Here is a 230,686-nt window from a genome sequence, read left to right on the forward strand (position 1 = left end):
TCGTCAATAAGCATCCAACAGTGGTCATTCTCTGTCTTGGCTTCTTGATGATGATTGGTTTCTCATTGGTGGTTGAAGGTTTTGGTTTCCATATTCCGAAAGGCTACTTATACGCTGCGATTGGTTTCTCTGTATTAGTCGAAATGGTCAACCAAACCATGCGTCGTAATCAAGAGAAATTAGTCACGACGACAGATCTGCGTTACCGCACCGCATCAGCAGTATTACGTATGCTTGGAAACAAAGGTAATGGCAATTCAGAAGGGCAAAATAAAGAAGCGGGAGATGTTCTCGCAACTCAAGCCTATGCCAAAGAAGTCTTTGATGAAGACAATGGTGTTTACCACAGTGTACTCGTACAAGGGGTTTTAGGATTATCTGAACGACCTGTAAAGTCGGTGATGACTCCACGTCCAGAATTGGAATGGCTTGATTTAGATGCTAATCCAGCTGAGTTAAAACAACGCTTAATGGCAATGACTCATTCGCGTTTGATTATTGCTCGTGGTGAGTTAGATAACATTGAAGGTATTGTATTAACTCATAAAGTACTCAATGAATACATTGAAACTGGGTCAATTGATTTCAGCAAACACCTACGTGAGCCAGTCATTGTGCATGAAAATGCGCAAGTCTTGATGGTGATGGAACAATTGCGTCAAGCACCATTACAGATGGCAATTGTACTGAATGAATATGGTTCAATTGAAGGTATTGCGACACCGATTGATGTTCTTGAAGCGATCGCGGGTGAGTTCCCAGATGAAGATGAGCTTGAAGCTGCGGCAGCGAGTCTAGAAGATGGCTCTATGCTGTTAGATGGCTCAACTGACATTCGTCATGTCTCATTACTTTTGGGTAAAGACTTGGTAGATGAAAGTGAAGAGTATTCAACTTTATCAGGTTATATCTTATTCCATTTAGGTCGTTTACCTGAAAATGGTGAAATGGTTGAAGCAGATGGTTACGACTTTGAAGTGGTGACAATGGATGGTCATAAAATTGAAAAAGTCCGTATCATTCACAAAGATCAGCCTGAAAAAAGTAATTAAGCTTCGCTAAATTATTTATCCCTGAGTAGAGCCTAAAGTGTAAGAGTAATCTGCAATTTAGCTTTTCTCAGGGATTTTCATTTGAGATTTTGAAATGTCATTACTACAAGATTGTCCATGTGGGCAAGGGCAATATGCTAACTGTTGCCAACCTTTGCATTTAAGACTAAAAATTGCCAATACGGCCGAACAACTGATGCGTTCTCGCTACAGTGCTTTTGCGTTGCAGCAAATAGATTATATTTTGCAAACCACAGCTTTGGGGCAGCAAACAGCTTTAGATCGAGATGCGATTGCAGATTGGAGTCAATCAAATGATTGGCTTAAATTAGAAGTGATACAACACCAACCAAAGGTGGATAAAACGCATGCTTTAGTGGAGTTTAAAGCCCATTACTGTGATAAAAATCAGGATGAAAAACAACAGCATATTCATCATGAAATTTCACATTTTGTCTTACATCAACAGCAGTGGTATTTCCTTGATCCGACTTTAGATATGCAAGTTACGATGAAACAGTCTTGTATTTGTGGTTCAGGGAAAAAATTTAAGCAATGTTGTGCACAATTCATCTAAGTTTGTCTTAAAATAGCGCACACTTTTATGCCTGATTGAAGGATGTAGGCAGATGTTGCTCACCGTTATTTATATTATTGCCATTACTGCGGAAGCAATGACCGGCGCTTTATCAGCAGGTCGCCGTAGTATGGATTGGTTCGGTGTGACACTGATTGCCTGTGTAACCGCATTGGGTGGTGGTTCTGTTCGAGATGTTTTATTAGGACATTATCCTTTAACTTGGGTGAAGCATCCTGAGTATTTGGTTCTGACGTGTTGTGCTGCATTTGTCACGATTATTATTGCCAAATGGATGCAGCATTTGCGCAATATCTTCTTGGTACTTGATGCCTTAGGTCTAATTGGTTTTACCATTATTGGTTGCCAAATTGCGTTATCGATGGGGCATGGTTTTGTTGTGTCGGCTGTTGCAGGGGTTTTGACAGGTGTATCAGGTGGTATTCTGCGTGATATCTTGTGTAACGATGTACCTCTAGTGTTCCGCCGTGAGCTTTATGCCAGTATCTCTTTTGTTGCAGTGATCTGTTATTGGGTTTGCTTAGAAGTCGGTTTACCGCATGATTTGACCGTTATTTTTACTTTGGTCTTTGGTTTTACCTTACGTTTGATTGCGATTTATTTTGGTTTAGAAATGCCAAAATTTATCTATAAAGAAGATGATGCCGAATCTGCTTCGTCTACGGATGAGCACTGATTAAGAATTACCTCAATTGAAGGTGATCATATGTTAAAGAGAATTAATATAAGTACCTATCACTATCATTCGGTCGCAATAGATGGTTACGTACCCTTTGATATTTATTTCAATGAAAAATCCCCAGATTTATATTGGAGAGGGGGTAATGGCTCTACGTCTTTGATTGAAATAGGGCTTTTAAAAACAGGTGAATTATCAACAATTACGTTAGTTAGCTTTAGCTGCCATAAGCTGATTCAAACAGGAAAGAATTTGTTTTCTAGTGATTTAGCACAAGTATATTTACCGATTTTTGATGTGTCATCTTGGTCGAATGATTCGAATGATTCGGATGATTTTTCTAGTAGGTTTAAGGATGCGTTTGATACAGAGTTCCAATTATCCATGGGTAAAAATTATATTGAACTCGTATTTTTACCTTTAGAAAATACAATTGAATATGTGCGCGATTGTAATTTCAGTTTTGGTTTTAACGTTAATAAAGAATTGACCTCCTTGTAAATTTTGAATATTGATGAAGTTAAAATGAAATTATTCAGAGAAAGTCTCTGATTTGATAGCTGAAAAGTTGCTTCAGTACCTTATTCAATACAAATTCTTTGAACAAGACACCATTTGACGTTTAAACAACAACAAGGGCTTGTCACAACGCCTTCATCCACATAGCATACAAAATATTGACGATAACAATGATTTTGGATGACTCGCTGAAATGACCAGCCTTGCACATCAAGCAACAGAAAACCGATCCGTAGCTGAATTCACAGAACAAGCTTATTTAAATTATGCCATGTACGTGATTATGGATCGTGCATTGCCGCATATCAGCGATGGTCTAAAACCTGTACAGCGCCGTATCGTCTATGCGATGAGCGAGTTGGGCTTGAAATCGACAGGCAAGCCCAAGAAGTCAGCACGTACTGTAGGTGATGTATTGGGTAAATACCATCCACATGGTGACTCAGCCTGTTATGAAGCCATGGTGTTAATGGCACAGCCATTCAGTTACCGTTATCCATTGATTGAAGGTCAAGGCAACTGGGGTTCACCAGATGATCCGAAATCATTTGCTGCAATGCGTTATACCGAAGCCAAATTGTCTGCTTATAGTGAATTATTACTGAGCGAACTTGGACAGGGTACTAGCGAATGGCAAGATAACTTTGATGGTTCGATGAAAGAACCGATTACTTTACCTGCACGTATTCCCAATATTCTGCTCAACGGCACAACGGGTATTGCCGTTGGTATGGCAACGGATATCCCACCGCATAATTTACGTGAAGTGATTAAAGGAACGATTGCTTTAATTCGTAATCCTGAAACTACTGATGAAAAATTAGCAGAATATATTCCAGCCCCTGATTTACCAACCAAAGCTGAAATTATTACCCCGCCAGAAGAATTATTAAAAATTCAAACGACTGGACGTGGAAGTTACCGCGCACGTGCAGTGTACACGGTAGAAAAAAATGAGATTGTGATTACTGAACTGCCTTATCAAGTTTCAGGATCAAAAGTCGTCACTCAAATTGCAGATCAAATGATTGCGAAAAAGCTACCTTTGGTGGCTGATATTCGTGATGAATCCGATCATAAAAATCCAACACGCTTAGTTATCGTACTGCGTTCTAATCGTGTGGATGCAGAAACGGTGATGAGTCATTTATTTGCGACGACTGATTTAGAATCGAGTTATCGTGTCAATCTGAACATGATCGGGGCAGATGGTCGCCCACAAGTCAAATCGATTCGCCGTATTTTGTTGGAATGGATTGAGATTCGTAAGCAAACCGTGACGCGCCGATTGCAATATCATCTGACTAAAATCGAAAAGCGCTTACATATCTTGGCAGGTCTTTTGATTGCCTACTTGGATATTGATACCGTGATTCGAATTATTCGAGAGGAAGATCAACCAAAACCTGTACTGATGCAGCATTTTGGGATTGATGATATTCAGGCTGAAGCAATTTTAGAGCTCAAGCTTCGTCATTTGGCTAAGCTTGAAGAAATGGAAATTCGCCGTGAGCAAGAGGAATTGGAAGCAAAAGCCGCGATTATCCGTGAGCAATTGGCGAATCCTGAATCATTGAAAAACTTAATTATTGGTGAGTTAAAAGAAGACGCGAAAAAGTTTGGTGATGATCGTCGTTCACCAATTGTTGCTCGTGCTGAAGCTGTGCAAATCAAAGAACAAGACTTAATGCCAGCAGAAACGGTAACGGTTGTTTTATCAGAAGCAGGCTGGGTGAGAGCTGCCAAAGGTGGTGATGTCGATGCTGCGAATTTAAACTTTCGAGCAGGCGATCAGTATCTCAGTCATGCCGTTGGAAAGACCAATCAGCGTGTCTATTTCTTGGATGAAACAGGTCGAAGCTATGCCTTGCCAATTAGCAGTTTGCCTTCTGCGCGAGGTCTGGGCGAGCCTTTAAGCTCGAAACTTGCACCAGCCAGCGGCGTATCCTTCATTCAAGTATTTATTGAAGATGATGCGACTGAGCTTCTTGCAGTCAGTTCAAAAGGCTATGGGTTTAAAACACAGGCAACTCAACTCGATACAAATGCTAAGGCAGGTAAAGCATTTCTAACGGTTGGCGATAAAGCGACAGCAATGCCATTAATCCCGATTCAACAAGCAACACATGTAGCGATCTTGAGTTCTGTGGGTCGATTACTGATTGTGGATTTAAATGAGTTACCTGTATTAAATAAAGGTAAAGGTAACAAGTTGATACAACTTGATGAAAAAGAGCAAATTATATCCATGACAACCTTGAATTTAGATGAAATAATCCAAGTCGCTGCAGGACAACAGCATCTAAAACTGAAAGGGGATGATCTCCAAAAATATATAGGAAAAAGAGCAACAAAGGGGCAACTTTTACCACGGGGATATCAAAAAGCAAATAGACTCCTCATTCAGAGATAGGGCTAGTATTCTGTAAGATAAATACGTTATATATGTGAATGTATGCATATTGTTTGAATACATTGACAAGGCAATTCAAATATTTAAAAAAAATGTGTTGTCATGGAAGTAACGTTGTTACATTTTTAAGGATTACCACTCGGAGATAATGGCATTATGGAAAAGATTTGGTTTGCTGAATACCAAAAGACAGGAATTCCAGAAACAGTTGCACTGCCTGCTGAAAACACCTCACTTGTTGATATTTTTGAACGCAATTTCCAAAAATTTGGTTCACGTGATGCCTTTATCTTCATGGATAAAGTTTTAACGTATAATGAATTAGAAGTCGCTAGTCGTAAGTTTGCTACATACTTACAAAGCTTAGGTTTGGCGAAAGGAACACGTGTAGCGGTGATGATGCCGAACGTATTCCAATACCCAGTGGTTGCTTTAGGGGTGTTTCGTGCAGGTTTAGTACTTGTAAACGTAAATCCACTCTATACAGCACGTGAACTTGAGCATCAATTGAATGACTCTGGTTCTGAAGCTCTAGTGATCATCGAAAACTTTGCAACCGTTTATCAAAGCATCATTGGTAAAACACCAGTGAAGCACGTTATTGTTGCAACTGTGGGTGATATGCTCGGTACTTTAAAAGGTACGATCGTAAACTTTGTACTACGCAAAGTACGTAAGCAGATTCCATCGTGGAATATCCCTGGACATGTTAAGTTTAATACTGCATTAAACAGCGCAAATCCAAGTAACTATAAGCGTCCAAGCTTAACTTTAAGTGATACTGCTGTGCTTCAATATACAGGTGGTACAACAGGTGTTTCTAAAGGTGCTGAATTAACGCATCGTAACCTAGTATCAAACTTATTGCAGTGTGATGGTATCTTCTCAAGTAAGTTCGGTACGGGTGATGGCGCTAAAGATGATCGTATTGTCTGCGCATTACCGCTTTATCATATCTTTGCATTCATGGTGTGTGCGCTTTACGGTATGTATAAAGGTCAAGCCAATATCTTGATTCCTAACCCTCGTGATCTACCAGCAGTTGTTGGCGAGTTGCGTAAATATAAACCATCATTCTTCCCAGCAGTAAATACATTATTTAATGCGTTAGTGAACAATGAAGAGTTTAAGCAACTTGACCATAGCAATCTTAAGATGGCAATGGGTGGTGGTATGGCAGTATTGCCTTCGACTGCAGCTGCTTGGAAAAAAGTAACGGGTACAATCATTATCGAAGGTTATGGTTTATCTGAGACTTCACCTGTTGCAACAGCAAATCCGCCAGCAACAACTGAGTTCAGCGGCACAATTGGTATCCCATTGCCATTAACTGAAGTTGTATTACTTGATGATGATGGTAATGAAGTTGCTCAAGGCGAACAGGGTGAAATCTCAATCCGTGGTCCTCAAGTAATGAAAGGCTACTGGAATCGTGCTGATGAAACTGAAAAAGTGATGACTAAAGATGGTTTCTTCCGTACGGGTGACGTTGGTGTGATGGACACACGCGGTTACTTCAAAATTGTAGACCGTAAGAAAGATATGATCTTGGTATCTGGCTTTAACGTTTATCCAAGCGAAATCGAAGAAGTGGTTGCGAAGCATCCAAAAGTATTGGAAGTGGCTGCGATTGGTGTTCCTGATGAAAAATCAGGTGAAGTACCAAAACTATTTATCGTGAAGAAAGATCAGTCTTTAACAACTGAAGAAATCTTAGCGTATGCAAAACAAAACTTAACAGGTTATAAATGCCCACGTTATGTAGAGTTTATGGATGATTTACCAAAATCAAACGTAGGTAAAATCTTACGTAAAGATTTACGTAAACCTGCTTAAGAATCCCTCTTAGCCTCCTGAAAAAGGAGGTAATAAAAAGCGCCGCAATTGCGGCGCTTTTTATTTGTATTTATTTAGATTTATTGGATTTCATCAACCAACGATCAATATACGGTCGACCGATACCCACAATTCCTACAAACACCACCATGGTTGCAAGTTGAAATCTTAAACGTGTTGGATCAATGCCATTAAAACTAAAATAGTTATCTGCAACAGCATAAACAACAATAACGGTTAACCAATGCCAAAGTGTTAAATGTTTAATCCCAACTGCATAAAAGGCAATCGTTAAAATAACGAAAGTACCTAAGGTCGATTGCCAATTTAAATTGGCACAAATGACACTCAGTAGAAAAGCCATGATTGGCAATACAACTTTAAGTACACGATTGACAAGAAGCTGATGTTGCTGCTGTTGAGCAAGTACATCAAACATTTCTTTTTGATCTTGTTGAGACATAGCTAGGCCTAATGCTGTTTGGAAAACACAACTTCTACACAAAGAGAGGGTGTAAAATAAACGCTTGTTGAACAAGCACTAATGAAACTTCAAAAAATTATAAGATATGATAGCATGATCAGAATAACTTCAAATGATGGATATCAACATGCAAGGTATTAGCGGCATTATATTGATTATTATCGTCGCATGTTTGTTGCCTTACGTATTTACCTTGATTGCAAAATCTAAAGGTGGTTTTCAAGCAAAAGATAATCAAAATCCACGCGAGTTTTTAGCTAAAACGACAGGCTTGGCAGCACGTGCAAATGCTGTACAACAAAATAGTTTTGAAAGCTTACCTTTATTTATCGCTGCGCTTTTGATGGCAGAATATATGGTTGTTCCAGAGCGATTTATTCTTACGTTAGGTTGGGCTTATATTGTATTTCGAGTGATTTATGGCATTTGCTATTTAGCTAACTTGGCAACTTTGCGTTCAATTATTTGGTTTTTTGCCTTACTTTGTCCAATTTTCTTATTGGTGATCACGATTAAAATGGTTTAGCTTACCTCTCAGTATAAAATTCATTGAGCCTCAGCATATCTAGCATCATTTTCATCGTATTCACGTTATAATCGTTCGGACTTAAATTTGACTTCACAATTTACGAGTGTTGATATGAGCTATAGCAATATTCCTGCGGGTAAAGACGCACCAAATGACATTTATGTGATCATTGAAATTCCTGCAAACGCTGCACCAATCAAATATGAAATCGATAAAGATTCAGATGCATTATTTGTAGATCGTTTCATGGGTACAGCAATGTTTTACCCAGCTAACTATGGTTATGTGCCAAACACATTATCTGAAGATGGTGATCCATTAGATGTACTTGTTGTAACGCCACACCCTGTTGCTGCTGGTTCAGTGATTCGCTGCCGTCCAGTAGGTAAGTTGAATATGGAAGATGATGGTGGTATCGATGCGAAACTCATCGCTGTTCCACATGAAAAATTATCACCATTGTATAAAGACGTTCAAGAATATACAGATCTTCCACCGTTGCTTATCAGCCAAGTTGAGCATTTCTTTGCACACTATAAAGATTTAGAGCCTGGTAAATGGGTAAAAATCAGTGGTTGGGAAAATGCTGCTGTTGCGAAAGAAGAAGTATTGAAAGCAATTGAAGCTGCTAAAAAGTAATTTAGTCAGAATTTAGCCAGCGTTTATATGATGTATAAATCTAGGCTAATAAAAAAAACCTCCATTCGATTGAATGGAGGTTTTTTTATGACTTGATCCGTGAATTAGAAGAATTTCACAGGAATATCAAGCCAGATACGCCATTCATTCGTATCACCGATATAACCTGATTGGTATTCATCGCTAGCACGGTAGTAAGAGTGACGTAAACGTAAGCTTGCATCTTTAGCAAAACCAGATTGAACTGTATATTTTACTTGGTTAAAGAATTCACGTTCAGTTGCATTGTCTGCTGTACGTACACGAGCTACAACAGTATTGCCAGATTTAACTGCAGCATTGGTATCAATATCCCAACCATATACAAATGCAGTGGTCCAACTTAAGCCAGGAACACCAAAGCTGCCGAAGTCTAGACTGTATTGTAGTTGAGCTGATTTTTCACCATTACCAATGAAGTCAGAAAGATATGAGTTTGGCATGTAAATCGTTTGATGACCATCACCAACACCTTTACCTAAACCATAGTCATAACCTGCATTACCGCTGTTCTGTTGGTAAGCAACCATTACGTTATGTGGGCCAGTATTATATGTGGTTGAAATCGCCCAAATTGAGTTTTGGTATTTATCATCTGCTGAACCAATGTACGAGTACAAGCTGTTATTAGCCTGACGATCCCAATCAGTGTGATAACCACTGAAATCGTAAGTCAAAGAACTTTTATTCGCTAATGCTTGCTTGTAGTTCGCATTTACATAGTGGCGCTCTAAACGATCTTTAATATCTGTACCGTAGTATGCTGTATTTAATTGATCATTTACTTTGTATTTCGCACCCCAAACTACTGCACGGTCTAATTTATTACCGTCAGAATTAATTTGGTCAGAGTACTGGTTTTTGGTGAATTTACCGACAGTAACTTCTAAACCTTCAATTTCGCGGCTATTCGCTAAAAAACCTTCAAAATATTCTGGTACTAGACGTGCCGTGTTACTTGCAAGTACTGGTAAATCTAAGATTTGCGTACCGTAAGTTACAGTTGTATTCGATACACGTGCCTTAACAAAACCGCCACCACGTGCCCAATGGTCATATGCTGAGCCATCTGGGTGTTTTGGAATCATGCCGTTACCAGCATTATTGTTTGAACCAAGTTTAAAAGAGGCATCACCAATGATACCAGCACCAAAGCCAACAACACCTTGAGTAAAACCAGAATCTAATTTTACCATCGCCGTTTGTGCATATGAGCTAGTGTCTTCGACACCATTTTTCTTGTCACGACTTAAATAACCAGTACGGAATAAAACTGTTCCACTGGCATCTTCAACAAATCCTTTTGCTTCGCTTTGTTCGCTTGCATATGTTGAGGAGATCAATGCGGCATTAATCAAAACCGCTAATGTTAGTTTCTTTGCCTTTGGCATAGGTAGCCTCATAATAAATAAAATCAATTTCGGTCAGAATCGAAATTTTGACCAATTGTATAAGTTATACATAAAAAAGATAGATTTTTATTAAATTATTTTAATCATTTTTACACAATTTTTTGCTAACATTTTATGATTTATTTATCGTTTAAAATTGAATCTTATTTTAATTAAAACTATGATTTTATTTGATATATTGTTATATTTACAATGTAATATATATTGATTATTTTTTAGTTAAATTTCATAAAAATACGTGATTTGTTCTTTTTTTTTCTCTTTAATTTTAAGTATTTATTTTTTCTTTGGTTGAAAGATGAACATCTGATTTGCAAAAAATTACATCCCGACGAATGACACTAATTGGGGTACAGAAAACGAACCATCTATTCAGCAAAAATTAAGTTTCATTTTTGCACTTTTAATGAGCATATGTAGCATGCTTAGCTTATTTATTTGTTATTAAAAGAATTGATTAAATTTTAGAAAGGATTATCGCCTTATTTTTGTGCAAAAAAAATCCATAAATACCATAGTGCATCTTATTGACTCATAAAAATAATTGTATTGCTAAATTTCCTCTGTTTAGAGCACATCTATATGGCGTTAAGAGCACTCTTATTGAACAGAATCTATATTGGATAAGGTTTTCTCATAGTTGGCACGGCATTTGCTAATTAAAAAACGATGCAACTTAAAACATAAATCAGTCGAATATCCATCATGGGGGAGATCAATATGATGAAATTTGCATGTAAAGCGATCGCGTTGAGTATTTTTGCTGTGACTTCGACTTTTGCTATGGCCGAAGAAACAACTCCTTTATCTCAGTATGGTCTTAGCTTTTCAGGTAGTGCTGCGCTGACTTCGGATTATCGTTTCCGTGGTATGACGCAAACAGAAAGTGATCCAGCCGTTCAAGGTGGTTTTGCTTTAACTCATTCATCTGGTCTATATGCTGGTGTATGGGCTTCAAATGTAAGTTTTGGCGAAGCTCATCTTGAGTTAGATCCTTATGTGGGATATGCAACAGAATTACCTTTTACTGGTAAGCCAACCTTAGATGTAGGTTTATGGTATTACGGTTATCCAAGTTCGTCTGACATTAATTGGTTAGAGCTTTATGCAAAATTAGGGTTTAAAGATTTAGTGACATCAGGTGATAGTCTTTTAGCTGCTGTTAACTATACCAATGACTGGGGTGGTACTGATGAAAATGCTTGGTATTTGAACGCGACTTATAATATTCCATTTGCTGATACAGGTTTTGGCGGTGTTGCAAGTGTTGGTTACACGAAAGTAGATAACTATGACTTTAGTGATAACGGCAGTAAAGATGATAACTATGTTGACTGGAAAGTTGGCGTAACATATAGCGTTAAATCAGTTTCAGGTTTAACTGCTGAATTAGCAGCGGTTGGCACTAATATTGATGCAGATTTTCAACCATATAAACGTGGTGTAGAAACAGGCGCAGTATTTACGCTAACTAAAACATTCTAATCATTTTTGATTAATCAAAAAGCCAGCGACTTCGCTGGCTTTTTTCTTGCCATTTCATAATTTATTGAATTGCAATATTAAATTTTATAATGCTCCAGAATGAACGCTTTTGCGCTACTTTGGTTAGATAATCAGAGGTGGTTATTTTTAAAATGATAAATAAAAAATACAATCAAACTTGTTAATATAAATATTTGTTTTTATTAAATAAAATAATTTATATTGATCGCTTAATTATGGCACAGCATTTGCTAAATACCTAATGACGCAATTTAAAGTTAAATCAATTGAATATCTAAATAATGGGGGAGATCAATATGATGAAATTTGCATGTCAAGCGGTTGCTTTAGGGGTTATGGTTTCAGCAACATCTTTAACAATGGCAGAAGATAATAAATTACCATTTCCAGGAACAATTACTGGCAATGTGAATGTTGTATCGAGTTATAACTTACGCGGTATGACAAATTCACCAGAAAGTGACACACCTGCTGTACAGGGTGGTCTTGATTATACACATGATAGTGGTTTCTATTTGGGTTATTGGTTTTCAACATTGACGGCTGCATATGCAGATTTTAATACTTCACCAACATATGAGAAAGAAGATAAGAAGTCATTTGAAAACGACTTTTATGCAGGTTATAAAGGTAAAATCACTGAAGATCTTGGTTATCAAGTCGGTGGAACAGTTTATTACTATTATCCAGGTTGGGAATCGACAGGCTATGAAACCATTTTAGGATTAAGTTATAAAGATTTTAGTATTACTGCGCAGACTTTATTAAATAATGTGACCTTCGGTAATAAAGGTGATACCTATTTCTTGGCAACTTATGCACCAAAATTAGCAGGTGGATTTACAGGTAAAGCACAAGTCGCAGCTTATTATTATGGCGATGATGATGAGTATTTAACTTATCAAGCAAAAGCAGGTGATATCACCAAAACTGATTTTGCATTTCGTCATGCTACTTTAGGTTTATCGCATCCTTTAGGTGAAACGGGAGCAACGTGGGGCCTAGATTATATTTTTGGCGGTTATACACGTGATGAAGCTAAACAGAAGAATAAAGTTGTTTTAGCTTTAGGTTATGCCTTCTGATTCTAAAAAATTAAAAGCGACCTAAATGGTCGCTTTTTCTTAAGACTGCTGTCCTCGATATGACAAGGCTTCGGTTAAATGGCTACTACTGATGAATTCACTTTCAGCTAAATCAGCAATCGTTCTAGATACCCGCAGTACCCGATGATAGGCACGAGCTGATAGATTTAGGCGCTGTTGCGCGAGTTCAATAATCTGGGTTGAGCTGTCATCTAAAAGTGCATATTGCTCTAACAATTTTGGCGATAGTGCCTGATTTAAACATTGTTGTCTTTGAATTTGACGCTCATATGCATTGATAACACGGTGTCTTACCGTAGTTGAGTTTTCCGCAGGTGTCCGATCTTGTAATTCTTGCGCTTGTAAAGGTGAAACATCAATATGTAAATCAATACGATCTAGTAAGGGTCCTGAAATTCGATTTTGATAACGTTGAATGCTGTCTGGTGAACATTGGCAACGACTGTCTTGATTAAATGCATATCCGCAAGGGCAAGGATTCATCGCTGCGATAAATTGAAAGTTTGCAGGGAATGTCATTTGTCTAGCCGCACGTGAAATAATGATTTCTTTAGATTCAAGCGGCTGGCGGAGAACTTCTAAAACTTTTCGATCAAATTCAGGTAGTTCATCTAAAAATAAAACACCTAAATGCGCCAAAGTTATTTCACCTGGTTTGGGTTGTGAACCGCTGTTATTTACAAAGAACTATGCGACAATATAAGCTAGGGTCAAAGACTTAGACCACCTTTTATAAAGAACTATGCGACAAATTTTATAAAGAACTATGCAACGGAACCTAGAATGAACAATCAATCATGCGACACCGTTAACATCGTACCAGCTCGAAGAAAAATTGGTAATACACGTATCAGTGTATCTGGTTTATATCCTTTTAAAAAAGATTCCGCAGTTGCCTTTGAATCAACTCTTGAACGGGATTTCCTTATTCGATTAGAGGTTGATCCCAATGTTCTTGCTGTTGAGTCTCAACCATTTACCATTGAGTATTTTGATAATGGACAGAAACGAGTTTACACCCCTGACTACCTAGTAACTTATAAGCATAATGATTTTATTCCATTTATTGCACCTAAACTGGTTGAAGTAAAACCTACAGATGAATTGCAACTTAATTTGCATCTATGGAAAGCTAGATATCGTGCTGCCATGAGGGTATGCAAAGAAGAGGGTTGGAAATTTCATATTGCACATGAGGGGCGTATTCGGGACCAGTTATGGTCGAATGCCATGTTTTTACAAAAGTACCGAAAGATGGAATTTCCCCCTGCTGATTCAAAGCACTTATTGGATTATGTGAGAGATCGAGGAGCAGTAACTTTTGAGACTCTATTAGCCAGACATTTTCTTGGAAAATGGGACAGAGCCAATGGAATTAGTCAAATCTGGTATTTAGTTGCTCATGGTTATCTGGTTTGCGATTTAAGTATGCCTTTACAGCCATCTACTGAACTTTGGGTAAATGGGAGTTGTCATGAATGATAGACGTGTGAATATCAAAATAGCTGCTGGGGAGCCGGTTCAGATAAAAGGGATTCCCCATACGATTATTGAAGTCATTGACCTAAAATCGGTTTTTGTTGAAAACAATAATACTGGCAGGAAAAGTATCGCGGCTATCAGTGAATTAAGGCCATCAATAGCTGTGGAACAGTATGAAGATCTAGAGCTCATCGCTGATAAAGACTGGATTGAGGCTGAAAGACGTTTCAACATCATCCGACCTTTCATTGAGGGAGGCGTGAGTGGTCGTAAGGAAGTAGAGTTACGAGCCCAAGAACATGATATTAATCCAGCCACTATCTATAGATGGTTAAAAATCTATAAGGCATATGGAACTATTGATGGATTGCGGCCCAGAAAAGAGGGATTGCCACAAGGCAAGAAGATAATTAATAAACATGCTGAAGCAATCATTGAAAAAGCCATCAAGGATTTATACCTAACTAATCAAAGAATAAGTGTTCAAAAAGTTGTACTTGAAGTGAAACGCTTATGTCATGAATACCATATCCTAGAGGTGCCTCATGCCAATACAGTAAGAAATCGTATTGCAGCGATTAGCCAGAGAGACTCTCTTCGTAAGAGGGGACATAAGGAAAAGGCCGATAACAAATTTACACCTGCCGCAGGGAAATTCCCTCATGCTGATTATCCACTTGCCGTCGTACAGATTGACCATACGCCTGTTGATCTTATTCTGGTTGATGATTTTAGCAGGTGTCCTATAGGACGACCTTTTCTTACGTTGGCAATTGATGTGCGTTCAAGGGTAGTTGTGGGATATTACTTATCATTAGATGCCCCCTCTGTTATGTCTATTGCAATGAGCGTTTCTCAAGCTGTACTGCCCAAAGAGAAATGGCTAGCTTCGCGCAAGATTCAAGCTGAATGGCCTGTCTGGGGAATTATGAACACCATTCATGTCGATAATGGACCTGAGTTTCACTCAGAAACTTTCAGAAATGCTTGTATGGCACATGATATTCGTCTGGAATACCGACCAGTTAAAAAACCACGTTTTGGCGGGCACATTGAACGTTTGATGGGAACATTTGCAACCGATATTCACGCAGTTCCAGGAACAACTTTTTCAAATATTTTTGAAAGAAAAGGCTATAACTCAGATGCGGAAGCAGTTTTCACATTCTCCGAATTTGAGGACTGGCTGATTGATTTTATCTGTAATGTTTACCACAAAAGGAAACACTCTGCTTTAGGTACTTCTCCACTACATGCTTTTGAGTTAGGTATCTTTGGTGATAAAAACACGTTAGGTTCTGGGGCTGCTAGATTGCCTGCAAATGATCATAATTTCTTTCTTGATTTTCTACCAAGTTTTGAAAGGACGATTCAAACAACAGGTGTAACAATTGATGGTCTTGCTTATTATGCTGATGTACTAAGAGGTTGGATTAATGCTGTAGACCCTGATAATCAAAAGGAAAAACGTAAATTTATCTTTAGGCGTGATCCAAGAAATATTAGTGAGATATGGTTCTTTGATCCCGAAATCAAAAATTATTTTAAGGTTCCTTTAGCGGATCAAAGTATTCCACCATTTAGTATTTGGGAACACAAAAAGATTCAGGAACTGAAAAAGGAAACTGGCGAATATCTAAAAGATCATGAACTTGGACAGGCTCTAGCTAAACTTCGGGAGCGTGTTCAGGAGGCAAGTACTAAAACTCGACGGGCTCGCAGATCACATCAGCGCAGTACCCAACATCAACAGAGTGTTAACCCTGCTTCAATTCAGGGCAAAAAACCTCAACAAGAGAGTACGATTTTGGAGCAACAGCTTGAAAACGTATATGGTTTATTGCCTCTCGATGAGCTGGAAAATGATGAGGATATTTCATGAGTAACTATTCACATGTTTTTCAAGAGTTTCGCCCTATTGTGGAACAGTCTAATGAGGACAGACTCTACTTCCTGGAAGAGGACCGATGGATTGGGTATCCAGCAGCCAATGACTTGTTAGACCAATTGAAAGGATTCCTGACACTTCCTAAGCGGAGCCGTATGCCCAACTTACTGGTATTGAGTAAGCCAAATAATGGTAAAACCTCAATTATTAACCAGTTCTTTAAGCTGTATGGGGAGGGTTATGTCAATGCAGAAAATAATGCAGTAAAACCTGTAATCATTGTACAGGCACCTGTTTCCCCTGATGAAAAAGCTCTGTATATGGCTATTCTTGATAAGTTCTGGGTTCCTTTTCGAGAAAGAGATCCCGTTGCGAAGCTACGTTACCAAGTGGTCCATTGCCTTAAACTTTATGAGGTAAAGCTCCTCATTATCGACGAAATGAATTCTCTATTATGTGGCAGTCCGATTAAGCAAAGAACAGTAATGAATGCGATTAAGTATTTGTGTAATGAAACACAGATACCCATTGTTGGGTTTGGTACAGAAGAAGCAATTAGTGTTCTGCGTACTGATCCACAGCATGTCAGCCGTTTTCGTGTGGTTAATTTGCCCTTATGGAAACTAGATAAAGACTTTCAAGCTATGGTAAATAAATTTGAGAAAGTTCTTCCCCTCAAACAGGCTTCAAAACTGGCTGAACCAGCAACAGTAAAATATCTGCATGATATTACAGATGGAAACTTAGGTAATCTGCGAACGATTTTACGGGACGCCGCAAAGAAAGCTGTTGTTTCTGGTCAGGAGTTTATCGACCGTAGCTTGCTAGAAAGTGTGAAATAAGCAATGTGGAGGACTAGGTATGATAAGTGCAACAGAAATCCATTCATGGTTTATTCCCACGGACTTAAAGCAAGATGAGGCATTATCTTCTTGGTTGATACGTGCCGCACTTGACAGTGGTTGTGACCCATTAAGTTTAACTGGAGTACTTTGGCCCAAATGGCGAATCTGGTCTGTAGATGTAGATCGTGGTTTAAGTGCAGAGCAAGTACAGGTATTGATCAATACGACAAAAATTGATGAAAGCCAATTTAATTCTGCTACGCTTCGCAATTTTTTAATTAAATATAATCTGGATAATCAAACTCTTGATGCATGGTACTTGGTATTAGGTACAAGAAACCGTAAGCATCGAGGTGGCTGGCAATATTGTCCTGAGTGTCTATCTGAGGATAATGTTGCCTATTTCCGTCTGCCTTGGCGTTTTGCCTGGCATACAGGTTGTATAAAACATAATCAGCATTTACATGATCAATGTCCTCATTGCCATAATGCTATTCAACCTAGACGTCTTGAAGCCCCTGATCAGGTTATGACTTGCTGTTCAATATGTAAAAAAAGTCTATTGGAGGTTAATAAAAGCCTTGTGGATTGTCATGCCTTGGCATTCCAAAAAATCTTTGATCAATTCCTGGAACAAGGCTGTGCAACCTATCAAGACAAGTTGATTTCAGTAACTGATTGGTTAACGGTGATTAAGTTATTTTCACAATTTATTAGAAAAGCTTTAGCTGGCTCAGTAAATGGAAAAGGATGGGCTTTTCTTGAACAACTCAGAATTCAGGTGCCCCATCCTGAGCTTATATCGAATGGATTGGCTGTTAACCAACTTCCAGTTACCGAGAGAGAACGGCTATTTTCCTGTATTTATCAATTACTCATTATTCCCCAGGAAAAGTTTATTGAAACAGCAAAATCTTTAAATATGAACAGGTCTTCATTTTGGGATAAGAGAAACCAGTTGCCAGCCATATTAAGGCCTGTTGAAGAACAATTAGGCTCGATTTATCGGAACTACCCTCCAAAGAGAGCATTGGTAGCTACCTTTAAACCTAAAAGTAAGGAGACTGTAATACGCAAGTTTTTAAGATTAAAAAGAAAACTAGGGTAACTTTTGGGGGGACAACACCATGCCTCAGTGTGATGAATGTGGTGATGCGGTTGAAAAGATACACCGACTTTATAAACAGCGTAACTATTGCCATAAGTGCTATGTACGAGTTTTTAAAAAACAGGATTGTCCGTCGTGTGGTAAAAGTTCCAGATTATATAAAGCTGATAACTTGGCCGTTTGCCAACAATGTGAAACCAATAGACCTTGCATTAGATGTCAGCGTATTGATTACCCTATAGGAAAAATAACGGAGCAAGGCCCTGTTTGTAATAGTTGTTCAGTTTATTTTAGAGAGTTTCAAGCTTGTGAACGGTGTGGTGTGACATCACAACGCTTATCTCGTATCAGCCGTTTTGGAGATAATTTAAGAGTTTGCCCAAAGTGTGCAACCCGTGATTACCAGACATGCCAAAGTTGTAGAAGATATAGGTTGATTGAACAGGATGTTGTGTCAGGCAAAATGCTTTGTAAGAAATGTTTGACCTGTCCACCACTTCAATGTCTAACTTGCCAGCAACAGATTCCTGCTGGATATGGGAAATACTGTGAATTATGTACATGGCGAAGAATATTGGGGAATAGGATTAAGGAACTGGTTAATACATTAGTAAATCCAAGCCTCAAAGGTTACTTTAAAGATTATATGAATTGGCTTGATCATGAGGTTGGACCGCATAAGGCTGCATTACTAATTCGTAAACATATTCATTTTTTTGAAAAGACCAGTGATCTTTGGGGAGATCAGATCCCAGACAATGACTCTTTATTACATAGACTAAGAACAAGTGGTTTACGCAAATATGAGCTGCCCATCCGGTGGTTGGTTGCAGTACATCACCTGCATATAGATACCCAATCTAAAGGCCACTGTTCTGAATTTGACCAACTGAGAAAACTGGCGAACTCATGTCCTGGTTCATCGCTTTCAGCCCAAATTCTTCAGAACTATTATCAGGTTTTAATAAATAAAATGGATTTAGGGAAAACGAGTATACGTTCTGCCCGTTTAGCCATGAAACCAGCATCTGCTTTAATGCTGTTGGTAAGTCAATCACGATTAGATTTACCAACAATGTGGCATGTAAAATATTACTTATTTAAGTCCCCTGGACAAGCTTGCGCTATTGTTGGCTTTCTTAATTTTTTAAACAAGAATTATGATACGAACCTTGATACGTCATGGGTACTAGATGAAAAAATAACAGAAAAAAGTAATATGAAGAAACTGGAAAAACAATTGTTGGCCATCATGAAAGCCCCAGAGGAAAATTTTAATGAACTAGAGTGGATAAAGTTAGGATTGATGTATTTTCATAATTTGGATAAATCCTTTTTTAATCAAATGGATAGTATTAATTATAGGGGGCTGAATGATGGCTTTGAAGTGAGGTTTGGTGATCAGCAATATTGGATACCTAAATTGCTTGTATAACTGGACCATATAACGCTAATGTAGCTACATAAAGTTAAAACTGAATTTTGGGCTTCCAGAGGGTATGTATGGGGCAATTAGGTCATGAATATTGTGTTCATAATGGATTCAATAGGTCTCATGCAGGGAAATATGTTTATTCACTTGCTACGTTTATATCTTGGATATTGATTTACTTTTTACTGAAGTTCTTGGGTGGATTGTCTCCTTATTGGAATGTCATCATTTCTAGTGCTATCACTGCTTTATTATTTCTTACTTTTTATTTTCTATTTGATAAATGGATATGGAAAACAGGTTTATTTTTCAAGATTCTGAAATATCCTGATATTTCGGGAGAATGGTCATGTAAAGGTATCTCTGATTACCAAGAAGAAAATTCTGAAATGATTAAGCACAATAGAGAGTGGATTGGAAAAGTAACAATTTTACAAAGTTGGGATAAAGTAAGAATCAGATTAGAAACAGAATTTTCCACATCTGACAGTATTTCTGCTGCAATTATTTATGACGAAATTGAAGAATACAAAGTTCTTTATAGTTATGAAAACAAACCAAAAGATTTAGATCATGAAGAGTTACGTATCCATCGAGGATTTGTAGAGCTGACACTTCATAAAGACAATAAAAGTGCCAGTGCTAAATATTATAATGTTACTGGTCGAAGAACCATGGGAACAATGTTATGGGAAAAATTAGATAACTAATGGATAAGAGCCAATGGTTTCGTCATATAGGTAACCCAAATCTTTACGTATTTCCGTAACGAGTTTATCTAAGGCAATGCTCATTGTTGTGAGAGAGGTTTCTTTCTGATAACTATCAAATATTTTTCTGGTCATATCAGGTGTATATAAGCTATTTCTATAGTTTGGGTTATGATACAGATAATCAAAAAATCTTTTTGTTTCAAGAACTATTGCTAAAGCATTTGTTCTACCTTTCTTTAAATTTTCTAGATTGGAATGATACATAATAGAGGCTAGATCAAAACTACTTAAGTAAATTACTTTGCCCTCTTCAACTAAATCGGCTTTTATTGTTTTACAAAGGCGGATAGATTTTTTCAATCCTCCATCAGCATAGTATTTACATTTGTAATCTATATAAAAAATATGCTTGAAAGGTAAGTTCATCAATGTAGTAGGAGTTTTATTATCTAGAATATTGACTCCTCTTAAATAAAGGTGCTTTTGTTGTTGGTACTCATATGTTTCTACCCAATGAGAGGGTACAACATCTACATCCCGAGGAAGTGATCCACCTGTTAAAGTTATAGATTTAGCACCAGTAGTATCAATTGTTACGGCAGGATATGCTTGTCTTAATTCATAAGTGCACGCGTTCCTGAGTTCTCTTAATATTTTTATATCATCATGACGTAAAGTACCTAAATAACCCTCTGTACGATAATGTGATTTGTTAAGTACAAGTAAATCAACATCACTTACACCTTTGATATGAATATTTAGGGGAACTGACCCTTGTAATCTGTATTCTGTGACAATGTTATGATTATTTAGTAGCCTAGGCTCTAATTGTTTTTCAATTCTTTTAGCAGTTTCAATACTGATTTCTGTGTAACGTTTACTAACTTCTTGCATTGCTCCTACTGCATAACGGATAGATGGTTTGTCTGATACAATCTGCCATTTTTCTATTGTACGTTTTAATTCATCAAACTCATTAAATGAAGTTACGCCTGCTGTTACACTATCAAAAGCATTGTATGTAAGGTCAGTACCTTTTCGTCTTTTCTCTAATCTGTTCAATCTTTTATAAAAATCAATTTCAGACATTGTGAAACTCAAAAAATAGTAGTTATGGTTAAAATAATTATACCTTAATAATTATTTTAAGGTTTTAATAAATAAGGTTTTATTGTCATAAATGCTCAAATTTAAGATGGGAAGTAAGATAATTTTTAAGTATAAAGTTTGAGAATGTTTGTAGTCTTTTGTAGTGCATCCAATAGTCAAATAAATAATTGTGAAACCATGAAGACACATATCACATTGATATTTATATAAAAATATTATTTGTGATTGGAGGTGATTTTTTTAATTCTATTGATTATTGTGACTCACTACGGAGTTAATTGTCTTTAAGTATTTGTTTTTAATTGTTTTATTCTTTTAATTATTTTTATTTGATTAGGTGTTGACCTTACCATAATTGGAAAGAATAGAGTTGCTACATCAAGGGTAATGATGTACCTGATATGAAAGAATAACTTCCGAGCTTATTACCCATTATTTTTTCATAATTGTAGTAAGAGGATAACTCCATGAAACACTTTGTTCCAATGTTAATGATCGGTGCGATTGTATTTAGTGCGGGGTGTTCCTCTTCTGACGCTCCAAAGGAAAATTCAATGAGTGAGAATAAACATGAAAGCCATTCAATGCACCATGATATGAATGGTTCAGCTAAAACAGATAATCCATCTACAAATGCCTATATGGAAGTAAATACTCGTATGCACAGCGGAATGGGTATTGATTTCACGGGAAATGCAGATACTGACTTTATGTTGGGTATGATTCCTCACCATCAGGGTGCGGTTGATATGGCAAAAGTAGTTCTTCAATACGGTTCTGATCCAGAAGTGCGTCAGCTTGCCGAGAACGTTATCTCTGCCCAAGAGTCAGAAATCAAGATGATGAATGAATGGTTGGCAAAAAACAAAAATCATTCTGGCAGCAAAAATGAAGATAGCCCATCAACTCAAGCATATATTAAGATCAATGATGAAATGCACGCAGATATGATGGTTCCATTTACAGGAAATGCTGATGTTGATTTCATGAGAGGCATGATCCCCCATCATCAAGGTGCAATTGATATGGCAAAAGTAGTTCTTCAATATGGTTCTGATCCAGAAGTACGCCAGCTTGCTGAAGATGTTATCTCTGCCCAGGAATCAGAAATCAAGATGATGAATGAATGGTTAAGTAAACATAAGTAGATACTTCTCTATTCGATATTCTTTTAAATGAGGGGCTTTTTAAAGCCCCTTGTTTTATCTATAAATTTGATGAATTGAGGATTATGTTATATGCCAAAAATTATAGTTATTCCGCATGAAAAGATTTGTCCAGAGGGTGCGGAACTTGAAATTGAAAGCGGAAGTAATTTATGTCGAAGTTTATTGGATCATGGCATTCCCATAGAACATGCCTGCGATTTATCAGGTGCATGTACAACATGCCATGTTGTTCTGAAAAAAGGGTTCGACAGTTTAGAAGAAATGGATGATGTAGAGGCGGACTTACTGGATCGTGCCTGGGGGCTTACGGCCCAATCAAGACTATCTTGCCAGGTTAAGGTCCAAGATGAAAACTTGGAGGTAGAAATACCTAAGTACACAGTCAATTATATATCTGAGGGACATTAATTTTACTTTTAATGCTTGACCTTACAATTATGGCAAGGTTTATATTAAACACATCCTGAATAGTAATAGTGGAGTTAAATATGGAATTTCATGTTGAAGATATGACTTGTGGTGGCTGTGCCCGTGGTGTAACCAGAGCAATTCAAGCAATAGATGCCAATGCAAAGGTCATCACCGAACCACCCAATCGTAGTGTAAAAGTTGAAACAACTGCAACACAGCAGCAAATCGTTGAGGCTTTAACCGAGGCTGGTTTTCCTCCTCGTTAAAAACGGACGAAATGATAAAGCGACTCTCTATTGAGTCGCTTTTTTGTGGGCAATGAATTATAAGCTCAATATTTAGGAATGTTTGTGATGTTAAATTAGCAGTTATTTGACAATGTAAGTATCTAAAAGAAATGACATATTTTAGTTCATAGTTATAAATATAAAAAATAGGGAGAAGTAAAATTAATTTTACTTCTCCCTATATCCTATTGCTATTTCTTTCGGGTTAAAGGTGAAACGGAAAGCAGGTCGTTATGATGGTGAACGTCCTTTATTTCATTGTGAGGTTCTTGCAAGCCTTCAAGAATCGGACAGTCGGGTCTATTATCACCAGCACAACAGTCGATTAAGTCCTTGAGGGTATTCGCCATTTGCTGTAGGTCATTGATACGTTCTTCCAGCTTTTCACTATGACCCTGAGCAAGGCGTTTGACATCAGCACTCTGTCTACCGCGGTTATTCCATAAATCAAGTAAGTCTGATATTTCTGCTACTGAAAAACCGAGTTCACGACTTCGCTTGATAAACTTTAAACGTTCAACATCATTTGCTGAGTAAGAGCGATAACCTGCATTATTACGTCCCGCAGCAGGAATTAGGCCAATCTGCTCATAATAACGAATCATCTTGGCGGTAACTCCCGAAGCTTTAGAGACTTTACCAATGTTCATCATATCCTCCTTAGCCTTGACTGACGGATGGTGGCTGGAATCGACGTAAACGTAATGCATTGCCAAGTACAAATACACTGGACAAAGCCATTGCTCCTGCTGCAAAGATTGGGGACATCAGTATTCCATAGGCTGGGTACAATATACCAGCAGCAACAGGAATCAACATGGTGTTATAGGCAAATGCCCAGAATAAGTTCTGGTGAATATTACCAATCGTTGCTTTGGACAAGGCAATCGCATTGGCAACACCTTGTAAGTTTCCTGACATTAACACGACATCGGCAGATTCAATTGCAACATCTGTACCTGTACCAATCGCAAGTCCGACATCAGCTTCAGCCAAAGCGGGTGCATCGTTAATCCCATCACCCACAAAAGCGATATTGCCGTATTTTGCTTTCAGCTCTTTAACCGCACTGACTTTACCCTCTGGTAGAACTTCAGCAATCACTTCATCAATACCCAATTGTTTGGCAATTGCCCGAGCAGTACGAGCATTGTCACCCGTCACCATTGCTACCTTGAGACCTAATTGGTGTAGAGCCTTAATCGCTGCTGGCGTTGTGGTTTTGATTGGGTCAGCAACTGCAATAATTCCTGCCAGTTCACCATCGACAGCAACATAAAGTGGTGATTTACCCTCATCACCCAGACGCTGAGCTGTGGCAACAAATGGAGCAACATCAATACCAAGTTGAACCATATAACGGTCTGCACCAATATTGATTTCTTCATTACCATTGATGGTTGCACAGACACCCATGCCTGTGACTGAATCAAACGTATCAACTTTAGGTAAAGTCAGGTTTTCACTTTTTGCCGCATCAACAATTGCTTTAGCAATCGGATGTTCAGAACGGGATTCAACAGCCGCAACCATGCCTAGGACATAATCACGCTCAAAGAATTGAGTCACTTCAAAGTCAGTCAGTACGGGATGACCCTCTGTTAATGTCCCTGTTTTATCGACTGCAACAACTTTGGCATCCTTTAACAGTTGTAAGGCTTCGCCTTTGCGGAACAGTACTCCCAACTCTGCACCACGACCTGTACCGACCATAATTGAGGTTGGTGTCGCCAATCCCATTGCACAAGGACAGGCAATGATCAACACTGCCACCGCATTAACCAATGCAAAAGTTAAGGCTGGTGATGGACCAAAAATCAGCCAGACCAGGAATGTAAGCACTGCGGCAATCATCACCGCAGGTACAAACCATAAGGTCACTTTATCCACCACAGCCTGAATCGGCATTTTAGAACCCTGTGCCTGCTCAACCAAACGAATGATTTGAGCCAGCATAGTTTCGCCACCCACCGCCACAGCGGTAAAAGTCAACGTGCCATTCTGGTTAATGGTACCGCCCACTACATCACTGCCGATGCCTTTTTCCACAGGGATTGGTTCACCTGTAATCATGGATTCATCGACAAAGCTTTTTCCATCCGTGACTTGACCATCAACAGGGATTCTTTCCCCTGGTTTTACAATGATAATGTCACCTGCAACCACTTGGTCTATTGCAATATCCACCATTTGACCATTGCGTAAAACATGGGCAGTTTTGGCTTGTAAGCTGACTAAACGCTGGATTGCTTCAGAGGTTCGCCCTTTGGCTTTTGCTTCAAGGAAACGACCCAGTAAGATTAATGCGACAATCACCGCAGCCGCTTCGTAATACACATTCACCGTTCCTGATGGGAGGATGTTTGGTATGAATGTGGCAACAATAGAAAACAAATATGCTGCTGATGTTCCCACAGCGACCAAAGAATTCATATCAGGAGCTAGACGGAATAATGCAGGAAAACCTTTCTGATAGAATCTTCGTCCTGGAATAACCAAAACCAGTGTGGTCAGTATGAATTGTAAATACCAGCTATTCTGCATCCCAATAGTTTGATCAATCAGTTGATGTACACCAGGGATAAGGTGAGATCCCATTTCCAGAATAAATACAGGTAAAGCCAACAGGGAGGCGAGAATCAAATCACGTTTAAGTTCAGCACGTTCCTGATCTTTTTTCTCAAGCTGCTCTGTCTGGTCAGGAATAGAAGCCTGAATTTCTGTGGCATCGTAACCAGCTTTATCAATTGCGGCAATCAAGGCATCGACATTTGCTGTACCACTGACCGTTGCACGCTCAGTTGCAAGATTGACATTGGCTTCTTTTACACCTGCAACGGCTTTAAGGGCTTTTTCGACACGACCTACACAACTGGCACAGGTCATGCCTTTAATTGATAATTCAATATTATTTGCAGGCACGTCATAGCCTGACTGTTCAATGGCATGAACCAGTACCTGACGATCCACAGGCTGATCAAGTACAATATCTGCACGTTCTGTCGCCAGATTGACCGAGGCTGACTGTACACCATCAACTTTTTTGAGGGCTTTTTCAACACGTCCAACACAACTGGCACATGTCATACCTTCAATTTTTAATGTAACTTTCATATTATTAGAAAGCTTATTTGTTGCTGTTCCCATAAGATATACCTATAGAGCTTATCCAGTTGCTAAGAGCATAAACCTTGCCATTATGGAAAGGTCAAGGGTAGAATATGTAAACATCTATATTTTCGCTAATGACTGGAATTTAAGTATAAATATGAGTTTTAAAGATCACCCTACAGAATTATCTCAAGAGGAGATTATGTCTTTAGCTGAAACATTTCGGCTATTGGGTGATGCTTCACGACTTAAAATTCTACTTTTTTGTATGCGTGGACCTAGTTCAGTAGGTGAAATCAGTGATGCCCTTGATTTATCCCAGTCCTTGGTCAGTCACAATCTACGTTTATTGCGTTCAGCCCGTTTAGTCAAAGGTGAACGTCAAGCTAAACAAGTCTTTTATGAAATAGATGATATTCATGTAAGTCAGGTTCTATCGGATATGGCTAAGCATATTTCAGAGTAATGTAGCAAACACTCATTTTCTTCACTCCTTTTTCTTCTTAAAAATATATACATATGATCATTTATTCATATTTGCTATTCAAGTAGCAATATTTAAGTTATTTTAGCACTAAACATATGAATGATTAAACATATGTTAATTTGTTATGTATTTTTAAGGCTGATCTATTGATCTTCCAATTATTGGAAACTCTAGCATACAGGCAACTGCTACAGAAACCTTATTGAGAGCGTGTTGTAGCATTGCATGAAAGGTAAGCACCATGAAAAAACAAATTACAGTAATTGCTGTTGCAGTGGGGGTGGCTATATCTGGTGGTTTGCTCTACACAGCAACGAATAAACCAGATGCACCCAATCCACAAGCTGCCGCAGCTCAAATGCCAGTCCCTCAAGTTCCTGTTGCGGAAGTGATTACACGGGAACTTAACCCAACCGCAGAATATACAGGCTACTTATCAGCACCACAAAGCGTTGAAATCAAGTCCCGTGTTGGTGGTGTCATTAATAGTGTTAGTGTTCCCGAGGGCAGTTATGTTCGTAAGGGACAGGTATTATTTAAAATTGATCCTGAACCTTTTCAGGTTGCTCTGAATACAGCCCAGGCACGACTGAAAGCAGCAGAGGTTCAGTACAGCCAGGCTGTTCTGGATTTTAATCGAGCAAATAAACTGGTCGAAAGTGGTGCCGTCTCCAATAAGGTTTATGACGATGCACTGGCAACCAAAAATAACCGCCAGGCTCAGGTACAGGAAGCTCAGGCAGCCGTCAGTGCAGCGAAGCTCGATTTATCTTATACCAATATTACAGCACCGATTTCAGGACGTATTGACCGTGTTCTTGTCACCAGTGGCAACTTGATTGCAGGTGGAAATACAGGCAATGCCACAGCCTTAACCACCATCGTTTCCGTCAATCCACTGTATGTTTATTTTGACCTTGATGAAAAAACCTTTCTCAATCTAAAGGGACAAAATAAATCTGGACAATTCAACTTGCCAATCGAAATGGGATTGGCAAATACAGAAACTTATCCTTATACAGGGAAATTAAACTTTGTAAGTACTCAAATTGACCAGCGTACAGGGACGCTACGGGTTAGGGCATCTATTGCCAATGATTCAGGTGAATTAGCACCAGGTATGTTTGCCAGAGTTAAGCTGACCACTGGAAATAAACAGTCCACCATTCTGATAGATGATCAGGCGGTGGGTACAGATCAGGGCAATAATTTTGTTCTGGTTCTTGGTTCGAATAATACGGTTGAATTTAGACCTGTAACACTTGGCTCGGTCTTTGATGGATTGCGGATTATTAGCAGTGGTCTGCAAACTGGCGATAAAGTCATTATTAAGGGACTGGTTCGTCCAGGAATGCAGGTCAAGCCAAATATCATTCCAATGCAAGCCCCTGTTCCGTCTGAAAATGCTGCTCAGGGGAAATAAGCCATGAAGAACTTCCCCCATTTCTTTGTCAATCGGCCAATATTTGCGGTCGTGATCTCTGTGCTGATCGTCATTCTAGGTGCTTTATCACTGTTTAAATTACCATTGAGTGAATACCCGGCAATTACACCCCCAACTGTACAGGTCATCGCAAGTTATCCTGGTGCCAATCCCAAAATCATTGCCGAAACGGTTTCTTCCCCCTTGGAACAAGTCGTGAATGGTGTTGAGAACATGTTGTATATGAGTTCTCAAACCGCAGCCGATGGCAAGATGGTACTGACCGTTACCTTTAAACAGGGTACTGACCCTGATAAGGCACAGATACAGGTGCAAAACAGGGTTTCTCGCGCATTGCCACGCTTACCTGAAGAAGTTCAACGAATTGGTGTTGTAACTGAAAAAACTTCCCCCGATGTTCTCATGGTCATCAATTTGGTGTCATCCAACAAGAACCATGATCCCCTGTATTTATCCAACTATGCACTCTTGAATGTTCGTGATGAGCTTGCACGTTTACCAGGCGTTGGAAATATAGAAATTTTCGGTGCTGGTGAGTATTCGATGCGTGTCTGGATTGATCCTGAAAAAGTAGCTGCCCGTGGTTTAACGGCCAATGACGTGGTTGCCGCCATTCGTGAACAAAACATGCAGGTTGCTGCAGGTTCTGTTGGTCAACAGCCAAATACAACATCCGCCTATCAGGTGACGGTTAATACGCTGGGACGTTTAACCACTGAAGAACAGTTCAGTGAGATCGTAGTCAAGGCTGGGGATGCTGGACAAATCACCCGTCTAAAAGATGTTGCACGAGTTGCACTGGGTTCTGATGCCTATAATATGAGAGCTTTATTGAATGGTAAACCGGCTTCTGCCTTACAAATCTTTATGACCCCAGGTGCTAATGCGCTGGATGTTTCAAATGAGGTCCGTAAAACGATTGCAAAATTGAAGAAGGGTTTCCCTGAGGGTATGGATTATAAAATTCCCTATGATCCGAATATTTTCGTAAAAGCTTCTTTAAAATCAGTCATTACTACCCTGTTGGAAGCCATTGCACTTGTTGTCATTGTTGTCATCCTCTTCCTGCAAACATGGCGCGCATCCATTATTCCTTTAATTGCCGTTCCAGTTTCCCTAATTGGTACGTTTGCAATTATGTATTATTTTGGCTTCTCCCTAAATACCCTGACATTATTCGGGCTGGTTCTCTCGATTGGTATTGTAGTTGATGATGCAATTGTAGTAGTGGAAAACGTTGAACAGCATATTAAATTAGGCGAATCGCCAAAAGAGGCGGCTCGTAAAGCAATGTCTGAAGTCACAGGACCAATTATTGCGATTACTGCGGTTTTATCTGCTGTATTCATTCCCTCGGCATTTCTTACAGGATTACAGGGTGAGTTTTATCGCCAATTTGCTTTGACTATCGCTATTTCAACTATCTTATCTGCAATCACCTCTTTGACACTTTCACCAGCTTTAGCAGGCATATTACTTAAACCTCATCAGGCTGGAGATAGAAAACGTGATTTGACTGAGCGCTTATTCGGCTGGTTCTTTAGAAGATTCAATCGATTCTTTGATAAGGCATCAGACAAATATGTGGACGCAGTACGCAAGAGTATACGTTTAAGTGCCATCATGCTCATCTTGTATGTAGGTTTCCTTGGCCTAACCTGGTTAGGTTTCAATAAAGTGCCGCAAGGGTTTGTTCCTGCCCAAGACAAATATTATTTGGTTGGTATTGCCCAATTACCTACAGGTGCATCTTTAGACCGAACAGAAGCTGTGGTTAAACAGATGACGCAGATTGCTTTGAAAGAGCCTGGCGTCGAAAACGTTGTGGCTTTCTCAGGACTTACGCCAAGTGGTCCAGTCAATGTACCCAACTCTGCCTTAATGTTTGCCATGCTTGATCCTTTTGAAGCCCGCCAAGACCCATCATTGTCAGCACAAGCAATTGCTGGAAAATTAATGGGCAAATTCAGTCAGATTCCTGACGGATTTGCGGGCATCTTTCCACCACCACCAGTACCTGGCTTAGGTTCTATGGGCGGATTCAAGCTACAAATTGAAGATCGGGCTGGTTTAGGCTTTGAAACACTGGCACGTGTACAGGGCGAGATTATGGCGAAAGCCTCTCAGACGCCTGAACTTGTCGGTATGCTTGCGAGTTTCCAGGCAAATGCTCCACAGATTGAAGTTGATATTGACCGTGTAAAAGCGAAGTCACAAGGTGTACCACTGACCGATATTTTTGAAACACTACAAATCAATCTGGGGTCAATCTATATCAATGACTTTAATCGGTTTGGTCGTACTTATCGTGTAATTGCTCAGGCAGATTCCCCATTCCGTATGCAACCAGAGAATATTAATCTGTTAAAGGTGAGAAATGCAGCGGGAGACATGATTCCACTTTCGACCTTTGTCACGATTAAGCGTAGTTCTGGCCCCGACCGTGTTATGCACTATAACAGTTTCCCATCAGCCGATATTAGTGGTAACGCTGCACCAGGTTATTCATCTGGTCAGGCAACTGCCGCAATTGAAAAAATTGTGCAGGAAACATTGCCACAAGGCATGACCTATGAATGGACCGATCTGGTCTATCAGGAGAAGAATACAGGCAATACTGCGGTCATGGTTTTTGCTCTGGCAATTATTTTGGCGTTCCTTTTCCTTGCAGCTCAATACAACAGTTGGTCAATGCCTTTTGCAGTATTACTTATTGCACCAATGGCCTTGTTATCTGCGATTGTGGGTGTTTGGGTAACTGGTAGTGATAACAACATCTTTACCCAGATTGGCTTTGTTGTTCTGGTGGGACTTGCTGCAAAAAATGCCATCTTAATTGTGGAGTTTGCCCGAGCCAAAGAGGATGAGGGTTTGAATCCTTTTGATGCGGTACTTGAAGCAGCCCGATTAAGATTACGCCCAATTCTGATGACCTCAATTGCATTTATTGCTGGTGTGATACCACTGGTATTAGCCACAGGTGCTGGTGCAGAAATGCGTCATACAATGGGTATCGCTGTTTTCTCTGGAATGCTAGGCGTGACGATCTTTGGTTTACTGTTTACACCAATTTTCTATGTCGTCATTCGTAATTTTATTCTGCGTAGAGAACAGGCCAAAGCAATCGTACAGGAGGGTTCAAAATGAAAAATTTAACACTTCATTTAAACCGATACACTTTCCTCAAGAAAATGAGTGTACTAACCATTGCCACTATTCTTGCAGGATGTTCAATGGCACCAATATATGAGCGACCTGTCTCTCCTATGTCGGAACACTATCCAACAGGAGAAGCTTATCCAGGGCGGCAAGTGAACAATGGAAAGCAAACAGTCGCAGCCGATATTGGCTGGCGTGACTTTTATACCGATCCTGTCTTGCTCCAACTCATCGATCATGCATTGAAAAACAATCATGATTTTAAGGTGACAGCTTTAAATGTTGAGGCGATAGAAGCACAGTATCGTATTCGTCGTGCTGACCGTTTACCACATGTGAGTGTTACCGCAGAGTCAGCCAGTCAGCGTTTACCGTCTGATCTTGCTTATAACCCCCGCATGTATCAGGTTGGTGTTACTTCGGTCGCATGGGAAATCGATTTATGGGGCCGAGTACGCAGTCTGAGTGATCAGGCTTTACAGAACTATTTGGCTTCTAAAGAGGTCCAGACAGCATCACAGTTAAGTCTGGTATCCGCAGTTGCTAATGCTTATCTGGTCTATAAGGCCGATCAGGAAACGTTAGGTTTAACCAAGGCGACTTTGGCGACACAGCAGAAATCCTATGACTTGACCAGGAAACTTGTTGATGTTGGTAATGCAACCCGATTTGACTTACGTCAAGCTGAAATAGGACTGCGCACAGCACAAATCAATTATGCAAAATTCTTGCGTATTACTGCACAGGATCGTAATGCTCTGGTGTTACTTCTGGGTTCGCCATTAACACAGGAACTTGCGGTCCAATTGGACCAGTCCCCAAAAATTCCTGATCAGGTTGTCATACAGGATATACCAGTTGGTTTACCATCGGATCTACTTCAACGTCGTCCAGACATTCGTGCCGCAGAACATAAGCTTCAGGCTGCGAATGCAAACATTGGAGCAGCCCGTGCAGCATTTTTTCCATCCATTACCCTAACGGGTTCGGCGGGTACGGCAAGTTCCAGTCTGGATAATCTATTTAATGCAGGTACAGGTGCATGGAGTTTTATGCCCAAGATTAACTTGCCCATATTTAGTGCAGGTTTAAATCAGGCAAATCTGGATCGCTCACATATCATGAAGCAGATTGAAGTCATCAACTATGACAAATCTATTCAAACAGCTTTTCGTGAAGTTGCTGATGGGCTGGCTGGCAAATCTACGCTAGATGAACAGATCAAATCGCAGCAGCAAATGATTGCGGCCAGCCAGGATGCTCATAAGTTGGCAACCTTACGTTTTGATGCTGGTGAAGATAATTATCTCGCAGTCCTCGACTCACAACGAACACTGTACGCATCTCAGCAGGCACTTATACAGACCCGCCTGGAACGCCTGAATAATCAGGTCAACCTCTACAAGGCATTAGGTGGAGGCTGGAATGAACATACCGTACAGATTGAACGTAAATCTTTGAAATAGCACATCGATGGAGTTCATCTTTTGATGGAAAGAGATGAATTCCTGAAAAGATGAAACAGAATATGAGGTCATGTAAATGAAATTTATTATCCATGATATAGAAAACTTCCCATTTGTTGAGTTTAAGCAAGATCAGGCAGTTCCAGGCTATTCACCTCAATGGCAGTTGGAAATGCAGGAGTTCCTGGAAATGAGTAGTCCGTTTGTGATTGTTTATGATCAATTATCAATGCAAGAAACACCTGAAGACTTTAAACAACGTGGTCTTTGGCTTAAAAACCATAAAGATGAACTTAATCAGTTGTGTAAGGCAATTATCTGCATTGAACCTGATCAGGAAAAAAGAGTTGCCATCAGAAAGATGACGGAAATGGCTGTAAAGGCATTTGGCATACCTTATGAAATCGTCGATACCAGGGAAGATGCCGAACGGATCGCTGATGAACTTACTCAAGTCTAAGGTGAATGTGATGAACATTATTTATATCAATCAATTGAAGCAAGATTTTGATGGTCAAGAGGAAAAATCAAAGCCTTTTTTCATGACATTCTTACTCATTCTTATGACGTTAGGATTAGCTTCAATTTCGCATGCAAAAGCACCGATCAATACAGCTTTGGAAACCGTGGAGAGCTATCTTAATATCTGGAATGGTACGCAGCCAGATGACCTGACTAAAGTTCTTGACCCGAATGTTGAGTATTTCAATACAAGTAATGAAGAAACCCGTAAAGGTACAGCATCTGTAATTGAGGTACCCAAGTTTTTATTAACAGTCATTCCTGATCGGAAGATGACGCTTACATCCCCGCCACTCATTGTTGGTGATAAGGTTGCTGTCGAATGGCAGCTTCAGGGAACCCTCAATAAAAAAGACCAGTCTGGTAAAAAAGACGCAAAAGTAATCACTTTTAAAGGTGCTTCATTTTTTGAGGTTAAAAATAATAAGATTACATACATCGGTGATTACTACAACAATCATCCATTGCGTAGTCAGTTAGAGCCATAATCAGGAATGCTATAAAATGTCTTCGCACAACCATACACAAGATCACAAGCATAAACACTCTGAACATGATCATTCTGGGCATAAGCATAGTCATGGTAACGGCCATAAACACAACCATGATCACTCAGGACACCATCACGGTCATGGTGGTCATCATCATGATCACGACCACAGCCATATCCCGAGTAATAAAAAAATTCTGACCATAAGTTTTTTACTGATTACCATTTTTATGGCAGTGGAATTTATAGGTGGTTTTATTACCAATAGTTTGGCCTTGATTTCGGATGCTGGCCACATGCTGAGTGACTCTGTTGCACTTGGTATTGCACTTGCAGCAGTCTTTATCGGTCAAAAACAGATTACCAAAAATAAAACATACGGCTATCAACGCTTTGAAATACTGGCTGCTGCATTGAATGGTATTACACTGGTTGGTATCGCACTGTACATCTTTATTGAGGCAATTCTACGGTTCCAGCAGCCACAACATATTGAAGTACAAGGGATGTTGATCGTTGCCAGTATTGGATTGCTGATTAATATCATTGTTGCAGTAATGATTTTTAAAGGTAGTGATACCGAACACGACTTGAATATGCGAGGTGCTTACCTGCATGTACTCAGTGATTTGTTAGGTTCTATTGGCGCAATTGCTGCTGCGCTATGTATCTACTTCTTTGGATGGGCCTGGGCAGATACTTTAGCCAGTGTTCTAGTTGCAATACTTGTTCTTCGCAGTGGATATTCAGTTGTAGTAAAGGCTTCGCATGTTTTAATGCAGGGTACACCAGAAAAATTTGACTTGGCAGAAATCAAAGAAACCATTCTTCAAGACCAGCGAATTCAAGGTGTACATGATTTACATATATGGAGTCTGACAAGTAAACGTTATATTTTATCCTGCCATATTGTTGTAAGTGAAGAAATGAGTATGCAGGAAGTGCAGATACTCTTACATGATCTGGAGAATGTCATACAAAATCTAGGTATTGAGCATGTCACTATTCAGGCTGAAACATCACTCAACAATCACGATGATATTCATCATTGCATTATTGAAAATATACCAAAGGATTCAGAACACTGAGTTTAAAAAGGTTAAATATTCCTAATATAGGTGCTTATCTAGTCACAAGTGGTACCCAAGTTTAATGGCACTTAAAAGTGCCATTAAACTATATATAATTCAATTTGATATGTAATAAAATTACCCATAGGAAAGAATTATGGAATAGGCTAAAAGAAGATGGTCACAATTGTAAGATTCGAAAATTATTTTTCCTCCTTTTCCTCCTTTTCCTCCTTTTCCTCCTTTAACTTGATATTCGTAATTCCAATTTTTCTTAGAGCATTCAATAACGTTGATTCACCCTCTGACAAGCCAGCAGATTTTGAATGTCTAAAAACAAATAATTGAGTAACCAAATTGGAGCCTAGGAGAGTTGTCGTATAAGAGCCCTCTGACAAAGGCAGGCTCTCCATGAGCCCAGAAATATACTGCTCAAATTGTTCTACGGTTCTTGACCTAAATATTAGACCAGCATGCCCACGCTCCTTGAGAACACTTTCCCCATCTACAGTTGAAACGTAAGTCGCTGGTTGTATATCGAAAAGATAAACTGGAGGGCAATTTACAAGAGATAATCGGATGACCAATGCTCCACGAAGTGCTGTTTTATTTGAGTTTGCATAACACCAATTTTTATAAGTTTGTTTTTCTCCATCTGTAATATCTTTATTATTTAATGTTTCTGAATTAACGAAAAAAGCCATGAGAGTGGGTTTATCGCTGTAATCAAACTCTTCCTCAAAAGTATAATAGTGGACTGCATTGACAATACTGGGATTTAACGAGCGTGCCTTTAAACATGCATTCCATAGGCCCATGATTCTTCCATGATATGGAGCTTCAAACTCTGTATCTCCATTAGTGGTCGGGTTAATTTGGACATTTAGAACTTCCTTAGAGCTATCAGGTTCTCCTGTACCAACTGTATTGGTTTCTTTAGTATTTTTCTTTCTCTGTGGTTGGGTGATGGTTCTTTCATACTTTGTTTTACTTTTTTCCCCGATAGGGCCTGAACCTAACCATGTAAATTCATGACCTAAAATAACCGATTGTAATAATGGTTTGCGCCCTCCTTGATCTTCAGATACGTTAATCTGACCAGGACCTAGTTGCAACTGAGGAGGATTAGGTGAGTTGACATCTACAGGTTTCTTAATGCGGTGAATTACCTTTGGAACACGTCTGATAAGTGTTTGATCAGGTAGTTCTATTCCAAGAATTGTCAAGGCTAAAAAAGCATTGGTGTCAGGAATACAAAAACCTGAAACCCTAATTTTTCTCGTTTCCTTATGCCACGGCATTACTTTAGGGTATATATGGTTTCTTTGGATAAAATCATCATGTTTTGCAATACTGCTAAATAAGATTCTTACGGCATCTTGGGTATATTCGCTATATTTATAGTAGGCAATAAATACATGATCATCTGATGTGAGACTATCACCTATAAGGATAGTCCATGTATTTTCTTCTTCTGGATGAGGGGTGTAGAGCCTTTCATGTCTTTCGACCTCATCATATGTTGTTAGAATTCTAGGAAGTTCTGTAGAGAGGCCATATCCTCTCACCAGAAACTCAAAACAAGGTACGAGAAGCTCCTTATATTCCTGATCCTTTAAAGAGAAAGAAATACAATTTTCACGTTGGCTTGGGTTAATATAAAACTTATTCCTGTCTGAGAAGAAATGATCTATTTTTCCTGTCTTTTCATCTCGCTTATATGCTTGAACAAAGGTATGTTTAAAATTTGTATGATCAATATCAAATTCCCGTATTTCCAAAGGAAGATAGTCAACTAATCGTTCATGGTGCCAAACTGTTCCAATAGGCCAAGACATCAAATCTGTTATATTTGCATCAATAAAAATAAAATTATCTGTGGGTGTGTAATCTTCCAGAAGTTCCCTAAAAGCCACATGAACTTTAGGTTGAGCATTTCTACGATCAGCTTTTGCTAACGCCCCATACCACCAAACCATTAAGAACTTTTCAGCATTGGATTCAAGGACTTTGAATGCGGGTGATTTTTTATCTGAAGAGTTATCAGTATTTTCTTCATTAGAATGATTGTTCATGATCAACCTCTCTATTGGTAATATTATCGAATAATCAATTCTTCTTATAAGTTCAGTTCGGCTGTAGGGATATATTGCCCATCTACCCAATCGTAAAGCTGGATATCGCAAATACCATTCAAGCGATGTCCCAAGACCATTGCAAAAACTGAGGGTGCTTTAATAAAGAGGTGTAATTTAGATAACTTATTTTCGGATTTAAATGAAACTAAAGCAGATTTTGCCTCTCTCACAGCAAGATTTAGAGTCTCCATATTATCAATGGCATGAGAGCTTTCTAAATTCAATCTAGGCAAGCTCTTTACTTCATTAATCGTAGAGTCAATGTCTTTACCTATAGCTGTAGGAAATCCGATAGCGACTATGGCTTCAGTTTCACCCTGTGGTTCAACAGCTTCGATTTTAGTAAAAAATTGTCCCTCTTTCTGTTTATGGTCATCAGTGCGATAAATGAGGCCATTATGTTCTATTTCGAGTAGGAAATTACGTGTGGCACTAAAAACATAGCCAAGCATACATGCAGTGGACATTCTTTGTTTGCCATCTATAAGGAGGGTTCTACGGTCACCACTGTTATGAATGAAATCCCCAATCGATACTGCTTTTTTGATTAGGCTGTTCCAGTCGCTGGAGGTTTTTTGAGCACGATCAGGACCATTGAAATCACTAATATCTAAGTTTAAGTCTTGATACTGACTGGATGATGCTGAAAGATTAATTTTAATAGGATCTAATAGCCACTGGCTTCTATCTTCTTCAAGAGCATGGCAAATAAAATTTTCAAAGTCTTTGCGATATATTGGACCAAAAGAAGAACGAGAAATCAGGTTTTTAAACTGATCTTTTAGTTGTTTGACCTGACTCCTGAGCAGTTCAATATTTATTGTGTCTTGAATTTCACTTAGAAATATAGACTCACTATTCTCAGAATTAAAAGTTATGAAACCAACATAATCAAGAGCAAATTCAGCTAAAGAGAAATCAATTTTTTTACCAACACACCAATCAAGGTATTCCGAGCGCCCATTCACTGAAACTGAAGAGTCGTCATCATAAGAAGATCCAACCCCTCTTAATCGGTCTATTTTTGAAATTAATGGTGAGATAGCGGTGTTATAACTTGGGCATACTAAATTAAACCAAATAAAGTTTTTTGGGTGGGTATCAAAAAGACTTTTAAAACGCCTTATTTCATCCCAAAATTCCGTAGCCGTTAAGGAGTGATTTTTTGCTTCATACATTACATGTAATGACTTTTCCGAAGAAAAATAACAAACTTCTATATCACTTAATGCTTCACTCACTATATGGCTAAATGCACTTTGTGAAAGCCATAGCGGTAAGCTCCTTAATACAAATGCATCCTGATATTCAAATCCTACTCGTGCAATCGCACCACCAGTTGATTGTTTTTCTAACAGACTCGCACTCATTATTATCTCTCTAAATCTAGGGTGGATCGGTAACAGGAACCATCTGGTAGGTAGGTGTGAGCACTGCCATCAAGATGATTGTTTTTTAAATGAAAAATCAGTAAGACTACAAAATTTGCACCCACTTTTGGATCGGACACCAATTCCCTCATGGTGTGATGGTCTTTACTGCTGGGTTGTACACTGAAGAGAGGATGGCTATGCCATTCACCTAAATAGTTAAATTTTTGATAATTATTGTTTGTTGATTTATGAAAAAGACGGATTGCTTTAATAGCATCCGTAATTCCACGTACAAAGGATGCTATCGTTCCACTCTTTTGAATAGTTAATGAGTTAACTCTAAAATGGTTTGTACCAATATGCTCACCCATTAAAACACCGCCACATTCGTGGGTTCCAGACTTCAATAGGGCTTTTACCAGTAAAACTTGTATGTCAGTAGGAATGGATATTTTCAGCATCAGTATTAACCTTTCATCGGTTCAGGCTCTTCAATAGAATTGCCATTTTCCCTTTCAAATATTTCTTTATCCGTAGGAGATTCTGCTACTAAAGCACCCGAACAGTCGATAGGACGAGTATCAAAAGGACATTGAAACATCCAATATCTACGGAACCCTATTAAATATGCTGAATATGGATAAGAGGATTGCTCATCAATTGTACATAAAGTATCTAATGTGAACTGCGTCATAGATGCTGCAAGAGCTGTTACATCTGCATCTGATGCTATATATGTTTGGTTTTGTGTTTGAAAGCCGTAATTATTAACTTTGCCCTCTGGAATTGGTTCCAACGTTTGTAAGACACCATAAATATGATTGCGAAGTTCTAAGGGGGAGGCATCTAACGTTGGACGACTACGGGCCATCATTGCTCCACCACCGCCACCAAAAATTTCACCCCATACCATGGGAATGTGTTTTCTTTTAGCAATTGCAGCTAATGTTAAGAACGTATGGGTATTTGCTGTCGCATCAACAATCAGATTACATGTGGCAATGGCATTAGCGATATTGGAATTTAAATGAGGATTTTCCTGTCCACCAATTTGCATTTCATACGTTTCAACTTGTATGTCTAATGCTGTTCGTTTTAATGCTCTTTCAACAGCATAGGTTTTAGCAAAGCCAACATCTAACCAGTTGAGTTCATTACGGACAAGATTGTGGGGGAGCAGAATATCATCATCAATAAGTAGAAAGTTTTTACAACCCGACCGTGCCAGTGAAATTGCAATTTTACTTCCTAACGATCCAAGACCTACTATTGCTACCCTTATATCATTGAGATGGCTAAATTGTGCTGGCAATCTTTGGCTCTGATCATCATGTAGATTAATAGCAGGATAACTTACGAAAAGTGGTGCTGTATTATTAACCAAGAATAGTTCCAAGTTACCCTTTATGTCATATAACAATATAGGCTGTATGGAACTTGTGAATTCCTCCTGAGCAGGCCATAAATTGCCTAAAAAGGATTCTAATGAAACTCGGTCATTTACGGATTCCTTTAATTGAGGAACAGAATCAATTCGTATTGCCCATCCAGACAATTCAAATCTTTCATTAGAAAATGATGGTACGATGTCAGGTAGAGGTTTGTTCTGAATATTTGTTGGAACAATAACGGTTTTGTCTCGAAAGCTTGAGATGGCAATCTTAAAGTCCATTTTCTCGGAATCACTACCCAAGAGTATGTGACGTAACATAGGTGTTTCAATGAACCTTTCTGAAACACTTCTTAATTTTTGACCTATTGTTTCAGAATGCCTAGATGGTACAGGTTCTACATTCATCTCCAATACAGTCATTGCATCTGTTAATAAAAGAAGCTGGGCACTTCTAACTAGATCCACTCCACTGATATTGGTATTCCAATTATCTGGGCCATATTCTAGACACAGCACTCCTGAACCACCATACTGGTGCAAGATACTCCATCTTTCACCAGATTTTTGTGGGCGTATATATGCTGGTAGCTCTGGGAAAAGCTCTGGATATACTAAAACACCATTAAAATCTATAGTTCCTATCTTTAGAGAGAAGTTCAAATGCAGTTCATTTGTGTCTGTTGAGTTCCATTCCTGAATCTTAAAACTATTTTTCTCTTTCTCAAGATCAGTCAATAACTGCCGTTCTTGAGCTAGGCGTTCTAATGGTGTTTTTAGCAGTTCCATTACGCAAAGCCTCCTGGTTTATTTGGATAAACAGGGGTTGATGGAAATGTTAATCCCGCACCTAGAGCAGAACGGATTAAAGAGCTGGCCATATCAGCAGAGTTTGCACTTTTGTGTGAAGCCGAACGTGGAAAACGATTACCCAGAACCTGCCGCCATAGGGCTAATGCTTTATCATCATCTGTTTCATTTAAGGCGTTTCGTGCAATAGCAGCTTGTTCTTCTACCTTTTCAAAAAAAGTTTTGAACTCATCTGCTGTAACCGCAGAAAAAACATTATTGCCTGCAACACCAGGATCTTCTAAATGTGGAATTATGCCTAGTGACGCATAAATCCCATAAGAATCCCTGATCGTTTCTAAAAGATAAACAAACAACTTTTCATAGTTGGATTCGTAGTAATTCATATGCTTGGCAACCAGGCATTCTAAAATGAATCCTTTTGGTCTTTTTAAATCAGACAAGTTCTCACGACGCCACCATTTAAATAGCTTCACAAGAGGCTTAAATCGACCATTTGCATTTTTATTCACCTCAACAGTCCACTCGGTATGAGCTGGAGGGTTGGTAACTAGCCATTCTTCAAGATGAATGTCTGGAATCAGATAGCCGCCATATCCATCTGAAATGATAGGGACAACATCCATATCAACTTTTTTCAACTTAACATTTACTGAACGACGGTTAACGGTAAGATCGGTATATCCAATATCCTTTAATGCCGTATGTACTGCATCAAGGACAATTTGAGGGTCATCATTAATTGTGTGATTTGTAAGGGCAATAATATCTACATCTGGCCTTTGTGTGATTCCGCCTATGGTAGTCGGACGTACTGCCGTATTTCTTTTATAAGAACCTGATAAGAATGTATGCACATGTACTTTGCTGAATTCATTATGCACTTTTAAAGCATCACGAAGCGTATTATGTGCGCTTGAACAATCATTAACCGTTGTTGTAGAGGGTTCAATATCGGAAAGTAGGTCAAGAAACTGCTGTTGAGTTGTCATAATTCTCTCTGAGCCCATGTACTAAAATGGGGCATAAAATTAAGTGCGATCAGAAAAATTAAGTAACCTACTACTGTGAACTTTGTTGCATAGCAGTAGGTTATTTAACCTTGTTTACGATATTGAGTTTGAGTTATCAGGATCATCCGATTTTTTATTACGGATAGTATCCTTTTCTTCTTTCAATGGCCGAGTTCTGGGAAATTTAAAATATCCAGTTGGATGGACAATAATTTTTCCAGATTTATGGCGATAAGATTTACAAAACACGAAGTCTTGATTTTCGGTAGGCATTGTTAGCCCTCCTATTTTGGCGGCTCGTTTTTCAGGGCGCATACCAAAATAAGCGGGTAAATCTTGAGATTTACGGGCCTAAATGTTAGAATGGGGTTCTGACAGCCAGATCTAACATGAGGTATGCGTAGGGCTTAGAGCCATATGCCTTTCCTGTGTGAAAATCTATCAAGCCGACTCTACCCAATAGAGTCGGCTTTTTAATTTATGAAACCATCTCAATAGTCTCCATTGAATCTAGGTCAAAATAATATAGTTTTTTAAAGTCATCTTCATATAAGTCAAATAATTGAGATAACTCACTAATGACAGATGTTGATGTTTTTTTTGCATCTATTGCGTAGTCAAAGAGCATGGAAGCTACTCTATATGTCGGTTCTCGATCCAATTCATTTGGTTCAACTTTACGATAACCACGCATAGCCATCTGCCGCCATAAATTGGCACTTTGACTTGAAGTTATAGTTCCTAACTCTGACGCCCTATAGATTAAGGCCGCCATTGAGGTTTTCCATTCCTTTTTAAGTCTTAGATAATGAGCTAAATTGGTTGAACCTAATTGATCAATAATTTTTTCTTCTGGCATTAAGAATTCGGCAGCAAAGTCATTTGCTTCTTTTTCCATGAATTCAGATGGCTCTTCATGGAGGACCAAATGCCCAAGTTCATGTGCTAATGTGAAGCGTATTCTGTCATTTGGCTGGTTTGCATTTAGAAATACGCATGGAGACACGCCATGCATTTTTAAGGATACGCCATCAACATTGTTATCTTTAAAGTCGCATAAAAAGACTAAAACCCCTGCATCTTCCACAGTGGCAGTTAGGTTTTCAAGAGGTTCATTTCCTAGCACCCACAATGATCTAAGCTTTTTAGCCGCTTCTTGAGGGGTGTTTACATCTATGCCAATTTTAAAAGTTGGTAAGGAGTTTTTTCTTTTTGGTACATTTGTGAGCAATTCTAATGTTTGTACATGGCCCATTTTTAACATCATTTCAGCATTCATACGGCTCAATGCTTTAGCTGTGGTAGAGCTTTTTTTTCTGTATGCATGCAAACTAATCGGCAGTGCATTTAGCTTTTCAATATGTTCAAAAAATCGTATAGGGAAATGTAGGGCATTAGATAGATTTTGGATAACTTCATCGGAAGGTTTTAAGTCCCCACTTTCAATTTTAGATAATGAAGCCTGAGTAATAGACTGTCCCATTCCAGCAATTAGTTCAGTTTGACTAAGGCCACGAAAGTTTCGTGCAATACTAAGCATATCAGGATTGAAATGAGTCATATTCACCTCCAAGATCATTGACTTACAGATCAAGTTAAATGAATAATAACTGAACAGTAAAGAGTATGCAAATTTTTCTACAAATTATTCCTAAAATGTTTCTATTTTTAATAACCACTATATATAGTGGTAGTTCTTTGAATTTTGATACCATATATTGTATTTTATTGTTTTGCAATCTTAAGAAGATAAATTGAAATGGCTCTACTTGATTTAGTGGTTTTGAGAGTTATACGATTAGACAATTAAATTTGTAGTACGGTTGGTTTGAGAAAGGGGAATATCCTGTTCTAACTATCTTTATTCATATTTCTTAGTAAAGTATCATACTTAAGAGATTGAAAAATATAATATTCAGTTGAAAACGATATCGATTGTTATCTTAGGTATCTAACATATCCCATTCGTCACCTAATACCCAACGTAGAGCTGACAATTTACCGTTAATCATACCCCATTCAAAGTCATTCCAAGGGCCAACATCTTCATATGTCTCTTTAACTTGTTTGGCAGATTTGATTGCACCTTCAAGAATATCTTCGTGAATAAAATGATTACCATAGTGTTTCGTACCTTTAGGAACAATTTCTATCTCACCTTCATTTATTTTCCAGATTAGATTTTGATGACGGTTATACCAAATTTTATCCACTAGCTCGTCTAATACATCGAGAATTTCTCTTAAACCCCGAGTTTCTTCTGTAAAGTCATATTCAAACTCTATTTCAGCTAAGTAATTATTATCAATCTGGTTGATTGCGGATGCTAAGTTGTTAAAATAACAAGTATTACCATTGAAAATATTTTCAAAATCAGTATGAGGCTTTCGATGGTCTTTGGCAGAAAAGTCGTTATGATTATGTGTTATGAAAAAACAACTATCTGCCGTATTGACACCTAATGAAAATTCATAAAATTGCTCAATAATTACAGCATCAGCTACTGAGTTTTTACTGATATGGAATGGAGCTTTTTTATCTAAGCCTCGTTGAATGGCTGCAATCTTTGAGCGCTCGCTAATACTTATTTTTTCCGCTGATTCAATTAGTCTCTCAACTCTGTTAATGGTTGCATAGTTAGCATCAGTCAAAAGAGGAAGTCTTGCATTTATATCGTTTAGTACTTCAATGGTTTGAGCTTTATTTTTTTTTGCAAACTCACTTACAACTGCTTTGACTTGTTTAAATTCTTGAGATAATCGTTTTGCTGTTTTGTTTGCGACCTCTTCTTTGTTTCTTTCATATTCTTGAGCTACTAAGTCAATTACGACTAACTTTGCTACTTTAGTACGAACAAGTTCTTCCAATGCAGAAACTAGTGGTAATTCTTGTTTCTTAGTAGAAATATCTAAAAAAACACACGTATCAAGAAATATATAAAACATACTGCCTCATTGATTATTAAAAAGTTAAATTTATTGACCCTCATTAATGTGCTTATAGGTAATTCTATAAATACATCTAAAGTAACATTTTCTATAGAGGCAATATATATTGATTTATTTTGCGTTCTAAGCGTTCAATTTCTATCTTGCACTTTTGGTAATAAGAATCGTTAGGGATATTACTCTTAGCGATATTTAATGATATGGTTGCGTGCTCTATATCTCCATCTGCTAAATAAGCATATATTTTTTGTAACTCACATAGGTGCATAGATTTCCCGAGTTTATGAGCTAAATCTAAGCACGTTATAGATTCTTTGGTTTTATTTTTAATTCTGGCTAATATTTTACCTTTAGTAAATTGGAGTTCTGAGTGATTAGGATCAATGTTAGTAGCTTTATTGATTTTTTCTAATGCTGGTAGAAAATCTTTATATATAAATAGAGTGTTTGAATACTTCTCTAATAACCAAATATTTGTTGGATCCTCATCTATCGCTAATTCATAGTATGAAATTGCTTGTTCTTTATTACCCTCATTAAAGAATTTTCTAGCTGCCCGTGCAAACCTACTTAAATAAGCTTTTTGATCATTATCTGATATTTCTACTTCAATATGTTTTAAAAACTCTATATATCTTTTTTGGATTGTTTCTAGATCTTTTTGAAGAGGATGTGTTTGATCATTAAAATTTACAGTTCTATCTTTACAAAATTTCATAAAATCATTGTTGAAAGTAATCTGAAGTTGGCCATCAATACTACTAAGTTGACAAATCCCTTTACTACCTTCTAATGTGCTCTGAGCTAAAGAAAAAGTTAAATTAGCTTTATCAGAAGCTAATTGCATAAAATATTGATCATGATCAGGACCAAAATAGGTTAAGAGAAGTAAAAAGTGCTTTTCTTTTTCATTAAATCTTTCCCAAACATCAGAAAACAAGAACATCCCTAAGTCTTTTTCCTGTAATCTTTTCACTTTATCTAATGCGCTATTAAGTGAGCTTTGTAGTTCATTTGCAAATTGAATGAAAACATTCAAAATCAATGGTTTATTATTGAGTTCTCGAGTGATTTTTTTTAAAGTAGGTATGCCAGCCTTTTTTATTGCATCAATATTTAATATATCTCCTCTTTTTTGAATATATTCTACACCTTCTTCATCGGACCATTTAGTTGTTTCAATTGGTCTTGCTTCAAGTCTTTCTGTACGACGAGAAGTAAGAATTACTCTTCCAGCATAACGGGAAAGTAAGTGTATTTGTTTACCTAGATTAATAATATCATCATCATTTTCAGCCATAGTTTCTGTATTATCTAAAATAATGAGATGCTCATTTTTTTTAATCTTCTCTTTTTCAAGTAAGCCTTTTAATTTTTGAATAATAGTTTCTGCATCTTTTTGATACCAACTATTGTCAAGTTTGACTTCTAATAGTTGTGCTATATGTAAAGCGACATCTGCAACGCCTAGATTGTTGTTCGTGAGTGATTCTAAACCATGTATTCCCCAACGAGTCTTTTTTGCTGTGTAAAAAGTAATAACACTGGGTTTCCATTCGACCTCAATAGAACCTTCAAGGACACGATGCATAAATTCTAAAATGAGAGTTGTCTTTCCAATGCCACCATCACCATATACAAGACATCGTTTTGAGTCTTCTGGATCATTAAACCAGTCAATAAGCTCAGTGATTTCTTTTTTTCGTCCTGTAAAGTCAGCTACTGATATAGCTCTCTCTGGTAAAAAAATTAGCGGATTCCAATCATTATATTCATATACCTCATAAGTTTTTTTTGTAGAAATATTAAAAATTTTATTTGGTACTTCATAAGATTGATCGGTAGCGTTTGTTAAGGATGTTTGAACTTTAGCAGTAACATGAATCATCCCATTATTAGTTTTTTTGATTTTTCTGTAACACGTAGGATTTCCATCAAATAATCTTAATGTTTGAATAGGAGTAGAGATATTAAAATTTTTAGGAAAAAATAAAAAATCGTCGCCTTTACTTTCTGGTAGATAAACTTTTAATTTTTCTAAAATATATTCAATAATATCGATATCTAAAAATAAATTAGTTGATGAAATACCATGACCAAAGATACTTTCATTTCGATCTTCAACATATGTATGTAAGATATTTCTTAAAGATATTTCTTTGATTTGTAGCCATTCTACTAATGCAGGTTCGTTTGAAATATCTTTATCTTCAAAGTAGAATCTAGCTAAAGAGCTGTTTTTCAATTTTGCTATCTGTGTTAGAGAGTTACTTATAAAATCAACGCATGTTCCATCGGCCGGTTGAGATAGCTCAATAAAACTAATATCAATTTTTGACATGTTTTCAGAACTTTCTTTAGCTAAAATATTTATATATTCTGCATTTGAAATACAAATATGTTGAATAAGCATTCTAAAAATACTCAGACTTACTTCAGCAATATTTTTTTGTGTTTTTAATTTACGTGCTGCTTTAATATTATTTAAAAAGATATTATACATTGCAAGATCCAAATATATAGTTAGTACTTTGATATTGTTTTAAATTATATTAAATTATTTTTTATATTCAATGATTTATTTCAAATAAAGATTACTGTAAAGATAAAACCTGTAATTTATCGCATAGTTGTTTGGAATGTCGCATAGTTGTTTGTAAATGACAACCGCCCCCAACCAGTGCAATTGCAGATGCAGTGTGATGGGGTGATCTAAACGGACGCTGTCCAAAGGTATGTTGTGCATTTGCGACGGAATAAATGCTAGCAACTTCTAGATTTTCCTGAGCATTGAGTGGTGGTAAAATTGATGGTAAACGAGAGGCAAGTAGGGTTTTGCCTGTTCCTGGTGGGCCTTTAAATAGTAGGGAATGCCCACCAGCCGCAGCAATTTCTAAAGCACGACGTGGACGAAGCTGCCCTTTGACATCTGCTAAATCAAATTGATATTTCGATGATGCGTAAATTGATCTTTGTGGTGCGGCTTCTAAATGCGAATTGCCCGAAAAGTGTGCGCAAACATCTTGTAGATGCATCGCACCATATACTTCAAAATTTGGAAGTTGATTAGCTTCTTCTAAATTTACATTAGGCAATAACAAACGGTGTTTAGCTTGCTGACAAGCCATCGCAATCGTGAGGGCACCTGAAACAGAGCGTAAGTGCCCATCTAGTGCAAGTTCACCAATAAATTCAAACCCTTCCGTGCAATTCTCTGGTAATTGTCCAGAGGCGATTAAAATTCCCAAAGCAATCGGTAAATCTAAACGAGAACCATCTTTTGGTAGGTCGGCTGGGGCTAAATTGATGGTTAAGCGTTTGGTTGGAAACTGAAAACCACTATTTATAATTGCCGATCGAACCCGATCTTTACTTTCGCGAACAGCTGCTTCAGCTAGACCAACTATGGTGAGTGAAGGTAAACCAGAACTGATATGGACTTCAACTTCGATTTGAGGAGCATGCAGCCCCAATAAACCCCTTGTATAAACTTTTGCAAACGACATTTTATTATTGTTCCATCATGGTGCTTTATTTTTAATCATTTTAATGTGCGAAGTGCACCGAGTTGGTGCTTATTTTTTGTTCTGCACCATTTCTTCAAGTATTTTCATTTGTTGCTGTAATTCAGTGAGACGTTGATTTGCAGTGTTTAGAGCTAATCTTTGTCGATCTAATTCTTGCTTGGAAACAAGATCTAATTTTTCGATACTTTCATTGAGTAGCGCACGTAAATTTTTTTCTAAATCTTTTTTCGGCTGATCAACTTGTTGCAAAATGGCTTGTAAAAGAGTTTCAATCATAAAAAGCTCAATAGTTTATGTGTATTTGCTGCTCAGTGTATCATTGCTTAAAGCAATCCTCTAGCAATGTTGAAATGTACTGTATTGTGAAAACGCGAATTTAGCTAAGCGTAGGCAAATGCAACTTATTTTCGTTTGAATATCTACATCTTCAAGCCTAAATAGGTTATAAAGAAAGCTCTTGTTCGATATTTAAAAATCCCCAACCTTTAAATATTGGCATGAAAATTGAACATAAAACCTTACTGGTGAAAATAAGCCGAAGGAAAACAAACATGAAGCTTGTAACTGCAATTGTAAAACCATTCAAATTAGATGATGTGCGTGAAGCATTATCTGATATTGGTGTTCAAGGGATTACCGTAACCGAAGTTAAAGGTTTCGGACGTCAAAAAGGTCATACTGAATTGTATCGTGGTGCAGAGTATGTAGTTGATTTCTTGCCAAAAGTTAAGATTGAAATTGCAATTAGTGATGAAATGGTTGATGCAGTCATTGAATCGATTACTCGTGTCGCAAGCACAGGCAAAATTGGTGACGGGAAAATCTTTGTCACGAATTTAGAACAAGTCATCCGTATTCGTACTGGTGAAACAGGGCCAGATGCTGTCTAAATTGGCACAAAGTTTGCTGAGTTAGAAATTAGAGACATAGCTCACAAAATAAGGTTGGGGGACACGAATGAAAAAAATGCTTATGGCGCTCAGTCTGACTGGCGCACTCTTAGGTGGTTCAGCAGTGGTTTGGGCAGAAGAAGCTGCTTCAACACCAGTCGTTGCTGAACAAACTGTAGCAGCATCTGATACTGCAACTGATTCAACGACGTTGGTCGTAGCTGAGGCAGCACCTGTGGAAGCTGAAGTAGCTCCAGCAGCTGAAGCAACAGCAGATACAGGCGATACAGCTTGGATTCTTGTTTCAACAGCGCTAGTTCTGTTGATGACTATTCCTGGTTTAGCGCTGTTTTATGGTGGTATGGTTCGTAAGAAAAACGTACTTAGCACCATGATGTTTAGCCTTTCTGCAGCAATCTTGGTTAGCTTGATTTGGGTGATTGTTGGCTACTCATTAGCATTCTCTGGTACAGGTGCTTATGTTGGTGATTTAAGCAAAGCGATGTTAAATGGCGTTGCTTTTGATGCACTAAGCGGCACTATTCCTGAAAGCTTATTTGTTATTTTCCAAATGACTTTTGCGATTATCACTGTAGCGATTATCAGTGGTTCGATTGCAGATCGTATGAAATATTCTGCATTCATGGTATTTATCGCAGTTTGGGTGATCTTGGTTTATGCGCCAATTACTCACTGGGTATGGGCAGCAGATGGTTGGTTATTTAAAGCGGGTGCATTAGATTTTGCTGGTGGTACCGTTGTTCATATCAACGCTGGTGTTGCAGGCTTAGTTGCTGCATATATGCTTGGTAAACGTACTGGCTTGGGCCGTGAATCAATGGCACCACATAACCTTACATTAACTGTGATTGGTGCGAGCCTAATCTGGGTAGGTTGGTTTGGTTTCAATGGTGGTAGTGCTCTAGGTGCCGGCGCACGTGCAAGTATGGCAATTTTGGTGACTCAAGTTGCTGCTGCCGCTGCTGCGTTCTCTTGGTTGATTGCTGAACGTATTATTCGTGGCAAAGCATCTGTTCTTGGTGGAGCTTCTGGCGCTGTTGCAGGTTTGGTTGTAATTACTCCGGCAGCTGGTTTCGTTGGTGTGGGTGGCGCTCTAGTGATGGGTCTCATTGGTGGTGTTGTTTGCTTCTGGGGTATTACTGCACTTAAACGTTTACTTAAAGCTGATGATGCATTAGATGCCTTTGGTTTACATGCTGTCGGTGGTATTGTTGGTGCTGTGCTCACAGGTGTTTTCTATAGTGATGAAATCATCGAAGCTGCGGGCGTAGTGCTTGCTCCAACATTTGCTGGTCAATTATGGGTTCAAGTTGAAGGTGTATTAGCTACGATTGCATACAGTGCGATTGTGACTTTCATTATCCTTAAAGTGATTGATCTTGTGATTGGTATCCGTGTAAGTGCTGATGATGAGCGTATGGGTCTTGACCTTAGCCAACATGGCGAACGTATCGAATAACTGACTTAGTTTATAGATAAAAAAACAGCCTATTAAGGCTGTTTTTTTATGCTTCTAGGATGCTAGTTTAGCAATCAGCGAAACTTTGCTACACTTAAGCAAAGTGAGTAAATAATTACACAACTATGCATTGTCCATTTTGTAACGCTGCTGATAGTAAAGTTATAGATTCCCGTTTGGCTGCCGAGGGTAGTCAAATTCGCCGTCGTCGAGAATGTGTCGTTTGTGGTGAACGATTTACCACTTTTGAAAGTTATGAGATGGTGATGCCGCGGGTAATTAAATCTGATGGAAAAAGTGAACCTTTTGATGAAGCAAAGTTACGTCGATCATTGATGCATGCTTTGCAAAAACGCCCTGTTACTCAAGAGCAGATTGAAACCGTACTCAGTGATATACAATCTCAGATTCGTCGTTTAGGTGAGCGTGATGTGAAATCAAGAACAATAGGTGAAATTGTCATGCAAGCTTTGTTTGCTCTTGATCATGTTGCTTATGTCCGTTTCGCTTCTGTTTATCAAGATTTCCAAGATGTAGAGGCATTTCGCCGTCAAATTGAACAAATGCAACAACGTGAAAACGAAGCTTAAATTAGAGAAGTCATGTCTGAGCCTACCCAAGATCAATTATTTTCACATCAGTATTGGATGCAACGCGCGATTGAGTTAGCTCGCCTTGGACAGTACTCGACTAAACCAAATCCGAATGTCGGTTGTGTGATTGTCAAAGAAGGCAAATTGATTGGTCAGGGCTATCATCCCAAAGCAGGTCAGCCGCATGCTGAGGTTTTTGCATTACGCCAAGCAGGTGAAAATGCAAAGGGTGCAACCGCTTATGTGACTTTAGAGCCTTGTGCTCATTATGGTCGCACACCACCTTGTGCAGAAGCTCTCGTAAAAGCTCAAGTAAGAAAAGTGATCATTGCATGTTCTGATCCGAATCCTTTAGTGGCAGGTAAAGGTGTCCAAATTTTGCAAGCTGCGGGTATTGAAGTTGAAACTGGAATTTGTACAGAAACTGCGAGAACGCTAAATTTTGGTTTTTTAAAAGCGATGTCTACAGGTTTGCCTTATGTACGCTTAAAAGTTGCATCAAGCTTGGATGGTCGTACTGCAATGGCTTCAGGTGAGTCGAAATGGATTACTGGATCTATCGCACGTCAGGATGTACAACATTGGCGTGCTATCTCAGGTGCAGTGATTACAGGGATCCAAACGGTTTTAGCCGATGATTGTGAGCTGAATGTTCGTGTCTTAGAAGGTGTCGAACTTGCAAATATTGTTCAACCCAAGCGAATTATTTTAGATCGTCAGGCGCAACTACCATTAACTGCCAAGATTTTACATAATCCTGAAACTGTGATGGTAATGACCCCATTTCGTCAAGAACTTGCCGATTTAGGCGTGATACAATTAGCGCCGCAACCTTTGAATCAATTATTGCAGACCTTATCTCAACAATATCAAATTTATGATGTATTGGTTGAGTCAGGTGCAACGTTATCGACTGCCTTTTTACAGCAAGGTTTGGTTGATGAAATGATTAGTTATATTGCTCCAACTTTACTCGGACAATCTGCTCGCGCTATGTTCAACGCTGAATTTAGTCAAATGGCAGAGCAGCGTCGTTTTGAATTGGTCGATGTAACCCAACTTGGGCAAGACATTCGCCTAAGATTGCTCCCTATCCAAGAGATGATATGAATCCAGAAGCATCGGTTTATCACAAACGTCGTCACGCCGCACGTACAACTGACGAATACCTTTTTCATCAGTTAGTTCCCTATCTTGGGAACAAGCGTCGACTTTTGCACTTGATTTTGGAAGCACTTGAAATTACAGGCACGCTGAATAGTAAAAAGAAAAATCCGCCAATTTTTGCAGATTTTTTTGCAGGGAGTGGTGTAGTTTCTCGATTGGCTCGTCAGAATGGTTACCGTGTCATCGCTAATGACTGGGAACCCTATAGTCATGCATTGAATCATGCCATTTTAGCCTGTGTCGATGCCCCCGCATTCAAAGAGTTGGGTGGCTATCAAAAAGCCATTGATTATTTAAACCGTTTACCAGAAGTCAAAGGTTGGGTGACACATAATTTATGCCCACGAAATGATGACATTTATGATCCAGCACGTGATCGTTTGTTCTTCAAGCGCCGTAATGGGATGCGTATTGATGCGATTCGTCAGCAGATTGCAACATGGCAGGCTCAAGGTGCAATTAATGATGTAGAAATGAGTGCTCTTTTGGCTCCGCTACTATATTCCGCAAGCTTTGTGAGTAATACCAGTGGTGTCTTCAAAAGCTTCCATCAAGGCTGGGGCGGACGTACTCAAACTGCTCTAGAACGGATTGAATCATTACTTTGGCTGACACCGAGTCGCTTCTGTGAGATTGGCGATGTAAAGCGTCCTGCCGCTGAAGTGTGGTGTGTAGATTCACAGCATTTGGCTAATCAAATGAGTGGATTTGAAGTTGATGTGGCTTATCTTGATCCACCTTATAATCAGCATGCGTATAGCAGCAATTATCATGTCTTAAATGCCTTAACTTTATGGGATCAAGTCGATTTACCTTCACCTGATACCAAAGGTTTCAAGAGCGGAATTGATCGCGCATGGCGTAAGGAGCGTCCTAGTCCATATAATTCGTCAAAACATGCTAAAGATGCGTATGAAAAATTATTGGAAACCATCAATGCACGTTATATTTTGACCAGTTATTCGACTGATGGAAATATTGAGCCTAAAGATTTACTCACAGCAAATTTAAAACGAGGCAAAGTTACGCTCCTTACGCAAGATGTCCCACGTTATCGAGTGAGCAAACAGCGTCAATCTGAACGCGCACGCGTATTAGAATTTATTGTGATTACTGATACTCATGCTAAATCTGGTCCGCCGTTACGACAGTTGCTTGGACAGCTGTATCATTTTGCTGAGCTAGGTGGCGTGGATACAACAGGCAATAGCACTCAGCTTGCACTTTGGTAGATTCAAATAGACACTATTTTGCTTGACCAAGTAGTGTCTAAATTTTTTTTCTAATTTTATGCTAATGAGAATAAAACAATATAATAAACATTTGTTTTATATGAATTATAAAGAATATTGAATGTGTTTTTGTCACAATGCGAATACACCAACTTTACCTCATTTATTCATTTTAAAGTTAATTTAATTTTTATAAACAATAATTTATTTAATTTATTTGATATTTTTTAAAAAATTACATTTGATCATTATTTTACTATTTGGTTAAAAATTACCGTAAAAATGTTGATCATTTTCGAAAATGAATATATTTTGCCGAGCTTATTTTAGGTCATATCTACATGCAGTATTGACCAAGAGAGGTTGTGATGAGTCGCTCGGAACCCACTTTGATGGGGCAATGTGTAGCCGAATTTTTTGCTACTGCAATTTTTTTATCTTTTGGTATCGGTGTGGTGGCTGCACTTAAACTTGCTGGAGCAAGCTTGGGTTTGTGGGAAATCAGTATTGTTTGGGGTTTAGCTGTCGCTTTAGCCGTTTATTTATCGGCTGGTATTTCTGGCGCACATCTCAACCCCGCTGTTACAATTGCATTGGCGTTATTTGCAGGTTTTGATAAACGTAAAGTTCCTTTTTATATTATTTCACAAGTGACCGGCGCAGCTGTAGGCGCGCTGTTGGTTTATAGTCTGTATAGCAATTTATTTGTGGATTATGAGCAGACGCATCATATGCTTCGCGGTAGTGTTGAAAGCTTAGAATTGGCAGGTATCTTTTCTACCTATCCTCATCATTTGTTGTCGATTGGACAAGCCTTCATGGTGGAAATGTTCATTACAATGTTGTTGCTGTGGTTAATCATGGCGATTGGTGATGATAGCAATGGTTTGCCACGTGGCGCTTTAGCCCCAATCCTAGTGGGTCTGTTGGTTGCGGTGATTGGTGCTTCTTTTGGTCCATTAACAGGATTCGCCATGAATCCAGCTCGTGATTTTGGTCCTAAAATCGTGGCTTATTTCAGTGGGTGGGGAGCTGTTGCTTTTACTGGTGGTCGTGATATTCCATACTTTATCGTTCCAATTATTGCCCCGATTGTGGGGGCTTGTTTGGGTGTATTAGGCTATAAATTATTCTTTAGTCATTTCTTGGTTAATCATAAAGTTGAACAGAATCAACAGACGAATCAGAAAGTTTCTGAAATACAGTAAACTGAACTGAAGCATTGAAAGGCAGCCAAAAGGCTGCCTTTTTTATTTGAGGAGATTTCAGCGCTCAGTGCCTTGTTATATCTAGGTCTTTGCTTTAAGGTATCCCATTCAAGATGGTACGTATTGCAATAAAGATAGGTTGAAACTCCCATGTTTACAGGCATTATTGAAAGTTTAGGTAAGGTTGAGAGCCTACAAAGTGTAGGCGGTGATGTTCGTCTACGTATTCAAACTGATTTGGATATGTCTGATGTACATTTGGGTGATTCGATTGCGACCAATGGCATCTGCCTCACTGTTATTGAGTGGGGCGAAAACTGGTATGCAGCAGATGTATCGCGTGAAAGCTTAAACCGTACTACGCTCGGTCAATGGAAAGTTGGTCAAGCGGTGAATGTTGAAAAGGCAATGCTACCAACTACACGTTTTGGTGGACATATTGTCAGCGGTCATGTTGATGGTTTGGGTGAAATTACACTAGTTCGTCATGATGCTCGCTCATTGTATTTTGAAGTTACCGCACCTGTGGAATTAGCGAAATATTTGGCAGAAAAGGGTTCAGTGACTGTTGATGGGATTAGCCTAACGATTAATCATCTGCGGGGTAATATTTTAAGTCTGAATCTAATTCCTCATACAGCTGAACGTACCAATATTGGAACGTGGCAGGTAGGAAGTAAAGTGAATTTAGAAGTCGATGTTTTAGCACGTTATATTGAGCGATTATTACTAGGCGATAAAGCTGCTGAGCAGAAAACTGAATCCAATATCAGTATGACATTTTTGGCTGAGAATGGGTTTTTAAAATAAAAGCGAAGCATAAAAAAGCCCAGTTTTAACTGGGCTTTTTATTATTTCTCATCTGAGAATTGACTATTTTTCAAAATATATTCAATCTCATCTTGAGCTAATGCATGAAGCTTGGCGCGGAACACCGTGACAGCTTGATCAATTAAATTTTCTGCTTCTAACTCTAATCGAACGCGAACACTTTCAAGCTCAGAGAGTATTTGCTGATCCTCAATCACCATGCGTTGACCTTGAGCGTAGTCAATACTTGGTTGTTGAGGGTTTACTTGGTAACGCTCAGTTTGTTCGGCAATTTCTTGTTCGATATGACTACGTAAGGCAACTAAATTTTCAGTTTGCTGTTCAAATTTATGAGCTTCATCTGCTAGTAATTCAGCGGCATAAGCGGCATCAGCAGCACGTTTCTCTGCTAAAGCTTTTTCCAAGGCCTGCTGTTTACGAATACGGGCTTGTTCGATGAGTTCAGCTTTTAGATCGGCATATGCTTGTTCAATTCGTTGTTGAGAACGTTGTTGAGCAGTTTGTTCATTATGTAGCCAAGTCTGAGTCTGAGTCTGAGGTAGCAGTAGATCACAAATACGAGCTAAATCTTCCTGATAGGTTTGACGGACTGTCTCAGGTGTATTTAACCAGCGTTTTTTAAAGTCTTGACCTACATTTAATGCCACACGACACTCCTCAAAATAATATTATTTCAACGCAGTTATAATTTAAACGTCCGAGGTTCGATTCCTAAACGACGATACGCTTTAAATTTTTCTCGTCCAATCTGTTTGGCTGGTTCATTATTCTCAATAATTTCGATAATGTGGCGAAAATTTTGAGTTTGTTCAAGTGCATGATTGTTAAAATTAAATAACACCCAATCATTCGATGGCGGTAATTCTGCTGAAATACACACAGGACTATTGGGTTGATCGATGCCGTGTGGGATAAAGCTTTGAGCATCAAAACTCCAAAGCTTTTCATCTAGTTCAGTTTGCAACTCTGAATCAATACAATACCACCAGATATGTGCATGTTGATTCAGAATTTTACGACATAAACGACAAGCACTTTCGACTTGTCGTTCGGTACTATTTTCAAATAAATAAAAGCTGATTTGTGCCATGTTTTAGTAATTCATTTATACGCGATTCGCTAAAAACTGCATTAGTAATGGTACTGGACGACCTGTTGCACCTTTGGCAGCACCAGAAATCCATGCTGTACCTGCAACATCTAAATGTGCCCAACGATAATCACGCGTAAATCGCTCAAGGAAGCATGCCGCGGTAATGGCACCACCATAAGGACCACCAATATTGGCAATATCAGCAAAAGGTGAGTCAAGTAACTCTTGGTATTCTTCCATCACTGGCATACGCCATACACGGTCAAGAGATTGCTCACCAGCTTGTTGTAACTCATTGGCAAGCTCATCATCAGGCGTGAATAACCCACTTACAACTTTGCCCAGCGCAACCACACATGCGCCTGTAAGGGTTGCAATATCAATCACCAACGCAGGATTGTAGCGTTTGATATAGGTCAAAGTATCACAAAGTACTAAGCGACCTTCGGCATCGGTATTTAAGATTTCTATGGTTTGACCGCTCATGGTCGTCACGATGTCACCAGGACGTGTAGCATGACCTGAAGGCATATTTTCTGCCGCAGCAATTGCACCAACCACATGAATTGGGAGTTGTGCTTCACAAAGTGCTTGCATAGTTCCCAATACTGAGGCTGCTCCGCACATGTCGAATTTCATTTCATCCATGCCTAAGCCGGGTTTTAATGAAATACCACCAGTATCAAAAGTTACGCCTTTACCGACTAAGACTACAGGTGCTTGATCAATTTTTGCATTATATTCAAGTGTAATAATTCGACCCGGTCGATCAGAGCCTTTGCTTACAGCAAGGAAGGCATTCATTCCTAAATCAGCCATTTGCTGTTCATTCAAAATGGTTACTTTTAATAATTCAGGATATTGAGCTGCAAGTGCAATTGCTTGGTCTGCAAGATATTCAGGAAAGCAAATATTTCCTGGACGATTGCCTAAGTCACGTGCATAGTTTTGCCCAGATTGTACGGCATGGATAAGATTCAGTTGAGCTACATCTAAACTAGTTTGTTGTGCAACTAAATGAATTGTTTCGAGCTTAAATTCATTTTTCTTTGATTTGAATTCGTCATAACCATAAGCAGCTTGAGCTAAGCTTTGAACAAATAAATAGTGTAATTCTGAAGGCAGAGCAGAAATATCCACCATAATTTGTTTGAATTTGGTTTGTGATGATTTGATAATGCTTTGTGCAAGTTTTGCTAATTTTATTGCTTTGAGTTCGTTGCTTTTACCTAGACCAAGAAGTTGAGCATTAAGATGCTCATTTATATTGGCAATAAGCGGCAAGTTCTCATTAAAACCAGCTTTGAATTGACTGGCTGTAAGAATATTTTCTAAGTGATTGATTTGATAGGTTTGTAAGTTTTGTTGTAATTGTTCTGAATCAACCAAAATCCACAAAGATTCACTAGACGCTGGCGTTGAAAATGCGGTATCAAGGGTAAATTTCATTGTTTGTATTATACCTAATAAGCAAAAAAGATAGATAAGTCCATTAAACACTTTCAGATATGAGGTTGCAATCCGCAACAAGCGATAGGTTTTATATTTTTAACATTCGGGTAAACTAGCATTACCCTTCGATTGGTCTATTTTGGAAGTATTACTTTGATTATTCGGCGTTATCTCGTCAAGCAAGTGGTCTCCACCTCTTTGGTTGTGACTGCCTTACTCACGTTAATTATTATGGGTGGACAGTTAATCAAGATCTTTGGGCGAGCTGCACAGGGGCGTTTAGATGCGGGTGTGTTGCTGAGTATCATCGCTTATCGTTTGCCAGAGTTTCTGACCTTAATTTTGCCATTGGGCTTTTTTATTGGCTTGATGCTAGTTTTTGGTCGTCTCTATGTAGACCATGAGATGGCTGTGTTGAATGGCAGCGGCGTAAGTCGAAATCAGTTGGCAAAATTATTATTGCCAATGACTTTTGTTTACTTGATTGTGCAGTCGCTACTCATGGTTTGGGGTTCCGCTTCAGGTGTAAGAGCCTATGAAAGTTTAATGCAGACCCAAGCGGTACGTGCAGGCTTTGATTTAGTCCGACCTAAAGAGTTTATTTCCGCAGGCCCTTACACAATTTATGCAGGTTCACTTTCAGAAGATCGTAAAAATTTAAAAGATATTTTTTATTATCAAAAATCAGATCGAGAGGGTAAGCCAGATGTGATGATTTTGGCCAAAGAAGCCACACGTGTAGAAATGGCAAATGACACTGCCAACGTAGTTGACTTGGTTCAAGGTCGCCGTTATGAAATTTTCCCAAATCAACCACGATATACTCAAGCTGAATTTCAGTCGTATCGCTTACGTCTAGAAAATGACAAAGATGTTAAGTTTGAAAGTGATGAAGTGAATGCGCTACCGATGTCAAAGCTTTGGCAGAAAAGAGATGATTCGGTGGTAAGAAGTGAATTGGGATGGCGTATTTTTGGTCCTTTTGTGATTATTGTAGCGTTATTACTCGCAGTTGCATTGTCTGAAGTAAATCCTCGCCAAGGACGTTATTATCGCTTGATTCCTGCGATTTTTATCTTTGCTAGTTTAATTGTATTAATGATTGCAATCAAAACTCGTATTAGTAAAGACGAGTTAGATATTTGGGCTTATCCTGCTGTGTTACTGATTTATGCAATTGCTGCCGTAATCTTTTCACGTAAACAAAAATTAGCACCTAAAATCAAGAAAAGTATTCAACGAGTGGGGTTGTGATGTTAGCACGTCGAATAGTAGCCAAACATGTGACAAAAACCACTGTTCTAGCCATGCTTGGAACAACGCTAGTCTTATCTTTCTTACAAGTATTGTTTACTTATTTAGGTGAATTAGGATCACTCAAAGCAAACTATAATGCGTGGCAAGCATTTCTGTATGTTATGTGGGGTGCACCACGATATTTATATGAAATCTTACCTGTGGCAGCACTAATTGGTTCTGTTTTGGGTTTAGGGGCACTCGCTTCAAATAGTGAGTTGATCGTAATGCGATCGGTGGGGATTAGTCTCTGGCGTATTGTTGGTTGGGTTATGCGCTCTGCTTTTCTATTAATTATTCTATCTTTTACCCTGAGTGAGTGGGTTATACCGCATACCAATGAGAAAGCACAAAGTATTAAGAAACAGCGGACTGCTGCTACTTTGGGTGAAGTTAAAGGATATTGGTCTAGAGAAGGACAGCGATTTACATATATTGATTACGCCAATTCGCAAGGGCAATTGCGTGATATTCAATCTATTGATTTTGATGATAACTATCGCCTTCAATCCTTTATAACTGCCGACAAAGGTCAATTTGTTAAAGATGGTCAATGGACTTTACAAGATTCACATCAAGTCGATTTACTTGCTCAAGGTAATGCAATTAAGACAGATCATGCTGAGCAAACATTAGGTTTAGCATTACAACCTAAATATGTGCATATGGTGACCTTAGATCCTGAAGACTTATCTCCAAGCCAATTGGTAAGTTTTATGCAATATTTAGAAGAATATAGCCAAGTTCCAAAAACCTATGAGCTGGCATTTTGGCAAAAAGTGGCTTCTCCCTTTGCCTTAATTGCACTAGTTTTAATTGCTTGCTCATTTATTTTTGGACCATTACGTCAACAATCAATGGGTTTTCGATTGGTGATTGCATTATTCACAGGACTTGGTTTCTTTTACCTACAAGATTTCTTAGGTTACGCAAGCTTGGTTTATGCACCTTCACCTGCATGGTTTGTACTTATGCCAATCTTTTTAATGTTTATGATTGGTAGCTATTTATTGTATCGCGCAAGATAACATCGAATTATTTTTAGGTTTTTGAAAGCGATTAGTGCTTTCTGTAATGCCATAGAGAATTAGCTCAAAATTCGGTAAAATATGCCGATCAAATGATAGACAAACAGAGAGTCCAATATGACGGATGCAAATGCTGGCAAAATTCCTCACGTTCTTGTAATCATGGATGGTGTGGGACATCGTGAAGCAGTTGAAGATAACGCGTATTTAGCAGCGAAAACGCCAAATTTAACCGCCATGAAAGCGAAGCATCCAAACAGTTTAATTTCAGGTTCAGGTGAAGATGTTGGGTTACCTGATGGTCAAATGGGCAATTCTGAAGTTGGTCATATGAATCTTGGTGCGGGACGTGTGCTTTATCAAGATTTTACACGTATCACTAAAGATATTCGTACAGGTGATTTTTTCGAACATGAAGTATTGATAGATGCGGTAGAAAAAGCCAAAGCAGCCAATGGTATCGTTCACGTGATGGGTCTGCTCTCTGAGGGTGGGGTGCATTCACACGAAGATCATATCGTGGCGATGTGTGAGCTTGCATTAAAACGTGGTGCAACGGTTTATTTACATGCTTTCTTGGATGGTCGTGATACGCCACCACGCAGTGCTAAGCCTTCATTAGAAAAACTGGATGCCTTGTTCGCGCAATATCCAAATCAAGGTCGTATTGTTTCGATGATTGGTCGTTATTTTGCAATGGATCGTGATAATCGTTGGGACCGTGTTGAACAAGCCTATCGCTTAATGACAGAAGGTGAAGCTGTACGCGTTGTAAATTCGGCAGTTGAAGGTCTAGAGCAAGCTTATGCTGCTGAAGAAAATGATGAGTTTGTAAAAGCAACACGTATTGGTGATATTGCTAAAGTACAAGATGGCGATAGCATCGTGTTTATGAATTTCCGCGCCGATCGTGCACGTGAAATTACCCGCGCTTTTGTTGAACAAGACTTTGCTGGATTTACCCGTAAATTAGTGCCTGCATTGTCTAAATTTGTCATGCTAACTCGTTATCAAGCGAGCATTGATGCACCCGTGGCATATATGCCAGAAGGTTTAAAAAACTCAATCGGCGAATATTTATCGAGCCTAGGTAAAACACAGTTACGCATTGCTGAAACAGAAAAATATGCACATGTGACTTTCTTCTTTAGTGGCGGACGTGAAGACGAATATGCAGGTGAAAAACGTATTTTGATTCCATCACCGAATGTTGCAACTTATGATTTGAAACCTGAAATGAGTGCCATTGAAGTCACTGATGAGCTTGTTAATGCGATCGACTCAGGTGAGTTTGATTTGTTGGTCGTGAACTATGCAAATGGCGATATGGTTGGGCATACTGGTGTTTTCGATGCGGCAGTGAAAGCAGTTGAAACCGTAGATGCTTGCTTAGGGCGAGTTTATGATGCTGTAATGGCAAACAAAGGTCATATGTTAATTACGGCCGATCATGGTAATGTAGAACAAATGCAAGACTATGTGAGTGGTCAGGTTCATACGCAGCATACAACTGAATTAGTCCCATTTATTTATGTTGGTCCAACGCAGGCTGTTATTGCGGAAGGTGGTGTCTTGGCTGATGTCGCACCAACTTTATTGAGCTTAATGAATCTCCCTGTACCACAAGAAATGCAAGGCAAAAATCTAATTACTTTAGAATAAATCCCCCTAACCCCTCTTTTTGAAAGAGGGGATTTTGTAGAAGGTGAAACAATGACGCCACACAACAACATCTATCGTGCTTTACTTGCCAGTTTGTTGATGTGTTGGGGGCATACCGTAATTGCTGCACCATTGAGCCCGCCTTCTGGCTGGTCAGATGAAAATCAACCTTCTCGCAATGCCGAAGTTCCGTTAGAGTCTATTCAGCAATTTGTGCAGATTTATGGGATTGTGCGAGATAACTATGTTGATCCAAAGACAGATGATGCTTTATTTCAGCAGTCCATTAAAGGTTTAGTCAGCGGTTTAGATCGTTACTCTCGTTATTTATCCGCAGAAGAATATCGCCAACTCATTCAATATACGGAAGGAGATTTGGCATCTGTAGATTTTAACTTGAATTATGATAATCATACACGTTCATGGCAAATACAGGATTTAAAAGCGGGTTCTGATTCAAATAAATTAGGCTTACGGAATGGTCAAAGCATACTGAAAATTGATAACCAAGAGCTAAAAAGTCTAAATCAAGATCAAGTTCAAGGCTTACTTTATGGTTCGATTGGTACTACTGTTCAAATTCAGTCAGAAAATAATAATAGTACAGTGATTCTAGTTAGAAATAAAAAGGTAGAAACTGATATAGAGCCTATTTTGCTGCATAATCAAGTGCTTGTGCTTAAAATTAGAGTTTTTCAGCAAGATACTGCAAATGAAATTAAACGCTTAATTGAAGAGTATAGCTCGACTAAATTAAAGGCGGTTGTTTTAGATCTACGAAATAATCCAGGAGGATTACTTTCAGCCGCTGTGGAATCAGCTGATTTATTTTTGAATCAGGGATTGATTGTCACTACAAAAAGCCGTTCGGAAGGGGATCAGCAATTTCAGGCATTGCCTTCAAATGATTTTCAAAATATTAAATTAGGTATATTGACTAATCGTCGTTCTGCTTCAGCAGCAGAGGTTTTTACAGCCGCGCTGAAAGAGCATAAACGGGCTTGGGTGATTGGTGAGAATAGTTATGGCAAAGGGGTCGTTCAGAAACTATTTCCTCTACCGAGTGGAGCCGCGTTGCAAATGACGGTTTCCCATTATTACACCCCGAATGGAAATATGATTGAAGGTCAAGGGATACAACCGAATCAGATTTATCCATTATCTGCTGAAATGAAAGAAGATATTTACTTAGAGCACGTCACTGAATTTGTATTAAAAAGCAAAATTTAAAAAAAACCCCAATCATTGGGGCTTTTTTTATTCGTTATTCATCGTCTTCTGTATCTAAACCAAACTTTTTCAAACGGTAGCGTAAAGATCGGAATGTCATTCCTAATTTTTTAGCAGCTAATGTTCTATTCCAATGGGTTAAGTTGAGTGCATTCAGAAGAATTTCTTTCTCAATATTCTCTAAATAGCGCTCTAAACCTTCTGGTGGAAGCTTCTTAGAACTCATGGCTGGACTAGCAGAGTGTTGCATTTGCTCAGTTTCATCTTGATTAGAAAATGAAATATTGGTTGGCGATGCAATCGGAGCTCGTAACGGCGCAGTTTGTAAATGTGCGAGATCAATATTGTCATCATCACTGAGAGTGATTGCACGTTCAATAATATTGCGTAATTCACGCACATTACCAGGGAAATACTGCTGCAATAAAAATTGTTCTGCACGTGAGGACAATGATTTGGCCGTTAAATCCCATTCTTGGCTAATTCTTTGAATAAAATGATTTGCCAACAAAAGAATATCTTGACCGCGTTCGCGTAAAGGCGGTAACACAATATCCATCACATGAATACGGAAGAATAAATCTTGTCTGAAGCGACCTTGTTGAACCAATAACTCAAGATCTTGATGGCTGGCACTTATTACACGGAAATCAACATCAATTTCTTGATCCGAGCCTACAGGACGAATTTTCTTTTCTTGCACAGCACGCAGCAGTTTCACCTGCATATTTACAGGTAATTCTGCAATTTCATCTAAAAATAAACTGCCACCATGCGCGGAAAGAATTAAGCCTTGCTTGTCTTGAGTCGCACCTGTAAAGCTTCCTTTTTTATGTCCAAATAGTTCACTTTCCATCAATTCAGTTGGAATAGCACCACAGTTAATGGCAATAAAAGGACCTTCGCTACGATTACTTAAGCGATGCACTAGGTTGGCTACGACTTCTTTGCCTGTTCCTGATTCACCAGTAATAAAAACAGGTGCCTGAGAACGTGCAATTTTCTTTAATGCAATTCTTAATTGCTGAATCGGTGCTGAACGACCAATCAATAGTTTATTTTCTAAAGCTGTTTCAGCCGCCTCTTGTTCTGGTTGAGGTCGATTCAAGGCTTTTTGGATGAGTTGATCTAAATGAGTCTGATTAACAGGTTTGCTCACAAAATCAAATGCACCCGCTTTCAGTGCTGCAATTGCAATGTCCATATTGCCATATGCAGTGAGTACCGCGATTGGAGTATTAGGATAGTTTTGAGTCACATGTTTAACTAAATCTAGACCATTCCCATCAGGAAGATTTAAATCCGTTAAACAAGCATCATATTGAAACTCAGTAAAGAATTTTTTTGCTTGCTCGACTCTATACGCAAGATGAGTTTTGATACCCATTCGTGCGAGCGTCATTTGCATTAAAAGACATAAGTCTTCTTCATCGTCTACGAGTAGAACGAGAGGTTGTTTAGTTGCCATTCCCCGAAAAACCTAATTTAATCAATGAATTTTTGAGCATTCAATCCTGAAACATGCCCCTTGTTGTCGCTCAACATACGTAAGCTTTGCATGATTTGCCTCACAAAATGTATGAGACAGATATAATCCTAAACCAGTTCCTTTAATTTCGGTACTAAAAAATGGTTTGAATAGCTGAGAAATATCTCGTTTTGCTACACCTGAACCAAAATCGACCACATCAATACAGGTTCGTCCTTCTTTTAAATCAACATTCACTTCGATGTATTCAGCATCTACTGAGTTATGCCGTAAAGCATTGCGAATCAAATTGATCAAAACTTGTCTAAGTTGTTTTTCATCAAATAAAATATTAATTCGATCCGTGAGATTAAGCTTTATTTGTTGTTTTGCATCGATTAAATCTTCGTTTAACAAGCTTTCAAAAAATTCTACTAAGGAAATAATTTGTGGTTCAGAAGGTCTGTTACCTGCCATTCCTAGTGTATCTTGGATGATACTATCAATTCGTTTAGATTGCTTGCTAATCATACGTGATAGCATTTCTTGTTGATGTGCATCACTTTCTTTTAACAACTCATTGGCTTGAACAATGGCAGCTAAAGGGTTGCGAATTTCATGTGCGATACTTGCTGATAATTGTCCTAGAGCAGCTAATTTAAGTTGTTGAACCTGCTGAGTTATTTTTTGTGCATCTTTAAGAATTAGTAAGACAAGTGCTTGTTCAGGAACAATGAGATGTTTTACCTTAACGTTTACAGTGTAAAGGCTTTGTTGTGACTCAAAGCTAAACTCTTCACCATCTTCTAAATCACTAAAGCGAATGAGTTCAAAAAGATCGGGTTGCAGTTTAATCAGTGGTGTTTTTTCTAATGAAATAGGCAAATGAATACCCAATAAGGTATTTGCTGCTGGGTTGGTAAGAACAATATGATTACTTTCATCTAATACTAAATAGCCATCTTCAATTTGTTCAAGAATATAGCGATTTATATTTTGAAGTTGATGAATTTCAATCGATTGATGAAATGTGAGTGTTTCTAAAATTTTAAAACGTTGTACTGCAATTCGTCCAATCGCATAAACCACGAAAAACAAGAAAGCAAGTAAGACACTATTGCCCAGATGATTTAAATTATTGTAATCAAAAAAATTGCCTATAAAACGCTGATAAACCACCATAATGACTGCAAACAGTGTAACAATCAGTGAAAGATGAGCATTCAGTAAGATGGCAGAAGAGAATATAATAATGACATAAAGCAGACTTAATTGTAGATTTGGTCCGCCCGCTGAAAACGTAATTACGCCCAAACAAATAACATCAATAATAAAGATAAAAATGAGTTGTTTACTTACTTGAAGTGGGACAATTTTTAATAGGAATAACTGAAAAATATTAATACTAATATAGCAAATCAGCGTATAGAAATATAAAAAAGGATACTGATAATTAGCACTGAGTTGTTCTGCGGTAAGTAAGTAAATCAGCAAAAGACTGATTGAAATAATCAGTCGATAGCCACTATACCAAACGCCAAGTCGATAAACGGTTTGAGACACTGAGGAAGCAATTTTTCCCAACATTGGCGATACTCGTATAACTAAGGTTTGATCAATCCATAACGAATCGCAAGATGGGTGAGTTTGACATCGCTATCAATCGCCAGTTTTTCAAAGATACGATAACGATAGGTATTTACAGTTTTAACACTCACAAATAATTTGTCTGCAATTTCTTGCGCGCTAATACAGTTCACCACCATCATGGCAACTTGCATTTCACGTTCAGAAAGCGCATCAAATGGAGATTGTTGGGTATCTGAAAGATATGAGCTTGCCAGTTGCTCTGCAATGTCTGCACTGAAATATTTGCCGCCTTGCATCACCTTGTTAATGGCACGAACCATTTCTGAAATGGGTGCACCTTTGGTGATGTAGCCTTTGGCGCCCGCTTTAAGAAGCAAGGAGGGATAAGGTTCTTCAGCTAAACCACTCACTGCGATTACCTTTGTTTCAGGTGCCGATTGCAATAAACGGCGCGTTGTTTCAACACCACCTATACCTGGCATATTGACATCTAACAAAACAACTTGTGGATGTTTCTGACGAACTAATCCAATTGCCTCTTCACCTGATTCGGCTTGACCAATAACCTCAACATCTGGGTGATCTTCTAGCATGCGGCAAATCCCTGTGCGTACGAGTTCATGATCATCAACAACGAGAACAGTGATCAAGAAGACCTCCTTTTATTTCAAAAAACTGGTTTTTTGTTACATAAAGCAAAATTAGCTTGCAATGAAACGACAAAATTAGCAATCCTATTCTTCGTGTTTAGAGAATAGTTGTACACAATTGTGTCTATAAAAGCTTTACCCGATTTGTTCAAATGTAAGGCATAATGATAGTAAGCGCAAATGTGCAGCGTCCTGAGTTGAGTATTGTGTCGTGAGAAATTCTAAAAAATCTGTCATGCATGTTTTAAGCATGTCTATCTTGTTGGCGTGGAGTTCAACAAGTTTTGCTGAGTTGGTTGTAAATAACAACTCGGCTACTTCGAGTGCCAATGAATCTTCTGCTTCATTGAATTGGTCTGCAAATGACGTTAGCCAATTTATGGAAGATGATGATTCATTAGAGGTTAGTCCGCAAGGCTCAACCTCTGTGACGACGACCTTAAGAGGTGGTGGTACAGCAACAATTACTTCATCCGCAACGCCGCAGAAAAGCTTACAGATTCGTGATACATCAGGATACAGTAGTCAGCCTTCTGTGAATGCTCGTGCCGCTTTGGTCATGGATGCTCAAACTGGCGAAGTCCTTTACAGCAAAAATAGTAATATGTCAGTGCCAATTGCATCGATTACTAAAGTTATGACAGCTGTGGTTACTGCTGATGCGCGTTTGAATATGTCTGAAGAAGTTACTTTGCAAATGATTGATTTTGCAGGTGCAGGCGGGAAAAATTCAAGCTCAACTTTACGCGCTGGCGATACCATGAATCGCGCTGAATTACTGCTATTTGCTTTAATGAAATCTGAGAACCCTGCTGCTGCGGCATTAGCACGTACATATCCTGGTGGTCGTTCAGCTTTTATTGCTGCAATGAATGCTAAAGCCAAACAATTGGGTATGACATCTACTCACTATGCAGAGTCTACAGGCTTAGATCCGCATAATGTTTCTTCTGCACGTGATTTAGGTATTTTAGTTAGTGCTGCATCACAATATGGATTGATTCGTCAATTTTCAACCACACCGACCTATGATTTTAATCTCGGCTATCGTGTTTTAAAATCGAATAACACCAATGCTTTAGTACGTAATGGTGGTTGGAATATTAACTTGTCTAAAACGGGTTATATTAACGAGGCAGGGCGTTGTGTGGTAATGCATACGACTGTAAATTCTCGCCCAGCAGTCGTGGTACTCTTGGGCGCACCAAGTTCGCAATCTCGTACTAATGACGCGACTAATTTGCTCAATTGGCTGAGTTCATTACCAAAAAGAGTTTAATAATTTAAAGACTCAAAAGCTTCTCTTTATGAGGAGCTTTTTTTATATATCAAAACGACAGTTTAAGACGTAAAGTTCAGTTTAAGATCTTTTATTTTTAGTATATTTTGCTAAATTATGATCTCAGTATATTTAATAATTCATTTGAAATTAATAATTTAAAATTGGGGATCTAAGATGCCAATGTATGTAATTCGTGAAAAATATTTTGGTTATAACGATGAAGTTTTTTATGCGTCGGGGAGTCGAATTGCCAGTGTTTTTGAGAGTAAAGAACAAGCTGAAACAACTTATAAGCAACTTGAAATTAAAGCTGCACGTAACTTTTTTTATATGAAGTTGAATCATTATTTGATGCAGATGAGTCATTATTAAAACAATTGGATGATTTTGTCTTTTCACGTTGTGGTGAACATATTTATCAGGATGGAGGCGTTTCACGAGAAACGCTGCCTGAAAGCTTAAATGATGAGGATACTTTTGAGTTTATTCAACTGGCCAATATGCAAAGTTATCAATTTATTCATTTTGATCAAGATATTAAGTTCTACGGCCTATGGTCAGTAAAAAAGCAGCAATGGGTGGAGGAGCATGATGAGTTTTTTGCAAGTTTGGTTTATTCGCAGCAACCTGAACAATTAAAAAGTAATGTCGTAACGATTTTTGCCGATTACGATTATGGTGATATTCAGATCAAAGGTTCATTTGAGGAGTTGTCTGATCAGCCAGCACTTTTACAGGCAATGATTCATTCTCAGTCAGGTTTAAAATATAATCAGAAAACACAGACTTTAATTATTATGCATGGTTGGGAAGAAGAGCCTTTGTATGCGGTTAATCCTTTGCTCAAACAGCCTTTATTTGAGATTAAACAGATAGCTTTAGAAGAGATTCAAGCAATTGAGAAAGAGTTGTCAAAGCAGTATAGCTATGAAGACGAATATGAGTGAAAAGAAAAATAATCTATCTTTTTGAGTAAAAAAACCAGTTGCAAGCAACTGGTTTTTTATTTCTTTAGAATTTATTCTTACATGTTAGAAAGAATCGAATCTTTGACTTGATCCATTGTCGCATCAATTGACAACATCACAGCATCAGCACATTGCTTAATTGCTGTATCAGGATCTTTCAAACCATTACCAGTCACAGTACATACAATCACCGAACCTTCAGCAATTTTGCCTGCTTTAATGTCACGAATAGCACCACCGATAGACGCTGCAGAAGCAGGTTCTACAAACACACCTTCATATATAGAAAGTAAGCGTTGTGCTTCAAGAATTTCACTATCTTGAAGTTCATCAAACCAGCCTTTAGAGTCACGTACAACAGCTTTAGCATGGTTCCAGCTTTGTGGATTACCAATACGAATTGCTGTAGCAACAGTTTCAGGACTCTCAACTGGTGCACCACGTAAAAATGGTGCTGCGCCAGCAGCTTGATAACCTGCCATGATTGGTAAACCTTCAGGTTTAGGACCAGTGAATTGATCTGTTGCCGCATCATAGATGACTTGTTCGAACTGATCCGCAGGTTGGTTGGCAACTGCTTCAGTATAACCCATCCAGTGTGCCGTGATATTACCGGCATTACCTACTGGTAAGCAGTGATAATCAGGTGCACGACCTAAAGCTTCTACGATTTCGTAAGCAATGGTTTTTTGACCTTGCAAACGATATGGATTAATTGAGTTTACAATCGTTACAGGAGCTTGATCAGCAACTTCTTTAACTAGACGCATACCGTCATCGAAGTTACCACGAATTTGCATGGTGATTGCACCGTACATCATTGCTTGAGCCATTTTACCCATTGCAATTTTACCTTCAGGAATCAAGACAAATGCTTTGATGCCTGCACGTGCTGCATATGCAGCCGCAGCCGCTGAAGTGTTGCCTGTAGATGCACAGATAATCGCTTTAGAGCCTTCTTCAACTGCTTTAGTCACTGCCATCGTCATGCCACGGTCTTTAAAAGAACCCGTTGGATTTAGACCTTCATACTTCACATAGATTTCAACATTCTTGCCAATAATACGTGGAATATTCTCTAATTTAATGAGCGGAGTATTACCTTCGCCTAAAGAAATAGCACGTGTAGTTGCAGACACAGGTAAACGGTCACGATAACGATCTACAAGACCAGTATAACGATTGGCATTCGACATGATGGTGTTCCAATATGAGGTAGAGCGGGGTGAGGGAGATCATTTCCCTCAACCTGATTAACTATCGAGCGATTCTAAACGAATTCTTACGATTTCGCCACGAATTGCAGGTAATGCTTGAATTTGTGCTAAAGCTTCATCCATTTTTGACTCGATGATCGGATCGGTCAAGATTACGATTGGAATCAGATCTTTAAGGCGAGATTGCTGCATGATGGCATCAATACTGATACCAGCGCGACTCAAGATCGAGGTGACATCTGCCAACACACCTGTTTGATCTTCAGCATTTAAACGGATGTAATAACCCGTTGTCATTTCTTCACGGCTGAGAATCGGCACATTGGTCAATGCTTCAAAAGCAAGTTGCGGAATTGTACCTGCACCGTCTTCTGTGTAAGAAATATCACGGACAATATCAATCACATCAGCAACAACAGCCGATGCTGTTGGACCTGCACCCGCGCCAGCACCGTAGTAAAGTGTTGGACCAACGGCGTGCGCTTGTACCAATACGGCATTTTTAACGCCATTTACATTAGCAATTAATTCTTCTGCAGGAATCAGTGTTGGATGTACACGTAACTCAATTCCTTTTTCTGCACGACGAGCAATACCTAAGTGTTTGATACGGAAACCAAGCTCTTCAGCATATTTCACATCTTGTGCTGTAATTTTGCTAATGCCTTCGGTATAGACTTTATTGAATTGAAGTGGGATACCAAACGCACACGACGCTAAAATCGTTAGCTTATGTGCAGCATCAATTCCTTCAACATCAAAAGTTGGATCAGCTTCAGCGTAACCGAGTTCTTGAGCTTCTTTAAGTACATCATCAAAAGCACGGCCTTTTTCGCGCATTTCGGTCAAGATAAAGTTACCTGTACCATTGATGATTCCTGCCAACCATTGAATATGATTTGCAGCAAGACCTTCACGAATTACTTTAATAATTGGAATACCGCCAGCAACCGCTGCTTCATAGGCGATTTGCACAGCATTATCTTCGGCAGCCTTGAACAGCTCATTGCCATGTTCAGCCAGTAATGCTTTGTTCGCAGTGACAACTTGTTTGCCATGCTTAATGGCTTCCATGATGACTTCATAGGCAGGATGAATCCCACCCATTACTTCAACCACGACATCAACATCAGGTTGACGTACGATTTCCATGAGGTCTTCGCTTTGTTTAATGCCATCAAGTTGTAAATCTGGACGTGGACGGCGGGTGCCTACGTGTGTAATTTGAATTTCTCGACCGGTACGGCGTTTAATTTCAGCAGCATTTTCTTGTAGTAATTTAAGGGCTCCACCACCTACAGTACCAAGACCGAGTATCGCCAGACGAACTGGTTTCACGTCACACTCCATTTTATTCAATCATTTTAATGAAGCTTGATCATAGCTAAAAAAGTGAGCAGACACTAGGGCTAAGATCATCTTTAATCTGTCGCCCGAGTCGTTTGATTTAGTCTTTTGAAAATATTTTATTTTTCGAGTCGTTTTGTGATTTCATCAGGTGTCATATAGCCCCCTAAATACTCACCATCAACGTTGTAAATTGCAGGTGTTCCATTTACACCCATGTTTAAACCCAATTGATATTGATCACGAACAGGGTTTTTACATGCTGCTGCAGCAACAGGAAGGCCTTGTGCGGCTTGATCAAAAGCTGACTTACGATCTTCGCTACACCAAATGGCTTCCATAGTTGGCATAAATTGCTCGCCACGTGGCCATGCAATATAACGAACCTCAATGCCTTTGGCATTAATTTCAGCTAGATGTTCGTGTAGTTTATGGCAATAAGGACAACTTGAATCGGTAAATACATAAATCACATGTTTTGCTTTGCCATCTTTGGCAGGGTAAACAATCAAATCTTCGGTTTTTAGAGCAGCTAAGTGTTTTTTATTTTCAGTTGCTTGTAATGATTCACTCACATTCTTCAGTTGCTTGTCGCCTAAACGAATTACATCACCTTGAATGATATATTGACCATCGCTCGTGGCATATACTGATCCCATGCCTTCTAAACTGACCCAGAATAAATTAGGTACTTCCGTTTTTTTAATCGAAACGATTTTGGCATTAATATTCGCGGTTTTAAAATGTTTTTCTAAGGTTGAGATGAGACGTTGTTGAGCATTACGTTCATTTAAGGTAGATGCTTCACCTGTCGCAGGTGCACTTGCTGTAAGAGCATCTTGTTTTTGTGCTGAATTTTCTTTTGAACATGCACTGACTAATAATGTTGATGCCAATGTACAAGCAAGTACGAGCTGAGAGCGAGTAAACGACATAAAGAACCTTTTTCATAGTGTATTTATAAACTTGCTCAAGCATACCAAAAAATTAGATTTACTTCGTTAAATCTTGCTTGAGCTATGTGAACGAAATCTACTTTGCTGTATATCTTCGATAAAAGGCTGTTTTAACCCCTTGGATGGTATTTGCTATGTAGTTCTTGCATTCGATGTTGCGCAACATGCGTATAAATTTGTGTGGTTGAAAGATCACTATGTCCGAGCAGCATTTGCACTACGCGTAAATCAGCGCCGTGATTAAGTAAATGTGTCGCAAAAGCATGTCGTAGTGTATGTGGAGATAATTCAGCTTGAATATTGGCTTGCAGAGCATAACGTTTAATGGCGTACCAAAAATTTTGTCGACTCATGATGCCGCCATGTTGAGTCAAAAATAAATAATCGGTGCTACTTTTATAAAGCTGTGGACGTGATTCTGATAAATATTTTTCTACCCAATCGCAAGCATACTGTCCGAGAGGTACGAGACGTTCTTTATTGCCTTTGCCTGTGATACGTAAAAAACCCTGTTTTAAGTTAATTAGCTCTAAACGCAAATTGAGTAATTCTGAAACACGCAGTCCACATGCATATAAAACTTCTAACATAGCACGATCTCGAAGACCTAAAACATGCGTGATGTCTGGTGCATGAATCAAAGCTTCTACATCTTGTTCCGATAAATCTTTGGGTAAGGCACGACCAATTTTAGGCGAATGATGCGTTGCTACAGGATTGTCATCTCTTAGTTTTTGTTCTCTTAAAAATTTAAAGAATTGTCGTAATGCGGATAGACATCTTGCAATTGAACGTGGGCTTTTCCCTGCTTTGGTCAGCGCAATGAGTACATCTGCGATATCGTCACTTGACCATTGTGGTAATAGTGAGGTGGTGTGTAATTCACTACATTGGATCAAATCAGACAAATAGGCATTGCGTGTGTGTGGGCTGACTGTTTGAGCCACTAAATAATCTCGAAAACCTTGTAAAAAGCCCAAATGTTCAGGAATGTTGACGGCAGTAGGAATACGAGGTTTTTTATTCAATATCATCAGAAAATTCCTTTATTCAGTTGCACTGTAAAAGAAAAATGAATTGTTGTCGATCTGTGACAAAGCGAAATGGCATTGAGATTGTTTTTGGTAATTATTCTCATTTGCTTGTATACTAGCCACAAAAGCGTTAAGGGTTAGAAGCGGTGCGATTGTCAGCATTAAAAGTCAAGCAAACAGCGATGATTACGAAAGTAAATCGCTTAGTCGATGAGGCAGAACAGCCAGATTTAGTTGCCGTTCGTTTAGAAAGTTTGGGCTTTGTACCTGGTACTCAAGTGCAGGTGATCACTAAAGGTATTTTTGGTGGTGATCCGATTCTAATCCAAATTGGTTTTACTCGTTTTGCGTTACGTAAAACCGAAGCAGACAAAATTGAAATTCAGCTTGAAGGAGCACCTGCATGAGTGATGCGCTACGTGTTGCCCTTGTGGGAAATCCAAACTGCGGTAAAACATCTTTATTTAATCATTTAACAGGAACTCGCCAAAAAGTAGCGAACTATGCGGGGGTCACTGTTGAACGTAAAGTTGGACATTTTCAGCTTCCTTCAGGAAAAAATGTTCGTGTCTTGGATTTACCAGGAACGTATAGCTTAAAAGCGACCAGTCCTGATGAAGAAATCACTCGTGATGTTTGCCAAGGTAAGATTGCGGAAGAAGGGCAGCAAGATGCCTTTTTATGTGTGGTTGATGCAACTAATTTGAAGCTACATCTAGGTCTCGTTTTAGAAGTCATCGAGCTTGGTCGTCCGATTCTTGTTGTATTAAATATGATGGATGAAGCACGTCGTCGTGGCATTCAGATTAATACACAGAAGTTATCTGAACGCTTGGGTGTGCCAGTGGTAGAGACTGTTGCGGTACGTAATTCAGGGATCGAAAATTTACTGCACGCATTAGATCAAGGTAAATACACAGTTCCACAAACCGAACTGAGTGGTTTGACAGGCGAACATCATCAAAAAATTGAAGTGATTTTCAAAGATGTCGTTAACTTTAATGATCAAGAAGATAAGCGTACAGATTTTCTAGATAAGATCTTTTTACACCCTGTATTGGGACTACTCAGTCTAGCAGTGATGATGTTCATTGTATTCCAAGCGGTATTTGCTTGGGCTGCACCTTTTATGGATGGAATTGAAACATTCTTTGGGTGGCTGGGTGAAACCTTGGGTGAGCACATAAGCCAACCTTTACTTCAAAGTTTAGTTGTTGATGGAATCATTGCAGGTGCTGGCGGTGTTGTGGTGTTCTTGCCACAAATTTTGATTCTGTTTTTCTTTATCTTGGTTTTAGAAGAATCAGGCTATTTACCTCGCGCAGCGTTTTTGCTTGATAAGTTGATGTTTAAAGCGGGTTTGAGTGGACGTGCTTTTATCCCTTTACTCTCAAGTTTTGCATGTGCAATCCCCGGTATTATGGCAACACGTAGTATTAGTGATCACCGTGATCGTTTCACCACGATTATGGTTGCACCGCTGATGACATGTTCGGCACGTTTGCCTGTATATGCTTTGCTGATAGCCGCATTTATTCCGACTCAAACAGTGTGGGGTATTTTTAATTTGCAAGGTTTAGTTTTATTTGGATTATACATGGCGGGAATTGTTAGTGCGCTATGTGTGTCTATGGTGATGAAATTTCTGCAAAAAGATAAATCACAGCATGCGCTATTACTCGAGCTACCAAGTTACCGTATTCCAGATTTGAGAAGTGTTGGGATTGGCTTACTGGATCGCGCCAAAATATTCTTAAAGCGCGTGGGTGGTATCATTTTCGCACTTTCAATTTTACTTTGGTTCTTATGTACTTTTCCTCAAGCGCCAGATGGAGCAACTCAACCTGCAATTGATTACAGTTTCGCAGGTATGTTAGGCCATTTATTACAACCTATTTTTGCACCTGTTGGTTTTAACTGGCAGATCGTGGTTGCACTGATTCCTGCAATGGCGGCGCGTGAAGTGGTGGTTGCTGCATTGGGTACTGTATATGCATTATCTGGTGCAGATGATGATGCGGTCGCTCAAGGTTTATCACACTTAATTAGTGCGGATGGAACAGGCTGGTCGCTTGCAACTGGATTATCACTCTTGGTGTGGTTTATCTATGCGCCGCATTGTTTGGCAACATTGGCAACGGTTCGCCGTGAAACAGGCTCATGGAAACACGTCGCAGTCATGACAGCTTATTTGTTTGGCTTAGCTTATTTAATGTCTTTCTTTACCTATCAAATTGCATCACGCATTTGGGGGTAATGAAATCTCACTTATACCTTCCTTCAAGTAAGGAAGGTAATTATTGGAGAGGCTTATGTTTGAGTACTTAATTATTGCTGTATTGGTGCTATGGAGTGCTATTGTTGTTTTTAAAAAAGTATTTCCTAAAACTGCAAGTTCAGCATCTCTAGCGGTCTCGAATTTTTGTCAGCGTTTAGGTTGGCAACGTTTGGCAGTCTGGTCTAAACCTAAAATAATAGTCGGTTGTGGCGGGGGCTGTGGTTGTTCAACAGATGAAGCTGAAAGTAAAAAAGCAGAGTCTATACAAGCGGTTAAATGGCGTTAAAAAATAGCAATCGCCTATATTTATTAATGATATAGGCGATTGTTGAAAGAAAATGATAAAAATGAATCAAATTCAAAAGATTGAAGAAAAACCGTTAAGCCTTAAGCATAAAATCATTCTGATTGGGTTTATGATCTTGGTTACGATAATCTTTCTACTCGGATTGAAGGATGAACCAACACCTTATCGAGCTGGATTGAATTGGCTAGGTACAATTTTTTGTTTCATCTATTTATGGTTACGACCTGAAGCTATTGCGCTAAAGATAAAGGGAATCCAACCGAAGAAAATTGACCGATTGATGTATTTGGCATTAGCTTTGTGGGTGATTGCATTGTTTACTTCATTCTGATTCAGCTATTCGATTTAGCTTTTACGCACTGACACAAAAAAGCATGAATAAAACTAAAACTGAAAAAGCATTTAAAACAGTAAAGTGCTAACATTTTTGCCATTCTGTGAACTGGAAAAATGGGGCAAAAATGTTAATACAACGTGGTGGATTAAAAGTTGTGGCTGGCTTGGGTATTTCAGGCGTGTCCGCAGTCAATTTTCTATTTGAAAAAGGCTACCAAGTTGCTGTCACAGATTCTCGTGCGACCCCTCCTGGGCATGATCAAATTCCGACAGGTGTTCGAACCAGTTTTGGAAAATTAGATACTGAGCTTTTATTGCAAGCAGAAGAAATTATTCTTAGCCCTGGTTTGGCACCCCAACTTCCTGAAATTCAGCAAGCAATTGAAAAAGGTATTCCAGTTGTTGGTGATATACAACTTTTACGTCGTGCAACAGATGCACCGATTGTTGCCATCACAGGTTCTAATGCTAAAAGTACAGTGACAACTCTCATTGGGTTAATGGCTGCGGATGCAGGAAAGAAAGTTGCAGTTGGGGGTAATTTAGGTCGTCCTGCATTAGATTTATTAAAAGATGAGCCTGAACTCATTATATTGGAATTGTCTAGTTTTCAACTTGAGACTACATCACACTTAAATGCTGATGTCGCTGTTGTTTTGAACATGAGTGAAGATCATTTAGATCGTCATGGTGATATGTTTGGTTATCATAAAGCCAAGCATCGAATTTTTCAGGGAGTAAAAAAGGTTGTTTATAACCGTGACGATAATTTAAGTCGTCCTCTTGTCCCTGATGTTACACCAATGCAGAGTTTTGGTCTAAATGCCCCAGATTTAAATCAATTTGGGGTGCTCCGAGATGCCGATGGCACGATGTGGTTGGCACGTGGTCGTGAACGTTTGCTTAAAACTTCAGAGATGTATATTCAAGGTATGCATAACGTTGCCAATGCTCTAGCGTGTTTGGCATTGGGTGAAGCGATTGCTTTGCCAATATCTTCTATGCTTGAGACCTTAAAACACTTTAAAGGCTTAGAGCATCGCTGTGAATACGTGAAAACAGTCGATGATGTGCGTTACTACAATGATTCAAAAGGAACAAATGTCGGTGCAACCCTTGCTGCTATTGATGGTTTAGGTGCCGCTATTGAGGTGAAGCAAGGTAAATTAGCACTCATTTTAGGTGGGCAGGGGAAAGGGCAAGATTTCAAACCATTACGTGAAGCAATTCAAAAATATGTGAAGAGTGTAATTTTGATTGGTGAAGACGCAGCTGTGATTGAGCAAGCTATTCAAGGCAGTAGTATTATTCAACATGCCAGTAGCTTAAAAGAGGCGGTAGAATTGGCTCAAAAAGTAACGCAGGCTGAAGATGTGGTATTGCTATCGCCTGCATGTGCAAGTTTTGATATGTTTAAAAGCTATAATGACCGTGGGCATCAATTCGTGGCATGTGTAAATGCCTTGAATGAAAATAAAAACTAGGAATAGAATTATGGCTGATTTAGCCCAAAACATGACCCAAAAGATTTCGCAGATAGTGAATCGTTTGCCGAAATTTCCTGCGGAATTGACAGCACGAAATATTCTTATTTTTTGTGTGATTTCTTTATTATGTTTCGGTTCAGTGATGGTTGCATCGGCTTCAATGCCTTACGCTGAATATATTCATGAAAATCCTTTTTATTTTGTGATTCGTCATGGGATTTCGATTGTTGTTGCAGCAGTGGTCGCTTTTTTAACCTATCGTATCTCATTGAATCTTTGGTTTAAAAATGCATTTCCTTTGTGGCTTGTGACCATGGTGCTATTGCTCGCTGTTTTGGTGGTTGGTTCAGAAGTCAATGGTGCACATCGTTGGATTAAAGTCGGTGGTTTTACGTTACAGCCAACAGAGATTGCCAAAATCGTGATGGCAATTTTTACCGCAGACTATGTTGTACGCCGTGCAAAAGAAGTTAGAACGCATTGGAAAGGTTTGTTGCGACTGAGTGGTGTTATGGCGCTCACTGTCGGTTTTATTGTGGCAGAGCCTGACTTAGGTGCAACAGTCGTTATTGTTTTGATGATGGTTGGAGTGTTCTTTTTGGCAGGCGCACCCGCAACTCAGTTCTTAATTATGTTAGGGGCAATTCTTGCAGGGATTACCGCACTGATTTTATTTGAACCATTCCGTTTTCAACGTTTAATTTCATTTACCAATCCTTGGGCAGATCCATTAGGTGTCGGTTATCAGTTATCGAATGCATTGATGGCCTTTGGACGAGGAGAGTGGATTGGAACAGGTTTGGGGCATAGTGTCCAAAAACTTTCTTATCTTCCAGAAGCACATACAGACTTTATGCTCGCCGTTCTTGGTGAAGAATTTGGTTTTGTTGGTGTGACGTTGGTCATGATTCTCTCATTCACGATGTTGGCTTGCTGTATTCGTATTGGGCATCGTGCTTTGCAGCATAATTATTTAAGAGCAGGGTACTTAGCTTACGGTATTAGTATTATCTTCTTGCTGCAAATCTTAGTAAATGCAGGGATGAATATGGGCTTACTACCAACTAAAGGTTTGACCTTACCATTTATTAGTTATGGCGGTTCATCGTTAATGATGTGTGCGGCAATGATTAGTTTAATTCTGAAAATTGATGCATCTACACAAGAGTTGAATCCTGTGAAAGAAGAGTCAAATTTCTAACGATTTTCTGATTGAAAAGCCCTGACGATGCTCAGGGCTTTTTTTTGCTTATAAAAAAGTAGCTGTGAGATGAATCCCTTTTGGAATTAAGTCCACATCCCATTGCTGTACAACTTGTTGTAGCATAACTCTAGGCTGATCAAGTTCAACGAATGGCTGTCCTAGCGCTAATATCGCTTGCTGTAGGAGTTCTGGAGCTCTGTGAATATCCAAGGCTTGTGCCAAATTCTGTTTCGATAGTTTTTGCCCTTGATCGTTCATCGCAAGCGGTAAATGCATATAGTTTAAATTCGGATAATTCAGCAAAGAACCCAACCAAATCTGTCGCGCTGTATTATCCAATAAATCTGCGCCACGAACGACATGAGTGATGTTTTGTAGATAATCATCTACTACAACAGCCAATTGATAACTAATGATTCCATCACGACGTTTGAGAGCGAAATCGCCAAGATCATGCTTGAGGTTTGAGCATTGCTGACCCTGTAAGCGATCGTCAAAACAAATCAATTGATCGGCAACTTTTAAACGAATCGCTTGCTCAGCAAAATCAAGATTTAGATCACGACAAGTGCCTGCATAAATATGATTAGAACCGAGTATTTTTCGAGTACATTGACATGCATAGATTGCGTTAGCATTTTTTAATTGTTCTAACACATGCTCATAAAGACCTAAATGATCTTTTTGGAAGATAATCTCAGCATCAGGTTCAAATTGAAAGGCATCAATACAGCTAAGAATGTGATTTTTGCTATCAGGATAGATGCGAGGAATATCTGTATCTTCAATACGAACCAGCCATTTACCCCGATTGGCTTTGGCATCGCAATAACTAGCAACTGCGGTGAGCAGGGAGCCAAAATGCAATGGGCCGGTTGGCGATGGTGCAAACCGACCCACATATGAGCGGAGATTAAGTAAAGCATCGCTTTGCTTAACTTCATGGCTCAACACGGTTTTCAAAATTAACCGTTGTTTTGCTTTTCTTTGATTTCAGCCAAAGTTTTGCAATCAATACATTGAGTTGCTGTTGGACGTGCTTCTAAACGACGTAAACCGATTTCAATACCGCAAGTTTCGCAGTAACCGTAATCTTCACTTTGAATTGCTTCAAGAGATTGTTCGATTTTACGAATGAGTTTGCGTTCACGGTCACGCGTACGTAATTCAATCGCAAACTCTTCTTCTTGAGTTGCACGGTCATTGACATCAGGAAGCGCAGTTGATTCATCTTGCATTGTATTCAAGGTACGATCAACTTCTGACATTAACTCGGCTTTCCATGCATTTAAGATTTGGCGGAAATGCTCAAGTTGCCCTTCAGACATGTATTCTTCATTTTTTTTCGGCTGATATGGTGCAATCCCAAATAAGCTTGCAGTGGTTCCACCTTCTGAAGCTTTCGGTTTGGTTTTACGCACACGTTTTACAGGCGCTTTTTGGTCGTCAATCACTTCTGTATTTTCGTCCAAGACTTGATTTTGGTTGTCATTCGCCATATAGGGCATTCCTCATCTTACACGTACTATCTATACGCAAAAAATATGGTGATATGCAAGTGTTTTTATAGAAACCTAAGATGGTTTTTCCCATCAAGGGTCGCCATCATATAGACTTTTTGGACAAGATGGTAGTCATTCCCGCCCAGATTTTGTGAGAAATCGTCAATGTAATTTGTAATTAAAAATTTAGTCATAACCTAGAACTTCAGAGCTACTCAATCTTTGCGAGCTAGAAAGCCGATAAACTTGTGTTTCTAACTCGCCATTGGCTTTAAGGCGAATATAGCGATAGCCTGGATGTTCTTCATCTAATGCGAATTTATCGCTTTTCGGCTTAAATTGGATACAGGTTGATGGTGTTGATAAAAATTCGACACCCTGCCAACTATGAATAGAGTCTTGATGTACATGACCGCAGACAATAGCTTTGACATTATGAAATGACTGAATAGTCTCTAATAAATCAGAAGAGTTCTTTAATTTATGCTGATCAATCCACGCGGATTGCATTGCAAATGGATGATGATGGCAAGCAATGATGACATGCCGATCTGATAATCGAGTGAGTTGCTCGGTTAAATACTGCAACTGTGCCTCAGTAATTTTCCCATCAATCCGTTGTGGTTGGGCGCTATTTAATAAAATGATACACCAAGCACCTAACTCGACGACTGTAGGTTGAGTAGGATCGACTTCATGGAATGGGAAATGAGTAACATCATCATGGTTCCCTGGAGTATGAAAAAAGGGAATACCTAGACTTTTCATATATTGTAAATAGCGTTGATACGTCACAGGTGTTGGATTTTGTGCCAAATCGCCTGTATGTACTATTAAGTCAACTTCAGGGTGCTGTTGGCGCATCAAGTCGATTACGGCATGAAAACTTTGCTCAGGTTGCATCCCGACAAATTCTAAATGCGGATACTCTAATAAGTGTGTATCAGTAATCTGTATCATCACAAAATCTTTTTGTGATAATGATGAGACTTGGAACGTCACCTTCTTACCCCTTTTAGATTTATTATCATTGTTGTATATGTTGAGCTAACCACTGTAATGCCATAATTACAGGTGCATTGCTCAAACGTCCATTTTTTAAAAGTGTTGATAATTGGTCATAGTTGAATAAATGAAGTTGGATATTTTCCCCTTCATCAGGCATGCCAAAAATTCCACCTTCATTCGGTAAATTTACTTCTGCTGTATATAGATGAAAAAATTCAGAACATGCACCAGCTGAGGGGTAGAAGCTAAATAAATGTTCGAGTTCAGTGATTTCACAACCAGATTCTTCTAAGCTTTCACGGCGGATACAGGTTTCAGGTGATTCATTTCCATCCAGTACACCTGCAATCACTTCGAGCTGCCAAGCAGACTCTGCATCGTTAAGTGCGCCAATACGAAATTGTTCAATTAAAGCAAATTTTTGTTTTTGATCGTTATAAAGTAAAACACCAGCAGCTTCAGGGCGATGTATTAATTCACGATGAATCAGTGGCGAATAATCACTTCGATTGAATAATCGATGCTTAAGGCTCACTTTCTCAACTTGAATGAATCCTCGAAATAAAAACTCTCGAGATTCTATCGTAACGTCGGATGCTGAATAGCTGGCGTGGTCAAGAATAGTCATCTGCAATCAGGATGAGATTGTACATATCTCATCCTAACCGAGAATGATTCACGGGAAAATCTTTTTTTAGTCGATTTAAAGCTTGTGGTATAGTTTTTGACCATGTTCCTGATAAGCGGTTTTCATCGCACTGAGACCTGCTTCAACTTCTGTTTCAGCATCATTTGACTGATTGGCATTGCGTTGATTTTGCGCATAATCTCGCACATTTTGTGTGATTTTCATGGAGCAGAATTTTGGTCCACACATTGAGCAGAAATGAGCAGATTTATGCGCTTCTTTCGGAAGTGTTTCATCATGCATACTACGTGCTGTGTCTGGGTCTAAGCTTAAATTAAACTGATCATCCCAACGGAATTCAAAGCGTGCTTTTGATAGCGCGTTATCACGGACTTGCGCACCCGGATGACCTTTGGCTAAGTCGGCTGCATGTGCTGCAATTTTGTAGGTGATGATACCGTCTTTCACGTCTTTTTTGTTTGGTAAACCTAAGTGTTCTTTAGGTGTTACATAGCATAGCATTGCGGTACCGTACCAGCCGATCATCGCAGCACCAATTGCAGAGGTAATGTGGTCATAACCCGGTGCGATATCAGTTGTTAGTGGACCAAGTGTATAGAAAGGTGCTTCTTTACAGACTTCAAGTTGTAGATCCATATTTTCTTTAATCATATGCATTGGTACATGACCGGGACCTTCAATCATCACCTGTACATCATGTTCCCAAGCGCGATGTGTGAGTTCACCTAATGTCTTAAGTTCACTGAATTGTGCTTCGTCATTGGCATCTTGAACACAGCCTGGACGTAGACCATCACCTAAACTGAATGACACATCATAGGCTTTCATGATTTCACAAATTTCGTCGAAATGTGTGTATAGAAAATTTTCTTGATGATGCGCAAGACACCATTGCGCCATAATTGAACCGCCACGAGATACAATACCTGTGAGACGATTTGCTGTCATTGGAACATAGCGTAATAACACACCTGCGTGAATGGTGAAGTAATCTACACCTTGTTCAGCTTGTTCAATCAAGGTGTCTTTAAAGATTTCCCAAGTGAGGTCTTCGGCAACACCATCAACTTTTTCCAACGCTTGGTAAATTGGAACAGTACCGATTGGAACTGGTGAGTTGCGGATAATCCATTCACGTGTTTCATGGATATTCTTACCTGTCGATAAGTCCATGATGGTGTCAGCACCCCAACGGGTTGCCCAGGTCATTTTAGCGACTTCTTCATCAATGGATGAACCCAGTGCCGAGTTACCAATATTGGCGTTAATTTTGACCAAGAAATTACGACCAATAATCATCGGTTCAATTTCAGGATGATTAATGTTGGCAGGAATAATCGCACGTCCTGCGGCAACTTCTTGACGCACAAATTCTGGGGTGATTTCTTTTAAATTCTGCGCGCCAAAGTTTTGTCCAGTATGTTGGCGCATATCTACACCTTCACCTTGGCGCTGATTCTCACGAATCGCAATATATTCCATTTCAGGTGTGATAATGCCTTGTTTGGCATAGTGCATTTGAGTAACGTTTTTACCTGCCTTAGCTCGACGAGGGTTTTGAATGTGAGCAAAACGAATGTCAGCTGTACGAATATCTTTTAAGCGGGCTTGACCAAAATCAGAACTTAAACTTGAGAGTACGTCAGTATCATCACGTTCTTCAATCCAAGTTTGGCGGACTGAAGGTAAACCTTGATTTAAGTCAATTTGTACATTCGGGTCGGTATAAACACCTGATGTGTCATAAACCATAACAGGTGGATTGTATTCACCACCTAAGCCTGTTGGTGTTTCAGTTAAACTAATTTCACGAAATGGAACTTGGATATCTGGGCGAGAACCTTGTATATAAACTTTTTTTGATGCGGGTAAAATACGAGTTAAATCTTTAGCATCTTGCTCATGTTGAGCAGAAATATCAGCAGAGGGAAGATTCGTTAATTGGTTCATGGCATGATCCTTATGTATTACATTAACGAATCAAGCACGAGCAAAAACGATAGCGAATTTATCTCTTTGATAAATAAAGGCGAGGCTTTTGTTGGGCTTGATTCCTACGCAGGTGTTAACCTGATCAGGTTCAACGGTACTCATCTTTAAATCTTGCGATTAAGATAATCTCAGCAGTTTATTAACTGCGCTCCGTCAAGCTAGGCGTTTAGACTAACAGATTTTTTTGATTTTGTTGTATCAAATAACATCATTCGATAATCAGTAAATACATGCTATTGTCATAAAAGTTTCATCATTCCTATGTTTAAATCACCAATCATTTTTCCATGTGTCTAGTGGAGGCATACTGTGAGTCCAAGTAACCCTGTGTTAAGTCACCATATTTCTTCACAATTTAATGAAGACTTACAAGATGTACATACCAAATTTATGACCATGGGAGGATTGGTAGAGCAGCAGGTTGCCAATGCAATCCATGCTTTATTAGATACTGATGCAAATTTGGCCATTGATGTTCAGTTCAAAGATAACGTTGTCAATCAATATGAGCGAGATATAGATGAAGGTTTGACCTTGATTTTAGCTCGTCGTCACCCAGCGGCAATTGATCTACGTATGGTGATTGCGATGAGTAAAGCCAATACTGATCTTGAGCGTATTGGAGATGAAGCTGCAAAAATTGCTCGAATCGCGCAGAACTTGTGCGAAGAAGGCGAGTCACCTCGTGGTTACATGGAAACGCGTCATATTGGTAATCAGGTTCGTGTCATGATCCATGATGCTTTAGATGCGTTTGCGCGTTTAGATGTTGATCAGGCTTTAAAAGTTGTAATGGCAGACGTAGATATTGATCGTGAGTATCAATCAGCGACTCGTACCCTTATGACCTATATGATTGAAGATCCACGCCATATTGCTCGCGTGATCAACGTGATGTGGGTGCTTCGTTCATTAGAGCGTATTGGTGATCATGCGCGTAATATTTCTGAGCAAGTGATTTACATGGCAAAGGGTATGGATGTTCGACATACCAGTATTGAAGAGATTGAGCAAAAAATGAATCAAAAATAAATTATTCAATTGATCTCAGTTTAAACCGCAAAATTATTTTGCGGTTTTTTGAATCCAAGAATAAAAAAATCCCAGACTTCGGGGGAAAAGTCTGGGAGAGAAATATCATGCATTGTTGAGATATCAAACTATCTCTTTGTCCTTCTGCTTTCTAATATATGAGTAATCGCCAGAGCTGTCATGTAGACAAGTGTGTATACTCTGTAATGCTTTATTACTTGTGTAAATATCACGTAAAAAAAGAGCTGAAAACAGCTCTTTTTTTTCAGGAATAGAGGAATATTTCTTATTTCTCTTCAGTCCAACCTTCAGCTTTTTCAACGCTTTCATCATTGTTAAAGAATTTCTCACGTTGTTCTTCAAGAAACTTCTTGGCATCAGGTTCAAATACATTTAAACGCTTTTCGTTAATCAGTGTCGTCTGATGTTTTAACCATTCTTGCCAAGCTTGTTTAGATACATTGTCAAAGAACTCTTGACCTTTTGCACCTGGAAATGGTGCAAAGTCTAAACCCTCAAGTTCTTGTTTGTATTTACGGCAAAATACTTGTCTAGTCATGATTCATCCTTATGCGTATAGCTGTTCTAGGCGAGTATGGGCGCGAGCAATTGCAGCTTCTACCTGTTTTGGCGCTGTTCCACCAATATGATCACGTGCATTGACAGAAGCTTCAAGCGTGAGCGCTTTGTCAAATACATCAGCTTGAATCAAATCAGAGAACTGTTGTAATTGTTCAAGTGTTAATTCAGAAAGATCTTTGTCTTCAGCAACACCTAAAGCAACAGCTTTACCTACAATTTCATGGGCATCACGGAATGCGACACCATTTTTTACAAGATAATCAGCAAGGTCAGTTGCAGTAGAGAATCCACGTAATGCTGCCTCGCGCATAATTGCAATATTAGGAACTAATGCAGGGATCATGTCAGCAAATGCCATCAACGAGCCACGCACTGTATCAATGGCATCGAATAAAGGCTCTTTGTCTTCTTGGTTATCTTTGTTATAAGCCAATGGCTGACCTTTCATCAACGTCAGTAAACTGATCAAATCACCAAAAACGCGACCGGATTTACCACGAATGAGTTCTGGTACATCTGGATTTTTCTTTTGTGGCATGATTGAAGAGCCTGTGCAGAAGCGATCAGGAATATTCACAAACTTGAATTGAGCTGAAGTCCATAAAATGAGTTCTTCAGACATACGTGATAAGTGCATCATGATCAATGCGGCTGCTGCATTGAACTCAATAGCAAAGTCACGATCCGAAACAGCATCAAGTGAGTTTTCAGATACCGCTTCAAAACCTAAAAGTTCAGCAGTATAAGCACGATCAATTGGATAGGTTGTCCCAGCCAATGCAGCTGAACCTAATGGCATACGATTTACACGCTTACGACAATCTTGCAAACGTTCTGTATCACGGACTAGCATTTCAAACCAGGCCAGTAAATGATGACCAAAAGTCACGGGTTGAGCCGTTTGTAAATGAGTGAAGCCTGGCATAATCGTGTTGGTATTCTTGCTTGCTAGTTGCAAAATACCTTGTTGTAGGCGCTGTAAAATTGTCAAAATGTCGTCAATTTCATCGCGTAAATATAAGCGTATATCCGTCGCAACTTGGTCATTACGGCTACGACCTGTATGTAGTTTTTTACCTGTAATACCAATACGTTGAGTCAAGCGAGACTCAATATTCATATGTACATCTTCTAAATCAATACGCCATTCAAAATTGCCCGCTTCAATTTCTGCTTGAATGGTCGTTAAACCCTGAGTGATGTCATCACGTTCAGCTTCAGTTAGTACACCAACTTTAGCAAGCATGGTTGCATGAGCAATCGAGCCTGCAATATCTTGTTTATAAAAACGTTGGTCAAATTGCACAGATGCGGTAAATTCAGCAACAAATGCATCTGTTGCTTCTGAGAAGCGACCGCCCCACATTCCTGAGGTTTGATTAGGGCTTGCTGTAGAAGAGGATTGAGAAGATGTGGTCATGGCGGCTCAGCAAAATAAAAAAGAGTATAGCAAATCCAAACGCAGTTGCCGAAACTCGACGCAAGAAGTTATCGCAAACACGTCAGATGAATGCGTCAGGCTCCTATTTTTTTACGAAAATCGGGCAATGGCAACACTTATTGGAATTAATTGTTGCGAGTAATGTTCTAGCAATGGTTCTCGCTTTGGCTGAAGCACAGTCATGGCAAGCCTTAGAAAGTATTCGTGTGTTGCAATATATGTTTTTTATTAACTGGGTTATTTTGTCCTTTTCAGCCCTTGTTGACTATTTTCAAGAGTTTTTCGCCAAATTTAGTCAAAAACTGGCTTTAATTTTAGGTTTTATTTTACTTCAACTGATTGTTTTATTTACGACTTGTGCGATAAATATAATACAATACTGGTCATTGGGTCGAGAGCCTTTCTCAGATGCAATATTGTTCCATAACACCAGTTTAAATTTAGGTTACGGAGTATTGCTGGGCGCATTTTGCTTGCGTTATTTATATATGCGAGAAAGATGGCTCAATCAGCAATACAGTGAATTAAATGCGCGTATTCAAGCGATGCAGGCACGTATTCATCCGCATTTTCTATTTAATAGCTTAAATAGTGTGGTGAGTTTGATTGCGATTGCCCCTGACAAAGCTGAAAACATGTTGATTAATTTATCTCGATTATTTCGAGCGAGTTTTCAAGAACTCAAGCTGGTGAGCTTGGCTGAAGAAATTGATCTCTGTCAGCAATATTTAAGTATTGAAAAGATGCGTTTGGGAGAGCGTTTGACAGTAGAGTGGAACATACAAGCTACCCCAATTGAATTAAAACGTGCCACGATTCCATTATTAACATTGCAACCTTTGCTAGAGAATAGTATTTTTCATGGTGTTGAAACGTTTTTGCGACCATCGACAATCACTGTATTGGTTGAAATATTGCAAAATCAGGTCAGTATAGTCATTACTAACCCATATTCTCACGATACAATAAAATCGAAAAAGGGAAATGGTATTGCAATAGAAAATGTGAAACAACGCTTGCAAGCCTATTATGGGCGAACAGTAAAGTTTCAGGTATACGGGGGACAGTCGTTCTATACCACAGTGGTGAATTACCATTATCGAGTAAAATAATAAACTCAGTTAACCATAAAAATTATGGATGAAGTTAACGGTGACAAGGAGGAGAGGATGAAAGTTCTGATTGCTGATGATGAACCTCTCGCAGTAGAGCGTTTATCACGTTTGGTGACCCAAATGGGGCACGAAGTGATAGCGACAGCGCATCATGGGCAAGATGTGTTAAATCATATTGAAAATGATTCACCTGATGTTGTGTTATTAGATATTCAGATGCCGGGAATGAATGGTTTGGAGTGTGCTGAACAGCTCCGTCATTTAAATCCAAGACCTGCTATTATTTTTTGTACAGCATATGATCAACATGCATTGGAAGCATTTAAATTTCAAGCACAAGGCTATTTGCTTAAACCTGTTGCACAACAAGACTTAGAACAGGTGTTTAACCATTTAACTCAATTAACCCAAGCACAAATGACTGGTTTAAAACAACAAGACGATATGTACGATACTAAAACTCAACGCCATCAAATTGCTGCGAAAACATATCGCGGAGTAGAACTGATTCCACTTGAAAATGTTTATTATTTTTTAGCGGATCAAAAATATGTCACTGTTCGTCATAAAAATGGCAGTGTTTTAATTGATGAGACTTTAAAAGACTTAGAGTTTGAGTTTTCTGACCGTTTTATTCGAATTCATCGTAATGCATTGGTTTCACTAGACTACTTAGAGGGTTTAGAGCTCATTGCTGCTGGTCAGTATCAAGTCAGATTGCGAGAGCTTGAAGAGCGACTGTCAGTCAGTCGCCGACATTTGCCGAGCTTAAGAGAGTGCATGCATCAATTGTAAATCTCTTCTTTTTAACTGAATGAATGAGCACTTTATGAATTTTTACTTGCAATTTTAGGGGATCAAGTTAAGTTTGGAGGAATTGTGTTGATCAATACTTAACTTAGATTTATGAAAACCCTAAAAATTGCGACTAGACAAAGTCCGCTTGCGCTTTGGCAAGCAGAACATATTCGTTTTCGTTTAAACGAACTTTATCCAGATTTAACGGTTGAATTAGTTAAGTTTGTCACTCAAGGCGATAAAATTCTAGATACACCTTTAGCTAAAATTGGTGGTAAAGGATTATTTGTTAAAGAACTAGAGGCTGCTCTTTTAGACGGACGTGCTGATTTAGCTGTTCATTCGATGAAAGACGTGCCGATGCACTTACCTGAAAACCTTAGCTTGGCTGTGATTTGTGAACGTGAAGATCCTTTGGATGCTTTCGTATCAAATCAATATTCAAATTTTGATGAATTGCCTTTAGGTGCCAAAGTTGGAACATCAAGTTTACGCCGTAAATGTCAAATCTTACAGCTACGACCTGATTTAGAGATTATTGACTTACGAGGCAATGTGGGTACTCGTTTGTCTAAACTTGATGATGGTTTGTATGATGCAATTATCTTGGCAAGTGCTGGTTTAAAGCGTTTAGGGTTGGCAGATCGAATTCGTCATAGCCTTGATCCTGTCGTTAGTTTGCCAGCAGTGGGTCAAGGTGCTTTAGGTCTTGAGTGCCGTGAAAACGATCATGAACTATTAGCCTTAATCCAGCCTTTGCAACACCAAGAAACCTCAATTTGTGTTCGTGCTGAACGTGCGTTCAATGCTTATTTGGAAGGCGGATGCCAAGTTCCAATTGCGGGTTATGCAACATTGGTCAATGCCCAGCTCAAAATAGAAGGGCGGGTTGGAAGTGTTGATGGTAAAACCTTACTGAAAGAAACGCTTGAAGGCTCAGCTGATGAAGCAGAGCAATTAGGTGAACAACTTGCACAACGGTTACTAGCGCAAGGCGCTGGTGAGTTGTTAAAAGCTTTGTATTAATGCTTTTTATAAATACTCGACCTGAAGACCGTGCAGTCAGTTTGACTCAGGCGCTCTCAAATGCGGGTTATGAAGTAGCAAATTTGCCCTTGCTTGAATTGGTTGATGAGCCGTGGAGTGATGCGCTACAGCAACTTTATCAACAACTTGAGCAAGTACAGGTGATCGTTGTGGTAAGTCCAACTGCTGTAGATGTGGGGATGCGCTATTTGCAGCGTGCAGGAATACACCTAGATCAATTAATTCATATTCAATGGATTGCAGTAGGGCAAACGACAGCACAAGCTTTGGCAAAGTTTCATATTCGTGCTGTTGTACCTGAAGTTGAAACTTCAGAAGGCATGCTTGAATTACCCATTCTCAAACAGCAAAAAAATGTGCAGAAAATTGCTTTTTGGCGTGGTTTGGGTGGACGGCAATTTATGATGCAACAACTACAACAGCAAGGTGTTGTCGTTTTGAATTTTGTACTTTATCGCCGTGAATGCCCTGTAGCAAGCCAAACTCAGTTTGTAAATATCTGTGCCAAAGCGAGTTCGGGTCAACAGATTGTGGTGCTTATCACGAGCGAAGCCAGTTGGAATAATTGGCAACAACTTTGCGAAAAAAAAATAATAGACGTTGAATGGATTTATCTCGTTTTGGGAGAGCGACTCCGTAAAATTGTAGAGCATACTCAATCTAAACTGAGTAAGACAGTTAACATTATTCAGCTTGAAAGTTTATCTGCTTTAGAGATTATTCAACGCATGAAAGATTGGCAGGGAAATGTATGAGAAAGATTGTTTATCTAATATTGCTACTCAGCTTATTATGGTTAGCTAAGCTCAGTTATGATGTTGCTCAATATTCTCAGATTGTTCCTCAAATACAACAACAACTTAGCCAAACCGAACAACGGTCTGCATTACTGAATGATCAATTGGTGGCGTTGCAGCGTCAAGGGCAAAATGCCGATTTGAATGTTGAGAATGCTAAGGATGTGAATACAACAATAAATCAAACCACATTATCACCTGTTCTTTTAGTGAAACAACAGCTTGAACTGGTTCAATTTGCATTAGATCAGCAGCAATTTTTGTATGCAATCGATCATTTAAATCAGGCACAACAGCAGGTTTTGAAGTATGCAGTTTCACCTGCACTGCAACAAAGTTTAATTAAAGCTTTAGAGCAAGATAAACAAGCCATTCAGCAATATGTATTGGCACAAACTCAGCAACAACAGCAGTTAGATAATATATTGCAGCAGTTAGACCAAAAGCTGGCGGATGAAATTCAAAATCCAACAATAAAAATTCAAAAGAATGAAAATAATGCATGGTGGCATTGGTTTAAACTGGAAAAGGTGCAACGTGATTCACCCGATTTGATTAATCGAGGTCTTGTGCTGAAAGAGGCTCAATTGCGTTTGCTGCTTGCATCTCAAGCTTTGCATGAAGGTCAAATGCTTGAATACAAGAAATCTGTTCAAGAGGTTTTACAACTACTTCAAGGTTTGCCAGATCGAAATACTCAACAGCTTAAATTGCGCCTAGAGAAGCTTTTAAATCTTCCATTACAGCCTGCTCCGAAACTTACAACTTTAAGTCTGTTGGGGTAGTTGATGATGAAAAAATTATTGCTGACCTATTTATTTTTTAGTCTTTTGCTTTTTGCATTATTTGCCGTTGCTAGTTATGGCTATGGTAGTGGATACGTTTATATCATTCTGCGCGATTGGCAGTTTCAAAGTAATGTCCTCGGATTACTGACATTATTTATTGTTATTAGTTTATTTGCGCAGTTGTTGTGGCATTTTGGTCGACGTTACTTTGCCAAGGTACAGCGCAAAAATGACACTGTTTTACAGTTTAAAAATCTGCACCCTTATGAGCAATTAGGTATTGTTTGGCTGTTAGATGCTGCAAAAGATCAACAAGTATTTATTGAGCGTGTTTTTACTCAGTCGGGTTTACTCAGCAATATTATTGAAGCGCAATTTGACTATAAAAATGGAGATTATGTAGCAGCACTCAATTGCTTAGATCAATCAGCACCTATGGCATTTGAGTTAGCAGAATTACAGCGAATCGATATTTTTCTTGAGCAGCAAGAAACTGAAAAAGCATTGACTCATTTGGAGTTCCTAGCACAGCATCAACTCTCGCCTTGGTTGTTAGAAATTGAAACAGCTTATCAACATCGAATTACGGCATTATGGGGGAAACTTGCTCTACAAAAGCCGTGGTTATTTTTGCAAACCATTCAATATGGGTTGTTGGATGCCGAACATCGTGACTTGTGGCTGCAACAGCTATTAATTCAATTTGACCAAGCTTCAGTTGATGATTTAAGTTCATTACAACAACGTTATTTAGCTTTGCAGAGTGAAATACAAAATCGCCCCTATAGCAGTAAAGTTTTATGGCTAAAGATATTGGCACGCATGCCAGAAATGAGCTTGCAACACGAAGACTTAGCCTTGCATTTACTACAAGAACAGTTTGATCCTGAAGTATTCTATTTATGGTTTCAACAACAATTACTTAAACAAATTCCAGATTATGCTTATGTTGAACAGCGGATTATTCAGTTGGAACAACGTTATACAAGTGTTCCAATGCTTGCATTTGCAAAATGGCATATTTATATGGCAACACAGCGTGTAGATGCAGCTGAACAGTTATTAACTTTATATCCTGATAATATTTTAATGAGTTACCTAAGAATTAAATCAGTGCTTGGTGATAATATGGATTTAATCAAGCAGTTGAATTTAATCTTTGAAAATGATGTCAATTTTCTTAATTTTAAGATTTGAGTGAAATATGAAAGAACTGTCTGTCTTTCCTGTGGTGCATGTTCAAAATGTAGCATGGGGTGATATGGATGCATTTGGGCATGTCAATAATGTTCAGTATTATCGTTATGTTGAAAGTGCACGTATTACTTACCTAACAGCTTTAAAAATCTTTGATGAAGATATATTGACTGTGGTCTCTTCTAGTCAGTGTAAATATTTAAGTCCTGTTTTTTATCCTGATGTGCTGCATATTGGTGCGCGTATTGAGGAGTTAAGAAATAGTGCATTTCGCATGAGTTATATTTTATGGAGCGAAGCACAAGATCAAATCGTAGCAACTGCAGAAGCCGTCATGGTTTGTGTAGATAAGCAAAACTCAAAAAAAATATTGATTCCTGACAATATTAGAGAACGGATTATTCAACTTGAGCAATCTGCTGAACATCATCTAAATGTATAATTATTATAAAGACTATTATGTCTATTTTTAAATTATAGCGTATGAGTTTTATAATGAGCTTTGTCTGAAATCAATTCAAATAAAGTTCATTGCTTAGGGTTGGGTGTTTAATATAATTATAGAATTAAGCTGGATTTAATATTTAGAGTATTTCAATAATATGCTTTTATAATTTGGAGATAAATAAAATATAAATACTCTGTGAGACATTTTTTTTGTTTTATTGTAAATATGATGATGTTTTGGCATTAATTGCAATTAAATCAGTTGGGTTAATATTGATTAATGAATGTTATATAAATAGTATAGGGGTGAATTTTGAATTCATTTTATTTTTGAGTGATATTTCCCCTTTGAGTTGGAGTGGTTCTAATGAAACCAGATATTAGTGATTTATCTGTAGAAGATCTAAAACGTTTACAGGTAGAAGCAGAAGCTTTAATTGCAAGCAAAAAAGACCAAGCAATTGAAGATGCATATAATCAAATTATTGCGATTGCTGAAGCTGTAGGTTTTAGTGTTGAAGAGCTTTTAGAGCTTGGTGAACAAAAACGCAAAAAAACAACGCGTAAAGCTGTAGAGCCGCGTTACCGCAATAAAAGTAATACAGAAGAGACTTGGACTGGTCGTGGTAAACAACCGCGCTGGTTAGTCGCTGAATTAGAAAAAGGTGCAAAACTTGAAGATTTCTTAATCTAAGCAAGTTTTAAAGTCATCGTTTTGTCACAAGATGATTTTATCCTTTAATAAAAGCCAAGCTTAAAAAGCTTGGTTTTTTTATATGAGAGAATTGGCGATGTCGAAAAAGTATGCATAATGTCATTCAGGGGGCGAGTGTCTCAAAAAAGGATGATAATTTGCATGTTGGTAAGGGTGGAATGAAAAAAAATACCAAGCAATGGAAGTGGTGGATTTTCGCCATTTTTGCATTTTTAATTTTTATTATTTTACAAATACCAGCAACATGGCTAATTGCGAAATTTTCAAAAAATAATCAAATATTACATAATGTCAGCGGAAATATTTGGCAGGGTCAAGCGGATTGGCAAAGTGGTCAGTTGCGTGGTTCCGTACATTGGAAAACCCGCCCTCTTGATTTGTTTTTATTTCGGTTAGGTGCAAATCTTGATATTCATAGCGGTAATACGCAATTCAATGGTGTTTTTGCTTATGGTCTAGGTCAAAAAATCATGATCAAAGATTTGCAGGGTGAGATTTCACCTGAAACCTTAAAATTTTTTGCAAATTGGCAATGGCCTGAAAATGCCATCCAATTGAAGGATGTGCAATTTAACTATCAAAAAGAAAAAGGTTTTAGTGCATCCGAAGGTAAATTAAATTGGGGTGGTGGACCTCTGAGCTATACTTTTGGGCAACGCCAAGATCGTATGAATATGCCTTCACTGGCAGCTGAAATAAAAGATGAAAATGGTCAATTGCAAATCGATGTGCGTGATCAGCGTAGCCAAAAAATGGCAAACCTTAGTTTAGATGCCAATCTTATGCTAGATGTACAGCTTACACAGAGAATGCTTTTAAATATTCCATCTTATCAAGGTAAAGCAGGGCTAGATACCTATGTCATTAGTTCACGCCAACCTTTGTTACAAGGTGGTTTCTAATGAAAGCGATCACGCAAAAAATGCAGCAATTTCGTTGGCAGAAAGTAGATAAGCTAAGTGTATTGGTACTTGCTTTATTGATTCTGTGGTTATGTTGGAAGTTGGCTTCTTTATTTTGGTGGGTGATTGCTCCGCCACAGCCGATGCAGTTCGAACGAGTTGAATTAGGTTCACAACAAGCTCAAGTACCGAATATCAGCTCATTTGCCTTATTTAATGAGCCTGCAATGTCATCAGCACAAGATAATGTCAATTTAGAATTGCAAGGTGTGTTGATTGGCTATCCAAGCTATTTGTCTTCGGCTGTGATTAAGTTAGATGATAAAGCTGAACGTTACCGTGTTGGGGAAAATGTAGGCTCGACCTCGTATCAACTTGCAGAAGTGTATTGGGACCATGTGGTATTAAAGCAAGGCAATGGTGCCACACGTGAAGTGAAATTTAAGGGTTTGGAGAATGGGTTATATCAACCGATAACACCTGTCTTAAATAATGAAAATAATGTGCCATCTCAGACACAAGCACCAACGCCAGCTCAAAACTCTACTCAATCTGCATTAGGGCAAGCGATTCAACAAATGCAGGACAATCGTGAGCAATATTTAAAGAATATGGGTGTGAGTGGTGGTTCGGATGGTTACGAAATATCAGATCGAACACCCTCTGGTTTAAAAAACACTTTGGGTTTACGCTCAGGTGATCGTATTCTATCGATCAATGGTCAGACAATTGGACAAGGACTAAGCGAAGTACAATTATTAGAGCAAGTACGTCGTGAGGGACACGCCAAAATAGAAATAAAACGTGGTGATCAAGTGATGACCATACAACAGAGTTTTTAGTGATAACACGTCACCATAAAAGTTAGGAACAAGTGCAGGTTATGGCTTTATTAAATCATCAACGTCCACTTTGGGCATTACTGGCCGCAGCACCTTTGGTTGCGACAATCAGTACCAATGTGCAAGCACAAACATGGAAGATTAATCTACGTGATGCCGATTTGACGGCATTCATTAATGAAGTTGCTGATATAACAGGTAAGAACTTTGCGGTTGATCCTCGTGTACGTGGAAATGTTACGGTTATCTCTAACAAGCCCCTAAATAAAGATGAGGTCTATGATCTCTTTTTAGGTGTTCTTAATGTGAATGGCGTTGTGGCATTACCTTCTGGAAATACAATAAAACTTGTTCCAGATAGCAATGCGAAAAACTCAGGCATTCCTTATGACTCACGTAGCCGAGCGGGTGGTGATCAGATCGTAACCCGTGTTATATGGCTACAAAACACGAACCCGAATGATTTGATTCCTGCATTGCGTCCTTTAATGCCACAGTTTGCACATTTGGCTGCCGTGGCAGGAACCAATGCGCTGATTGTTTCTGATCGTGCAACCAACATTTATCAATTAGAAAATATCGTTCGTAACTTGGATGGTACTGGTCAAAATGATATTGAGGCTGTTAATTTGCAGTCGAGTCAGGCTGAAGAAATTATTGGCTTACTTGAAACGATGAGTGCAACAGGTGCATCCAAAGACTTTATCGGTTCACGTGTTCGTATTATTGCTGATAATCGAACCAACCGTATTTTGATTAAAGGTGACCCAGATTCGCGTAAACGCTTACGTCAAATGATTGAGATGTTGGACGTACCATCGGCTGATCGGTTGGGTGGTTTAAAAGTCTTTCGTTTGAAGTATGCGAGTGCAAAAAACTTGGCTGAGATTTTACAAGGTTTGGTAACAGGACAATCTGTTTCAGCATCTTCTTCATCTAATAATAGCGCTAATAGATCAAATTCGATCAATAATTTGATTTCTAATAACCAGAATTCAAGCTCATCAGGTAGTTCATCTGTTTCAACACCTTCCATTAATTTAAATAGTAATTCGAATAATAGTCAAAATTCAGCCATTACAAGCTTTAACCAAGGTGGTGTTAGTATCATTGCTGATCCGACCCAAAATGCATTAGTTGTGAAAGCTGATCCGCAATTGATGCGAGAAATAGAGGCGGCTATCCAACAACTTGATACTCGTCGTCAACAAGTTATGATTGAAGCTGCGATTATAGAAGTTACAGGTACGGATGCTGATCAACTTGGTGTGCAATGGGCATTAGGTGACTTAAATAGCGGTGTTGGACTTATTAATTTTTCAAATTTAGGTTCGGGATTATCTCAAATTGCAGCGGGTTACTTAACAGGTGGTGCTGCTGGAGCTGTTGGTGCTTTAGGGAATGGTGCATCGATTGGTTTGGGTAAATATAAAGAAGGTAGTAATGGGTCTCGCCAATTATATGGTGCGTTGATTCAAGCTTTGAAAGAAAATACCAAGTCAAATTTATTGTCTACTCCCTCTATCGTTACGATGGATAATGAAGAAGCTTATATTGTGGTGGGGCAAAATGTACCTTTTGTCACAGGCTCAGTAACTACAAATAGCACAGGGATTAATCCATATACAACAGTTGAACGTAAAGACGTTGGTGTTACTTTGAAAGTTGTTCCACATATTGGAGAGGGTGGATCAATTCGACTTGAAGTTGAGCAAGAAGTTTCAGATGTGGTGGGTAAAGGTCAAGCGACCGATTTGATCACCAGTAAGCGAGCTATTAAGACTTCAGTACTGGCTGATCATGGTCAGACGGTGGTGTTGGGAGGGTTGGTTTCTGATAATACGGAATTAGGTCGCCAAGGTTTACCTATTTTGAGTGATATTCCTTATTTAGGTCGATTATTTCGTTCGGACAGTCGAAGCAATGAAAAAAGAAATTTACTAGTATTTATTCACCCAACCATTGTTGGTGATTCGCAGGATGTGCGCCGCCTTTCTCAGCAACGTTATAATCAGCTGTATAGTTTGCAGCTCTCTATGGATAAAAATGGTAATTTTGCAAAGTTGCCAGAAAATGTTGAAGATATTTATAGCCAGCAAGCAAAAACAATGACTTCGCCGTACCAAAAAGTGCCAACAGCCGCGCAAAAAGAAACAGTGGTTGTAACAACGCCGGTGGTTGTTGTGGAGCCGCAAGTGCAAAAGAAAACGGTGCAATTACCAGCGAAAGCAACTGAGCGTAGCAAAAGCACGGTAACGACTACAACGATTCGTCCAGCCTCTTCACAGTAGATGAACAGAAGCGCATATGTCAAAATGTTATGATTGAAAGAAATTATGATAAGGATAGAGCATCTATGACTTGGAAATTACAAGCCATTACAGGTGAATTCACGGGGCAGGAAATTAACGTTGAAGGTGACATGCTGGTTGGGCGTCATCAAGATGCGGATGTTTTATTGCAATCAGCAGATATTTCTCGTCGTCATGCTGCATTGCTGCTAAAAGGTCAGCACCTTTGGGTGCAAGATCTAAATTCTTCAAATGGCACTTTTATTAATGATTTAAAAATAGAGCAAGAAACTGAGCTGCATGATGGCGATATTTTGCAGTTTGCCAGTTTTATGTTCTCAGTATTGGCACCCGTTGAGATTGAAAAAGATTTACCGCAGATAGAAATTGAGCCTGTTGCGGTAACGGCACATGATCAAGGTATGCCAAGTCTAGCTGAGAGAGCGGCTGAACCAGTGACACGTGATGGAATGCCACAACAAGTGAGTGTTCCAAAACCAGCTCCAATTCCAGAAGGTGTGAATGTTCAGGCTATTGCTGATCCACAGCCTGTCGCGGTTGAAGAGCCTGTGCCTAGAGTTGCAGAAGTACAGGAACAGCAAAAAAATGCTTCAGTTGGTTTGATTTCAATTGTTGTGTTGATCATTCTGGCTGTAATCGCTTGGCTATTCTTTAAATAATCATATTAAACTTTTACAATTAAGCATGTTTTGAGCTGTATCCAATTTTTTTGGATTTGTCTCTGACATGCTTTTTTTATTTTTGAGTAAACCTATTATGGCAGTTGCGCAGTTACAGCATCGTAGTCTTATTTTATTTGATCTTGATGGAACGCTTGTAGATTCAGCTGCTGATTTATATCGAGCAATGAATCTTAGTCTAAAAGAGCTTAACCTAGCACTAGTCACAGAGCAACAGATTAGGGCTTGGGTGGGTAAAGGCGCAGCCAAACTTTGTGAGACTGTATTGGAGTATTTGTTTGATGAGGTGAACCCCCATCAACTAGAACAACTACTGAATACCTTTGTGAAAGTGTATGCTCAAGAATTGTGTGTAAATACAACAGTATATTCGGGTGTTTTGGCGTTTTTAGATTATTGTCAAACTCAGCAGATCTCAATGGCATGTGTGACGAATAAACCTGAACGCTTAGCGAAAGGTATTCTAGATGTTTTGGCTTTAAGCTCGTATTTTGAAATGGTGGTCGGTGGAGACAGTTTAGCTGAAAGAAAGCCCCATCCATTACCATTGTTGTATTGTATGCAACAGCAAAATACCACTGCGTCAGAAACATTGATGATTGGTGACTCAAGTAATGATGTGGAAGCAGCAAGACGAGCAGGTATTGATTGTATTGTGGTCAGCTATGGCTATAATCATGGTGAGAACATCTATGACTGCCAACCGCAGCAAGTGGTTGATAGTTTAGCAGAGTTGATAGAAGAAGATTTAGTCAGGAGAAGGGCATGAGAGTAGTTATGGTTTTGCGATGGCGAGCTTGAGACAGCACTAAAGCAAAAAATAGCATTGAAATTAAAAAACCATAGAGATTATTCATGACGACCTTATCACAATTTGAGCAATTAAAATCAGCAGGCTATAACACCATTCCTGTTTATCGTCAGCGTTTAGCCGATACCGAGACCCCGCTGTCAGTTTTTGCGCGTTTTAAAGAACAAAAACAAGCCTATTTATTTGAATCTGTTGAAGGTGGTGAAAACTGGGCGCGCTATTCAATGATTGGTTTGGGTGAATCTACCGTTTTTTCATGTAATGCTGGTGTTTTAACTATCCAACAAGCCGACGGCTCAGTTTTAGAGCAAAACTGTGCGGATCCTTTTCAGTATATTCGGGATTTTCAAAGCCAATTTAAAGTTCCTACTCAACGTGATTTACCAGAACTACCGAGTTTTACGGGTGGTTTGGTTGGATACTTGGGTTATGATGCCGTGCGTTACATTGAGCCGAAACTTAAAAATATTCCAACTGCTGACCCAGTAACATTGCCAGATTTATGGTTGATGCTCTCACAAACAGTGATTGTTTTCGATAACTTAAAAGATACGTTGTTTTTAATCCATCATGCTGATGTGAATCAAGACGATGCTTATGCAAAAGCACAAGAAAAATTAGATCTACTTGAACAGTTGCTTGCACTTCCTGTGAGTTTGCAAGCGAAGCCACACACAGCACCACATTTTGAATCGATTACGGGTAAAGAAAAGTTTCTTGAAACAGTTGAAAAAGTAAAAGAATACATTCGTGCTGGTGATGTGATGCAAGTTGTACCAGGTCAACGTATGGTATCTGATTTTGATGGTGAGGCATTACAAGTTTATCGTGCCTTACGTCACCTCAATCCATCTCCTTATTTATTCCTTGTACAAGGTCAAACGCTCACAGATCAAAAACCTTTTCATATTGTGGGTTCATCTCCAGAGATTTTATCTCGTCTGGAAAACGGTATTGCGACGGTGCGTCCTTTGGCAGGCACCCGACCACGCGGTAAAACCAAAGAAGAAGATCTAGCGTTAGAGCAGGATTTATTGGCTGATGAAAAAGAAATTGCAGAACATTTAATGCTGATCGATCTTGGTCGTAATGATGTTGGACGTGTTTCAAAGATTGGTAAAGTACAAGTCACTGATCGTATGGTGATTGAGCGCTATTCACATGTCATGCATATTGTATCTAATGTGCAGGGTGAGGTTCGTGATGATGTGGATGCTTTAGATGTATTTAAAGCAACATTTCCAGCAGGGACACTTTCAGGCGCACCAAAAATTCGTGCCATGGAAATTATTGATGAAGTAGAACCAGTTAAGCGTGGTGTATTTGGTGGAGCAGTTGGGTATTTAGGCTGGCATGGTGAAATGGATATGTCTATTGCGATTCGTACCTGTGTGATTCGTGATAAAAAGGTCTATGTGCAAGCTGGAGCTGGGTTGGTTGCAGACTCAAACCCTGAGTCAGAATGGAATGAAACCCAAATAAAAGCTCGCGCAGTGATCAAAGCGGTTGAATTATCATCAAACGGATTGATTTTATGAGTTTTTCGCAGTTTTTCTAAAAAAACTGCTTGCATCATGTGTGAGTTTTGCTAAACTGCACACCGTTCCGATACGAAACGTACGAAACACTAAGAAACGCCGGCATAGCTCAGTTGGTAGAGCAACTGACTTGTAATCAGTAGGTCCACAGTTCGAATCCGTGTGCCGGCACCATCTTAAAAGTGTGATAGTATAGAGTAAAAGAACAGCACTGTGTAAGTGTGATATGGTGAGATTCCCGAGCGGCCAAAGGGGGCAGACTGTAACTCTGCTACGAAAGTTTCGAAGGTTCGAATCCTTCTCTCACCACCATCTAACTTCGATTGAAGTGGTAAGTACCAACGCGCGGGAGTAACTCAGTTGGTAGAGTGGCAGCCTTCCAAGCTGCATGTCGCGAGTTCGATCCTCGTCTCCCGCTCCATCATCGAAGGTGTCGCTCTTATAGCTCAGTGGTAGAGCACTCCCTTGGTAAGGGAGAGGTCTCGAGTTCAAATCTCGATAAGAGCTCCAGATATACAGTTTAGTAGAATTTCTACAAAGTTTTAAAGAAGCAGGCTATTATAGTCTGCTTTTCAAGTATTGGGTGTCTAGTTTTTTAGGCTAATGTCGATAAAGAAAGTTTTTCAGGGTTGTTTTTCTCTAAACTAGTGTCGACGTAAACGAGGAAAATCAAATGGCTAAGGCTAAGTTTGAACGTAATAAACCACACGTAAACGTGGGTACAATTGGTCACGTTGACCATGGTAAAACAACTTTAACTGCTGCGATTGCAACTATTTGTGCAAAAACTTACGGCGGTGAAGCGAAAGATTACTCGCAAATCGACTCAGCTCCTGAAGAAAAAGCACGTGGTATTACAATTAATACTTCACACGTAGAATACGATTCTCCAATCCGTCACTACGCTCACGTAGACTGCCCGGGCCACGCCGATTATGTTAAAAACATGATTACTGGTGCTGCTCAGATGGATGGCGCGATCCTTGTATGTGCTGCGACTGATGGTCCAATGCCACAAACTCGTGAACACATCCTTCTTTCACGTCAGGTTGGTGTACCTTACATCATCGTATTCTTAAACAAGTGTGACCTTGTTGATGATGAAGAATTACTTGAATTAGTAGAAATGGAAGTTCGTGAACTTCTTTCTACTTATGACTTCCCAGGTGATGACACTCCAATCATCCGTGGTTCAGCGCTTCAAGCATTAAATGGTAACGATGGTCCTTATGGCGAACAAGCTGTAATCGACTTAGTTGCTGCACTTGACTCTTACATTCCAGAGCCAGAGCGTGCAATCGACAAAGCATTCTTAATGCCAATCGAAGATGTATTCTCTATTTCAGGCCGTGGTACAGTTGTAACTGGTCGTGTTGAATCTGGTATCGTTAAAGTTGGCGAATCAGTTGAAATCGTTGGTATTCGTGACACAGTAGTAACGACTGTAACTGGCGTAGAAATGTTCCGTAAACTTCTTGACGAAGGTCGTGCGGGCGAGAACTGTGGTGTTCTTCTTCGTGGTACTAAGCGTGAAGACGTACAACGTGGTCAAGTACTTGCTAAGCCAGGTACAATCAAGCCGCACACTAAATTCGATGCAGAAGTATACGTACTTTCTAAAGAAGAAGGTGGTCGTCATACTCCATTCCTTAACGGTTACCGTCCACAGTTCTACTTCCGTACAACTGACGTAACTGGCGCGATCAAATTACAAGATGGCGTTGAAATGGTTATGCCTGGTGACAACGTAGAAATGTCAGTAGAATTAATTCACCCGATCGCAATGGACCCAGGTCTACGTTTTGCGATCCGTGAAGGTGGTCGTACTGTAGGTGCTGGTGTTGTTGCTAAAGTAACTGCATAAGCCTAACGTTGTGTTACACTCAAATCGAAAGCTTCGGCTTTCGATTTGCATAATAGGCTAGTAGTTCAATTGGTAGAGCGTCGGTCTCCAAAACCGAATGTTGGGGGTTCGAGTCCCTCCTGGCCTGCCACTTTTTTTAAATAAAAAAGCTTGATTCTGGCTAAGTTGTCATATAATAAGTCGCGAATTCTACGACGAGTAAAAAAATGTCGAATGATAAATCGCGTGACGCATTAAGCGACGCGCCAATCCCTCAAAGAAATAATGCTGTAGAAGTTGTTAGTTCAGGTTCTCCGTTGGACGCTGTCTTATGGTTAATTGCTATCGCTTTGTTTATCGGTTCAGCACTGGTAAATCAACATTTACCAGCCTATTGGGCACCTGCAAATGATATTTGGGTGCGCGTTGGGGTAATTTTGGCTTGTATCGTCGTTGCTTTAGGTTTATTATACGCCACCCATCAAGGCAAAGGCTTTGTGCGTTTATTGCAAGATGCGCGAATTGAACTGCGTCGAGTGACTTGGCCGACAAAACAAGAGACGATCACGACTTCGTGGCAAGTTCTTTTGGTTGTGGTTGTTGCATCATTGGTTTTATGGTGTTTCGATTACGGGTTAGGTTGGTTTATTAAGTTAATTATTGGGTAAGAGCGCGATGAAACGTTGGTATATTATTCATGCCTATTCAGGCTTTGAAAAACAAGTGATGCGTTCGCTTAATGATCGAATTCAACGCAGTACTGTGGTTGATAGCTTTGGTGAAGTCCTCGTTCCTACTGAAGAAGTAGTTGAAATGAAGGATGGTAAAAAGCGTAAATCTGAGCGTAAGTTCTTTCCTGGCTATGTATTGGTCGAAATGGAAATGAATGATGACACTTGGCATATCGTAAAAGAATGTCCAAAAGTTCTTGGTTTTATTGGCGGTACGCCAGAAAAACCAGCGCCAATTTCACAACGTGAAGCTGATGCGATCCTTGCTCGTGTACGTAATACTGGTGAAGCGCCTCGTCCTAAGACGATGTTTGAACCAGGTGAAGAATTACTCGTTGTTGATGGTCCGTTCACAGACTTTAAAGGGGTCGTGGAGGAAGTTCAATACGAAAAGTCACGTTTAACGTTGACGATTAATGTATTTAATCGACCAACTCAAGTTGAATTGGAATTTCGACAAGTCGAAAAAACAGTTTAATTTCAGTTGTTTGAAAAGCGCCCGATTTGATCGGGCATTGTTGTTGTAATACTTCGGTGTTACTTATTTTTTTGGGGAGCCTAACGGCGTCTGTACCCAGAGGTAATTTCAATGGCTAAGAAGATTGACGGCTATATCAAGCTGCAAGTTCCAGCTGGTAAAGCGAATCCATCTCCACCAATTGGTCCTGCTTTAGGTCAACGTGGTGTAAACATCATGGCATTCTGTAAAGAATTTAATGCTGCTACACAAAAACTTGAAGTTGGTTTGCCAATTCCTGTCGTGATCACTGTGTACAACGATAAGTCGTTCACTTTCATCATGAAAACTCCACCTGCATCTATTCTTCTTAAGAAAGCTGCTGGTATTCAAAAGGGTTCTTCTGTACCAAACAAAACTAAAGTTGGTAAGTTGACTCGTGCTCAATTAGAAGAAATCGCGACTACTAAAGAACCAGACTTAACTGGTGCTGATTTAGACGCTCGTGTGCGTACCATTGCTGGTTCTGCACGTTCTATGGGCTTGGAAGTGGAGCTATAAGACATGGCAAAGTTAACTAAACGTCAAAAAGCCATTGCTGCTGCTGTGGAAGCAAACAAAGTTTATACTTTGGAAGAAGCAGTACAAGTTCTTAACAGCCTTCCAGCTGCGAAGTTCAAAGAATCTTTAGATATCTCGGTAAACCTTGGCGTTGATCCGCGTAAATCTGACCAAGTTGTTCGTGGTGCGACTACACTTCCTGCAGGTACTGGTAAAACTGTACGTGTTGCTGTGTTTGCTCAAGGCGCTGCTGCTGAAGCTGCTAAAGCCGAAGGCGCAGACATCGTTGGTTTCGAAGATCTTGCTGAAAGTATTCAAGCTGGTAACTTAGATTTCGACGTGGTTATTGCTGCTCCTGACGCAATGCGCGTTGTTGGTAAGTTGGGTACAATTCTTGGTCCACGTGGCTTAATGCCAAACCCTAAAGTGGGTACAGTGACTCCAGATGTTGCTAACGCAGTTAAAAATGCTAAATCTGGTCAAGCACGTTACCGTGTAGACAAAGCGGGTATTATCCACGCTGCTATCGGTCAACTTGGCTTTAGCGAAGAAGCTGTTCGTCAAAACGTTGAAACTTTAATTGCAGATTTGAAAAAATTGAAGCCTGCAACTTCTAAAGGCGTATACGTTAAAAAGATCACTTTGAGCTCAACTATGGGTCCTGGTTTGATCGTTGATGTAAGCAACGTTTCTAAGTAATTAGAAAGAATTTTGAAGCCTTAAACTTTTTCTTTGAAAAAGTTTAAGCAAACTTTGAATTGATAAATGAATGTTTATCAGCGTCAAAGACCTCAGACGAAGTGATGTCTTTATTGATGATCTTCTTAATTTTCCAGTCTGAGTAGACGCGGTGGTGTGATTTGTTGCTCCTCCGCGTGTAAGTCTGAAAAGACTTGCGAATTGGGAGTGCGCTCATGTGAGTGCATAGATCACCGTTAGGAGGTTTTACAATGGCTCTTCTTATCGAAGGCAAAAAACAGATTGTTGCAGAAGTAAGTGAAATTGCTTCTACAGCTTTCGCTGCCGTTGTTGCTGACTATCAAGGTTTAACCGTTGAGCAATTAACAGCTCTTCGTGTTGAAGCTCGTAAACTAGGTGTTGCTACACGTGTTGTGCGTAATACTTTAGCTAAACGTGCTCTTCAAGATACGCCATTCGCTATCTTGAATGATGACCTTGTTGGTCCAACAATCTTAGCATTCTCAACTTCTGAAGACGATATGGGTGCAGCTGCACGCTTGTTCGAAGAGTTCGCTAAAACTAACAAAGCATTTGAATTAAAGGCTGCTGCATTTGAAGGCAAACTTTATCAAGGTGCTGATGTTAGCGTAATCGCGAATCTTCCGAACCAAGAAAAAGCGCTTACTATGCTCGCATCTGTTCTTCAAGCTCCTATTTCGAAATTGGGTCGCTTACTTACAGCGCTTCAAGAGAAAAACGAGTCAGAAGCTGCTTAAGCTTAAATCTACTTTCACACCATTCAATATCCATTTGGAGTTACTCTCATGGCTTTAACAAACGAAGAAATCTTAAATGCAGTTGCTGAAAAAACTGTTCTTGAACTTGTTGAATTAATTTCTGCTTTTGAAGAAAAATTCAATGTATCAGCAGCAGCTGTTGCTGTTGCTGCTGGTCCAGCTGCTGCTGTTGCTGAAGAACAATCAGAATTCAACGTTGAGTTGACTTCTTTCGGTGCTAACAAAGTTGCTGTAATTAAAGCAGTTCGTGAAGCTACTGGCCTTGGTCTTAAAGAAGCTAAAGATCTTGTAGAAGGCGCTCCAGCCGTTCTTAAAGAAGCTGTTTCTAAAGAAGAAGGCGAAGAACTTAAGAAGAAGCTTGAAGAAGCTGGTGCTACAGTTACACTTAAGTAATGCTGTAGGGAGTCGATTTTTTGATAATCGGCTCCAAAAAATGGCTGATGGCTCTTGGGTCATCAGCCTTTTTGCGTTACAATAATCGGCTCGTTTTTTGTTAGTTTTGCATTTTTCAATGTGATTTTTATAACAAACGAATAAATATCAAACGCTTACCAATATTTTTTTGCTTATAAAAATATTGTTAAGCGTTTTAATACCACTAAAAATTGCAGCATTTGTAAACAGTGGTGGCCATATCGGCTTGCGTAATTCCTTCTAAGTACGTTCTGCAGGCGACTTAGTTTACTTTCCGAGGACTCCAGATGGCATACTCATATACCGAAAAGAAACGGATTCGTAAGAATTTTGGTAAATTGCCCCACGTAATGGAAGCACCGTACTTACTTTCGATTCAAGTCGATTCGTACCGTACTTTCTTACAAGGTGGCAAAACTCCAAAAAATCGCGAAGATATCGGTCTTCAAGCCGCATTTCGTTCAGTTTTTCCTATTGAAAGTTATTCTGGCAATGCTGCTTTAGAATTTGTTGAGTATAGCCTTGGTAAACCAGAGTTTGACGTGCGCGAGTGTATTTTGCGTGGTTCAACTTATGCGGCACCAATGCGCGTAAAAATTCGTTTGATCATTAAAGATCGCGAAACAAAATCAATTAAAGATGTGCGCGAACAAGAAGTATACATGGGTGAAATGCCACTCATGACCGATAACGGTACCTTTGTTATTAACGGTACTGAGCGTGTAATTGTATCGCAGTTACATCGCTCTCCAGGCGTATTCTTTGATCATGATAAGGGTAAAACCCATTCAAGCGGTAAAGTGTTGTATTCAGCACGTATTATTCCTTACCGTGGTTCATGGTTAGATTTTGAATTTGATGCTAAAGACCTTGTTTATGTGCGTATTGACCGTCGTCGTAAGTTGTTAGCGACCGTTATTTTGCGTGCTTTAGGTTATGCCAATGCGCAGATCTTGAATTTATTCTATGAAAAAGTACCTGTATATCTTGATATGGGTAGTTATCAAATTGACTTAGTACCAGATCGCTTACGTGGTGAGATGGCGCAGTTTGATATCTTGGATAACGATGGCAAAGCAATCGTAGAACAAGGCAAGCGTATTAATGCACGTCATGTACGTCAAATGGAAGCTGCAAACTTAGCTAAGCTTTCTGTGCCTGATGAATATTTGTATGAGCGTATTACAGCTGAAGACATCACTTTGAAAGATGGTGATGTAATTCCTGCAAATACATTGCTTAGCCATGAAGTGATGGTAAAAATCGCTGAAGGTGGTGTTAAGCAGTTCAATATTCTATTTACAAATGATATTGATCGTGGTTCGTTCATTGCAGACAGTTTACGTGCCGATACAACATCGGGTCGTGAAGAAGCATTAGTAGAAATCTACAAAGTAATGCGTCCAGGTGAGCCACCAACAAAAGAAGCAGCTGAAAACTTATTTAATAACTTGTTCTTCTCTTCTGAGCGTTATGACCTTTCTCCAGTGGGTCGTATGAAGTTTAATCGTCGTTTGGGTCGTCCTTACGAAGTGGGAACTGATCAAAAGTCACGTGAAGTTGAAGGTGTGTTATCACATGACGATATCATCGATGTATTACGTACATTGGTTGAGATTCGTAATGGTAAAGGCGAAGTCGATGATATCGATCACTTAGGTAACCGTCGTGTACGTTCTGTTGGTGAAATGACAGAAAACCAATTCCGTGTTGGTTTAGTTCGTGTTGAACGTGCTGTTAAAGAGCGTTTAAGCCAAGCTGAAACAGATAACTTGTCCCCACAAGATTTGATCAACGCAAAACCTGTTGCTGCTGCAATCAAAGAATTCTTTGGTTCAAGCCAGTTATCTCAGTTCATGGACCAAAACAACCCATTGTCTGAGATTACACACAAACGCCGTGTATCTGCGCTTGGTCCTGGTGGTTTAACACGTGAGCGTGCAGGCTTTGAAGTACGTGACGTACATCAAACTCACTATGGTCGTGTATGTCCAATTGAAACGCCTGAAGGTCCAAACATTGGTTTGATCAACTCGCTTTCAGTTTACGCAAAAGCGAACGACTTTGGTTTCTTGGAAACACCATACCGTAAAGTCGTTGATGGTCGTGTAACTGACGACGTTGAATACTTATCTGCAATTGAAGAAGTGGGTACTGTCATTGCACAGGCCGATTCTGCAGTGGATAAAGATGGTACTTTAACTGAAGAGATGGTTTCTGTACGTCATCAGGGTGACTTCGTTCGTATGTCGCCTGAGCGTGTAACCCATATGGACGTTTCTGCGCAACAGGTTGTATCTGTAGCAGCGTCATTGATTCCATTCCTTGAACACGATGATGCGAACCGTGCATTGATGGGTTCGAACATGCAACGTCAGGCTGTTCCGACGTTACGTGCTGACAAGCCGCTTGTTGGTACAGGTATGGAAGCAAACGTAGCACGTGACTCTGGTGTGTGTGTGATTGCAGATCGTGGTGGTGCGATTGAATATGTAGATGCATCTCGTATCGTGATTCGTGTAAACGAAGATGAAATGATCGCGGGTGAAGCAGGTGTAGATATCTACAACCTCATCAAATATACACGTTCTAACCAAAATACATGTATTAACCAAAATGTCATCGTGAACTTGGGCGACAAAGTTGCTCGTGGTGATATCTTGGCTGACGGTCCATCGACTGACATGGGTGAACTTGCACTTGGTCAAAATATGCGCGTCGCGTTCATGACATGGAATGGTTATAACTACGAAGACTCGATCTTGCTTTCTGAGCGCGTACTTCAAGAAGACCGTTTAACGTCGATTCATATTCAAGAATTGTCATGTGTCGCGCGCGATACTAAGTTAGGTGCAGAAGAAATTACTGCTGATATTCCTAACGTTGGTGAAGCTGCACTGTCTAAGTTGGATGAGTCTGGTATTGTTTATATCGGTGCTGAAGTGACTGCGGGTGATATCCTTGTTGGTAAGGTAACACCTAAAGGTGAAACTCAGTTAACACCTGAAGAAAAACTACTTCGCGCAATTTTTGGTGAAAAAGCGGCTGACGTAAAAGATTCATCTTTACGTGTTCCGTCTGGCACTAAAGGTACCGTGATTGACGTACAAGTCTTCACACGTGATGGTCTTGAAAAAGACGAACGTGCTCAAGCCATTGAGAAAGCTCAGCTTGACGCATACCGTAAAGATTTGAAAGAAGAATACAAAATCTTCGAAGAAGCAGCACGTGAACGTATTGTTCGTTTATTGACTGGTCAAGAGTCTAACGGCGGTGGTACAACTAAGCGTGGCGATAAGCTTTCTGTAGACGTATTGTCTGGCTTAGAGTTGGTTGATTTACTTGAAATCCAACCAAATGATGAAGCTATTGCAGAGCGTTTAACTCAAATTCAAGTGTTCTTGAAAGAGAAGAGCTATGAAATTGATGAGAAATTTGCAGAGAAGAAACGCAAACTTTCTACAGGTGATGAATTAACAACAGGTGTATTGAAAGTTGTTAAGGTTTACTTGGCAGTTAAACGTCGTATCCAGCCTGGTGATAAAATGGCAGGTCGTCACGGTAACAAAGGTGTTGTATCAAACATCTTGCCGGTAGAAGACATGCCACATGATATTCATGGTGTGCCAGTTGATATCGTATTAAACCCATTGGGTGTACCATCTCGTATGAACGTGGGTCAGATTCTTGAAACTCACTTGGGTATGGCAGCTAAGGGTCTTGGCGATAAAATTGAAAAAATGTTGAAAGAACAACGTACAGTGATCGAACTGCGTTCATTCTTAGACAAGATTTATAACAAGGTTGGTGGTGAGCAAGAAGAGCTTGATAGCTTAACTGATGCTGAGATCTTAGCGCTTTCAGGCAACTTGCGTGCTGGTGTTCCATTAGCAACGCCTGTATTTGATGGTGCTGAAGAAAGCCAAATCAAAGATTTACTTGAACTTGCAGACATTTCACGTACTGGTCAAACAGTATTGTTTGATGGTCGTACAGGTGAACAGTTTGACCGTCCTGTAACTGTAGGTTACATGTACATGCTCAAATTGAACCACTTGGTTGATGACAAGATGCATGCGCGTTCAACAGGTTCTTACTCACTTGTGACTCAACAGCCGCTTGGTGGTAAAGCACAATTCGGTGGTCAGCGTTTCGGTGAGATGGAAGTATGGGCACTTGAAGCATACGGTGCAGCATATACGCTCCAAGAAATGCTTACTGTGAAGTCGGATGACGTCGAAGGTCGTACCCGTATCTATAAGAATATTGTAGATGGAAACCATTATATGGATCCAGGTATGCCTGAATCGTTCAACGTATTGACCAAAGAGATCCGTTCTTTAGGTATCAACATTGAACTGAAAAATGGTGACTAATTAGCCATTAATCCCCCCAGCCCCCTTTATTAAATGGGGAGTTCCCACTCGAAAGAATAGGGGCTTCCCTCCTTAGAAAAAGGAGGGGCTGAGGGTGGATATTCAGTTAAAAAACAATATTTGTGACCCAGTTGGGCGAGCTTAGCTCCTCAACACACGGAGAAAAAAATTGAAAGACTTGCTCGATATCATGCGTAAGAAAACGGATTCAGAAGGTCATGCACCCGTTGAATTTGACCGTATCCGTATTGGTCTTGCGTCACCAGAGATGATTAAGTCATGGTCTCACGGTGAAGTTAAAAAGCCTGAAACCATTAACTATCGTACGTTTAAACCTGAACGTGACGGTTTGTTCTGTGCCAAAATCTTTGGTCCAGTAAAAGATTACGAATGCTTGTGTGGTAAATACAAGCGTATGAAATACAAAGGCGTCATTTGTGAAAAATGTGGCGTTGAAGTAACAACTGCAAAAGTTCGTCGTGAGCGTATGGGTCATATTGACCTTGCATCACCAGTTGCACATATTTGGTTCTTAAAATCATTACCGAGCCGTATTGGTTTACTACTTGATATGACATTACGTGATATCGAGCGCGTATTGTATTTCGAATCTTATGTCGTTACTGATCCTGGTATGACTCCGTTTGAAAAGTATCAACTTTTAACAGACGAAGAATACTACAATGCACTTGAAGAACACGGTGATGAATTCACTGCGAAAATGGGTGCAGAAGCGATTCAAGATTTATTGAAAGATATCGATCTTGAAGCTGAAATTGCGCGTTTACGTGAAGAAATTCCACAAACAACCTCTGAGACGAAACTTAAAAAAGCGTCTAAGCGTTTGAAATTGATGGAAGCATTCAAAGATTCGAATAACAAGCCTGAATGGATGGTGATGAATGTACTTCCAGTACTTCCACCAGACTTACGTCCGCTTGTACCACTTGAAGGTGGTCGTTTCGCGACTTCAGACTTAAACGATTTATATCGTCGCGTGATCAACCGTAACAACCGTTTGAAACGCCTTCTTGATCTTGCTGCACCAGACATTATCGTACGTAACGAAAAACGTATGTTACAAGAGTCTGTTGATGCATTGCTTGATAACGGTCGTCGTGGTCGTGCGATTACAGGTTCGAATAAACGTCCATTGAAATCTTTGGCAGACATGATCAAAGGTAAACAAGGTCGTTTCCGTCAAAACTTACTTGGTAAGCGTGTTGACTATTCTGGTCGTTCGGTAATTACCGTAGGTCCTACTTTACGTCTGCATCAATGTGGTCTTCCGAAGAAGATGGCACTTGAATTATTCAAGCCATTTATTTTCGCAAAATTACAAGCTTCAGGTCAGGCAACAACCATTAAAGCTGCGAAGAAAATGGTTGAGCGTGAGACACCAGAAGTTTGGGACGTTCTAGCATCTGTGATTCGTCAACATCCAGTCATGTTGAACCGTGCGCCAACACTTCACCGTCTAGGTCTTCAAGCATTTGAACCTATTCTGATCGAAGGTAAGGCAATCCGTCTTCATCCGCTCGTATGTGCTGCGTTTAACGCCGACTTCGATGGTGACCAAATGGCGGTACACGTTCCATTGACATTGGAAGCACAGTTAGAAGCACGTGCGTTGATGATGTCTACAAACAACATCTTGTCACCTGCAAATGGTGAGCCGATCATCGTTCCTTCTCAGGACGTTGTCTTGGGTCTTTACTACATCACACGTGATGCGGTAAATGCCAAAGGTGAAGGCATGGTGTTTGCTGATACGCATGAAGTTAACCGTGCATTAGCAACGGGTAAAGTTGCGATTCATGCTCGTGTTAAAGTGCGTGTACATCAAACAGTGATTGATGAAAATGGTCATCGTGAACAACAAACGATTATTGTTGATACGACACCGGGTCGTTGCTTGTTGTGGGAAGTTGTCCCACAAGGTTTAAGCTTTGACATGATTAACCTTGAGATGACCAAGAAAAACATCTCTAAGTTAATCAACTCTTGCTATCGTAAACTTGGTTTGAAAGATACTGTTATCTTCGCTGACCAATTGATGTATTTGGGCTTCCGTCAAGCGACGCGTTCAGGTGTATCTGTTGGTATGGAAGATATGTTGATTCCACCGAACAAGTACACAATTATTGATAAAGCTGAAACAGAAGTTCGTGAAATTGAACAACAGTTCGAACAAGGTTTCGTAACTGCTGGTGAGCGCTATAACAAAGTGGTCGATATTTGGGCCCGTACCAATGACCAAGTAGCGAAAGCGATGATGGATAACTTGTCATTCACAACTGTTAAAAACAAACAGGGTGAAGACGAGAAACAGAAGTCATTCAACTCAATTTATATGATGTCTGACTCGGGTGCCCGTGGTAGTGCGGCGCAGATTCGTCAGCTTGCTGGTATGCGTGGTTTGATGGCTAAACCAGATGGCTCGATCATTGAAACGCCAATTAAAGCAAACTTCCGTGAAGGTTTGACAGTACTTCAGTACTTCATCTCAACACATGGTGCACGTAAAGGTTTGGCCGATACTGCATTGAAGACAGCGAACTCAGGTTACTTGACACGTCGTCTAGTAGACGTAGCACAAGATTTAGTTATTACTGAATCCGACTGTGGTACAGCTGGTGGCTTAGTGATGACTCCATTCATTCAAGGCGGTGACGTTATTGAACCATTACGCGATCGCGTATTGGGTCGTGTTACTGCTGAAGATGTACGTCGTGCATCTGATGATGAAGTTGTGCTTCCACGTGGTACATTGATTGACGAGAAAATTGCTGCTCAGCTTGAAGAAGCGGGTGTCGATGAAGTTAAAGTACGTTCAGTGATCGCATGTGAATCTACATTCGGTGTGTGTGCACGTTGTTATGGTCGTGACCTTGCACGTGGTCACTTGGTGAACCCAGGTGAATCTGTCGGTGTAATGGCTGCACAATCAATTGGTGAGCCTGGTACACAGTTAACAATGCGTACCTTCCACGTGGGTGGTGCGGCAAGCCGAACTTCTGCTGCAAATAGTGTTCAAGTACGTAACAAAGGTACTGTACGTTTCCACAACGTGAAAACGGTACAACATGCCAAAGGTCACTTGGTATCAGTTTCACGTTCAGGTGAAATCGGTATTGCGGATGACTTAGGTCGTGAGCGCGAGCGTTATAAACTTCCTTACGGTGCAAGCATCTTGTTAAAAGATGGTGAAGCTGTAGAGGCTGGCGGTATCGTAGCGACTTGGGATCCACATACACATCCACTTGTTACAGAAGTTGCGGGTAAAGCACGTTTCAGCCAAATCGCTGATGGTGTAACTGCAACCTCTAAAACAGATGATGCTACAGGTATGACCACTGTTGAAATCTTACCAGTAACAGCACGTCCTGCTTCTGGTAAAGATTTACGTCCTGCGATTGTGTTGGATACAACAGATGGCGGCGAACAATTCTACTTCTTACCACAAAACACGATTGTAACCGTTCGCGATGGTGCAACGATTGGTGTGGGTGATGTACTTGGTCGTGTGCCACAAGAAACTTCACGTACCCGTGATATTACCGGTGGTCTTCCACGCGTAGCTGACTTGTTTGAAGCGCGTAAACCGAAAGAACATGCGATTCTTGCAGAAGTATCGGGTGTTGTAAGCTTCGGTAAAGAGACTAAAGGTAAGAACCGTTTAGTGATTACTCCGGATGATGGCTCTGAGATTTACGAAGAGTTAATTCCAAAATGGCGTACGATCAACGTGTTCGAAGGTGAGCATGTGAACCGTGGTGAAACCATTTCTGATGGTCCACAAAATCCACATGATATCTTGCGTTTGAAAGGTGAAGTTGCATTAACCAACTACATCGTGAATGAAGTTCAAGACGTTTACCGTCTCCAAGGTGTAAAAATCAACGATAAGCACATTGAAGTTGTTGTACGTCAAATGTTGCGTAAAGTTGATATCACTGATGGCGGTGATACAAGCTTCATCAAAGGCGAGCAAGTGGATTACATCCGTGTTGTTGGTGAAAACCAAGCTGTCTTGGCTCAGAACAAGTTCCCAGCGAAGTTTGAACGTCAATTGATGGGTATCACGAAAGCATCGCTTTCTACAGACTCGTTCATCTCTGCTGCATCGTTCCAGGAAACCACACGTGTGTTAACTGAAGCGGCTGTAACAGGTAAAGAAGATGATTTACGTGGTTTGAAAGAGAACGTTGTTGTGGGTCGTTTGATCCCAGCGGGTACAGGTCTTGCTTATCACCTAGAGCGTCGTCGTCAGGAATCTGAAGCGGCAGAAATCGAACTACATAACGATTTCAGTGATGTTGATCAAGCATTTAGTCAAGCATTGAACTCAGATCAGTTCTAAGTTTTAATGAATAAAAAAGGCACCTTCGGGTGCCTTTTTTGTGGAAATAAGAAGCAAATGTTACAAAAACGCATTAGGGTATTAGTATTTGATTACTGAATCAAAGTAAACAGTTCATTAAAGCAGTCTATGCTACCCACATCTGAGAGAGGAGTAATTCTAATGAAAAAAATGATGATGATTGCTGGCGTAGGTCTGATGTCTACCACCTTATTTGTGGGTTGCCAACATGCGAGTCCAGAAAGTAAACGTATCGGTTCTGCTGCGATTGGTGGTGGTGCGGGTGGTGCTGTCGGTAAAAGTGTCGGTGGTAATCTAGGTGCTGGCTTGGGTGCAGCACTTGGAGCAGGTGTTGCTGCTAATGCGAAAGGTGCAAACAGCAAAAACACGCGTAATAGCGCGATCGGAGCAGGTGTTGGAGCTTGGCTTGGTGGTGCTGTACTCGGTGGTACAGCAGGTGCTGCAACAGGTGGAGCACTGGGTGGTAGTGCAGGTGCTGCATATGGCGAGAAAAAAGGTAAATACTAAAAAATAAGCTTAGTCTTATTTAAAAATCAAAAAGAAGCTCTCATCTAAATGAGAGCTTCTTTTTTCATTTTGATATTTTAATTTTGTGACGATAAAAATGTGAAGCCTTTACAAAATATCAAACGATTAGGACATTGCGATAACACAATATGATCAAAATACTCATCAAAGAAGATTATGCTTTAAATAGAAAAACAGGAGTGAGATGATTATGAAAAATACAATAGGTATAGTTTCTACTTTAGTGCTATCGGCGGTGATGTTCACTGGTTGCCAAAATATGAGTGCATCTGACCAACGAATTGGTGCAGCAGCGCTTGGTGGTGCTGTCGGTGGTGGTGTAGGAAATCATGTCGGTGGTGGTCTTGGCGCTGGTGTCGGTGCAGCGGCAGGTGCTGGTGTCGGTGCAAATGCCAAAGGTGGTAGTAGCAGTTCTACAACAAGTAGTGCGATTGGTGCAGGTATTGGTTCTGTGATCGGTAAATCAATTTTTGGTGGTAATTCTGGCGCAGCAATTGGTGGTGCAATCGGTGGTGGCGCTGGTGCTGCGATTCAAGAAAAGAAATAGTAAAGTCTTGAGTTTTAATCAATAAGCCTGCATTTTGCGGGCTTATGTTTTTTAATTACACCATCAAGAAACAGTGGCTTTGGTTTTTTTTCGACGGATATATAAAACTTTTTCAACTTCCGCGATACGTGTGCCTGCTTCATCTACAATATTGAGTGTGTAATGGCGAAAAACAGGCTTATGATTCTCAGCCAATTTTTTAATTTCCATTATTTCATTGGCACTGAGTTGGATGTCTGCATAGACGGTACTACGACCAGGGGAGAGGAAGTTAATAGACGCACTTTTATCCCAAACAATATATTTATGACCTAAGTGGTGCATTAAAAGAAGCATATAAAAGGGATCAACCATTGAATATAAACTGCCACCAAAATGGGTGCCGACGATATTTCTATTTTTTCTTGTAAGCGGCATTTTGATTCGAATATGGTAGTTGTCTAAATCAAATGTCTCAATCGAAATACCTGCTCCACGGTATGGAGAGTAGTGATTGATCATAAATTTAGATATCGCTGGAATGGTTCGAATTTTTTTGAAAAAGTCTTTCATGGTCAATTTTTTTTCTTGCAACTCTATTCATACTCCATAAGTATCATTTTTAGTGCACCGCTGGCAATGGTTGATTTATAACCTCATCGCTTAAAACAAAATGGGAAAGAATTATGCAAGCACAAGTAAAAACAGTTACCACTTCTGACCAACAAACCCTATGTGTAAAAATGTGGGGAAATGAAAAGAAAACGCCTTTGGTCTTAGTGCATGGCTATCCTGATAATCAGGAAGTATGGGAACCCATCATTGAACGATTAGTCGATGACTATTATGTTGTGACTTATGATGTACGTGGTGCAGGTCTATCATCGATTCCAAAACGTATTAAAGATTATCGTTTGCCACGTTTATCGTTAGATTTACAGGAAGTTGTTGATCAAGTACTACCGAATCGTGATTTTCATATGGCAGCACATGATTGGGGATCATTACAGTCATGGGAATCAGTGACTGAGCCAAAACTTAAAGGTCGCTTATTATCTTATACGACCATTTCAGGTCCTTGCTTAGATCATGCTTCATTATATTTACGCGAAAAATTTAAAGCAGCACCAAGTAATGTCCTAAAAATGTTGACTAAATCTTGGTACATTGGTGCGTTTCATTTACCTTTGATCGCACCAACGGTGTGGACTTTTTTTAGCCCAGAAAAATGGGGTAAAATTTTAAATGGCTTAGAGAAAAAGAAAGATTTACCTCTAAATGCCAATATTGTAGCGGATGGTAAGTATGGTATTAACTTATATCGCGCGAACTTTATTCCATCTCTTACCCAACCACGTCAACGTTATGCACAATGCCCTGTTCAAGCAATTGTGTTAAAAAGAGATGCGTTTGTAAGCCCAGAATATATCACTGAATCAATGCCAAAATGGGTTGAAAAATTTGAATATACTGAGCTTGATGCGAATCACTGGGCGGTACTGAGCCAGCCAGAAAAAATTGCCGATTATATTCGCCAATTTATCGTGAAAAATGCATAAATAAAAATCAACTGACAGCAATCGTAGAATTTAAACTCTGTTAGAATGGCGCCCTCGTTTCATTTAGTTCAAAGTTATGTTCGCGATTATTGCAGCGGTTGCTGTCATGTTCGGCCTTTCCTTGGGGCGAGTTCCAGTTGTTTTTGCACTTGTAATTGGAGCTTTAACGGGAGGTTTGTTGGCTGGCCTAGGGGTACAAGGTACTTTAGATGCATTTAATAATGGTCTAGGAGGCGGTGCTCAAATTGCACTTGCTTATGGGGTACTCGGTGCTTTTGCTTTGGCGCTTGCTCGTTCTGGCTTACCTGATTTACTCGCTTATAAATTAGTTAAAAGTCTAAAAAATGATGCAGATGTTCGTGCTCAGAAAAAGGTGAAATTTCTCATTTTTCTCACAGTTGGCGCGGCTGCAGTGGCATCACAAAATGTCATTCCAGTGCACATTGCATTCATTCCAGTTTTAATCCCACCGTTATTAACTGTTTTTAACCATCTGCGCTTAGACCGTAGAGCGATTGCATGTGTGCTGACCTTCGGCTTAGTTGCAACGTATATGTTCCTGCCAATGGGATTTGGTGCGATCTTCTTGAATGATATTTTGGCGCACAATATTAATCATTTTGGTCAAAGCTATGGCTTCCATATCAGCAATGACCAAATTCCGCGTGCAATGTTGATTCCTGTATCAGGGATGTTCTTGGGGATGTTAACAGCGGTTTTTATCAGTTATCGTAAACCTAGAGATTACCAAGACAAAGCATTACATAACGTAACTCGTAGTATTGTGGGGGAAATGACCCAAGAACAACAAGCACCACAGATTGCAAAGTTCACATTATTCATGGCCGCATTTGCGATTCTTGCAACGATTGTCGTGCAACTCTATTCAGATTCAATGATTGTCGCTGGCTTAGTCGGTGTAGCAATCCTCAGTTGTGCTGGAATCTTCAAGTGGAAAGAAGCCGATGATGTGATTGTGACAGGTATGCGTATGATGGCACTGGTAGGTTTTACCATGATTGCTGCACAAGGTTTTGCTGCGGTCATTGAAGCAACCAATCAAGTTCCTGAGCTTGTCAAAGCAACAGCAGGTTGGATTGGGGATAGTAAAGCCTTAGCGGCATTTGTCATGCTTTTGGTCGGTCTGTTGATCACGCTTGGTATCGGTTCTTCATTTTCTACTGTACCAATCTTAGCCATTATGTATGTGCCATTATGTTTACAGTTTGGTTTTAGTCCAATGGCAACGATTGCAATCATTGGTACTGCTGCTGCATTAGGTGATGCAGGCTCTCCAGCTTCAGATTCAACACTTGGACCAACATCGGGTTTGAATATGGATGGTCAACATGATCATATGAGAGATAGTGTTGTACCGACCTTTTTGCATTTCAATATACCTTTGATCATTTTTGGCTGGATTGCTGCGATGATTTTATAAAAAATTAAAACTCTATTTAGGCTCTATTTATAGAGCCTTTTTATTGTTTGAGAAATACATCACAGAAAAATTTTTTTTAATAATACAGATATCAAAATAATAATATGTGTTATGACATTTTTTGTCTCTTTATTGATCTATTTGTATAATGCTGTCATTTTATTATTTTCAGATTATTTATATTTTTAAGTTATTTTAAAATGTATTATTTAAAATAACTTTACTATTTTGATTGGATATTTAAAGTATACAAAAAAGCTAGGTTTTATAGTGACTTAAATTGACTAAATTTGTCGGAATTATAATTTTTTACATATTTTTACAAATATAATTTTATATTATTCAGTGTTTTATAAATATAAATAAAATAGTCGGATTTCATCTGTATTGCATAATGTAAAAAATAATGTCTATTATTATGTACAAGATAGATAATTTGTTAAAGAGGTTGTTTGAATGTTAAAAAAAATATTAGTTGTTGCATTATTGGGGTTATCTTCAACGGCTTTTGCAGGCGGATTTCAAGTCAAGGTCGGTGCGAGTTTAATTGATCCAACGGCAGATACAACTCTAAAAGCAGATGCGGTAGTTAAAGGTGATTATGAATTTGCATTTACACCTTCGGTTGAATATTTCTTTGGAGATACTCCATTTTCAGCTGAAATTTTACTAGCAAATCCAATTAATCATGATGTGTTATTAAATGGTGAAAAAGTGGCGAGTGTTCGCCAGTTGCCACCAACCATTACAGCAAAATATAACTTTAAAAACGCAAGTCGTTTTACACCATATATTGGCGTTGGTGGTACAGCATTTATTGCATGGCACGAAAAGGGCGTTGCTGATGACGTAAAAAATGCCTATGGATTTGCAGGCCAATTGGGTTTTAACTTCCAACCAGCAGATGCGAAAAACTGGGGTGTATACATGGACGTCCGTTATGCAGACATCAGCCCTGAAGTGAAGTTAATTGATGGGACTAAATTTGATTTAGATCTTAACCCAGTAGTTTATACCTTGGGTTATAGCTATAAGTTCTAAATTATATCCTAGTAAAAACCTCACTTAATGTGAGGTTTTTTTATTTCTCAGATTTTCAATTTCAATATAAAAAGCTACAAGTTGTAAGCATCGGATTTTGTATTCTCAAAATAAGGTCATTGTTTTAGGAAGCAAAAAGTGAAAATTGTTATAGCACCAATATTATTGCTTATGTCTTTATTGATGTTTTCTCAAACGCACGCTGCTAGTTTTTCCTGTAAAGCCGTTAAATTAAAAACAGAGCAACAGATTTGTAATACTCGTGAACTTAATGATGCTGATGTCAAGCTTGCAACAACATACCAAATTATTTTACATGCTTTACCAATGGGCGGCCGAGATGCAGAGAAAGATCGACAGTTTGCATGGTTAAAACAGCGTAATAGCTGTGGAGCAAAGAACAGTTGTATTAAAACCGCGTATCTACAGCGCCAACAGCAGCTTGATCAACTATTACAAGAGCGTGTTTTAAGTAATGGACCATTCTAATTTGATTTTTAATTGAAATAATCGTTTTTTAGGATTGAAAAATCCAAGATATGCACCATTCATAAATCATTCCAAAGATTAAGCCTCACAGATAAGGAGTGATTTATGACTGAACAAGTTGCACAAAATTATAGTTTCCAAGCTGAAGTTGCTCAGTTATTGCATTTGGTAACGCATTCTCTTTATTCCAACCCAGAAATTTTCCTACGTGAGTTGGTTTCTAACGCATCTGATGCGTGTGATAAATTGCGTTTCGAAGGAATTAATCATCCTGATTATTATGAAAATGATCCAAATTTACGTGTGCGTGTCAGTTTAGATAAAGACAATAAAACACTTACGATTTCGGACAATGGTATTGGTTTAAGCCAGCAAGAGGCGATTGAAAATCTAGGTACGATTGCAAAATCAGGCACCAAAGATTTTATGTCAAAATTAAGCGGTGATCAGAAAGCTGATGCGCAATTGATTGGTCAGTTTGGTGTTGGTTTTTATTCAGGCTTCATTGTTGCTGATAAAATTACTGTTGAATCACGCCGTGCAGGTTTAGATCACGCGGAAGGTGTGCGCTGGATTAGTGGCGGCACGGGTGAGTTTGAAGTCCAAACAATTGAGAAAGAAAGTCGTGGTACGGATATCATTTTGCATTTACGTGATGATGCACTCGAATATTTAGAGTCTTGGAAAGTTAAACAGATCATTAATAAGTATTCAGATCACATCAGTTTGCCAATTGAAATGCAAAAAGAAGTATGGCAAGAGGAAGAGGTCGCAGAAGAAGGTGAAGAACCGAAAGGCGGTCAAATGGTCAAGACTGATGAATGGGAAGCGATCAACTCTGCAAGCGCATTATGGACGCGTAGTAAGAGTGAAATTAGTGAAGAACAATACATCGAGTTCTACAAAAACTTAAGTCACGATTTTGCAGAACCTTTGGCATGGGCGCATAACCGTGTAGAAGGCAGTACTGAATATACCCAATTATTGTATATTCCAAGCCAAGCCAAACAGGATCTTTTCACTCGCGAAGCGAAAGCTGGCATCAAGTTGTATGTAAAACGTGTATTTATCTTAGATGAAGCGGATAATTTAATTCCAAATTATTTACGCTTTGTACAAGGTGTCGTTGATAGTGCTGATTTGCCACTGAACGTCAGCCGTGAATTATTGCAAGAAAGCCGTGATGTAAAAACCATTCGTGAAGGTAATGCACGTCGCGTGTTGACATTGATTGATGGTTTAGCGAAATCGGAAGATGAAAAAGACCAAGAGAAATTCAAGACTTTCTATACCGAGTTTGGCTCAGTGTTGAAAGAAGGTCTAGGTGAAGACACGGGTAATCGTGAGCGTATCCTCAAATTATTGCGTTATGCGACTTCAACTAGCGATGAAATCAATACTTCTTTTGCAGACTATAAAGCACGCATGAAAGAAGGGCAGAAAGCGATTTATTACGTAACTGCGGATAGCTTAACTGCTGCAAAAAATTCACCACAGCTAGAACTGTTTAAGAAAAAGGGCATTGAAGTTTTACTCATGGCAGATCGTGTGGATGAGTGGGCAATGAACTTTGTATTTGAGTTTGATGGCACACCATTACAAAATGTCTCAAAAGGTGCGGTGGATCTAGGCGACTTACAGGATGCTGAAGAGAAAAAAGCTCTAGAGCAAGCAGCAGAACAATTTAAGCCTGTAGTGGATCGTTTAAGTAGTTCATTAAAAGATAAAACTAAAGAAGTACGTGTGACTACACGTTTGGTTGACTCACCAGCATGTTTGGTGACCAGTGAAGGTGAGCTTTCTCCGCAACTCATTCGTATGTTGAAACAAGCTGGACAAGCAGTTCCTGAGATTAAACCAACTTTAGAAATTAATCCTGAACATCCATTGGTGAAAAAATTAGAGAACTCAGCTCAGTTCGATGATTTGGCCAATGTGATTTTTGATCAGGCGGTGATTGCTGAAGGTGGTTTACCTGAAGATCCTGCGGCCTATGTGAAACGTATCAATAGCTTATTATTGAAATAAGTGCTTTGATAAAAACCTCTGCTTCGGCGGAGGTTTTTTATGCGTGTGGATAACTTTAAAGTTATCCACAGTGGTGCTGCTATTTCCATCAGAAGTGCGCTTCAAAGCTCATCTGATAGCTGAAATGATTACCTTGTTTATCTGCAGGAATGTTTAAATAGTTCAGTTCATTTTGCATATACGGTCAATTACACCAGAGCGATCATTTTCAAAAAAATAATACAGTCCTAAGTCACTTATGTTTTAAATGCCCCCCTGAGTACTCAAGAGGGCATTGTAATCATTAGAATAGGGTTTCAAGTCGAACGAAGGTACTCACAAAGTGATTACGATCAGCTCGGTGGTCATTCAGATAGCTCACATCACCTTGTACATAGAACCATTCACGCCAAAGTGGTTGACGCCATGATACGAATGGCCCCCAGCTATTTAAGCGTAAATCATTGTTGTTATAATAACCGCCTGTGTAAATCCCATAATTAAAGTTGTTATGTGCAAAGAATTGATGCTGACGGAATATTCGATTATCCCACCATAAGTCATCATCTTGTTTATCTGCATAAGTTAAAGTGAATTGATTTGATAAAAAAGGTTGATTTGGTCGAGCATGAATTAACTCTAATTTCGTGCGGAGATAATTTTCACTTTTACTCCCATAACGATAGATTTGTTCAGCGTTAAAATGAAAATCGTTATCTAATTCCCAGTGCTTTTCACCTTTTAAACGAAGATAAACATCATCTCCTGAACGTAGACCTATATCTGCATCTGTTTCAAAGGGAATTTTTTTAGAAAAATTTGACCAACGTAGCGCGATGGAACCATTACTGTCACGTGTTTGTTTAGAATCAAATCGTTTATCAGGATCTTGATTCGGTTGGTTATTGGTATTAGTAATATTGTTATCAAACTCATCATCCAAAGAGTCATCACCAAACACCACACTTAGTTTTTTTTCTAATGTTGGAAGTTTAATTTTACCGCGAATACGAGGTTTAACTTCGTACTGATCATATTCATTCCAATAGTTATCTAGCATAAAGCGAATCGTAGCATTTGCAGGTTTTTCAGGATCAACATCACCAAACCAATCATCAATTTTGACAGAAGTTTTGTCAGCCCAATTGCGAATATCACGTTGTTTGCGATCAAGCCAAGTTTTGTCTTCAGTTTCAGATGTCGGTGGAACAATCGGGTAGTTAGCCTGTTCAGGGAGTATTGTTGGCGTTGCATCCACCAACTTTGGAACATAGTCTAAAAAATCCTCGCTATTTTTGCTATTAGGCTCATGCGTTTGCTGCTCAGTAGCATGTGTCAGTGTCGCCGTACCTAAAGAAAGTGCAATTAAGCTATAAAATATACGAATTGATACCGTTGGTTGCAAAATATTCATGATTCAAACTTTTATGTTGTTCTTCGTTTAACTTTTGATTATTTCATTAATAAAATCAATAGATAGACACAAAAAGCTGCAAAACAGAATGATATTGTTGTACTGAAATTAAATAAGCCATCAACTACTCATCAAGTAGTGATGACTTATGGTATTCGTAGATTTAATTATTTATGTAACGTCAGCGGCTTCTAATGCTTGATATAAGTCGTGTACTGAAATGGGTTGTGGTAGACGACTAATCACTTGGCGAATCAGTTGCCATGTATAACCATCCGCACGATCAAGTAATAAATAAGGATAAGCTTGATCCTCATTTGAAAGTTTAATACGTTCAGCCCCATGTATCACACGAATTTTCTGATGCTCTTTCAATAAAATGACTGGGGTCAAAAAAGTTGCAGTGGTTTCATCAAAAGGAATAAATTTTTTGGTGTTAATGAAAGACACGGGAATATAAGGATATGCTCGTTCATCACGCTGCCAAACTAGATTACCGTTCATGATGCATTCATTAAATAGTAGCTCATGTTGATGGTAATGTTGTTTGAATGTGACCCAATCAGTTTGATGAATTGAACTGGTTTTAGTATGTCTTTGATCGGTGTACGTTTGGAAAACAGTAGTCGCATATTCAATACTATGAGTACCAATCAAGACGACATAATGAGAAAATTGCCCTTGGGCATAGAGCTGTTCCGCCACAAAAATTTGTGCTTTTGACCAAACTGGTTGTACATCATTTTCAGCTTTTAAATAGAGCCAATCAATTTTAATGTTTTGATCAATTTCGTCATGTAAATCTACACGATACAACGATGGAAAAGTTTTTGGATCGATGCGTTCCAAGCGACAAACTAAGCCATCTAAGTTAAAATCTTTCAGCGCAACAGGCTTGGCTTTATTATTTAAATTTGCAATAGACTGATTTTGTCTAAAACTTGATTTTGTACGTAAATTGGTTTGTGATTCCAGTGGTTTTGCAGTTGTCACGGGTTGAATTTTTTCTTCGATGATGGCCTGAAGCTGCGATTCAAAATGGATACTTTGCTCTCTGATAATCGAGATTGTATCTTTTGCTGGTGTTTGATTGGAATTCACAGCTGCATCAGCGATTGGTGTTTGAATAGGTTCAAGTACAGGAATAAGACTTTTCAGCTCTTCATCCGTTTTGACATAACTTTGACCAGTATTTTTTAACCAATCTAATGCTTGCTCAGTTGAAGTAAACCAAGGGCTTTTCAGAAAAGATAATGATGGACGAATAACCCATATTTGCCAATGTTGAGCTTGACGTAATGCTGCCCAACCCATTTCACCAGAAGCAAATAACGTATTTTCAACGCGACCCATAAAATTAAATGTGCCGCGATAGGTCATACTAAAACCAAATTTCTCTAATTCTTCCGCAGAAAACTCTTCTTGTTGAATAAATTTTTTGAAAGGCGTGAGTTGATCTTGAAAAGTAGGATCATCACAAGATGCACAAATATCCTTAATTCGCTGCTTCGATTTTGCGATTTCAAACAGTGATGTTTTATCATTATTAAGCCCAACAACGAGATGCTTGAGCTCATCAACCAATAATGCTTTCTCTAATACGTCCATTGATAGTTTCCTTAGAGATAGGCTTGAGCCTGTTTTAAATAATGAATGAGTACAATATTCACAGCATCTTCTATCAGTTTGTATTCAGTCTTGCTTACTAAAGTATGCTGTTTTGCCAGTGCTACAAGCTGTTGTATGCATATTTGTTCTGGTTGAATCTGACCATTTATTAAGACTTGTAACTCTTGCATTTTAATAACAAAAGAATGTCACTTTATGACGATTATAGAAGAAAACCATGCAAAATCTATAGGGTGTAAGTTAGTAGAAAATCTCATTTAAATAGTCTAAATAGAGATTTTGATCATGTTTTAGCTTTGAAATATAAACATTTTAAAAAATTGAATCGGATAAATAGATGGTTTTATGAATATGTATCTATAAATTTATGTGTGGGTTGTGATTGTCTTCACATAATTATGACTCAAAAGTTGAGCAATAAATTACTTCACTTTGTTACAGAAATTTTATCAAAGGATAAATGGTGCTGATTTAAGGATAATTGGTTGAATTAGCATCATAAATATAGAGGGGTTAGAAAATTTGAATCTCAAATGATCATTTGAGATTCATCTCTTAGAAAAAATTAATGCTTAATTTGACACTGTTCATCATTACATTGAGCTGCATCGGTTTGCTCAATTTGTTCAGTTGATGCAGATTGGGCTTGTTGTAATGCTTGTAAAAAAACTTCTCGTGGTTGGGCACCCGACAATGCAAGCTTTTGATCAAATACAAAGAAAGGAACACCCGTGACTTTGAGTTGTTCGTGCGCAATTTTTTCATCATGACGCACAAAATCAGCGAGTTCATCAGTATCCAATACATATTCAACTTCTGCATTATCTAAACCGATACGAGAGGCGATTTCCTCTACAACTTCACGTTCACCAATCGCAAGACCTTCAGTCATGTATGCATGAAAAAAGGCTTCTTTCGCTTCATTGCCTAAGCCCTTACTTTGTGCAAGGTGAATGATGCGATGTGCATTAAAACTATTGCCAGAATTGGCTTTTTGCCACTGGAAGTCGATGCCTTCCGATGCCGCCATAGCTGCAACATTACGCTCCATTTCTTCCATTTCGGCAAAACTACGACCATATTTCTTAGCTAAACGTTCAGTGTTCGATGTGTCATGCTTTGCAGGGGCATTTTGATCAAGTTCATAACTATGCCAATGAATTTCAAGTTCGATACCAGCTTCAGCTGCCACATGTTCAAGACGTTTTTTGCCAATATAACAAAAAGGGCAGACCACATCTGACCAGATATCTACGCGCATAGTAAATCTCTACAATTATCAATAACAGAGATAATAAGGGCGAAGCTAATGAATTTAAAGCGAGGAAAATGTAATGCTCCGTTACGAGAAATGAAATAAAAAATACTTCAGTCGAATAGATTATTGATTAGAATCAAATCAAGGACATAAAAAATATAATTAAATTTGGAGGCAGCATGCGCCGTTTTATCATATTGATAACTGTAATCGTGGTATGTATTGGTTCTTTTTTTCTATACCAGCAGATTAAAAAAAATAATGCTGTGAATAATCAGCATATGTTTGAAGTGGTTATGGCTGAAAAAATGAAAATGCTCTATGGTCAGGCTCAAGATTGGACCACACCTGTCACATTGGACATACATGATGATCGCTTATCTGGTGATTATAAATTAATGTCAGAGTTTCTACTGACTTATTGGATGCAAAATATCGAAGCCAGAAATGAGTATCTTAGAGCGTTAAAAGCTGCGCGCTGGGATACTTTTTTAGATGTTGGGCGTTTGGATCGAGATCGTAAACAAAACTATCAGGAAACTGAAAAAATGTTTGTAGATGTGCGTCGTATTTCTGCTGAATATGAAAATCGCCGTCAAAAAATACATGCTGATGCGATTGAACAAGCCCAAAAAATTGCAATCGAGAAAGAAATGAGAGCATCTTTACAAATGAAATTGGCAAATAATTTAAAATCAGACAAAGCGCATGACATTTTCCCGATTGAGCAACAAATTATTGAAAAAGCGCAAGCAATGTTTGACATGCTTAAAAAGTATCAATGGCAAGCGAAGGATAAAACCATCTTATTTCATGAATCAGCACAAGTGAAAAAATTCAATTCGCTTTATCAAGATGTACTCAAATTGAATGCCAAGATGGAGAAAATTAAGAAAAACAATGTTGAGGTTTTGGAAGATGAATTATAGCGTTATCTGAATGGGTACTTGGGAAAATGAAGCCTAGCAACAAGTAATCGGTATAGCTCAGTGATAACATTATTTAAATTAAACAATGGAGAATAAACGTCAAAACCATGAATTTATGGCAGCTTTTTAATAAAGTTCGACCTTTCGTTGCACCTTATAAATTACTGGTCATCGTTACCCTGGTTCTTACGCTAATTGGTGCATTAACTGCTCAAGTAAACGCACTCACGCTGCAATATGCTGTTGATCAGATTAACCGCCTAGTTGAAGCAGGACAAGGGCTGAGTGAGGGATGGCATATCTTGGTGACGATCAGTGTGATTCTACTTTCTAAGGAAATTATAAGCACTCTGATCCAATTTGGACAAAAGTTGTTTGGTGAACGTTTAAGGATCATGGTATCGCAAGATGTTGCGCAATCGATTATTGAAAAATTTCTAAGTTATCGGCTTTCATTTTTTACTCAAGATGATAATCAAGCTGGAAAGTTACAAACGCGTATTGATCGCGGGATTGGATCGATTACAAGGCTAATTCAAATCTTTTTTATTGATATTCTTCCTCTTTTTAGCAGTGCAATTCTGGCATTAGGATTGATGTTCTACGCAAACTTTTGGATTGGGTTAGTGGCGTTATCGATTGTTCCTATTTATTTTTGGCTAACGTTCAAACAAGCACAAAAATTAGGGGGTGTAAGACGAAGTCTACGCGATGGGCGAGAGCGTAAAAGTCAGGGAATTTTGAGTATTATCAATTCCATTACGGTGATTAAATCTTTTAACCGTGAAAAAGTAGAGGCTGAGAAGCAGCTCATTTTACAAAAACAACTGACTGATAATCAGATGCACACTCGTCAAATTAGCTTTATTTTTGATGGAGTAAAGACTTTTACCGAACAAATTGGCATTGTATTTATCATTATTCTTACCGCTTATTTTGTCCTAGTGGGTGACATGAGTATTGGGATGATCATGTTTCATATTTTATTATTTAACAATGTTTCTGCCCCCATTCGTTCATTGCATCGTATTTATGATGAAGTCAATGATGCCATGATATATGCAGAAAGTTTCTTTCAGATTCTTGAGGCAGATCATGAGATCGAAACTTCAGGTCAAGATAAACCATTGCAACTTCGTGGACAATTTGAATTAAAGCAGGTCGATTTTCATTATCCAAATGGTCATCATGCGCTCAAGAATATTAATATGATCATTCAACCCAATAAAATTACTGCATTGGTTGGGTTATCAGGTGCAGGTAAATCCACATTAATTAGTCTATTGGATAAGTTTTATCTACCTCAATTCGGGCAAATTTTGATGGATGGAATTGATCTTAAAGATATAGATACAGAATATTTGCGAGATCACATTGGTTTGGTATTACAAAAAAATCATATTTTTCAAGGAAGCATTCAAGACAATATTTGCTATGGAAAAATGGATGCTACCGAAGAGGAAATTATCCAAGCAGCAAAAAAAGCATCGATTCATGAGCAAATTTTGAAATTGCCCAAAGCTTATCAATCTGATGCCTTGTTACTTTCTGGTGGGCAACAGCAACGTATCGCGATTGCACGTATGTTCCTCAAAAATCCGCCAATTATATTTTTAGATGAACCAACAGCAAGTCTAGATGCAATTGCTACTGAACAGATCAAACAGAGTCTAGATGAAATTAAACAAGGGCGTACCGTCATTATTATTTCGCATAGTCTTTCGCAGATTATTGATGCTGACTACACCTATGTGATGCAAGATGGTGAGATTGTTGAGCATGGTGAACATCATCAACTCTATCAGCAGCAAGGTGTGTATAAAGACATTTTTGATGCGATGGCGAAAAGTTTAAATATTGAGAAGATTGCCAAGACTTTTGATAATGAAGGTGAAGAAGAGACACATAGTTGATCTAAATCAAGATAATGAAATACATCAAATATTTAAGGTCTTTGAAATAGTCAGAGCTGAAAATTCAAAGACCTATTATTATTTAATCAAAAATCTTTTCAGCAGCTTGGAACGGTAAGCTCACGACATCAATTGCGACTGCGAAAGGTAATAAAACTAACTTTTCAAAAGGGTTCATGCCTGATTTCGACTTATAGCTTTCCTGTTGGTTGGTATAAATCGTAACTTGATAAGATTTACTTAATGCTTTTAAAGAGCTGAGATTGTTAGCGGCAGGGTAAACCACCCCCGCTAATTTAATATCAAAACAAAAGCGCTGCGCTTTCATACGCTCATCACTCGATGATGAACACTCTTTCGCTCCATTTTCAATAAAAAACTCTAAGTCTTTTTTGCTCAAATCTTCTTTTAGCTTTACATATGAAAGTGGCAAAGTACCTGAAAAGTAACCATCATTCTTTTCTGAGTAAAAGTTTAAGTCACGAGTAATCTGAATATTTTTAGGATCGAGTTTATTGATCAAGCTTACAAATTGCGCACCACCTTGCGTCAAAATATAACTATTTTTTTGACCTGCGATAACAATGCTATCTCGCGGTAAATTTGCTGAAGCTTGTGCAGGTTGTCCAAAAGCAATTACGTTATCTTCAACTAATGTCACTTTTGTTGTACGCGTATAGGTTTTATTGTCCTTACTAATTAGGGTTTTGGTTGCACAGCCTGTTGTGGTTAAAAGTACCCCAAGAATAGCAATACTTATTGATGATTGAGTCAGTTTTAAAAACATCCCTTTCTCCTAATAATTTGAATTTTAAAAATTAAAAAATATTTAGTATTTATAAAATATTGATAGGACAATAATAAAATAAGTTCATAGAAGCGAGTTTTTTTTCGCTAAAGGTGTCAAATTTTACAAAGATTAAACAGGTGAGTATATTTGTACTTGCCTAGATAAAGTACAAAATTCGAATGAAATGTACCGTTTATCTGACCTGTACTGAATCAAAATGCACTTTGTTGTAGCCTATTAAATAGATGCTTTTATTTTTTCATTTTTTGGCGACTGATTTTGGAGTAAGTAAACGTGAACATTCTAAAACAATCAGCTTTTATGATTATATTTGCTTCTGTAATTGGTTTACCAACAGTTCAAGCAGATGAAGTAACAACACTACCAACCATTCGAATTATGGCTGAGTCAGAGTTACGTGAGGAAGTTGGTTTTGTACCTTTTCAAGAAGATAAAAAAGTAAGACAAGCTTTAGAGCATGAGCAATATAAAGTTCACACAGACATACAGAATGCTAAAGCCAGTGAAAGCACTGGTTCGGTTGAATATCAAGCAAAAATAACACCGCCCGATTTATCTCAAGTATCTCCATTCTTGGAAGATTATATTTTAGCTGTTGCCGCTGGTTTGCAATCATCTGATCCAACCAATGGTTTATTTAAAATGCTAGAACCACTAAAAATTAATCCAGGCAATGCTAACGCTTTCCGTGAAGGAACGATGAAAGTCAGTTTAGATGATATTTTAAAGTTGCAGCAACAAATTCGAGATGGTTTAAATAATCCACAAAATAATTTTTTCACACGTTAAGTTTTAAATATATAGATTAAATGAGTGATCCCCGCGATAAGCGGGGATTTTTATTACTGTTTAAGATAACGCTCAAAAATGATTGAAAAATCATAATCTTCTATTTGCTTACGACGTTCAGTGAACTTCGTTTCAACTTGAATCGTTGTCTGCGAAATAATATCAGGTAGGTTCAGTAAAATTTGTTCAGGTAGTTCACGTAATGAGAACATATTATTCACAGCTTGCTGAGTAATCACCAACGAATTCATTTGACGCTCGATTTCTTTACAAGCTTCACCAATGCTAAACAATGCCTTATATAAATCTCGCACTTTCTCAATTTGAGATTTTTCAATGTCTATCGAATAACTGGTTGCGCCAAGTTTAAACTTTATTTCTACATCACGATCTACAGTTCCAGCTGTTTCGAGTAGAACTTGGCTAATTTGGTGATGTTTATATGGATAGCGATAGAGTGTACGTTTTTTACTAACAGCACTGGTACCATCAAGGTGAATAAATGAAGTGTTGGTAAAGCAGTACTCATCAGTTTTTGCTTTGATTAAAAAGAAAATCTTTTCATTGTCTTCATGGAAAATGTAGTCATCAATATCAGTCTTATCATAATCTTGAGGTTCAATAATCTTCCCGATATCACTGGTTCCCATTAAATCGGCTGCCATATTTTTAAACATTGTTAGAACCTTATAGTTTTTGGAACTTAGGATAATAATTTGCTGGGTGTTGTTCTGTCTACAGTGGACATTTGTATTTTAAAAATTCAATATAGTCTAGAAAAGCATTTCTATCACATAAAAAAATCCCCGCACTTTGCGGGGATTTTTCGTTTATCTCAGTGTCGATTAAACACGTTCGATAATTGTCGCGATACCTTGACCAAGACCGATACACATGGTTGCAAGACCGATTTGTGTATCTTGTTGTTCCATTACGTTCAACAAAGTCGTTGTGATACGTGCACCAGAACAACCTAATGGGTGACCCAATGCAATCGCACCACCATTCAAGTTGATGATGTCTTGTTTGTCATAAACGCCTAAGCCTTTCATTACTGATAAGCCTTGTGCAGCAAATGCTTCGTTTAATTCGATAGTTTGGATATCCGCCATCGTTAAACCAGCACGTTTAAGCGCTTTTTGAGTTGCTGGAACAGGACCGTAACCCATGATCGCAGCATCACAACCTGCAATCGCCATAGAGCGAATCACAGCACGAGGTTTCAAACCTAAAGATGCAGCACGTTCAGCTGACATCAACAACATTGCAGATGCACCGTCAGAAAGCGCAGAAGAAGTTGCTGCTGTTACTGAACCACCTTTAGGATCAAAAACTGGTTTCAATGCTTTGAATGCTTCAAGGTTTGCATCAGCACGAATTACTTCATCGATGTCGCAAAGGATCTTGAAGCCATTGGCATCATGACCTTCAACACCCACGATTTCGTTTTTGAAACGGCCTTCTTGTGTTGCAGCCCAAGCACGACGGTGTGATTCAACACCGAATGCATCTTGTTCTTCACGAGAAATTTGATTCATACGACCTAACATTTCAGCTGTTAAGCCCATCATGTTCGATGCTTTTGCATAGTGTTTAGATGCTTCTGGGTTAAGGTCGATGCCGTGCATCATACCTACGTGGCCCATGTGCTCAACACCGCCGATGATGAATACATCACCTTGATTTGTAGCGATCTGTGCAGCAGCCGTATGGATTGCTTGCATAGAAGAACCACAAAGACGGTTTACTGTTTGACCGCCAGCAGTCTTAGGAATGTCAGCCAATAAACCAATGTTACGAGCAATGTTCATACCTTGCTCTAAAGTTTGGTTTACGCAGCCCCAGATTACATCTTCAACTTCGTTAGTATCAAACTGGTTACGAGCAACAAGTGCACGTACTAATTCAGCAGATAAACTGTCGGCACGTACATTGCGGAACATACCGTTACGTGATTTGCCCATGGCAGAACGAACGCCATCAACAATCACAACGTCACGTGGATTTAAAGTAGCCATTCACGTCGCTCCTTAACCGTAGAATTTTGTGTTGTTAGCAGCCATGTCACGCAACATTTGTGGCGCTTCATAAGCCTTACCTAAGTGTGCATATTTGTCGCAAAGCGCAACGTATTCAGCAACACCTGTTTGGTCGATGTAACGGCATGGACCACCACGGAATGGAGGGAAACCTACACCCATGATCATTGCCATATCTGCTTCAGAGGCAGTTGCAACGATGTTGTCTTCTAAGCAACGAACTGTTTCGTTACAGAAAGCAAGCATCATACGGTCAATGATTTCTTGGTTGTCAAAATCGCGTTTTTCACCAGTAACGAAAGGCGCGATGATTTCGTAAGCTGTTGGATCAACAGTTTTCGCTTTCTTACCTTTCTTGTCTAAAACGTATTTGTAGAAACCAACGTCATTCTTTTGACCAAGACGTTTTGCTTCATACATCGCTTCGATAGAACCTTTGTAGTCTGGCTTCATACGGTCAGGGAAACCTTCAGCCATCACTTCTGCGCCATGAACACCTGTATCGATACCAACAACGTCGATCAAGTATGCAGGACCCATAGGCCAGCCGAATTTCGCCATCACATTGTCCACTTGTTGGAAATCCGCACCATCTTTAACAAGAAGGTCGAATGCACCAAAGTAAGGGAACAATACACGGTTAACCAAGAAGCCTGGGCAGTCGTTTACAACGATAGGTGTTTTACCCATTTTTTGAGCAAGAACAACAGTTGTTGCGATCGCTTCTTCAGAAGTTTTCTCACCACGAATCACTTCAACCAATGGCATCATGTGTACTGGGTTGAAGAAATGCATACCTACGAAGTTTTCAGGACGTTGTAAGTTTTCTGCTAAACGCGTAATTGAAATCGTTGAAGTGTTTGAGGCTATAATCGTGTTGTCACGAACATTTTTCTCAGTTTCTGCAAGTACGATACCTTTTACTTTAGGATTCTCTGTTACCGCTTCGATCACGATGTCTACTTCTTTAAACTCATCGTAGCTTAAAGTTGGACGGATGCGAGCAAGCGTTTCACCCATTTGCGCAGGTTTCATTTTTTTGCGTTCAACTTGTTTAGTTAACAAGCCATTCGCTTCTTTCATACCTAAAGCAAGTTGTGGGTTACCAATATCTTTCATGATGATTGGAGTGCCTTTGCTTGCCGCTTGATAAGCAATACCACCACCCATGATACCAGCACCTAAAACAGCTGCTTGGTTTACAGGATGAGCACCTTTTTCATATTTCTTCGCAGTTTTCTTCACAACTTGGTCATTGATGAATAAGCCAATCAATGCACCTGCTTGTGGAGTAATTGCTGCTTTAGCAAAACCTTGAGCTTCCGCTTTTAATGCGTCATCACGTGTTAAGCTTGCACCTGCTTGTAATGAATCAAGCAATAATTTTGGCGCAGGGTATTGAGCAGGGTTTGCTTTTGCAAGTACCGCACCTTTCGCCGTATTGAACGCCATCATTTGTTCAAGTGGGTTTAATTTAATTGCGTCTAATTTTTCTTGACGTTTCGCTTTCCAGTTCAAACGACCAGCAATCGCTTGTTTAACGAGGTCAACAGCAGCTTCTTGAAGTTTGTCCGCAGCGACAACCGCATCTACCGCACCATCTTTTAGTGCAGCAGCTGGTTTTTTAGGATTCGCCATTGCCATCCATTCAACAGCATTGTCAATACCAATTACACGGCTTAAACGTACGCTACCACCAAAACCAGGATAGATACCCAATTTGATTTCTGGTAAGCCAACTTGAGCTTGCTCAGACATGACACGGTAGTCACACACTAAGCACATTTCAAAACCACCACCAAGCGCTGTACCATTAATCGCAGCAACTTTAGGGATGTCTAAATCTTCAAAGCTATTGAAGACATCATGTACAGGCATAAGCCAATCAACAATTGCTTGTTCACCAGCAGCGAAATTATCGCCAAATTCAGTGATGTCAGCACCAACAATAAACGTTGATTTACCAGAGGTAACAACTAAGCCTTTAATGTCGTTATTGGCTTTAACTGCAGCAATTGCTGCTTGGAAGTCTTCGATGGTTGCACGGTTAAACTTATTAACCGACTCACCTTGTAAGTCAAAGCGGAATTCTGCAATTCCGTCCGCAAGCATTTGGACGGTAATGGCATTGCCAGCGTGGATCATGCCTGATCTCCCTTGTTGTGGAGGATTCTGAGTTGATGTCATAAAGCGAATGTGCGATTAAGCACATAAAAATGCTTCGCTAATCTTACGATAACTATATCCAAAAAGGACATAACAAGTTGTATCAAGCCGTGACGCTAGGGTCATCTATTCTCTTGCTATTCGGGAATTGACTCATTTAAATAGGTTGTTGTTATAAAATTTTCATAAAAAACAGTAGTTAAATCTCAAAATAATTCGCTCTTATAGTCACTTTTACCATTTCAAACTAGGGTCATAAGAAAGATATTATTCACCTCTTTTTAAGTATTAATAGATTTCAGTGCCTATTTCTTTTGTTTACGATCTCAGTCTTTATCTGAAAACATAAATATCGTCTACCAAAATATATAATTTAATAGTTGATAAAAAAATCTAAATTGTCATACAGAAAGGATTGTCTATTTTTTTGCATGTGTATAAAATTCAATCGTTATAAAATTGTTATAGAAAGTATTATTATGTTAAAAAATAAAACGCTTCTCCTTACCTTATCTTTTGTTCCTTTCGTTCTAGCTGCATGTGGTGGTGGCGGGGGAGGTGCTGAATCAAGTTCGAAAGGTGATAATTCGACCCCTCCTATTCAAGAAAAAGTTAATGTCGATTTATATAATGTAGATCAAGAAACGCTATTTACAAAAAAATATTCTTATGTCGATAGTGTAATTAAAGGAACAAAGTACTATATACCGTTAAGTGAGGATGAGTATTTATTGACAGCTGATCAGCTGTTTACAAATACTTGGGTTTACTCAGATTCTAAAGCAATTAATGCCTTAAAATTCTATTTTAGTGATGCTCCTAAAACAGGTTACTACCATACCTATAAAAAAATTGACATTTCAGGTGAAAATGTTTTTGATCGTTTTTATCCAAATTATAAGGTGATGTTTGATAAGTTTGGAGTTCCTGCTCAATTAAAAGATACTAAAGCAGGCCAAGCTTATAATCGTGCTAATCCTTTATCATTTCCGCAAGGTTCTTATTGCTATCAGGTTATAGAAGAAAAGGTTGAAAAACCATATATTACTTTTTCTAAAGAAGGGATGACGGGTGAAAATTATGCAGATGTTATTATGCAAAATGAAAATGAATTTAAAAATGAAGTAAAAAATTTAGGGCATACATTAAAAATTGATAGTGGTAAATGGAATGGTTCTTCATGGCGCTATTACCGTGAATATGATGCATATGGAATGATTTTTGATGTGGTTGCTATTGATTATAACGGCGAACTTGTCATCGGGAATATGAAAAACTTTGAAGATATTCGTTTAGATAATCTAATTAACCAACAAACTCGACGTCTAGACAGTTTGGGTGAAGGTACATTTATTGTTGATTACTATACACAAAAAGCTACTCTCGAAGCTTTTAAGAAAAGTTGTACTTGGTTTAATACTACTGCGGCAGAAACGATCAAAAAACTTTAGATGAGTAGATTTTAAGCCTCTTAAATATCATCCCTGATTGCTGATGTATGGATCTACATCAGCTTTTCTATAATTAGTGTTAACTTCTAAGTCTTATGGCGATATATAGAATCGCAATCAACTTTCTTGTATGAAAAATTACTTTAGGAATGATTTTGATCATTGCTAATATTTGTTAACAGTATAGGTGTATGCTTTAAAAGAATTTTTAAAAAATTAGTTATAAGATTTGGATACTATTGATTAAATTTATAAAAAATATGAATTAAGTAAAAGAGTGTAGAAATTATAAGGGATAGTGTTAAAATTTGCCGATTAGTTTTTTTGTGTCGATTTCAATGATTAAATGGATCATATTAGCGATTTTTATCATTTCGGCGTTGTATGTACATCGCCGTGGTAAGGTTAGACATTCGTTTTATCGTCAGTTTTTTGACCATTCAACATTGTTCGCACCGATCAATTTTTTAATGTATCTTTTTTCCAAAGTGCCGAATCAACCCTATATTGATACGCAACACTTTAAGGATTTGAAAATTCTTGACGAAAATTGGGAAATGATTCGAGATGAAGCGCAAGCCTTATATAATAAAGGTGGCATCAAAGCTTCAAGTAGTTACGATGATTTAGGTTTTAACTCATTTTTTAAAACAGGTTGGAAACGTTTCTATTTAAAATGGTATGACTCTGCGCATCCATCGGCTGCTGAGCTTTGTCCTAAAACCACAGCATTGTTAAAAACACTTCCAACGATTAAAGCGGCGATGTTTACAGAACTTGCTCCTGATAGTCGTTTGGTACGTCATCGAGATCCATATGCAGGTTCATTACGTTATCATTTAGGTCTAATTACCCCAAATGATGATCGTTGTTTTATTGATGTCGATGGTCAGCGTTATTCTTGGCGTGATGGCGAAAGTGTAGTGTTCGATGAAACCTATATTCATTATGCAGAAAACACGACCGATCAGAATCGTATTATCTTTTTTGCTGATGTTGAGCGACCGTTAAAAACACGTTTAATGGAAAAGTTTAATCATTGGTTTGGTAAGAGCGTCATGACGGCTGCGAGTTCACCAAATGAAGTCGGTGATCAAACAGGTGGTTTAAATAAAGCATTCGGTTACGTTTACCAATTACGTATTAAAGCGAAAGCATTGAAAAAATCCAATCGTCAACTTTATTACTTTTTAAAATGGTTCATTATGATTGGATTATTTTTCCTTATTTTTATACGTCCTTATGTATTTTAATGAATGAAATCAAAACGCCTGCAAGGGCGTTTTTTTATGGATGCTTTTCACGTTGAGAAAGTAATTTTATATTTTTGATTGTATCAAATGGTTTAAATGAGGATAATTTAGCTGATTTTTTAATATGAGAAAAGATAATGAAAAAGCAAGCATTGATAATATTAAGTCTTTTAAGTTTAGTGGCTTGTACTGAAGAAACTGATGATATTTATGGGAAAGTTGATCCGAAAAATAAAGCCTTTTACAGCTATGATCTTTCAGCTGCAAATCAATCTAATAAGCTCACAAAAAAATCGTATCAAATAGATAAAAATAATGATCTTTTGATTACGTATACCGAAACACCAAAATTACAGACAGAAGCGCTTCGAAACTTTGTCACCAGCAATGGCATATCAAGTATATTTCCACCGCAAAATACGACTGGCGCTTATATTGTGGGTCGTAAAACGGTATTCAATGATAGTGTTCTAGAATATGAGCCTTATAATTTGGAGCAGAGAACAGCATTTAAACTTACTTATCAGCTTAAGAAAGTTGACTTATCTGGCTTAGCGGTTTCTGACTATATACGATACTTTTTAAGACAAGCGACAGCATCATCGTTCATAAGCGATGTAACACTAGAGATTATTCAAGGGTTATTGTTTGCAACACAGGATAAATTCCCTTCAGGCGCAACATGTTGGCAAAAACAAGTTCAGTTGAGTACTCAAGATTATATTGAATCTTATCCAACACAAAATCTTGCACATGTTGGTACTAATAGTACTATTCAAAATCAGGGAATTTGGCAAAATGCAGCGTGGACAGCATTTCAACCTAATACGGAGTTTAATTTAGCGGATACACGGATTCGTCATCAAGCACGTGAGTACTGGGGCTTTTACCATACGACGAGAGAAGTTAATCCAATCGTTCCAACAAATGAACTAGCCTGTGATTTCTTTAATAAGTCTGCATTTAATAGTGCTGATCAAGTATTGAGTCGATTTTTTAAATAATAGGTATCATTTGAGTGATTGAATTGATGGATTTTAGCTCAATTGACTTGAAATTGATTTATGCAGACTACATCATCAAAAGCATTACTGATCATGAAAGTCTGCTGTGAATTCAAACGCGCGTGAACATATTGAAAAAATACTGACTCATATGACCCAATTGCCTGGTGTGTATAAAATGCTGGGCAAAGATGGGGAATTACTATATGTCGGTAAAGCAAAAAACCTAAAAAATCGTGTCTCCAGCTATTTTGTTAAAACCATCGAACATCCAAAAACACAAGCTCTGGTTGCGCGTATTTATGATATTGAGACATTGATTGTTCGTTCTGAAACAGAAGCGCTACTATTAGAACAAAATCTTATCAAATTACATCGTCCGCCCTATAACATCATGTTGCGGGACGATAAGTCTTATGTCTATATCTTTGTTTCCGCAGATAAACCTTATCCTCGTATTGCCAGTGGTCGAGGTAAAGGTAAGCATCAAATTGGTAAGTTTTTTGGACCTTATCCAAGTGCATATAGTGCCCGTGATACCTTATTAACCTTACAAAAATTATTTAATGTTAGGCAGTGTGAGAATAGCTATTTTTCCCAACGTAAACGTCCTTGTCTGCAATATCAAATTAAACGTTGTACAGCGCCGTGTGTCGGGTTAATTAGTCCAGAAGACTATAAAGAAGATGTTGATAATTCGATTCGCTTTTTACAAGGTGATACCAAAGAGTTGAATCAGGAATTGATCGGCAAAATGGAACAAGCGGCAGAAGCGCTTGAGTTTGAGAAAGCGGTGTTTTATCGAGATCGGTTGTCTTTATTACGCGAAGTTCAAGCCCAACAAGCGGTGTTCAAAATCAAAGGTGAAGCCGATATTTTAGCAATCGCCTATCAAGCAGGTGTGACTTGCGTACAGATCATGTATGTTCGTAATGGTCGAATGCTTGGTGGTAAAAGTTATTTCCCTGACATGCTTGGTGATGATTTAGCGCAAATGTTGAGTGACTTCATGGCGAACTTTTATTTTCAAGTGGCTGATGAAGTTCCGACAGAATTGATTGTGAATGCCGATGTGCCAGACAAGAAACAACTTGAAGATGCATTGCAGCAAACCTTTAATAAAAAGGTGCAAATTAAGCATAAAGTACGTGAAACACGCGCTGAATGGTTAGAGTTAGCGCAGATGAATGTTCAGCATGCGATCAAAGGCAAATTGAGCAATCATTTAGAGTTGAATGAGCGGTTTCATCAACTTGAACAAGTGGTTGGGAGACCAATTGATCGGATTGAGTGTTTTGATATTAGTCATACAATGGGCGAAGCACCAATTGCGTCCTGTGTGGTGTTCGATCAGGGTGGTGCACGCAAACGTGATTATCGTCAGTTTGCGATTCAGGATATTACTGGGGGGGATGACTACGCCGCAATGCGTCAAGCATTGATACGCCGTTATAAAAAGAATATGTTGCCTGATTTACTTTTGATTGATGGTGGTAAAGGTCAATTAAACATGGCAATAGAGGTCATGCAAGAGCTTGGACTTGATGCTTTTATGATTGGTGTCTCTAAAGGGGAAGGACGTAAACCGGGATTAGAAACGCTGCATTTCACCGATGGCACCAAGATTCAATTGACTGAAGACCACAAGGCTTTGCATTTGATTCAGCAAGTGCGAGATGAAGCGCATCGTTTTGCGATTACTAAGCATAGAGCAAAACGTGATAAACGCCGGAGTAGTTCGGTATTGGAGGCGATTCCTGGGCTAGGACCAAAACGTCGTCGAGATTTACTGACTCATTTTGGTGGTATACAAGGCGTGCTCAGAGCTTCTGAAAAAGAATTGATGCTCGTTCCTGGTTTGGGTGAGGTTTTGGCACGGACAATTTATAAGATTCTGCATGAGTAATTTGACCAATTGACATAAAGAGTCATCGATTATTCAGTCAATGATCATTCACAAATGTATAAAAACATTGAAAGATAAGCTGTATTGAAGATTAAAGGAAAAATCATGTCATTACTTTCGTCGTATCAACAGATTGAGCAACAAGAATGGATTGATATTCCATCAGGGTGGTTACAAGGTAGAACGGTATTTGGTGGCTTGATTGCAGGTTTGCTCATCCAAAAAGCAATCTACATGGTGAATGATGCAGCAAAACAACTATTGAGCTGTAATGTTAGTTTTGTTGGACCAGTTCAACATGGTCAAGCCAAGTTAACTGCGGAAGTCCTTAGAGAAGGAAAGTCGGTCACAACTTTAGAAATCAGACTATGGCAGGATGATGCTGTACAAACGATTTTAATCGCAAGTTTTGGTTTGCAACGCGAATCAAGAATTCATGTTGAAAATTTACCGCAAATTCCAGATTATCCCACAGCCGAGCAGTTGGAAAAGACATTTTATCTAGAAGGTTTAATGCCAGAATGCTTGCAACAATTTGAATTGTGCTGGGCTGAAGGAAGCTATCCAATGGCAGGAAGTAAAGTTCCTGATTTTGGTGGATGGGCGCGTTTTGCACCAAATTTACATGCTAATCGTGAAATGAAATTGGCAGATTTATTTGCTTTGATGGATGTATGGCCACCGGGTGTATTGTCCATGTTTAAAATTCCAGCACCTGCCAGTTCATTAACATGGCATATTACTTACCTGCATCCGATTCGACATCAGATTCATGATTGGTTCAAATATAAAGTCGTGACAGAATTTGCTGAACATGGTTATGCAACAGAATATGCCTATGTGTGGGATCGTGAAAATCGCTTAATTGCGGTGTTAAGACAGACAGTTGCTGTTTTTGCCTAGTCGACACTAGGTTGCATTTCGTATAAAGTTGCTTACAGATGGATACAATCTCGACACATCCTTTCTGCGACATGCATATTTGAAGCAAACAACATGGCGGTGTTTATGAGTACAGGGCGAATCCTGAACATTCCGAATATTTTGACTTTGGCACGTATTGCGCTTATTCCTGTATTTTTGGTGATTGCTTACTGGCCACCTGCGATCGGAATTGAGGAGCATCATGGGGGAATGATGCGCCATTTGGTATTAACTGCAATCTTTGTACTTGCAGCAATCACCGATTGGTTCGACGGTTATTTAGCGCGTACACTCAATCAAACCTCTGCTTTTGGACGATTTCTTGATCCAGTTGCAGACAAATTGATGGTTGCTTCTGCTCTCATTGTATTGGTGCAATGGCAACCAACAATTTCAATGGCTTTTGCTGCAATTGTGATTATTTCTCGTGAAATTACCGTGTCTGCATTACGTGAGTGGATGGCTGAACTCGGCGCACGTACCAGTGTTGCGGTTTCGACCGTTGGAAAATATAAAACAGCATTCCAAATGATTGCAATTAGTGTGTTCCTACTCAATTGGGAACCATTAGAAATGTGGGCGTATGCGTTACTTTATGCAGCCGTTATCTTGACCTTATGGTCGATGTTTATTTATATGAAAGCTGCATGGCCATATTTAAAACAGCCTTAAATCTATTGACCTTCAAAGTCTTATTGAAATTGAATAGAAAGCTTAATAATCAAAGCATTCACTATAGAATTGTTAAAATATAGTGGATGCTAAAAAAAAATAAGTTAGGAACACGATTACATGTCATCTTTATTGTATTTATCAAATCAAGAACTGTACTTAATACAAAATCAAAAAACACATACCATTGACTGCCAAGCGGTCACGCAATACAAGAAAAATTTGCAAGAAATTAAACAGCGCAAACAATGGAAAACCACGGGAACTGGCGCTCAATTCATGGGCATGACCAATCGTGATGATCCAAATGAATTCTCATATATCTTTCCAGTCGATGCAGTGCTCACAAATGATCAACGGATGATTTATGCCGCACGATTACAGGATGGCTGCGCAATCTATATTAAATCGTTAATCGAGCAGCAATTGCCAGAAGCTTTGGTGCTGAGAAATAGTGAATTTATTGTGCACCATCTTGATTATCAGGTTCAAAAACAACGATTAATTTTATCTGTAAGCAAGGGTTATGCCTATGAACGCCACCTTTGTGTTTTGGGTTTAGATTCAAGCCGTATTCAATATATTACTGAAGGGGATTGCCAAGACGAGCATCCATGTTTTGATCCTCAAAATCCTGATATTGTTTATTATGACAGTTGTGGATTTGCTTATGATCAGCAAGGCAATGTTAGTGTTGGACCCAAAGAAATTTGCCGTTTAAATCTCAAGACTGGGGAATTAGAGACGATTATCAGTGATCCGCGTTACGATTTTTATAAACCGAAAATTGATGTAGCGGGTCAGCTTTATTTCCTGAAACGTCCTTATAAAAATCATCAGCATAGTGGTAATTCACTTAAAGATATTTTATATGCGCCGTTTAAAATTATTCGAGCAGTGATTGGCTGGTTAGATTTCTTTACGCAGCGTTATACAGGAGAATCACTGAAATCAACCTCAGGTGGAAATCCTGCAAAAGCTAAACAAAAATCTGAAGAAGAATTATTTGTTGAAGGAAATTTGATTAAAGCGCAGAAGGCGTTGCAACAAAATCAAAGTGCAGGTGAAAAGTTTGCAGGTGTGATTCCGCGTAATTGGGAGCTGATTCAATCTACTTCTAATGGAGAACAGAAAGTATTGAAACGCGGTGTATTGGGTTACGCACTCAACGCTGATGGTTCACTTTACTATTCTAATGGTAAATATTTGGTCGCGATGAGTGCTGATCAAACTGAGCAGATGTTGGTCGAAGCTAAATTGATTAATAAAATTATGTGTTGATCTTTTTTCAATCGTTAAAGCCTTCTTAAGAGAAGGTTTTTTATTTCATGTTTTCTTTAATAAGAAAAAAGCCCATACAAAGATGAGCTTAGTTCTCTGAGGAAATTCACGCTTTTTGGGAAAGCATGCTGAAGAACATAATCATAATATGAGAATTTATTGATATTTACAACGCTAAAAAATGTAAATATTTTTTAATATTCTCACCTTAGTTGCTTTGATTTTCGATTAATGTTGAAAATTTATGCTCAATTTGTGCTGCATTACTTTGTAATATTTCAATTAATTTTTGGACATTTAAGAAATCAAAACGATTTTTAGAGGCAACAAGCGTTAATGCAATAGGGGCTTCTTTGTTTGAAAAGCGAATTGGCACGGAGAGACCACAAACCATAGGGTCAATCTCACCTTCTGATAAATAAAAGCCCTGTTTTTTAATTTTTCTCATTTTTTGGGTGAACTCATCTAAGTTCTGCGCAAAGCCAACCTGTGCAAGTTCTTTAGTGAATTGATGATAATAGGCTTGGAATTGTTGTTTACTTAAATGCGAAATGACAATTTTTGGAGATGCGCCAATAAAAACGGGGCGTGGACAACCTCGACCAAATGAAAGTAACTCCGCTTCTTTGTAAGTTTCATGATGTAAGTCGATGCAATAATCATGATTTAAATAGGTTAGCAAACAACAAAGTTCGGTACGTTCCACGATATCACGCATAAAAGGAATACTGATTTGAACCAGTGGGTCTGTGCTATGTGAAATATAGTCAAGTACTGCGATTTTAGAACCTAAAGTGTAATCGCCTGAAGTACCACTAATACGTTTCAAGATATCGGTAGAGACCAATTCTTTAAGATAACGATAGGCAGTCGGTTTGGAGAGACTGAGTTCATCACAAATGATATCGACATTGATAATCGGACGTGAGACTGAAAATAAATCCAGCACGGTGAGAATTTTACCAAAACTCGAAATTGCCATGATGAGCCAACTACTCCATTAAATAACGTGAAAATCGAAACATTCTTGCTTTATATCAGAAATGCCGTATGTCGTGTATGGGATTTTCAATCTGATTCGTTTGGATCGCAAAGTGAATTGAAATTATGAGAAAAGCACGAAATTTATCAATTGAAATGAGTTTATTTTAATTGATATTATCAAATAGTGATAATATTTGTTGACTATATTGCTATTTTTTGAAAAAATTGCAACTACAATGTCTTATTTGGATAATTGGTTGCATACTATTTATTCAAAAAATCTTCTAGCATTGTGTATTAACCTCCTTTATTGGCTTTTCTTTTAAGTAACTGATTTGGATATCTCTAAATCAGAGCGTTGATTTGTCACTTTCATTAATGTGATGAACAACATCCGATGTTAAGCCAGTGTGATACAGAGACCCGTTCATGTTATTGAAACAGTTGTTGGCTTTCCGACCAAGTCGACTTGACCTCATTTTTGCATGTAAGACATTTGTAGCAGGCATGCTGGCACTGTTTATTTCATTTGAACTGGATCTGATTAATCCAATGTGGTCGATTGGGACGGTGATGATTATTGCGAATCCCTATTCAGGGATGGTGTCTTCAAAATGTGTTTATCGTTTAGTGGGAACCTTCGCAGGTGCAATCATTGCTTTATTGCTGACACCTCATTTTATTAATACCCCTTGGTTATTCACCATTATTTTATCTTTGTGGGTTGGCTTTGCTTTATATGTTTCTTTGCTCGATCGTACACCGCGAAGCTATGTATTTATGTTAGCGGGTTATTCGACAGCCATGATTGTCTATAACGCGATTACCTATATTGATACCTATAATATTTTTGATATTGCTGTGGCACGCGTATTGGAAATTTCGGTTGGCGTAATTGCAACCGCAGTGGTTTCAGCGACGTTTTTTCCTGTTCATATTGGTGCACTGATTAAACAACGCGTCAATAAAACGTTAAATGATTTAGAAACGACGTTTGAAAAACTTATTTCGGTTCAACAGACATCAGAAAATTATACGCAAATTTTGTCGGTCATCACGCGTGATGCTTCAGATATTCATGCTTTGGCTGTGCATTTGGCTTATGAAAAAGGTGAGCTAAAAGGCATGACTAAACCCTTGCAGGAGATGTTGCATCAGGTGTCATTGGTGGTCGCTAATTTGGTAGCTTTGTCTCAACGGATCAAGCAGCTTGAACAGATGCAGTTGGCAAATCTTGTTGCACATTTAAATGCTATTCGTGAGCATACCTTAGCCTTTTTGAAGCAAGAGCGCAGTTTAGTACCTAGTGATTTATTAACATTGCCTCATGGCTTTGAAGATGATTTTAATCAATTGATTGATCGTGCAAGCGCCGATCAACAGATTGTACTTGCTGCTTTAAAAATGGATATACGTCATTTTATTTCGAATATCTTGGCGGTCAAACTACTTTGGCAGCAGATTCAGCAGGGTAATAAAGAGATACCACCTGAAATTACAGCGATTACAACCAGATATCCAAGTTTGCATCGCGATCATGGCATAGCAATTCGCGGAGGGATTAGTGCCGTGCTGATCACTTTTATTGTGACTGCTGCATGGATTATTTCAGGCTGGAAAGCAGGCTTTATGATGGCGCAAATGGGTGCAATTACAGCATGTATTTTGACGGCTTTAGACAATCCTGTACCTGTGTTACGGATCTTTATTTGGGGAAGTCTGGTTTCAGCGGTTTTGGTATTTGTTTATGCATTTGGCATTTTTCCACACATTACTCACTTTTGGCAGTTGGCATTGGTTTTATTTCCTGTGTTCTTAGTCGCTGTAAGTATGATGGCGAATCAGATCCTGATGCCTGTGGGTATGGTGCTAGGAATTAACACCATGATGGGATTGAATCTGCATAATAAATATAGCATCGATGCTGTTTCTTATTTAGATAGCTCATTTGCCATGATCCTCGGTGTGCTTGTTTCACTGATTGTGATTGACCTTGTGCGTGCGGTTTCACCTGATACCAGTGCGACACGAATCTTAGCATTACATTATCAAGCCATGCGTCAGGCGTTGAGTCTCACATATGGTATTGAGTTCAAAATTCACTTACGCAGCATGTTAGATCGTGTCGGGGTGTTGAATACAAAAATGGTACAGCATCCTGATATAAAGCAATCGATACAGAATGCACTGATTGAGAGTAGCTCAATTATTGATTTGGTGCGTTTACAAGAAATTAGTCAAAAGCTTCCTGAGCATATTTATTTACAAAGCGAAGTGAACATCTTGCAACAGCAACTTACTGACTATTTTCAAGCGCAAGAAAAGCAATTATCACTCAATCATTTTTCAGTTCAGATTGTTCGTCAAATCAAGTTGTTGCAGGAAATTGCACAGCAGCTAGATGACGCTCAGTTAAGTCGAAGACTATTAATTTCTCTCAATAATATCTGTGAAAGTATTGGGCATGTCGCGACAGATCAGATGAGTTCAGAAACATATGACGTAGGTATAGCGCATGGGTGAGATTAATGTTTATGGGATTTATATTCCCATTCTGTTGGTTCAAGCAATTATAGCCTATGTGATTTTTAAGCTTATGAGTCCATTGATTGATCGTTTGGTCGCGAAAGAGTGGATCGCTCTGCCGAGCATATTTAATTTGTGCTTTTACTTGGGTTTGCTGTTATTGGTGCATTGGATATTCATTTGGCTGTAAGTCGTACGTTTCAAAATAGAGATTCAATCCTAAATTTAATCATTTAAAGATATGTGGTAAAGGTAATCAACATGAATGCATTTGATGTGCGAAAAGTCATACGTCCTGTGGTATTGGTGCTTTCGGTTTTAATTGCGATTTATGCAATTGTGCATTTATGGAATTACTATAATGCTGCGCCATGGACACGTGATGGGCGAGTCCGTGGTGATGTGATACAGGTCGCTTCTGATGTGAATGGTTTGGTGACAGAGGTCTTGGTACAAGATAACCAAACGGTTAAGAAGGGACAGGTGCTCTTTAAAGTTGATGTTGCACGTCAAGCACTTGATGTTGAGCAAGCTAAGTCTGATTTAGCTAAAGCCAAAGCGGGTCTCGCACAGGCACACGCAAATTTGGCAGGTGCTAAAGCCAGTTTAGTGAAGACCGAAGCCAATATGAAACTTGCAGAAAAGAATGCAGCACGTTATGCCAGCTTGATGGATGGTGCTATTTCTAAGCAAGAACAAGATCAAGTGCTTTCAACACGTGATCAAGCCTTGGCTGAGCGTGAACAATACACAGCAAGTATTGAACAAGCCAATGCTGCTATTCAACAACAGCAAGCACTGATTGAGGTGGCGAATAGTAATTTGCATTTGGCTCAGCTCAATTTAAATCGATCAGAAGTCGTTGCTCCCGCAGATGGTACTTTAGCAAACTTTGATTTGCGTGTTGGTAATTATGTGAAGATTGGACAAGCAGTTGCTGCATTGTTAGATCGTCATCAGCTTTATGTCGTGGGATATTTTGAAGAGACAAAATTGAATCGTATTCATGTCGGTGACGCAGCAACAGTTCAGTTGATGGGCGATCGCCAGTTGATTCACGGGCATGTTCAAGGAATTGCGACAGGCATTGAAGATCGGGAGCGTTCAGGTAGTTCCAATTTACTTGCAAATGTAAATCCAACCTTTAGTTGGGTACGTTTAGCACAACGTGTCCCTGTAAAAATCATGCTTGATGAGCAACCACAGAATCCCTTAGCCTTTGTTTCAGGGCGTACGGCGACAGTTCGAATTATTGAGAAGTAGCGATATACAACGTTTTCGCAAAAACTCATCCACTTTCAATATAAATACGCAATTCAACCTACTTTGGTAGAAACCAAAGTAGGTCAATGGGACGATTTCTTCTTTAGATGCTTTTTGCAGAAACAAAAATATTGTGTATAGCGCTAGGTTTTATATCAATAGACAATAATAAAAAGATTGAGTATTTACGGTTAAGGCGTAATGCCAGCAGGATCACGATACCAACTTTGGATGAGTAGAGCAGCTGCAAAACTATCAGCTGATAAGCGTTTAGCTTGACCTTTATTTTGATAAGACTCTAGTTCTTCTCTCGCTTCGCGGGTCGTCAAGCGCTCGTCTACCATCCATGTTTCCACATTGGTTTGATGGCGTAGGCGACGTGCGAATTTCCGCGCACGAGCAGAGAGTTCAGACTCACTATCATCCATATTAAGCGGTAAACCAACTAAAAATAAGTTAGGTTGCCATTCTTTGACCAGTTTCAAAAGTTGATTCCAGTCAGGAATACCATCTTTCATGATAAATAGAGGAAGAGGATTGGCACTTTCAATACTGGATTGACCAATCGCGACCCCCATTTTTTGTGTCCCAAAATCAAATGCCATAATGGATTGTGAGGTTTTTAAATCAAGCATGACCGATCTCTGAAGCAAACCAAGTACGGTCTACACCAATTTTCTTGTATGCTGCATCCCAACGATCGTCATATGGTAGGTTAAAAATCAAATCCATGTCTGAGTCACAAATCAGCCAATCACCACGCGCCATTTCTTCTTCAAGTTGATTCTTCCCCCAACTTGCATAGCCTAAAGCAATTTGATAACGCCCAACCCCTTCATTATGCGCAATTGCATCTAAAATATCTTTACTGGTCGTGATACAGACATTTTCACCTACAGCAATTGATGAATGCCATGTTGGTTGACCTGTATGTAGTACAAAACCTGCTTCAGGGCGTAGCGGACCACCTTGTAAAACCGCATGTGGTTGTACATTATCTGCATCGATTTCTAAATCATTTAGCAATTCTTTGATTTGTAAATCGGAAGGACGATTAATCACAATGCCTTGAGCGCCGTCTTCATCATGGCGTGCAACATAGATGACTGTATTAGCAAAGAAGTCATCTGCCATGTCTGGTGGAGCGATGAGACAACGATGAGTTAAATATTGTTTCGTCACCTAGGCGGTACTCCATCAAAATATTATGTTGATTGATCTATATAGGTTCTTTTTATCAACATACAAGAGTTAATCGGATTTCGCCAATCATTTTCTAATATTTTATAAGCGCATTTAGTTAGGTTGGAATTTAAGTTGACGTAGTTGTTTCGCGTGCTGCAACGTGGTTTCACTAATTTCAACGCCACCTGACATGCGAGCAAGTTCTAAAATACGTTGCTCTTCATTAAGTTCAATGATGGTGCTGCTGGCGGGATCGGTTTGTTGTTTTTTCACCAGTAAATGCTGATCGGATTGAGCAGCAACTTGAGCTTGATGTGTAATACAAAGTAATTGAACATGTTGAGCTAAATCTGCCAATAATCGACCGACCACTTCCGCCGTTCCACCACTAATACCAACATCAATTTCATCAAACACCAATACTTCAGATTCGGTTTTTTCTGCATTCATCACTTGCATAACCAATGCAATACGTGAGAGTTCACCGCCTGATGCAACACGTGCTAAAGGCTGAGCTGGAATGCCTTTGTTGGCGGTAAATAGAAGTTGAATAAAGCTCAAACCTTCGGCATTTTCTGATTCCATCGGTTCAAATTTAAATTCAAAATATGCTTCAGGCAGAGCAAGTGCTTTTACTTGTTCAGTGAGTTGTTTTGCCAGTGGAATCGCTGCTTCACGTCGAATTTCATCTAAATATTGTGCTTTTTGTTTATAGTCTTGGTATGAGATTTCAACCTGTTCAGCCAAAGTTTCAGGATCTTCTAACTGATGTAATTGTTCTAATTCTTGTTGCCATGTCTCATATTCTTGTTTGAGCAGTTCTGGCTGAGTGCGATACTTACGCGCTAAGCGATGAAAGATTTCTAAGGTTGCATTGAGCTGTTCCATCCGTTCTGGATCAAAACTTTGACGATCAATAAATTGACGTAAGCTCGCAGTGGCATCGTCTATTTCGCTTTGTGCATTTAACAAGGCATTATAAATATTGGCTAATTGTTCACTACGACCAGCATGAGATTCTAGCCGACGAATGATTGAGGCGACTTCTTGGGTAATATTTTGTTCCGCTTCATCCAAGACATTGAGGCTATAACTACAGTCTTGCATAATATGTTCGTGATGGCTAAGTCGGTCAAACTCTTGTTCCGTTTCCCGATAATCCGTTTGAACAATCTCTTCAAGTTCTTCAATTTGTGAGGCTAAATTTTGTATTTTTTGAATACGGGTCGCCTGTGCATCTAATGCAGATTGGTGTTGCCGAATGTTTTTCTGCCAAGTCGAATAAGCTTCACGCACAGCATTGGCTGGTTCTGCAAAATTATTATAACGGTCTAACCAATGTTTAGGATAGGGTGGTTCAAGTAACTGTTGTTGGCTGTGCTGACTATAAAGTTGTACCAGTAAACGTCCAATTTCTTTCAATTCAGCTAAGCTACTTGGGCGCCCATTGATCCACGCTTTACTACGACCCGTGGCAAAAATGACACGTCTTAGATGAATCTCACCAGAATCATCACCAAGTTCATGTTCTGTTAGCCAATTTGCTTCAGCACTATCAGATTGATAACTAAAAACAGCAGTAATATCTGCTTTATCAGCACCATAACGCACATAGTTGGTATCTGTACGTTCACCCAAGCAAGCAGACAGTGCATCTAACAATAATGATTTTCCTGCACCTGTTTCTCCAGTCAGCACATTGAAGCCTTGTTCAATATCCAATGCCAAATGATCTGCAAGTGCAAAATTAATTAAAGTTAAATGGGTGAGCATATATGCATCCAGTGCATGAAATCTTTTGCTTAAAGATAGAGAAATTTTAGCAAGGCGACAAGAGTATCTTGTTTGATCCGTGCAAATCAGTGCTGATTTTTTGAAACTAAAATGTTTGCAATCTTATTGTAAATAAATAACTTGATAATTTAGGGGAATAAAATTTTGAGCCATATTGGGAAACTCAATGTTTAGTGGATATATCCGCTTTTTTATGTTGCGAAATTCTTTAGTCGAAAGGTATGAAAATTGCTGAGTAAGCATGATAAAAATGGATTGATTAGTGACGCAGGCACAATTAAACTACGTCCATCATAACCTAATATAAATGCTGCATTATTTGGAGAGTAGGCATGAGTTCAGTGCAGTTTGATCATGTTACGGTCATTAAAAAGTCAAATGTATATTTTGGCGGGGCATGTATCAGCCATACCGTACAATTTGAAGATGGTACGAAAAAGACGTTAGGTGTGATTTTGCCCACTGAACAACCTTTAACTTTTGAGACCCACGTACCTGAGCGTATGGAAATCATTTCTGGCGAATGTCGTGTAAAAATTGCAGATAGCACAGAAAGTGAATTATTTCGTGCAGGGCAGTCTTTCTATGTTCCTGGCAATAGCATGTTCCATATCGAAGCTGATGAAGTGCTCGATTATGTTTGCCATCTAGAAGGCTAACCTATTCAACTGTAAATCGAGTACACTATATCTAAAGAGAATCCTGTAAAGTCATTTACAGGATTTTTTTATTAAATTCTCTTGCGGAGCTATTCGCTACTCACCTGTAAAGTTACTTTGCAGGATTTTTATTTTTCTAAATTTCATTTTTTCTCTCTGAGTTCAAGAGGGAATACAGAAGAGGTCGTTCATGGCAAAACCTGAATATTATTATGGCGTTCATTCAGTGGAGTCATTGCTAGAGTTAGAGCCTGAACGAGTTTTGACTTTATTTACTTTAAAAGGTCGTGACGACCAACGGCTACAAAAGATTTTGCAACTTGCAGAACCTTTTGGGATTAGCGTACAAAAAGCCAGCCGTGATAGTTTGGAAAAGTTGGCAGGTTTGCCTTTTCATCAAGGTGTAGTTGCAGCTGTACGTCCGCATCCAACCTTAAATGAAAAAGATTTAGATGATTTAATGCAACAAAATCCAGATGCTTTGTTACTGGCGCTGGACCAAGTCACTGATCCTCATAATCTTGGTGCTTGCATTCGTACTGCTGCTGCTATGGGCGTTCAGGCAGTGATCGTTCCGCGTGATCGTTCCGCAAACTTGACACCGACTGCTCGTAAAGTGGCAGCAGGCGGTGCAGAGAAAGTTAAATTTATCCAAGTGACTAATTTAGCTCGAACCCTAGCCCATTTAAAAGAAACCACTCATACACGAGTGATTGGCACCATGTTGGATGAAAAGGCTTTACCGATTCAACAATGTGATTTTAAGGGTCCTGTTGTGATCGTAATGGGCGCAGAAGATACGGGTTTGAGACCGATTACCCAGACTCAGTGTGATCATACAGTCTATATCCCGATGTCTGGTGATTTACAAAGTCTAAATGTAAGTGTAGCCACAGGCATGGCACTTTATGAAGCATGCCGCCAACGTAGTGTTGTATAATTGGTCTAAGTATTGCCAATGTAATTCCAAATGACCGCTCGTACGCAAGGTTATCTATTTGTATTGATTACAATGTGCATTTGGGGAGGATTTACGATTTTCTCCCGTTTAAATGCACATTGGCATATCAGTATGTGGGATCTTGTTGCAATGCGTTTTGCAATTGCTTCTTTGATATTATTGCCTGTTTTAATTTATAAAAAAGATTTGGCCTTCTTATGGCATCCTAAGCCTGTGATCTTGGCATTGATCGGTGGTTTAGCCTATTGTTTCACAGTATATACCGCTTTTTTACATGCGCCAGCAGCGCATGCTGCTATTTTCCTAAATGGTTGTATTCCTTTATGTACCGCGGTAGCAGCCTATATCTTATTTAGACAACCCTTTGATAAACATACTTGGTTGAGCTTGATTATCATGATGGCTGCATTGGCATTGATGAGCTATTTAATGCTACAAGATCAAGCTTCAGTATTGGGGTGGGGGGATGTACTGCTTTTTATTAGTGCTGCATGGTGGGGTATTTTTACTGTTTTACTCAAACAATGGAAACTATCAGCTTGGCATGCAACCGCGGGGGTGGTGATTTGGTCAGCAATCATCTATTTACCCATTTACATTTTATTTATTCCTAAACATTTTCAGGATGCAGCGCCAATACATTTGCTAATTCAAGGGCTATTTCATGGTGTATTGGTGGTTATTATCGCTACATTAACTTACGTTGCAGCCATCCAACGCTTAGGCGCATTTAAAACAGGAAGTATTGTCACGCTAGCTCCTTTTATTGCAGCTATTGTTGCTGTGCCGTTATTAAATGAAAACCTAAACCCTGCAATTATCTCGGGTTTAGTTGGTATGGGGGTAGGAGCATTACAGCCTTGGCGATGGTTGCGTAAAGATAGTTTGGCAACAAAGCTTGAACAGCAAGCAAAAAATTAAAAAATGTGCTCGGATTTCTGTAGGTATTTAAGGTGTAGAGGCTTCAATTGTTGGTGTAAGTGCTCTAACAATCCATCATTAAGTACAACATCATTGGCAAGTTGCAATTTTTGAGCTCTTGGCATTTGAGCGGCAATAATACTCCGAATTTGTTGTTCAGTTTGACCATCACGTTGACTTGCACGTTGCAACTGCGTTTGCTCTTCCGCATCGATCAGTAAAGTATGATGGGTGAGTTCATGTTGATTTGTTTCAAAAAGAAGAGGCGAGACTAAAATCACATAAGGACTTTCAGCTTGTTTGAGTTGTTGAGTAATTGATTGACGAATAGCAGGGTGAGTAATTTTTTCTAAAGTTTGACGGGCTTCAGGAAATTGGAAAATATGATCGCGAAGTGCTCGGCGATTTAGACTGCCATCTTCGAGTAAAACCCAATCTCCAAAAGTGCGCTGTATTTCTTCTAAAGCAGGTTGTTTAGGTTCTACAACTTCACGAGCAACGATATCTGCATCAATAACTGTGATACCTTGAGACTCGAACCATTGCGTGGCAGCAGATTTACCGCTGCCGATACCACCTGTAATTCCCAAGATAAAACTCATATATCAACCACCCAAATACATTTTCATAATTTGATCGCCCCATAGAAAAGCAATCCAACCTGCGATTGCAATATAAGGACCAAATGCAAAAGGCTGATTTTCACCTCGCATCTTCATTAAGATGATACCAATGATTGCGCCAACCATAGAAGATAATAATACAATTAAAGGTAACATCATCGGACCCATCCAAGCGCCCAAAGCAGCGAGTAACTTGAAATCACCGTAACCCATACCTTCTTTGCCAGTTATGATCTTGAAAACATAATAAACAATCCAAAGACATAGGAAGCCAATTAAGTAACCCCAAATAGCAGCATGAGCCGTCGTATACATTGCAAAGCTGTTAATTCCTAAGCCTAATGCAGCTAAAGGTAATGTAAATCGATCAGGTAGAAGCTGAGTATCGAAATCAATAAAAGTTAAGGTGATGAGTGTCCATGTGAGAATCAAACCAAACAGCATTTGGATTGTCGCACCAAATACAACCACAACGATCAATGAACAAATCATGGTTAATAGTTCAATAAACGGATAGCGAATACTAATTGGATTGTCACAAGCGCCACACTTTCCGCGCAAGATAAGCCAACTGATGATAGGGATATTCTGATACCAGCGGATAGGTGATTTACATTTAGGACAGGTGGATGCTGGTTGGCTTAAAGTTAATTGGCGTTCATCTATAATCGGTTGTTCAGGATGCAGTAGCATTTGACATTCTTGATGCCATTCTTGTTCCATCATTTTAGGTGTTCTAAAAATCACGACATTTAAAAAACTACCAATACATAAACTAAAAAGCCCAACTGCAATATAAAGCGCAGTTGGGTTTTCGATAAAATAAGAAAGTAATTCTTGCATTAGACCACAGAACCCATTTGGAAGATTGGTAGATACATGGCAATGACCAAGCCACCAACAAGAACACCTAAGATAGCCATAATCAGTGGTTCCATCATTGACGTGAGACCGTCGACAGCATTATCAACTTCGTTTTCATAATGGGTTGCCACTTTATCCAACATACTATCTAAAGCACCAGATTCTTCACCAATGGCAACCATTTGAATAGCCATTGATGGGAAACGATTTGATACACGCATTGCAAACTGAAGCTGTTGTCCTGTCGCAACATCTTCACGGATTTTCATCACTGCTTCTTCATAAACTACATTATTGGTTGCGCCCGCTGTTGATTCAAGCGCATCAATTAATGGAACACCTGCCGCGAAAGTTGTTGCTAAAGTACGGCTATAACGTGCAATAATAGCCTTAAACACTAAATCTCCGAAGATAGGAGCTTTGAGTGCCATTTTATCGAGCAAGTCGCGGAATTTCTTACTCCGTTTTTTTGCCTCTAAAAAACTAGCAATCACAGCAGCAATCGCAATGATTAGTAAAAACCAATATTCCTGCATCCATTTGGACATATTAACGACCATTTTGGTAAAAGCTGGGAGGTCGGCACCAAAAGAGTTAAAAAGATCTTGGAATACTGGAACCACTTTGACCATCAAAATAATAGTGACAACAACAGCGACCACAATCACCGAAATAGGATATTTCATGGCTTTTTTGATTTTTTGTTTAAGTAGCTCACTTTTCTCTTTATAGATTGCTACGCGATCAAGCATAGTTTCTAAGGCGCCTGATTGTTCGCCAGATTCGACCAATGAGCAGAATAAATTATCAAAATATTGCGGATATTTTTTCAATGCGCCTGCAAAGGTATTTCCGCCTTCAACTTCACCTTTAATGCCTAATACCACTTCACGCATAGATGGATTTTCTAAGCCTTCAGCAACGATTTCAAAGCCTTGAACCAATGGTACGCCTGCTTTCATCATGGTTGCGAGTTGGCGCGTGAAAATAGTGATATCAAGCGTTGTGACTTTCTTTTTCATCAAACCTTCGAGAATATTTTTACGTTTCTCTCGAATATTTTTGATTGTAACACCTTGCTTTCGTAATGTGACTTTCGCTAAAGCCATATTACGAGCAGGAAGTTCCCCTTTAACCTTCGCCCCTTTACGATCAACCCCTTCATAAGCAAAAGTAGGCATCATTTGCGCTTTTTTAGCTGCCATGATTAGTAATCCTTGTTATTAATTTTATTCACTTGTTACTCGGTTGACTTCTTGCAAAGAAGTTATTCCTTGCATCACTTTTTTCAGACCCGAGCGACGTAGGTTATTAAAGCCTGCTCTTTCCGATGCAGAAGCAATCTCTATGGCATTGCCATCTTCCATGATGATCTTTGAGATTTCTGGTGTCACTTTCATTACTTCATAAATACCAACACGTCCTTTATAACCTTCTCGACATTCAGCACAGCCAACAGGTTGATAAATTGTGAGTTCTGGATCTGCTAAATCTTGTTCTGTGAAACCAAGTTCTAAAAGACTTTGTTTAGGAACATCTGTTGGTATTTTACATTGTGCGCATAAACGACGTGCTAAACGTTGAGCAATCACTAAGTTGACAGACGTTGCAATATTAAATGAAGGAACCCCCATATTACGTAAACGTGTTAATGTTTCAGGAGCACTGTTGGTATGGAGTGTTGACATCACCATATGTCCTGTTTGCGCAGCCTTGATGGCAATTTCAGCCGTTTCAAGATCACGAATCTCACCAACCATGATAATGTCGGGATCTTGGCGTAAGAATGCTTTCAATGCAGCAGAGAAGGTAAGTCCTGTTTTGGGATTCACGTTGACTTGGTTAATCCCTTCCAAGTTGATTTCAACTGGGTCTTCGGCAGTTGAAATATTGGTATCTTCAGTATTGAGAATATTCAAACCAGTATATAAAGATACAGTTTTACCTGAACCAGTTGGGCCTGTAATTAGTAGCATGCCTTGTGGCTTATCAAGTGCTTCTAAAAATAGTGCTTTTTGCTCATCCTCATAGCCTAAAGCCTCAATTCCGAGCATGGCACTGGATGGATCTAGAATACGTAAAACGAGTTTCTCACCAAACAGGGTGGGTAGTGAATTGACACGGAAATCAATGGCTTTGGTTTTAGATAGCTTTAACTTAATACGACCATCTTGAGGCATTCGCTTTTCAGAAATATCCATTTGCGACATTACTTTTAAACGCGATGCTAATCGATTTGCCATCTGCAAGGGTGGATTTGCAATTTGTCTTAAAACGCCATCGACGCGATAGCGGACACGATACATTTTTTCATAAGGTTCAAAATGTAAGTCTGATGCGCCCATACGAATCGCATCAATCAATAGTTTGTTGATATATTTTACAATCGGTGACTCATCAGTTTGTGTATTATCATCATCTTCTGATGGAGCTTCAGTACCGACATCAACATCTAGATCAAAATCTTCACTATCACCAAAATCAAAACTTGAACTATCACCAAACTGTTGTTCAATCAGTTTGTCTAGCTTATTGAATTCGACAATGACAGGTTCTATGTTGAGTTTTGTATTAAAACGAATCGCATCTAATGCATCGATATTGGTGGGATTGCTGGTAGCGACATACAGAATCTGTCCGCGCTGAAGCAAAGGCACCACGCGATGTTTTTGAATGAGTTTGTTGTCGGTTAACTCGCGTGGCAATAAAGCGGTATCGTAAACCCCTAAATCAAATAGTGGTTCTCCAAACTCGACCGAGATACTTTCAGCAATAGTAAGTGGAGCAAGACGTTGATGTTCTATTAAATGAGCAACAATATCTTGGTGAGCCTTTTTTGCTGCATCAATTGCATTTTGCATGTTTGATGCAGTCATGTGACCATCTTCAACTAAACGTCGAATGAACCCCGAAAATTTTGGAGACGTATGTAATCCTGACATCTGTCCGCCTTATGACAATATGGTTATAATAGCTATGAAGAAAATTATACTTTTGTTACGTAAAAATACTACTAGAGAAAATGTCGTTTTTGACGTGATTCAGTTGAAAAACTTTGAACTGATCGAATGTTTTAACAAATAATTTTTCAAAAAGATATCTTGTTTAGAAAACATAAAGAAAAAAGAGCACGGAATTAAATTGATTTCTATGAAATACATAGCCAATCTAGTCTCTGAAATATCCATTATTGCTTGATTAATTGAATTACAATGCTGATTTAAATTTAAACACTATAAAAAAATGAATTTTCTAAAAATACGTGTAAAATGTGCAGCATTTTTTAGAAATAAGTAATAGGTGGGCGACGTATGTCGGTTTCGACGATTACCCCTTGGGTTGTTGGCAATTGGAAGATGAATCCAAAGCATGCTGACGCTCTTCAATTAATAAAAGAATTTAAACAATTGTTGCAACAAGAAAATGTTTCACCTGAGTATTGTCACATTGGTGTTGCGCCTATAACCATCGCTTTGACTAATATCCATAATGAATTGGGTGATGCGGTACGACCGATTTATACGGTTGCTCAAGATGTATCAAAAGTCGCAGGTACAGGTGCCTATACGGGTGAGGTGAGTGCAGAACTATTAAAAGATAGTCAGATTGAATATGTATTAATAGGGCATTCGGAACGCCGTGAGTTATTCGGTGACGATGTTGAAATCCTAAAAGCAAAACTGCAAAATGCTTTGAATGCAGGTTTAACAGTGATTTATTGCGTCGGCGAAAGCTTAACACAGCGTGAGCAGGGTGCGGCTGAACAAGTGGTCTTGCAACAAATCTGTGATATTGCTTCTATTGTAAAAGCTGAACAATGGCACAATATCGTGATAGCTTATGAACCCATTTGGGCGATTGGTACAGGTAAAACTGCTTCACCCGCAGATGCACAAGCAATGCATGTAAAAATTCGTGAGGGTTTAAAGCAGATTAGCGCCTTGGGTGAGACGATAGCAATTTTATATGGCGGTAGTGTGAAAGCTGAGAATGCAGCAGAATTGGCTGCTTGCCCAGATATTAATGGTGCTTTGGTGGGTGGTGCATCTCTAAATGCTCAATCTTTCTACCAAATCGCAAAAGCATTTGCTCAAAGCAAATAACGAGGAATAGAAATGTATAGTTTTATACTCGTTGTACACATCATTTTGGCAATTTTAATTATTGCTTTGGTTTTAGTACAACAAGGTAAAGGTGCGGAAGCAGGTGCATCATTTGGTGGTGGTGGCGCTGCAACTGTGTTTGGTGCTTCAGGAGCGGGTAACTTTTTGACACGCTTAACTGCAATTTTTACTGCACTATTTTTTGTCACAAGCTTAACGCTAGCAGTATTTGCAAAAAAACAGACAACTGATGCATATAGTTTAAAATCTGTACAAAGCTCAACCTCTGTACCTGCTTCATCGCCTGAAACTTCATCAAACGCACCAAAAACAACTGAATAAGTTAAATTAACCCTTTTCTTTTGTGAGTTTAGGGCATAGAATGCGTCCCATAAAGCTGCGGTGGTGGTGGAATTGGTAGACACGCTACCTTGAGGTGGTAGTGCCTTCGGGCGTGGGGGTTCAAGTCCCCCCTTCCGCACCAAACTTAATAACCAGTAAGTTCGGTGTTTGCAGTGATATTGATGCGGGATGGAGCAGTCTGGTAGCTCGTCGGGCTCATAACCCGAAGGTCGTTGGTTCAAATCCAGCTCCCGCTACCATTTGATTAAGGTGCAACTTAGTCAAGCAAATATGAAAACTTAGATTGACTTTTTTTCATATTTGTATATAATTTTTGCACGTTGTTGCGGGATGGAGCAGTCTGGTAGCTCGTCGGGCTCATAACCCGAAGGTCGTTGGTTCAAATCCAGCTCCCGCTACCAAGTTTCTAAAAGAGGCTCACAGTTATGGTGGGCCTTTTTGCACAGTGGGTAATGCTTTTCTGTGTAATATAGGGGCGATTTACGCCCTTTTTTATTGGTTGTTTAGCTATCGTGTAGTGTTCGACATCAATTGGTCAAATAGTCGTGCTTCACTATACGGTTAAGATTGATTGGCTCGCATGAGAGCGACGAGAGTAAATGAAATTATCAAATAAATCTCAAGCATTGCATGATCTAATCGCACCAGCTGTGGCTGCTTGTGGTGTAGATCTGTGGGGGATTGAGTTCCTGCCACAAGGTAAACGTTCTTTATTACGCATCTATATCGATAGAGTCGTTGATGAGAATGCTGAACCTGTCCTAAATGAAGATGGTGAAGTTGAACAAGGCCGTGGTATTGGCGTTCAGGATTGTGTTTTAGTGACACAACAAGTCGGTGCAATGCTTGATGTTCATGATCCAATTGCTGGTGAATATGCTTTAGAAGTGTCTTCTCCAGGGTGGGATCGTCCATTTTTCCAGTTAAATCAATTGCCTGCTTATATTGGGCAACAAGTGGCTTTACGATTAATTGCTGCCGTCGAAAACCGTCGTAAATTCCAAGCAAAATTACTTTCTGTAGACCTTGAAAATGAAATTATTCAAGTTGAAGTGGAAGGTAAACATGTGCTTGAAATTGATAGTAATAATATTGATAAAGCAAATTTAATCTATCAAGACTAATATTAATTTAATTTTATAAGAAATCGGTAGGTGACTTATGGGCCGCGAAATTCTTACCGTTGCAGAAACGGTTAGTAATGAAAAAGGTGTTAGTCGTGAAGCGATCTTCGAGGCATTAGAGCAAGCACTTGTTGCTGCAACGAAGAAAAAATTCTACGAAGGCACAAATTCAGAAGAAGCTCAACTTCGTGTTGAGATTGATCGTAAAACTGGTGATTATCGTACATTCCGTCAATGGACTCTCGTTGCTGATGAAGATCATGAAATGCCAGCATGTCAGGATGCAATTTCTGATGTAGATGCATCGAAATGGTCGATTGGTGATATTCGTGAACTTGAAGTCGAATCGATTGAGTTCGGTCGTATTGCTGCGCAAATCGCTAAACAAGTGATTGTGCAAAAGATTCGTGAAGCAGAACGTGCATTGGTTGCTGATGCTTATGAATCTAAAGTGGGTGAGTTGATTTACGGTGAAGTGAAAAAGCAAACTAAAGATGGCTTTATCATTGATCTTGGTGACAATGCTGAAGCTTATTTAGCGCGTGAAGAAACCATTCATAAAGAAATTTTACGTCCTAAGCAACGTGTAAATGCTATTTTATACAACGTTAACCGTGAAGGTCGTGGAGCGCAATTGTTATTGTCTCGTGCACGTCCTGAAATGTTAATCGCTTTGATGAAAAAAGAAATTCCAGAAATTTCTGAAGAAATTATTGAGATTAAAGCTGCAGCGCGCCAACCAGGTGTTCGAGCTAAAATTGCTGTAAAAACCAATGATCATCGTATTGACCCTGTTGGTGCATGTATTGGTATGCGTGGTACGCGTATCCAAGCAGTTCAACAAGAGTTAAATGGCGAACGTATTGATGTGGTTGTTTGGTCAGATGATCCAGCACAATACATTGCAAGTGCTCTAGAGCCAGCTGATGTATCTGGTATCGTTTTAGATGAAGATGCGCGTAGTGCGGATATCATCTTTGCAACCAATGATCAATTGGCTCGTGCGATTGGTTCGCAAGGACAAAATGTTCGTTTAGCATCGGAATTAACCGGTTATAAACTCGACATGATGTTAGAAGAAGAGTATCGTGCTCGTCAGCAAAATGAAGCTCAACAATATTTAGATATGTTTGTTTCACGTCTCGATATTGATGAAGACTTGGCAATGGCTTTGGTCGAAATGGGCTTTACCTCATTAGAAGAGATTGCTTACGTACCAGCTGAAACATTTGATGAAATTGAGCTTGAAGCTGATTTAGTTGAATTGTTGCAAAGCCGTGCGAAAGAAGCTGCGTTGACTGATGCCTTAAAACAGCAAGAAAATATTCAAGAGCCAAGTGCAGAACTTCTCGGTATGGAAGGTATGACGACTGAGATTGCATATGCATTGGCGGCGCGTGGTGTGATTACTGTAGATGACTTAGCTGATCAAGCAACTGATGATATTTCAGATATCGAAGGTTTAGGTCATGAAAAAGCAGGTCAACTCATTATGAAAGCACGTGAATCATGGTTTAACTAGGAGATAATAGATGACGGACAAGTCGATTCAAGAGTTAGCGCTCAGCGTAGAACGTCCTGTAGAGAAACTCCTAGAGCAGGTTCGCGATGCAGGTCTACCACAGCGTAAAGCAGATGACATTATTACCGCTGAACAGCAAGATACTTTGATCAATCACTTGAAAAAAGTACATGGTCAGGACAGTGGTAACACAGGAAAAATTGCGTTGAAACGTAAAACAACGAGTACTGCTAAAGTAACAAGTACTTCGGGTAAAGCTAAAAACATTAATGTTGAAGTTCGCAAAAAACAAGTTTTTGCTAAGCCAAATCCAGAATTACTTGCTGCTGAAGCAAAAGCACGCGCAGAAGCTGATGCCAAAGCACGTGCAGAATTAACAGAACGTGACAAAGCAGTGCAAACAGCACGCGATGTTGCTGAGAAAAAAGCCAATGCAACTTTAGATGCAATGCGTGCAGCGCATACGTCTAATAGTGCAGCGCAAGCACCAGCTAAAACGGCTGTTGTGGTGAAAAAGCGTGGTAGTGACAAGGTGATTAAAGCACCTGTTATTAAGCCTACAGAAACCCCTGAACAGAAAAAAGCACGTGAAGCACAAGCAGCTCAGTTGAAAGCAACTGAAGAAGCAGTGCGTCGTAAAGCAGCTGAAGAAGCGCAACAGCGTACACTTGAGCAAATGCGTCAGATGGCATCAAAATATTCAAGTGATGATGCAACGACAACGATTCGTGTTATTGATGATTCGCCTTTGGCTGCGGGTCTCGTTGGTCAGGCATACGAAGATTCTTTCAATAAAGAAGACCGTGAAATCAAACGTGGTGGTGCTACTGCAAATCCACGTGCGAGTAAGAAAGGTGGTCGTGGTGGTGATGCTCAATCAGAGCAAAGCTTTAGCAAAAGCCATCATAAACGTGGTTTAAAAACAAGCCAAGCAAATAAACATGGCTTTGAAAAACCTGTTAAAAAGCAAGTTTATGATGTTGAAATTGGTGAGAAAATTGTAGTTGCCGATCTTGCACAAAAGATGGCAATTAAAGTTCGTGAAGTTATCAAAACACTCATGAAAATGGGTGAGTTGGTTACTCAAAACCAAGCGATTGACCAAGATACTGCGGTACTCGTTGTTGAAGAAATGGGTCATAACCCAGTATTAGTTTCTGATACACAAGCTGAAGATAATTTATTAGAAGCAGCTGAAGAAGCACGTGGTGAACAAACGACTCGTCCACCAGTAGTGACAATCATGGGTCACGTTGACCATGGTAAAACCTCATTGCTGGATCGCATTCGTCGCTCTAAAGTGGCAGCGGGGGAAGCAGGCGGTATCACACAGCATATCGGTGCTTATCACGTTGAGACTGAGAAAGGCATTATTACTTTCTTAGATACACCGGGTCACGCCGCGTTTACGTCTATGCGTGCACGTGGTGCAAAAGCAACGGATATAGTGGTTCTTGTTGTAGCTGCTGATGATGGTGTAATGCCACAGACTGCTGAAGCAATCGACCATGCTCGTGCAGCGGGTACTCCAATTATTGTTGCTATCAACAAAATGGATAAAGAGTCTGCAGATGTTGATCGTGTATTAAATGAATTAACTACTAAAGGTATTGTGCCTGAAGAGTGGGGCGGTGATGTTCCAATCGCTAAAGTTTCTGCGCATTCCGGTGCAGGTATTGATGGTTTACTTGATCTTATCTTGATCCAAGCTGAATTGATGGAGCTTAAAGCTTCAGCAGAAGGTGCAGCTCAAGGTGTGGTTATTGAAGCACGTGTTGACAAAGGTCGCGGTGCAGTAACCTCAATTCTTGTACAAAACGGTACATTGAATATTGGTGATTTAGTTCTTGCTGGTTCTTCTTACGGTCGTGTACGTGCGATGGTAGATGAAAATGGTAAGCGTATCACGTCAGCAGGTCCTTCAATTCCAGTTGAAATTTTAGGTTTACCTGATGCACCAATGGCAGGTGATGAAGTTCTTGTGGTCAATGATGAGAAGAAAGCACGTGAAGTTGCTGATGCTCGTTCAGACCGTGAACGTCATAAACGTTTAGAGCGTGCAAGTGCAATGCGTCTTGAAAATATCATGGCGTCTATGGGTAAAAAAGATATTCCTTATGTGAATGTTGTACTCAAAACTGATGTTCGTGGTACGTTGGAAGCATTACATGTTGCGCTTGATGAGCTTTCTACAGATGAAGTTAAAGTCCGTGTAATCGGTTCTGGTGTTGGTGCGATCACTGAGTCAGATGTAACTTTAGCGGAATCTTCAGAAGCAGTTTTATTAGGTTTCAACGTACGTGCGGATAACACAGCTCGTCAAAAATCTGATCAAGATGGTATTGATATTCGTTACTACAGCGTTATCTACCATTTAATTGATGATGTTAAAGCAGCAATGAGCGGTAAGCTTGCACCTGAACATCGTGAAACGATTCTTGGTGTTGCAGAAGTACGTGAAGTGTTCCATTCAAGTAAATTTGGTGCAGCAGCAGGCTGTATGGTGCTTGAAGGTGTCTTACATCGTAACAAACCGATTCGTGTATTACGTGATGACGTGGTGGTATTCCAAGGTGAGCTTGAATCTCTTCGTCGCTATAAAGAAGTGGTTGAAGAAGTTCGTGCTGGTATGGAATGTGGTCTTGCGGTGAAAGGCTATAAAGACATCAAAGAAAAAGATAAGATCGAAGTCTATGATGTTCAATTGATTAAACGGAGTCTTTAATGGCGGGTAGCCAACGCTTAAAGCGCATGGCGGATTCAGTACAACGAGAGTTGTCTGAGCTGATCCGTCAGGAGCTTAAAGATCCCCGCTTAGGTGGTCTAGTGACCATCTCTGCGGTGAAAGTCAGTGCAGATATGGGTTATGCTGAAGTTTATGTCACTGTGATGGGGCGTGAACTGGGTGATGATCAAAGTGAAGCAGCAAATAAAGAAACGTTAGATGTGTTGAATAAAGCTTCTGGTTTCTTGCGTCACGAATTGAGTCGTCGTATCAAGACGCGTATAACACCTAGATTGCGTTTCCATTACGATAAGACCAATGCATATGGTAACTATATGTTTGGTTTGATTGCGGAAGCTGTGAAAGATTTGCCTGAACAAGAGCAAGACAAAGAATAAGTTAAAAAGCCACCTTAGGGTGGCTTTTTTATGCCTCAATTATCATGAGGATTTTTATATTTAATATCTTTATGTCTTAAACTAAAACATGCGGTTTTAAGTAAACTTCATGGAAAATAATAGTTTTCCTTGTTTCTACATTGCAGATAGAAGCTTAAATTAGTGATATAAGTTTAATCATTGATTGGACTAATTTGTTAAAGATTTATGATTAGCCTTGAGCCCACTAAACTGTTCTACTGTTAAATAAAAAGACCAACTATTGTTGGTCTTTTTTTTCTGCAACGCGACGATATCGCTGCCAAGGCAATGGACGATTTAAAGCTTCTGGTACATCCCCACTGGTTGAGCGCAAACGTAAATGAATCGCAGCCTGCGCCATTAAATTCGCAGATACTGGTGCAGTGATAAAGGCAAACAACGTAATCAGTAATTCGGCAAAACCAAAACGACCTTCAGTTGCTCCAAAGATCATTGCCGCAATAAGGAAGCTCCCTAAGCCAAGTGTACTGGATTTGGTTGGTGCATGTAGACGCATGAATAAGTCGGGTAGACGTATCATTCCGATTGAACCAATCAGCATAAAAAATGTGCCAAAGATCAAAAAGAATGAAATGATAATTTCAAAAATTATTTGCATAGCGTATTCCTTTTAATCAATGACATGTCCAGTCGTGAAATATCGAGCAAGTGCAACTGTCGAAACGAAACCGAGCATTGCAACTAATAAGGCACCTTCAAAAAGATTGGTACTGGTCCAATAAATTCCTAAAACGATAATCAAACATGTTGCGTTTAGAAAAAGTGTATCGAGTGCTAATAAGCGGTCAATCACAGAAGGGCCGATGATCAGACGAATAAGGCAGATGAACATTGATATTGTTATAGCAATCAAGCTGATCCCAAGTGCATAAGGTAAAATGGTCATTTCATAGCTCCTTCTGCAACTTTCACATCAAAAATCTCGATTAATGGTTTTTCATAGCGATTCTTGATTTCTTGAATATCTAGTTCAATATCATCAGAACTTAATGCATGGACTAAGATGTCACCTTTTTCTTGATCAATACCTGCAGATACAGTTCCTGGTGTCGTGGTAATGATCATTGCAAGTAAGGTGTTGACTTGCTCGTGTTCGGTTTCTAACGGAACGCGATACCATTTAGGATGAAGATTTTCCAAAGGACCAAGCACCATTTTTGCGACTCGAAAGTTTGAAATCACGATATCCCAAAGCACTACAAATACTAATTTAATTGCAGGTGTCCAGTGGATATGGGGTGTTCTCGCAATAAAAGGGCGAACTAAACGTGGGATTAAAATCCCCAATAAAAATGCAAGTAAGATATCTGACAGATCTAAACTATTCGCCAGCATTAACCAAGTGATGAACACCAAAAAAGACACGAATGGGTGAGGGAACCAACGTTCAAGCAACGTAATTTTTTGCATTAGTGTTCCTCCATTGGTTTTAATTGGGTTTCATTTGGTATCGTAGGTGCATCTAAAGTTTGTTCAGCAATTTGACGTTGCTTATATTCAGAAATATGTTCGCCTTGCAAGGTTGCTTGAGAGATCACATCTGGAATAAGCAAAGCATTATGGTCTTCTACTTCACCACCATACTTGGTTTCTGGTAAGTAAGTAGGATCATAGGGTTGAACACTAATCGCTTTACCTTGAGCATCAGTTTTCAGAATAGCATGTTGATAAAGTGCATGATTTTGGATTTGCTGAGCCGTTGAAATCGCATAGGTTTGAATTGGTGCAGCAAAAACAACATAAGCCATTAATCCTGCAAGCAGTATATAAATCGCTTGATCATTGCGCTTAGGCGCATGTTCAGGCAGAGCTTGATATTCCGTATAAGCTTGTTCATTTGGGTTTTCTTCTGGTGGACTTGCCCGCCAAAATAAAATAAAGCCAACACGAGTGAGAGCAATAATACTGAGTAAACTGACAATCAAAATGACAGCAATAACCCACGCTTGATAAGCTGATTCTGCTGTTGCTTGTAAAATAAATACTTTACCTAGAAAGCCACTAAAAGGTGGTAAACCAGCCAGCATAAGCGCAATGGTAAAGTAGGTAAAAGCAGCCGCTTTTTCTTGCTTGATTCGAGGAGCAACTTTTAAATGATCTTTAAATGAACCTCGTTGCGATGTCATCCAACCACAGAACAAATAGAATGCAGCGGCAATCAAGGTACTATGCACCAAATAATATAAAGCTGCGGCCCACGCTTCAGTATTGAACATCGCAATCGCAATCAGTAATGTACCAATAGATGACAACACCATGAAACCAACAAAACGACGTAAACGATCAGCACCCAATGCTCCAATCACACCGTAAAATGATGTAATTAAGCCAATAATCATCAGGCAGTTTTTGAAGATGTTCTGTGCCATCGTATCATCGAACACTGTGCCATTGACACGTAAGATGGCGTAAATACCCACTTTAGTCATAATGGTAAAAATAGCAGCGACAGGTGTGCTTGCAACAGCATAGGTTTTGGGTAACCAGAAGCCAACAGGTAGCATCGCTGCTTTAATTCCAAATACGACAAAAAGCAGTAAACCGCCTGCAATCGCAAGTTTATGCTGATCACCATCCAAGGTTGGAACTAAGCGACCAACATCTGCCATATTCAAGCTACCAACACTGCCATAAATCATCCCTAATCCAAGCAGGAATAGGGCAGAGGCAAGTAAGTTGATAGTGACGTAATGCACACCAAGTTGGAATCGAGGGCGACCTTGACCATGCAACAGCAACACATAGGAAGCCATCAGCAAAATTTCAAAGAAAACGAAGAGGTTAAATAAATCGCCTGTTAAGAATGCACCCGTCAGTCCCATCAATAAAAAATGGAACATGGTATGGAAATAGCGTCCACGAGTATCCCAGTTATCGCTTGCATACCATATAACAGGCACAGCAAGTGCATATGTCAGTACCAGCATAAATGCGGATAAGCGATCAAGGACTAAGACAATCCCAAAAGGGGCAGACCACTCACCAAGTTGATAGACCGTAATTTGCCCAGTATTTGCGATTAGTACATAACTAATCGCTGTTATTAAACCTAAAACAGCAGCAGTTAAACTGATACCACGTCGCCAAGGTTGACGCCAATCTTGTTTTAATGAACCAGAACCGGGATTTCCAAGCAGCAACAATATGAAGCTGGTAAAGGTTGGGATAAGAATACTAAGTATCGGAGCATGAGCAAGCCAAAAATTATGAAAATCAAACATTATGGCTCATCCTCGCGTGGGTCATAAGTTAAGGTTGGGTCTTCTTTAGCATCAACATGATCGGTACCAGACTCATAGCGACTGCGTAGTGCCAATTGCACGATAAAAGCAGTTGTCGCAAAACCAATAACAATTGCTGTCAGTACTAAGGCTTGAGGCAATGGATCAGTCACTTTGGTTGCTTCTGTTAGGATGGCGGGTGAATTGGTTTGTAAACGCCCCATAGCGAATAGAAATAAGTTAACCGCATAGCCAATCATGGCTAAGCCTAAAACCACTGGAAATGTTCTAGCGCGCAGAATCAGATAAATACCTGTTGCGATTAATAAGCCAATCCCAGAAGACAGTAAAAATTCAATACTTATCATTTTATTTATCTCCACTTGGGATTGGACCCGACATACTTGAGTGACGAGAATCACCTAAGACCGAAATCAACAACATAGCTGCACCAACAACGGTAATGTAAACACCAATGTCAAATGATACTGCTGAGGCTAGATGCATTTTTCCAAGTAAAGGTGGTTCTACATAAATATGTGCACTGGTTAGGAATGGACGTGCCCATAACCAGGCTGCAATTCCACTTAGACCTGCGATAGTTAAGCCTGCACCAATCCATATCTCATATAAGCGACCAGATTTTGCTTTAATCAATTGCTCAGCTTGATCTTGACCCAATACGATATATTGAATGATTAATGCCATTGAGGTGATTAAGCCCGCAATAAAGCCGCCACCTGGATAATTATGCCCGCGCATGAAAATATAGACGCTGATCACTAAGGCTAAAGGCAGAACCCATGAAGCACTAATACGTAGCATTAATGGTGAAGGGTTAAAGCGGTAAGATAGACCTTTGGTCATGGTGGTTCCGTGAGCACGCATTCCGTCCATCAAACAAAGTGCGCCTACAGCGGCAATACCTAATACCGTGATTTCACCGAAGGTATCGAATCCACGGAAATCGACTAAGATTACATTGACGACATTTGAACCGCCACCCAGTGGAATGGATTGCTGCAAGAAGAACCATGAAATTGAATTGTGATCACGCGTTAGAATCAACCAAGTGATCCAACCAATACCTACACCGCCAACGATAGCCAATATCGCATCTCGATAACGTCGAGAACGACTTGACTCATATGGTGTTAACTGTGGAAGTAAAGACAAGCTCATAAGTAACAGTACGGTAGTAACAACATCAACCGTAATCTGGGTTAATGCTAAATCAGGTGCGGATAAGGTCACAAACACCATCGTCACAACCAGACCAACTGCGCCACTAATCAGAACAGCTTTAATTCGTTCATGATGGAACCATAACATCATCCAACAGCCTGAGAATAACGTCAGCCACAGTACAATCGCAATCCACGGTGCATGGGTTAATTCACGGGTGCCAGTTGTTAGCCCTTGGTTGAAGAGGGGGAGTGCCACCATGATAACGCTGAATAAAACAATCAATAGAACATAGTTTTGCAAAGAACCTGTTTCGGTCGCTTGTTTTATCTTTCTACTGGTCAGTAATAAATGCTTTAAGAAAAGCTCGAATAAGATTTTGCCTTGTAATCGACCTAAATAAGGATCTAAGTCTATTTTTCTAATGCGTCCATCTTTAGCAAGTGTAAAGTAGAATAAAGCACCTCCGACCAAAGCGATTAAACTCATAATCAGTGGGGCATTAATACCATGCCAAATCGCTAAATGTGTACCTTCAAATTCAGGTTGAGCTAAACTTGCACGAGTCACACTATTCACTAATGTGCCTGCGAGTAATGCTGGAAAAACACCCACTAATATACATAGCGTTGCTAAAATAATGGCAGGTAGACGCATACCCAAATGCGGTTCATGTGCATCTTTCTTTGGAACTTGTTTACCTAGATCACCATCAAAAAACACACCATGAACGAGACGAATTGAATAGCTAACTGCAAAAATACCAGCCAAAGTTGCAACAATCGCTGAAATCACCATCACTGGTCCCGACAAATTAGCCAATAATTCCGTAAAGAACATTTCTTTGGAAATAAAGCCATTGGTCAAAGGTACGCCTGCCATAGAGGCAGCAGTGATCATGGTTAATGTGCCTGTAAAAGGTAAGAATTGCCAAATCCCACTGAGCTTGCGTAGATCACGTGTTCCAGTTTCATGGTCAACGATACCTGCAAGCATAAATAATGCTGCTTTGAATGTGGCATGGTTAATGATGTGGAAAATTGCCGCAGCCACAGCAAGTGGTGAACCAATACCAAGCAGACAAACAATCAAACCCAAGTGGCTGATCGTTGAATATGCCAATAGACCTTTAAGGTCTTCTTTGAAAATGGCAAAACCTGCTGCCATACACAATGTAAATAGACCGACGAAAGTGACAATATTGTGATAAAGCGCAGCGCCGATAAAAATAGGGGCTAAACGAGCAAGTAAAAAAATACCTGCTTTTACCATCGTCGCTGAATGTAGGTAGGCAGAGACTGGTGTAGGCGCTGCCATTGCATTGGGTAACCAAAAATGGAATGGAAACTGCGCACTTTTAGTAAATGCCCCTAATAGAATGAGTAATAGTGTAGGAACAAATAATGGATGTTGCTGAATGGTATCTTTCATTAATACCAGTTGATCAATTTCGTACGTTCCAGTGATTTGTCCCAGTAGAACAAAGCCACCGAGCATGGCTAAACCACCCATTCCTGTGATGGTAAGTGCCATACGCGCACCACGTTGTGCCGCGTCGTATTGACTCCAGTAACCAACCAAAAGAAAAGATGAAATACTGGTGAGTTCCCAAAAAACCAATAAAATAATCAGGTTGTTTGAGAGTGAAATTCCCAGCATAGCAGCCATAAACAACATCAATAGTTGATATAACTTACTTAGAGAGTTCTTGGGACTTAAATAATAATAGGCATAAATATAAATGAGTGTGCCGATACCGCTAATCAGCAAACCAAACAATAACCCTAATGCATCTAGGCGAAAACTAAGATTAATTCCGAGTTGTGGAAGCCAATCCCAACTTTGTTGTAGCGTATTTCCTTGAAGAACCGTTTCTGCTTGTGTAAGAAGCAATATAAAACAACTAAGGCTGATGCCTATGGCCCCAAGTGCCGTCATGCCACGCGAAATGCGTTGCAATTGTGAGACAAGGGTGGTGCCGAGTATAAGCGGTAATAAGATAATAATCGGTAGCACACTGGTATCCATGTCGATGATTTAGGTCGGAGAAGACCTAAGGGTGAATTTTCTTTCAAGACTTAAGGCATTCAAAGAGAAAGCCAAAATTTCAAATCTCGAAACCCAATCAAGTAAACGGAAAGAGCAAGTTGTATTGCGCAACTTGAAAATAAAAAATGTGATTTATTCTACTATAAAATATCAACAAAAATCTGATGTTATTACATGAAAATAACAACATCATCATTGCTTAAAAGTGCGTAATTCGATTTCTAAAACGAGGTTTTCTGAGATGTATCATCAATTTTTAATAAGCTAAGTAAATGACTCTTTTGTTCTGCACTAAGCTCCTGTATTTGAATAAATAAATCCTCAACTTTGTCGGCGGAATTTTCCGAAGTAAGCAATTCTTGGTTTTCTGTATTGAGATCAATATGAGTAGTTTGGGTTAACTCATGGTAAAGCTGCGAAAGTTGTTGTTGTGATGTTTGAATATCTAACTCAGAAATCGATTTTGAATCTAAACGTAGACATTGATAGTTAATCGCATGTTCCAATAATTCATCACGATTGCCTGAAGCAATGATTTGTAATCGTGGAAACGCTTGATGCAAACGTTCTAAAATTTCAGCACTCATGTTCTGATCTAATTGATGCTCAATTTGATCAATTATTAATATACCTTCACCTTCTAAACATGGATCAAAACAATGTGGATTGAGCAAACATAGTCGCCGTGTAATATCTCCAACTAAAGCAATCCACGTTTTAAGCGAAGCGGATAATTGTTGAAAAGGGATCACTTGCTCTTGATAGCGGACGATCAACTGAAGTTTAGGTACATATTGAATATAGAGATCATTCAGATCAGGGAAAATAGTTTGTAAACTTTTCTTTAATGCATATAAGTTAGGTGCTGAAAGTTGTTTGGGATGATGAATCAACTCTTGCTGTAGTTGTTGCAAAATCTCTGCTTGATGCTGCTGGCTAAAATCATTGCCCATCAAACGCCGAACAATATGTGCTGAATGTGCATTCTCAACATCACTGATTTCGCGCAACCATTCAAAAAATCGAGAAAAAGTGGTGTAAGGCAAAGCAGTGAGATCATAGGCAGAAATTTCCTGCAAAATTCCAGGGACATTTTTACTTTGTAAATTAACCTCTTGAACAAAGCGTTCAGCAGGATAATAGGCAATTAAGGGTAGACCAAACAAAGGATCTTGATGACTGGTCTTCTGATATAACGTCACCATTTGATCAAGTTGTTGTGTTTCAACTTGGCTAATACCAATACCTTGGCTATTAAAAGTTTTAAATAATTTCCAACTGCAACTTTGGGTATCTTTTTCTTGAGCGGTGCTGCTTTCATTGAGACTGGTGCTGAGTTCACTACTCATTCGCACATTTATTTGTATTTTAGCTTGCAAACGAGTCAACATAATATCTTGATCAGAAATCACCACGCCTGCCGTGCGAATATCTTTATAGCGCGCAGAAAACCAAGTCAAAGACTGATAAATATTTTTTAAAATTGTACTTTTACCTGTAGCTTGATCGCCGAGGATTAGAGTAATAGGAGACTTTTGTGGATGAAATTCGATTTTTAAATCTCGAAACATTCCTACATGTTTAAATTGCACCGACTCAAGTTGCATAGGCTCACCTCAATTCTGAGCGCTTTAACCTACGGACTGACGAAGACTTGAGGGAGCGCACCGTTTTAATTGTTGTATTAAGTCATAAAGATGATGAATATTTAAACTTACTTTAGCACGGGTACACGCGACGTAAAGTAATCTTAACTCTTCATCTGTAATTTTATGTTCTAGCCCATTGATCTTGAATTGGTAATCATCTTCGATATGGACGCGATTCCATTCTAATCCTTTGGCTTTGTGCGCAGTTGAAATCACATAATCTGCTTGCTCAATCGGTGTAATTTTTGCCAAAGCTTTCTTGAGTGGTTCAGTGCCATGATCATCGACTAATTTAACCAAAGGCTTGATATCACTGCCATCGTTGGTTTCACAATATTCATGTACATCATGCCAAGAGTTAAACCAAGCGAGTTCAGGTACATCGGTAATGCGTTTACCTTGTTTGAGTAAACTGGCTGCATCAACAAAGCGGCTGAGTTTTTGGTGATCGGCTTGCAAACCGACTTTATCACCATGCACTAAGCCTGAAAGTAATAGTTCCATTGCTCTTGCATTGGTGCGGCACAAAATAGCATCACGCATTTTAGTGTGGGGTTTATTCACCACACTAGATTTTTGGTTTGGATTGCCAAGGAGTGGCACAGTTTCATTCAGTGCGCCCAGAATAGAATTCGCAACATCAGCAATCGCATCACCAAAACGGAATGACGTGGTTAAACGGCTTTCATGCAATGGCATTTGTTGCATCGCATTGACCGCACCACGCCAAGCGTAAATTTGCTGATGTGCATCACCAACGTAAATGACTTGGGTACTTTTTTGACGAAGTAATATGCCAAGCATCAAAGGATCAGCATCTTGTGCTTCATCAAATAGAACATAATCTGTTGGAATATTCGGTTCTGATAAAGCCCATAATTTCAGATAAATATCATGCCCAATTCCTGCTTGATGATTTTGATCAATCGATTCTAACCAACGGCGTTCAACGGCAGGGTAGAGGTGCTGTTGTAAGGATTCAATATCATCTTGATGTAACCAGCTTGGTGCTTGAATATGACGAGGGGCAGGATATTGTGAACTGGTCGAACAGAAATAGCTGACAGCATTCGCGACCAAGCTTGCAAGTCGACTTGGCATCAATACATATTTTTCGTAACGACCACCCATCAGACGACGTAGTGTGATTGGCTCTAGGCGATATTCTTTCGCGATAAAACTTGGGCTTAAACGTGGTAAGCGTAATTTATCAGTCACGCCACGCGGAACGCTACGAAAAGCAAGAGAGTGAAAGGTACGACAATTTACATTGCCATGAAATTTACTCTGTGCTTCAGATGCAATGGCTTTGTTAAAAGCCAAATACATACCACGCCGTTCGGGCATGGCATCACTGATCATTTGTAAGGTCGTCGTTTTTCCTGTGCCAGCATACGCAATCACTTTAAAGGATTGTCCTAAACGGGCATTGTCTATGGCAATCGCTTGCTCATAGGTGGCTTTCGGTTTCTCAGAATTTGACACAGGCTCTGGTTACGCCTCTTTACTACGGTTGGCTTTCTCCACTAAGCCTGATAAACCTTGGCGACGCGCAAGTTCATCTAGCACTTCTTGTGGGTTAAGATCGAAGTAACCGAGCATGACAATACTGTGGAACCATAAATCTGCGACTTCATAAATCAGATCATGTTTATTTTCGAGTGAAGCAAGCACAGCATAATCTTTGGCTGCGATAATGCTTTCAATACTTTCTTCGCCAACTTTTTCTAAGATTTTATTAATGCCTTTTTTATATAGGCTCGCAATATAGGAACTATCGGCTTCCGCATTTTTGCGTTCTTGCATTAATCGACCAAGATAGCCAAGTACATCAATTTGTTCACTGTGATCGTGTGTTTCAGTTTTGGCTGCTGCACCATAAATGGCTGTTGGATCTTTCAATTGAGCATCGACAATTTCCCAACCTTGAGAGGTCAGTTTGCGATAGAAGCAAGACTCACGACCTGTATGACAGGCAATGCCACCATGCTGTTCAATTTGCAGAATAATCACATCAGCATCGCAATCCAAACGAATTTCATGCACTGTTTGAAAGTGTCCTGATTCTTCGCCTTTGTGCCACAACTTTTGACGTGAGCGTGAGTAGTACACCGCCTGATTTTTTTCAGCAGTCAGTTGTAAAGCTTCACGATTCATCCATGCAACCATTAACACTCGACCAGTTTGATGATGTTGCGCAATGGCAGGAACAAGACCATTGGAATCAAATTTAACTTCATCTAACCAGTTTGACATGAGTGAAAATCCATTGAGTGGAGAGCAGGTAGTTTAGCGGTTGTGGCAGAGGTTGGCTATGCTTGTTGGGTAAAAAGTCAAAGATAGGACGTTAAAGATAGTTCGCGATTTCAATCAAATTTTGATCAGGATCACGGAGATAAATTGATAAAATTTTTCCCATTGCCCCAGTTCTTTCGATTGGACCTTCAATGATGTCAATGTTCTGTGTTTGAAGATATGCAATCACTTCCTCTAATGGTGTTTCGGCAATAAAACATAAATCAGCTGAACCCGCAGTCGGATGAAGTGCTTTGGGTTCAAACTCTTTTCCGACTTGATGTAAATTGATTTTTTGATTGCCAAATTTTAGTGCTTTACGGTTTTCACCGAAAGTAATCACTTCGAAATTCAGGGCAGATTGATAAAACTGACAACTGATTTCAATATCAGCGACTGTCAAAACCAAATGATCTAAATGACTAACTTTCATACTTAATTCACTTTTTGCTTTTTATTCACATTCAGGTAAGGATTGATTGTTTGTAATCAAACGATTTTCATGGTGTTGATACTCAGCAATTTGCTGATAACTCATTTGTTGAAGAGGTCCTTTTTTTAAACCTGAAATGGTAATCGCCATTTCTTTACGGAAATACGGGATTTGATACATCCACGGGAAAGTAAGATCACGTATGCCACCCGCCCACCAATGATCAGATTGATACAGCGGAGTCAGTAAACGACTGAGAAATTGATAGAATTGAGTCGAAGAGCGACGTTGTTGATGATAATGTTGCCACAATATCGACCAGTCAATTTGCTGATTTTTCTTAGCTGTTTGTAGAGATTGCGAAAAAGCCCACGCATCTAACAGTGCCATATTCGCTCCTTGTCCGAGTTGTGGACTCATGGCATGTGCGGCATCACCAATCACTCCAATGCGACCTTGCCCAAATTGAGACATCACTACATCACGGTATTGTGCGGACAACCATTCAGGTTGGATTTGTTCATCGTACACAATCTGTTTCAGCCATTCTGCGACATCAGGCCAACGATCTGAGACTTGTTTTAACCATTGTTGTTTTGCAGATTCATCTTTTAAGAATGATTGTAGTTGCGATGTAGGTAAACTCCAAAATACACTGGAAAGCTGTTGTTGCGGAGCTGTAGGAACAGCACCTGTCGGTAATACGCCCATCATGATTTTAGAGCGATCATAAAATTGGTGCAGAATTTCAGGATTCAAGCTTAAGCATTCAGGTACGATTGTCCATGCAGCGCCCCACGGATAGGACTTATCGATTTTAACCCATGCTTTAGGGCGGAGTTGGCTGCGTGCACCATTGGCAATCAGTATCGCATCGAAACAGTCATCAATTTTTTGTTGTTTGAAGGAGCCAAGGATTCGGACTTCATTATGACGCTCCTCAATGCTTACAATATTATGTCCCATCTCCCAAGTCACATGACTCGAATATTCAGCTAATTTTTCAGTTAAGACATGGCATAGAGTGGCACGATGAATCCCGAGACCATAAAGGTTGTTACCCGCCTGATGATAGTGGCTATTTACCAATAAGCGTTTATTCGGGAGTTGCCCTTCTAAACCTGTGACTTTTGCACCTAATTTCAAAGCTTGATCAAGTACACCGATATGCTCAAAGACAGCCAAGCCAGCGGGTTGCAGCAATAAGCCTGCACCAACAGGAGAGAGTTCATCGACCTGTTCAAAAATGGTGACTTGATTGCCTTCGCGTGCAAGTAGAATTGCGGTTGCGAGTCCTGCTGTACCTGCGCCAATAATGGCAAAATGAGGTGTTTTCATTGTTTGTTCTTTTAGAATGTTTATAGATTCAATTGAATAATGATCTTAACGTATCTAAGCGGTTTTTTAATAAAATCATGCAACAAAAAAAGCCCTTGTTTGTACAAGGGCCTTATAACTTATTTCATAATCCGCCACAGCGCCAAAAGACTACTTAACACGATAAGAATAATAGATACAAACCAAGGGCTAATAATCGCAATTGTTAACATAATCAACATGGTGCTACCAAACATCCAGCTACGGCGTTGTTGCTGTTGCATTTGCAAACGCATTTGTTGAATTTCGCGGAGTTGTTTGTCTTGCCATGCCGATTGGTTTTTTAAACCATTTAAACTGTCAATTAATAATGTTGGTAAATCTTGAGCGCCTAATAATAGATCGGGAATTTGCTGTCCAATTTCTTTGATATTTTTAACTGGATTCATATTGGCTTTGACCCATTCGGTGAGAATCGGCTTTGCCAGTTTCCAGATATCGAGCTGCGGGTAAAGATCTGTGCCTAAGCCTTCAACATGCACCAATGTTTTGAGTAACAACATCAATTGCGGTGGAATTTCTAAATGGAAACGACGTGCAATATCCATCACTTGAATCAAAATTCCTGCGAAATCCAATTGATCCATTGGTTTTGACACCATAGGACCAACAGTCCGACGCATTTCACGCGACAAGGCATCTTGATCCGTGCCCGGTGGAATCCAACCTGCTTGATGTACGATCTGAATCAATTGCATAAAATTGCTGTTCATCACCGCAAGTAACATACGAGCAATCGTCATTTGATCGTGCTTCGACAACTCACCCATAATCGCGCAGTCCAACGCAATAAAGCGTGGGTTACTTGGGTTAATGGTCTCGACAAAGACATTACCTGGATGCATGTCAGCATGGAAAAAGTTGTCACGGAAGACTTGGGTAAAGAATATAGTTAAGCCTTTCTCCGCCAAATCAGCGCGGTCCATACCCAAACGATCAAAGGTCGCGATATCTGAAATCGGAACACCCGTGATACGTTCAGCCACCATCACGTCTTTACTGTCCATATAGACTTCTGGCACGTACATCATGCTTGAGCCAGTAAAATAGTGACGCATGCGGCGAGTGTTGTCTGCTTCAAGACTCAAATCAAGCTCATTTAAGATAATTTGACGATAGTCTTGAATAATTTCAGATAAATGTAGCGCACGCGCTGCTTCTAAACGATTTTCAAGCCAATCACCCAACCAAGCTAAAATTTCAAAGTCTTGCAGAATTTGATTACGAATGTCTGGACGAGTGACTTTGACTACGACCTCACGACCATCATGTAATGCAGCCGTATGCACTTGTGCAATCGATGCCGCAGCGAGCGGTTGCTCATCAAAGCGAGAGAATAAAGTGGATACATCTGCTTTAAGTGATTCTTGAATACGTTGTTTAGCTAACTTGGTGTCATACGGCTTAACACGGTCTTGCAATAACACCAATTGTGCTAACACTTCTGGTGGAATCAAATCACGACGAGTAGAGAGCAATTGTCCAAGTTTAATGGCTAACGGCCCCATATCCTCTAAAGCTTCTTTAAGCTTGAGTGGATTTTTTTTCTCGCGACTTGACCATGCGGCAGGATGTATTTTGATGACATTTAAGGCATGGCGTGCTTTGGCTGGTAATTCTTCCGCAGGGAACAAGGTGTCAAGGCGGTAGTGTGCTGCTATACGCCAGAGTTCGAGTAACCGTGTAACATGCGGAATCATATAAAATCTTACCTAGTCTTGAGAGGATTGTTTTTGTGGGTTGAAAGAAGCCTGTAATTGCTGAAACTTTGCTTCTAAGCGATCTAATTCTTGATTGAGCTGGCGAGTTTCTCGATTCAGATCATCCATTTGCCAACGCGGTGCAAATAAGCCACTATCTTCCTTAAGTGCATCTTCGACAAAGAACAAATGACTTTGCAACGAGCGTTTTATTTGTTGAGGCGCAAGCTGAATTTTGCCCAACTCATGTGCCAGTTGTGGACCGATCCAAGGGGATAGATGCGCCGCAAGATCAGGCTCGACCTGTTGCATAATTCTTTGAATGTCTTGCAAAAGATGATAATCACCCTGTAAAGGAATATTACCGATCTGATCCATATCACTCAACAGCAGCTTTATTAGCTCGACTACATTCGAAACCTTCAAAGTCGCTGTAGCATCGCTAATCTTATTTTGATTATCGAAAGGGCGTTGTTCGAAAATTGAAGGCGTTTGAGCCTGTCCTGTGACAGTAGGTTCTAGGCGAACTTTATTTTCATCAAAAAACACATCAACTGAGAGTTGTGGGCTATCGATCACAACGCGTAATAATTGACCTTGCAATTGATTCAGTTGGATACGTGTAATCGCATCCAAATCAATCACATGATGAATGATACGTTCGACTGCACCCAGTGCTAAAATCGACAACATATCTTAAGCCTTACAGTTTGAATCCACGGTGAACTGCAACAATACCACCTGTTAAGTTGTGATAGTCACAGCTTTGGAAGCCGGCATTTTCCATCATACCTTTCAGTGTGCGTTGATCTGGGTGCATACGAATCGATTCTGCAAGGTATTTATAGCTTTCGGCATCATTGGCAACCAATTTGCCCATAATTGGCAACGCCGTAAATGAGTAAAAATCGTAAAGTTTTGAAAATGGTTCAAAAACAGGTTTTGAAAATTCAAGTACCAATAAACGACCACCTGGCTTGAGGACGCGATACATCGCTTGTAATGCAGCATCCTTATCAGTCACGTTACGCAAACCAAAACTGATAGTCACTAAATCAAAACTATTGTCGGCAAATGGTTCTAAGGTTTCAGCATTGGCAAGTACGAAATCAACATTGGTACAGCCTGCATCAATCAGACGATCACGACCTACATTGAGCATTGACTCGTTAATATCTGAAAGAACAACATGTCCTTGTGGACCCACTTCACGACTGAAGACTTTCGCTAAATCACCTGTCCCGCCCGCAATATCCAATACATGTTGACCGCGACGTACACCAGACATATTAATTGCAAAACGTTTCCAAATACGATGAATACCGAATGACATCAAGTCATTCATAATGTCGTATTTACTCGCAACAGAGTGGAATACTTCTGCTACTTTTTGTGCTTTATCATCACTACTTACAGTTTGATAGCCAAAGTGTGTAGTTGCACCAACATTACCTGTATTTGCGCCACGAGGTAGATTGTATTTTGGAACTGAACCTGTTGGCGTTGTTGCAGTTTGTTGTTGTAAAGATTGTTGCTGACCTTGTGGTGCCCCCTGCGGAAGCGGTGTGCTGAGGAAAGGACTGACTTTGTCTGAACTTGGGTTTTGCTCAACTTCTGGGGTAGGCTGTTGGTTTTCGTTAGACATTGTTTTCTCCTAAACTTTCGCTCTAGCGGCACGAATCAGCAAGCATGATGACAGATTTTGTAATTTTTTACAGGCTTTAGCATGCAATTGATATGAATAATATACAGAAAGTCACTTTCTCAAAAGTGTTTTAATTTTTGTTATGCGTATAGCAAAATCCCTCTTGTAGCAAAGAGGGATGATAAGCTGAATTTAAGGACGAAATGGGTCAGGATGTCCTGCATGGACTTTATCAATGATTTCTCGTTCTTTTGCCGTAAATGTTTGAATGAAAACAGCCGCAGATTTCATTGGTTTCATGGCAGCAAAACCTTCTTGGATAAATTCATACATACGTTCAAATTGATATTTGTTGGCGATGCCTCTACACATTTTAAACGCCGCAAACATCATGGTAGAACGCATGTATTTATCAAGTGTAAGCCCTAACTCATCAAGCAAAGCTAATTGTTGATAGCGTGCATCACCTTGATCAAGTTTGATCAGCGTTTGACGCATAATTTCATCAGTCAGCGGAGTGTCGAGAGGATAGTCTTGCAACAATTGACTTGCAACTTGTTCATCGAGCTCAGTTGCAAGCACAGCAAGGCTCACAGACTTGGTTCCTGTTTTAATTGCATTTTCAGGAAGTAAGCTCTCAGCTTTATGCGCATATTTTAATAGACGTTCAATCTGTTGAGCCATCGCATCAAAATCTGGACCACCATATAAACGGTTGAGAAAATATTGCGCCATCAATTGATTTTCAGGTTGTGCAAAAAAATCTTGGTGAGTTGCTGCAATGCGAGCTTTCATCCATGCTTGAACATCATGTAAACGTTGTGCCAACGCAGGATCTTGATGATAGTTTAGAGTTTGATATTGTAATAAAAGTTGATCAAATGCTGCGAGTTTTGACATGTTCGAACTCAAAGAAATAAAACGTTAAAATCATAAAGCGCATCATAACCAAGAACTATGACAGCATAAACCCTAATTGTTTAACAATAAGTCACTAGTGCTATACACTGATTTTGTCTACATAAACTGTACAAGCGTTCTGATTTGAACAGAACTGTTTTCAATATACTTATTTTTAATAAAGAGCCATTTAGAGCACCACATGACTGAACAACAACCACAATTTGAATTACGTGATGAAGATGAATTATCTTTAGATTTGATTGAAGCCCAATACGCACTTAAAGATAGCCGTGACAAGAAGAATGCAAAAAGTGTTTTGGTTTTGGTCAGTGGAATAGAGCTAGCAGGAAAAGGCGAGGCTGTGAAGCAATTACGTGAATGGCTTGATCCTCGTTATCTGAAAGTGAAGGCAGATGCACCAAAGTTACTGAGTTCTAATCAAACTTTTTGGCAGTCTTATACTCGCTTCATTCCTGCTGAAGGGCAAATCGTGGTGATGTTTGGCAATTGGTACAGTGATTTACTCTCAACTGCGATGCATGTTTCAAAACCTTTGGATGATAATTTATTTGATGCATATATTGAACAAATGCGCTCCTTTGAAAATGATTTAGAAAATAATCATGTACATGTCATCAAGGTTTGGTTCGATTTGTCATGGAAATCATTACAAAAACGTTTAGATCAAGTGGATGCTTCCGAGCAGCATTGGCATAAATTACATGGCTTAGATTGGCGCAATAAAAAACAATACGATACTTTGCAAAGCTTAAGTCAAAGATTTACCGATGATTGGTTCATCATTGATGGTGAAGATGAGGCGTTGAGAGATCAGTGTTTTGCACAATATGTCTTGCAAACCCTAAAAGCTTTGCCAAGTCACCAAACCAAAGTAACTGAAAAGTGGCAACAAGCAGAAGTTCCAAAAGCTTTACTAGAGCCTGAGAAAGCCAGTTTAGAAAAATCAGACTATAAAGAAGAGTTAAATAAACTCAGTAAGAAGGTCGCTGATGCTTTACGTTATGATGATCGTAAAGTCATTATTGCTTTTGAAGGAATGGATGCCGCAGGAAAAGGCGGTGCAATCAAGCGCATAGTCAAAAAATTAGATCCTCGTGAATATGAAATTCATAGTATTGCTGCACCAGAACGATATGAGTTAAGACGTCCTTATTTGTGGCGTTTTTGGAGTAAGTTGAGTGATGGTGGCAAGATTACAATTTTTGATCGAACGTGGTATGGGCGTGTTTTGGTAGAGCGGATTGAAGGCTTTGCAAATGCCGTTGAGTGGCAGCGTGCTTATGATGAAATTAATCGGTTTGAAAATAATTTAGTCGATTGCCAAACAGTGTTAGTCAAAGTTTGGCTTGCCATCAGTAAAGATGAGCAAGAGCTTCGATTTAAAGAGCGAGAAAAAACGCCACACAAGCGATTCAAAATCACTGAAGAAGATTGGCGAAATCGCGAAAAGTGGGATGACTATTTAAATGCGGCTGCTGATATGTTTGAGCGTACTGATACCGATTATGCACCGTGGTATGTGATTGCAACGGATGATAAATACACAGCTCGGATCGAGGTTTTGAAGGCGATTTTAAAACAATTAAAGGCGGATTAATCCGCCTTCGATTTTGATATTTGATCAAGCCACAATCGTATTGCGACTTTTTTGCTGAATGCGTTTTGCCAAGTTATAGCAATCTTGAATATGTGCTTCAGTGATTTTACGCATCATAAAATAGCCCAAACTTGCTGCAATAAGCTGACCGCCTAAAGGAATAAATTTGGTCACTTGTTTGGTGGCGATTTTAGTGAAAAAGCCATTAAAAGACTTTTTCATGGCTGTGCGGGCAACCACAAATCCTGAAAATTCGAAGCCACGTTTACGTAGTTCATCCCAATGTACTTTTTTAGTTTCAGGGTCATACACACTGATATGTTCAGGTGCAAGACCAAAGCGTGCATTTATATCGGGAATAATTTGAGTCAACATACCCAGATCGACGACAACATCAAAAAAAGGAATCGGTACAATTGCTGCGCCTGCTGACCAATATGCACGCTTCTTTGTGAGTTCTAAGCATTCCTCACGAATCTGTTCCAAGTTTAAACTTGGGTCAATCGAATCAGGAATTTTTTCAATTTTCATAAAGTTATACCTAAAGTCTATTCCTTGAGATTACATTCAATCGTATTGAATCATGAATTTCAAAACAATTTTTTTATTTGATTGTGTGTTTAACGTGACATAGTTACACGAAGTTGTATAGTGATAAATATGTACGTTTTCGTGCATTTATATGATCAATTTTTTGATGAGGTTGGATTGTTACATGGGTATTCATGTTATTCAGAGTCAACGCCTTGATGTGTTATTACAAGGTGTGATGACATCAATTACCCAGACCAGTACCTCGCCATTTCAAGTGTTTAAAACCCAACATTTTATTGTGCCGAGTGCTGCCCAAGAGCAATGGTTAACGCAGAAAATTGCAGAACAGCAAGGGATGACGGCAAATTATCAATTTCATCAGCGGATTCGTGGCTTTCAATGGTATGCCTATCAACAGGTTCTTGAGAATAAAGAAAAGGTTCGTAAAGCCAATATTCCGCGTTTGATTTTGAAATGGCGTGTGCATCAAGCTTTACAGCCATTCATTCGTGCTGACAAAATCAATCTTGAGCCAGAGCATCCGTTATATTCAATTGTGCAGCGCATTTATGACAGTGCAGATCAGTTGCAACAGGGCACAGAAAAGCAACTTAAAAAACAAAGTATGCTGTATTGGGTGGCAGAACAGGTATCACATCTATTTAATAACTATATGATTTATCGTGGTTACTGTCAGAGTAACTGCCAAAATAATTGTATGTGCTCAGGAAACTGGCTTTCAATTTGGGGACAAAATAAAGCACTCAGTATCGAAAATTTGATCTCGAAAACAGATCAGCAAACGTCAGCATTTAGTCTGCAACAAACTGAACAATTAGAAGCATGGCAACGTTGGTTGTGGCAAAACCATTTTCATGATGACTTTGTAGAAATGCAAAGTATTGATGCTGATTTTTGGCAAATTTTAGATAATGAACAGACTCGCACACAAGCATTAGCGCAATTACCGACACAAGTGATTGTGTTTACTTTATTGGATTTACCGCCGAGTCAATTACAGTTTTTACGCCGTTTGGGACAATATCTAGACGTGTTGATTTTGCACTATAACCCTTCTCAGGAATATTGGGCAGATAGTGTCGATCCCTTGTGGAAACAACGTTATGACTTGGGGGTGAAAGAACGTTTTATTGGCAAAAATCCAAAAGCGACGGATGCTGAAATCTCAGCATTTTTTGAAAGCTTCAGTCTAGGTTTTAATGCCTTAAATCGAGAATCTCGTCATCCATTGCTTACACGACTTGGTAAACAGGCACGTGATAATTTCTCTTTATTGTCGCAATTGGCATCTGGGGAAGAAGGGAACTGGGTGGATGCCTTTGTTGATCATTTTCCTGAAACGCTATTGGGCAAGATACAGTCTGATATTTTTTATTTAGCTGAACCGATTGCTGAGCAATACCCACTTCAAGTGGATGATCATTCGATTCAGATTCATGTTTGTCATTCTAGTTTGAGGCAGCTTGAAGTCCTTAAAGAACAATTAATACATTGGTTATCCGTACCAGACTCTATAGTACGTCGCCCAAATGATATTTTGATTCTGACGCCAAACTTAGCTGAGTTAGAACCCCTGATTCGAAGTGTTTTTCCATCTGTTCCAAATCAACACGATGTGTTTCTTCCTGTCAAAATTGCAGGTGTAGCACAGTTAGATGCTTTAAATGCATGGCGTGCAGTTTTAGGACGACTGCAATTGCCTCAAGGGCGGTTTAGCCAAGATGATTTTGCAGATTGGCTCAATCTTACTGCGACACAACAACGCTATGCTTTGGATTACTCGCAAGCACAGCGCATTTTAGCATTGCTTAATGATGCAGGCTTTAAACGTGGTTTGGATGAGGTGCATCTTAAACAAAGTCTAAGTGCGGAGGATACGGATTACCGCTATAGCTTTAAGTTTGCATTAGATCGTTTAGCGTTAGGTGTTGCCGTACCAGCACATGTGATGGTGCAGCAGACTTTAAGTTATGCATTGGTGCAGCCGAGTGATTTTGAATTGATTGGTATTCTGATTCAGATTTATCAGGATTTATCAGCACGACGAGATTGGTTGGTAGCACATGAACAGGGTCAACGTTTATCTGTAGAATCATGGTTAAAACTGATCAAACAAGATGTGCAAGAGTTTGAGCAAGCTGACATTGTGGCTTTGAAAGCGGTTCGTGAAATTATTCAAAAACAAGAGCGTATGCTGACTTTAGCGAGCTATTACGATGATACTGAAACACAGCTCCGCCAAATATCATTACCTTTGCCGTATATCCTTGAAGAAATTCAACGTACTTTAGAGAGTCAATCTGCGCAAGTTGAACCCACAGGACAAATCACCTTTAGTCAAATTGGACAGATCCGTCCGATTCCTTATCGCTTAATTGTGCTGTTGAATTTGGATACAGGTAAATTTCCAAATCGCGACAGTCATATTCCTTTTGATTTGATGGATGCACTGCGTCAGCAACTAGGGGATCGTTCTCGTTTAGAAGATGATCAGGGGGCTTTTCTAGATGCTGTGCTATTGGCGCAAGAGCAATTATGGTTGTTCTATAATGGCTTTGATATTAATGATGGCGAAGTCCGGGAGCCATCCAGTGTCTTACAAGGTTTTCGTGATCATTTGGGATTGATTATCAAACCGTCTCTCGCTCAATCTCTCTTGCAGGTAGAGACTGCATCAACGCCAAAGCAAGATTATGTGGCGGAAGAATATGCAGTACTGCAAATTCCACCACAACTCTATCCACTTTATTATCTGCATCGCTTGCAGCCCTTTGATCCACTCGGTTTTTTAGCAGAGCAAAGTTATACGCGTTTTCAAGATCATTGGTTTAAAGTGGCGTCACAAATTCAACAGGTCAAAGGTGAGCGCCAAGCTTGGGTGAATACGCCTTATTCTATTGAACAGAGTGAAATGGTGATTTTAGATAGTCAGCAATGGATTCAGGATGTCACCTTTCCAGCAAGACTATATCTAAAAACATTGGGTGTGGAGAATCTCAGTGCCACTGACTTGGTTGATCAAAACGAGCCTTTGCTATTAGATGGTTTAGGTAAATATGCAATCCGCCATTTTTTACAGCAACAGGATAATCAAAGCTCACCAGAGATTCTGCAAGATCAGTTACCTGTAGGTAAGGTGCAGCAAAGTGCTTGGCAACAAAGCCAACTGGAACAACAACGTTTGTTGGAGCGATTGCAGCAATATGCAGTAACACCGACTGAAACAACTCAGCGAGTTTGGCGCGTTTCCAAACAACTGCAAATGAGTTGTGTGACTCCGAAACAAATAATGCAAGACTGGGTCAGTTTAGATGCATCGAGTGCTCGTGCTAAACGCTTTGCCAAAGTGTGGTTGGAATATTTACTGTGGTTGACGCTATTGAATCATGATTCGGCGACAGAGAAGCGCCGTATCGTGGTGTTTAGCGATCAAACCGTGATTTGTGAAGGCTTGAGTTCGCAGCAAGCGCAGCAGTATTTACAAGAATGGTTACACCTTTGGCAAACTGGGCAACAACAACCAGTGGTATTGCCAGCAGCTTTACTGCTTAAGCCCCTAGAAAAAGGAAAACACTATGATTGGATTGAACAGAATAGCCAGCAGGTTTTAGTCGAAGACAGTCAAAAGCAAGTTTTGAAAGATTGGAATGATACAGGCGATTTTTCGGGTTTTGATATGACACAAAACGAAGCGTGTAAACTGCATCGAGATTGGCAATTTATTTTACAAGAACAAGATGCAGCAGCACTATTACAATACGCCTGTGATCATTATAGCTATGCGCTGTATCAACCTATTTTTGAATTTTTACGGGTGGAGTAAGACATGAGTTCAAAATTTCCTGTGTCTTATCAACCCATTTGTGATATTCAATTTGAAGGGCTACATCTGATAGAAGCATCGGCTGGAACAGGTAAAACGTATACTTTATCGAGTTTGATGGTTCGCATTTTCTTAGAAAAATATTTGCCTAACCAAGTAATTGCGACGACCTTTACTCGTGCTGCTGCCGCAGAGTTAAAAAGCCGTATCCGTGCTCGATTGATTGAAGTTCAACAATATTTAGAACCAATGCGAACGGTATTGGAAAGTGATATTTACATACGTGCAGCGCAAGAATCTGATCCGTTGAAGCAGCATTTACTCAAAACTTTTGCACCACGTATTGCCTATGCCTGTGAACGTTTAAAACTGGTGATCGACCAGTTAGATGAGCTGTTCGTAGGAACACTGGATAGCTTTAGCCAAAAGTTATTACGTGAGTTTGCCTTTGAAAGTGGCAAGATCGAACGTGCTCAAATCACTGAAGATGCGAAAGCTTATACCCGTCAATTGATCCATGATGTATTACGAGAATGGATTCAATCACAACCCCAACATGTCATTGATGCACTTTATAGTGTGGGGGCGCTTAAAAGTGTGGATCATTTTGTCGGGATGGTTGAAAGCGCTTTAAATTTTAGCTCTGCACATTTTAATTTACCTGATATGCCTGAAATTGAGCTTGCTCAATTACAACAGTGGCAACAACAAGCACAGCAAATAGACCTCAGTGCTTTGGCTGAATATTTTAATTTAGATGGCGCATATTATTCTCATATTAATGGTACTTCTTTTCGTAACAACGCCTTCAATAAGCTCTTTTGTGAGTCTTTACCGCAGCTATTAAAAGCGCTCGCAGATCCGCAAAATATACAGGTTTTTGATGGTTATCTTTCTGATGCTCGAGAGACTGTTTTTAAATTCTTAGACAAGCTCGACAGTCAGAAGATTTTTAAAAAATGTCCCGCTGAAGTTTCGGATGGGTTTTATCAGCGTCCTACGATTCTACACATTCAAAAACTTTGCCATTCTTTAAAAGAAACACAACAACAATTTGAACAACTTCAGGTGTATCTAAAAGCGTATCTGTGTATTGAAGTCAAAAAACGCTTGCCGCAAGTATTACAGCAAAAAGGCGAAACCACATTTGCCCAACAAATCAAAACATTGTCAGAAGCATTAAAAGGTGAGCAAGGTCAACGTTTTGCGGTGTTTGTACAGGCACGCTATCCTTTGATTTTGGTGGATGAGTTTCAAGATACCAACCAAGATCAAGATGATATGTTAGCGACCATTTGGCGACATCCACAACGTTACCAAAAAGGCTGCATGATCATGGTGGGCGACCGTAAGCAGGCAATTTATGGTTTCCGCGGTGGTGATATGCTGACCTTTTTAAATGCTTATCAAGACATTATGTCGAAGCATGGGCGTGAATATAAGCTGATTCATAACCATCGCTCAGTCAAAGAGTTGGTTGAAGTTGTGGATGTACTATTTCAACGGCAAATGGATTTTGGTGAACAGGTACTTTATGACCCAATCCAAGCGGGTTCACGTCCGCATCCAGCATTGATTGAAAATGGGCAACTCAACCCTGCGCCATTACGTTGGTTACAACTACAAGATGGAAATGAACAAGCAACTCAAGTGGCTTGGAAAATTCAAAGTTTACTCAATCAAGCCTATTTGCAACAGTTATATCTAGATGGAGAAAATCACCAAGTTATCAGTGAAGATGACATTGCGGTACTTTCACGTAGTCATCGTCAGCTAGATGAAGTTCAATATGCTTTAGAGCGATTAGGTATCCGCGTCAATCGCCCATCAAAGCGTAGTGTGTTTGATTCAAAGATCGCGCAAGATGTTGGCGCATTACTGACTGCATTACTGCATCCTTATGATGAAGCGAAGTTGAAGCGTGCTTTACTTAGCCGTTTATTTGGTTTTGATCTGTCACAACTAGTCGCACTTGAGCAAAGTGCAGAAGGGCTGAGTCATTATATTCAGCAGTTCGATGACATCCGCGAAATGTGGCTTAATCAGGGATTCTTGGCGGCATGGCAACGTTGTTTAAATCAATTTGAAATTTGGCAGCAATTGGTCGCAACGCAAAGTAAAGATAATGAACGTGCGGTGGTGAATCTACGCCATCTCACTGATATTTTGAGCCAGCACAGTGAGCATGTTCAAGGCATCCACAACCTCTATCATTGGTATTTAAAACAACTCCATTCTCCAAGTGACCGAGAATGGGAGTTGGAGCACAAGCTATCCAGTGAAGCGGGTGTGCAGTTGATGACTATTCATCAATCCAAAGGTCTAGAATTTAAAATTGTATTTTTACTTGGCGCGAACAAAGCATTTTCTGAAATGCAGAAGACCTTAAATTTCTCCACCACTGAAATTCAAATCCCTGAAACAGGACAGACTCGAACGCAACGCGTTGTGGCAATCGCAGATAAAAACTTTTTGCAACAAACTGAACTCGATCAGCATCAGCAACGTGCACAGGCTGAGCAAAATCGATTATGGTATGTGGCATTAACGCGTGCAAGTCACCGTGTTTATGCGATATTTGAACCTGAAAAGGGCGATAAAAATAAATTATCAGGTTTGGCATTTTGGAAAAACCAAGGGGATATTTTTCAACATCCATATAGTGTTGAAGATCATTTGTTGTTGGAACGCCCAGCTTCATTACGAACACAAGAAACTCAACCAAAACGATTATTAGCCGCTGAGCCTTTACCTACACAACGTTTTTATGCGCGTGGAAAAACCAGTTTTAGTTATTTGGCGCAGCATCTTAAACATAAAGCCAATCGCCTTGATCGTTTAGCAAATGCGGATCAACAGTTTGATCAGGCTGAAGATGAGATCAATCTCTTAACGATTGAAAGTGTTACGGTATCACAACCAATTGCTTGGATTAAACACTATTTTCCAAAAGGAACATTGGCAGGAAATTTCCTGCATGAGATTTTTGAGCAGATTGACTTTCAGCATCCTGAAACATGGATCGAAGAAATTCGTCGCCGTTTTAAAAATACCTATCAAGCTTTATGGGTCGCATTATTAGAACAATATCAGCAACATTTTCCTAAGCAAGAGAATGCTGAGCAGCAGCTATATCAGTGGATTGCGTTGTGGTTAGCAGATGTACTGCAAACACCACTCAACCAAGGTTTTCAATTACAACAATTAGTCGTAGGGCAGTATTTATCAGAGTGTCCGTTTTACTTAGCATTATCTGATCGTGTGTTAGCGATGCAGCGCGTACAACAGTTATTTGAAGAATATAAGATTCAAATGCCTGAGTTTATTGATGCGAAATCAGCACGTTATTTGAATGGTTCGATTGACTTAGTTTACTTTGATGGACAGCGATACCATATTGCTGATTATAAGAGTAATTACTTAGGTGAAGATCAAGCAGATTATCAATCTACACACATTGCTGAAAGCATGTCTTTATCCAGTTATTGGCTTCAAGCCGCTTTATATTTGGTGGCATTGCACCGTTATTTAAGCGTGAAATTGCAAAATTATCGTATCGAGCAGCACTTGGGTGGTGCGTCTTATTTATATTTGCGTGGTATGAATGGACAAGCTGATCAAGGCCATTTTTATTGGAAACCTGAGGATGAGTTTATCTTGCGCTTAGACGCAATATTGGGATATTTCATTGAGGATAAACTAGGAAAAGGTGTGTAGATAAAATGGCTAAATTTAAATTAAACAAAATCTTATCATGTGGATAAGCATGTTTATAACCTTGTGGACAAGCGTGTGGGTAAGTTTGAGGATAACTCTGTGGACAAGCTAATCAATGATCGGTCAGAACAAATGACTTGGATAAATATGTGGAGTCGTTATCTCACACAAGCCCCATTTTCTCAATCTGCTCAAGCAGATAGCGCTGCACATGTATTACAACAACTGGTTGAAGCCAGTTTAAATGGCGATAGTTGTATTCAAGTTGATTCAGTTCAACTCGAAACCTTGGGTGATTTAGCAATTTCAAGCGAGAAAGCAGCCACTCAAGTTGCCCCATGTGTCTACGATCAGCAGGGCTTGGCATTATACCGATATTGGCAGTTAGAACAACGCCTCGCACAGCAGATTTGCCGATTAAAGCGACAAATGACACCAGCAATCGATATTTCTGAGTATGAATCATTGCTTGAAGATGAATTTCAACAAGCTGCTCTGAAAATGGTATTGCAACAATGGCTCAGTATCATCACAGGTGGGCCAGGTACAGGTAAAACGTATACCTTGGCACGTATCATTGCGGCACTCAACCAAATGATTCCTGATATCCGAATTGCAATGGCTGCACCCACCGGAAAAGCCGCGCAGCGAATGCAGGAAGCACTGCAAAATTCATTTAAAGATCCTAAATTAATTGCTTCTGGTTTAGTCACAGATGAGTTGCGCAATCAAACCACTCAAACCTTGCATCGTTTATTGGGAATGGGAAATCGACAAATTCCTCGCTTTAATGCGAAGCAGCTCTTGCCTTATGATGTGATTGTTGTCGATGAGGCATCGATGTTGGACTTAAATCTCGCCACTGCATTGCTTGAAGCTGTACCTGAATCTTGTCGAATTATCTTACTAGGTGATGCTAATCAATTGGCTTCGGTTGATGTAGGCTCAGTTTTGGCAGATTTACAGCAAGTTGATGCTTTGGCTGAGAACCGCGTGCAGCTTAAAAATAGCCGTCGATTTTCAGATGAAGCCAAAATCGGACAATTTGCACGATTTATTCAAGCACACCAAGATTCATCACGACCAGAATTGATTTTGACACAACTTGAAGACGAAATTGTAAAAGCTGCGCCGTTGCAAGATATTACATTAACTAAAGAAATGTCAGATGTGATCCAACTCGAGTATTTCGCTACTGCACAAGAAATGGATGTTGAGCAATATCAACAAAAATTAATGTATGGTTTTCGAGCTTATGTTGATTCATTAATTACCTATTTAAATGCTGAGCAACCGACAGAATATATTCAACAGGTGATCAGTGCTTTTGATGACTACCGAATTTTAGCGGCAGTTAAACATGGTACTTTAGGTATTGAACAAATCAATCGATATGCTGAACGCTGGTTAAATCAGCAACTCAAGCAGATAGCGATTGCTGAATGGTATGTGGGTCGTCCTGTAATGATGACTTATAACGACTATCAGTTAGGAATTTCAAATGGCGATATTGGAATTTGTTTTAAACATAGAACTCAGCCACAGCAATTTGAAGTGTTTTTTCCAAGTTTAAACAAATGGATTTCAGCACACCGTTTGCCTAGAAATATGCAAACCGCTTTTGCTTTAACTATTCATAAATCTCAAGGTTCAGAGTTTACGCATACAGCGATAGTATTTGATGCAAATGCAGAAAAACTATTAAGCCAAGAGTTAATTTACACAGCCGTCACCCGAGCTAAAAAAGTGGTGACACTGCTAGCAGACCGGAAAGCATTGTTACAATCACTTACAGTACGAACAGTTCGCCGCAGTGGTTTAGTGCAAAAGATCAATTTAACGTGATTGTGTAATTATTCTTTAAAATTCACTATTTTGTAAGCAAAAGCTTACAGAGATTCGAGATATTGTCGCTAGAGTGAAATAAAGGTTTTTGAGATCATGTATACACAAAGAGCCTAGCAAGGAAAGCTAGGTAAATCGCAAAAATATAATAATAACGTCAATGAGACAGCGAACTTACAGTGAGGTAAGTGATAAAAGAGGAAACTTACAGCCGCTAAGCCTTGTAGTTTTGGGAGAGACTACAGGGCTTTTTTATTTATATCAAAAAATACTTATAACTCTATGATAATTATTGTATTTATTTTGTTCAAATTTTTAAAAAGTCTTCTATCCACACCTTTATTTTAAACTTCATTTTTCAAGGGCTATTTACACTAAACATTTAAACTAAAAATATGATTGTTCTACAATTATTCTTTATTATTAAGTTAAATGTTATACAGACCTGTACGTTTTTGCTTACAAAGAGATAAGCAAAATGCTATTTTTCTCCATAATTGATTATGACAGAATAGTCGTTATAGAAAGATAGCAAACATCTGAATAAAGACTAAAAATATGATGTGTGCAGTACATTCAGAGGGCCGAATGTAGAAGATAAAAACAACGAATAATAAAAATAAAGTAAAAATGATAATAATAAAAAACTACGCGCAAATGCCCAAGCTACAACTTGGGCTTTTTTGTGCTTACTATTCTTTAAACGTTATCATTTTCTGTACGATCAGTGGCAAATAACGAACGACGTTGATTTTTGGGAATCTTCGGGCAGTTCGTTGAGATTTGATATAGTGTTTTTGCTAGTGCTGGTAAATGTGTTCCAACAACAGATTTTCCAGTCGTCAACAGAGATACACTAATATCACGCTCAGGATCAGCCCAGCATAAAATATTAGAGAAACCAATATGTCCAAAAGCTTGCCCTGTCATTGGTCCAAATAAACCAATCGGATTGCTTCCTAACATTGGACCTAATGCATATCGCATTGGTGCTAATAAAGTACGATCCAAGCTTACACCAGAAGTAGGAAGGGTTGATCTAAACACTGTTTGTGGTGACATGATTTGCTTACCTTGGTATTCACCACCACTTAATAACATTTCGAAAAAGCGTCCAGCTTGTTCAGCACTGGTATAGATGTTTCCAGCAGGACAAATCGTATCCATAAAGCGGTTGTCATTAGTCACATCGACCGCAAGTTGTAGCCCGCCACCCAATACGTGATTGAGATAGTGATCCGTGCCTAAACTTGGATGAATCCCCGTGGCATAGTTTAGTGCGACATCGTCACGATATTCAGGTTTTAAACCATAGTTGAAATAATCTAAACCCATCGGTTTCTCGATATTTTCAGCTAAAAAATCTCGAACACTTTGTCCAGTGACGCGCTTAACGATCTCACCCAAAATATAGCCTGCTGTTACAGCATGGTAGGCAAGATGTGTCCCTGAAGGAGAAACTGGTTTTGCTGCGCATAACAGTTTTAAAATTTCTTCCTGACTAAAAAGCAGCTCGGGAGTAACTTCACTGTCAATGCGAGGGATACCGCCACGATGCGAGAGCAAATGAAAAATAGTGGCGCGACGCTTACCATTCACCCCATATTCAGGAATATAGTAACTAATAGGATCCAGTAAATTCAGATCACCACGTTCATCCAGCATATGGATGAGCATTGCAGTGACCATTTTAGAGGCAGAGAATAAGCAAACAGGGGTATCAGGCGTGCCAATCTTAGCATCTGTAGCTAAACCCTCTGGTGAATTTCCTTGTGCATGACCGATACTTCTATTTAAAAGAATTTGCCCCTGACGACGTAAACACAATGTGATGAGTGGATAGTTTCCTGTTTTATACAGAGATTCAACGCTGTTCCAAATTTTTTGGACTTGTTTATCTGTCATCCCGCCTAATTCGGCAGCGACTTCATCTTTAGTGCGAATGACTTGATTTAAGTCATTGGGTACATAACAGGTATTGGTTGATAAAATTTTCACGATTCCCTCGCATTTTTTCGTTTTCTTTCATCTCTGTCATAAACTGAAAACAGAATAATGTTAGTGTGCCTATTTTGTTTAGCGCTGTCAGCTGCCGAAATGCCCGTGAAGTTAAAACATTTTTGCAATATAACGACAGATCACTTAAAATAGGCGACTTGCTGTAGTGATGCACGGCAGTCAGTTGCTCGCAACTGATCAATATCATTTATTTTTTAAGCATCTCGGAGAAATCGAATGGCTTTAACTAACGCAGATCGCGCAGAGATCATTGCTAAATACGCTCGTGCTGAAAACGACACAGGTTCACCAGAAGTTCAAGTTGCTTTATTGACTGCTCAAATCAATGATTTGCAAGGTCACTTTAAAGAACACAAACACGACCATCATAGCCGTCGTGGTTTGATTCGTATGGTAAACCAACGTCGTAAATTACTTGATTACTTAAACGGTAAAGATCACGGTCGTTATGTTGCTTTGATCGGCGCATTAGGTTTACGTCGTTAATTCGATTTGGCTTTGTTTTCGCTATTTCGCATGTTGTTATGCTTTATTGTTGAAAATAAGGTTTCGCTTAATTTAAGTTAAGCGATTTTTAGAAGGGGCGCTTGTTCGCTCCTTCTTTGTGTTTAGCTTTTTTTAAAAAATTTGGTCTAGTGCGATGGCTTCTAAGCTTTGTCATTTATCTACACAGCAGTTGTAGTCTGAATGCCAAACCTTAGGGGTCTCACTAGAATAAAATTAGGAAAATACAATATATGTCTATGTTTAATATCATTCGTAAAGAATTCCAATTTGGTCAACACCAAGTTGTTTTAGAAACGGGTCGCGTTGCACGTCAAGCAAATACAGTTTTAGTCACGATGGGTGGTGTAACTGTTTTAGTCGCAGTTGTTGCGCAACCTAAAGCAAAAGCTGGTCAAGACTTTTTCCCATTGACTGTTAACTATCAAGAAAAACAATATGCTGCGGGTCGTATCCCGGGTGGTTATGGTAAACGTGAAGGCCGTGCTTCTGAAGCTGAAACTTTAATTTCACGCTTAATTGACCGTCCAATTCGTCCGTTGTTCCCAGAAGGTTACTTCAACGAAATTCAAGTAACAGCAACAGTTGTTTCTTCTGACAAAACGATGGATGCTGATATTGCTGCAATGCTTGGTGCTTCAGCGGCATTGTCTATCGCTGGTACACCTTTCCGTGGTCCAATCGCTGGTGCACGTGTTGGCTTAATCAACGGCGAATATGTTTTAAACCCGAACTTTGAACAATTAAAAGAAAGCGATCTTGACCTTGTGGTTGCGGGTACAGAATCAGCTGTGCTTATGGTTGAATCTGAAGCGAAAGAACTTTCAGAAGATCAAATGTTAGGTGCTGTACTTTTTGGTCATGACGAAATGCAAATTGCAGTTCAAGCGATCAAGGAATTTGCTGCCGCTGCAGGCGCAGTTGAATCAACTTGGGTTGCTCCAAGCAAAAACGAAGCATTGCTTGAGCAATTAAAAGCAGCATTCGAAGCTAAAATCTCAGAAGCATATACCATTGCTGTGAAACAAGACCGTTATGCTGCACTTGACGCGCTTTATGCTGAAGCAGTTGCACAGTTCGTTCCAGAAAATGACGAAACGGGTATTGCTGATGAAGTAAACGAATTATTTGAAGATCTTAAATACCGTACAGTACGTGACAACATTTTATCGGGTAAACCGCGTATTGATGGTCGTGACACGAAAACTGTTCGTGGTATCGATGTGCAAGTGGGTGTATTAGATCGTGCTCACGGTTCTGCATTATTTACACGTGGTGAAACTCAAGCGTTGGTAACAACAACTTTGGGCAATACTCGTGATGCGTTAATGGTTGATACCCTTGCTGGTACTAAAACTGACAACTTCATGTTGCACTATAACTTCCCTGCATACTCTGTAGGTGAAACTGGTCGTGAATCTGGTCCTAAACGTCGTGAAATCGGTCATGGTCGTTTGGCGCGTCGTGGTGTGCAAGCAGTTCTTCCTGCGGCTGACCGCTTCCCTTATGTGATTCGTATTGTATCTGACATTACTGAATCAAATGGTTCATCTTCTATGGCTTCTGTATGTGGTGCTTCATTATCACTTATGGATGCAGGTGTTCCATTAAAAGCACCAGTTGCGGGTATCGCAATGGGCTTAGTGAAAGAAGGCGAGCGTTTTGCAGTTCTTTCTGACATCTTGGGTGATGAAGATCATCTTGGCGATATGGACTTTAAAGTAGCAGGTTCTGCAAACGGTATTACTGCACTTCAAATGGACATCAAGATCGAAGGGATCACTGAAGAGATTATGGAAGTTGCATTAAACCAAGCTTTTGCTGGTCGTATGCACATCTTGAATGAAATGAACAAAGTCATTTCACGTGCGCGTGCAGAAATTAGTGCCAATGCGCCGACTTTCGAAGTAATCAATATCAATCCAGACAAGATTCGTGACGTGATTGGTAAGGGTGGTGCAACCATTCGTGCGATTACTGAAGAAACTAAAGCTGCGATTGATATCGAAGATAACGGTACAGTACGTGTATTTGGTGAAACTAAAGCTGCTGCTCGTGCTGCGATTGCGAAAATCCAAGCACTTACTGCTGAAGTTGAACCAGGTAAGATCTATGATGGTAAAGTGATTCGCATCGTTGAATTTGGTGCGTTCGTTAATATCATGCCAGGTACTGACGGTTTACTTCATATTTCGCAAATCTCAAATGAGCGTATTGCAAATGTGACTGATGTATTGAAAGAAGGTCAAGAGCTTAAAGTACAAGTTGCTGATGTTGATAATCGTGGTCGTATCAAGTTGACAATGAAAGATATTGAGCAAGCTCAATAATAGTAAGATCTCAGCTTAAAAAAAGCGCATTGTTTTAACAATGCGCTTTTTTATTAACTTAATGAAAGTTATAGATATAAAAAATCAAAACTATAAACATAAATCAAATTTATATTAGACATTAGTCTAGTGCTCAAATTGTATTTATCACAATTAACGTAGAATCCTCAAACTTTCCGCTCCTACCTGAGTTTGTTAGGTTTTAGATAGACAGTCGGAAGTCTATTTTTCATCCCAATATGAAGGAATATCGCGCATGCACGTCGACCATGTAGCCGCAGGTCAAGATGACCAACAGCCACCAAAGAAACCCAAATTTTATCAAATCCTCTATGTGCAAGTGATCTTCGCAATTGTTGCGGGGATATTATTAGGTCATTTTTTTCCTGAATTTGGTGAAAGCTTAAAGCCACTTGGTGAAGCCTTTATTAAATTGGTTAAGATGATTATTGCTCCTGTGATTTTCCTGACCGTTGTGACTGGTATTGCTGGGATGAAAAATCTCGGTAGTGTTGGGCGTGTAACAGGTAAAGCGATGATCTACTTTCTGACCTTTTCAACACTTGCGCTGATCATTGGTCTGATTGTTGGTAATTTGATTGAACCTGGACATGGTTTAAATATTGACCCAAGCACTTTGCACAGCACTAAAGTAGATGAATATGCGGCTAAAGCACATGAATCGACTATTACTGGTTTTTTAATGAATATCATTCCTGATACTTTGATCAGTCCATTCGTGTCTGGACAGATTCTTCAGGTTTTATTTGTTGCAGTACTATTTGGTTTGGCATTGGCTAAATCAGGTGATCTTGGTCGTCCTGTAACCGATTTTCTTCAACAATTAACCAATCCTGTTTTTACCTTGGTTGGTATGTTGATGAAGTTCGCTCCAATCGGTGCATTTGGTGCGATGGCATTCACGATTGGTGCGTATGGTATTAGCTCTATTGGTAATCTCATGTTGCTGATTGCAACGTTTTACATCACGGCTTTATTGTTCGTCATCATCGTTTTAGGTGCAGTGGCAAAATACAATGGTTTCTCCATTATTGATCTCATTCGTTATATCAAAGATGAATTGTGGTTAGTACTTGGAACAAGCTCATCTGAAGCAGCACTCCCATCACTTATGGCGAAGATGGAAAAAGTGGGTTGTGAAAAATCAGTTGTTGGTTTGGTGATTCCAACAGGTTATTCATTTAACTTGGACGGTACCAATATCTATATGACCTTGGCTGCTTTATTTATTGCACAGGCATGTAATATTGAACTGAGCTTTACTCAGCAGATCACGATTTTATTGGTTGCGATGCTGAGTTCTAAAGGTGCAGCAGGTATTACTGGTGCAGGTTTTATTACCTTAGCGGCGACACTTTCAGTTGTACCTGCGATTCCAGTTGCGGGTATGGCATTGATCTTAGGTATTGATCGCTTCATGTCGGAATGTCGTGCATTAACCAATTTAGTTGGTAATGCGTGTGCAACAATCGTGGTTGCAAAATGGGATAATGCTTTAGATAAAGAGCAATTAGACCAAGCTTTAAAACATGGTATCGTGAAGCAAGACGTTTAATTTTTAATATTGTTAAAAAGCCTTCATGCAATACATGAAGGCTTTTTTTTGGATTATATTTTGCTATGTAATATCCATAGCTTTTTACGAAGCTTCATGGCAGCATTTGCTTAGATATTCACACTCATAAAGACCTATGCAACTTTATTATTTTTATCGCCATAATACTGAAAATACCGTTTTTATTAGCGCAGAAGAACATTTAGAACATACGCTTGAATTTTTATGGGTGGATAGCTTAAGACAAGATCTTGTGAATCATACCGAGACATGGCAAAAGAGTATTTACGAGCATACTGGGCTTATACCCAATGAATTTCATATGCGCGATTTACTCAATATTGAGCATCCTTGTGCATTTGACACTGTTGAGGAATATGATCTTCTGGTATTTAGAAAGCTGATTAGCCCAGATGATCAGATTCTTGAAAGTGATAGCACCACTGAATCACATGAAAGTATTTTTGGTTTAGCGACCACTCCAATGAGTTTTATTTTTACCCCCACGGTTTTGGTGAGTGTAAGAGAGCAGGGTAATAAAGCGGTAGAAAGTTACATTCAGCGTCTACAAATGATTATGGGGCGAGCAATTGTAGAGCAAAATAAACCGCGTAAATTACCCAGTACACCTGCTGATCTATCCTTAAGATTACTTAATAGCATGATTGATGGTTATCTGAATCTACGTAAACCATTGACGCGCCGTGTGGAGTATTGGCAACAGCAGCTATTACAAGGCAATCGTCGTTTTAAGCAGTGGCATCAGTTGTTCCATGAGGATATGGCATTTCAGCAAATTGAAAACTTATGTGAAGAACAGATTGAAACTTTGCAGGAGTTTAGAGATGAACTCGTGGATAATTATCATCATGTATTCGGTGAGCGTAAACATAAAGCACAGGACATTCTCTTGGTTCGTTTGAATGATTTGATGAGCCATGTTGAACGCGTGCAAAAACATACCTTACGTTTAAGGAATGCAATTCAATCTGCAATAGATTTACATTTCTCAGCAATCGCCAATCAAACCAATGAAAACATGCGTATCTTGGCAATCATTACTGCGATATTTGCACCGCTGACTTTGTTAACGGGAGTATATGGCATGAACTTTGAGTTTATTCCGGGACTGAAATCACCTGTTGGCTTTTGGATCATGCTTGGGGTTATGCTGATGAGTACTGTCTTCTTGCTCTATTATTTCTATCGACAGCATTTGGTTGGACGTGGTGAGCGTAGTGTGATTGATTTGCTGGCCCAGCAGCATCGGCAGCGTAATTTTAATTTGTTGTGGTTCTTGGATTATGAACCGATTAAGCAAACGCTAAAAGAAGTCGAGAAAATGACTAAACTGAAATAAAGAGTTTAGTCATTTATGAATCCGATACATTTGATTAATGAAAATGTTTGAGTTGTTTGCGTAGTTGTTGGACTTCATCAATTAAGTCTAACATTACGGCGACAGCAGAGAGACTTGCATCGAAGTCACGTTGTAAACGATATGCTCGACGAGCGCGTGCAACATCTTCACCGATGAATTGATAGCTTTGTGGATCGACCTGAATTTGTAAAATTTCATAATCAATGAGTTTTAAAACCCAGTCAGTGCTTTGTCCACAAGCCTCTGCAAAGTGCTCAAGATCAAGTGCCAATTGTTCATCAATGATTTCAACTTGGCAGTGACCGTCATATTGAATTTCTTTGTATTGAATGGTTGTCATGATCTTACTCCTTATGAGGCACGAGGTCTGAACGATGAAAAGCTTTCAGCAAATGTTTGGTAAGCTTGTTGTTCTTGTTCGGTATGTGCTGGCGGTAAAACAATATTAATTATTAAATACAGATGTCCAACGTTTTTGTTTGGAATCCCTTTATCTTTTAAGCGTAATTGTTGTCCATTTTTGGCATTTTTCGGTAAGTTCACTTTAAGCAGCCCAGCAGGAGTATGAACTTCAATACTTTCTCCGAGACCTGCTTCCCAAGGGCTAACATCAATGGTTTGATAAACATCCGCGCCTTCGACACGGATTCGATCAGTCTCTTTGTATTGGAGCTCAATATAAAGATCACCATTTTCGCCGCCATTGATACCACTTTGTCCTTGACCATTTAAGCGGATTTGTTGACCTTCTTTCATTCCTTTAGGAATTTTAACTTCTAAGGTTTTTCGTTGGACTTCGGGTTCGCCATAAACACTATAGGTTGGAATTTGTAGTGTAATTTGTTGTGTTGAACCATGATAGGCAATATCTAAATCGACCTGAATACTGGCGTGTTGGTCTTCGCCACGATAGCTGCGTTGTTGACGCTGCGAACGTTGTTGCCCTCCGCCGAAACCTGAACCGAAACGACCAAATAAATCTTCAAAGCCACTAAAATCTGCACCATCTCCTGAGCTTTGACGATAGAATTGTGAGCCATCAAATCCGCTTGGATTACCTTGCCCAGAATGCGAAAAACCTTGTGGATGATCGAGCATCTGATCATATTCAGCTTTTTTTTCGGTATTGCTTAAAGTGTCATAGGCAACATTGATCGCCTGCATTTTAGCTTCCGCATCTTTTTCTTTGCTAATGTCAGGATGATATTTACGCGCCAGTTTTCGATAGGCTTTTTTAATTTCATCTGCAGAAGCTTCTCTGGTCACACCTAATTCTTCATAATAGTTTTTTGGCATTGATTATCGTCTTATCTATTGCTTTTCATTCTATTATTTGACGATTGAGGGAGAAAAGACAGAGGGGAAGTGTGTTGATCTTGTTTCAGATGAGAAAATCAATAATAAATCGTCACTTTGATTCATTTGGAATAAAATTATGCAATATTGGAAAGTAGCGTAGATTCATGATTTTATTGATGAACCTATATTTATATATGGAGAACTCAATGATGAATTTGAAGAAATACGTAAAGTCGAAATGTTTAGAGATGGTCGATTAGGGTATGCAAGCATAAGCGGACTTGAATATCTTACTTTGAGTTCGGAAACCAATTGGCTGCCTAAAGAAGAAATAGAAGTAGATCCACAATTTATTGTTGAAGTAATTTCTAAAGTAGAATTTGAAAAGGTTTGGATTCAAGCGATTAGCAATAATACCCATATAGATGAATGAACTCCCATGAATGAATAACATGGGAGTTGTTAAGGTTTAACTCAAATGCTCACCAAACAAAGCTAAAGCTTCTTCGGCGGTAAATTCATAACGTGTGTTACAGCATTGGCAATCCATTTGAATCGGATTTTGAACTTCAAGAGATTCATGTACTGCTGTTACACCAATTTGAATCAATGCATTAGCACAGCGTTCACGAGAGCAAGTGCAACCAAACTTTAACTCTTCAACATCAGGTAGGCGAACTTCTTCTTCATTATACAAACGATAAAGAATTTCATCGGCTGAAAGATCAGTGAGTTCTTCAGGTTTTAAGGTTTCGGTTAGCATGGTCAAACGTGGCCATAAATCTTCGTCAACCAATCTTTGTTCTTCTTCGTCATTACGAGGAAGGAGCTGAATCAATAAACCGCCTGAACGCTGACTATTGGTCGCCAACACAATGTGAGTCGGAATCTGTGCAGATAAGTCGTAGTATTGGATTAAACAACCCGCCAAGGTCGGTTGATCCAGCGGTACGATACCTTGATAGCGTTCACCATGTTCTGGTTCAATATTAATAAACAGAATAGGATTGGTTAATGCTGCAAGTACAGTGCTACTGTCCGTACCTTCGGCGAAGCGTGGGTCTTCTTCATAATCAGCCAAAGCACGGACCTCACCTAAATGATTACACTCAGCCATTGCCCATTTAAATGTACCATTTGCTTGAATCTGTAAGCTAATACGCCCTTGAATCTTCAATGTGCTTGCAAGTAAAGCTGTTGCACTTAACATTTCACCCAATAAGCTTTGTACCGCAGGCATATACTCTCGTTTCGCCAAAACAGTTTGCAGTGCTTCTTCCAAATGAACTATTTCACCGCGAATAGGACTATTTTCGATAAAAAAGCGTTGGCGTAAATCAGACATATTTTTCTCCAGTACCCCTAAGGGGAAAACAAAGCAACGCTTTGCCTTTAAAAGCGCAAAAGGCTTTATAAAAGGTCTATGGTTATGCAGTCAATAATGGTGTCAGTTTGTCAAAACTCAAGATGTTTGATTGGGTGAATTTGCATCAGTTTGTGTGTTTTGCTCATGCTTCATCCGATTTGGACTGAAAGTTTTTGTATTTTCAAATAAGTATTGCAGTTCAGCAATGGCACTCGGATAACTTTCAACAATATCTTGTTCTTGAGAAAGGTAATGTTGCTGCATCAGCAGTTGTTCATCTTCCTGTTTAAATAACTCAATTTGTGCCTGTGCTTCATCACTTGAAATACCTGTCTTAACTAAAGCTTGCATAGCCATATTTAATGAAGATGCGTAAGTTTCTCGCCAAATATTTGGAATACCTAAACTATTGATCAAATGAGCATGGTGACGGTCACGTGCTCGAATAAAGATGGTTAAATCAGGATAGTTCAGGCGTAAGTGACGGGCTAAATTCATGCTGTCTTCAACATCATCAATAGCAAGGATAAGAAGTGTACAGTATTCGATCCCAGCGGCACGTAAGTTTTCAACTTGCGTGACATCAGCATCCATAAAACGGTGTCCATATTGTTCAATAAAGTCTGCGTTCGGCTGATTGCTATCAATCACACTGAATTGCTTGCCTTGTGCATGTAAAGCGCGTGCAACCACTTGTCCAAAACGACCAAATCCGACGATCACAATAGGGTGTTGTGGAATATCGATCTCATTTGTAGCCATATTGTTCTGATGGAATCTAGGCAAAATCTTGCTATTCAATAACCAATACAATGGTGGCGTTAACAACATGGAGCCGAATATAACCAGTAAGCTAGATTGTAGCAGCGGTGTTGTGAGTAAACTTTCATTTTCAGCTAATTTGAGCAGAATAAAGCTTAGTTCACCACTTTGCGCTAGTGTAATTGCGACTAGCATGCTGAGTTTGGTATCACGTTGTTGATAATAACTTACTGCTGCAATCACAATCGCTTTGATCAAAACCAAAGCTAAAATACATGTGACAATAAAAAGAGATGTTTGACTTAAAGGTTCTAGCGAAATTCCTAAACCGATCGCAAGGAAAAACAGACCAATCAAGGCATCTTTAAAGGGCAGAATAATCCGCTCAATTTCAGCTTTAAACTCTGTTTCTGCTAATAATACGCCTGCTAAAAATGCACCAATCAAGCTATGAATATTTAAAATATCCATAATCAGGATAACAGACAGTACAACCAATAAGCTCAGTAAAGGAATTAAATGAATACTGTTTTTATGAGCTAAGAATCGAAATGCAGGGCGAACCAAATAGCGACTTGACAAAAATAATCCTGAAATCGTGGCAATGATTGCAGCAAAATAAGCCACACCATGTCGTGTAGACGCCGTATCTTCGAGTAAAGGAAACATTGCGATCAAAATGACAGCAAACAACGCTTGAAACTGCAAAGTAGCTAAACTCATTTGCCCTAAGTGAGCGTTGAGTTGTTGTTTCTGTTGTAGGAACTGTTGTACTAAAGCCACTGCTGAAAAAGCGAAAGCGCAGCCAAGGATAATGCTCGTAAGAAGTTTTTTGAATAATAAAAAGCATATTGCAATCAGAATAGGAGTGATAATTATGAGTTGAAGACCACTATTTCTAAGTATTCTTTTGCGTTCTAACCAAAGCTGTACTGGTCGAAACGAGAAACCAAGAAAGAACATAACACTCATCATGCCCAAACTGAGCAGTTGCTCGATGAGTAGAGGTTCTTCAATCAGACCAAGCACACTTGTACTCAGTAAAAGTCCTGCAATCAGATATCCCAACACTGTGCTTGAAGCATAACGTTTTGTTAAAGGAACAAAAATTAAAGTTGCTATCAGTAAAACAATAATCGGTAGTAATAAAGACATTCAATGCCTCAAGTTTTTCTATTTAGCCTAGACAAAGTATGGTGCAGAGCGTTTATCCATAGGATGGATCAACTTAGAAAGATCACGTGTCATTTTAACTGCTCAAGTCTAGCTCATTAACTAAACTCTTGTGGATCAACATCAATTGATAATCTAAGTTGATGTTGTCGAGGTAAATGTACCACTTGTTGCCACCATTGACGCAAATAAAAATGCAGTTTGGCGCGATCAGCAGACAAAATCACCATATGTGCTCTGAAACGGCCTGCTTTTCGTTCCATAGGCGCAGGAATCGGTCCCCAAATATCAACCAAGTCACCTGCCATGACTCTCAATTGCTGTGCAATATCAGCCAAGAACTGTTGGCTATATTCCCGATCTTTCGATTCAATTCGAACCAAAGCCGCATATCGATAGGGCGGCAGTAGTGCAATTTTACGTTCGGCTAACATCTGCTTGGCGACTGCGCGGTAGTCGTGTTTAATCAGTGTGGTAAGCATCGGATGATCAGGACGGAGACTCTGTAAATACACAGTACCTTTATGTTCTCCACGTCCTGCACGACCTGCGACTTGAACAATTAATTGTGCAGTGCGTTCAGGTGCACGCAAATCCACACTGAGTAGACCTGAATCAATATCTAAAATTGCAACCAAGGTGACATAAGGGAAATGATGACCTTTTGCCAACATCTGTGTACCCAATAAAATGCTGGGTTTATTTTGCTGAATGCGATCATAAATTTTCTGCCAGCTACCTACACGGCTGGTACTGTCACGATCAACACGAATGACTTCATTATGAGGAAACAGTTCTTGTAAATGTTCTTCAAGCTTGACTGTTCCAACCCCAATGGTTTTTAAACTTTGCTTTTGACACTCAGGACAATGATCTGGCAAACGATTGATGGTACCGCAATGATGACAATGCAAATAATGATAAGGTTGTGAATGTAGCGTGAAATGGGCATCACAATGAGGGCAATTCGCTTGCCAACCACAGCTTTCACACATCAGAATCGGTGCATAACCGCGTCGATTTAAAAAGATGAGTACTTGTTCTTTACGTTCTAAAGTCAGTTTGATTTGCTCAATCAATGTTTGACTCATACCATGCTTTTTTTTACTAATTTTTAAATCAATCACATGTATTTTGGGTAGTACTGCAACGCCTGCACGTTGATTCAGTTCAAGCAACTGTAATTTGCCTGATTCAACTAAATGATAACTATCAATACTTGGCGTTGCTGAACCGAGAATGACAGGACAGCCTTGTAAATGACCTCGATATAAAGCGACATCACGGGCATGATAGCGAAAACCTTCTTGTTGTTTATAGGATAAGTCGTGTTCTTCATCTAAAATGATCAAGCCTAGTTGAGGCAATGGTGTATAGATTGCAGAACGTGTGCCTATAATGATTGAAGCTTTACCTGTTTGCGCGTGTTGCCAAGCCTGCAAACGCTTTGAATCATTTAAACCAGAATGCATTAAAGCCACATCACAATGAAAGCGAGATTTAAAGCGAGCGACCGTTTGCGGGGTTAGACCAATCTCAGGAACCAGGACCAGGACTTGTTTACCTTGTTTTAATACTTCATACATGACTTGCAGATAAACTTCGGTTTTACCACTTCCAGTTAAGCCATCGAGTAAAAAGGCTTGGTAATGATCCTTGGCTTTGAGAATTTGTTGGATCGATCTTTTCTGATCTTCATTTGGTGTTAAGGGGACTTGAGCAAGCTGTACAGGTATTGGGGTGAAATCATGTGGTTCGAGACAACATTCGACTAAGCCTTTTTTCTCTAATGCTTTAAGTGTTGCCGTTTCGATACTACTCAGATTTAAAATATTTTCTGTTGTGCCATGAGGATGTAATTTTAAAACCTGATATGCATCATATTGTTTTTGAGAGCGTTTCAATAATACATCTGGATTATCATGCGGAATAATTTTCCAAAGGTGAAACAAAATATCTAAAGCACGGCCTTGTCTTAAAAAACTTGGTAAAGCACTTTGAATCACTTCACCGATGGGAAATTGATAATACTGAGCTGACCATGTCAACAAAGTTAAAACTTGTTGATCTAATATTGCTTCATTATCGAGTAATTCAGTAATCGCTTTAAGTTTGAATTGCCCTGTAAATATTTCGTTTGTATCAACTTTTTCAGTAATGATACCAACGAGGTTTTGCCGTCCAAATGAGACGGCAACACGTGCGCCGACTTGAGCTTGCTGATATTGTTCAGTACTGACCGTGTAGTCAAACGTGTCATACACATAAACGGGTAGGGCAACTCGAATACGGTAAGGAAAAGCGTTAGAATTTTCGGTCGGCATAGAGGCTTCAATCACGTGTAAAATGGCATGACTTCGTGTCATGGAATTATGCTAAAGTGCTGTGCGTTATGTTGATAAACATAAATGAATATGAATGATTCAACTACACGGATGCAACAGTAACGACAACTATTTTGGGACAATTAGAACAGAACCATGCCTGCTTATCAATTTACTGCTCTTGATGCTTCTGGAAAGCAACATAAAGGTGTGCTTGAAGGAGATTCTGCACGCCAAATTCGTCAACAGTTGCGAGATAAAGCATGGACACCGCTTGCGGTCGATGCGGTTGAGCAAAAAGATAAACAACAACAGCGTTCATGGTTTAAAAAGAGCTTTAGTGCTTATGATTTGGCACTCATGACGCGCCAACTTTCAGTGTTAGTTGCAGCAGGTATTCCTTTGGAAGAAGCATTACGTGCTGTGAGCAAACAGAGTGAAAAAGCGCATGTACAAAACCTCTTGATTTCCGTGCGTTCCAAAGTCTTAGAAGGTCATTCATTGGCACAGGCGATGTTGCAATCGGGACGTTTCCCAGATCTTTATATTGCCACTGTCGCTGCGGGTGAACGCTCAGGACATTTAGATCTGATTTTAGATCAACTTTCTGATTACACCGAAAATCGTTTCGCAATGCAAAAGAAAGTTCAAGGTGCAATGATTTATCCAATTATCCTGATGTTAATGTCATTTGGGATTGTGATGGGTTTGATGACTTATGTTGTACCTGAGATTGTAAAAACCTTTGAACAAAGTAAAGAAGCTTTACCGTGGATTACGGTTCTGCTGATGAAGATTAGTGCCTTTATTCGCCAAGCATGGGTAGGGATGCTGATTATTGCATTTATCGCGATCGTCTTATTCACTCGCTTTTTGAGAACCACTGCTGGACATTATGCATTTGACCGATTAACACTCAAATTGCCACTATTTGGTAAACTTTCACGTGGTATAAATGCAGCACGTTTTGCCAGTACCTTATCGATTTTAACTCGCTCAGGCGTACCATTGGTTGAAGCTTTACGTATCGGTGCGGAAGTCAGTAATAACTGGGTGATTCGTGATGCAATTGAAGTGGCGATGGAGCGTGTAACAGAAGGTGGTAATTTAGCAACACAGTTAGAGCGTTGCGGTTATTTTCCTCCAATGATGGTACAAATGATTCGTAGTGGTGAAGCTTCAGGTGAATTAGATCGAATGCTAGATCGCGCATCAACGATGCAAGATCGAGAAGTCACGACCTTTATCTCCACGTTGTTGGCATTACTTGAGCCACTGATGCTGGTTTTTATGGCGGCGATTGTATTGGTAATCGTGATTGCGGTAATGTTGCCAATTATTAATATGAACAATATGATTTAATAAATTGCATGAAAGAGATGAAAATGAATAAGCAAAAAATGTATATGAAGCAATCTGGTTTCACGTTAATTGAAGTGATGGTTGTGATTGTCATTTTAGGTGTTTTGGCTGCCTTGATCGTTCCGAATGTCATGGGACGTGGTGAAAAAGCCAAAGTAGACACCACTAGTATTACACTTAAAGGTGTAGCAGGCGCTTTAGATCAATATAAACTCGATAATGGTCGTTATCCATCAATGCAAGATGGCGGTTTAGATGCATTGGTGAATCAACCTGCTTCAGCTAAAAATTGGTTGCCAGGTGGATATGTGAAAGGTGGCTATCCAAAAGACAGTTGGGAAAATGACTTACAATATGTCATTCCAGGTCGTGAAGGTCGCTCATTTGATTTATATTCTTTCGGTGCAGATGGTAAAGAAGGTGGCGAAGGAAACGATGCCGATATTTATTATCAGCCATAATCACTGAGTTAAAATGTCACTTCACTTTAGAATAAATAAATCGAGAGTGAAGTGATAATGTTTCTTAATTTGATAAAATTAATTAAGATTTTGAAAAATAATAATAAATTAAAATATTGGCTATTTGATAGTTATAATAAGAATTATTCCCATATTTAATAGTTACAAGAAAAAGAAATTATGCATAAAAATAGACTATTTCTTTAGATCAAAGCTTTGCATAATCAATTCAGACCATTTAATTCAGGTATGGGGAAATCAGATGAAAGCATTTTTTTTGTTGGATGAACTAAATCAGTTTCATTGGGCAATGCTTAAATCTGTATTGCTTATTTTAAGTTTATTACCGATGAGTCAAGCTGCATTAAGTTTATGGCAAGCTGCTGAAGGCAGTAGTCAAATTATGATTGGTTTCTTTGCTTTGACGATGTTAAGTGCATGGTTTCTGCTTTGCTTCCTAAGCGCCTTAAAAACAACGGTATGGGACAATCAGGAGATGATTTCCAAGTATGAGCAATTGTTGTTTAAAGCCTACCGCTATATTCCTATGTTATTTTTGTCGAGTTTAGTTGCTTATCTCAGTGTGCAATTTTCTTTCGTAATCTAATATGATAATGATTTAATAACGAAATAAAAAAGAGCGCTTTGATTTCAAAACGCTCTTTTATTTTATCTTCTTGATTTAAATGAAATATCAGCTTTTCGAGGGCGATAAATCCAACCTAAAATTAATAATAAAACTGAGAAAATTAGAATTGGATAATCACTTAAACGACTGTAAAGCGTTTGTCCTTGCATTGCAGGTAAATCACCACGTAAAACGGCTTCTTTATCAATCGGTGCTTGTTTAACAATATGACCATTGTGATCAATAAATGCAGTTACACCGGTATTGGTGGCACGAATAAACCAACGACCGTTTTCTTTGGCACGCATTTGTACCATTTGCAAATGTTGCCAAGGGCCGGCTGTACCTGTAAACCAAGCATCGTTAGACACAGTAATTAAAAAATCACTATTGGTTGCATTACGACGAGTCAAATTAGGGTAAGCAACTTCGTAGCAAATCGCAGCTGCTAGTGCATGACCTTTCACGATTAATGGTTTTTGATTAGGTTCGCCGCGAGAAAAACCGCTCATACTGACATCATTTTGCATTGCAGGCAGAACCCACTTCAGCATACCTGATAATGGAATATACTCACCAAAAGGGACCAGTCGCTGCTTTTTATACAAACCATGCGATTCACTGCCTGATGACATAATGCTGTTGTAATACAGAGGCTCGCCGACTTGTTGAGACTTTGCTAAATCCCAATAAGGAATTCCTGTGACCCAAGCGGTATCAGTTTTTTTTGCATGTGCCGCCATGGCATCCAAAAATTCTGGAATATCCGTTTGAAACATTGGTATTGATGATTCTGGCCAAACAATCAGATCACGTCCCCATTCTGTACGGGTGAGGGTTGCATAAATCTCTAAGGTTTTAATCTGGTACTCGGTTAACCATTTCAGGTCTTGCGGAATATTACCCTGAACCAAAGACACACTGAGTGGCTTACTCGCTTTAGGCTGCACGAATTGAATAAATCCAGCGCCCCAAGCACCTAATACCAGAAGAGCAGACGGAATAGCCCAAAACCAACGACCTTTTAAGATTTCAACCAAAGCACAAGCAATGACGATCACTACAAATGAGATTGCGTAAATCCCAAATAACGGAGCGTAACCATCGAGTAAGCGCTCAGTAAAAGCGTAGCCAGCAAATAACCAAGGAAAACCTGTAAATACCCAAGTTTTAGCCCATTCAAATAATACCCAAAGCGGTGCAAAGGTGAGTGGGGTTTCTGGGAAGAAGCGACGATAAAGCCAAGTCTGAAAAGCTGTAAATAAGCCCATTGCGGTTGCCATAAAGGCAATCATCAAGATGCTTAAAAATGCATTGGTGTCTCCATAGGTATGAATAGAGGTAAACAACCAAAATGCACCAACAAACCACAAGCCAAAACCGTAAGCCCAACCAAGTGCAAAAGCTTGTCTTGGTGTACGTTGATGCAATATTGCATATAACAAGGCAGGCGATAAAATTGCGAGCCACCAAAAGTAATATGGGGCTAAAGCAAAACTAAAGATTGCACCTGAGGTCAGTGCAATCAACAGTGGAAAAATAAAAGGCAACTGTTTTTGTGATTGAGAAGTGTTTAACAGCTTTTCAAAATAGGTTCTCATTGACGTACAGCTCGAATCAGATGAATAGTGCGCGCATCTGCTTCAATAATGGTAAATTGCCAATCGCCAAGTTCAATGGTTTGACCTTGTAAATCGCTCACTAAACCAATTTCTTGTAGCAGTAAGCCGCCCATAGTTTCAACTTCATCATCAGAAAAATCAGCATCTAAAATAGTGTTGAAATGTTCGATTGGTGTAAGTGCTTGAACAATCCAAGTATTCGCTGTAGTTGGATCATTATCTGGGACGATATAAAGTGCCTCTTCATCGGCGATATCATGTTCGTCTTCAATTTCACCCACAATTTCTTCAAGAATATCTTCAAGGGTGACTAAGCCAGACGTTGAGCCATATTCATCGATAACGATTGCAATATGAGTCTGAGTGTTTTTGAGCATACGCAATACTTGATCTGAACGTGCGCTTTCAGGAACAAATACAGGTTGACGCATGAGTGCGCTAATATCAACTTTGACATTTCGCTCAGTTAGGAACGGTAATAGATCTTTTGCTAGCAGAATACCCACAACATTGTCAGATTGATTAGCAGAAAATACTGGGAAACGTGAATGCGCAGATTCAATTAGAACATCCAAGATATCAAGTAGTTGATCATCCTCTTGTAAGCTAATAATCGCTGTGCGAGGCGTCATCACCTCTCGAATCTTTGTGGCTGGTAGATCAAGCACACCTTCAAGCATAGCAACGGTGTCTGGTTCTAAAAAGCGACGTGAATCTTGTACTAATCTAAGTAATTCATCGCGGGTTTCAGGTGCGGTACCTAACCATTTTCTTAAGCCACGCATACCCCACGACGGACTGGATTCCTCGACCATGATCTTTCCTAAAGACTCTCTATATCAATTAGATGATTTTCATCATACCGAAGAAAAAGCGGATATGCATCAATAAAACGATGCAAAAAATGTACAGTTTTTCAAAAAGCTGCCGATGATTTTTATAACTGCACTTTATGTTAAAATGTGAATATTAAAATATTTGAGTTTTATGATGTCTGAACAACCCCAACTTGCTACTATTCAATTAAATACGAGAGGTTTACGTTGCCCTGAACCGGTGATGATGTTGCATCAAGCTATTCGTAAAGCAAAGTCAGGCGACATCGTTGAAGTATTGGCGACTGATCCATCAACATCATGGGATATTCCTAAATTTTGTATGCATTTAGGTCATGAGTTGTTATTGAAAGAAGAAAGCCTCGATGAAAATAGTCATACTGAATATCGCTATTTAGTTCAGAAAGGCTAAACAAGCTTTCGTTTTAAACAATCTGAAATTAATTTTTTAAAAATCGAGTTTTTCGAACGGTTGATGGTGGTCAGCATGGCTAGATTGAACTAAGCCATGCGACTGTGTTGTGTATCATTTTCTTACTTATTAAATCGATTGAGAGATTGAGATAGCCAATAATCTAAACTTAAGTATCGTCCTCCACCGAGTACAAGCAAAGCGAGCAGCATAATCAAATAAGTTGCAGCAAATTCGATTCCATTATTTAAGATGACGAATGAACCGCTCGATGTAAGCCAGTCATAATTTCCATAGTTTTGTAAAATTTCGCGTGCTTTTTCTAATTTTTCTGTAGATGCCAAGACTTGTGCATTTGCAAAAGGAGCATGTGCATCTGCGATCGCTTGCCAACCATTTGGTAGATGTACCGTCAAGATCGCAACGAGCATCGTAATGATCAGTGGAATACTAATTAAACGGGTAAATAGCCCAAGAGCCAATAATATTGCGCCACCAAGTTCTGCTGAAGTTGCAAGAATAGCCATGAGGGTAGGGAAGGGCAAGCCTAAGCCCCAATCAGGATTGGCAAACCATTCAACCGTATCATTAAAATGCATCAGTTTATTTTGCCCCGCCATCCAGAAAATAGGAACAAGGTAGATTCTTAGTGCCAGTGCAGCCATGCCATCTAAATGTTTAAAGTGTTGTAGGCATTTTTGATAGCGTTGTAATACTGAGTTGATTAAGTACTTCATGAGAATTTCACACCGAGTAGCATTCAATTGTTATTAGTCGGTTGAAGAGTTGGTTTATTACAATAATTTTTTTAGTTTTAACTGTAATAAATGGATTGGTCGCTCGTCTAATGATATGTACCCTAGTACAAACCCAAGAATTGACTCAAAAAGGAACTTCAAAATGAATAAATTAAACTCAATGACATCAGTTGCTGCATTAGTTGCACTTTCAATGGTTGGTGCAGCAACTCAAGTCTCCGCTGCTTCAACTACAACTGAAACACATGTAACTAAAACAGCAGATGCAAAGTGTGGTGAAGCGAAATGTGGTGCTGACAAAGCGAAAAAACAACATAAAACAACGGAAGCAAAGTGTGGAGCTGATAAAAAAGCTGCCGATGCTAAATGTGGAGCAGCAAAAAAAGCAGCTGATGCAAAATGTGGTGCAGATAAAAAGGCAGCTGATGCAAAATGCGGTGCTGCTAAATAATTTGCCAGAGAATCAATATATCAATGAATGATGTAGATCAATCGTAATTCGGGTCTACATCATTCAATAAGGAATATTCCATGACGGTTTTAACAGGTGTTGGCTTAGGTTTAAGACGCGACTTTATCGACAGCTTTTTAAACTTGGATACTTATCCAGACTTCATCGAAGTTGCACCTGAAAACTGGATGGGTTTTGGTGGTCGACATGCCAAACTGCTTGAACAATGTGCTGAAAAAGCACCTCTGATTTGTCATGGACTTTCTTTATCGATTGGTGGTCCACATCCACTGAATATTGAATTTATTCAACAAATAAAAACATTTTTAAAACGCTATCAGGTCACGACTTATTCAGAGCATTTAAGCTATACCAATGACGGCGGCTATTTATATGACTTATTACCTATCCCGATGACTGAAGCAGCGGCACGATATGTGTCAGAACGCATTGTTCGTGTTCAAGATATTCTTGGGCAAAAGTTGGTGCTTGAAAATGTGTCCACTTATTTGATGCCACATGCTGAAATGAGCGAAGCAGAGTTTGTTGCCGAAGTCATTCAAAGGTCAGATTGTGAATTACTTTTAGACGTAAATAATGTCTATGTGAACAGCATTAACCATCAGACCGATCCTTATGAATTTATCAAAAAAATGCCGCAAGATCGTATCCGTTATTTACACATTGCTGGTCATGAGCAAGTGGGTGATGACTTACTGATTGACACGCATGGAGCAGAGGTTTGTGATCCAGTTTGGGAATTATTGCAGTTTACCTATCAACAACATGGTGTAAAACCAACATTATTAGAACGTGATTTTAATATTCCGACATGGCAAGAATTACAAGCTGAACTTGCGAAAATTGAAAGCATACAAAAACAATATTTAATTCAGCCAGCATTCTCTAACACAGCATGTCTTGCAGAATTATGAGGATAATAAAATGAATAATAAATTCCACTCTTTTCAAGATACCCAAAACGCATTTTGTAATTGGATACGTGATCCTAAACAACCCATACCATCATCCTTTGAAACTGAACGTATGCGTGTTTATCGAGAGTTATTATTTAATAACGTAAGTTCTTTTGTCGATTTAGTTTATCCAGTCGCACGATCGATTTTACCTAAGCCAACATGGCAACAACTATTAGAAGAATTTTTTCAAAAATCTATGAATCAATCGCCATTTTATAATGATATTTCACTGCAATTTAGAGAATACTTAAGCGATCAACAGCATCCTGTTCTACAAACTTACCCGTGGTTAGCCGAGTTACTCCAATATGAATGGCTAGAATTGTATTTGGATACTTTAGATATTCCTGAAAGGCATATTAGTCATAATTCAGTATGGCAATTTACCACCCAAGTGTGGGTTTTGGTCTATCAATACCCAGTTTATCGCTGGACACTCGATCAAACTGACTTTGAGCAAGATCCTAGCGCAATTATGGTGTGGCGAAATCAAGATGATCAGGTCTGTGTGGAGCCGCTATCGCCTTTATTTGCGTATCTGATCGAAAAACTTAATCAAGAGCCATTGGCTGAGAGTGAACTGCGTAAATTGATGAGCTCGACTTTATCTGATCTAACTGCGCAAGAGTTTGATTTACAGATCAATGCATTATCTAATTTATTGACTCGCTTAGAATTGATATATAGTCCTCAAGATTGTGTTAAATAAGGCATCAATATGCATCTAGCCTCGGTTGATAATGATGATTTAAATCAACAATTGCACAACACCGAATATTTAAATGATCTTCGACAGCAAATGATCAAATTTGCAGTGCTACAACTTTCATCCTTTCAACAAGCTGAAGATGTTGTACAAGAAGCATTAACGAGTGCTTTTGAACATCTGAGATCATTTTCAGGACGTGCTGCGTTTAAAACATGGGTTTTTGCTATTTTAAAAAATAAGATTGTCGATCTAATTCGGCAAAAAAGTCGCTTAACGACCATGTCTGAGCTTTTCGATGATCAAGAATCTGATTTGAGTATAGATGAATTATTTGATAAGGCTGGACATTGGCATAAATATGAAGCACCTCAGGCATGGCAAAGCCCTGAAGAAATGATGGAACAACAAGATTTTTGGATCATCTTTGATGCATGTTTAAATCATTTACCCGCCAAATATGCGCAAGTTTTTATGTTAAGAGAGATGATTGAGTTAAGTTCAGAAGAAATATGCCAGAAGTTAGAGCTCACCATTTCTCATTTAAATGTTTTGATGTATCGAAGTCGCGCACGTTTACGAGAGTGTTTAGAAAATAAATGGCTACTTGAAGGAGATTGTTCATGCTGACTTGTCGCCAAGCAACACAGTTACTTTCTGAACAGCAAGATCGGCAACTGTTATTGAAAGAACACAGTGGTTTACAACTGCACTTGATGATGTGCCGTTCATGCCGTCGATTTGGAAAGCAGATCAAGACGATTAGTGTGTTGTCTAAAGCATATAAGCAATTTGATGTCGATGAAGATCCTCAGAAATAAAAAAAAGCCTCATATTTCATGAGGCTTTCTTATCTTACTTTGTGCTAAAACTAACTTCAGCACAAATTAAAGATTACATGTTAGGGTAGTTTGGACCACCACCACCTGAGGCAGGAAGAACAAAGCAATGCTTTGTCCTGCCGCAAGTGTAAAAGCTATGCTTTTACAGAGAAGGTGGCTGTTTTATTACATGTTTGGATAGTTTGGACCACCACCACCTTCAGGCGTTACCCATGTAATGTTTTGTGATGGGTCTTTGATATCACACGTCTTACAGTGTACACAGTTCGCAGCGTTGATCTGGAAACGTTTAGAACCATCATCATTTTCCATGATTTCATAAACACCAGCAGGGCAGTAGCGTTGAGCTGGCTCATCCCATTTTGGTAAGTTTACATTCACTGGAATTGATGGGTCAGTCAGCTTTAAGTGTGCTGGTTGATTCTCTTCATGCACCGTATTCGATACGAATACAGAAGATAAACGATCAAAAGTCAACTTGCCATCTGGTTTTGGGTAGTTCGGTTTGAATGTTGATGCATCAACTGTTTTAAGTGCAGCAAAGTCTTGTTTTAGATCGTGCAGTGTAAATGGTACTTTAAGGATGTTTTGATCGATAAAGTTAAATGCACCACCGAACCAAGTACCAAACTTATGCATAGCTGGACCAAAGTTGCGTGCTTGATATAACTCTTCTTTTAACCAAGAGTTGTTATATTTATCGGTATAAGCTGTTAACTCTTTCGCGAAATGATCGTCACCTTCAAGTACACGAGCAATCGCAAGATCACCACCTTTAGCTACACCAGCAGCAATGGCTTCAAATACAGCTTCGCCACATAACATGCCTGACTTCATTGCAGTGTGTGAGCCTTTGATTTTTGAGAAGTTCAAGAAACCAGCATCATCACCGATCAAGCAGCCGCCTGGGAACGTGAGTTTAGGTAAAGAGTTGAAACCACCTTTCACAACCGCACGCGCGCCGTAAGAAATACGCTTACCACCCTCTAGGAATTGCTTAATCGTTGGGTGTGTTTTCCAGCGTTGCATTTCCATGAATGGATACATGTGAGGATTTTCGTAAGACAAGTCTACGATCATACCTAAAGTTACTTGGTTGTTTTCAGCATGATACAACCACCAACCGCCAGCAGAACCAGTTTCAGACAAAGGCCAGCCCGCACCATGCATTACAAGACCTGGCTTATGTTTCGCAGGATCAATTTCCCAAAGCTCTTTAATACCGATACCGTAATGTTGTGGATCAGCATCTTTATCAAGATTGTATTGAGCAATTAAACGCTTACCGAGGTGACCACGGCAGCCTTCAGCGAATAATGTGTATTTAGCATGAAGCTCATAACCAGGAGTGAAGTTATGTGTTGGCTCACCATTTTTACCAATCCCCATATCACCTGTTTGAATCCCTTTTACTGTACCATCTTCGTGATAAAGCACTTCAGATGCAGCAAAGCCAGGGAAAATAGAAACTTCTAATTCTTCAGCTTTTTGACCTAACCAACGAACAACGTTACCTAAAGAGATAACATAGTTACCTTCGTTGTGCATTGATTTAGGAACCATCCAATATGGCATTTTTTGTGATTTGGTATCAGACAATAAGAAATAAGTTTCATCATCTGTTACAGGAACGTTTAATGGCGCACCTTCCTCTTTCCAGTTCGGAAAGAGTTCATTCATAGCACGGGGCTCAAGTACAGCACCTGAAAGGATATGCGCACCTACTTCAGAGCCTTTTTCAACAACACATACAGAAAGATCAGATAGGTTGTTTTCAATCGCTAATTGACGAATTTTAATCGCAGCAGATAAACCCGCAGGTCCTGCACCTACGATCACTACGTCAAACTCCATCGCTTCACGTTCGATGTGTTCCATGTAGGACTCCTCATATTTTTAAGGGTGGCAACCGTAATATTGCGATTCGGTGCTGCCATGAGTGTTCTTAATTGCTAAACACAAACCATACTCTTGTGCTTGCAAACGTTTGGGGTAGTATAGTTTTAAACCATGATCTCGCCAATTGGCTGAGCGGTCATATTTTCTCGTCAGCAAGGCATAAACTATGATAAATGAAAATGATTCTTCACAGAATACAGGAAAAATCGTGTTTTCTGATGATAAAAACTTAATGAACATTGCACAATACTTAAAAGATGTACAGCAAAGTCACAAAAGGTCAATTCCACCATTAGAGCAATGGCATCCAAAGCATTGTGGCAAAATGGATTTGAAGATAAAAGCCAATGGAGAATGGTGGCACGAAGGTCAATTGGTTAAACGACAAGCACTCCTTGATCTGTTTAGTAAAGTATTATGGAAAGAGAATGATAAGTTTTATCTGAAAACGCCTGTTGAACAGATTGAAATTGAAGTTGAAGATGAACCTTTATTGGTGAACCAAGCAGATCAAATTGAAATAGACGGTCAGCGTTACCTACAACTGACGACGATTAATCAAGATGTCGTGATTATCGATAAAGAGCACCCTATTTTTATGCGTGAGTACGAGGGAGAACTGCGACCTTATGTGCATGTTCGCTTCGGGATGAATGCATTAATTCAACGTCAAAGTTTTTATCATCTCGTGAACTATGGTTCTTTGTCTGAAAATTCACAAGGTGACACGGTTTTAACATTAAAAAGTGGTGATTTGGTCTTGCATTTGAGCACCTGAGGTTTAAGCTTGAAAGAGTAATTAAACCAATACCAATGTGTGTATGACTGCTGTTCAACCTATGCCGATTTTACTCAATCCGATGCCACATGCATTTGCTGATGCACCTATTGGGGTTTTTGATTCTGGAATTGGCGGTTTGTCGATCGCGCAAGAAATTGCTCGGCATTTACCCAATGAGCGTATTCTTTATTATGCTGATACTGCACATGTACCGTATGGCGCACGTTCAGATCACGAGATTCGCCAGTTTACGGCTGAGGCAATTGAATGGCTGTATCGGCAGGGGTGTAAAATCGCAGTCGTTGCCTGTAATACCGCATCTGCATTTAGTTTAGATTATCTACGTGAGCATTATGGCGAACGTTTTCCAATTGTGGGATTAGTTCCTGCTTTAAAACCAGCAGTGTTACAAACGCAAAGTAAGGTCGTTGCCGTACTTGCTACGCCTGCAACGTTTCGTGGTCAGTTGATTAAAGATGTCATGAACAGATTTGCTGAACCTGCTGGGGTGAGTGTTTTAACAATCACCAGTTTAAAGTTGGTGCCTTTTGTTGAATCAGGCGCTGAAATGAGTGAAGCATGCTTAAATGAGCTGCACATGATTTTAGAACCTGCTTTAAAGCAAGGGGCAGATTTTTTAGTACTTGGATGTACGCACTATCCATTTCTAAAAGAAGCAATTGGTCGGGTTTCGGGTGAAAAGTTGAATTTAATTGATTCAGGGCAGGCGGTAGCACGACAAACTGCATATATTTTGATAAAAAATAGGTTATTATGTGACAAAATAAGTCATAATATTACACGTATTGAATGTTATGTCAGTGGTGGTAATGCTGTTGAGTTAAAGCCTGTACTCCAGCATCTTATGCCAGAACAATTAACATGGACGATTCAAAATTTGGAAACTGTTTAGCTAAAATGCTTTACTAAACCATATTTAATAATTTTTTGGGGTTATCTATTCATCTTTTTTTAGCTCAGTTGCTTTAAATGATGGATACGTGAATTGGGGTCAGCCTATGCAAGACACTCGCTATCAAGTTTTTATCTCTACTTCTGGTAATGAAATGCAGCCAGAACGAGCGGTATTGACTCAAACTTTGGTTGGCATGGGCTTTTTCTCGTGGGGTTTAGAACAACGAACGCCGTTAAGTACTTCAATTGCGCGTCGCCAAATCGATGATTGTGATTACGTGGTGATTTTGCTTGGTAGTCAATATGGGGAACAATCAGTTTCAGGTGTTGGATATATGCACTTGGAATACATTTATGCAATGACGAAGCAAAAACCTGTGATTGTATTTATGCATGATGATCCTGAATCTCGTGAAATACATTTACATGACAACAAACCTGAACTAAGAGAAAAATTCAAAGAGTTTAGAAAGCAATTGCAACACGAAGTTGACCAAGTCTTTTGTTATCGTACTTTGAGAGATTTAGAGCTTGCGGTGCGTTCAAATATGCCGCAAATGTTAGAGCGTTACCCTGTTGTGGGTTGGGTACGTCCTCAAAATACTCAAGTTTTACAAGATGAAATTGATAACTTACGCGCTAAAGTCAAACAACTTGAAACAGAGATGGGGAGTCGTGAAGCCGACCCTATTTCTTCTGTAGCTAAAGTTTCGATGCATGAGCTATATTCATTTGAATATCGTATGCATGCCTATCAAGATGGTAATTTCAAAGAAGTTAAGCCATTTCGTAAAATGACATGGGCGCAATTACTCAACGTATTAGGTGCTTCATTTATCATTCCAACACCAGAAGAATATTTTTCTAAACGTATGAATGAATATTTAAATGAAACGGGGTTGGATGATGCGCGTAAAGATATGCCAAGGGCTCATGCCGTTTCTCGTGCGCAAATCAATATTCGTGCATTACATGAAATTAAATTACAAATGCGTCAAAATGAGTGGATCATCCCGACTGGACGTGATGATCGTCAGCGCATGTTATGGCAATTGACACCTAAAGGTCAGAAGCTACTAGAAAGTAATATTTTAGATAGTAATCGTGTTTTTCAAATGAAGACAATGCATTAATTCAATTTAAAAATAAATCATAAAACTGCTAAAGTATTTGAATAAATTCAGCTATAGCGGAAGCAATCCATGTCAGTTCGACCAAAACCCAAAGTGACCGTGGTTTTAGCAAATTTAGGCACGCCAGATGCACCGACTGCACCTGCAGTACGTCGATTCTTAAAGCAATTTTTATCTGATTCGCGAGTGATTGAAATCCCTAAACCCATTTGGTGGGTGATTTTACATTTATTCGTTTTGACCTTTCGCCCAAAACGTGTTGCTGAAGCTTATGCCTCAGTTTGGTCAAATGACTCTCCAATGCGTGAGATCGTGCTTGAACAGACGCGATTAGTCAAACAACGGTTACAAGATGAGAATCATCAATTTGATCTCACAGTTTTACCTGCGATGACGTATGGTCAACCTAGTATTTATAATGTTTTCGAGCAACTTCAGAAAGATCCTCAAGAGCACGTTATTCTTTTACCGTTGTTTCCACAATATTCGGCAACATCAACAGCACCACTCTATGATGCTTTTTCCAAATGGATACCCACACAACGTCATTTACCTGGACTTACTTTAATTAAAGATTATTATCAGCATCCGATGTTTATTCAGGCATTGGCGGATAGTGTTTTAACTTACCAAGCACAACACGGTAAGCCTGAAAAGCTTCTGATGTCCTTTCATGGTATTCCACAGCCTTATGCAGATAAAGGCGATCCTTATGCTGATCGTTGTCGCATCACCGCTCAATTCGTCGCTGAAGCCTTACATTTAAATGAAGATGAGTGGGCTGTGAGTTTCCAGTCACGCTTTGGTAAGCAAGAATGGGTCAAACCTTATACCGATGTCGTTTTGCAACAATGGGGCGAACAAAAAGTGAAATCTGTTCAAGTGCTCAGTCCCGCATTTTCAGCAGATTGTCTCGAAACCTTGGAAGAATTAGCGATTGAGAATAAAGAGACATTTCAGCATGCAGGTGGTGGTGAGTACGCTTATATTCCTGCATTGAACAGTGATCAAGCACATATTGATTTGCTTGCAAGTCTGGTTCAGGCTAATCTTGATGCTCTCACTCATACCTTAGCCCATCGTTAAATCGATTTTCTATTCCGCCAGAGGTTTTTATGCTGCAAGTCAAAATTGTACCCGTTACTGCATTTGCCCAAAATTGTTCTATTCTTTGGGACAGTGAAAGTAAAGAAGCGGTTTTGATTGATGCAGGCGGTGATGCCGCTGTTTTGAAAAAAGAAATTGAAAACTTAGGTTTAACCGTTAAGGCGCTATGGTTAACACATGGACATCTTGACCATGCAGGTGCGGTTGGAGAACTTGCTGAAGCATGGAAAGTACCTGTGATTGGTCCACATAAAGAAGATCAATTTTGGTTGGATATGATTCAGGAAGTTTCAGCGCGTTATGGTTTTCCTATTCCGCAACCTGTCAAAGTCAATCAATGGCTTGAGGGCGGCGAAACATTGAAACTAGGTGAAGATGAATTTGAAGTTCGCTTTGCGCCTGGTCATACGCCTGGTCATGTCATGTTCTATAATGCCAAGCATGCTTTGTTATGGACTGGCGATGTTTTGTTCAAGGGTTCAATTGGACGTACAGATTTCCCAAAAGGGAATCATCAGCAGCTATTAGATTCTATTAAAAGAGAATGTTTTAGCTTACCTGATGAAACTCAATTTATCTCTGGGCATGGCCCGATCAGTACAATCGGCTATGAGAAACAATTTAACCCTTTCGTTGCAAGTAAAGCAGGTTAATCTTCGTAATCATCTTCTTGACGTTTATCGCCTGCTTGAGGAGCATCTTGAGTAGGCAGCTTATATTCATCACTTGCCCAAGCACCAAGATCGATCAATTTACAACGCTCTGAGCAGAATGGACGAAATGCGTTGTCTTCCCAAGTACTGGCTTCACCACAACGAGGGCAGGGAAATGTGCGTGGCATAGAAAATTCCTAAAACATAAAACAAATAGATTAGGCAAAAGTAAGGTGAGTTGTTAGACTTATGCCGATTTTTATATAGTTTGATGAGATTATGTCGATTCGTCAATTTCAAGCACAGCGTATGCAAGCCCCTCGTGATTTTATCGCCGTTCCTAATACACCGATTTGTGTAGAAATTGGTGCTGGAAAAGGTAAACACGCTTTGCTATTTACAGGGCAAAATCCGCAAAAAACGTTGTACGCAATTGAGCGAACCAAAGAAAAATTTATGGCGATGCAGAAGCAGCATCAACTCGAACCTAGAGAATTATTAAACCCAATTCATGCAGATGCTTTACCTTGGGTTGTGCATGCCTTGTTTCCTTCACAAGTAGAACAATTTTTTATTCTTTATCCGAATCCTGAACCACATAATCCTGCTCAACGTTGGCTGAATATGCCGTTTTTTGAGTTCCTACTTTCTCGACTTCAACCGAATGGCACCATTACGCTCGCAAGTAATATTCCTGAATATATCGATGAAGCTGAACAGCAGTTGCTTCAGCTTTGGAAGTTGCCTTATGAAAAGCAAAAAATAGCAACGGATTCTGCGCGTACACATTTTGAAGTTAAATATTTAGAACGTGGTGAACTTTGCCAGCAGTTAGTTATTCGTAAACCTGATGGCTATTCGACACGCTTTGATGATTTTGCACCTTTGCAAGGTCAAAACGCTCAAGAGCAATCTGATGTCTAAACGTGTTGCGATTATTGGTGCTGGTCCTGCGGGATTAATGGCTGCTGAAGTCCTAAGTCAATATGATTATCAAATTGAAATATTTGAACAAAAACCTTCTGCGGCACGTAAGTTTTTGATGGCAGGAAAAACGGGTTTAAACATTTCGCATGCCGAGCCAATCGATACTTTTATTCAACGCTATGATCACGCAATGTGGTTAAGTCCATGGGTAAGACATTGGGACGCGAAATGGATTCAAAGCTGGATGCAGGGTTTGGGTATTGGATCCTATGTGGGGAGTTCTGGTCGGGTTTTTCCAATTGAAATGAAAGCTGCTCCCTTACTTCGTGCTTGGTTAAAACGGTTAGCAGATGATGGCGTTAAATTTCACTATCGCCATCGTTGTATCAATTTAAGTAATAACCAATTAACGATTCAAAATCAAAACCAGCAATTCAATGCGACATATGATGCAATTATATTGGCGTGTGGTGCTGTGTCGTGGTCGCAACTCGGTAGTGATGGTGCTTGGCAGCAGTGGTTGTCTGAGCATCAGATTGAACCGTTTCAAGCCAGTAATGCAGGTGTGTTAAAAGCATGGTCACCGTTTATGCAAGATTGTTTTGGGCAACCACTTAAACGCGTTGATGCGTGGGTGAATGCAGAAAACAAAACGCATGGTGATATTGTGATTACTCACTATGGTTTTGAAAGTGGTGTGATTTATAAATTAGGGCGTGATTTAAGAGACCAGAAGAGTCAAAAGCAAGCTTTGAATATACATTTAGATTTATTGCCTGATATGACTATTGAGCAATTAGAAAAAAAATTACAAGCAAATAAAAAACAATCTTTAACCAATGTTTGGCGCAAAGCTGGTTTGGACAGTGTCAAAATTAATTTGCTGCGTGAAATCACTGATAAAAATATATGGTCTGATGCAAAACAGATGGCACAGCAGATTAAACAACTCAATATTTCACTCGATGGATTCCGCCCAATCGAAGAAGCGATTAGCTGTGCGGGTGGTGTGAAACAGATCGCTTTATCAGCACAATTACAGTTGCGATCGAATCCTTATGTGTTTTGTTGTGGTGAGATGCTGGATTGGGATGCACCAACAGGGGGATATTTACTTACTGCGTGTTTTGCAACTGGGCGAGCAGCAGGAGCAGGAGTACATCAATATTTAGCATAGAATTCTATAACGTTATGTTTTAAAAGTATTTGTTAAATTTAATGTATTTTTCATGTTTTAAATAACGCGATTTTTATCTCTTGGCGAGTTTCTTGCAAAGTTGAGATTTATCTTATTAATTGATGAATGTTCAATGTTGCAAAAGTTTAAGTCCAGTCTATTCCTTCAAGTCATTTTTGCATTAATCCTCGGTATTATCATTGGAATCAGCTTTCACGATTTTTCTTTAGCTTTGAAGCCGTTAGGCGATGGCTTTATTGCATTGATCAAGATGTTAATTGCACCAATTGTTTTCTGTGTGGTCGTACTCGGACTGTATGGCGCAAATGACCTTAAGAAAATGGGAAAGGTTGGTGCAAAAACGATTTTATATTTTGAGATCGTGACCAGTTTTGCATTGGTTTTGGGGATTGTGATTGCATATATCTTCAAACCTGGCGTTGGTATGAATATTGATATCGCTCAGTTAGATGGCAAAGATTTAAATGTGTATACCGAACGTGCACATACGATGAGTTCGGGATCAGATTTTTTACTACATATTATTCCTAAAACATTTGTAGATGCTTTTGCCCGTGGTGATATTTTACAAGTTTTATTGATCGCGATTTTGTTTGGTGTCGCCTTACTCATGATTCCAAAACATTTGGCAGAATGGGTATGTAAAGCAATTGAAGCTTTTTCTGAAGTGTTTTTTAAAATGATGGCATTAATCATTCGTTTAGCACCCGTTGGAGTATTTGGTTCAGTCGCCTATACCACTGCTAAATTCGGGTTAGATTCGTTGATTCAGCTGGGTTATTTAGTCTTATTGTTTTATGTGACTTGTATTTTGTTTGTATTGATTATTTTAGGTGGAATCCTTAAATTTATAGGTTTAAATATATTTAAATTTCTCAATTATTTTAAAGCAGAATTATCAATTGTATTGGGAACAGCATCCTCCGATTCAGTGTTACCACAGATAATGAAAAAATTGAAAAATTTAGGGATTAAGGATTCGACGGTGGGTTTGGTCATTCCGACAGGTTATTCTTTTAATCTAGATGGATTCTCTATTTATCTAACCCTTGGGGTTATCTTTATTGCACAAGCCTGCAATATTGATTTATCAATGCATGATTTACTGGCAATTTTACTAGTTTCTTTAGTAACTTCAAAAGGCGCACATGGTATCCCTGGTTCAGCATTGGTGATTTTAGCAGCGACTTTATCTGTTATTCCTAGTCTTCCAACCATTGGTTTGGTTTTATTATTGTCCGTTGATTGGTTTATTGGAATTGTACGTGCTTGTACCAATTTGATCGGAAATTGTGTGGCAACAGTTGCGATTGCGCATTGGGAAAAAGATATTGATCATGCACGGGCCCAAGCTGTATTAAACCAAAAAGTTGAAATGAATTCCTAGCTTAAATAATGATCTGAGACAATCGAATGTTTTTCGAAAAAATGCATTTGTAATTTGCATGGTGCTGAGTTCTAGCCTATATTTTTAATGGAAAATTCATCAAAGGGATTCGCAATGTCTCAAACTTTACCCGTGTATCGTGGCAGTTGTTTATGTGATGGGATTCATTACGAAATCCAAGGTGAAATTGGAGAGATTATCCAATGTCATTGTCAACGTTGCCGTAAAGCAAATGGTACGGCATTTGCGACCAATGCACCGATCAAAGTCACTGATTTTAAAATTATACAAGGTGAACATTTATTAAAAAAATTTCAATCTACCGCAACGACGCAGCGTTGTTTTTGCTCAGAATGTGGTTCACCGATTATGAGCATAAAAACAGATACACCAGAATATTACCGTTTAAGAATTGGTACTTTAGATACGCCGTTACAGCAAAAACCAAGTATGCATATTTTTGTTGCGTCTAAAGCAGAGTGGGATTGCATCGCGGATGATTTACCACAATATTCTGAACGCCCTTAAAGGCAGTGTAAATTTATGATTTTTGATACATCTCATTTAGAGGTAAATGAAATCTATCGTCTTTTGGTCGGCGGAATTACACCGCGGCCGATCGCATGGATTAGTACCTTATCTGCTGAAGGTGTAGCTAACCTTGCACCTTATTCTTTTTTTAATGTTGCCAGTTGTAATCCACCTATTCTGTGGTATTCACAAGTCAATCCAAGAAGTGGTGATGATAAAGACACATTGAGAAATTTAATCGATACCAAGCAATGTGTGGTGCATATCGTAAACTCACAGTTGCTGGAAAAAATGAACTTATCCTGTGCGCTCTTGCCCGCTGACCAAAGCGAGTTTGATTTTGCTGATATAGCGTCAGAACCAAGTCATACCGTAGCTTCATTAGCGGTAAAACATGCGCCTGTACGTTATGAGTGCCAGCTTAGAGAAGTGATTCAACTCAGTACGCTGCCATCGGGTGGAACGGTGGCATTACTTGATGTGAAATCAATTTATGTTGATGATCATTTATGGAATGGTCAGATGATTGATCAACAGTTACTCGACAGTGTAGGGAAAATGGGTGGTGATTTTTATAGTTTAACTAATCATTTACGTCAATTAGAACGACCTTAGAGATACTGCTTTAAGTTATCCTAATGGTTTCGATATGCTTGCGTATCATACTACATAATTCGACTGGGCTGATTTTTGAGACATAGATTGATTGACATTGATTAAAGCGTGCAAAGTTGTGCAGGGTCTCAAGAAATGGTGTCAGCCACAATGCCATGTCTATTTGTGTATTTTCGATATGTAAATGAATAAGTTCAAATTCAGCACTTTTACGGTGAGCTTTGCAATCAACCCGACCAATAAATACATCGCCAAATAAAATGGGCAAGCAAAAATATCCATACTTTCTGTTCTCTTGGCGTGTGTAGCATTCGAGTCGAAAGTCAAAGTCAAAATGTGTTTTTACACGGTCACGATGAATAATTGAATTATCAAAAGGGGAAAGTAATGACACTTTGGGCGGATTTGAATTGTCGTTCCATTCCATTAATTCATTGAGTACATAAATCGTTTGCTGGTCATGCGTTACAATTTTTTGAATCATTTTTTCTTCAAGCATTTGCTTGAGGATAGTTTCTACATTATTTCGTAATAACGTACCTGTTTTCAAATGTGTAATCTGTTTCAACGTGGTAAAACCATACGCTTTAAGGTAAGTTTTGACTAAGTATTCAGCGTACTCTAAAGCAGTTGGAAGTGTTGTATTCACACTAGCGGGAAGGACTCTGTCGCGAATATCATAAACTTTTTCCATTCCCTTGCGGGCGCTGATCATT

At 39.2% G+C, this 230,686-nt stretch carries 203 protein-coding genes, 8 tRNA genes, 4 pseudogenes and 1 riboswitch (2 of these 216 cut by a window edge); of the genes and pseudogenes, 134 read left to right on the forward strand and 81 right to left on the reverse strand.

The window, feature by feature from the left end; all coding sequences use genetic code 11:
- The 6 genes from F933_RS10010 to F933_RS10035 form a co-directional block, all read left to right on the forward strand.
- On the forward strand, window positions 1–1,052 hold the 3' portion of the coding sequence (locus tag F933_RS10010) for a TerC family protein (protein WP_005060861.1). Its footprint begins 538 nt before the window's first position; 1,052 of the gene's 1,590 nt are visible here — the last part of the coding sequence; its start codon lies beyond the left edge, outside the window; its stop codon occupies window positions 1,050–1,052.
- Window positions 1,053–1,146: 94 nt separating this feature from the next.
- On the forward strand, window positions 1,147–1,629 hold the full coding sequence (locus tag F933_RS10015) for a YchJ family protein (RefSeq protein WP_005060864.1): 483 nt from the start codon (window positions 1,147–1,149) through the stop codon (window positions 1,627–1,629).
- 52 nt (window positions 1,630–1,681) lie between these two features.
- A complete protein-coding gene (locus F933_RS10020) occupies window positions 1,682–2,326 on the forward strand; it encodes a trimeric intracellular cation channel family protein (RefSeq protein WP_005050789.1) in 645 nt (214 codons plus the stop codon).
- Between the two features lie 30 nt (window positions 2,327–2,356).
- Window positions 2,357–2,830: a hypothetical protein gene (locus F933_RS10025; RefSeq protein WP_005060868.1), complete on the forward strand. Its 474-nt coding sequence runs from the start codon at window positions 2,357–2,359 to the stop codon at window positions 2,828–2,830.
- A gap of 211 nt (window positions 2,831–3,041) precedes the next feature.
- The gene (gene parC / locus F933_RS10030; RefSeq protein ID WP_005060871.1) at window positions 3,042–5,261 is read left to right on the forward strand and encodes a DNA topoisomerase IV subunit A; all 2,220 of its coding nucleotides are present in this window, start codon (window positions 3,042–3,044) and stop codon (window positions 5,259–5,261) included.
- A gap of 156 nt (window positions 5,262–5,417) precedes the next feature.
- Entirely contained in the window at window positions 5,418–7,097 is a 1,680-nt protein-coding gene (locus F933_RS10035; protein ID WP_005060873.1) for a long-chain-fatty-acid--CoA ligase, read from the forward strand.
- Between the two features lie 70 nt (window positions 7,098–7,167).
- Here F933_RS10035 and F933_RS10040 read toward each other — a convergent pair whose 3' ends face one another.
- Window positions 7,168–7,560 carry a hypothetical protein gene (locus tag F933_RS10040; protein WP_005060875.1) on the reverse strand — a complete coding sequence of 131 codons (393 nt, stop codon included), beginning with the start codon at window positions 7,558–7,560 and terminating at the stop codon, window positions 7,168–7,170.
- Window positions 7,561–7,708: 148 nt separating this feature from the next.
- Here F933_RS10040 and F933_RS10045 point away from each other — a divergent pair, with 148 nt between their 5' ends.
- Together F933_RS10045 and ppa are read left to right on the forward strand one after the other, a co-directional pair.
- On the forward strand, window positions 7,709–8,107 hold the full coding sequence (locus tag F933_RS10045; RefSeq protein WP_005050796.1) for an MAPEG family protein: 399 nt from the start codon (window positions 7,709–7,711) through the stop codon (window positions 8,105–8,107).
- A 114-nt stretch (window positions 8,108–8,221) separates the two neighbouring features.
- Window positions 8,222–8,749, forward strand: a complete 528-nt coding sequence (ppa, locus tag F933_RS10050) for an inorganic diphosphatase (protein ID WP_005060879.1) — start codon at window positions 8,222–8,224, stop codon at window positions 8,747–8,749.
- 104 nt (window positions 8,750–8,853) lie between these two features.
- Here the strand turns inward: ppa and F933_RS10055 are convergent, their stop codons facing one another.
- Window positions 8,854–10,179: an OprD family outer membrane porin gene (locus F933_RS10055; RefSeq protein ID WP_005060881.1), complete on the reverse strand. Its 1,326-nt coding sequence runs from the start codon at window positions 10,177–10,179 to the stop codon at window positions 8,854–8,856.
- 741 nt (window positions 10,180–10,920) lie between these two features.
- On the opposite strand from F933_RS10055, the gene F933_RS10060 reads away from it, so the two are divergent.
- Together F933_RS10060 and F933_RS10065 are read left to right on the forward strand one after the other, a co-directional pair.
- Window positions 10,921–11,685, forward strand: a complete 765-nt coding sequence (locus F933_RS10060; protein WP_005060883.1) for a TorF family putative porin — start codon at window positions 10,921–10,923, stop codon at window positions 11,683–11,685.
- 317 nt (window positions 11,686–12,002) lie between these two features.
- Window positions 12,003–12,791, forward strand: a complete 789-nt coding sequence (locus F933_RS10065) for a TorF family putative porin (RefSeq protein ID WP_005060886.1) — start codon at window positions 12,003–12,005, stop codon at window positions 12,789–12,791.
- 39 nt (window positions 12,792–12,830) lie between these two features.
- Here F933_RS10065 and F933_RS10070 read toward each other — a convergent pair.
- Window positions 12,831–13,481 (reverse strand): annotated as a pseudogene (locus F933_RS10070) (ATP-binding protein); the annotation flags it as partial.
- A gap of 114 nt (window positions 13,482–13,595) precedes the next feature.
- On the opposite strand from F933_RS10070, the gene F933_RS10075 reads away from it, so the two are divergent.
- From F933_RS10075 to F933_RS10100, 6 genes are all read left to right on the forward strand, one after another.
- Entirely contained in the window at window positions 13,596–14,294 is a 699-nt protein-coding gene (locus F933_RS10075) for a heteromeric transposase endonuclease subunit TnsA (RefSeq protein ID WP_001064759.1), read from the forward strand.
- Window positions 14,287–16,176 (forward strand): Mu transposase C-terminal domain-containing protein, encoded by a 1,890-nt coding sequence (locus F933_RS10080; protein WP_000999878.1) that lies wholly within the window; start codon window positions 14,287–14,289, stop codon window positions 16,174–16,176. Before F933_RS10075 ends, F933_RS10080 begins: the two co-directional genes overlap by 8 nt.
- Window positions 16,173–17,024, forward strand: coding sequence for a TniB family NTP-binding protein (locus F933_RS10085; RefSeq protein WP_000073961.1), 852 nt, complete (start codon window positions 16,173–16,175; stop codon window positions 17,022–17,024). The genes F933_RS10080 and F933_RS10085 overlap by 4 nt, the downstream gene beginning before the upstream one ends.
- Before the next feature lie 19 nt (window positions 17,025–17,043).
- Window positions 17,044–18,135, forward strand: coding sequence for a TniQ family protein (locus F933_RS10090; protein ID WP_000622362.1), 1,092 nt, complete (start codon window positions 17,044–17,046; stop codon window positions 18,133–18,135).
- A gap of 19 nt (window positions 18,136–18,154) precedes the next feature.
- Complete coding sequence (locus F933_RS10095; RefSeq protein WP_004777765.1) at window positions 18,155–19,570, forward strand: hypothetical protein; 1,416 nt, start codon at window positions 18,155–18,157, stop codon at window positions 19,568–19,570.
- A gap of 68 nt (window positions 19,571–19,638) precedes the next feature.
- Entirely contained in the window at window positions 19,639–20,277 is a 639-nt protein-coding gene (locus F933_RS10100) for a Cap15 family cyclic dinucleotide receptor domain-containing protein (RefSeq protein ID WP_000530048.1), read from the forward strand.
- Here the strand turns inward: F933_RS10100 and F933_RS10105 are convergent.
- Window positions 20,266–21,369: a nucleotidyltransferase family protein gene (locus F933_RS10105; protein ID WP_001289337.1), complete on the reverse strand. Its 1,104-nt coding sequence runs from the start codon at window positions 21,367–21,369 to the stop codon at window positions 20,266–20,268. The genes F933_RS10100 and F933_RS10105 overlap by 12 nt on opposite strands.
- 488 nt (window positions 21,370–21,857) lie before the next feature.
- Between F933_RS10105 and copM the strand changes: the two genes are divergently transcribed.
- The 3 genes from copM (at window position 21,858) to F933_RS10120 (ending at window position 23,236) form a co-directional block, all read left to right on the forward strand.
- Window positions 21,858–22,538 carry a CopM family metallochaperone gene (gene copM, locus F933_RS10110; RefSeq protein WP_000680279.1) on the forward strand — a complete coding sequence of 227 codons (681 nt, stop codon included), beginning with the start codon at window positions 21,858–21,860 and terminating at the stop codon, window positions 22,536–22,538.
- Window positions 22,539–22,628: 90 nt separating this feature from the next.
- Window positions 22,629–22,967 (forward strand): ISC system 2Fe-2S type ferredoxin, encoded by a 339-nt coding sequence (fdx, locus tag F933_RS10115; RefSeq protein WP_001124186.1) that lies wholly within the window; start codon window positions 22,629–22,631, stop codon window positions 22,965–22,967.
- An 80-nt stretch (window positions 22,968–23,047) separates the two neighbouring features.
- The gene (locus F933_RS10120) at window positions 23,048–23,236 is read left to right on the forward strand and encodes a heavy-metal-associated domain-containing protein (protein ID WP_000394310.1); all 189 of its coding nucleotides are present in this window, start codon (window positions 23,048–23,050) and stop codon (window positions 23,234–23,236) included.
- 212 nt (window positions 23,237–23,448) lie between these two features.
- On the opposite strand, the gene cueR is transcribed toward F933_RS10120, so the two are convergent.
- Together cueR and F933_RS10130 are read right to left on the reverse strand one after the other, a co-directional pair.
- On the reverse strand, window positions 23,449–23,907 hold the full coding sequence (gene cueR / locus F933_RS10125) for a Cu(I)-responsive transcriptional regulator (RefSeq protein ID WP_001020605.1): 459 nt from the start codon (window positions 23,905–23,907) through the stop codon (window positions 23,449–23,451).
- Window positions 23,908–23,917: 10 nt separating this feature from the next.
- Window positions 23,918–26,404: a heavy metal translocating P-type ATPase gene (locus tag F933_RS10130; RefSeq protein ID WP_000536249.1), complete on the reverse strand. Its 2,487-nt coding sequence runs from the start codon at window positions 26,402–26,404 to the stop codon at window positions 23,918–23,920.
- Window positions 26,405–26,525: 121 nt separating this feature from the next.
- Between F933_RS10130 and F933_RS10135 the strand changes: the two genes are divergently transcribed.
- From F933_RS10135 to F933_RS10165, 7 genes are all read left to right on the forward strand, one after another.
- Entirely contained in the window at window positions 26,526–26,834 is a 309-nt protein-coding gene (locus tag F933_RS10135; RefSeq protein ID WP_000008556.1) for an ArsR/SmtB family transcription factor, read from the forward strand.
- Window positions 26,835–27,135: 301 nt separating this feature from the next.
- On the forward strand, window positions 27,136–28,278 hold the full coding sequence (locus F933_RS10140) for an efflux RND transporter periplasmic adaptor subunit (protein WP_228127869.1): 1,143 nt from the start codon (window positions 27,136–27,138) through the stop codon (window positions 28,276–28,278).
- Between the two features lie 3 nt (window positions 28,279–28,281).
- Window positions 28,282–31,446, forward strand: a complete 3,165-nt coding sequence (locus tag F933_RS10145) for an efflux RND transporter permease subunit (RefSeq protein WP_004777768.1) — start codon at window positions 28,282–28,284, stop codon at window positions 31,444–31,446.
- 44 nt (window positions 31,447–31,490) lie between these two features.
- On the forward strand, window positions 31,491–32,924 hold the full coding sequence (locus F933_RS10150; protein ID WP_171054766.1) for an efflux transporter outer membrane subunit: 1,434 nt from the start codon (window positions 31,491–31,493) through the stop codon (window positions 32,922–32,924).
- Window positions 32,925–33,000: 76 nt separating this feature from the next.
- Window positions 33,001–33,384, forward strand: a complete 384-nt coding sequence (locus F933_RS10155; RefSeq protein ID WP_005060897.1) for a hypothetical protein — start codon at window positions 33,001–33,003, stop codon at window positions 33,382–33,384.
- A 10-nt stretch (window positions 33,385–33,394) separates the two neighbouring features.
- On the forward strand, window positions 33,395–33,934 hold the full coding sequence (locus F933_RS10160) for a nuclear transport factor 2 family protein (RefSeq protein ID WP_007479719.1): 540 nt from the start codon (window positions 33,395–33,397) through the stop codon (window positions 33,932–33,934).
- 16 nt (window positions 33,935–33,950) lie between these two features.
- Complete coding sequence (locus F933_RS10165) at window positions 33,951–35,024, forward strand: cation diffusion facilitator family transporter (protein WP_000094607.1); 1,074 nt, start codon at window positions 33,951–33,953, stop codon at window positions 35,022–35,024.
- Between the two features lie 185 nt (window positions 35,025–35,209).
- On the opposite strand, the gene F933_RS10170 is transcribed toward F933_RS10165, so the two are convergent.
- The 11 genes and pseudogenes from F933_RS10170 to F933_RS10220 all read right to left on the reverse strand — a co-directional run bounded on the left by F933_RS10170 (window position 35,210) and on the right by F933_RS10220 (window position 48,481).
- A complete protein-coding gene (locus tag F933_RS10170) occupies window positions 35,210–37,081 on the reverse strand; it encodes a hypothetical protein (RefSeq protein WP_001059331.1) in 1,872 nt (623 codons plus the stop codon).
- A gap of 44 nt (window positions 37,082–37,125) precedes the next feature.
- Window positions 37,126–38,514 (reverse strand): CD-NTase-associated endodeoxyribonuclease Cap4, encoded by a 1,389-nt coding sequence (cap4, locus tag F933_RS10175; RefSeq protein WP_001276481.1) that lies wholly within the window; start codon window positions 38,512–38,514, stop codon window positions 37,126–37,128.
- A 2-nt stretch (window positions 38,515–38,516) separates the two neighbouring features.
- Window positions 38,517–38,978, reverse strand: a complete 462-nt coding sequence (locus F933_RS10180; RefSeq protein ID WP_000913090.1) for a Mov34/MPN/PAD-1 family protein — start codon at window positions 38,976–38,978, stop codon at window positions 38,517–38,519.
- Between the two features lie 5 nt (window positions 38,979–38,983).
- A complete protein-coding gene (locus tag F933_RS10185; RefSeq protein WP_000421732.1) occupies window positions 38,984–40,696 on the reverse strand; it encodes a ThiF family adenylyltransferase in 1,713 nt (570 codons plus the stop codon).
- Window positions 40,696–41,709: an SMODS domain-containing nucleotidyltransferase gene (locus F933_RS10190; RefSeq protein WP_000211630.1), complete on the reverse strand. Its 1,014-nt coding sequence runs from the start codon at window positions 41,707–41,709 to the stop codon at window positions 40,696–40,698. Before F933_RS10190 ends, F933_RS10185 begins: the two co-directional genes overlap by 1 nt.
- A gap of 114 nt (window positions 41,710–41,823) precedes the next feature.
- Complete coding sequence (locus tag F933_RS17510) at window positions 41,824–42,003, reverse strand: hypothetical protein (RefSeq protein ID WP_001141891.1); 180 nt, start codon at window positions 42,001–42,003, stop codon at window positions 41,824–41,826.
- 205 nt (window positions 42,004–42,208) lie between these two features.
- Entirely contained in the window at window positions 42,209–43,291 is a 1,083-nt protein-coding gene (locus tag F933_RS10200) for a helix-turn-helix domain-containing protein (protein WP_000148671.1), read from the reverse strand.
- 382 nt (window positions 43,292–43,673) lie between these two features.
- Window positions 43,674–44,675 carry a PIN domain-containing protein gene (locus F933_RS10205; protein WP_000499370.1) on the reverse strand — a complete coding sequence of 334 codons (1,002 nt, stop codon included), beginning with the start codon at window positions 44,673–44,675 and terminating at the stop codon, window positions 43,674–43,676.
- Between the two features lie 91 nt (window positions 44,676–44,766).
- On the reverse strand, window positions 44,767–47,181 hold the full coding sequence (locus F933_RS10210; protein ID WP_000282330.1) for a tetratricopeptide repeat protein: 2,415 nt from the start codon (window positions 47,179–47,181) through the stop codon (window positions 44,767–44,769).
- Window positions 47,182–47,338: 157 nt separating this feature from the next.
- Window positions 47,339–48,184: pseudogene (locus F933_RS10215) on the reverse strand (YifB family Mg chelatase-like AAA ATPase); the annotation flags it as partial.
- 69 nt (window positions 48,185–48,253) lie between these two features.
- A complete protein-coding gene (locus tag F933_RS10220) occupies window positions 48,254–48,481 on the reverse strand; it encodes an accessory factor UbiK family protein (protein WP_005050807.1) in 228 nt (75 codons plus the stop codon).
- Window positions 48,482–48,756: 275 nt separating this feature from the next.
- On the opposite strand from F933_RS10220, the gene glnK reads away from it, so the two are divergent.
- The 7 genes from glnK to F933_RS10255 all read left to right on the forward strand — a co-directional run bounded on the left by glnK (window position 48,757) and on the right by F933_RS10255 (window position 55,585).
- A complete protein-coding gene (glnK, locus tag F933_RS10225; protein WP_000780326.1) occupies window positions 48,757–49,095 on the forward strand; it encodes a P-II family nitrogen regulator in 339 nt (112 codons plus the stop codon).
- Window positions 49,096–49,162: 67 nt separating this feature from the next.
- Window positions 49,163–50,575, forward strand: coding sequence for an ammonium transporter (locus F933_RS10230; RefSeq protein ID WP_005060905.1), 1,413 nt, complete (start codon window positions 49,163–49,165; stop codon window positions 50,573–50,575).
- 125 nt (window positions 50,576–50,700) lie between these two features.
- Window positions 50,701–51,165, forward strand: a complete 465-nt coding sequence (gene nrdR, locus F933_RS10235) for a transcriptional regulator NrdR (protein ID WP_005050809.1) — start codon at window positions 50,701–50,703, stop codon at window positions 51,163–51,165.
- 12 nt (window positions 51,166–51,177) lie between these two features.
- Complete coding sequence (gene ribD / locus F933_RS10240) at window positions 51,178–52,278, forward strand: bifunctional diaminohydroxyphosphoribosylaminopyrimidine deaminase/5-amino-6-(5-phosphoribosylamino)uracil reductase RibD (protein ID WP_005060907.1); 1,101 nt, start codon at window positions 51,178–51,180, stop codon at window positions 52,276–52,278.
- Window positions 52,275–53,567: a DNA adenine methylase gene (locus F933_RS10245; protein ID WP_005050813.1), complete on the forward strand. Its 1,293-nt coding sequence runs from the start codon at window positions 52,275–52,277 to the stop codon at window positions 53,565–53,567. The genes ribD and F933_RS10245 overlap by 4 nt, the downstream gene beginning before the upstream one ends.
- A 368-nt stretch (window positions 53,568–53,935) precedes the next feature.
- Window positions 53,936–54,775, forward strand: coding sequence for an MIP/aquaporin family protein (locus F933_RS10250; protein ID WP_005060910.1), 840 nt, complete (start codon window positions 53,936–53,938; stop codon window positions 54,773–54,775).
- A gap of 150 nt (window positions 54,776–54,925) precedes the next feature.
- A complete protein-coding gene (locus tag F933_RS10255; RefSeq protein WP_005060913.1) occupies window positions 54,926–55,585 on the forward strand; it encodes a riboflavin synthase in 660 nt (219 codons plus the stop codon).
- 41 nt (window positions 55,586–55,626) lie between these two features.
- Here F933_RS10255 and blhA read toward each other — a convergent pair whose 3' ends face one another.
- The 3 genes from blhA to F933_RS10270 are packed head-to-tail and all read right to left on the reverse strand — an operon-like array spanning window position 55,627 to window position 58,148.
- Window positions 55,627–56,253, reverse strand: coding sequence for a cell division protein BlhA (gene blhA / locus F933_RS10260; protein WP_005060917.1), 627 nt, complete (start codon window positions 56,251–56,253; stop codon window positions 55,627–55,629).
- 35 nt (window positions 56,254–56,288) lie between these two features.
- Window positions 56,289–56,696: a DNA polymerase III subunit chi gene (locus F933_RS10265; protein WP_005050819.1), complete on the reverse strand. Its 408-nt coding sequence runs from the start codon at window positions 56,694–56,696 to the stop codon at window positions 56,289–56,291.
- A 15-nt stretch (window positions 56,697–56,711) separates the two neighbouring features.
- On the reverse strand, window positions 56,712–58,148 hold the full coding sequence (locus F933_RS10270; RefSeq protein ID WP_005060919.1) for a leucyl aminopeptidase: 1,437 nt from the start codon (window positions 58,146–58,148) through the stop codon (window positions 56,712–56,714).
- Window positions 58,149–58,304: 156 nt separating this feature from the next.
- On the opposite strand from F933_RS10270, the gene lptF reads away from it, so the two are divergent.
- The 4 genes from lptF (at window position 58,305) to F933_RS10290 (ending at window position 63,367) form a co-directional block, all read left to right on the forward strand.
- Entirely contained in the window at window positions 58,305–59,405 is a 1,101-nt protein-coding gene (lptF, locus tag F933_RS10275; protein ID WP_005060921.1) for an LPS export ABC transporter permease LptF, read from the forward strand.
- On the forward strand, window positions 59,405–60,475 hold the full coding sequence (gene lptG, locus F933_RS10280) for an LPS export ABC transporter permease LptG (RefSeq protein WP_005050825.1): 1,071 nt from the start codon (window positions 59,405–59,407) through the stop codon (window positions 60,473–60,475). Before lptF ends, lptG begins: the two co-directional genes overlap by 1 nt.
- A 117-nt stretch (window positions 60,476–60,592) precedes the next feature.
- The gene (gene gpmI / locus F933_RS10285; protein ID WP_005060923.1) at window positions 60,593–62,137 is read left to right on the forward strand and encodes a 2,3-bisphosphoglycerate-independent phosphoglycerate mutase; all 1,545 of its coding nucleotides are present in this window, start codon (window positions 60,593–60,595) and stop codon (window positions 62,135–62,137) included.
- Between the two features lie 51 nt (window positions 62,138–62,188).
- Window positions 62,189–63,367 carry a S41 family peptidase gene (locus F933_RS10290; protein ID WP_005060925.1) on the forward strand — a complete coding sequence of 393 codons (1,179 nt, stop codon included), beginning with the start codon at window positions 62,189–62,191 and terminating at the stop codon, window positions 63,365–63,367.
- A gap of 34 nt (window positions 63,368–63,401) precedes the next feature.
- Here F933_RS10290 and F933_RS10295 read toward each other — a convergent pair whose 3' ends face one another.
- Genes F933_RS10295 through gacA form a run of 3 tightly spaced genes read right to left on the reverse strand, consistent with a single transcriptional unit; the run spans window position 63,402 to window position 67,075 of the window.
- Window positions 63,402–64,835 (reverse strand): sigma-54-dependent transcriptional regulator, encoded by a 1,434-nt coding sequence (locus F933_RS10295; protein ID WP_005060928.1) that lies wholly within the window; start codon window positions 64,833–64,835, stop codon window positions 63,402–63,404.
- Window positions 64,836–64,856: 21 nt separating this feature from the next.
- Window positions 64,857–66,422 (reverse strand): sensor histidine kinase, encoded by a 1,566-nt coding sequence (locus F933_RS10300; protein WP_005060929.1) that lies wholly within the window; start codon window positions 66,420–66,422, stop codon window positions 64,857–64,859.
- Window positions 66,423–66,439: 17 nt separating this feature from the next.
- The gene (gene gacA, locus F933_RS10305; RefSeq protein ID WP_005050835.1) at window positions 66,440–67,075 is read right to left on the reverse strand and encodes a response regulator transcription factor GacA; all 636 of its coding nucleotides are present in this window, start codon (window positions 67,073–67,075) and stop codon (window positions 66,440–66,442) included.
- A 211-nt stretch (window positions 67,076–67,286) separates the two neighbouring features.
- Here gacA and pbpG point away from each other — a divergent pair, with 211 nt between their 5' ends.
- Both pbpG and F933_RS10315 read left to right on the forward strand, forming a co-directional pair.
- On the forward strand, window positions 67,287–68,354 hold the full coding sequence (gene pbpG / locus F933_RS10310; protein WP_155757857.1) for a D-alanyl-D-alanine endopeptidase PBP7/8: 1,068 nt from the start codon (window positions 67,287–67,289) through the stop codon (window positions 68,352–68,354).
- A 177-nt stretch (window positions 68,355–68,531) separates the two neighbouring features.
- Window positions 68,532–69,304, forward strand: a pseudogene (locus F933_RS10315) (hypothetical protein).
- Between the two features lie 77 nt (window positions 69,305–69,381).
- Here the strand turns inward: F933_RS10315 and thrC are convergent.
- The 4 genes from thrC to xerD form a co-directional block, all read right to left on the reverse strand.
- Window positions 69,382–70,521, reverse strand: coding sequence for a threonine synthase (thrC, locus tag F933_RS10320; protein ID WP_005060939.1), 1,140 nt, complete (start codon window positions 70,519–70,521; stop codon window positions 69,382–69,384).
- Between the two features lie 57 nt (window positions 70,522–70,578).
- The gene (locus F933_RS10325; RefSeq protein ID WP_005050842.1) at window positions 70,579–71,880 is read right to left on the reverse strand and encodes a homoserine dehydrogenase; all 1,302 of its coding nucleotides are present in this window, start codon (window positions 71,878–71,880) and stop codon (window positions 70,579–70,581) included.
- 128 nt (window positions 71,881–72,008) lie between these two features.
- The gene (locus tag F933_RS10330) at window positions 72,009–72,824 is read right to left on the reverse strand and encodes a DsbC family protein (RefSeq protein WP_005060940.1); all 816 of its coding nucleotides are present in this window, start codon (window positions 72,822–72,824) and stop codon (window positions 72,009–72,011) included.
- A 131-nt stretch (window positions 72,825–72,955) separates the two neighbouring features.
- Window positions 72,956–73,876, reverse strand: coding sequence for a site-specific tyrosine recombinase XerD (gene xerD / locus F933_RS10335; protein WP_034710973.1), 921 nt, complete (start codon window positions 73,874–73,876; stop codon window positions 72,956–72,958).
- A gap of 149 nt (window positions 73,877–74,025) precedes the next feature.
- On the opposite strand from xerD, the gene F933_RS10340 reads away from it, so the two are divergent.
- The 6 genes from F933_RS10340 to ftsW all read left to right on the forward strand — a co-directional run bounded on the left by F933_RS10340 (window position 74,026) and on the right by ftsW (window position 79,488).
- The gene (locus tag F933_RS10340; RefSeq protein WP_005050848.1) at window positions 74,026–74,286 is read left to right on the forward strand and encodes a FeoA family protein; all 261 of its coding nucleotides are present in this window, start codon (window positions 74,026–74,028) and stop codon (window positions 74,284–74,286) included.
- Complete coding sequence (gene feoB, locus F933_RS10345) at window positions 74,283–76,136, forward strand: ferrous iron transporter B (protein WP_005060943.1); 1,854 nt, start codon at window positions 74,283–74,285, stop codon at window positions 76,134–76,136. The genes F933_RS10340 and feoB overlap by 4 nt, the downstream gene beginning before the upstream one ends.
- A 55-nt stretch (window positions 76,137–76,191) precedes the next feature.
- Window positions 76,192–76,443 (forward strand): DUF6587 family protein, encoded by a 252-nt coding sequence (locus tag F933_RS10350; RefSeq protein ID WP_005060946.1) that lies wholly within the window; start codon window positions 76,192–76,194, stop codon window positions 76,441–76,443.
- Window positions 76,444–76,504: 61 nt separating this feature from the next.
- Window positions 76,505–76,795, forward strand: a complete 291-nt coding sequence (locus tag F933_RS10355; protein ID WP_005060948.1) for a hypothetical protein — start codon at window positions 76,505–76,507, stop codon at window positions 76,793–76,795.
- A gap of 130 nt (window positions 76,796–76,925) precedes the next feature.
- A complete protein-coding gene (murD, locus tag F933_RS10360; protein ID WP_005060950.1) occupies window positions 76,926–78,284 on the forward strand; it encodes a UDP-N-acetylmuramoyl-L-alanine--D-glutamate ligase in 1,359 nt (452 codons plus the stop codon).
- Between the two features lie 10 nt (window positions 78,285–78,294).
- Complete coding sequence (gene ftsW, locus F933_RS10365; RefSeq protein WP_005060952.1) at window positions 78,295–79,488, forward strand: putative lipid II flippase FtsW; 1,194 nt, start codon at window positions 78,295–78,297, stop codon at window positions 79,486–79,488.
- Window positions 79,489–79,536: 48 nt separating this feature from the next.
- Here ftsW and gluQRS read toward each other — a convergent pair whose 3' ends face one another.
- The 5 genes from gluQRS to thiC all read right to left on the reverse strand — a co-directional run bounded on the left by gluQRS (window position 79,537) and on the right by thiC (window position 84,600).
- On the reverse strand, window positions 79,537–80,445 hold the full coding sequence (gluQRS, locus tag F933_RS10370; RefSeq protein ID WP_005060953.1) for a tRNA glutamyl-Q(34) synthetase GluQRS: 909 nt from the start codon (window positions 80,443–80,445) through the stop codon (window positions 79,537–79,539).
- A gap of 11 nt (window positions 80,446–80,456) precedes the next feature.
- Entirely contained in the window at window positions 80,457–80,990 is a 534-nt protein-coding gene (dksA, locus tag F933_RS10375) for an RNA polymerase-binding protein DksA (RefSeq protein ID WP_005050857.1), read from the reverse strand.
- A 189-nt stretch (window positions 80,991–81,179) separates the two neighbouring features.
- Window positions 81,180–81,995, reverse strand: a complete 816-nt coding sequence (gene cpdA, locus F933_RS10380) for a 3',5'-cyclic-AMP phosphodiesterase (protein ID WP_005060955.1) — start codon at window positions 81,993–81,995, stop codon at window positions 81,180–81,182.
- Between the two features lie 25 nt (window positions 81,996–82,020).
- Window positions 82,021–82,629, reverse strand: a complete 609-nt coding sequence (locus tag F933_RS10385; RefSeq protein ID WP_005050859.1) for an NUDIX domain-containing protein — start codon at window positions 82,627–82,629, stop codon at window positions 82,021–82,023.
- Between the two features lie 75 nt (window positions 82,630–82,704).
- Window positions 82,705–84,600 (reverse strand): phosphomethylpyrimidine synthase ThiC, encoded by a 1,896-nt coding sequence (gene thiC, locus F933_RS10390; protein WP_005060958.1) that lies wholly within the window; start codon window positions 84,598–84,600, stop codon window positions 82,705–82,707.
- A gap of 84 nt (window positions 84,601–84,684) precedes the next feature.
- A riboswitch (TPP riboswitch) is annotated at window positions 84,685–84,805 on the reverse strand.
- A 146-nt stretch (window positions 84,806–84,951) separates the two neighbouring features.
- Here thiC and phoU point away from each other — a divergent pair.
- Entirely contained in the window at window positions 84,952–85,674 is a 723-nt protein-coding gene (gene phoU, locus F933_RS10395) for a phosphate signaling complex protein PhoU (protein WP_005060960.1), read from the forward strand.
- Between the two features lie 286 nt (window positions 85,675–85,960).
- Here phoU and F933_RS10400 read toward each other — a convergent pair whose 3' ends face one another.
- Window positions 85,961–86,233, reverse strand: coding sequence for an oxidative damage protection protein (locus tag F933_RS10400; protein WP_005050864.1), 273 nt, complete (start codon window positions 86,231–86,233; stop codon window positions 85,961–85,963).
- A 9-nt stretch (window positions 86,234–86,242) separates the two neighbouring features.
- Complete coding sequence (argH, locus tag F933_RS10405) at window positions 86,243–87,676, reverse strand: argininosuccinate lyase (RefSeq protein WP_005060963.1); 1,434 nt, start codon at window positions 87,674–87,676, stop codon at window positions 86,243–86,245.
- On the opposite strand from argH, the gene F933_RS10410 reads away from it, so the two are divergent.
- From F933_RS10410 to F933_RS10555, 30 genes are all read left to right on the forward strand, one after another.
- Window positions 87,667–88,809 carry a sensor histidine kinase gene (locus tag F933_RS10410; RefSeq protein WP_034710752.1) on the forward strand — a complete coding sequence of 381 codons (1,143 nt, stop codon included), beginning with the start codon at window positions 87,667–87,669 and terminating at the stop codon, window positions 88,807–88,809. The two genes, argH and F933_RS10410, sit on opposite strands and share 10 nt — an antisense overlap.
- A 57-nt stretch (window positions 88,810–88,866) precedes the next feature.
- The gene (locus tag F933_RS10415) at window positions 88,867–89,607 is read left to right on the forward strand and encodes a LytR/AlgR family response regulator transcription factor (RefSeq protein WP_005050871.1); all 741 of its coding nucleotides are present in this window, start codon (window positions 88,867–88,869) and stop codon (window positions 89,605–89,607) included.
- 111 nt (window positions 89,608–89,718) lie between these two features.
- Window positions 89,719–90,636: a hydroxymethylbilane synthase gene (hemC, locus tag F933_RS10420; RefSeq protein ID WP_005060970.1), complete on the forward strand. Its 918-nt coding sequence runs from the start codon at window positions 89,719–89,721 to the stop codon at window positions 90,634–90,636.
- A complete protein-coding gene (locus F933_RS10425) occupies window positions 90,636–91,412 on the forward strand; it encodes a uroporphyrinogen-III synthase (RefSeq protein ID WP_005060972.1) in 777 nt (258 codons plus the stop codon). The genes hemC and F933_RS10425 overlap by 1 nt, the downstream gene beginning before the upstream one ends.
- Window positions 91,409–92,239: a hypothetical protein gene (locus F933_RS10430; protein ID WP_005050878.1), complete on the forward strand. Its 831-nt coding sequence runs from the start codon at window positions 91,409–91,411 to the stop codon at window positions 92,237–92,239. The genes F933_RS10425 and F933_RS10430 overlap by 4 nt, the downstream gene beginning before the upstream one ends.
- A gap of 6 nt (window positions 92,240–92,245) precedes the next feature.
- Window positions 92,246–93,439, forward strand: a complete 1,194-nt coding sequence (locus tag F933_RS10435; protein WP_034710976.1) for a hypothetical protein — start codon at window positions 92,246–92,248, stop codon at window positions 93,437–93,439.
- Window positions 93,440–93,446: 7 nt separating this feature from the next.
- Entirely contained in the window at window positions 93,447–93,881 is a 435-nt protein-coding gene (locus tag F933_RS10440) for an acyl-CoA thioesterase (RefSeq protein WP_005060977.1), read from the forward strand.
- Between the two features lie 372 nt (window positions 93,882–94,253).
- Window positions 94,254–94,580, forward strand: coding sequence for an H-NS histone family protein (locus tag F933_RS10445; protein ID WP_005050884.1), 327 nt, complete (start codon window positions 94,254–94,256; stop codon window positions 94,578–94,580).
- A 179-nt stretch (window positions 94,581–94,759) separates the two neighbouring features.
- Complete coding sequence (gene gspN / locus F933_RS10450; RefSeq protein ID WP_034710979.1) at window positions 94,760–95,503, forward strand: type II secretion system protein N; 744 nt, start codon at window positions 94,760–94,762, stop codon at window positions 95,501–95,503.
- Window positions 95,503–96,345, forward strand: coding sequence for a type II secretion system protein N (locus tag F933_RS10455; RefSeq protein WP_005060981.1), 843 nt, complete (start codon window positions 95,503–95,505; stop codon window positions 96,343–96,345). The genes gspN and F933_RS10455 overlap by 1 nt, the downstream gene beginning before the upstream one ends.
- Window positions 96,346–96,386: 41 nt before the next feature.
- The gene (gene gspD / locus F933_RS10460; protein WP_005060983.1) at window positions 96,387–98,636 is read left to right on the forward strand and encodes a type II secretion system secretin GspD; all 2,250 of its coding nucleotides are present in this window, start codon (window positions 96,387–96,389) and stop codon (window positions 98,634–98,636) included.
- Window positions 98,637–98,701: 65 nt separating this feature from the next.
- A complete protein-coding gene (locus F933_RS10465; protein WP_005060985.1) occupies window positions 98,702–99,316 on the forward strand; it encodes an FHA domain-containing protein in 615 nt (204 codons plus the stop codon).
- A 97-nt stretch (window positions 99,317–99,413) separates the two neighbouring features.
- Window positions 99,414–100,106: a phosphoglycolate phosphatase gene (locus F933_RS10470; RefSeq protein WP_005060987.1), complete on the forward strand. Its 693-nt coding sequence runs from the start codon at window positions 99,414–99,416 to the stop codon at window positions 100,104–100,106.
- 86 nt (window positions 100,107–100,192) lie between these two features.
- The gene (gene trpE, locus F933_RS10475) at window positions 100,193–101,686 is read left to right on the forward strand and encodes an anthranilate synthase component I (protein WP_005060988.1); all 1,494 of its coding nucleotides are present in this window, start codon (window positions 100,193–100,195) and stop codon (window positions 101,684–101,686) included.
- A 98-nt stretch (window positions 101,687–101,784) separates the two neighbouring features.
- Window positions 101,785–101,860, forward strand: a tRNA-Thr gene (locus F933_RS10480).
- Between the two features lie 54 nt (window positions 101,861–101,914).
- A tRNA-Tyr gene (locus tag F933_RS10485) sits at window positions 101,915–101,998 on the forward strand.
- Between the two features lie 33 nt (window positions 101,999–102,031).
- Window positions 102,032–102,107, forward strand: a tRNA-Gly gene (locus F933_RS10490).
- Window positions 102,108–102,121: 14 nt separating this feature from the next.
- Window positions 102,122–102,196 (forward strand) — tRNA-Thr (locus tag F933_RS10495).
- A 163-nt stretch (window positions 102,197–102,359) separates the two neighbouring features.
- The gene (gene tuf / locus F933_RS10500; protein WP_005050895.1) at window positions 102,360–103,550 is read left to right on the forward strand and encodes an elongation factor Tu; all 1,191 of its coding nucleotides are present in this window, start codon (window positions 102,360–102,362) and stop codon (window positions 103,548–103,550) included.
- 54 nt (window positions 103,551–103,604) lie between these two features.
- A tRNA-Trp gene (locus F933_RS10505) sits at window positions 103,605–103,680 on the forward strand.
- A gap of 76 nt (window positions 103,681–103,756) precedes the next feature.
- Window positions 103,757–104,197 carry a preprotein translocase subunit SecE gene (gene secE / locus F933_RS10510; protein ID WP_005060990.1) on the forward strand — a complete coding sequence of 147 codons (441 nt, stop codon included), beginning with the start codon at window positions 103,757–103,759 and terminating at the stop codon, window positions 104,195–104,197.
- A gap of 7 nt (window positions 104,198–104,204) precedes the next feature.
- Window positions 104,205–104,738: a transcription termination/antitermination protein NusG gene (nusG, locus tag F933_RS10515; protein WP_005050897.1), complete on the forward strand. Its 534-nt coding sequence runs from the start codon at window positions 104,205–104,207 to the stop codon at window positions 104,736–104,738.
- Between the two features lie 111 nt (window positions 104,739–104,849).
- The gene (gene rplK / locus F933_RS10520; protein WP_004637639.1) at window positions 104,850–105,278 is read left to right on the forward strand and encodes a 50S ribosomal protein L11; all 429 of its coding nucleotides are present in this window, start codon (window positions 104,850–104,852) and stop codon (window positions 105,276–105,278) included.
- Between the two features lie 3 nt (window positions 105,279–105,281).
- Entirely contained in the window at window positions 105,282–105,977 is a 696-nt protein-coding gene (gene rplA / locus F933_RS10525; protein ID WP_005050898.1) for a 50S ribosomal protein L1, read from the forward strand.
- 251 nt (window positions 105,978–106,228) lie between these two features.
- Window positions 106,229–106,735: a 50S ribosomal protein L10 gene (gene rplJ / locus F933_RS10530; protein WP_005050900.1), complete on the forward strand. Its 507-nt coding sequence runs from the start codon at window positions 106,229–106,231 to the stop codon at window positions 106,733–106,735.
- A gap of 48 nt (window positions 106,736–106,783) precedes the next feature.
- On the forward strand, window positions 106,784–107,149 hold the full coding sequence (rplL, locus tag F933_RS10535; RefSeq protein ID WP_005050901.1) for a 50S ribosomal protein L7/L12: 366 nt from the start codon (window positions 106,784–106,786) through the stop codon (window positions 107,147–107,149).
- A gap of 308 nt (window positions 107,150–107,457) precedes the next feature.
- Window positions 107,458–111,546 (forward strand): DNA-directed RNA polymerase subunit beta, encoded by a 4,089-nt coding sequence (rpoB, locus tag F933_RS10540; RefSeq protein ID WP_005050903.1) that lies wholly within the window; start codon window positions 107,458–107,460, stop codon window positions 111,544–111,546.
- A gap of 169 nt (window positions 111,547–111,715) precedes the next feature.
- Window positions 111,716–115,909: a DNA-directed RNA polymerase subunit beta' gene (rpoC, locus tag F933_RS10545; RefSeq protein WP_005050905.1), complete on the forward strand. Its 4,194-nt coding sequence runs from the start codon at window positions 111,716–111,718 to the stop codon at window positions 115,907–115,909.
- Between the two features lie 162 nt (window positions 115,910–116,071).
- Window positions 116,072–116,437 (forward strand): hypothetical protein, encoded by a 366-nt coding sequence (locus F933_RS10550; protein WP_005060994.1) that lies wholly within the window; start codon window positions 116,072–116,074, stop codon window positions 116,435–116,437.
- Window positions 116,438–116,648: 211 nt separating this feature from the next.
- Window positions 116,649–117,005: a YMGG-like glycine zipper-containing protein gene (locus F933_RS10555; protein WP_005050909.1), complete on the forward strand. Its 357-nt coding sequence runs from the start codon at window positions 116,649–116,651 to the stop codon at window positions 117,003–117,005.
- A gap of 63 nt (window positions 117,006–117,068) precedes the next feature.
- Here F933_RS10555 and F933_RS10560 read toward each other — a convergent pair whose 3' ends face one another.
- Entirely contained in the window at window positions 117,069–117,578 is a 510-nt protein-coding gene (locus tag F933_RS10560; protein WP_034710755.1) for a DUF4442 domain-containing protein, read from the reverse strand.
- A gap of 92 nt (window positions 117,579–117,670) precedes the next feature.
- Here F933_RS10560 and F933_RS10565 point away from each other — a divergent pair, with 92 nt between their 5' ends.
- From F933_RS10565 to htpG, 5 genes are all read left to right on the forward strand, one after another.
- A complete protein-coding gene (locus tag F933_RS10565) occupies window positions 117,671–118,543 on the forward strand; it encodes an alpha/beta fold hydrolase (RefSeq protein WP_005060997.1) in 873 nt (290 codons plus the stop codon).
- 76 nt (window positions 118,544–118,619) lie between these two features.
- Window positions 118,620–119,984 carry a Na+/H+ antiporter family protein gene (locus F933_RS10570; protein ID WP_005060999.1) on the forward strand — a complete coding sequence of 455 codons (1,365 nt, stop codon included), beginning with the start codon at window positions 118,620–118,622 and terminating at the stop codon, window positions 119,982–119,984.
- 456 nt (window positions 119,985–120,440) lie between these two features.
- Window positions 120,441–121,025 (forward strand): OmpW/AlkL family protein, encoded by a 585-nt coding sequence (locus tag F933_RS10575; protein ID WP_005061002.1) that lies wholly within the window; start codon window positions 120,441–120,443, stop codon window positions 121,023–121,025.
- Between the two features lie 171 nt (window positions 121,026–121,196).
- Complete coding sequence (locus F933_RS10580) at window positions 121,197–121,514, forward strand: lysozyme inhibitor LprI family protein (protein ID WP_191089214.1); 318 nt, start codon at window positions 121,197–121,199, stop codon at window positions 121,512–121,514.
- A gap of 105 nt (window positions 121,515–121,619) precedes the next feature.
- Window positions 121,620–123,542 carry a molecular chaperone HtpG gene (gene htpG / locus F933_RS10585; RefSeq protein ID WP_005061006.1) on the forward strand — a complete coding sequence of 641 codons (1,923 nt, stop codon included), beginning with the start codon at window positions 121,620–121,622 and terminating at the stop codon, window positions 123,540–123,542.
- Between the two features lie 88 nt (window positions 123,543–123,630).
- On the opposite strand, the pseudogene F933_RS17410 reads toward htpG, so the two are convergent.
- The 5 genes and pseudogenes from F933_RS17410 to F933_RS10605 all read right to left on the reverse strand — a co-directional run.
- Window positions 123,631–123,723, reverse strand: a pseudogene (locus F933_RS17410) (selenocysteine synthase); the annotation flags it as partial.
- Window positions 123,724–123,825: 102 nt separating this feature from the next.
- Window positions 123,826–124,935, reverse strand: a complete 1,110-nt coding sequence (locus F933_RS10590; protein WP_005061007.1) for a hypothetical protein — start codon at window positions 124,933–124,935, stop codon at window positions 123,826–123,828.
- Window positions 124,936–125,106: 171 nt separating this feature from the next.
- Window positions 125,107–126,543 carry a hypothetical protein gene (locus F933_RS10595; RefSeq protein ID WP_005061008.1) on the reverse strand — a complete coding sequence of 479 codons (1,437 nt, stop codon included), beginning with the start codon at window positions 126,541–126,543 and terminating at the stop codon, window positions 125,107–125,109.
- Between the two features lie 11 nt (window positions 126,544–126,554).
- Window positions 126,555–126,740, reverse strand: coding sequence for a hypothetical protein (locus tag F933_RS10600; RefSeq protein WP_034710759.1), 186 nt, complete (start codon window positions 126,738–126,740; stop codon window positions 126,555–126,557).
- A 389-nt stretch (window positions 126,741–127,129) separates the two neighbouring features.
- Window positions 127,130–127,825, reverse strand: a complete 696-nt coding sequence (locus F933_RS10605) for a DsbA family oxidoreductase (RefSeq protein ID WP_005061012.1) — start codon at window positions 127,823–127,825, stop codon at window positions 127,130–127,132.
- Between the two features lie 176 nt (window positions 127,826–128,001).
- Between F933_RS10605 and F933_RS10610 the strand changes: the two genes are divergently transcribed.
- Together F933_RS10610 and F933_RS10615 are read left to right on the forward strand one after the other, a co-directional pair.
- Entirely contained in the window at window positions 128,002–128,751 is a 750-nt protein-coding gene (locus F933_RS10610) for a hypothetical protein (RefSeq protein WP_005061015.1), read from the forward strand.
- Window positions 128,752–128,858: 107 nt separating this feature from the next.
- Entirely contained in the window at window positions 128,859–130,664 is a 1,806-nt protein-coding gene (locus F933_RS10615) for an ABC transporter ATP-binding protein (protein WP_005061018.1), read from the forward strand.
- Window positions 130,665–130,746: 82 nt separating this feature from the next.
- On the opposite strand, the gene F933_RS10620 is transcribed toward F933_RS10615, so the two are convergent.
- Entirely contained in the window at window positions 130,747–131,451 is a 705-nt protein-coding gene (locus tag F933_RS10620; protein ID WP_005061021.1) for a YidX family protein, read from the reverse strand.
- 297 nt (window positions 131,452–131,748) lie between these two features.
- Between F933_RS10620 and F933_RS10625 the strand changes: the two genes are divergently transcribed.
- Complete coding sequence (locus F933_RS10625; RefSeq protein ID WP_005061023.1) at window positions 131,749–132,264, forward strand: hypothetical protein; 516 nt, start codon at window positions 131,749–131,751, stop codon at window positions 132,262–132,264.
- Window positions 132,265–132,317: 53 nt separating this feature from the next.
- Here F933_RS10625 and F933_RS10630 read toward each other — a convergent pair whose 3' ends face one another.
- The 3 genes from F933_RS10630 to fadB all read right to left on the reverse strand — a co-directional run bounded on the left by F933_RS10630 (window position 132,318) and on the right by fadB (window position 136,448).
- The gene (locus F933_RS10630) at window positions 132,318–132,941 is read right to left on the reverse strand and encodes a PH domain-containing protein (protein ID WP_005050949.1); all 624 of its coding nucleotides are present in this window, start codon (window positions 132,939–132,941) and stop codon (window positions 132,318–132,320) included.
- Between the two features lie 168 nt (window positions 132,942–133,109).
- Complete coding sequence (gene fadA, locus F933_RS10635) at window positions 133,110–134,282, reverse strand: acetyl-CoA C-acyltransferase FadA (RefSeq protein ID WP_005061025.1); 1,173 nt, start codon at window positions 134,280–134,282, stop codon at window positions 133,110–133,112.
- 12 nt (window positions 134,283–134,294) lie between these two features.
- Window positions 134,295–136,448, reverse strand: a complete 2,154-nt coding sequence (gene fadB / locus F933_RS10640) for a fatty acid oxidation complex subunit alpha FadB (protein WP_005061027.1) — start codon at window positions 136,446–136,448, stop codon at window positions 134,295–134,297.
- A gap of 500 nt (window positions 136,449–136,948) precedes the next feature.
- On the opposite strand from fadB, the gene F933_RS10645 reads away from it, so the two are divergent.
- The 7 genes from F933_RS10645 to F933_RS10675 all read left to right on the forward strand — a co-directional run bounded on the left by F933_RS10645 (window position 136,949) and on the right by F933_RS10675 (window position 144,960).
- Window positions 136,949–137,920, forward strand: coding sequence for a hypothetical protein (locus tag F933_RS10645; RefSeq protein ID WP_034710981.1), 972 nt, complete (start codon window positions 136,949–136,951; stop codon window positions 137,918–137,920).
- 338 nt (window positions 137,921–138,258) lie between these two features.
- Window positions 138,259–139,173 carry a lipid A hydroxylase LpxO gene (gene lpxO / locus F933_RS10650; RefSeq protein ID WP_005050962.1) on the forward strand — a complete coding sequence of 305 codons (915 nt, stop codon included), beginning with the start codon at window positions 138,259–138,261 and terminating at the stop codon, window positions 139,171–139,173.
- Window positions 139,174–139,310: 137 nt separating this feature from the next.
- Window positions 139,311–140,177: a hypothetical protein gene (locus tag F933_RS10655; protein WP_005061036.1), complete on the forward strand. Its 867-nt coding sequence runs from the start codon at window positions 139,311–139,313 to the stop codon at window positions 140,175–140,177.
- Window positions 140,178–140,283: 106 nt separating this feature from the next.
- Window positions 140,284–142,083, forward strand: a complete 1,800-nt coding sequence (uvrC, locus tag F933_RS10660; protein ID WP_034710762.1) for an excinuclease ABC subunit UvrC — start codon at window positions 140,284–140,286, stop codon at window positions 142,081–142,083.
- 105 nt (window positions 142,084–142,188) lie between these two features.
- Entirely contained in the window at window positions 142,189–142,986 is a 798-nt protein-coding gene (locus F933_RS10665) for a thioesterase family protein (RefSeq protein WP_005061041.1), read from the forward strand.
- A gap of 105 nt (window positions 142,987–143,091) precedes the next feature.
- On the forward strand, window positions 143,092–143,679 hold the full coding sequence (gene pgsA, locus F933_RS10670) for a CDP-diacylglycerol--glycerol-3-phosphate 3-phosphatidyltransferase (RefSeq protein ID WP_155757328.1): 588 nt from the start codon (window positions 143,092–143,094) through the stop codon (window positions 143,677–143,679).
- Window positions 143,680–143,799: 120 nt separating this feature from the next.
- Window positions 143,800–144,960 carry a hypothetical protein gene (locus F933_RS10675; RefSeq protein WP_005061043.1) on the forward strand — a complete coding sequence of 387 codons (1,161 nt, stop codon included), beginning with the start codon at window positions 143,800–143,802 and terminating at the stop codon, window positions 144,958–144,960.
- Window positions 144,961–145,168: 208 nt separating this feature from the next.
- Here F933_RS10675 and F933_RS10680 read toward each other — a convergent pair whose 3' ends face one another.
- A complete protein-coding gene (locus F933_RS10680) occupies window positions 145,169–145,942 on the reverse strand; it encodes an IclR family transcriptional regulator (RefSeq protein ID WP_005050976.1) in 774 nt (257 codons plus the stop codon).
- A gap of 431 nt (window positions 145,943–146,373) precedes the next feature.
- Between F933_RS10680 and F933_RS10685 the strand changes: the two genes are divergently transcribed.
- The 3 genes from F933_RS10685 to F933_RS10695 all read left to right on the forward strand — a co-directional run bounded on the left by F933_RS10685 (window position 146,374) and on the right by F933_RS10695 (window position 149,733).
- The gene (locus F933_RS10685; RefSeq protein ID WP_005061045.1) at window positions 146,374–148,467 is read left to right on the forward strand and encodes an FUSC family protein; all 2,094 of its coding nucleotides are present in this window, start codon (window positions 146,374–146,376) and stop codon (window positions 148,465–148,467) included.
- Window positions 148,460–148,660 (forward strand): DUF1656 domain-containing protein, encoded by a 201-nt coding sequence (locus F933_RS10690; protein ID WP_005061048.1) that lies wholly within the window; start codon window positions 148,460–148,462, stop codon window positions 148,658–148,660. Before F933_RS10685 ends, F933_RS10690 begins: the two co-directional genes overlap by 8 nt.
- Window positions 148,661–148,731: 71 nt before the next feature.
- Window positions 148,732–149,733 carry an HlyD family secretion protein gene (locus F933_RS10695; protein WP_005061050.1) on the forward strand — a complete coding sequence of 334 codons (1,002 nt, stop codon included), beginning with the start codon at window positions 148,732–148,734 and terminating at the stop codon, window positions 149,731–149,733.
- A gap of 191 nt (window positions 149,734–149,924) precedes the next feature.
- Here F933_RS10695 and ruvX read toward each other — a convergent pair whose 3' ends face one another.
- From ruvX to recN, 3 genes are all read right to left on the reverse strand, one after another.
- The gene (ruvX, locus tag F933_RS10700) at window positions 149,925–150,368 is read right to left on the reverse strand and encodes a Holliday junction resolvase RuvX (protein WP_005061052.1); all 444 of its coding nucleotides are present in this window, start codon (window positions 150,366–150,368) and stop codon (window positions 149,925–149,927) included.
- The gene (locus tag F933_RS10705; RefSeq protein WP_005050989.1) at window positions 150,361–150,915 is read right to left on the reverse strand and encodes a YqgE/AlgH family protein; all 555 of its coding nucleotides are present in this window, start codon (window positions 150,913–150,915) and stop codon (window positions 150,361–150,363) included. The genes ruvX and F933_RS10705 overlap by 8 nt, the downstream gene beginning before the upstream one ends.
- A 114-nt stretch (window positions 150,916–151,029) precedes the next feature.
- Complete coding sequence (recN, locus tag F933_RS10710) at window positions 151,030–152,691, reverse strand: DNA repair protein RecN (protein WP_005061054.1); 1,662 nt, start codon at window positions 152,689–152,691, stop codon at window positions 151,030–151,032.
- Window positions 152,692–153,044: 353 nt separating this feature from the next.
- On the opposite strand from recN, the gene ppnP reads away from it, so the two are divergent.
- From ppnP to F933_RS10725, 3 genes are all read left to right on the forward strand, one after another.
- Window positions 153,045–153,371 (forward strand): pyrimidine/purine nucleoside phosphorylase, encoded by a 327-nt coding sequence (gene ppnP, locus F933_RS10715; RefSeq protein WP_005050993.1) that lies wholly within the window; start codon window positions 153,045–153,047, stop codon window positions 153,369–153,371.
- 190 nt (window positions 153,372–153,561) lie between these two features.
- A complete protein-coding gene (rlmB, locus tag F933_RS10720) occupies window positions 153,562–154,311 on the forward strand; it encodes a 23S rRNA (guanosine(2251)-2'-O)-methyltransferase RlmB (RefSeq protein ID WP_005061056.1) in 750 nt (249 codons plus the stop codon).
- Window positions 154,312–154,341: 30 nt separating this feature from the next.
- Window positions 154,342–155,253 carry a DMT family transporter gene (locus F933_RS10725; protein WP_005061058.1) on the forward strand — a complete coding sequence of 304 codons (912 nt, stop codon included), beginning with the start codon at window positions 154,342–154,344 and terminating at the stop codon, window positions 155,251–155,253.
- Here F933_RS10725 and coaE read toward each other — a convergent pair.
- Genes coaE through pilB form a run of 4 tightly spaced genes read right to left on the reverse strand, consistent with a single transcriptional unit; the run spans window position 155,250 to window position 159,682 of the window.
- Entirely contained in the window at window positions 155,250–155,855 is a 606-nt protein-coding gene (coaE, locus tag F933_RS10730) for a dephospho-CoA kinase (protein WP_005061059.1), read from the reverse strand. The genes F933_RS10725 and coaE overlap by 4 nt on opposite strands.
- Window positions 155,856–155,858: 3 nt before the next feature.
- The gene (locus F933_RS17480; RefSeq protein WP_005061061.1) at window positions 155,859–156,719 is read right to left on the reverse strand and encodes a prepilin peptidase; all 861 of its coding nucleotides are present in this window, start codon (window positions 156,717–156,719) and stop codon (window positions 155,859–155,861) included.
- Window positions 156,719–157,945 (reverse strand): type II secretion system F family protein, encoded by a 1,227-nt coding sequence (locus tag F933_RS10740; protein WP_005061063.1) that lies wholly within the window; start codon window positions 157,943–157,945, stop codon window positions 156,719–156,721. The genes F933_RS17480 and F933_RS10740 overlap by 1 nt, the downstream gene beginning before the upstream one ends.
- A gap of 24 nt (window positions 157,946–157,969) precedes the next feature.
- Window positions 157,970–159,682, reverse strand: coding sequence for a type IV-A pilus assembly ATPase PilB (gene pilB / locus F933_RS10745; protein ID WP_005061065.1), 1,713 nt, complete (start codon window positions 159,680–159,682; stop codon window positions 157,970–157,972).
- A gap of 369 nt (window positions 159,683–160,051) precedes the next feature.
- Here pilB and tpiA point away from each other — a divergent pair, with 369 nt between their 5' ends.
- The 9 genes from tpiA (at window position 160,052) to F933_RS10790 (ending at window position 166,975) form a co-directional block, all read left to right on the forward strand.
- Window positions 160,052–160,843, forward strand: coding sequence for a triose-phosphate isomerase (gene tpiA / locus F933_RS10750; protein ID WP_005061067.1), 792 nt, complete (start codon window positions 160,052–160,054; stop codon window positions 160,841–160,843).
- A gap of 12 nt (window positions 160,844–160,855) precedes the next feature.
- The gene (secG, locus tag F933_RS10755; protein WP_005061069.1) at window positions 160,856–161,185 is read left to right on the forward strand and encodes a preprotein translocase subunit SecG; all 330 of its coding nucleotides are present in this window, start codon (window positions 160,856–160,858) and stop codon (window positions 161,183–161,185) included.
- Between the two features lie 57 nt (window positions 161,186–161,242).
- A tRNA-Leu gene (locus tag F933_RS10760) sits at window positions 161,243–161,327 on the forward strand.
- A gap of 41 nt (window positions 161,328–161,368) precedes the next feature.
- Window positions 161,369–161,445 (forward strand) — tRNA-Met (locus F933_RS10765).
- A gap of 85 nt (window positions 161,446–161,530) precedes the next feature.
- A tRNA-Met gene (locus tag F933_RS10770) sits at window positions 161,531–161,607 on the forward strand.
- Between the two features lie 198 nt (window positions 161,608–161,805).
- Window positions 161,806–162,330: a ribosome maturation factor RimP gene (rimP, locus tag F933_RS10775; protein ID WP_005061072.1), complete on the forward strand. Its 525-nt coding sequence runs from the start codon at window positions 161,806–161,808 to the stop codon at window positions 162,328–162,330.
- Window positions 162,331–162,367: 37 nt separating this feature from the next.
- Window positions 162,368–163,852 carry a transcription termination factor NusA gene (gene nusA, locus F933_RS10780; RefSeq protein WP_005051018.1) on the forward strand — a complete coding sequence of 495 codons (1,485 nt, stop codon included), beginning with the start codon at window positions 162,368–162,370 and terminating at the stop codon, window positions 163,850–163,852.
- Between the two features lie 10 nt (window positions 163,853–163,862).
- Complete coding sequence (infB, locus tag F933_RS10785) at window positions 163,863–166,577, forward strand: translation initiation factor IF-2 (RefSeq protein WP_005061075.1); 2,715 nt, start codon at window positions 163,863–163,865, stop codon at window positions 166,575–166,577.
- Complete coding sequence (locus F933_RS10790) at window positions 166,577–166,975, forward strand: ribosome-binding factor A (protein WP_004637691.1); 399 nt, start codon at window positions 166,577–166,579, stop codon at window positions 166,973–166,975. Before infB ends, F933_RS10790 begins: the two co-directional genes overlap by 1 nt.
- A 259-nt stretch (window positions 166,976–167,234) precedes the next feature.
- Here the strand turns inward: F933_RS10790 and F933_RS10795 are convergent, their stop codons facing one another.
- The 15 genes from F933_RS10795 to F933_RS10865 form a co-directional block, all read right to left on the reverse strand.
- Entirely contained in the window at window positions 167,235–167,615 is a 381-nt protein-coding gene (locus tag F933_RS10795) for a Na+/H+ antiporter subunit G (RefSeq protein WP_005051024.1), read from the reverse strand.
- Between the two features lie 12 nt (window positions 167,616–167,627).
- Entirely contained in the window at window positions 167,628–167,903 is a 276-nt protein-coding gene (locus tag F933_RS10800; RefSeq protein WP_005061078.1) for a monovalent cation/H+ antiporter subunit F, read from the reverse strand.
- Window positions 167,900–168,427 (reverse strand): Na+/H+ antiporter subunit E, encoded by a 528-nt coding sequence (locus F933_RS10805; protein ID WP_005061080.1) that lies wholly within the window; start codon window positions 168,425–168,427, stop codon window positions 167,900–167,902. Before F933_RS10805 ends, F933_RS10800 begins: the two co-directional genes overlap by 4 nt.
- Entirely contained in the window at window positions 168,427–170,238 is a 1,812-nt protein-coding gene (locus tag F933_RS10810; RefSeq protein WP_005061081.1) for a monovalent cation/H+ antiporter subunit D, read from the reverse strand. Before F933_RS10810 ends, F933_RS10805 begins: the two co-directional genes overlap by 1 nt.
- Window positions 170,238–170,606 (reverse strand): Na+/H+ antiporter subunit C, encoded by a 369-nt coding sequence (locus F933_RS10815; RefSeq protein WP_005051034.1) that lies wholly within the window; start codon window positions 170,604–170,606, stop codon window positions 170,238–170,240. Before F933_RS10815 ends, F933_RS10810 begins: the two co-directional genes overlap by 1 nt.
- 1 nt (window position 170,607) lies before the next feature.
- A complete protein-coding gene (locus F933_RS10820) occupies window positions 170,608–173,451 on the reverse strand; it encodes a monovalent cation/H+ antiporter subunit A (protein WP_034710768.1) in 2,844 nt (947 codons plus the stop codon).
- Window positions 173,452–173,693: 242 nt separating this feature from the next.
- The gene (locus tag F933_RS10825) at window positions 173,694–175,079 is read right to left on the reverse strand and encodes an ATP-binding protein (protein ID WP_005061083.1); all 1,386 of its coding nucleotides are present in this window, start codon (window positions 175,077–175,079) and stop codon (window positions 173,694–173,696) included.
- A gap of 24 nt (window positions 175,080–175,103) precedes the next feature.
- A complete protein-coding gene (locus F933_RS10830) occupies window positions 175,104–176,606 on the reverse strand; it encodes a UvrD-helicase domain-containing protein (RefSeq protein WP_005061084.1) in 1,503 nt (500 codons plus the stop codon).
- Between the two features lie 9 nt (window positions 176,607–176,615).
- A complete protein-coding gene (gene hisIE / locus F933_RS10835) occupies window positions 176,616–177,377 on the reverse strand; it encodes a bifunctional phosphoribosyl-AMP cyclohydrolase/phosphoribosyl-ATP diphosphatase HisIE (RefSeq protein WP_005061085.1) in 762 nt (253 codons plus the stop codon).
- Between the two features lie 91 nt (window positions 177,378–177,468).
- Window positions 177,469–177,849, reverse strand: coding sequence for a VOC family protein (locus F933_RS10840; protein ID WP_005061086.1), 381 nt, complete (start codon window positions 177,847–177,849; stop codon window positions 177,469–177,471).
- Between the two features lie 21 nt (window positions 177,850–177,870).
- On the reverse strand, window positions 177,871–179,187 hold the full coding sequence (locus F933_RS10845; protein WP_005061087.1) for an FAD-dependent oxidoreductase: 1,317 nt from the start codon (window positions 179,185–179,187) through the stop codon (window positions 177,871–177,873).
- A 119-nt stretch (window positions 179,188–179,306) separates the two neighbouring features.
- Window positions 179,307–180,926: an ABC1 kinase family protein gene (locus tag F933_RS10850; RefSeq protein WP_005061089.1), complete on the reverse strand. Its 1,620-nt coding sequence runs from the start codon at window positions 180,924–180,926 to the stop codon at window positions 179,307–179,309.
- 12 nt (window positions 180,927–180,938) lie between these two features.
- Window positions 180,939–181,619 carry a ubiquinone biosynthesis accessory factor UbiJ gene (locus F933_RS10855; RefSeq protein WP_005061092.1) on the reverse strand — a complete coding sequence of 227 codons (681 nt, stop codon included), beginning with the start codon at window positions 181,617–181,619 and terminating at the stop codon, window positions 180,939–180,941.
- Window positions 181,620–181,629: 10 nt separating this feature from the next.
- Complete coding sequence (gene ubiE, locus F933_RS10860) at window positions 181,630–182,571, reverse strand: bifunctional demethylmenaquinone methyltransferase/2-methoxy-6-polyprenyl-1,4-benzoquinol methylase UbiE (RefSeq protein ID WP_005051058.1); 942 nt, start codon at window positions 182,569–182,571, stop codon at window positions 181,630–181,632.
- 192 nt (window positions 182,572–182,763) lie between these two features.
- On the reverse strand, window positions 182,764–183,471 hold the full coding sequence (locus F933_RS10865) for a DUF8198 family protein (protein WP_005061094.1): 708 nt from the start codon (window positions 183,469–183,471) through the stop codon (window positions 182,764–182,766).
- A 202-nt stretch (window positions 183,472–183,673) separates the two neighbouring features.
- On the opposite strand from F933_RS10865, the gene pap reads away from it, so the two are divergent.
- Window positions 183,674–185,092: a polyphosphate:AMP phosphotransferase gene (gene pap / locus F933_RS10870; RefSeq protein ID WP_005051063.1), complete on the forward strand. Its 1,419-nt coding sequence runs from the start codon at window positions 183,674–183,676 to the stop codon at window positions 185,090–185,092.
- A gap of 24 nt (window positions 185,093–185,116) precedes the next feature.
- Here the strand turns inward: pap and F933_RS10875 are convergent, their stop codons facing one another.
- On the reverse strand, window positions 185,117–185,623 hold the full coding sequence (locus F933_RS10875) for a hypothetical protein (RefSeq protein WP_005051067.1): 507 nt from the start codon (window positions 185,621–185,623) through the stop codon (window positions 185,117–185,119).
- Between the two features lie 184 nt (window positions 185,624–185,807).
- Here F933_RS10875 and F933_RS10880 point away from each other — a divergent pair, with 184 nt between their 5' ends.
- The 3 genes from F933_RS10880 (at window position 185,808) to recD (ending at window position 195,032) form a co-directional block, all read left to right on the forward strand.
- Window positions 185,808–189,470 carry an exodeoxyribonuclease V subunit gamma gene (locus tag F933_RS10880; protein ID WP_005061095.1) on the forward strand — a complete coding sequence of 1,221 codons (3,663 nt, stop codon included), beginning with the start codon at window positions 185,808–185,810 and terminating at the stop codon, window positions 189,468–189,470.
- A gap of 3 nt (window positions 189,471–189,473) precedes the next feature.
- Window positions 189,474–193,187: a UvrD-helicase domain-containing protein gene (locus tag F933_RS10885; RefSeq protein ID WP_005061098.1), complete on the forward strand. Its 3,714-nt coding sequence runs from the start codon at window positions 189,474–189,476 to the stop codon at window positions 193,185–193,187.
- A 132-nt stretch (window positions 193,188–193,319) separates the two neighbouring features.
- Entirely contained in the window at window positions 193,320–195,032 is a 1,713-nt protein-coding gene (gene recD, locus F933_RS10890) for an exodeoxyribonuclease V subunit alpha (RefSeq protein WP_378236435.1), read from the forward strand.
- 699 nt (window positions 195,033–195,731) lie between these two features.
- On the opposite strand, the gene F933_RS10895 is transcribed toward recD, so the two are convergent.
- A complete protein-coding gene (locus F933_RS10895; protein ID WP_005061102.1) occupies window positions 195,732–197,030 on the reverse strand; it encodes a serine hydrolase domain-containing protein in 1,299 nt (432 codons plus the stop codon).
- A 237-nt stretch (window positions 197,031–197,267) separates the two neighbouring features.
- Between F933_RS10895 and rpsO the strand changes: the two genes are divergently transcribed.
- From rpsO to F933_RS10915, 4 genes are all read left to right on the forward strand, one after another.
- Window positions 197,268–197,537 (forward strand): 30S ribosomal protein S15, encoded by a 270-nt coding sequence (rpsO, locus tag F933_RS10900; RefSeq protein ID WP_005051078.1) that lies wholly within the window; start codon window positions 197,268–197,270, stop codon window positions 197,535–197,537.
- A gap of 257 nt (window positions 197,538–197,794) precedes the next feature.
- Window positions 197,795–199,885 carry a polyribonucleotide nucleotidyltransferase gene (gene pnp / locus F933_RS10905; RefSeq protein ID WP_171065718.1) on the forward strand — a complete coding sequence of 697 codons (2,091 nt, stop codon included), beginning with the start codon at window positions 197,795–197,797 and terminating at the stop codon, window positions 199,883–199,885.
- Between the two features lie 256 nt (window positions 199,886–200,141).
- Window positions 200,142–201,461, forward strand: a complete 1,320-nt coding sequence (locus tag F933_RS10910) for a dicarboxylate/amino acid:cation symporter (RefSeq protein WP_005061105.1) — start codon at window positions 200,142–200,144, stop codon at window positions 201,459–201,461.
- Between the two features lie 136 nt (window positions 201,462–201,597).
- Entirely contained in the window at window positions 201,598–202,821 is a 1,224-nt protein-coding gene (locus F933_RS10915) for a magnesium transporter CorA family protein (protein WP_005061107.1), read from the forward strand.
- 34 nt (window positions 202,822–202,855) lie between these two features.
- Here the strand turns inward: F933_RS10915 and F933_RS10920 are convergent, their stop codons facing one another.
- Both F933_RS10920 and F933_RS10925 read right to left on the reverse strand, forming a co-directional pair.
- Window positions 202,856–203,182, reverse strand: a complete 327-nt coding sequence (locus F933_RS10920) for a chaperone modulator CbpM (RefSeq protein ID WP_004659218.1) — start codon at window positions 203,180–203,182, stop codon at window positions 202,856–202,858.
- An 11-nt stretch (window positions 203,183–203,193) separates the two neighbouring features.
- Window positions 203,194–204,138: a DnaJ C-terminal domain-containing protein gene (locus F933_RS10925; RefSeq protein ID WP_005061110.1), complete on the reverse strand. Its 945-nt coding sequence runs from the start codon at window positions 204,136–204,138 to the stop codon at window positions 203,194–203,196.
- A 175-nt stretch (window positions 204,139–204,313) separates the two neighbouring features.
- Between F933_RS10925 and F933_RS17255 the strand changes: the two genes are divergently transcribed.
- Window positions 204,314–204,574: a DUF6881 domain-containing protein gene (locus F933_RS17255; protein WP_338025190.1), complete on the forward strand. Its 261-nt coding sequence runs from the start codon at window positions 204,314–204,316 to the stop codon at window positions 204,572–204,574.
- Between the two features lie 36 nt (window positions 204,575–204,610).
- Here F933_RS17255 and hslO read toward each other — a convergent pair whose 3' ends face one another.
- The 3 genes from hslO to F933_RS10945 all read right to left on the reverse strand — a co-directional run bounded on the left by hslO (window position 204,611) and on the right by F933_RS10945 (window position 209,766).
- Window positions 204,611–205,486: an Hsp33 family molecular chaperone HslO gene (gene hslO / locus F933_RS10935; RefSeq protein WP_005061115.1), complete on the reverse strand. Its 876-nt coding sequence runs from the start codon at window positions 205,484–205,486 to the stop codon at window positions 204,611–204,613.
- A gap of 117 nt (window positions 205,487–205,603) precedes the next feature.
- Window positions 205,604–207,424, reverse strand: coding sequence for a cation:proton antiporter domain-containing protein (locus tag F933_RS10940; RefSeq protein WP_005061117.1), 1,821 nt, complete (start codon window positions 207,422–207,424; stop codon window positions 205,604–205,606).
- Window positions 207,425–207,540: 116 nt separating this feature from the next.
- Window positions 207,541–209,766, reverse strand: a complete 2,226-nt coding sequence (locus tag F933_RS10945) for a primosomal protein N' (RefSeq protein WP_034710986.1) — start codon at window positions 209,764–209,766, stop codon at window positions 207,541–207,543.
- A gap of 156 nt (window positions 209,767–209,922) precedes the next feature.
- Between F933_RS10945 and gspF the strand changes: the two genes are divergently transcribed.
- From gspF to F933_RS10960, 3 genes are all read left to right on the forward strand, one after another.
- Complete coding sequence (gene gspF / locus F933_RS10950; protein WP_005061123.1) at window positions 209,923–211,128, forward strand: type II secretion system inner membrane protein GspF; 1,206 nt, start codon at window positions 209,923–209,925, stop codon at window positions 211,126–211,128.
- A 23-nt stretch (window positions 211,129–211,151) separates the two neighbouring features.
- Window positions 211,152–211,589, forward strand: coding sequence for a type II secretion system major pseudopilin GspG (gene gspG / locus F933_RS10955; protein WP_005051105.1), 438 nt, complete (start codon window positions 211,152–211,154; stop codon window positions 211,587–211,589).
- A gap of 262 nt (window positions 211,590–211,851) precedes the next feature.
- On the forward strand, window positions 211,852–212,196 hold the full coding sequence (locus F933_RS10960) for a hypothetical protein (RefSeq protein ID WP_005051109.1): 345 nt from the start codon (window positions 211,852–211,854) through the stop codon (window positions 212,194–212,196).
- 62 nt (window positions 212,197–212,258) lie between these two features.
- Here F933_RS10960 and lnt read toward each other — a convergent pair whose 3' ends face one another.
- Together lnt and F933_RS10970 are read right to left on the reverse strand one after the other, a co-directional pair.
- Window positions 212,259–213,818 carry an apolipoprotein N-acyltransferase gene (gene lnt / locus F933_RS10965; RefSeq protein WP_005061125.1) on the reverse strand — a complete coding sequence of 520 codons (1,560 nt, stop codon included), beginning with the start codon at window positions 213,816–213,818 and terminating at the stop codon, window positions 212,259–212,261.
- On the reverse strand, window positions 213,815–214,654 hold the full coding sequence (locus F933_RS10970) for an HlyC/CorC family transporter (protein ID WP_005051114.1): 840 nt from the start codon (window positions 214,652–214,654) through the stop codon (window positions 213,815–213,817). The genes lnt and F933_RS10970 overlap by 4 nt, the downstream gene beginning before the upstream one ends.
- Before the next feature lie 175 nt (window positions 214,655–214,829).
- Here F933_RS10970 and tusA point away from each other — a divergent pair, with 175 nt between their 5' ends.
- Complete coding sequence (tusA, locus tag F933_RS10975; RefSeq protein WP_005061127.1) at window positions 214,830–215,087, forward strand: sulfurtransferase TusA; 258 nt, start codon at window positions 214,830–214,832, stop codon at window positions 215,085–215,087.
- A gap of 122 nt (window positions 215,088–215,209) precedes the next feature.
- Here tusA and F933_RS10980 read toward each other — a convergent pair whose 3' ends face one another.
- Window positions 215,210–215,824 carry an HvfX family Cu-binding RiPP maturation protein gene (locus F933_RS10980; RefSeq protein WP_005061128.1) on the reverse strand — a complete coding sequence of 205 codons (615 nt, stop codon included), beginning with the start codon at window positions 215,822–215,824 and terminating at the stop codon, window positions 215,210–215,212.
- Between the two features lie 163 nt (window positions 215,825–215,987).
- On the opposite strand from F933_RS10980, the gene F933_RS10985 reads away from it, so the two are divergent.
- From F933_RS10985 to F933_RS11005, 5 genes are all read left to right on the forward strand, one after another.
- Entirely contained in the window at window positions 215,988–216,296 is a 309-nt protein-coding gene (locus F933_RS10985) for an HvfA family oxazolone/thioamide-modified RiPP metallophore (RefSeq protein WP_005051121.1), read from the forward strand.
- 80 nt (window positions 216,297–216,376) lie between these two features.
- On the forward strand, window positions 216,377–217,231 hold the full coding sequence (locus F933_RS10990; RefSeq protein ID WP_005061130.1) for an HvfB family MNIO-type RiPP peptide maturase: 855 nt from the start codon (window positions 216,377–216,379) through the stop codon (window positions 217,229–217,231).
- A gap of 10 nt (window positions 217,232–217,241) precedes the next feature.
- Window positions 217,242–217,985: an HvfC family RiPP maturation protein gene (locus F933_RS10995; protein ID WP_005061132.1), complete on the forward strand. Its 744-nt coding sequence runs from the start codon at window positions 217,242–217,244 to the stop codon at window positions 217,983–217,985.
- A 9-nt stretch (window positions 217,986–217,994) separates the two neighbouring features.
- On the forward strand, window positions 217,995–218,612 hold the full coding sequence (locus F933_RS11000; RefSeq protein ID WP_005061134.1) for an RNA polymerase factor sigma-70: 618 nt from the start codon (window positions 217,995–217,997) through the stop codon (window positions 218,610–218,612).
- On the forward strand, window positions 218,606–218,803 hold the full coding sequence (locus tag F933_RS11005) for a zf-HC2 domain-containing protein (protein ID WP_005061136.1): 198 nt from the start codon (window positions 218,606–218,608) through the stop codon (window positions 218,801–218,803). The genes F933_RS11000 and F933_RS11005 overlap by 7 nt, the downstream gene beginning before the upstream one ends.
- Window positions 218,804–218,989: 186 nt before the next feature.
- On the opposite strand, the gene F933_RS11010 is transcribed toward F933_RS11005, so the two are convergent.
- Window positions 218,990–220,702, reverse strand: coding sequence for an electron transfer flavoprotein-ubiquinone oxidoreductase (locus F933_RS11010; protein WP_005061138.1), 1,713 nt, complete (start codon window positions 220,700–220,702; stop codon window positions 218,990–218,992).
- 18 nt (window positions 220,703–220,720) lie between these two features.
- Window positions 220,721–220,879, reverse strand: coding sequence for a hypothetical protein (locus F933_RS17160; RefSeq protein ID WP_155757327.1), 159 nt, complete (start codon window positions 220,877–220,879; stop codon window positions 220,721–220,723).
- Between the two features lie 10 nt (window positions 220,880–220,889).
- Between F933_RS17160 and F933_RS11015 the strand changes: the two genes are divergently transcribed.
- The 5 genes from F933_RS11015 to F933_RS11035 all read left to right on the forward strand — a co-directional run bounded on the left by F933_RS11015 (window position 220,890) and on the right by F933_RS11035 (window position 225,312).
- On the forward strand, window positions 220,890–221,501 hold the full coding sequence (locus F933_RS11015; RefSeq protein ID WP_005061140.1) for a DUF1285 domain-containing protein: 612 nt from the start codon (window positions 220,890–220,892) through the stop codon (window positions 221,499–221,501).
- A gap of 43 nt (window positions 221,502–221,544) precedes the next feature.
- Window positions 221,545–222,417, forward strand: coding sequence for a glutamate racemase (murI, locus tag F933_RS11020; protein WP_005051139.1), 873 nt, complete (start codon window positions 221,545–221,547; stop codon window positions 222,415–222,417).
- Window positions 222,418–222,523: 106 nt separating this feature from the next.
- Window positions 222,524–223,552, forward strand: coding sequence for a DUF4062 domain-containing protein (locus F933_RS11025; protein WP_005061143.1), 1,029 nt, complete (start codon window positions 222,524–222,526; stop codon window positions 223,550–223,552).
- Between the two features lie 69 nt (window positions 223,553–223,621).
- On the forward strand, window positions 223,622–224,638 hold the full coding sequence (hemH, locus tag F933_RS11030; protein WP_005061146.1) for a ferrochelatase: 1,017 nt from the start codon (window positions 223,622–223,624) through the stop codon (window positions 224,636–224,638).
- A 29-nt stretch (window positions 224,639–224,667) separates the two neighbouring features.
- Window positions 224,668–225,312 (forward strand): MBL fold metallo-hydrolase, encoded by a 645-nt coding sequence (locus tag F933_RS11035; protein ID WP_005061149.1) that lies wholly within the window; start codon window positions 224,668–224,670, stop codon window positions 225,310–225,312.
- Here F933_RS11035 and F933_RS11040 read toward each other — a convergent pair.
- Window positions 225,309–225,500 carry a DNA gyrase inhibitor YacG gene (locus F933_RS11040; protein WP_005061152.1) on the reverse strand — a complete coding sequence of 64 codons (192 nt, stop codon included), beginning with the start codon at window positions 225,498–225,500 and terminating at the stop codon, window positions 225,309–225,311. The two genes, F933_RS11035 and F933_RS11040, sit on opposite strands and share 4 nt — an antisense overlap.
- Window positions 225,501–225,591: 91 nt before the next feature.
- Between F933_RS11040 and F933_RS11045 the strand changes: the two genes are divergently transcribed.
- From F933_RS11045 to F933_RS11065, 5 genes are all read left to right on the forward strand, one after another.
- A complete protein-coding gene (locus tag F933_RS11045; protein ID WP_005061154.1) occupies window positions 225,592–226,236 on the forward strand; it encodes a class I SAM-dependent methyltransferase in 645 nt (214 codons plus the stop codon).
- The gene (locus F933_RS11050; protein ID WP_005061156.1) at window positions 226,229–227,416 is read left to right on the forward strand and encodes a TIGR03862 family flavoprotein; all 1,188 of its coding nucleotides are present in this window, start codon (window positions 226,229–226,231) and stop codon (window positions 227,414–227,416) included. Before F933_RS11045 ends, F933_RS11050 begins: the two co-directional genes overlap by 8 nt.
- A gap of 133 nt (window positions 227,417–227,549) precedes the next feature.
- A complete protein-coding gene (gene dctA / locus F933_RS11055) occupies window positions 227,550–228,824 on the forward strand; it encodes a C4-dicarboxylate transporter DctA (protein ID WP_005061159.1) in 1,275 nt (424 codons plus the stop codon).
- Window positions 228,825–228,938: 114 nt separating this feature from the next.
- Window positions 228,939–229,352: a GFA family protein gene (locus tag F933_RS11060; RefSeq protein ID WP_005061161.1), complete on the forward strand. Its 414-nt coding sequence runs from the start codon at window positions 228,939–228,941 to the stop codon at window positions 229,350–229,352.
- A 15-nt stretch (window positions 229,353–229,367) separates the two neighbouring features.
- Window positions 229,368–229,970, forward strand: coding sequence for a flavin reductase family protein (locus F933_RS11065; protein WP_005061164.1), 603 nt, complete (start codon window positions 229,368–229,370; stop codon window positions 229,968–229,970).
- 10 nt (window positions 229,971–229,980) lie between these two features.
- Here F933_RS11065 and F933_RS11070 read toward each other — a convergent pair whose 3' ends face one another.
- Window positions 229,981–230,686, reverse strand: partial view of a winged helix-turn-helix domain-containing protein gene (locus F933_RS11070; protein WP_005061166.1) — the 3' portion only. It continues 509 nt past the right edge of the window; 706 of the gene's 1,215 nt are visible here — the last part of the coding sequence; the start codon falls outside the window, past its right edge; it ends in the stop codon at window positions 229,981–229,983.

It is taken from the genome of Acinetobacter beijerinckii CIP 110307 (assembly GCF_000369005.1).
Classification (GTDB): domain Bacteria; phylum Pseudomonadota; class Gammaproteobacteria; order Pseudomonadales; family Moraxellaceae; genus Acinetobacter; species Acinetobacter beijerinckii.

Bases quoted from the DNA above. Each gene is read 5' to 3' on its own strand.
- F933_RS10015 (WP_005060864.1), top strand. From the start codon at position 1,147: ATGTCATTACTACAAGATTGTCCATGTGGGCAAGGGCAATATGCTAAC.
- F933_RS10020 (WP_005050789.1), top strand. From the start codon at position 1,682: ATGTTGCTCACCGTTATTTATATTATTGCCATTACTGCGGAAGCAATG.
- F933_RS10025 (WP_005060868.1), top strand. From the start codon at position 2,357: ATGTTAAAGAGAATTAATATAAGTACCTATCACTATCATTCGGTCGCA.
- parC (WP_005060871.1), top strand. From the start codon at position 3,042: ATGACCAGCCTTGCACATCAAGCAACAGAAAACCGATCCGTAGCTGAA.
- F933_RS10035 (WP_005060873.1), top strand. From the start codon at position 5,418: ATGGAAAAGATTTGGTTTGCTGAATACCAAAAGACAGGAATTCCAGAA.
- F933_RS10040 (WP_005060875.1), bottom strand. From the start codon at position 7,560: ATGTCTCAACAAGATCAAAAAGAAATGTTTGATGTACTTGCTCAACAG.
- F933_RS10045 (WP_005050796.1), top strand. From the start codon at position 7,709: ATGCAAGGTATTAGCGGCATTATATTGATTATTATCGTCGCATGTTTG.
- ppa (WP_005060879.1), top strand. From the start codon at position 8,222: ATGAGCTATAGCAATATTCCTGCGGGTAAAGACGCACCAAATGACATT.
- F933_RS10055 (WP_005060881.1), bottom strand. From the start codon at position 10,179: ATGCCAAAGGCAAAGAAACTAACATTAGCGGTTTTGATTAATGCCGCA.
- F933_RS10060 (WP_005060883.1), top strand. From the start codon at position 10,921: ATGATGAAATTTGCATGTAAAGCGATCGCGTTGAGTATTTTTGCTGTG.
- F933_RS10065 (WP_005060886.1), top strand. From the start codon at position 12,003: ATGATGAAATTTGCATGTCAAGCGGTTGCTTTAGGGGTTATGGTTTCA.
- F933_RS10075 (WP_001064759.1), top strand. From the start codon at position 13,596: ATGAACAATCAATCATGCGACACCGTTAACATCGTACCAGCTCGAAGA.
- F933_RS10080 (WP_000999878.1), top strand. From the start codon at position 14,287: ATGAATGATAGACGTGTGAATATCAAAATAGCTGCTGGGGAGCCGGTT.
- F933_RS10085 (WP_000073961.1), top strand. From the start codon at position 16,173: ATGAGTAACTATTCACATGTTTTTCAAGAGTTTCGCCCTATTGTGGAA.
- F933_RS10090 (WP_000622362.1), top strand. From the start codon at position 17,044: ATGATAAGTGCAACAGAAATCCATTCATGGTTTATTCCCACGGACTTA.
- F933_RS10095 (WP_004777765.1), top strand. From the start codon at position 18,155: ATGCCTCAGTGTGATGAATGTGGTGATGCGGTTGAAAAGATACACCGA.
- F933_RS10100 (WP_000530048.1), top strand. From the start codon at position 19,639: ATGGGGCAATTAGGTCATGAATATTGTGTTCATAATGGATTCAATAGG.
- F933_RS10105 (WP_001289337.1), bottom strand. From the start codon at position 21,369: ATGTCTGAAATTGATTTTTATAAAAGATTGAACAGATTAGAGAAAAGA.
- copM (WP_000680279.1), top strand. From the start codon at position 21,858: ATGAAACACTTTGTTCCAATGTTAATGATCGGTGCGATTGTATTTAGT.
- fdx (WP_001124186.1), top strand. From the start codon at position 22,629: ATGCCAAAAATTATAGTTATTCCGCATGAAAAGATTTGTCCAGAGGGT.
- F933_RS10120 (WP_000394310.1), top strand. From the start codon at position 23,048: ATGGAATTTCATGTTGAAGATATGACTTGTGGTGGCTGTGCCCGTGGT.
- cueR (WP_001020605.1), bottom strand. From the start codon at position 23,907: ATGAACATTGGTAAAGTCTCTAAAGCTTCGGGAGTTACCGCCAAGATG.
- F933_RS10130 (WP_000536249.1), bottom strand. From the start codon at position 26,404: ATGGGAACAGCAACAAATAAGCTTTCTAATAATATGAAAGTTACATTA.
- F933_RS10135 (WP_000008556.1), top strand. From the start codon at position 26,526: ATGAGTTTTAAAGATCACCCTACAGAATTATCTCAAGAGGAGATTATG.
- F933_RS10145 (WP_004777768.1), top strand. From the start codon at position 28,282: ATGAAGAACTTCCCCCATTTCTTTGTCAATCGGCCAATATTTGCGGTC.
- F933_RS10150 (WP_171054766.1), top strand. From the start codon at position 31,491: ATGAGTGTACTAACCATTGCCACTATTCTTGCAGGATGTTCAATGGCA.
- F933_RS10155 (WP_005060897.1), top strand. From the start codon at position 33,001: ATGAAATTTATTATCCATGATATAGAAAACTTCCCATTTGTTGAGTTT.
- F933_RS10160 (WP_007479719.1), top strand. From the start codon at position 33,395: ATGAACATTATTTATATCAATCAATTGAAGCAAGATTTTGATGGTCAA.
- F933_RS10165 (WP_000094607.1), top strand. From the start codon at position 33,951: ATGTCTTCGCACAACCATACACAAGATCACAAGCATAAACACTCTGAA.
- F933_RS10170 (WP_001059331.1), bottom strand. From the start codon at position 37,081: ATGAACAATCATTCTAATGAAGAAAATACTGATAACTCTTCAGATAAA.
- cap4 (WP_001276481.1), bottom strand. From the start codon at position 38,514: ATGAGTGCGAGTCTGTTAGAAAAACAATCAACTGGTGGTGCGATTGCA.
- F933_RS10180 (WP_000913090.1), bottom strand. From the start codon at position 38,978: ATGCTGAAAATATCCATTCCTACTGACATACAAGTTTTACTGGTAAAA.
- F933_RS10185 (WP_000421732.1), bottom strand. From the start codon at position 40,696: ATGGAACTGCTAAAAACACCATTAGAACGCCTAGCTCAAGAACGGCAG.
- F933_RS10190 (WP_000211630.1), bottom strand. From the start codon at position 41,709: ATGACAACTCAACAGCAGTTTCTTGACCTACTTTCCGATATTGAACCC.
- F933_RS17510 (WP_001141891.1), bottom strand. From the start codon at position 42,003: ATGCCTACCGAAAATCAAGACTTCGTGTTTTGTAAATCTTATCGCCAT.
- F933_RS10200 (WP_000148671.1), bottom strand. From the start codon at position 43,291: ATGACTCATTTCAATCCTGATATGCTTAGTATTGCACGAAACTTTCGT.
- F933_RS10205 (WP_000499370.1), bottom strand. From the start codon at position 44,675: ATGTTTTATATATTTCTTGATACGTGTGTTTTTTTAGATATTTCTACT.
- F933_RS10210 (WP_000282330.1), bottom strand. From the start codon at position 47,181: ATGTATAATATCTTTTTAAATAATATTAAAGCAGCACGTAAATTAAAA.
- F933_RS10220 (WP_005050807.1), bottom strand. From the start codon at position 48,481: ATGATTGAAACTCTTTTACAAGCCATTTTGCAACAAGTTGATCAGCCG.
- glnK (WP_000780326.1), top strand. From the start codon at position 48,757: ATGAAGCTTGTAACTGCAATTGTAAAACCATTCAAATTAGATGATGTG.
- F933_RS10230 (WP_005060905.1), top strand. From the start codon at position 49,163: ATGAAAAAAATGCTTATGGCGCTCAGTCTGACTGGCGCACTCTTAGGT.
- nrdR (WP_005050809.1), top strand. From the start codon at position 50,701: ATGCATTGTCCATTTTGTAACGCTGCTGATAGTAAAGTTATAGATTCC.
- ribD (WP_005060907.1), top strand. From the start codon at position 51,178: ATGTCTGAGCCTACCCAAGATCAATTATTTTCACATCAGTATTGGATG.
- F933_RS10245 (WP_005050813.1), top strand. From the start codon at position 52,275: ATGAATCCAGAAGCATCGGTTTATCACAAACGTCGTCACGCCGCACGT.
- F933_RS10250 (WP_005060910.1), top strand. From the start codon at position 53,936: ATGAGTCGCTCGGAACCCACTTTGATGGGGCAATGTGTAGCCGAATTT.
- F933_RS10255 (WP_005060913.1), top strand. From the start codon at position 54,926: ATGTTTACAGGCATTATTGAAAGTTTAGGTAAGGTTGAGAGCCTACAA.
- F933_RS10265 (WP_005050819.1), bottom strand. From the start codon at position 56,696: ATGGCACAAATCAGCTTTTATTTATTTGAAAATAGTACCGAACGACAA.
- F933_RS10270 (WP_005060919.1), bottom strand. From the start codon at position 58,148: ATGAAATTTACCCTTGATACCGCATTTTCAACGCCAGCGTCTAGTGAA.
- lptG (WP_005050825.1), top strand. From the start codon at position 59,405: ATGTTAGCACGTCGAATAGTAGCCAAACATGTGACAAAAACCACTGTT.
- gpmI (WP_005060923.1), top strand. From the start codon at position 60,593: ATGACGGATGCAAATGCTGGCAAAATTCCTCACGTTCTTGTAATCATG.
- F933_RS10290 (WP_005060925.1), top strand. From the start codon at position 62,189: ATGACGCCACACAACAACATCTATCGTGCTTTACTTGCCAGTTTGTTG.
- F933_RS10295 (WP_005060928.1), bottom strand. From the start codon at position 64,835: ATGGCAACTAAACAACCTCTCGTTCTACTCGTAGACGATGAAGAAGAC.
- F933_RS10300 (WP_005060929.1), bottom strand. From the start codon at position 66,422: ATGTTGGGAAAAATTGCTTCCTCAGTGTCTCAAACCGTTTATCGACTT.
- thrC (WP_005060939.1), bottom strand. From the start codon at position 70,521: ATGTCGAATGCCAATCGTTATACTGGTCTTGTAGATCGTTATCGTGAC.
- F933_RS10330 (WP_005060940.1), bottom strand. From the start codon at position 72,824: ATGTCGTTTACTCGCTCTCAGCTCGTACTTGCTTGTACATTGGCATCA.
- feoB (WP_005060943.1), top strand. From the start codon at position 74,283: ATGAGTGATGCGCTACGTGTTGCCCTTGTGGGAAATCCAAACTGCGGT.
- F933_RS10350 (WP_005060946.1), top strand. From the start codon at position 76,192: ATGTTTGAGTACTTAATTATTGCTGTATTGGTGCTATGGAGTGCTATT.
- F933_RS10355 (WP_005060948.1), top strand. From the start codon at position 76,505: ATGAATCAAATTCAAAAGATTGAAGAAAAACCGTTAAGCCTTAAGCAT.
- murD (WP_005060950.1), top strand. From the start codon at position 76,926: ATGTTAATACAACGTGGTGGATTAAAAGTTGTGGCTGGCTTGGGTATT.
- ftsW (WP_005060952.1), top strand. From the start codon at position 78,295: ATGGCTGATTTAGCCCAAAACATGACCCAAAAGATTTCGCAGATAGTG.
- dksA (WP_005050857.1), bottom strand. From the start codon at position 80,990: ATGGCGAATGACAACCAAAATCAAGTCTTGGACGAAAATACAGAAGTG.
- F933_RS10385 (WP_005050859.1), bottom strand. From the start codon at position 82,629: ATGACTATTCTTGACCACGCCAGCTATTCAGCATCCGACGTTACGATA.
- thiC (WP_005060958.1), bottom strand. From the start codon at position 84,600: ATGAACCAATTAACGAATCTTCCCTCTGCTGATATTTCTGCTCAACAT.
- F933_RS10400 (WP_005050864.1), bottom strand. From the start codon at position 86,233: ATGACTAGACAAGTATTTTGCCGTAAATACAAACAAGAACTTGAGGGT.
- F933_RS10410 (WP_034710752.1), top strand. From the start codon at position 87,667: ATGTGGTCATGGCGGCTCAGCAAAATAAAAAAGAGTATAGCAAATCCA.
- argH (WP_005060963.1), bottom strand. From the start codon at position 87,676: ATGACCACATCTTCTCAATCCTCTTCTACAGCAAGCCCTAATCAAACC.
- F933_RS10415 (WP_005050871.1), top strand. From the start codon at position 88,867: ATGAAAGTTCTGATTGCTGATGATGAACCTCTCGCAGTAGAGCGTTTA.
- hemC (WP_005060970.1), top strand. From the start codon at position 89,719: ATGAAAACCCTAAAAATTGCGACTAGACAAAGTCCGCTTGCGCTTTGG.
- F933_RS10425 (WP_005060972.1), top strand. From the start codon at position 90,636: ATGCTTTTTATAAATACTCGACCTGAAGACCGTGCAGTCAGTTTGACT.
- F933_RS10430 (WP_005050878.1), top strand. From the start codon at position 91,409: ATGAGAAAGATTGTTTATCTAATATTGCTACTCAGCTTATTATGGTTA.
- F933_RS10435 (WP_034710976.1), top strand. From the start codon at position 92,246: ATGAAAAAATTATTGCTGACCTATTTATTTTTTAGTCTTTTGCTTTTT.
- F933_RS10440 (WP_005060977.1), top strand. From the start codon at position 93,447: ATGAAAGAACTGTCTGTCTTTCCTGTGGTGCATGTTCAAAATGTAGCA.
- F933_RS10445 (WP_005050884.1), top strand. From the start codon at position 94,254: ATGAAACCAGATATTAGTGATTTATCTGTAGAAGATCTAAAACGTTTA.
- gspN (WP_034710979.1), top strand. From the start codon at position 94,760: ATGAAAAAAAATACCAAGCAATGGAAGTGGTGGATTTTCGCCATTTTT.
- F933_RS10455 (WP_005060981.1), top strand. From the start codon at position 95,503: ATGAAAGCGATCACGCAAAAAATGCAGCAATTTCGTTGGCAGAAAGTA.
- gspD (WP_005060983.1), top strand. From the start codon at position 96,387: ATGGCTTTATTAAATCATCAACGTCCACTTTGGGCATTACTGGCCGCA.
- F933_RS10465 (WP_005060985.1), top strand. From the start codon at position 98,702: ATGACTTGGAAATTACAAGCCATTACAGGTGAATTCACGGGGCAGGAA.
- F933_RS10470 (WP_005060987.1), top strand. From the start codon at position 99,414: ATGGCAGTTGCGCAGTTACAGCATCGTAGTCTTATTTTATTTGATCTT.
- trpE (WP_005060988.1), top strand. From the start codon at position 100,193: ATGACGACCTTATCACAATTTGAGCAATTAAAATCAGCAGGCTATAAC.
- tuf (WP_005050895.1), top strand. From the start codon at position 102,360: ATGGCTAAGGCTAAGTTTGAACGTAATAAACCACACGTAAACGTGGGT.
- secE (WP_005060990.1), top strand. From the start codon at position 103,757: ATGTCGAATGATAAATCGCGTGACGCATTAAGCGACGCGCCAATCCCT.
- nusG (WP_005050897.1), top strand. From the start codon at position 104,205: ATGAAACGTTGGTATATTATTCATGCCTATTCAGGCTTTGAAAAACAA.
- rplK (WP_004637639.1), top strand. From the start codon at position 104,850: ATGGCTAAGAAGATTGACGGCTATATCAAGCTGCAAGTTCCAGCTGGT.
- rplA (WP_005050898.1), top strand. From the start codon at position 105,282: ATGGCAAAGTTAACTAAACGTCAAAAAGCCATTGCTGCTGCTGTGGAA.
- rplJ (WP_005050900.1), top strand. From the start codon at position 106,229: ATGGCTCTTCTTATCGAAGGCAAAAAACAGATTGTTGCAGAAGTAAGT.
- rplL (WP_005050901.1), top strand. From the start codon at position 106,784: ATGGCTTTAACAAACGAAGAAATCTTAAATGCAGTTGCTGAAAAAACT.
- rpoB (WP_005050903.1), top strand. From the start codon at position 107,458: ATGGCATACTCATATACCGAAAAGAAACGGATTCGTAAGAATTTTGGT.
- F933_RS10550 (WP_005060994.1), top strand. From the start codon at position 116,072: ATGAAAAAAATGATGATGATTGCTGGCGTAGGTCTGATGTCTACCACC.
- F933_RS10555 (WP_005050909.1), top strand. From the start codon at position 116,649: ATGAAAAATACAATAGGTATAGTTTCTACTTTAGTGCTATCGGCGGTG.
- F933_RS10565 (WP_005060997.1), top strand. From the start codon at position 117,671: ATGCAAGCACAAGTAAAAACAGTTACCACTTCTGACCAACAAACCCTA.
- F933_RS10570 (WP_005060999.1), top strand. From the start codon at position 118,620: ATGTTCGCGATTATTGCAGCGGTTGCTGTCATGTTCGGCCTTTCCTTG.
- F933_RS10575 (WP_005061002.1), top strand. From the start codon at position 120,441: ATGTTAAAAAAAATATTAGTTGTTGCATTATTGGGGTTATCTTCAACG.
- F933_RS10580 (WP_191089214.1), top strand. From the start codon at position 121,197: ATGTCTTTATTGATGTTTTCTCAAACGCACGCTGCTAGTTTTTCCTGT.
- htpG (WP_005061006.1), top strand. From the start codon at position 121,620: ATGACTGAACAAGTTGCACAAAATTATAGTTTCCAAGCTGAAGTTGCT.
- F933_RS10590 (WP_005061007.1), bottom strand. From the start codon at position 124,935: ATGAATATTTTGCAACCAACGGTATCAATTCGTATATTTTATAGCTTA.
- F933_RS10595 (WP_005061008.1), bottom strand. From the start codon at position 126,543: ATGGACGTATTAGAGAAAGCATTATTGGTTGATGAGCTCAAGCATCTC.
- F933_RS10605 (WP_005061012.1), bottom strand. From the start codon at position 127,825: ATGCGCGTAGATATCTGGTCAGATGTGGTCTGCCCTTTTTGTTATATT.
- F933_RS10610 (WP_005061015.1), top strand. From the start codon at position 128,002: ATGCGCCGTTTTATCATATTGATAACTGTAATCGTGGTATGTATTGGT.
- F933_RS10615 (WP_005061018.1), top strand. From the start codon at position 128,859: ATGAATTTATGGCAGCTTTTTAATAAAGTTCGACCTTTCGTTGCACCT.
- F933_RS10620 (WP_005061021.1), bottom strand. From the start codon at position 131,451: ATGTTTTTAAAACTGACTCAATCATCAATAAGTATTGCTATTCTTGGG.
- F933_RS10630 (WP_005050949.1), bottom strand. From the start codon at position 132,941: ATGTTTAAAAATATGGCAGCCGATTTAATGGGAACCAGTGATATCGGG.
- fadA (WP_005061025.1), bottom strand. From the start codon at position 134,282: ATGGCTACTTTAAATCCACGTGACGTTGTGATTGTTGATGGCGTTCGT.
- fadB (WP_005061027.1), bottom strand. From the start codon at position 136,448: ATGATCCACGCTGGCAATGCCATTACCGTCCAAATGCTTGCGGACGGA.
- F933_RS10645 (WP_034710981.1), top strand. From the start codon at position 136,949: ATGTTAAAAAATAAAACGCTTCTCCTTACCTTATCTTTTGTTCCTTTC.
- lpxO (WP_005050962.1), top strand. From the start codon at position 138,259: ATGATTAAATGGATCATATTAGCGATTTTTATCATTTCGGCGTTGTAT.
- F933_RS10655 (WP_005061036.1), top strand. From the start codon at position 139,311: ATGAAAAAGCAAGCATTGATAATATTAAGTCTTTTAAGTTTAGTGGCT.
- F933_RS10665 (WP_005061041.1), top strand. From the start codon at position 142,189: ATGTCATTACTTTCGTCGTATCAACAGATTGAGCAACAAGAATGGATT.
- pgsA (WP_155757328.1), top strand. From the start codon at position 143,092: ATGAGTACAGGGCGAATCCTGAACATTCCGAATATTTTGACTTTGGCA.
- F933_RS10675 (WP_005061043.1), top strand. From the start codon at position 143,800: ATGTCATCTTTATTGTATTTATCAAATCAAGAACTGTACTTAATACAA.
- F933_RS10680 (WP_005050976.1), bottom strand. From the start codon at position 145,942: ATGGCAATTTCGAGTTTTGGTAAAATTCTCACCGTGCTGGATTTATTT.
- F933_RS10685 (WP_005061045.1), top strand. From the start codon at position 146,374: ATGTTATTGAAACAGTTGTTGGCTTTCCGACCAAGTCGACTTGACCTC.
- F933_RS10690 (WP_005061048.1), top strand. From the start codon at position 148,460: ATGGGTGAGATTAATGTTTATGGGATTTATATTCCCATTCTGTTGGTT.
- F933_RS10695 (WP_005061050.1), top strand. From the start codon at position 148,732: ATGAATGCATTTGATGTGCGAAAAGTCATACGTCCTGTGGTATTGGTG.
- ruvX (WP_005061052.1), bottom strand. From the start codon at position 150,368: ATGCTTGATTTAAAAACCTCACAATCCATTATGGCATTTGATTTTGGG.
- recN (WP_005061054.1), bottom strand. From the start codon at position 152,691: ATGCTCACCCATTTAACTTTAATTAATTTTGCACTTGCAGATCATTTG.
- ppnP (WP_005050993.1), top strand. From the start codon at position 153,045: ATGAGTTCAGTGCAGTTTGATCATGTTACGGTCATTAAAAAGTCAAAT.
- rlmB (WP_005061056.1), top strand. From the start codon at position 153,562: ATGGCAAAACCTGAATATTATTATGGCGTTCATTCAGTGGAGTCATTG.
- F933_RS10725 (WP_005061058.1), top strand. From the start codon at position 154,342: ATGACCGCTCGTACGCAAGGTTATCTATTTGTATTGATTACAATGTGC.
- coaE (WP_005061059.1), bottom strand. From the start codon at position 155,855: ATGAGTTTTATCTTGGGAATTACAGGTGGTATCGGCAGCGGTAAATCT.
- F933_RS17480 (WP_005061061.1), bottom strand. From the start codon at position 156,719: ATGCAAGAATTACTTTCTTATTTTATCGAAAACCCAACTGCGCTTTAT.
- F933_RS10740 (WP_005061063.1), bottom strand. From the start codon at position 157,945: ATGGCAGCTAAAAAAGCGCAAATGATGCCTACTTTTGCTTATGAAGGG.
- pilB (WP_005061065.1), bottom strand. From the start codon at position 159,682: ATGTCAGGATTACATACGTCTCCAAAATTTTCGGGGTTCATTCGACGT.
- tpiA (WP_005061067.1), top strand. From the start codon at position 160,052: ATGTCGGTTTCGACGATTACCCCTTGGGTTGTTGGCAATTGGAAGATG.
- secG (WP_005061069.1), top strand. From the start codon at position 160,856: ATGTATAGTTTTATACTCGTTGTACACATCATTTTGGCAATTTTAATT.
- rimP (WP_005061072.1), top strand. From the start codon at position 161,806: ATGAAATTATCAAATAAATCTCAAGCATTGCATGATCTAATCGCACCA.
- nusA (WP_005051018.1), top strand. From the start codon at position 162,368: ATGGGCCGCGAAATTCTTACCGTTGCAGAAACGGTTAGTAATGAAAAA.
- infB (WP_005061075.1), top strand. From the start codon at position 163,863: ATGACGGACAAGTCGATTCAAGAGTTAGCGCTCAGCGTAGAACGTCCT.
- F933_RS10790 (WP_004637691.1), top strand. From the start codon at position 166,577: ATGGCGGGTAGCCAACGCTTAAAGCGCATGGCGGATTCAGTACAACGA.
- F933_RS10795 (WP_005051024.1), bottom strand. From the start codon at position 167,615: ATGCAAATAATTTTTGAAATTATCATTTCATTCTTTTTGATCTTTGGC.
- F933_RS10800 (WP_005061078.1), bottom strand. From the start codon at position 167,903: ATGACCATTTTACCTTATGCACTTGGGATCAGCTTGATTGCTATAACA.
- F933_RS10805 (WP_005061080.1), bottom strand. From the start codon at position 168,427: ATGCAAAAAATTACGTTGCTTGAACGTTGGTTCCCTCACCCATTCGTG.
- F933_RS10810 (WP_005061081.1), bottom strand. From the start codon at position 170,238: ATGTTTGATTTTCATAATTTTTGGCTTGCTCATGCTCCGATACTTAGT.
- F933_RS10815 (WP_005051034.1), bottom strand. From the start codon at position 170,606: ATGATAAGTATTGAATTTTTACTGTCTTCTGGGATTGGCTTATTAATC.
- F933_RS10820 (WP_034710768.1), bottom strand. From the start codon at position 173,451: ATGGATACCAGTGTGCTACCGATTATTATCTTATTACCGCTTATACTC.
- F933_RS10825 (WP_005061083.1), bottom strand. From the start codon at position 175,079: ATGCAACTTGAGTCGGTGCAATTTAAACATGTAGGAATGTTTCGAGAT.
- hisIE (WP_005061085.1), bottom strand. From the start codon at position 177,377: ATGTCAAACTGGTTAGATGAAGTTAAATTTGATTCCAATGGTCTTGTT.
- F933_RS10840 (WP_005061086.1), bottom strand. From the start codon at position 177,849: ATGAAAGTTAGTCATTTAGATCATTTGGTTTTGACAGTCGCTGATATT.
- F933_RS10845 (WP_005061087.1), bottom strand. From the start codon at position 179,187: ATGAAAACACCTCATTTTGCCATTATTGGCGCAGGTACAGCAGGACTC.
- F933_RS10850 (WP_005061089.1), bottom strand. From the start codon at position 180,926: ATGATTCCGCATGTTACACGGTTACTCGAACTCTGGCGTATAGCAGCA.
- F933_RS10855 (WP_005061092.1), bottom strand. From the start codon at position 181,619: ATGTTGTCGATTTTAGCACTGGGTGCAGTCGAACGTATCATTCATCAT.
- ubiE (WP_005051058.1), bottom strand. From the start codon at position 182,571: ATGTCTAACGAAAACCAACAGCCTACCCCAGAAGTTGAGCAAAACCCA.
- F933_RS10865 (WP_005061094.1), bottom strand. From the start codon at position 183,471: ATGTCAAAACTCGCAGCATTTGATCAACTTTTATTACAATATCAAACT.
- pap (WP_005051063.1), top strand. From the start codon at position 183,674: ATGACTGAACAACAACCACAATTTGAATTACGTGATGAAGATGAATTA.
- F933_RS10875 (WP_005051067.1), bottom strand. From the start codon at position 185,623: ATGAAAATTGAAAAAATTCCTGATTCGATTGACCCAAGTTTAAACTTG.
- F933_RS10880 (WP_005061095.1), top strand. From the start codon at position 185,808: ATGGGTATTCATGTTATTCAGAGTCAACGCCTTGATGTGTTATTACAA.
- F933_RS10885 (WP_005061098.1), top strand. From the start codon at position 189,474: ATGAGTTCAAAATTTCCTGTGTCTTATCAACCCATTTGTGATATTCAA.
- recD (WP_378236435.1), top strand. From the start codon at position 193,320: ATGACTTGGATAAATATGTGGAGTCGTTATCTCACACAAGCCCCATTT.
- rpsO (WP_005051078.1), top strand. From the start codon at position 197,268: ATGGCTTTAACTAACGCAGATCGCGCAGAGATCATTGCTAAATACGCT.
- pnp (WP_171065718.1), top strand. From the start codon at position 197,795: ATGTTTAATATCATTCGTAAAGAATTCCAATTTGGTCAACACCAAGTT.
- F933_RS10910 (WP_005061105.1), top strand. From the start codon at position 200,142: ATGCACGTCGACCATGTAGCCGCAGGTCAAGATGACCAACAGCCACCA.
- F933_RS10915 (WP_005061107.1), top strand. From the start codon at position 201,598: ATGCAACTTTATTATTTTTATCGCCATAATACTGAAAATACCGTTTTT.
- F933_RS10920 (WP_004659218.1), bottom strand. From the start codon at position 203,182: ATGACAACCATTCAATACAAAGAAATTCAATATGACGGTCACTGCCAA.
- F933_RS10925 (WP_005061110.1), bottom strand. From the start codon at position 204,138: ATGCCAAAAAACTATTATGAAGAATTAGGTGTGACCAGAGAAGCTTCT.
- hslO (WP_005061115.1), bottom strand. From the start codon at position 205,486: ATGTCTGATTTACGCCAACGCTTTTTTATCGAAAATAGTCCTATTCGC.
- F933_RS10940 (WP_005061117.1), bottom strand. From the start codon at position 207,424: ATGTCTTTATTACTACCGATTATTGTTTTACTGATAGCAACTTTAATT.
- F933_RS10945 (WP_034710986.1), bottom strand. From the start codon at position 209,766: ATGCCGACCGAAAATTCTAACGCTTTTCCTTACCGTATTCGAGTTGCC.
- gspF (WP_005061123.1), top strand. From the start codon at position 209,923: ATGCCTGCTTATCAATTTACTGCTCTTGATGCTTCTGGAAAGCAACAT.
- gspG (WP_005051105.1), top strand. From the start codon at position 211,152: ATGAATAAGCAAAAAATGTATATGAAGCAATCTGGTTTCACGTTAATT.
- F933_RS10960 (WP_005051109.1), top strand. From the start codon at position 211,852: ATGAAAGCATTTTTTTTGTTGGATGAACTAAATCAGTTTCATTGGGCA.
- lnt (WP_005061125.1), bottom strand. From the start codon at position 213,818: ATGAGAACCTATTTTGAAAAGCTGTTAAACACTTCTCAATCACAAAAA.
- F933_RS10970 (WP_005051114.1), bottom strand. From the start codon at position 214,654: ATGGTCGAGGAATCCAGTCCGTCGTGGGGTATGCGTGGCTTAAGAAAA.
- tusA (WP_005061127.1), top strand. From the start codon at position 214,830: ATGTCTGAACAACCCCAACTTGCTACTATTCAATTAAATACGAGAGGT.
- F933_RS10980 (WP_005061128.1), bottom strand. From the start codon at position 215,824: ATGAAGTACTTAATCAACTCAGTATTACAACGCTATCAAAAATGCCTA.
- F933_RS10985 (WP_005051121.1), top strand. From the start codon at position 215,988: ATGAATAAATTAAACTCAATGACATCAGTTGCTGCATTAGTTGCACTT.
- F933_RS10990 (WP_005061130.1), top strand. From the start codon at position 216,377: ATGACGGTTTTAACAGGTGTTGGCTTAGGTTTAAGACGCGACTTTATC.
- F933_RS10995 (WP_005061132.1), top strand. From the start codon at position 217,242: ATGAATAATAAATTCCACTCTTTTCAAGATACCCAAAACGCATTTTGT.
- F933_RS11000 (WP_005061134.1), top strand. From the start codon at position 217,995: ATGCATCTAGCCTCGGTTGATAATGATGATTTAAATCAACAATTGCAC.
- F933_RS11005 (WP_005061136.1), top strand. From the start codon at position 218,606: ATGCTGACTTGTCGCCAAGCAACACAGTTACTTTCTGAACAGCAAGAT.
- F933_RS11010 (WP_005061138.1), bottom strand. From the start codon at position 220,702: ATGGAACACATCGAACGTGAAGCGATGGAGTTTGACGTAGTGATCGTA.
- F933_RS11015 (WP_005061140.1), top strand. From the start codon at position 220,890: ATGATAAATGAAAATGATTCTTCACAGAATACAGGAAAAATCGTGTTT.
- murI (WP_005051139.1), top strand. From the start codon at position 221,545: ATGACTGCTGTTCAACCTATGCCGATTTTACTCAATCCGATGCCACAT.
- F933_RS11025 (WP_005061143.1), top strand. From the start codon at position 222,524: ATGCAAGACACTCGCTATCAAGTTTTTATCTCTACTTCTGGTAATGAA.
- hemH (WP_005061146.1), top strand. From the start codon at position 223,622: ATGTCAGTTCGACCAAAACCCAAAGTGACCGTGGTTTTAGCAAATTTA.
- F933_RS11035 (WP_005061149.1), top strand. From the start codon at position 224,668: ATGCTGCAAGTCAAAATTGTACCCGTTACTGCATTTGCCCAAAATTGT.
- F933_RS11040 (WP_005061152.1), bottom strand. From the start codon at position 225,500: ATGCCACGCACATTTCCCTGCCCTCGTTGTGGTGAAGCCAGTACTTGG.
- F933_RS11045 (WP_005061154.1), top strand. From the start codon at position 225,592: ATGTCGATTCGTCAATTTCAAGCACAGCGTATGCAAGCCCCTCGTGAT.
- F933_RS11050 (WP_005061156.1), top strand. From the start codon at position 226,229: ATGTCTAAACGTGTTGCGATTATTGGTGCTGGTCCTGCGGGATTAATG.
- dctA (WP_005061159.1), top strand. From the start codon at position 227,550: ATGTTGCAAAAGTTTAAGTCCAGTCTATTCCTTCAAGTCATTTTTGCA.
- F933_RS11060 (WP_005061161.1), top strand. From the start codon at position 228,939: ATGTCTCAAACTTTACCCGTGTATCGTGGCAGTTGTTTATGTGATGGG.
- F933_RS11065 (WP_005061164.1), top strand. From the start codon at position 229,368: ATGATTTTTGATACATCTCATTTAGAGGTAAATGAAATCTATCGTCTT.